The 226,432-nt window shown below is 74.7% G+C and carries 185 protein-coding genes and 16 pseudogenes (2 of these 201 running past the window's edge); 94 read left to right on the plus strand and 107 right to left on the minus strand.

Annotated features, from left to right (window positions below; genetic code table 11):
* A protein-coding gene (locus tag VSR01_RS01210; protein WP_326447425.1) for a type II toxin-antitoxin system Phd/YefM family antitoxin crosses the window boundary here: on the minus strand, window positions 1-220 show its 5' portion. 86 nt of this gene lie to the left of the window's left edge; 220 of the gene's 306 nt are visible here — the first part of the coding sequence; its start codon is at window positions 218-220; its stop codon lies off the left edge, out of view.
* Window positions 221-279: 59 nt separating this feature from the next.
* On the opposite strand from VSR01_RS01210, the gene VSR01_RS01215 reads away from it, so the two are divergent.
* From VSR01_RS01215 to VSR01_RS01225, 3 genes are all read left to right on the plus strand, one after another.
* Window positions 280-915, plus strand: coding sequence for an ATP-dependent Clp protease proteolytic subunit (locus VSR01_RS01215; RefSeq protein WP_326447426.1), 636 nt, complete (start codon window positions 280-282; stop codon window positions 913-915).
* A 6-nt stretch (window positions 916-921) separates the two neighbouring features.
* A complete protein-coding gene (locus VSR01_RS01220) occupies window positions 922-1,242 on the plus strand; it encodes a hypothetical protein (protein ID WP_326447427.1) in 321 nt (106 codons plus the stop codon).
* Between the two features lie 735 nt (window positions 1,243-1,977).
* Window positions 1,978-2,421 carry a C40 family peptidase gene (locus VSR01_RS01225; RefSeq protein WP_326447428.1) on the plus strand — a complete coding sequence of 148 codons (444 nt, stop codon included), beginning with the start codon at window positions 1,978-1,980 and terminating at the stop codon, window positions 2,419-2,421.
* 66 nt (window positions 2,422-2,487) lie between these two features.
* Here VSR01_RS01225 and VSR01_RS01230 read toward each other — a convergent pair whose 3' ends face one another.
* Complete coding sequence (locus VSR01_RS01230; protein ID WP_326447429.1) at window positions 2,488-2,916, minus strand: ATP-binding protein; 429 nt, start codon at window positions 2,914-2,916, stop codon at window positions 2,488-2,490.
* 251 nt (window positions 2,917-3,167) lie between these two features.
* On the opposite strand from VSR01_RS01230, the gene VSR01_RS01235 reads away from it, so the two are divergent.
* Window positions 3,168-4,037, plus strand: coding sequence for a helix-turn-helix domain-containing protein (locus VSR01_RS01235; RefSeq protein ID WP_326447430.1), 870 nt, complete (start codon window positions 3,168-3,170; stop codon window positions 4,035-4,037).
* A 12-nt stretch (window positions 4,038-4,049) separates the two neighbouring features.
* Entirely contained in the window at window positions 4,050-4,367 is a 318-nt protein-coding gene (locus tag VSR01_RS01240) for a DUF397 domain-containing protein (RefSeq protein WP_326447431.1), read from the plus strand.
* A 66-nt stretch (window positions 4,368-4,433) separates the two neighbouring features.
* On the opposite strand, the gene VSR01_RS01245 is transcribed toward VSR01_RS01240, so the two are convergent.
* A complete protein-coding gene (locus tag VSR01_RS01245) occupies window positions 4,434-5,561 on the minus strand; it encodes an 8-amino-7-oxononanoate synthase (protein ID WP_326453445.1) in 1,128 nt (375 codons plus the stop codon).
* 349 nt (window positions 5,562-5,910) lie between these two features.
* On the opposite strand from VSR01_RS01245, the gene bioB reads away from it, so the two are divergent.
* From bioB to bioD, 3 genes are all read left to right on the plus strand, one after another.
* Window positions 5,911-7,230: a biotin synthase BioB gene (bioB, locus tag VSR01_RS01250; protein WP_326447432.1), complete on the plus strand. Its 1,320-nt coding sequence runs from the start codon at window positions 5,911-5,913 to the stop codon at window positions 7,228-7,230.
* Window positions 7,223-8,527 carry an adenosylmethionine--8-amino-7-oxononanoate transaminase gene (locus VSR01_RS01255; RefSeq protein ID WP_326447433.1) on the plus strand — a complete coding sequence of 435 codons (1,305 nt, stop codon included), beginning with the start codon at window positions 7,223-7,225 and terminating at the stop codon, window positions 8,525-8,527. The genes bioB and VSR01_RS01255 overlap by 8 nt, the downstream gene beginning before the upstream one ends.
* A 136-nt stretch (window positions 8,528-8,663) precedes the next feature.
* Window positions 8,664-9,377, plus strand: a complete 714-nt coding sequence (gene bioD / locus VSR01_RS01260; RefSeq protein WP_326447434.1) for a dethiobiotin synthase — start codon at window positions 8,664-8,666, stop codon at window positions 9,375-9,377.
* Between the two features lie 53 nt (window positions 9,378-9,430).
* Here bioD and VSR01_RS01265 read toward each other — a convergent pair whose 3' ends face one another.
* Both VSR01_RS01265 and VSR01_RS01270 read right to left on the minus strand, forming a co-directional pair.
* Window positions 9,431-9,802 carry a fic family toxin-antitoxin system, toxin component gene (locus tag VSR01_RS01265; RefSeq protein WP_326447435.1) on the minus strand — a complete coding sequence of 124 codons (372 nt, stop codon included), beginning with the start codon at window positions 9,800-9,802 and terminating at the stop codon, window positions 9,431-9,433.
* Between the two features lie 173 nt (window positions 9,803-9,975).
* A pseudogene (locus VSR01_RS01270) lies at window positions 9,976-10,176 on the minus strand (toxin-antitoxin system HicB family antitoxin); the annotation flags it as partial.
* Between the two features lie 124 nt (window positions 10,177-10,300).
* Here VSR01_RS01270 and VSR01_RS01275 point away from each other — a divergent pair.
* From VSR01_RS01275 to VSR01_RS01285, 3 genes are all read left to right on the plus strand, one after another.
* On the plus strand, window positions 10,301-11,656 hold the full coding sequence (locus VSR01_RS01275; RefSeq protein ID WP_326447436.1) for a hemolysin family protein: 1,356 nt from the start codon (window positions 10,301-10,303) through the stop codon (window positions 11,654-11,656).
* On the plus strand, window positions 11,653-12,669 hold the full coding sequence (locus VSR01_RS01280) for a hemolysin family protein (protein ID WP_326447437.1): 1,017 nt from the start codon (window positions 11,653-11,655) through the stop codon (window positions 12,667-12,669). Before VSR01_RS01275 ends, VSR01_RS01280 begins: the two co-directional genes overlap by 4 nt.
* A 147-nt stretch (window positions 12,670-12,816) precedes the next feature.
* Window positions 12,817-13,815, plus strand: coding sequence for an SGNH/GDSL hydrolase family protein (locus VSR01_RS01285; RefSeq protein WP_326447438.1), 999 nt, complete (start codon window positions 12,817-12,819; stop codon window positions 13,813-13,815).
* 105 nt (window positions 13,816-13,920) lie between these two features.
* Here the strand turns inward: VSR01_RS01285 and VSR01_RS01290 are convergent, their stop codons facing one another.
* On the minus strand, window positions 13,921-15,120 hold the full coding sequence (locus tag VSR01_RS01290) for a site-specific integrase (protein WP_326447439.1): 1,200 nt from the start codon (window positions 15,118-15,120) through the stop codon (window positions 13,921-13,923).
* Window positions 15,113-15,637 (minus strand): helix-turn-helix transcriptional regulator, encoded by a 525-nt coding sequence (locus VSR01_RS01295; RefSeq protein ID WP_326447440.1) that lies wholly within the window; start codon window positions 15,635-15,637, stop codon window positions 15,113-15,115. Before VSR01_RS01295 ends, VSR01_RS01290 begins: the two co-directional genes overlap by 8 nt.
* Window positions 15,638-15,755: 118 nt before the next feature.
* Between VSR01_RS01295 and VSR01_RS01300 the strand changes: the two genes are divergently transcribed.
* The 15 genes and pseudogenes from VSR01_RS01300 to VSR01_RS01370 all read left to right on the plus strand — a co-directional run bounded on the left by VSR01_RS01300 (window position 15,756) and on the right by VSR01_RS01370 (window position 26,226).
* Window positions 15,756-15,998, plus strand: a complete 243-nt coding sequence (locus tag VSR01_RS01300) for a DNA-binding protein (protein WP_326447441.1) — start codon at window positions 15,756-15,758, stop codon at window positions 15,996-15,998.
* Window positions 15,999-16,116: 118 nt separating this feature from the next.
* Entirely contained in the window at window positions 16,117-16,422 is a 306-nt protein-coding gene (locus VSR01_RS01305) for a hypothetical protein (RefSeq protein WP_326447442.1), read from the plus strand.
* 95 nt (window positions 16,423-16,517) lie between these two features.
* On the plus strand, window positions 16,518-16,679 hold the full coding sequence (locus VSR01_RS01310) for a hypothetical protein (protein WP_326447443.1): 162 nt from the start codon (window positions 16,518-16,520) through the stop codon (window positions 16,677-16,679).
* Window positions 16,680-16,759: 80 nt separating this feature from the next.
* Entirely contained in the window at window positions 16,760-18,097 is a 1,338-nt protein-coding gene (locus tag VSR01_RS01315; protein ID WP_326447444.1) for an AAA family ATPase, read from the plus strand.
* Window positions 18,098-18,378: 281 nt separating this feature from the next.
* A complete protein-coding gene (locus VSR01_RS01320) occupies window positions 18,379-18,747 on the plus strand; it encodes a hypothetical protein (RefSeq protein WP_326447445.1) in 369 nt (122 codons plus the stop codon).
* Window positions 18,744-18,992: a hypothetical protein gene (locus VSR01_RS01325; RefSeq protein ID WP_326447446.1), complete on the plus strand. Its 249-nt coding sequence runs from the start codon at window positions 18,744-18,746 to the stop codon at window positions 18,990-18,992. The genes VSR01_RS01320 and VSR01_RS01325 overlap by 4 nt, the downstream gene beginning before the upstream one ends.
* Window positions 18,989-19,360 carry a hypothetical protein gene (locus tag VSR01_RS01330; RefSeq protein WP_326447447.1) on the plus strand — a complete coding sequence of 124 codons (372 nt, stop codon included), beginning with the start codon at window positions 18,989-18,991 and terminating at the stop codon, window positions 19,358-19,360. Before VSR01_RS01325 ends, VSR01_RS01330 begins: the two co-directional genes overlap by 4 nt.
* The gene (locus VSR01_RS01335) at window positions 19,354-19,626 is read left to right on the plus strand and encodes a hypothetical protein (protein WP_326447448.1); all 273 of its coding nucleotides are present in this window, start codon (window positions 19,354-19,356) and stop codon (window positions 19,624-19,626) included. Before VSR01_RS01330 ends, VSR01_RS01335 begins: the two co-directional genes overlap by 7 nt.
* Entirely contained in the window at window positions 19,619-19,876 is a 258-nt protein-coding gene (locus VSR01_RS01340; RefSeq protein ID WP_326447449.1) for a hypothetical protein, read from the plus strand. The genes VSR01_RS01335 and VSR01_RS01340 overlap by 8 nt, the downstream gene beginning before the upstream one ends.
* A gap of 124 nt (window positions 19,877-20,000) precedes the next feature.
* Window positions 20,001-20,552 (plus strand): hypothetical protein, encoded by a 552-nt coding sequence (locus VSR01_RS01345; RefSeq protein ID WP_326447450.1) that lies wholly within the window; start codon window positions 20,001-20,003, stop codon window positions 20,550-20,552.
* A pseudogene (locus tag VSR01_RS01350) lies at window positions 20,539-20,970 on the plus strand (helix-turn-helix domain-containing protein); the annotation flags it as partial. The gene VSR01_RS01345 and the pseudogene VSR01_RS01350, both read left to right, overlap by 14 nt.
* A gap of 31 nt (window positions 20,971-21,001) precedes the next feature.
* A complete protein-coding gene (locus tag VSR01_RS01355) occupies window positions 21,002-21,160 on the plus strand; it encodes a hypothetical protein (protein ID WP_326447451.1) in 159 nt (52 codons plus the stop codon).
* A gap of 3 nt (window positions 21,161-21,163) precedes the next feature.
* Window positions 21,164-21,871: a hypothetical protein gene (locus tag VSR01_RS01360; protein ID WP_326447452.1), complete on the plus strand. Its 708-nt coding sequence runs from the start codon at window positions 21,164-21,166 to the stop codon at window positions 21,869-21,871.
* Window positions 21,871-22,560, plus strand: coding sequence for a hypothetical protein (locus tag VSR01_RS01365; RefSeq protein ID WP_326447453.1), 690 nt, complete (start codon window positions 21,871-21,873; stop codon window positions 22,558-22,560). Before VSR01_RS01360 ends, VSR01_RS01365 begins: the two co-directional genes overlap by 1 nt.
* Before the next feature lie 3 nt (window positions 22,561-22,563).
* Complete coding sequence (locus tag VSR01_RS01370) at window positions 22,564-26,226, plus strand: hypothetical protein (protein ID WP_326447454.1); 3,663 nt, start codon at window positions 22,564-22,566, stop codon at window positions 26,224-26,226.
* 529 nt (window positions 26,227-26,755) lie between these two features.
* Here the strand turns inward: VSR01_RS01370 and VSR01_RS01375 are convergent.
* Together VSR01_RS01375 and VSR01_RS01380 are read right to left on the minus strand one after the other, a co-directional pair.
* A complete protein-coding gene (locus VSR01_RS01375) occupies window positions 26,756-27,310 on the minus strand; it encodes a hypothetical protein (RefSeq protein ID WP_326447455.1) in 555 nt (184 codons plus the stop codon).
* A 115-nt stretch (window positions 27,311-27,425) separates the two neighbouring features.
* Window positions 27,426-27,659: a winged helix-turn-helix domain-containing protein gene (locus VSR01_RS01380; RefSeq protein ID WP_326447456.1), complete on the minus strand. Its 234-nt coding sequence runs from the start codon at window positions 27,657-27,659 to the stop codon at window positions 27,426-27,428.
* Window positions 27,660-27,810: 151 nt separating this feature from the next.
* On the opposite strand from VSR01_RS01380, the gene VSR01_RS01385 reads away from it, so the two are divergent.
* Window positions 27,811-28,038: a hypothetical protein gene (locus VSR01_RS01385; RefSeq protein ID WP_326447457.1), complete on the plus strand. Its 228-nt coding sequence runs from the start codon at window positions 27,811-27,813 to the stop codon at window positions 28,036-28,038.
* A gap of 87 nt (window positions 28,039-28,125) precedes the next feature.
* Here the strand turns inward: VSR01_RS01385 and VSR01_RS01390 are convergent, their stop codons facing one another.
* Together VSR01_RS01390 and VSR01_RS01395 are read right to left on the minus strand one after the other, a co-directional pair.
* The gene (locus VSR01_RS01390) at window positions 28,126-28,590 is read right to left on the minus strand and encodes a hypothetical protein (RefSeq protein WP_326447458.1); all 465 of its coding nucleotides are present in this window, start codon (window positions 28,588-28,590) and stop codon (window positions 28,126-28,128) included.
* A complete protein-coding gene (locus tag VSR01_RS01395) occupies window positions 28,587-28,973 on the minus strand; it encodes a DUF6907 domain-containing protein (protein WP_326447459.1) in 387 nt (128 codons plus the stop codon). Before VSR01_RS01395 ends, VSR01_RS01390 begins: the two co-directional genes overlap by 4 nt.
* A gap of 197 nt (window positions 28,974-29,170) precedes the next feature.
* On the opposite strand from VSR01_RS01395, the gene purB reads away from it, so the two are divergent.
* Together purB and mug are read left to right on the plus strand one after the other, a co-directional pair.
* Window positions 29,171-30,604 (plus strand): adenylosuccinate lyase, encoded by a 1,434-nt coding sequence (purB, locus tag VSR01_RS01400; protein WP_326447460.1) that lies wholly within the window; start codon window positions 29,171-29,173, stop codon window positions 30,602-30,604.
* Complete coding sequence (gene mug, locus VSR01_RS01405; protein ID WP_326453446.1) at window positions 30,601-31,194, plus strand: G/U mismatch-specific DNA glycosylase; 594 nt, start codon at window positions 30,601-30,603, stop codon at window positions 31,192-31,194. The genes purB and mug overlap by 4 nt, the downstream gene beginning before the upstream one ends.
* Here mug and VSR01_RS01410 read toward each other — a convergent pair.
* The gene (locus VSR01_RS01410; RefSeq protein ID WP_326447461.1) at window positions 31,152-31,601 is read right to left on the minus strand and encodes a hypothetical protein; all 450 of its coding nucleotides are present in this window, start codon (window positions 31,599-31,601) and stop codon (window positions 31,152-31,154) included. The two genes, mug and VSR01_RS01410, sit on opposite strands and share 43 nt — an antisense overlap.
* 184 nt (window positions 31,602-31,785) lie before the next feature.
* Here VSR01_RS01410 and VSR01_RS01415 point away from each other — a divergent pair.
* A pseudogene (locus tag VSR01_RS01415) lies at window positions 31,786-32,941 on the plus strand (ROK family protein).
* 244 nt (window positions 32,942-33,185) lie between these two features.
* Here the strand turns inward: VSR01_RS01415 and VSR01_RS01420 are convergent.
* Window positions 33,186-33,950: a GntR family transcriptional regulator gene (locus tag VSR01_RS01420; protein ID WP_326447462.1), complete on the minus strand. Its 765-nt coding sequence runs from the start codon at window positions 33,948-33,950 to the stop codon at window positions 33,186-33,188.
* Between the two features lie 322 nt (window positions 33,951-34,272).
* Between VSR01_RS01420 and VSR01_RS01425 the strand changes: the two genes are divergently transcribed.
* Complete coding sequence (locus tag VSR01_RS01425) at window positions 34,273-35,031, plus strand: SDR family oxidoreductase (protein ID WP_326447463.1); 759 nt, start codon at window positions 34,273-34,275, stop codon at window positions 35,029-35,031.
* Between the two features lie 231 nt (window positions 35,032-35,262).
* Window positions 35,263-36,723, plus strand: coding sequence for an NCS2 family permease (locus VSR01_RS01430; protein ID WP_326447464.1), 1,461 nt, complete (start codon window positions 35,263-35,265; stop codon window positions 36,721-36,723).
* Window positions 36,724-36,941: 218 nt separating this feature from the next.
* On the opposite strand, the pseudogene VSR01_RS01435 reads toward VSR01_RS01430, so the two are convergent.
* Window positions 36,942-37,913, minus strand: a pseudogene (locus VSR01_RS01435) (DMT family transporter); the annotation flags it as partial.
* Window positions 37,914-37,961: 48 nt separating this feature from the next.
* Between VSR01_RS01435 and pdxR the strand changes: the two are divergent.
* Window positions 37,962-39,567 (plus strand): annotated as a pseudogene (pdxR, locus tag VSR01_RS01440) (MocR-like pyridoxine biosynthesis transcription factor PdxR).
* Window positions 39,568-39,656: 89 nt separating this feature from the next.
* On the plus strand, window positions 39,657-41,231 hold the full coding sequence (locus tag VSR01_RS01445) for a GNAT family N-acetyltransferase (RefSeq protein ID WP_326447465.1): 1,575 nt from the start codon (window positions 39,657-39,659) through the stop codon (window positions 41,229-41,231).
* A 109-nt stretch (window positions 41,232-41,340) separates the two neighbouring features.
* On the opposite strand, the gene VSR01_RS01450 is transcribed toward VSR01_RS01445, so the two are convergent.
* On the minus strand, window positions 41,341-42,579 hold the full coding sequence (locus VSR01_RS01450) for a trans-sulfuration enzyme family protein (RefSeq protein WP_326447466.1): 1,239 nt from the start codon (window positions 42,577-42,579) through the stop codon (window positions 41,341-41,343).
* A gap of 60 nt (window positions 42,580-42,639) precedes the next feature.
* Here VSR01_RS01450 and VSR01_RS01455 point away from each other — a divergent pair, with 60 nt between their 5' ends.
* From VSR01_RS01455 to VSR01_RS01465, 3 genes are all read left to right on the plus strand, one after another.
* A complete protein-coding gene (locus VSR01_RS01455; RefSeq protein WP_326447467.1) occupies window positions 42,640-43,143 on the plus strand; it encodes an Lrp/AsnC family transcriptional regulator in 504 nt (167 codons plus the stop codon).
* 57 nt (window positions 43,144-43,200) lie between these two features.
* On the plus strand, window positions 43,201-44,889 hold the full coding sequence (locus VSR01_RS01460; protein WP_326447468.1) for a DUF885 domain-containing protein: 1,689 nt from the start codon (window positions 43,201-43,203) through the stop codon (window positions 44,887-44,889).
* Window positions 44,890-45,025: 136 nt separating this feature from the next.
* The gene (locus VSR01_RS01465) at window positions 45,026-45,550 is read left to right on the plus strand and encodes a GNAT family N-acetyltransferase (protein WP_326447469.1); all 525 of its coding nucleotides are present in this window, start codon (window positions 45,026-45,028) and stop codon (window positions 45,548-45,550) included.
* 71 nt (window positions 45,551-45,621) lie between these two features.
* Here VSR01_RS01465 and VSR01_RS01470 read toward each other — a convergent pair whose 3' ends face one another.
* The 3 genes from VSR01_RS01470 to VSR01_RS01480 all read right to left on the minus strand — a co-directional run bounded on the left by VSR01_RS01470 (window position 45,622) and on the right by VSR01_RS01480 (window position 51,397).
* Window positions 45,622-49,281, minus strand: coding sequence for an AAA family ATPase (locus VSR01_RS01470; RefSeq protein WP_326447470.1), 3,660 nt, complete (start codon window positions 49,279-49,281; stop codon window positions 45,622-45,624).
* 58 nt (window positions 49,282-49,339) lie between these two features.
* Window positions 49,340-50,653, minus strand: coding sequence for an exonuclease SbcCD subunit D (locus VSR01_RS01475; RefSeq protein ID WP_326447471.1), 1,314 nt, complete (start codon window positions 50,651-50,653; stop codon window positions 49,340-49,342).
* A 102-nt stretch (window positions 50,654-50,755) separates the two neighbouring features.
* Window positions 50,756-51,397 (minus strand): YigZ family protein, encoded by a 642-nt coding sequence (locus tag VSR01_RS01480; RefSeq protein ID WP_326447472.1) that lies wholly within the window; start codon window positions 51,395-51,397, stop codon window positions 50,756-50,758.
* Between the two features lie 98 nt (window positions 51,398-51,495).
* Between VSR01_RS01480 and VSR01_RS01485 the strand changes: the two genes are divergently transcribed.
* On the plus strand, window positions 51,496-51,903 hold the full coding sequence (locus VSR01_RS01485) for a CoA-binding protein (RefSeq protein WP_326447473.1): 408 nt from the start codon (window positions 51,496-51,498) through the stop codon (window positions 51,901-51,903).
* A gap of 69 nt (window positions 51,904-51,972) precedes the next feature.
* On the opposite strand, the gene VSR01_RS01490 is transcribed toward VSR01_RS01485, so the two are convergent.
* Window positions 51,973-52,509, minus strand: coding sequence for a YbaK/EbsC family protein (locus VSR01_RS01490; RefSeq protein ID WP_326447474.1), 537 nt, complete (start codon window positions 52,507-52,509; stop codon window positions 51,973-51,975).
* A gap of 51 nt (window positions 52,510-52,560) precedes the next feature.
* On the minus strand, window positions 52,561-53,340 hold the full coding sequence (locus tag VSR01_RS01495) for an acyltransferase (protein ID WP_326447475.1): 780 nt from the start codon (window positions 53,338-53,340) through the stop codon (window positions 52,561-52,563).
* A 235-nt stretch (window positions 53,341-53,575) separates the two neighbouring features.
* Between VSR01_RS01495 and VSR01_RS01500 the strand changes: the two genes are divergently transcribed.
* On the plus strand, window positions 53,576-54,115 hold the full coding sequence (locus VSR01_RS01500; RefSeq protein ID WP_326453447.1) for a gamma carbonic anhydrase family protein: 540 nt from the start codon (window positions 53,576-53,578) through the stop codon (window positions 54,113-54,115).
* A gap of 31 nt (window positions 54,116-54,146) precedes the next feature.
* Here the strand turns inward: VSR01_RS01500 and VSR01_RS01505 are convergent, their stop codons facing one another.
* Window positions 54,147-54,803 (minus strand): DedA family protein, encoded by a 657-nt coding sequence (locus VSR01_RS01505; RefSeq protein ID WP_326447476.1) that lies wholly within the window; start codon window positions 54,801-54,803, stop codon window positions 54,147-54,149.
* A gap of 239 nt (window positions 54,804-55,042) precedes the next feature.
* Window positions 55,043-55,495, minus strand: a complete 453-nt coding sequence (locus VSR01_RS01510) for a DUF4442 domain-containing protein (RefSeq protein ID WP_326447477.1) — start codon at window positions 55,493-55,495, stop codon at window positions 55,043-55,045.
* Window positions 55,496-55,567: 72 nt separating this feature from the next.
* On the opposite strand from VSR01_RS01510, the gene VSR01_RS01515 reads away from it, so the two are divergent.
* Both VSR01_RS01515 and VSR01_RS01520 read left to right on the plus strand, forming a co-directional pair.
* Window positions 55,568-56,797, plus strand: coding sequence for a hypothetical protein (locus VSR01_RS01515; RefSeq protein WP_326447478.1), 1,230 nt, complete (start codon window positions 55,568-55,570; stop codon window positions 56,795-56,797).
* Window positions 56,798-56,945: 148 nt separating this feature from the next.
* Window positions 56,946-58,270: pseudogene (locus tag VSR01_RS01520) on the plus strand (MFS transporter).
* Here VSR01_RS01520 and VSR01_RS01525 read toward each other — a convergent pair.
* Window positions 58,210-59,337 carry a spermidine synthase gene (locus tag VSR01_RS01525; RefSeq protein ID WP_326447479.1) on the minus strand — a complete coding sequence of 376 codons (1,128 nt, stop codon included), beginning with the start codon at window positions 59,335-59,337 and terminating at the stop codon, window positions 58,210-58,212. The pseudogene VSR01_RS01520 and the gene VSR01_RS01525 overlap by 61 nt on opposite strands.
* A 293-nt stretch (window positions 59,338-59,630) precedes the next feature.
* Here VSR01_RS01525 and VSR01_RS01530 point away from each other — a divergent pair, with 293 nt between their 5' ends.
* The 3 genes from VSR01_RS01530 (at window position 59,631) to helR (ending at window position 64,465) form a co-directional block, all read left to right on the plus strand.
* On the plus strand, window positions 59,631-60,980 hold the full coding sequence (locus tag VSR01_RS01530) for an MFS transporter (protein ID WP_326447480.1): 1,350 nt from the start codon (window positions 59,631-59,633) through the stop codon (window positions 60,978-60,980).
* Between the two features lie 125 nt (window positions 60,981-61,105).
* Window positions 61,106-61,900: a TVP38/TMEM64 family protein gene (locus VSR01_RS01535; protein ID WP_326447481.1), complete on the plus strand. Its 795-nt coding sequence runs from the start codon at window positions 61,106-61,108 to the stop codon at window positions 61,898-61,900.
* Window positions 61,901-62,242: 342 nt separating this feature from the next.
* Window positions 62,243-64,465, plus strand: coding sequence for an RNA polymerase recycling motor ATPase HelR (helR, locus tag VSR01_RS01540; RefSeq protein ID WP_326447482.1), 2,223 nt, complete (start codon window positions 62,243-62,245; stop codon window positions 64,463-64,465).
* A gap of 184 nt (window positions 64,466-64,649) precedes the next feature.
* Here the strand turns inward: helR and VSR01_RS01545 are convergent.
* Window positions 64,650-65,198: pseudogene (locus VSR01_RS01545) on the minus strand (CGNR zinc finger domain-containing protein); the annotation flags it as partial.
* A 123-nt stretch (window positions 65,199-65,321) separates the two neighbouring features.
* Window positions 65,322-65,510 carry a hypothetical protein gene (locus VSR01_RS01550; RefSeq protein WP_326447483.1) on the minus strand — a complete coding sequence of 63 codons (189 nt, stop codon included), beginning with the start codon at window positions 65,508-65,510 and terminating at the stop codon, window positions 65,322-65,324.
* Between the two features lie 374 nt (window positions 65,511-65,884).
* On the opposite strand from VSR01_RS01550, the gene VSR01_RS01555 reads away from it, so the two are divergent.
* A complete protein-coding gene (locus VSR01_RS01555) occupies window positions 65,885-68,971 on the plus strand; it encodes an MGH1-like glycoside hydrolase domain-containing protein (protein WP_326447484.1) in 3,087 nt (1,028 codons plus the stop codon).
* A gap of 97 nt (window positions 68,972-69,068) precedes the next feature.
* On the opposite strand, the gene VSR01_RS01560 is transcribed toward VSR01_RS01555, so the two are convergent.
* The 6 genes from VSR01_RS01560 to VSR01_RS01585 form a co-directional block, all read right to left on the minus strand.
* Window positions 69,069-70,163, minus strand: a complete 1,095-nt coding sequence (locus VSR01_RS01560) for an aldose epimerase family protein (protein WP_326447485.1) — start codon at window positions 70,161-70,163, stop codon at window positions 69,069-69,071.
* Complete coding sequence (locus VSR01_RS01565; RefSeq protein WP_326447486.1) at window positions 70,160-71,326, minus strand: LacI family DNA-binding transcriptional regulator; 1,167 nt, start codon at window positions 71,324-71,326, stop codon at window positions 70,160-70,162. The genes VSR01_RS01560 and VSR01_RS01565 overlap by 4 nt, the downstream gene beginning before the upstream one ends.
* 46 nt (window positions 71,327-71,372) lie before the next feature.
* The gene (locus VSR01_RS01570; RefSeq protein WP_326447487.1) at window positions 71,373-72,377 is read right to left on the minus strand and encodes an ABC transporter permease; all 1,005 of its coding nucleotides are present in this window, start codon (window positions 72,375-72,377) and stop codon (window positions 71,373-71,375) included.
* A complete protein-coding gene (locus tag VSR01_RS01575) occupies window positions 72,374-73,339 on the minus strand; it encodes an ABC transporter permease (RefSeq protein WP_326447488.1) in 966 nt (321 codons plus the stop codon). Before VSR01_RS01575 ends, VSR01_RS01570 begins: the two co-directional genes overlap by 4 nt.
* Window positions 73,336-75,030, minus strand: a complete 1,695-nt coding sequence (locus tag VSR01_RS01580; RefSeq protein WP_326447489.1) for a sugar ABC transporter ATP-binding protein — start codon at window positions 75,028-75,030, stop codon at window positions 73,336-73,338. Before VSR01_RS01580 ends, VSR01_RS01575 begins: the two co-directional genes overlap by 4 nt.
* A gap of 112 nt (window positions 75,031-75,142) precedes the next feature.
* Window positions 75,143-76,258 (minus strand): ABC transporter substrate-binding protein, encoded by a 1,116-nt coding sequence (locus tag VSR01_RS01585; protein ID WP_326447490.1) that lies wholly within the window; start codon window positions 76,256-76,258, stop codon window positions 75,143-75,145.
* A 593-nt stretch (window positions 76,259-76,851) separates the two neighbouring features.
* On the opposite strand from VSR01_RS01585, the gene VSR01_RS01590 reads away from it, so the two are divergent.
* Complete coding sequence (locus tag VSR01_RS01590; protein WP_326447491.1) at window positions 76,852-79,098, plus strand: glutaminase family protein; 2,247 nt, start codon at window positions 76,852-76,854, stop codon at window positions 79,096-79,098.
* 182 nt (window positions 79,099-79,280) lie between these two features.
* On the opposite strand, the gene VSR01_RS01595 is transcribed toward VSR01_RS01590, so the two are convergent.
* Window positions 79,281-80,297, minus strand: a complete 1,017-nt coding sequence (locus VSR01_RS01595) for a LacI family DNA-binding transcriptional regulator (RefSeq protein WP_326447492.1) — start codon at window positions 80,295-80,297, stop codon at window positions 79,281-79,283.
* 504 nt (window positions 80,298-80,801) lie between these two features.
* Here VSR01_RS01595 and VSR01_RS01600 point away from each other — a divergent pair.
* A complete protein-coding gene (locus tag VSR01_RS01600) occupies window positions 80,802-81,785 on the plus strand; it encodes an alpha/beta fold hydrolase (RefSeq protein ID WP_326447493.1) in 984 nt (327 codons plus the stop codon).
* 50 nt (window positions 81,786-81,835) lie between these two features.
* Here VSR01_RS01600 and VSR01_RS01605 read toward each other — a convergent pair whose 3' ends face one another.
* Window positions 81,836-83,095 carry a Gfo/Idh/MocA family protein gene (locus VSR01_RS01605; RefSeq protein ID WP_326447494.1) on the minus strand — a complete coding sequence of 420 codons (1,260 nt, stop codon included), beginning with the start codon at window positions 83,093-83,095 and terminating at the stop codon, window positions 81,836-81,838.
* Between the two features lie 72 nt (window positions 83,096-83,167).
* Here VSR01_RS01605 and VSR01_RS01610 point away from each other — a divergent pair, with 72 nt between their 5' ends.
* The 5 genes and pseudogenes from VSR01_RS01610 to VSR01_RS37620 form a co-directional block, all read left to right on the plus strand.
* Complete coding sequence (locus VSR01_RS01610; protein ID WP_326447495.1) at window positions 83,168-84,358, plus strand: ROK family transcriptional regulator; 1,191 nt, start codon at window positions 83,168-83,170, stop codon at window positions 84,356-84,358.
* A 218-nt stretch (window positions 84,359-84,576) separates the two neighbouring features.
* Window positions 84,577-85,857: an ABC transporter substrate-binding protein gene (locus VSR01_RS01615; RefSeq protein ID WP_326447496.1), complete on the plus strand. Its 1,281-nt coding sequence runs from the start codon at window positions 84,577-84,579 to the stop codon at window positions 85,855-85,857.
* Window position 85,858: 1 nt separating this feature from the next.
* Window positions 85,859-86,869: a carbohydrate ABC transporter permease gene (locus VSR01_RS01620; protein WP_326447497.1), complete on the plus strand. Its 1,011-nt coding sequence runs from the start codon at window positions 85,859-85,861 to the stop codon at window positions 86,867-86,869.
* On the plus strand, window positions 86,862-87,704 hold the full coding sequence (locus tag VSR01_RS01625) for a carbohydrate ABC transporter permease (RefSeq protein WP_326447498.1): 843 nt from the start codon (window positions 86,862-86,864) through the stop codon (window positions 87,702-87,704). The genes VSR01_RS01620 and VSR01_RS01625 overlap by 8 nt, the downstream gene beginning before the upstream one ends.
* A gap of 220 nt (window positions 87,705-87,924) precedes the next feature.
* Window positions 87,925-88,587: pseudogene (locus VSR01_RS37620) on the plus strand (spherulation-specific family 4 protein); the annotation flags it as partial.
* Window positions 88,588-88,856: 269 nt separating this feature from the next.
* Here the strand turns inward: VSR01_RS37620 and VSR01_RS01635 are convergent.
* The 8 genes from VSR01_RS01635 to VSR01_RS01670 form a co-directional block, all read right to left on the minus strand.
* Entirely contained in the window at window positions 88,857-88,997 is a 141-nt protein-coding gene (locus tag VSR01_RS01635) for a hypothetical protein (protein WP_326447500.1), read from the minus strand.
* Complete coding sequence (locus VSR01_RS01640; RefSeq protein ID WP_326447501.1) at window positions 88,998-89,255, minus strand: hypothetical protein; 258 nt, start codon at window positions 89,253-89,255, stop codon at window positions 88,998-89,000.
* A complete protein-coding gene (locus VSR01_RS01645) occupies window positions 89,203-90,513 on the minus strand; it encodes an alpha-glucosidase/alpha-galactosidase (protein ID WP_326447502.1) in 1,311 nt (436 codons plus the stop codon). Before VSR01_RS01645 ends, VSR01_RS01640 begins: the two co-directional genes overlap by 53 nt.
* On the minus strand, window positions 90,510-91,568 hold the full coding sequence (locus VSR01_RS01650) for a carbohydrate kinase family protein (protein ID WP_326447503.1): 1,059 nt from the start codon (window positions 91,566-91,568) through the stop codon (window positions 90,510-90,512). Before VSR01_RS01650 ends, VSR01_RS01645 begins: the two co-directional genes overlap by 4 nt.
* A 132-nt stretch (window positions 91,569-91,700) precedes the next feature.
* A complete protein-coding gene (locus VSR01_RS01655) occupies window positions 91,701-92,585 on the minus strand; it encodes a carbohydrate ABC transporter permease (RefSeq protein WP_326447504.1) in 885 nt (294 codons plus the stop codon).
* Window positions 92,582-93,595: a carbohydrate ABC transporter permease gene (locus VSR01_RS01660; protein WP_326447505.1), complete on the minus strand. Its 1,014-nt coding sequence runs from the start codon at window positions 93,593-93,595 to the stop codon at window positions 92,582-92,584. The genes VSR01_RS01655 and VSR01_RS01660 overlap by 4 nt, the downstream gene beginning before the upstream one ends.
* 9 nt (window positions 93,596-93,604) lie before the next feature.
* Entirely contained in the window at window positions 93,605-94,948 is a 1,344-nt protein-coding gene (locus tag VSR01_RS01665; protein ID WP_326447506.1) for an ABC transporter substrate-binding protein, read from the minus strand.
* 218 nt (window positions 94,949-95,166) lie between these two features.
* Window positions 95,167-96,054: an endo alpha-1,4 polygalactosaminidase gene (locus VSR01_RS01670; RefSeq protein ID WP_326447507.1), complete on the minus strand. Its 888-nt coding sequence runs from the start codon at window positions 96,052-96,054 to the stop codon at window positions 95,167-95,169.
* Between the two features lie 256 nt (window positions 96,055-96,310).
* Here VSR01_RS01670 and VSR01_RS01675 point away from each other — a divergent pair, with 256 nt between their 5' ends.
* Complete coding sequence (locus VSR01_RS01675) at window positions 96,311-97,069, plus strand: DeoR/GlpR family DNA-binding transcription regulator (RefSeq protein WP_326447508.1); 759 nt, start codon at window positions 96,311-96,313, stop codon at window positions 97,067-97,069.
* A 68-nt stretch (window positions 97,070-97,137) separates the two neighbouring features.
* Here VSR01_RS01675 and VSR01_RS01680 read toward each other — a convergent pair whose 3' ends face one another.
* Window positions 97,138-98,217 carry an NAD(P)-dependent alcohol dehydrogenase gene (locus tag VSR01_RS01680; RefSeq protein ID WP_326447509.1) on the minus strand — a complete coding sequence of 360 codons (1,080 nt, stop codon included), beginning with the start codon at window positions 98,215-98,217 and terminating at the stop codon, window positions 97,138-97,140.
* Window positions 98,218-98,312: 95 nt separating this feature from the next.
* On the opposite strand from VSR01_RS01680, the gene VSR01_RS01685 reads away from it, so the two are divergent.
* A complete protein-coding gene (locus VSR01_RS01685; protein WP_326447510.1) occupies window positions 98,313-98,891 on the plus strand; it encodes a TetR/AcrR family transcriptional regulator in 579 nt (192 codons plus the stop codon).
* Here the strand turns inward: VSR01_RS01685 and VSR01_RS01690 are convergent.
* Window positions 98,888-101,332 carry a glycoside hydrolase family 65 protein gene (locus tag VSR01_RS01690; protein WP_326447511.1) on the minus strand — a complete coding sequence of 815 codons (2,445 nt, stop codon included), beginning with the start codon at window positions 101,330-101,332 and terminating at the stop codon, window positions 98,888-98,890. The genes VSR01_RS01685 and VSR01_RS01690 overlap by 4 nt on opposite strands.
* A 319-nt stretch (window positions 101,333-101,651) precedes the next feature.
* Here VSR01_RS01690 and VSR01_RS01695 point away from each other — a divergent pair, with 319 nt between their 5' ends.
* The 3 genes from VSR01_RS01695 to VSR01_RS01705 all read left to right on the plus strand — a co-directional run bounded on the left by VSR01_RS01695 (window position 101,652) and on the right by VSR01_RS01705 (window position 106,039).
* Window positions 101,652-102,527, plus strand: coding sequence for a universal stress protein (locus VSR01_RS01695; RefSeq protein ID WP_326447512.1), 876 nt, complete (start codon window positions 101,652-101,654; stop codon window positions 102,525-102,527).
* A 101-nt stretch (window positions 102,528-102,628) separates the two neighbouring features.
* A complete protein-coding gene (locus tag VSR01_RS01700; protein WP_326447513.1) occupies window positions 102,629-105,100 on the plus strand; it encodes a phosphoketolase family protein in 2,472 nt (823 codons plus the stop codon).
* A gap of 189 nt (window positions 105,101-105,289) precedes the next feature.
* Window positions 105,290-106,039, plus strand: coding sequence for an alpha/beta hydrolase (locus VSR01_RS01705; protein WP_326447514.1), 750 nt, complete (start codon window positions 105,290-105,292; stop codon window positions 106,037-106,039).
* Window positions 106,040-106,077: 38 nt separating this feature from the next.
* On the opposite strand, the gene VSR01_RS01710 is transcribed toward VSR01_RS01705, so the two are convergent.
* From VSR01_RS01710 to VSR01_RS01725, 4 genes are all read right to left on the minus strand, one after another.
* The gene (locus VSR01_RS01710) at window positions 106,078-106,482 is read right to left on the minus strand and encodes an ArsR/SmtB family transcription factor (RefSeq protein WP_326447515.1); all 405 of its coding nucleotides are present in this window, start codon (window positions 106,480-106,482) and stop codon (window positions 106,078-106,080) included.
* On the minus strand, window positions 106,479-106,778 hold the full coding sequence (locus VSR01_RS01715; RefSeq protein WP_326447516.1) for a hypothetical protein: 300 nt from the start codon (window positions 106,776-106,778) through the stop codon (window positions 106,479-106,481). Before VSR01_RS01715 ends, VSR01_RS01710 begins: the two co-directional genes overlap by 4 nt.
* 147 nt (window positions 106,779-106,925) lie before the next feature.
* A complete protein-coding gene (locus VSR01_RS01720; RefSeq protein ID WP_326447517.1) occupies window positions 106,926-107,222 on the minus strand; it encodes a DUF6191 domain-containing protein in 297 nt (98 codons plus the stop codon).
* Between the two features lie 198 nt (window positions 107,223-107,420).
* A complete protein-coding gene (locus VSR01_RS01725; protein WP_326447518.1) occupies window positions 107,421-108,356 on the minus strand; it encodes an ABC transporter substrate-binding protein in 936 nt (311 codons plus the stop codon).
* Window positions 108,357-108,659: 303 nt separating this feature from the next.
* Here VSR01_RS01725 and VSR01_RS01730 point away from each other — a divergent pair, with 303 nt between their 5' ends.
* Window positions 108,660-109,832 carry a lactate 2-monooxygenase gene (locus VSR01_RS01730; protein ID WP_326447519.1) on the plus strand — a complete coding sequence of 391 codons (1,173 nt, stop codon included), beginning with the start codon at window positions 108,660-108,662 and terminating at the stop codon, window positions 109,830-109,832.
* A 21-nt stretch (window positions 109,833-109,853) separates the two neighbouring features.
* Here the strand turns inward: VSR01_RS01730 and VSR01_RS01735 are convergent, their stop codons facing one another.
* The gene (locus VSR01_RS01735; RefSeq protein ID WP_326447520.1) at window positions 109,854-110,825 is read right to left on the minus strand and encodes a LysR family transcriptional regulator; all 972 of its coding nucleotides are present in this window, start codon (window positions 110,823-110,825) and stop codon (window positions 109,854-109,856) included.
* 70 nt (window positions 110,826-110,895) lie between these two features.
* On the opposite strand from VSR01_RS01735, the gene VSR01_RS01740 reads away from it, so the two are divergent.
* The gene (locus tag VSR01_RS01740; RefSeq protein WP_326447521.1) at window positions 110,896-111,213 is read left to right on the plus strand and encodes a hypothetical protein; all 318 of its coding nucleotides are present in this window, start codon (window positions 110,896-110,898) and stop codon (window positions 111,211-111,213) included.
* A 77-nt stretch (window positions 111,214-111,290) separates the two neighbouring features.
* Here the strand turns inward: VSR01_RS01740 and VSR01_RS01745 are convergent, their stop codons facing one another.
* Complete coding sequence (locus VSR01_RS01745; RefSeq protein ID WP_326447522.1) at window positions 111,291-112,265, minus strand: alpha/beta hydrolase family protein; 975 nt, start codon at window positions 112,263-112,265, stop codon at window positions 111,291-111,293.
* Window positions 112,266-112,505: 240 nt separating this feature from the next.
* Between VSR01_RS01745 and VSR01_RS01750 the strand changes: the two are divergent.
* A pseudogene (locus VSR01_RS01750) lies at window positions 112,506-113,113 on the plus strand (TetR/AcrR family transcriptional regulator).
* 113 nt (window positions 113,114-113,226) lie between these two features.
* On the opposite strand, the gene VSR01_RS01755 reads toward VSR01_RS01750, so the two are convergent.
* On the minus strand, window positions 113,227-114,123 hold the full coding sequence (locus tag VSR01_RS01755) for an SDR family oxidoreductase (protein ID WP_326447523.1): 897 nt from the start codon (window positions 114,121-114,123) through the stop codon (window positions 113,227-113,229).
* A gap of 115 nt (window positions 114,124-114,238) precedes the next feature.
* Between VSR01_RS01755 and VSR01_RS01760 the strand changes: the two genes are divergently transcribed.
* Together VSR01_RS01760 and VSR01_RS01765 are read left to right on the plus strand one after the other, a co-directional pair.
* Window positions 114,239-114,835: a TetR/AcrR family transcriptional regulator gene (locus VSR01_RS01760; RefSeq protein WP_326447524.1), complete on the plus strand. Its 597-nt coding sequence runs from the start codon at window positions 114,239-114,241 to the stop codon at window positions 114,833-114,835.
* A gap of 170 nt (window positions 114,836-115,005) precedes the next feature.
* Entirely contained in the window at window positions 115,006-116,952 is a 1,947-nt protein-coding gene (locus VSR01_RS01765; RefSeq protein ID WP_326447525.1) for an arabinofuranosidase catalytic domain-containing protein, read from the plus strand.
* A 183-nt stretch (window positions 116,953-117,135) separates the two neighbouring features.
* Here the strand turns inward: VSR01_RS01765 and VSR01_RS01770 are convergent, their stop codons facing one another.
* The 4 genes from VSR01_RS01770 to VSR01_RS01785 all read right to left on the minus strand — a co-directional run bounded on the left by VSR01_RS01770 (window position 117,136) and on the right by VSR01_RS01785 (window position 121,396).
* Window positions 117,136-118,761 (minus strand): CYTH and CHAD domain-containing protein, encoded by a 1,626-nt coding sequence (locus VSR01_RS01770; protein WP_326447526.1) that lies wholly within the window; start codon window positions 118,759-118,761, stop codon window positions 117,136-117,138.
* Window positions 118,762-118,893: 132 nt separating this feature from the next.
* Window positions 118,894-119,079, minus strand: a complete 186-nt coding sequence (locus VSR01_RS01775; protein WP_326447527.1) for a hypothetical protein — start codon at window positions 119,077-119,079, stop codon at window positions 118,894-118,896.
* 17 nt (window positions 119,080-119,096) lie between these two features.
* Complete coding sequence (locus VSR01_RS01780; RefSeq protein ID WP_326447528.1) at window positions 119,097-119,225, minus strand: LPFR motif small protein; 129 nt, start codon at window positions 119,223-119,225, stop codon at window positions 119,097-119,099.
* Between the two features lie 212 nt (window positions 119,226-119,437).
* On the minus strand, window positions 119,438-121,396 hold the full coding sequence (locus tag VSR01_RS01785; protein ID WP_326447529.1) for a glycoside hydrolase family 15 protein: 1,959 nt from the start codon (window positions 121,394-121,396) through the stop codon (window positions 119,438-119,440).
* A 275-nt stretch (window positions 121,397-121,671) separates the two neighbouring features.
* On the opposite strand from VSR01_RS01785, the gene VSR01_RS01790 reads away from it, so the two are divergent.
* Window positions 121,672-122,139: a hypothetical protein gene (locus tag VSR01_RS01790; RefSeq protein WP_326447530.1), complete on the plus strand. Its 468-nt coding sequence runs from the start codon at window positions 121,672-121,674 to the stop codon at window positions 122,137-122,139.
* A 397-nt stretch (window positions 122,140-122,536) separates the two neighbouring features.
* Here VSR01_RS01790 and VSR01_RS01795 read toward each other — a convergent pair whose 3' ends face one another.
* The 10 genes and pseudogenes from VSR01_RS01795 to VSR01_RS01840 form a co-directional block, all read right to left on the minus strand.
* A complete protein-coding gene (locus tag VSR01_RS01795; protein ID WP_326447531.1) occupies window positions 122,537-123,613 on the minus strand; it encodes an SDR family NAD(P)-dependent oxidoreductase in 1,077 nt (358 codons plus the stop codon).
* 120 nt (window positions 123,614-123,733) lie between these two features.
* On the minus strand, window positions 123,734-124,924 hold the full coding sequence (locus VSR01_RS01800; RefSeq protein WP_326447532.1) for a zinc-dependent alcohol dehydrogenase: 1,191 nt from the start codon (window positions 124,922-124,924) through the stop codon (window positions 123,734-123,736).
* A gap of 68 nt (window positions 124,925-124,992) precedes the next feature.
* Window positions 124,993-125,310, minus strand: coding sequence for a hypothetical protein (locus VSR01_RS01805; RefSeq protein ID WP_326447533.1), 318 nt, complete (start codon window positions 125,308-125,310; stop codon window positions 124,993-124,995).
* A 158-nt stretch (window positions 125,311-125,468) separates the two neighbouring features.
* Window positions 125,469-126,232: pseudogene (locus tag VSR01_RS01810) on the minus strand (methyltransferase domain-containing protein).
* A 92-nt stretch (window positions 126,233-126,324) separates the two neighbouring features.
* Complete coding sequence (locus VSR01_RS01815) at window positions 126,325-127,746, minus strand: GH12 family glycosyl hydrolase domain-containing protein (RefSeq protein ID WP_326447534.1); 1,422 nt, start codon at window positions 127,744-127,746, stop codon at window positions 126,325-126,327.
* A gap of 217 nt (window positions 127,747-127,963) precedes the next feature.
* Window positions 127,964-128,548 (minus strand): hypothetical protein, encoded by a 585-nt coding sequence (locus VSR01_RS01820; RefSeq protein WP_326447535.1) that lies wholly within the window; start codon window positions 128,546-128,548, stop codon window positions 127,964-127,966.
* 274 nt (window positions 128,549-128,822) lie between these two features.
* Complete coding sequence (locus VSR01_RS01825) at window positions 128,823-129,389, minus strand: DUF5709 domain-containing protein (protein WP_326447536.1); 567 nt, start codon at window positions 129,387-129,389, stop codon at window positions 128,823-128,825.
* 5 nt (window positions 129,390-129,394) lie between these two features.
* Window positions 129,395-129,943 carry a type 1 glutamine amidotransferase domain-containing protein gene (locus tag VSR01_RS01830; protein ID WP_326447537.1) on the minus strand — a complete coding sequence of 183 codons (549 nt, stop codon included), beginning with the start codon at window positions 129,941-129,943 and terminating at the stop codon, window positions 129,395-129,397.
* Between the two features lie 279 nt (window positions 129,944-130,222).
* Complete coding sequence (locus VSR01_RS01835) at window positions 130,223-130,726, minus strand: DUF6328 family protein (RefSeq protein WP_326447538.1); 504 nt, start codon at window positions 130,724-130,726, stop codon at window positions 130,223-130,225.
* A gap of 55 nt (window positions 130,727-130,781) precedes the next feature.
* Window positions 130,782-131,405 carry an alpha-ketoglutarate-dependent dioxygenase AlkB gene (locus VSR01_RS01840; RefSeq protein WP_326447539.1) on the minus strand — a complete coding sequence of 208 codons (624 nt, stop codon included), beginning with the start codon at window positions 131,403-131,405 and terminating at the stop codon, window positions 130,782-130,784.
* Window positions 131,406-131,561: 156 nt separating this feature from the next.
* On the opposite strand from VSR01_RS01840, the gene VSR01_RS01845 reads away from it, so the two are divergent.
* Window positions 131,562-133,103 carry an ATP-dependent DNA ligase gene (locus VSR01_RS01845; protein WP_326447540.1) on the plus strand — a complete coding sequence of 514 codons (1,542 nt, stop codon included), beginning with the start codon at window positions 131,562-131,564 and terminating at the stop codon, window positions 133,101-133,103.
* A 183-nt stretch (window positions 133,104-133,286) separates the two neighbouring features.
* A complete protein-coding gene (locus tag VSR01_RS01850) occupies window positions 133,287-133,943 on the plus strand; it encodes an endonuclease (RefSeq protein WP_326447541.1) in 657 nt (218 codons plus the stop codon).
* Between the two features lie 545 nt (window positions 133,944-134,488).
* Here the strand turns inward: VSR01_RS01850 and VSR01_RS01855 are convergent.
* Window positions 134,489-134,911: a hypothetical protein gene (locus VSR01_RS01855; RefSeq protein WP_326447542.1), complete on the minus strand. Its 423-nt coding sequence runs from the start codon at window positions 134,909-134,911 to the stop codon at window positions 134,489-134,491.
* 378 nt (window positions 134,912-135,289) lie between these two features.
* Here VSR01_RS01855 and VSR01_RS01860 point away from each other — a divergent pair.
* Window positions 135,290-135,756, plus strand: a pseudogene (locus VSR01_RS01860) (YchJ family protein).
* 48 nt (window positions 135,757-135,804) lie between these two features.
* Here VSR01_RS01860 and VSR01_RS01865 read toward each other — a convergent pair.
* Window positions 135,805-137,133: an MFS transporter gene (locus VSR01_RS01865; RefSeq protein ID WP_326453448.1), complete on the minus strand. Its 1,329-nt coding sequence runs from the start codon at window positions 137,131-137,133 to the stop codon at window positions 135,805-135,807.
* Between the two features lie 478 nt (window positions 137,134-137,611).
* Here VSR01_RS01865 and VSR01_RS01870 point away from each other — a divergent pair, with 478 nt between their 5' ends.
* The 4 genes from VSR01_RS01870 (at window position 137,612) to VSR01_RS01885 (ending at window position 141,319) form a co-directional block, all read left to right on the plus strand.
* Window positions 137,612-137,785: a hypothetical protein gene (locus VSR01_RS01870; RefSeq protein ID WP_326447543.1), complete on the plus strand. Its 174-nt coding sequence runs from the start codon at window positions 137,612-137,614 to the stop codon at window positions 137,783-137,785.
* Between the two features lie 181 nt (window positions 137,786-137,966).
* On the plus strand, window positions 137,967-138,212 hold the full coding sequence (locus VSR01_RS01875; RefSeq protein ID WP_326447544.1) for a DUF5133 domain-containing protein: 246 nt from the start codon (window positions 137,967-137,969) through the stop codon (window positions 138,210-138,212).
* Window positions 138,213-138,415: 203 nt separating this feature from the next.
* On the plus strand, window positions 138,416-139,258 hold the full coding sequence (locus VSR01_RS01880; RefSeq protein ID WP_326447545.1) for a chaplin: 843 nt from the start codon (window positions 138,416-138,418) through the stop codon (window positions 139,256-139,258).
* 291 nt (window positions 139,259-139,549) lie between these two features.
* Window positions 139,550-141,319, plus strand: coding sequence for an ABC transporter ATP-binding protein (locus tag VSR01_RS01885; protein WP_326447546.1), 1,770 nt, complete (start codon window positions 139,550-139,552; stop codon window positions 141,317-141,319).
* A gap of 37 nt (window positions 141,320-141,356) precedes the next feature.
* Here the strand turns inward: VSR01_RS01885 and pgm are convergent, their stop codons facing one another.
* Window positions 141,357-142,997, minus strand: a complete 1,641-nt coding sequence (gene pgm, locus VSR01_RS01890) for a phosphoglucomutase (alpha-D-glucose-1,6-bisphosphate-dependent) (RefSeq protein ID WP_326447547.1) — start codon at window positions 142,995-142,997, stop codon at window positions 141,357-141,359.
* Window positions 142,998-143,219: 222 nt separating this feature from the next.
* Between pgm and VSR01_RS01895 the strand changes: the two genes are divergently transcribed.
* Entirely contained in the window at window positions 143,220-144,803 is a 1,584-nt protein-coding gene (locus VSR01_RS01895; RefSeq protein ID WP_326447548.1) for an MFS transporter, read from the plus strand.
* A gap of 153 nt (window positions 144,804-144,956) precedes the next feature.
* On the opposite strand, the gene VSR01_RS01900 is transcribed toward VSR01_RS01895, so the two are convergent.
* The 6 genes from VSR01_RS01900 to VSR01_RS01925 form a co-directional block, all read right to left on the minus strand.
* A complete protein-coding gene (locus tag VSR01_RS01900) occupies window positions 144,957-145,469 on the minus strand; it encodes a MarR family winged helix-turn-helix transcriptional regulator (protein WP_326447549.1) in 513 nt (170 codons plus the stop codon).
* A 30-nt stretch (window positions 145,470-145,499) separates the two neighbouring features.
* The gene (locus VSR01_RS01905; protein WP_442785387.1) at window positions 145,500-147,215 is read right to left on the minus strand and encodes an MFS transporter; all 1,716 of its coding nucleotides are present in this window, start codon (window positions 147,213-147,215) and stop codon (window positions 145,500-145,502) included.
* Between the two features lie 170 nt (window positions 147,216-147,385).
* A complete protein-coding gene (locus VSR01_RS01910) occupies window positions 147,386-147,898 on the minus strand; it encodes a mycothiol transferase (protein ID WP_326447550.1) in 513 nt (170 codons plus the stop codon).
* A gap of 201 nt (window positions 147,899-148,099) precedes the next feature.
* Complete coding sequence (locus VSR01_RS01915) at window positions 148,100-149,572, minus strand: ricin-type beta-trefoil lectin domain protein (protein ID WP_326447551.1); 1,473 nt, start codon at window positions 149,570-149,572, stop codon at window positions 148,100-148,102.
* A 271-nt stretch (window positions 149,573-149,843) separates the two neighbouring features.
* A complete protein-coding gene (locus VSR01_RS01920; protein WP_326447552.1) occupies window positions 149,844-154,148 on the minus strand; it encodes a discoidin domain-containing protein in 4,305 nt (1,434 codons plus the stop codon).
* 242 nt (window positions 154,149-154,390) lie between these two features.
* Window positions 154,391-155,656, minus strand: coding sequence for an FUSC family protein (locus VSR01_RS01925; RefSeq protein ID WP_326447553.1), 1,266 nt, complete (start codon window positions 155,654-155,656; stop codon window positions 154,391-154,393).
* A 498-nt stretch (window positions 155,657-156,154) separates the two neighbouring features.
* On the opposite strand from VSR01_RS01925, the pseudogene VSR01_RS01930 reads away from it, so the two are divergent.
* From VSR01_RS01930 to VSR01_RS01945, 4 genes and pseudogenes are all read left to right on the plus strand, one after another.
* A pseudogene (locus VSR01_RS01930) lies at window positions 156,155-157,414 on the plus strand (glycoside hydrolase family 27 protein); the annotation flags it as partial.
* A 292-nt stretch (window positions 157,415-157,706) separates the two neighbouring features.
* Window positions 157,707-159,794 (plus strand): discoidin domain-containing protein, encoded by a 2,088-nt coding sequence (locus VSR01_RS01935; RefSeq protein ID WP_326453450.1) that lies wholly within the window; start codon window positions 157,707-157,709, stop codon window positions 159,792-159,794.
* Window positions 159,795-159,980: 186 nt separating this feature from the next.
* Window positions 159,981-160,298 (plus strand): hypothetical protein, encoded by a 318-nt coding sequence (locus VSR01_RS01940; protein ID WP_326447554.1) that lies wholly within the window; start codon window positions 159,981-159,983, stop codon window positions 160,296-160,298.
* Between the two features lie 106 nt (window positions 160,299-160,404).
* The gene (locus tag VSR01_RS01945; RefSeq protein ID WP_326447555.1) at window positions 160,405-160,707 is read left to right on the plus strand and encodes a hypothetical protein; all 303 of its coding nucleotides are present in this window, start codon (window positions 160,405-160,407) and stop codon (window positions 160,705-160,707) included.
* Here the strand turns inward: VSR01_RS01945 and VSR01_RS01950 are convergent.
* On the minus strand, window positions 160,667-161,677 hold the full coding sequence (locus VSR01_RS01950; protein ID WP_326447556.1) for an AraC family transcriptional regulator: 1,011 nt from the start codon (window positions 161,675-161,677) through the stop codon (window positions 160,667-160,669). The genes VSR01_RS01945 and VSR01_RS01950 overlap by 41 nt on opposite strands.
* A 131-nt stretch (window positions 161,678-161,808) precedes the next feature.
* On the opposite strand from VSR01_RS01950, the gene VSR01_RS01955 reads away from it, so the two are divergent.
* A complete protein-coding gene (locus VSR01_RS01955) occupies window positions 161,809-162,750 on the plus strand; it encodes an alpha/beta hydrolase (RefSeq protein WP_326447557.1) in 942 nt (313 codons plus the stop codon).
* 19 nt (window positions 162,751-162,769) lie between these two features.
* Here VSR01_RS01955 and VSR01_RS01960 read toward each other — a convergent pair whose 3' ends face one another.
* Window positions 162,770-164,167 (minus strand): NADP-dependent succinic semialdehyde dehydrogenase, encoded by a 1,398-nt coding sequence (locus tag VSR01_RS01960; RefSeq protein ID WP_326447558.1) that lies wholly within the window; start codon window positions 164,165-164,167, stop codon window positions 162,770-162,772.
* A 428-nt stretch (window positions 164,168-164,595) separates the two neighbouring features.
* Here VSR01_RS01960 and VSR01_RS01965 point away from each other — a divergent pair, with 428 nt between their 5' ends.
* Complete coding sequence (locus VSR01_RS01965; protein ID WP_326447559.1) at window positions 164,596-166,137, plus strand: hydrolase; 1,542 nt, start codon at window positions 164,596-164,598, stop codon at window positions 166,135-166,137.
* On the opposite strand, the gene VSR01_RS01970 is transcribed toward VSR01_RS01965, so the two are convergent.
* The 8 genes and pseudogenes from VSR01_RS01970 to VSR01_RS02005 form a co-directional block, all read right to left on the minus strand.
* Window positions 166,124-168,268: a SpoIIE family protein phosphatase gene (locus VSR01_RS01970; RefSeq protein WP_442785388.1), complete on the minus strand. Its 2,145-nt coding sequence runs from the start codon at window positions 168,266-168,268 to the stop codon at window positions 166,124-166,126. The two genes, VSR01_RS01965 and VSR01_RS01970, sit on opposite strands and share 14 nt — an antisense overlap.
* Window positions 168,269-168,323: 55 nt before the next feature.
* On the minus strand, window positions 168,324-169,064 hold the full coding sequence (locus VSR01_RS01975) for a class F sortase (protein WP_326447560.1): 741 nt from the start codon (window positions 169,062-169,064) through the stop codon (window positions 168,324-168,326).
* A 122-nt stretch (window positions 169,065-169,186) separates the two neighbouring features.
* A complete protein-coding gene (locus VSR01_RS01980) occupies window positions 169,187-169,720 on the minus strand; it encodes a hypothetical protein (RefSeq protein WP_326447561.1) in 534 nt (177 codons plus the stop codon).
* A gap of 196 nt (window positions 169,721-169,916) precedes the next feature.
* Window positions 169,917-170,093 carry a hypothetical protein gene (locus VSR01_RS01985; RefSeq protein WP_326447562.1) on the minus strand — a complete coding sequence of 59 codons (177 nt, stop codon included), beginning with the start codon at window positions 170,091-170,093 and terminating at the stop codon, window positions 169,917-169,919.
* Window positions 170,094-171,317: 1,224 nt separating this feature from the next.
* On the minus strand, window positions 171,318-172,901 hold the full coding sequence (locus tag VSR01_RS01990; protein WP_326453452.1) for a glutaminase domain-containing protein: 1,584 nt from the start codon (window positions 172,899-172,901) through the stop codon (window positions 171,318-171,320).
* Window positions 172,884-173,890, minus strand: a pseudogene (locus VSR01_RS01995) (DUF5127 domain-containing protein); the annotation flags it as partial. The gene VSR01_RS01990 and the pseudogene VSR01_RS01995, both read right to left, overlap by 18 nt.
* A gap of 92 nt (window positions 173,891-173,982) precedes the next feature.
* A complete protein-coding gene (locus VSR01_RS02000; protein WP_326447563.1) occupies window positions 173,983-176,448 on the minus strand; it encodes a beta-L-arabinofuranosidase domain-containing protein in 2,466 nt (821 codons plus the stop codon).
* 666 nt (window positions 176,449-177,114) lie between these two features.
* A complete protein-coding gene (locus VSR01_RS02005; protein ID WP_326447564.1) occupies window positions 177,115-178,797 on the minus strand; it encodes an alpha/beta hydrolase in 1,683 nt (560 codons plus the stop codon).
* A gap of 354 nt (window positions 178,798-179,151) precedes the next feature.
* Here VSR01_RS02005 and VSR01_RS02010 point away from each other — a divergent pair, with 354 nt between their 5' ends.
* Window positions 179,152-179,589, plus strand: a complete 438-nt coding sequence (locus VSR01_RS02010) for an NTP pyrophosphohydrolase (RefSeq protein WP_326447565.1) — start codon at window positions 179,152-179,154, stop codon at window positions 179,587-179,589.
* Window positions 179,590-179,737: 148 nt separating this feature from the next.
* Here the strand turns inward: VSR01_RS02010 and VSR01_RS02015 are convergent, their stop codons facing one another.
* Together VSR01_RS02015 and VSR01_RS02020 are read right to left on the minus strand one after the other, a co-directional pair.
* Entirely contained in the window at window positions 179,738-180,919 is a 1,182-nt protein-coding gene (locus VSR01_RS02015) for a DUF5954 family protein (RefSeq protein ID WP_326447566.1), read from the minus strand.
* Between the two features lie 181 nt (window positions 180,920-181,100).
* Entirely contained in the window at window positions 181,101-182,273 is a 1,173-nt protein-coding gene (locus tag VSR01_RS02020; protein WP_326447567.1) for an ROK family protein, read from the minus strand.
* 137 nt (window positions 182,274-182,410) lie between these two features.
* Between VSR01_RS02020 and VSR01_RS02025 the strand changes: the two genes are divergently transcribed.
* The 5 genes and pseudogenes from VSR01_RS02025 to VSR01_RS02045 all read left to right on the plus strand — a co-directional run bounded on the left by VSR01_RS02025 (window position 182,411) and on the right by VSR01_RS02045 (window position 186,474).
* The gene (locus VSR01_RS02025; RefSeq protein ID WP_326447568.1) at window positions 182,411-183,607 is read left to right on the plus strand and encodes a Gfo/Idh/MocA family protein; all 1,197 of its coding nucleotides are present in this window, start codon (window positions 182,411-182,413) and stop codon (window positions 183,605-183,607) included.
* A gap of 2 nt (window positions 183,608-183,609) precedes the next feature.
* A pseudogene (locus VSR01_RS02030) lies at window positions 183,610-184,029 on the plus strand (sugar phosphate isomerase/epimerase family protein); the annotation flags it as partial.
* 107 nt (window positions 184,030-184,136) lie between these two features.
* Window positions 184,137-184,529, plus strand: coding sequence for a sugar phosphate isomerase/epimerase family protein (locus VSR01_RS02035; RefSeq protein ID WP_326447569.1), 393 nt, complete (start codon window positions 184,137-184,139; stop codon window positions 184,527-184,529).
* A gap of 89 nt (window positions 184,530-184,618) precedes the next feature.
* Window positions 184,619-185,365: a sugar phosphate isomerase/epimerase family protein gene (locus tag VSR01_RS02040; protein WP_326447570.1), complete on the plus strand. Its 747-nt coding sequence runs from the start codon at window positions 184,619-184,621 to the stop codon at window positions 185,363-185,365.
* Entirely contained in the window at window positions 185,362-186,474 is a 1,113-nt protein-coding gene (locus VSR01_RS02045; RefSeq protein ID WP_326447571.1) for a Gfo/Idh/MocA family protein, read from the plus strand. The genes VSR01_RS02040 and VSR01_RS02045 overlap by 4 nt, the downstream gene beginning before the upstream one ends.
* A gap of 96 nt (window positions 186,475-186,570) precedes the next feature.
* Here VSR01_RS02045 and VSR01_RS02050 read toward each other — a convergent pair whose 3' ends face one another.
* Entirely contained in the window at window positions 186,571-187,995 is a 1,425-nt protein-coding gene (locus tag VSR01_RS02050) for an MFS transporter (protein ID WP_326447572.1), read from the minus strand.
* A gap of 141 nt (window positions 187,996-188,136) precedes the next feature.
* On the opposite strand from VSR01_RS02050, the gene VSR01_RS02055 reads away from it, so the two are divergent.
* The gene (locus tag VSR01_RS02055; RefSeq protein WP_326447573.1) at window positions 188,137-188,640 is read left to right on the plus strand and encodes a MarR family winged helix-turn-helix transcriptional regulator; all 504 of its coding nucleotides are present in this window, start codon (window positions 188,137-188,139) and stop codon (window positions 188,638-188,640) included.
* Between the two features lie 98 nt (window positions 188,641-188,738).
* On the opposite strand, the gene VSR01_RS02060 is transcribed toward VSR01_RS02055, so the two are convergent.
* A complete protein-coding gene (locus VSR01_RS02060; protein WP_326447574.1) occupies window positions 188,739-189,398 on the minus strand; it encodes a zinc ribbon domain-containing protein in 660 nt (219 codons plus the stop codon).
* A 363-nt stretch (window positions 189,399-189,761) separates the two neighbouring features.
* Here VSR01_RS02060 and VSR01_RS02065 point away from each other — a divergent pair, with 363 nt between their 5' ends.
* Window positions 189,762-190,874, plus strand: coding sequence for a zinc-dependent alcohol dehydrogenase family protein (locus tag VSR01_RS02065; RefSeq protein WP_326453453.1), 1,113 nt, complete (start codon window positions 189,762-189,764; stop codon window positions 190,872-190,874).
* A 77-nt stretch (window positions 190,875-190,951) separates the two neighbouring features.
* On the opposite strand, the gene VSR01_RS02070 is transcribed toward VSR01_RS02065, so the two are convergent.
* Both VSR01_RS02070 and VSR01_RS02075 read right to left on the minus strand, forming a co-directional pair.
* Window positions 190,952-192,607 carry a HAMP domain-containing sensor histidine kinase gene (locus VSR01_RS02070; protein ID WP_326447575.1) on the minus strand — a complete coding sequence of 552 codons (1,656 nt, stop codon included), beginning with the start codon at window positions 192,605-192,607 and terminating at the stop codon, window positions 190,952-190,954.
* Window positions 192,604-193,365 carry a response regulator transcription factor gene (locus VSR01_RS02075; RefSeq protein ID WP_326447576.1) on the minus strand — a complete coding sequence of 254 codons (762 nt, stop codon included), beginning with the start codon at window positions 193,363-193,365 and terminating at the stop codon, window positions 192,604-192,606. Before VSR01_RS02075 ends, VSR01_RS02070 begins: the two co-directional genes overlap by 4 nt.
* Window positions 193,366-193,408: 43 nt before the next feature.
* On the opposite strand from VSR01_RS02075, the gene VSR01_RS02080 reads away from it, so the two are divergent.
* Together VSR01_RS02080 and VSR01_RS02085 are read left to right on the plus strand one after the other, a co-directional pair.
* Window positions 193,409-193,987 (plus strand): hypothetical protein, encoded by a 579-nt coding sequence (locus tag VSR01_RS02080; RefSeq protein ID WP_326447577.1) that lies wholly within the window; start codon window positions 193,409-193,411, stop codon window positions 193,985-193,987.
* 325 nt (window positions 193,988-194,312) lie between these two features.
* Window positions 194,313-195,176 carry a CAP domain-containing protein gene (locus tag VSR01_RS02085; RefSeq protein WP_326447578.1) on the plus strand — a complete coding sequence of 288 codons (864 nt, stop codon included), beginning with the start codon at window positions 194,313-194,315 and terminating at the stop codon, window positions 195,174-195,176.
* Between the two features lie 78 nt (window positions 195,177-195,254).
* On the opposite strand, the gene VSR01_RS02090 is transcribed toward VSR01_RS02085, so the two are convergent.
* Window positions 195,255-195,629 carry a hypothetical protein gene (locus VSR01_RS02090; protein WP_326447579.1) on the minus strand — a complete coding sequence of 125 codons (375 nt, stop codon included), beginning with the start codon at window positions 195,627-195,629 and terminating at the stop codon, window positions 195,255-195,257.
* Window positions 195,630-196,133: 504 nt separating this feature from the next.
* Here VSR01_RS02090 and VSR01_RS02095 point away from each other — a divergent pair.
* The 4 genes from VSR01_RS02095 to VSR01_RS02110 all read left to right on the plus strand — a co-directional run bounded on the left by VSR01_RS02095 (window position 196,134) and on the right by VSR01_RS02110 (window position 200,341).
* The gene (locus tag VSR01_RS02095; RefSeq protein WP_326447580.1) at window positions 196,134-197,615 is read left to right on the plus strand and encodes a hypothetical protein; all 1,482 of its coding nucleotides are present in this window, start codon (window positions 196,134-196,136) and stop codon (window positions 197,613-197,615) included.
* The gene (locus VSR01_RS02100) at window positions 197,612-198,295 is read left to right on the plus strand and encodes a hypothetical protein (protein WP_326447581.1); all 684 of its coding nucleotides are present in this window, start codon (window positions 197,612-197,614) and stop codon (window positions 198,293-198,295) included. The genes VSR01_RS02095 and VSR01_RS02100 overlap by 4 nt, the downstream gene beginning before the upstream one ends.
* Window positions 198,296-198,486: 191 nt before the next feature.
* Window positions 198,487-198,906: a YciI family protein gene (locus VSR01_RS02105; protein ID WP_326447582.1), complete on the plus strand. Its 420-nt coding sequence runs from the start codon at window positions 198,487-198,489 to the stop codon at window positions 198,904-198,906.
* Between the two features lie 112 nt (window positions 198,907-199,018).
* Window positions 199,019-200,341, plus strand: a complete 1,323-nt coding sequence (locus tag VSR01_RS02110; protein ID WP_326453454.1) for an RNA polymerase sigma factor — start codon at window positions 199,019-199,021, stop codon at window positions 200,339-200,341.
* A 28-nt stretch (window positions 200,342-200,369) separates the two neighbouring features.
* Here VSR01_RS02110 and VSR01_RS02115 read toward each other — a convergent pair whose 3' ends face one another.
* Together VSR01_RS02115 and VSR01_RS02120 are read right to left on the minus strand one after the other, a co-directional pair.
* Entirely contained in the window at window positions 200,370-201,932 is a 1,563-nt protein-coding gene (locus tag VSR01_RS02115; RefSeq protein WP_326453455.1) for a glycoside hydrolase family 27 protein, read from the minus strand.
* Window positions 201,933-202,194: 262 nt separating this feature from the next.
* The gene (locus tag VSR01_RS02120; RefSeq protein WP_326447583.1) at window positions 202,195-202,551 is read right to left on the minus strand and encodes a hypothetical protein; all 357 of its coding nucleotides are present in this window, start codon (window positions 202,549-202,551) and stop codon (window positions 202,195-202,197) included.
* A gap of 105 nt (window positions 202,552-202,656) precedes the next feature.
* Between VSR01_RS02120 and VSR01_RS02125 the strand changes: the two genes are divergently transcribed.
* Both VSR01_RS02125 and VSR01_RS02130 read left to right on the plus strand, forming a co-directional pair.
* On the plus strand, window positions 202,657-203,241 hold the full coding sequence (locus tag VSR01_RS02125; RefSeq protein WP_326447584.1) for a MarR family winged helix-turn-helix transcriptional regulator: 585 nt from the start codon (window positions 202,657-202,659) through the stop codon (window positions 203,239-203,241).
* A pseudogene (locus tag VSR01_RS02130) lies at window positions 203,238-204,520 on the plus strand (MFS transporter); the annotation flags it as partial. The gene VSR01_RS02125 and the pseudogene VSR01_RS02130, both read left to right, overlap by 4 nt.
* A 286-nt stretch (window positions 204,521-204,806) precedes the next feature.
* Here VSR01_RS02130 and VSR01_RS02135 read toward each other — a convergent pair.
* Window positions 204,807-205,592, minus strand: a complete 786-nt coding sequence (locus VSR01_RS02135; RefSeq protein ID WP_326447585.1) for a TetR/AcrR family transcriptional regulator — start codon at window positions 205,590-205,592, stop codon at window positions 204,807-204,809.
* A 207-nt stretch (window positions 205,593-205,799) separates the two neighbouring features.
* Here VSR01_RS02135 and VSR01_RS02140 point away from each other — a divergent pair, with 207 nt between their 5' ends.
* Window positions 205,800-206,762 (plus strand): aldo/keto reductase, encoded by a 963-nt coding sequence (locus VSR01_RS02140; RefSeq protein ID WP_326447586.1) that lies wholly within the window; start codon window positions 205,800-205,802, stop codon window positions 206,760-206,762.
* Window positions 206,763-206,805: 43 nt separating this feature from the next.
* Here the strand turns inward: VSR01_RS02140 and VSR01_RS02145 are convergent, their stop codons facing one another.
* From VSR01_RS02145 to VSR01_RS02215, 14 genes and pseudogenes are all read right to left on the minus strand, one after another.
* Entirely contained in the window at window positions 206,806-207,006 is a 201-nt protein-coding gene (locus VSR01_RS02145) for a hypothetical protein (protein ID WP_326447587.1), read from the minus strand.
* Window positions 207,003-207,176: a hypothetical protein gene (locus VSR01_RS02150; protein WP_326447588.1), complete on the minus strand. Its 174-nt coding sequence runs from the start codon at window positions 207,174-207,176 to the stop codon at window positions 207,003-207,005. The genes VSR01_RS02145 and VSR01_RS02150 overlap by 4 nt, the downstream gene beginning before the upstream one ends.
* Before the next feature lie 52 nt (window positions 207,177-207,228).
* Entirely contained in the window at window positions 207,229-209,451 is a 2,223-nt protein-coding gene (locus VSR01_RS02155; protein ID WP_326447589.1) for an SGNH/GDSL hydrolase family protein, read from the minus strand.
* 220 nt (window positions 209,452-209,671) lie between these two features.
* The gene (locus tag VSR01_RS02160) at window positions 209,672-210,631 is read right to left on the minus strand and encodes an aldo/keto reductase (protein WP_326447590.1); all 960 of its coding nucleotides are present in this window, start codon (window positions 210,629-210,631) and stop codon (window positions 209,672-209,674) included.
* Between the two features lie 293 nt (window positions 210,632-210,924).
* Window positions 210,925-212,127 (minus strand): saccharopine dehydrogenase family protein, encoded by a 1,203-nt coding sequence (locus VSR01_RS02165; protein ID WP_326447591.1) that lies wholly within the window; start codon window positions 212,125-212,127, stop codon window positions 210,925-210,927.
* 149 nt (window positions 212,128-212,276) lie between these two features.
* The gene (locus VSR01_RS02170) at window positions 212,277-213,503 is read right to left on the minus strand and encodes a DUF4185 domain-containing protein (RefSeq protein ID WP_326447592.1); all 1,227 of its coding nucleotides are present in this window, start codon (window positions 213,501-213,503) and stop codon (window positions 212,277-212,279) included.
* An 80-nt stretch (window positions 213,504-213,583) separates the two neighbouring features.
* Window positions 213,584-214,858, minus strand: coding sequence for a DUF4185 domain-containing protein (locus tag VSR01_RS02175; RefSeq protein WP_326447593.1), 1,275 nt, complete (start codon window positions 214,856-214,858; stop codon window positions 213,584-213,586).
* Window positions 214,859-214,913: 55 nt separating this feature from the next.
* On the minus strand, window positions 214,914-216,203 hold the full coding sequence (locus VSR01_RS02180; RefSeq protein ID WP_326447594.1) for an extracellular solute-binding protein: 1,290 nt from the start codon (window positions 216,201-216,203) through the stop codon (window positions 214,914-214,916).
* Between the two features lie 49 nt (window positions 216,204-216,252).
* On the minus strand, window positions 216,253-217,134 hold the full coding sequence (locus VSR01_RS02185) for a carbohydrate ABC transporter permease (protein ID WP_326447595.1): 882 nt from the start codon (window positions 217,132-217,134) through the stop codon (window positions 216,253-216,255).
* Window positions 217,131-218,114 carry a carbohydrate ABC transporter permease gene (locus VSR01_RS02190; protein WP_326447596.1) on the minus strand — a complete coding sequence of 328 codons (984 nt, stop codon included), beginning with the start codon at window positions 218,112-218,114 and terminating at the stop codon, window positions 217,131-217,133. The genes VSR01_RS02185 and VSR01_RS02190 overlap by 4 nt, the downstream gene beginning before the upstream one ends.
* Window positions 218,111-219,283, minus strand: coding sequence for a glycoside hydrolase family 130 protein (locus VSR01_RS02195; protein ID WP_326447597.1), 1,173 nt, complete (start codon window positions 219,281-219,283; stop codon window positions 218,111-218,113). Before VSR01_RS02195 ends, VSR01_RS02190 begins: the two co-directional genes overlap by 4 nt.
* Window positions 219,280-220,251, minus strand: a complete 972-nt coding sequence (locus VSR01_RS02200; protein ID WP_326447598.1) for an acetylxylan esterase — start codon at window positions 220,249-220,251, stop codon at window positions 219,280-219,282. Before VSR01_RS02200 ends, VSR01_RS02195 begins: the two co-directional genes overlap by 4 nt.
* Before the next feature lie 182 nt (window positions 220,252-220,433).
* Window positions 220,434-223,518: pseudogene (locus VSR01_RS02205) on the minus strand (alpha-mannosidase).
* Window positions 223,511-226,432 carry the 3' portion of an alpha-mannosidase gene (locus tag VSR01_RS02215; RefSeq protein ID WP_326447600.1) on the minus strand. It continues 249 nt past the right edge of the window, so the window shows 2,922 of its 3,171 coding nt (coding positions 250-3,171); its start codon lies off the right edge, out of view — the gene reads right to left on this strand; the stop codon is at window positions 223,511-223,513. Before VSR01_RS02215 ends, VSR01_RS02205 begins: the two are co-directional and overlap by 8 nt.

Genomic DNA, 226,432 nt, shown 5'->3' on the forward strand with positions numbered 1-226,432 from the left:
TGGCGGACGGCAGGCTCCCGACGGTGGAGACCGTGCTGATCACCTGCTCCTCGTCGGCCGCGTCGAGGTCGCGCAGTCGTTGCAGGTCAGCGGCGGAGACCAGGGCGACCAGGGGCTTGCCGTGCCGGGTCAGGACCACCTGCTCACCGCCGTAGACGACGCGGTTGATGAGGTCGGCGAGCTCGGCTCGCGCTTGTGTCACCGGGACGTCATGGGTCATGCTCCCCATCATAACGAGATGTACGTCCTGTACATTTTGATCAGACGGAGGTGTGCGCGATGATCCGACCGACAGCCCGCTACGTCCTGCCCGAGTTCACCGAGCGCAGCAGCAACGGCGTGCGGACCATGGACCCGTACTCCAAGCTGCTGCAGGAGCGGATCGTCTTCCTCGGCACGCCGATCGACGACACCTCGGCGAACGACGTGATGGCGCAGCTCATCCACCTGGAGAGCGCCGCCCCCGAGCAGGACATCCACCTCTACGTGAACTCCCCCGGCGGATCGTTCTCGGCGATGACCGCGATCTACGACACGATGCAGTTCGTCACCTGCGACGTGGCGACGGTGTGCATCGGGCAGGCCGCCTCGGCGGCGGCGGTGCTGCTCGCCGCGGGGGCCGCGGGCAAGCGGATGATCACGCCGGGGGCGCGGGTGCTGATCCACCAGCCCTCGCTGTCCGAGGCGGTCCGGGGCGACACCTCGGACCTGGAGATCCAGGCCGCCGAAATGCTGCGCACCCGCGAGCAGTTGGAGACGCTGCTGAGCCGGCACACCGGCCAGGACGTGGAGCGGATCAGGACCGACATCGAGCGGGACAAGCTCTTCGACGCCGAAGCGGCCGTAGGCTACGGCCTGGTGGACCGGCTGACCACCAGCCGCAAGGGCAACACCGCCCCGTACGGCCTGCGGTGAGCCCCGATGACCGCTGAACTGCCGCCGCTGCCCGCCCTGACCAGGTCGGAGGGCGAGGTCGTCGACTGCTATCTGGAGGTCGTCGACCTGCTCGGCCGCATCAACCCCTCGCGCACGACCGACACCTACGCGGCGCTGCGGGCCGCCCAGGCGCTGGTCGGGCGGGCGGTGGCGCTCAAGGAGGCGCTGACCGTCATGCACATGCGCGGCGAGACCGAGATGCACCCGGCCACGCTGGGGCGGGCGCTGAGGGTGCTGGACGGCGAACGGCGGTCCGGGCGCGTCGCGGTGACCCCGGCGGCGCCCGCCGGACCGGGGGATCGCTGAGCCGCCGCCGGCTGAAACCTCCTCAGCTGCCGTGCGTGCCGGCGTACGTGACGCTGCGCAGCCGACACGCGCGACACGCGGCGCGAGTTGCTCATTCCGTTGGGCGTATGAAAACACGGTCCGCACATCGGCCCGCAGTTGCGCGTGTCGCCTGGACCTCGCCGTCGGCCCCGGTCTCTGCGCTGGTCAGGGCCGCGTGCGAGCCGCTCGGAAAGGGCGCGCGGCGGCTCGTTCATCCTGATAGGTGAAAGGTGACGAGGCTCACACGACGCGATTTCAGCGCCGCATCGGGCCGTCCGGTGCGTAACGATCCGTGGTGACGACAAGCCCCCGCCGCCGTGGCGGGGCGGTCCACGCGGACGCCCAATCCCGCCGCCGCGCGGATGACCGGTCGACACGAGTGCAACGGCGGGAGCGGAGGACCCAGCACGACGGGGCGGGGTCCGGGCGGCGATCTGCCGTCCGGACCGCCCCTTGGGGTGAAGCCGCTGTGCGCGGCCGGGCATCTTCGCCTGCTCGAACCCGACAGGTCATCCTTCGCAGGCTGACGACGAAGGGTTGCGCATGTCCGCGCTCCACCGCTCATCCTCTGCGGCGCCCGGCCGGTCCTCGGCGGCGCCTTCCGCGTCTTCCGCATTTTCAGTGTCCGCCGCGTCCTCCGCGCCTCCAGCGTCCTCCGCGCCCGCCGCCCCCTCTCCGGGCGCCGGCCGCACCGCGCGCACCAGGCTGTCCCGGATGGGGGCGGCGTCGGTGCTCACCGCCGCGGCCGTGGCCGTCCCCACGCTGCTGCCCGGCGGCGCCCAGCCCGCGCAGGCCGCCACCCTCGCCGCCAAGGCGCTGAAGGTGGCGGCCTCCAAGAAGGGCTCGCCCTACCAGTGGGGTGCGACCGGGCCGTCCCGCTTCGACTGCTCGGGGCTGACGCTCTACTCGTACAAGCGGGCCGGCCGGAAGCTGCCGCGCACCGCGGCGGCCCAGTACAACACCACCCGGCACATCACCGCGGGCTCCCGCAGGGTCGGCGACCTGGTGTTCTTCCACAGCGGCTCGTCCGGCTCCTCGGTCTACCACGTCGGCATCTACGCGGGCAGCGGCCGCATCTGGCACGCGCCGAAGACGGGCGCGCGGGTGCGGCTGGAGAAGATCTGGACCAGGAGCGTCTGGTACGGGCGCGTCGGCTGACGGGTGCGGCGGCCGACGTCCGCGGCGAGCCGACCGCCGCTGCGGCCGACGTGGCCGCGACCCCGCTCAGAGCACCGGGACCGCCCACGGGATCATGATCCACACCGTCTTGCCGCCGTCCTCGGTGGGCGTGACCTCCAGCCGGCCGCCGGACTCGCGGGTGAGGTGGCGGACGATCACCATCCCGCGGCCGTTGTCCTGGCGGACCGCGGCCGGCAGCCGCTGCGGCCGGCGGGGGTGACTGTCCGTGACGCCGATGTGCAGCTCCTCGGAGCGCTCCAGCCGCACGTCCACGGTGAAGGTCGGCGACATCCCGGAGGTGTGCAGCACCGCGTTGGTGGCCAGCTCCGACACGATCAGCCGGACCGAGTCCACCGCCGGGGAGTCCGGCGGCAGCCCCCACGTCACCAGCAGGTCGCACACGTGGCTACGGGCCGTCGTCACCGACGCGGGATCGCTCGGCAGGGTGATGGAGGCTTCCTGGAGATCTGCCATGGCGACGCTGTTCCCTTTCCCGCCGTGACCGGACCGGCGCGAGCACCCGTGAGGCGCACCGCGGACATGTCTGCGAGCGTGCGGTCCGCACCGGAGTGCCTCCATCGTGCCGCCATTACGGACTGTTCACCGAGCAATGCATATATCTGTCCCTCAAATCAGTGAACTCTGCTACGTGGATACGCATTCGCTCGGCACAATGGCGTATCGCGGCGGCACCACCCGGGGAACAGCAGGAGGGGCGAATCAGCATGGAACGAGTCCCCGCCGTACGGCGGCGCAGACTCGGCGAGGAGTTGCGCAGGCTGCGCGATCTGGCCGGGCTGACCAGCGGCCAGGCCGCGCGGCGAGCCGGCTGGCACCAGTCGAAGGTGAGTCGTATCGAGACCGGCCGCAGCACCGCCACGGCGGAGGACGTGATGCTGCTGCTCGACGTGTACGGGGTGCGCGACCGGGCGCTGCGCGACCTGCTGGCCACCCTCGCCGGCCGCGGCAGCAGCCGCGGCTGGTGGCACGACTTCCGGGACGTACTGCCCGTGGAGTACCGGGACTTCATCAGCCTGGAGACCGGCGCGGTGCAGGCCCGCTCGCTGGAGAACAGCGTGGTCCCCGGGCTGCTGCAGACCCCGCGCTACGCCCGCGCGCTCACCCGCGACGTGATGCCGCACCTGGACCGCCGGGCGGTGGACTCGCTGGTGGAGGTGCGCACCGCGCGGCAGGCGGTGCTGCGCCAGGACCCGCCGCTGGAGCTGTGGGCGGTGCTGGACGAGGCGGTGCTGCGGCGCGGCGTCGGCGGCCGGGAGGTGATGGACGGCCAGCTGCGCCACCTCCTGGAGGTGGCCGAACTCCCCCATGTGCGGCTGCAGGTGCTGCCGTTCTCCGCCGGCGGCCACATGGGGGTGACGAATTCTTTCGTCATGTTCTCCTTTCCGCGCACCTCCGATCTCGATGTGGTCGTCGTCGACCATTTGACCAGCAGTCTTTACGTGGATCGGAAAGAAGACGTCGCCGCGTACGCCGCCGCCTTCACCAGATTGAGTGCCCGGGCACTTCCGCGCGAGGAATCGACGGCTATGATCACGGCCATCCGTAAGGAGCTGCCCGCCGCGCGCTGCGCATAGTTGGAGGTTTTCATGGCGTCGACGTCCCGTTTCCTTTCCGACCCGATCGCGTCGGGGGCGGAGCCCGCGGGGACGGTCCCGGCCGGCACGGCGCACACGGGCACCGCGCTCACCGGGGCCGCGCTGCCCACGGCCGTGTGGCGGCGCAGCAGTTACAGCACGGCCGCCAACAACTGCGTGGAGACCGCACCGTTGGAGCCGGGACGGCTGGCGGTGCGCGACTCCAAGGACCCGCTCGGCCCGGTGCTCGGCTTCTCCCCCGACGCGTGGACATCGTTCGTGCGGGCCGTCTGCGGCCGGGACGGCGCCGCGCTCACCGCCCGCCCGTAGCCGCCGCGGTCACCGCGCGCCCGCGCCCCGCCGGGTCCGCCGCGGGCCGGCGGCCGCTGTCCGGATTCACCGCGCGCCCGCGGGCGCGCGGCGCACGATCACCTCGACGGCGGCGGCCACCTGGGCCGGCGTCAGCTCGGAGTTGGCGGTCAGCCGCAGCCGCGAGACCCCGTCCGGCACGGACGGCGGCCGGAAGCAGCCGACCGCGAGACCGTCGGCGCGGCAGTCCGCCGCCCATTCCACCGCGCTGTTCGGCGAGGGCGCCCGCACCGACACCACACAGGCGTCGGGCGCGGTCGCGTCCAGACCCGCTTCGGTCAGCCGGCGGTGGAAGGAGCGGGCCGTCTCCCGGGCCCGCTCGGCGCGTTCGGGCTCGCGGCGCAGCAGCCGCAGCGCCGCGAGGGCGGCGCCGGCCGCCGCGGGCGCGAGCCCGGTGTCGAAGACGAAGGTGCGGGCGGCGTTCACCAGGTGCTCGATCACGGCCGCGGGGCCGAACACCACACCGCCCTGCGCGCCCAGCGCCTTGGACAAGGTGGCGGTCGCCACCACGTCCGGCGCGCCGGCCAGCCCGGCGGCCCGCGGCGCGCCCCGGCCGCCGTCGCCGACCACGCCGAGTCCGTGCGCGTCGTCCACCAGCAGCGCGGCGCCGTGGTCGCGGCAGGCGGCGGCGATCCCGGCCAGCGGAGCGGCGTCGCCGTCCACCGAGTACACCGACTCACCGGCCACCACCGCCGGGCCGCCGCGGTGCGCGTCCAGCGCCTTGCGCACGGCCTCGGGGTCGGCGTGCGGGACCACCTCGGTGGCGGCCCGGGACAGCCGGCAGCCGTCGATCAGCGAGGCGTGGTTGAAGGCGTCGGAGACCACCAGCATGCCGGGCCCGGTGAGGGCGGTGACCGCGGCGAGGTTCGCTGCGTAGCCGGAGGCCAGGACGAGCGCGGCGTCGAAGCCGGTGAAGTCGGCGAGTTCCGCCTCCAGTTCCGCGTGCAGCTCGGTGCTGCCGGTGACCAGCCGGGAGCCGGTGGACCCGGCGCCCCACCGCAGGCAGGCGTCGGCGCCGGCCCGGGCGACCTCGGGGTGGCGGCTCAGGCCCAGGTAGTCGTTGCCCGCCAGGTCCAGCAGCGGCGAGTCGGCGGGGCGCGGGCGCAGCGTCCGGTTCAGGCCGGCCGCGCGGCGTGCGGCGTCCCGGTCGGCCAGCCACGCGAAGGGCCCGGCCGGCGCGGCGGCGGGGGCGGGGGCGGCGGCGGGGGTCGGCGCGAACGGGCCGGCGGGGGCCGCGGGTTCCGCCGGGGCGTCGGGGGCCGCCGAAGGGCCGGGGGCCCCTGGATCGGCGGAATCGGCGGGATCGGCGGGGCCGGCGGGGTCAGCGGCGGTGCGCTCCGCAGTGGTCACGTGGGTCCTCGGTTCGGTCGTCGACGCAGCCGTACGGCAGCAACGTACTGGCCCTCACACATGCACACGGTGTGGTGATGCACACACCGCGTGCCACGCGTGTTGTGCCCTCCGGCATTGGCCCGCGGCGGCCCGGTAGGCGAGGATCGCCCCTATGGATCTGCTGACCACTCTCGTGGACAAGGGGCTGCGACGCGAGCTGCCCACCCGGGACGAGGCGCTTGCCGTCCTGGCGACCTCCGACGACGACCTGCTCGACGTGGTGTCCGCGGCCGGCAGGGTGCGGCGCAAATGGTTCGGGCGCCGGGTGAAGCTCAACTACCTGGTGAACCTCAAGTCGGGGCTGTGCCCCGAGGACTGCTCGTACTGCTCGCAGCGCCTGGGCTCGACGGCGGACATCCTCAAGTACACCTGGCTGAAGCCCGAGGAGGCCGCCGCGGCGGCCAAGGCCGGCGTCGCCGGCGGCGCCAAGCGGGTCTGCCTGGTGGCCAGCGGGCGCGGGCCCACCGACCGGGACGTGGACCGCGTCGCGCAGACCATCGCGGCGGTCAAGGACCAGAACGAGGGCGTCGAGGTGTGCGCCTGTCTCGGCCTGCTCGCCGACGGCCAGGCCGAGCGGCTGAAGGACGCGGGCGCGGACGCGTACAACCACAACCTCAACACCTCCGAGGCGACGTACGGCGACATCACCACCACGCACACCTACGCCGACCGGGTCGACACCGTGCGGCAGGCCCACGCGGCCGGGCTGTCAGCCTGCTCGGGGCTGATCGCCGGCATGGGCGAGAGCGACGAGGACCTGGTGGACGTCGTCTTCTCGCTGCGCGCGCTGGACCCGGACTCGGTGCCGGTCAACTTCCTGATCCCGTTCGAGGGAACGCCGCTGGCAAAGGAGTGGAACCTCACCCCCCAGCGCTGCCTGCGCGTCCTGGCGATGGTCCGCTTCGTCTGCCCGGACGTCGAGGTGCGGCTCGCGGGCGGACGCGAGGTGCACCTGCGCACGATGCAGCCGCTGGCGCTGCACCTGGTCAACTCCATCTTCCTGGGCGACTACCTGACCAGCGAGGGCCAGGCCGGCCAGGCCGACCTGGACATGATCGCGGACGCCGGCTTCGAGGTGGAGGGCGCGGACACCGCGACGCTGCCCCCGCACCGGGCCGCCGCTGCGGCCGGCGCCGCCGCGGGGCCGGGGGTGTGCGGCTCGCACGAGGGAGGCGCGTGCGGCTCGCACGAGGCCGGGGCGTGCGGCTCGCACGGGACGGGCGGCTGCGGCTCGGAGACGGCCGGCGGCTGCGGCGGGCACGAGGCGCTGGTCGGCGCCGCGCACGCGTCGGGCGTAGGGGCCGCGCACGCGTCGGGCGTGGGGGCCGCGCACGACGCGGCGGCCGGCGCCGGGCACGAGGAGTCCGCGCGCAGGGACCTGGTGTCGGTGCGCCGCCGCGGCGCGGGGACGGACCTGCCGCCCAATGCCTGAACCGCTCGCGCCGGACGTGCTGCTGGACCTGGACCGGCGGCACGTCTGGCACCCCTACGGTCCGATGCCGGGCCGCCAGGAGCCGCTCGTCGTGGCGTCGGCCTCGGGTGTGCGGCTGCGGCTCGCGACGCCGGCCGAGGGACGGTCCGAGCTGGTGGACGGCATGTCGTCCTGGTGGTCGGCGATCCACGGCTACCGGCACCCGGTGCTGGACCGCGCGGCGCGCGACCAGTTGGACCGGATGAGCCATGTGATGTTCGGCGGCCTCACCCACGAGCCCGCGGTACGGCTCGCGGCCCGGCTGGTCGAGATCACCCCGGAGCCGCTGCGGCACGTCTTCCTCGCCGACTCCGGCTCGGTGTCGGTCGAGGTCGCGCTCAAGATGTGCCTGCAGTACTGGCGTTCGCTGGGCCGCCCGGAGAAGCACCGGCTGCTCACCTGGCGCGGCGGCTACCACGGCGACACCTGGCAGCCGATGTCGGTGTGCGACCCGGACGGCGGCATGCACCACCTGTGGTCCGGCGTGCTGGCCCGGCAGGTCTTCGCGGACGCGCCCCCGCCGGGCTTCGACGCCGAGCCCGACCCGGCGTACGCCGCGCGCCTGCGGGAGCTGATCGGGCGTCACGCCCACGAGCTGGCCGCGGTGGTGGTGGAGCCGGTCGTGCAGGGGGCGGGCGGCATGTCGTTCCACTCCCCCGGATATCTGCGGGTGCTGCGCGAGGCGTGCGACGAGCACGACGTGCTGCTGGTGTTCGACGAGATCGCCACCGGCTTCGGCCGCACCGGACGGCTGTTCGCCGCCGAGCACGCCGGTGTCGCGCCCGATGTGATGTGCGTGGGCAAGGCGCTGACCGGCGGCTATCTGACGATGGCCGCGGCGCTGTGCACCGCGCGGGTGGCGGAGGGCATCTCGCGCGGCGAGGTGCCGGTGCTCGCGCACGGGCCGACCTTCATGGGCAACCCGCTCGCGGCGGCGGTCGCGAGCGCCTCGGTCGACCTGCTGCTCGGCCAGGACTGGGAACGGGAGGTCAAGCGCGTGGAGGCGGGCCTGCGGGAGGGCCTGGCCGCGGCGGCCGGTCTGCCCGGCGTCCGCGACGTCCGCGTCCTCGGCGCGATCGGCGTGGTCCAGCTCGACCACGAGGTCGACGTCCCCGCCGCCACCCGCGCCGCCGTCCGCGCGGGAGTCTGGCTCCGCCCCTTCCGCGACCTGATCTACACGATGCCCCCCTACGTCACCGACGACGCCGACCTCGCGGCGGTCTGCCGAGCGGTCCTCGCGGCGGCGACGGCGGGCTGACCCCTCCGGCGGCGCGCGCCCCCGGCTGCCGGAAGGGGCGCGGGGAACCGCGCGACCGACCGCCACCGGCACAGGGCCCGGACCCGACCGAACCAACCACCCCGAACGGCACACCCCACAAGGAACGGAGCAGCGCATGGCCATCGTGGTCGTCACCGGAACCGGTACCGAGGTCGGCAAGACCATGACCACCGCCGCGGTGGCCGCGGCCTCGCTGGCCCAGGGCCTGAGCGTCGCGGTGCTCAAACCCGCGCAGACGGGCGTCGCGGAGGGCGAGCCGGGCGACGCCGCCGAGGTCGCTCGGCTGGCCGGCCCGGTGACCGCCGCCGAACTCGCCCGCTACCCCGACCCGCTGGCCCCGGCCACCGCCGCGCGCCGCGCGGGCCTGCCGCCGATCACGCCCAACGACGTCGCCGAGGCCGCGGCGAAGCTCTCCGCCGTGCACGACGTGGTCCTCGTGGAGGGCGCCGGCGGCCTGCTGGTGCGCTACGACGAGGAGGGCTCCACGCTCGCGGACGTCGCCGCGCTGATGAGCGCCGGCGTGCTGCTGGTGGCGCCCTCGGGCCTGGGCACGCTCAACGCCACGGCGCTCACCGTGGAAGCGCTCAAGGCCCGAAAGCTCACCTGCCTCGGCGTGGTCATCGGCAGCTGGCCGGGCGATCCCGACCTCGCCGAGCGCTGCAACGTCACCGACCTGCCGCAGGTCGCCGACGCGCCGCTGCTGGGCGCGCTGCCGCGCGGCGTGTCGGCGAAGGAGCCGGAGGCGTTCAGGGCCGAGGCGCCCCAGTGGCTGGCGCCGCAGCTCGGCGGCACCTGGGACGCGCAGGCGTTCACGCAGTTCTACGCGTGAGGGCCGGCGCCGCGGACGGGGGCCGGCGCCGCGGGTGCGGGCCGGCGCCCGCCTCACCCGGTCCACCGGCGCAGCTCCGCCGCGATGCGGTCGACGCCGGCCGAGCCGTCCTTGACCATCCGGGCCAGCTCGCGGACCCGGTCCGGGCTGGTGGTGACCTTCAGCCCGCAGGCCACCAGGTAGGCGTACGCGACGGCGGTGGCGAACAGCGCGTTCGACCGCTCCAGCGCGGGGACGTGCAGCAGCAGCTGGAGCAGCGCCGCGGCTCGGCTGTGCGCGTCCTCGTAGACGGGCCGGCCGAAGATCTCGGCGCGGTGCCTGCTGACGGCGGCGACCAGTGCGCCCCAGTCGGTGACCTGCGGGTCGCCCGGGGTGTTGTGCTCGGCGACCATGAGCAGCCAGGCCAGGTCGATCCGCAGCGTCAACGGGCGGAGCCTTCGGCGCGGCGACCGTCGTGGGCGCCGTCCCGTGCGGCGCGGTCGCCGGGCACGGCGGGACCGTCGGAGACGGCGGGAACGGCGGGATCGTCGGAGAGGGCGGGACCCTCGGGAACGGCCGGATCGTCGGGAACGGCCGGGACCGCCGCGTCGCGGGCGTCGAACTCCTCGGCGAAGACCGCCTCGTACTGCTTCATGAAGTCCGCGGCGGCCTGGACGAACGCCCGGCCGTTCTCGCCCTCGTCCCGGCGGACGAGTTCCTCGATGTAGCGGTTCACGCTGATGCCGCGCTGGGAGGCGCGCTCTCGCGCCGTCTCCGCGGTGGCCTCGTCCACCCGCACGTTCAACTGGGTCTTCGCCATGCGTCCACGCTAGCGCCCTGGTGCTAGTAGCGGCAAGGGCGCGCGTCCCGCCGGGCGGACCCCGGTCGGGTGCGCGGCCGTGCGGGCCCGGGCCGGGTGGTTGATCATGGGACCGAGGTGTTCCATGACCGAAGCGCTTCTGCTGGTGCCGGCCCTGCTGCTCACCTTCGCCTGCGGCCTCTTCGTCGCGGCGGAGTTCTCGCTGACCACGGTCGAGCGGGCCGCGCTGGAGCGGTCCGCCGAGCGCGGTGAGCCGGGCGCCGCCGCGGCCCTCGGCGCGGTGCGGACGCTGACCCTGCAGTTGTCCGGGGCGCAGCTGGGCATCACCGCGACCGGGCTGGTCATCGGCATGCTCGCCAAATCCTCGATCGCCGGGCTGCTGCGCGGGCCGCTGCGGGCCGCCGGGCTTCCGGAGGGCTCCGCCTCCTCGCTCGCACTGGTCCTGGGCACCGCCGTGTCGACGGTGGCGCTGATGGTGATCGGCGAGCTGGTGCCGAAGAACTGGGCGATCGCGCGACCGCTGCCGGTGGCGCGGGCGGTCGCGCCACCGCAGCGCGTGTTCACCGCGGCCTTCGGCCCGCTGATCCGCCACCTCGACAACACCGCCAACCGGGTGCTGCGGCGGTTCGGCATGGAACCCGCCGAGGAGCTGGCGACGGCGCGCGGACCGCGGGAGCTGGCGGCGCTCGCCCGGCACTCGGCGAAGCAGGGCGCGCTGGAGGCGGACACCGCGGAGCTGTTCGTGCGCACCCTCGGCCTCGGCGACCTGACCGCGCAGAACGTCATGACGCCGCGCGTCCAGGTCACCGCGCTGGAGGCGCACGCGACCGCGGAGGACGTGGCGAACGCGACCCGCGCCACCGGGCTCTCCCGCTTCCCCGTCTACCGCGACAGCCTCGACGCGGTGATCGGCACGGTCCATGTGAAGGACGTGCTCGCGGTGCCGGCCGCCGACCGGCCGCGGCTGCCGGTCACCGGGCTGCTGCGCGAGCCGCTGCTGGTGCCCGAGTCGCTGCCGGTGGACCGGGTGATGGAGCGGCTGTCGGGGCGGAAGACCATGGCGGTGGTGATCGACGAGTACGGCGGCACGGCGGGCGTGATCACGCTGGAGGACATCGTCGAGGAGGTGGTGGGCGAGGTCCGCGACGAGCACGACCCGCAGGAGCTGCCCGACCTGCTGTTCCTGCGCGAGGACGGGCAGGGCCGGCGGATCTACGACGCGGACGGCGCGACCCGTACCGAGGACCAGCTGGAGCGGGTCGGCCTGCACGTGCCGGAGGGCCCGTACGAGACGCTGGCCGGCTTGGTCGCGCAGCGGCTGGGCCGCATCCCGGAGCTGGGCGACGTGGTGGAGCTGGACGGCTGGCGGATCGAGGTGACCGAGGCGGCCGGCCACCGCGCGGCCAGGGCCCGGCTGCTGTCGCCGCCGCGCGCGCCGCAGGAGGACGCCGCCGGCGGCGGGGCGGGGGGCGTGCGATGACGGTCGTGCAGCTGCTGATCGGCGCGCTGACGCTGGTGCTGAACGCGGGGTTCGTCGGCGCCGAGTTCGGGCTGATCTCGGTGCGCCGCGAGCAGATCGAGCCGCGGGCGGAGTCCGGTGACCGCCGGGCGCGCGGCGTGCTGTGGGGCCTGGAACACCTCGCGCAGGTGCTGGCCGGCGCCCAGCTGGGCATCACCGCCTGCACGCTGGTGCTCGGCATCGTCGCCGAGCCCGCGATCGCGCACCTGCTGGAACCGCTCTTCCACGCCGCGCACGTGCCGCACGGCGCGGTGCACCCGATCTCGTTCGTGATCGCGCTGGCGGTGGCCACGTACCTGCACATGCTGTGCGGCGAGATGGTGCCGAAGAACGTCGCGCTGGCCGATCCGGTGCGGGCCGCGCTGCTGTTCGGCCCGCCGCTGGTGACGGTGACCCGGGCGCTGCGGCCGGTGATCTTCGCCGTGAACGCGCTGGCCAACGCCGGGCTGCGGCTGCTGCGGGTGGAGCCGAGGAGCGAGGTGGCGTCGGTGTTCTCCGACGACGAGCTGTCGCGGATGGTGGTGGACGCGGGCGCGGCCGGGCTGCTCGACCAGCGGGCGGCGGCCCGGCTGCGGGACGCGCTGGAGCTGGGCAGGCGGCCGGTCGGCGCCATCGTGCTGCCGCCCGACCGGGTGGTCAGGGCGCCGCTGGGCATCACGCCGGAGGGGCTGGAGGCGCTGGGCGCGCGGTCGGGCTTCTCCCGCTTCCCGGTCGCCGACGGCGACGGGCGGGTGCTCGGCTATCTGCACGTCAAGGACGCGCTGGACGCGGAGCCGCGGGACACGCCCTTCCCCCGCTCCGCGCTGCGACCGATCACCCGGGTCGGCGCGGCGGCGCCGCTGGACGACGTGCTGACCGCGATGCGGGCCGGCCGCGCGCACCTGGCCGCGGTGGTGGACGACGAGGGCCGAGGCATGGGCCTGGTCACGATGGAGGACGTGCTGAAGGAGCTGGTGGGGCGTGGTCGCGCCTGACGTACGGGGTCGGCCGCGTCCGCGGCGGCGGTACGGGGTTGCGGCCGAGTCGAGGCGGCGGCAGCGGGTCGCGGCCGCTCCGGACCCCGCGCCGGACCGCGTACCGGATTCGGTACCGACCGAGCGGTCGCATAGGATCGCCGCGCCATGCAGACGCCAGCCACGCACACCGACGCCGCCGCGACCGCGGGCGGCGCGACCGACAGCGCGGGCACCGCCGGGGGCACCGCCGCCACCACCCCGAGCACCTCCGCAGGGACCGCCGGGGGCGACGCCGTGACCGCGACCGCCACCGGTGCGGGCGCCGCCACCACCGCGGACCCCGCCGACGGCGCCCGCCGCGCCGCGTACCGCAGCTTCGTCGCCCTCGGCGACTCCTTCACCGAGGGGATGTCCGACCTGCTGCCCGACGGCGGCTACCGCGGGTGGGCGGACCTGCTGGCGGCCCGGCTGGCCGCGCTCGACCCGGACTTCCGCTACGCGAACCTCGCCGTGCGCGGCAAGCTCATCCGGCAGATCGCCGACGACCAGGTGGAGACGGCCGCGGCGATGGGCGCGGACCTGGTGACGCTGGTCGGCGGGCTCAACGACGTGATCCGGCCCAGGTGCGACGTGGCCGCGGTGTGCGCGCTGCTGGAGCGCTCGGTCGAGCGCCTGGCCCCGTCCTGCGGGCAGCTGGTGCTGATGCGCAGCCCGATCCGGCGCGGTCCGGTGGCCACCCGCTTCACGCCGCGGATGGAGGAGCTGTTCGACTTCGTCGACGCGCTCGCGGCGCGGCACGGCGCGGTCGTGGTGGACCTCTACGGCGCCCAGGCGCTGCGCGACCCGCGGATGTGGGACGTCGACCGGCTGCACCTGACCGCCGAGGGGCACGAGCGGGTCGCGGAGGCGGTCTGGCAGGCGCTCGGGCTGCCCGCCGAGAGCGACTGGCGGCGTGTGCTGCCGCCGACCGCCCGACCCGGCTGGTCCGCCCGGCGGGCGGCGGACCTCAGCTTCACCCGCCGGCACCTGCTGCCGTGGATCGGCCGCCGCCTCACCGGCCGCTCCTCCGGCGACGGCCGCCCGCCCAAGCGCCCCGACCTCCTCCCCTACCCCGCCCCTGCGGCGCCCGCCGGCCCGGATGCCGACCCGACGCGGACCGCCTGACCGGCCGCGACCAGTAGAATCTCCCCACTGTTCTACCGGTGGGCAGGAACTCCCTGGTCAGATGGCCTATCGGATGGTTCAGTCCTGATCGTTTCTCACAAAATCTCACGTCCGGGCGGTCGGTACCGCTGCGGGGCCGCCGTGGAAGCGGTCCCAGACCTCGGCGGCCGGGCGCATGTCCTCGGTGTTGACGTGCACGTACCGACGCTTGGTGAAACTGGCGCTCGTGTGCCCGGCCCACGCGGCGAGGATGACATCCGGGACGCCGCTGACGGCCAGGAAGCTGAGCACCGAGTGCCGCGCGTCGTACAGCCGCACCCGCCGCAGCGCGAGGGCGGTCATCAGCCGGTACGCGTACTCGCGTAGCTGCCGGGTGTTGAGCGGCTCCCCGAGTTCGTTCACGACCACGTAGCCGCTATCGGTGTACGCCTCGCCGGCGAGCAGCTTCTCGCGGGCCTGCTGCGCGCGGAACCGCTTCAGCGCCTCCCACGGCCGTTCCGGGAGCGGAAGCCCGCGCTCGCCGGCGGCGGTCTTCGTGTCCTTCTCCAGGACCGTGTTGTTGCCGATCATCGTGCGGGTGAGCGTGATCTCGATCGTGCCGGCCGTCAGGTCGATGTCGGTCCAACGCTGCCCGCACACCTCGGCCGGCCGCAGACCCATCAGCGACAACAGCAGCGGCGCGTACAGCCGGTCACCCTCGATGCCGCGGATGAACGTCTGCGCCTCCGCCGCGGTCCACGGCTCGGCCTTGGGGCGCTCGCGCTTGTCGGTCTTCTTGTCGGCGAGGCTGATCCGCACGTACTGCGCCGGGCTGACCGGGATGAGCCTGCGGACTACGGCCCGGCTGAGAGCCTCCCTGAGTCGGGTGAGGACGCCTTCGGCGGTCGACACGGCGAGCCGGGTCCCGGCGGTGCCGCCGCGGCGCCGCCCGTGGGCCACGATGTCGTCCATGCAGTCCTGCACCTGGTCCTCGGTCAGCTCCTGAAGCCGTATGTGCCCGAGGCGCTCGCGGACGTGGAGCAGGGCTAGGCGGTACGTGCGGATGGTGGTCTCTTCCACGTCGCGCCGCTTGTAGTCCAGCCACTGGTCAAGCCACTCCCCCACCGTGATCTTGCTGGGGGCGATGAGCGTTCCGGCGGCCCGCTCGTGCAGGATGCGGGCCCGCTCGTTCTTGACCTCGGTCTTCGAGTCCCGGGTGATGGTGAGCTGGACGCGTTTGCCGTTCTCGTCCCGGCCGGCGTCGACCACCGTGCGATACCGCACGGAGCCGTTCCGCAGGACGATCTTCTTGATCGGATCAGCCATCACTCTCCTCAAGCGCTGCGGCGCCTTGCTTCGCCTTCTCCACCTCCGCAAGGATCCCCAGCACCTTGAACAGGGGCTTTACTCCGTCGCTCAGTCCTGACAGGCGGTCACCCACGAGGGCATATGCCCTGTTCAGCGTGACGACGGCCTCGGCCAACTCCTCGACGTTCGCCTGCGTGATGAACTTGAACGACGCGTCATTGTCGGAGTCGTGCAAGATGCGGTCTCGGTACTCATCAGTGGGTACGTCCACACCTTCGGCCAGCGTGACAACGCCCTGCTGATTCCAGCTCCGCGGCAGGAATAGCGAGGGGATCGAGGTGTCGAGGGCTCGCGCAAGCGCGAGAAGGTCTGCCGCACTGAACGCCCGGCGGCCCTTCTCCGCCGACGACACCGCCTGTCGGCTCCACGCGTTGCCGAGGTGCTGGCCAAGAGCCTCCCCGAGTTGCGCCTGCGACATTTCGAGGGCTTCTCGCCGTCGCACGACGTTCGCGCCGATCAGCTCTTCGATCTTCACGGGTATCCCTTCGGTCTGTTAGGGCCAGCGTGACACGTACGGACTAGGTTGACAAGCGCGGCCCGGCAGTGGAAGGTGTGGATAGACAGTCATCCCGTACCTCCCATGGAGCGGAAGCATGGCGGAAATCCCGCACATCACCAGCGTCCTGACCAGCCCCAAGGTCCCGCCGACGCTCGCCGAGGTCCGCGACTGGCCGGCCACCGTGGACGTGGCCCAGGCCGCGACCGCGCTCGGCATCTCGCGCAGTCAGCTCTACGAGGAGATCCGTTGCGGCGACGCCCCCGTGCGCGTGCTCCGCTTTTCCAGCCGCATCCGGGTCGTCACCGCGTCCCTCGTGGCGCTGCTCGAATCCGCGTGACAGGCGGCCAGCAGGTTGCAGCCCGCTGGCCGCCCCGAAGCACCACCGTCCATCCCTGAACAGCACAACGGCGGCGCGGGCCGTGAACCCGATGCGCCGCCGTCGAAGGAGCTTCATCATGAACGTACCGCAGACGACCGTCACCGCCAACTCGTGTGTCAACGCGCTGACGCCGCCCGAGAGTCTCCGCTTCTCCGAGCACGTCGACACCGAGACGCGCACGGCGACGTGCACCGCGCTCGCCGCCGACGCCGGCGACCAGTTGGCGCGGGCCCTGGCCGCCGCGGCGGCGGGCGACGCCGACGAGTTCGTGCGGTACCTGCGGTTCGCCGCGGACTCCGCGGTCCTGGCCGGGCGCCTCGGCGCGACGGACGCCGAGATCTGCGGCGCGCTGACCGCGGCGCGGGCCGGGGCCGCCCGATGAACGGCCCCCTGCCGCGGCGGGACCGCGAGACTCGACAGACGGAGATGTGGCGGCGCCGCGGTGCCTCCTACGCGTGCCCGCCGGCCGAGGACGGCGTGCGCGATCCGCTGGACCGCCTGCGACAGCCGGACAACCCGTCGACGTACAGCCTGCCCCCGACCGTCCTCTACCGGCACGCCGCCGATCTGGCCGCGCGTGGGTGGCAGCCGTACGAGCTGCGCCGCCGCTTCAAGCTCCGGGCGGTCCCGACCGCATGACGACCCGTCCCACCTACCCGCAGCCCCCCGGTGCCCGCGCAGTGCCGGGGGCCTTCGGGCACCCTCGAACGGACCCCGACGTGACCACCGCCTTGACGCCGTACTGCGTCCACCCGCGCCCGAGCGACGGCCGCGCCTGCGACAACCTGCCGGGCGCACACGACGGCGGAGCGCTCGGGCATCCGTTCACGTCCGACCCGTCGCGCCGCGGGCACCTCGCCCCGGTGCCGCCAGCGCCCGAGCAGGTGCCCGCCAAGGGTCCGCACAATCTGCGCACCCCCGCCCCGCCCGAGAACGACGGCGTACCGCGCGAGGTGGTGCTCACCCCAGCCTCACGCGTCAAGATGCGGCCCGTCAGGTGGCTATGGGACACAACACCCGAGGGCGCCCCGCCGACCTCGCACGGCCGCATCCCCATGGCGTCCCTCGCCATCGCGGCCGGCGGGCCCGGCCTCGGCAAGTCGCAGTTCGCCGTCTGGATGGCCGCCCGCATCACCACCGGCACCCTGCCCGGTGAGCTGTACGGGCAACCCCGCAGCGTCATCTACGCGGCGGCCGAGGACTCGTGGTCCTACACCATCGCACCCCGGCTCGTTGCCGCCGGGGCCGACCTCGACCGCGTGTTTCGGGTCGACGTACGCGACGACGGACGCGCGCACGCTCGCCTCACCCTGCCGTCGGACACCTCGCTACTCGGCCGCGCCGCCGAGACGTACAGCGTCGCCCTGGTCATCGCAGACCCGCTGCTGTCGTTCATCGACGGCAGCATCAACGACTACCGCGCCGCCGACGTACGGCAGGCTCTCGAACCGCTCATCGCCGAGGCCGACCGCGGCCGATTCACGATCCTCGGCCTGGCCCACTTCACCAAGGCGGGCGGCACCGACCCCCTTACCCGCATCGCCGGCTCGGGCGCCTTCGGCCAGCTCATCCGCTCCCTGATCGCCTTTGCGCAGCACGACACCGACGACGGCGAGACCGAGTTCGTGATGTCGCTGGAGAAGAACAACCTCGGCCGCCTCGGGCTGCCCGCCCATGGCTACGTGATCCAGCCCGCCACCGTAGAGACCGCAGACGGCCCCGCGTACGTCTCCCGGTTCGTCCTCGGCCCGGAGTCCACCACCACCGTCCGCGACGTGATGCGCGACGAGATCGCCACCGGCGGCCTCGACCGCACCGAGCGCACCGAGGCCATGCAGTGGCTGGAGGACTACCTCACCACCGGCGACAGGTGCGGCGAGGCGCTGCCCAAGGAGGTGGCCAACGCCGCCCGGGACGCCCGGATCTCGGAGAACGCACTCCGGGACGCGAAACGCCGCCTCGGTATCCGCAGCGTCAAGCAGAAGGGAGTGCCCAATGGCCCCTGGCTCTGGCAACTGCCCGGCTACGCGCCCGACGACACACCCCCGGGACCGTGACCCCCTACACGCGCCCCACATCTTCCCCATCTTCCCTCTGACCTGCACATATATAACCCCCGCCTTCCCCCACCTTCGCAACACCTTCCCCATCTTCGATCGACCGAAGGCGGGGAAGGCGGGGCGAACCCGCGGGGAAGGCGGGGCCCAAAAGCCGCAGGTCACCGCGAAGGTGGGGAAGGCGCGGCCCCTGTAGCTGCAAGCCCCTCGATGTCCGACCGCGGCGTGCCCTGTCTCGCGCGCGCACGCGACCCCCGTACCTCACCTCTCGGAGCCCGCCCGTGACCGTCCCGAAGAACCGCCCCGCCGTCGTCCTCGCGCTCGCGCAGGGCCAGACCACCGGCCAGGCCGCCAAGGTCGGCGGCGTCACCGGCCGCACCGTCCTGCGCTGGCTCGAAGAGGACGAGTTCCGGCAGGAGGTCGCCGACACCCGCACAAACCTCATGCGCCTCGCGGTCGGCCGCCTCGCCGCCGGCGCCGCCAAGGCCGTAGACACGCTCGTGGACGCCCTCGACACCGAGCGCGGGCAGGCCCGCGTGCAGGCCGCCAAGGTGCTGCTGGAGTCGTCGTTGGCCCTGCGCGAGTCCCTGGACCTTGAGGAGCGCATCGCCGCCCTGGAGGCCGCCGAGCAAGACAAGGGGCGCCGATGAGAACCCACCCGCTCGCCGCCCGACTGGACCGCCTCGAACAGCGCGCCAGCGCCCACCTGTTCGCGTTCACCACCACAGCCGGGCGCACCGTCCGGGCGACCGTGGACGACGTGCTGAGCGTGCTCTGCGGCAACCCCGTGCCGGCGCACCTCGCGGCCGTGGACGGCACACCGGAGACTGCCAGCCTGGCCCACACCCTCGTGGCCGCAGCCCGCGGCCAGCGCACCGCCGGGGCCGCCGCGTGAGCCCGCTCGCCGGCCGCCGCCTCGCCGACCGCCTCGCCGCCGTGGAGAAGATCCGCGACAGCCGCCGCATGATGCACACGGTCCGGCTCGCGGACGGCCGCACAGCCCGCGTGTCACTCCTCGACATGCTCATCATGCTGAACGACGGCCTCGCCCTGGACTACAGCGCCCGGCACGACACCGAGGCTGCCGAGCAGGCCGAGGCCCCCGAGCCGCCCCAGGTGGCACGCGTCGTCGCCGCCGCCGACCCGAGCAGCAACCCGTCCGTGATGTTCGACCTCATGCGGTGGGTCGCCCGCGAGTGGTGCGACGCGTACGACGAGCACCGCCCGTTCGCCCTCAACGACCAGGAGCCCGCGCCGTGCTGAGCGTGCCTGACCTCGACACCCGCTGCATCGCCCTCATGATCGCCGCCGCCGAGGAACGCTGGGACGACATCGACCCGCTGATCTCCGACCTCGAACCCGGCGCCCTCGGCACCGTCGTCTCCGGCCTCGCCGTGCTCGCCGTGCGCGCCACGATCCCGCCGCGCCTCCACCGCGACCCCGCCGCGCTGGCCCGCGTCGCCGACTACATGCGCGCCGAACTCCTCGCCCGCGCCACCACCGACCCCCAGGAGCCCGACCGTGGCTGACGATCCCCTGACCTCCGCCGAGAACAGCCTCGGCCAGTGCGCTTGGGCAGTCGTCGCCGCCACCATGGACGACGACCTCAGCGCAGTCGAGTACCTGCTCAGCGACCTCACACCCGCCGAACTCGGCGCTGTCGTCACCTGCCTCGCCGGACTCCTCGGCCACGGGCTCAGCACGTCCTACGGCCGCGAGCAGGCCCGCGCCATGGTCGCCGGCTACACCGTGCACTACGCCGGACGGGCCAGTGAGTAGCCGCCCGGCCGTCGCCGCCCGGCCCACCCACAACCACCCGCACGCCGCCCCCGCCCGGTTGAGTACGGCCGCCACCCGGCAGCCCCTCAACCACCGCGCACCGCTCGAGAACGGACGGCACACCATGACCAAGCCCGAGCCCAACCAGCCGACGCGTGAGGAGTGCTGGGCCGCGGCCCGCCAGGTGATCGCGCAGGAGCTGACGCGGATCGCCCGCGATCGGGCGGCCGGCCGACTGGACCCCGAGACCGCCGCCTACCTGGACCGCGTGGCGCCGCTGCCGCAGCGCCCGGCCATGCCCGTGGTGGTGCCGCGGGACGAGGCGTTGCGGCGGGCCCGCGCGGTGCTGGACCGGGCGCGGGCGGAGGACGCCGCGGACTACGCCGCTGGCCGGATGTCGCCGGAGCGGCGCGCGGTCTACGAGCGGCTGCTCGCCCGGCGGGCGGAGCGCGAGGCGACCGAGCCCGAGAAGCGCCGCGCGCCCGTGCCGACGCGTGAGGAGTGCGTGCGGAATCTGCGAGCGGTCGCGGACGGCATATTCCGCCGGCTGGCCGCCGCCGAGGCTGCCGGGACGCTGACACCGGAGGAGGCCGTGGTGGTGGCGCGCATCCGCGCCCGGATGGCCGCCGACGGTCAGATCGACCCACAACCCGGGGAGCCCCATGAGCAGCCCTGACCGGCCCGCCACGGCCGTCATCGAGGCCGGCGGCGGCACGGACCGGGATACCCGCAGCGCAGGGCTCATCCGTCCGGACGGCTCCGTTGTCGTACCCGCGGCTGTCGCCGGCGAGGTACTGCGCGCCCTCGTGCGCGACCTCACCGCCCGCGTACGTGCGGACGGCGGCGAGGTCTCCCCCACCGTGCGCCGCCTCCTGGTCGCTCTGCACGCCGCCGACCAGCGTGCCGACGCGGCGCCAATTGGACCGAGTTCCGGTGCCGGAACCCCGCCTGTGGAGCGGGCCAATGTGGAGCTTGGAACGGGTGAGGCCGCCGCACGGCTGGAGTGCTCCACCGAGTACGTGCGGCGACTGGCCCGGACCGGCCGTATCCAGGCCCGCCGCGTCGGCGCCGCCTGGCTCATCGACTCCGCCGACCTCGACCGGCACCGCCACGCAGGAGACGCCCATGACCAACAACCCCGCCCCCCGCCCGGGCCTGGCCGCCGCCGTCCAAGCCCGCATCACCGCCGAGCAGCAGCAGCGCGCCACCGCCGTCCAGCACGCCCGCACCGTGCTCGCCCCCCACAAGGCAGCGCGCCCCGCCGGCCAGCCGCAGGAGAGCTGACCGATGGCCAAGACCGCCGACGCCCCCACCCCCGCGCAGGCCCGCACCGACCTCGCCGACGCCCAGCGCGAACGCGCCGAAGCGCAGTCTCTCGCCGACGCCCTCGCCGAGCAGATCCGATCCGGCGACGCCAACGTCACCCCCGGCGACCTCGCCGCGAAGCGCGACCTCATCGAGTTCGCCGACCTCCGGGTCGAGGCGGCCCGCCGCCGGCTGGCCGCCGCCGAGGAAGCCGACCGGCACGCCCGCGCCCAGCAGATCGCCCAGCGTGTGCAGGCAGCCACCGCCGCCGACCAGACCGAGGCCATGACCGCCTCCGTGCAGCGCGTCACGGACGCCGTGGCCGACCTGCACGCGCTCGTCAGTAGCCGTAACGAGCAGGTCCGGGACCTGTCTCACGCTGCCGACGCCATCGCCGACGAACTCACCGCGCAGGGCATCGACCGGCAGACATCCCGCAGCACGTACGGCGTCATGGGCGGTACCGGGCCCGCGGGTGGCCGGAGCGTCGTCCACTACGCCACCGGTACGCGCATGCACGAGCTCGAACCCGCGCGGGCCATCGCTGGCGCGGTCGCCCTGGCGCTCACTCCCACCGAGATCACGACGCTGTACACCGCGTTGCGGGCCACGGATGGCGGTGTCGGCGCCCTCTTCAACGCTTTCCCGTTCGCCGCCGACCTGCGCGACGCGATCGGACGGGCCGCCTGATGACCAGTCTCTTCGCCGGGCTCGCCGCCCGCCAGCAGCAGCCACCGGCCAACCCGTTCGCGACACACCCGAACGACGACCCCGACCACGGCATGGCCCGCGCCGCGCGCGGCTGGTACGCCGGTCGGATCGCCGAGATCCGCAACGACCCGATGACCTCGGACCTCGCCAAGGCCCGCGCCCTGGCCGCAGCCCACGAGCAGCACGTCAAGGACATGGCCGAGGCGCACGGCCGGCTCACCGCCCGCCGACAAGCCCGGCTCGACTACCTCAACGGCCTCGTGCCCAGTGGTCCGGACATCCCCGAAGGCACCAGCCCGGCCGACCGCGCCGTGCTGCTGACCGCGTGGCGCGCCGCCAACGACGCCGTGCGCAACGCCCCCAGCCGGCAGGCTCGCGCCGCGCTGCTCGCCGACGCGCAGCGCTACGGCGACGACATTATGCAGCGGGCCGTGCTCACCCACGCCCAGGAGACCGGCGACCTCGGCGCCGTCGACCGGTGGGTGCAGGACACCCACGGCGTCAAGGGCTGGCAGGCCGAGACCGGGCAGCTCCGCGGCGCCCTCGCCGGTCAGCGGGAGCACGCGCCGTGGGACTACCTCGACTTCCACACCGAGCAGCCGCCCAAGGAGGTGTCCCAGCTTCCGACGCTGGAAGCCGCCGCCGGCGCTGCGGGAGAGGCGGCCTGACTCATGGCGCTGACCGTTGGCGAGCTGGTGGCCCGCGTCGATCTCGACACCAGCGGCGTGGCCGCGGGTGTGACGGCCACGCAGGCGGCACTCGGCGCGATGGCCGCCGAGGCGGAGCTGACCGCGGAAGGCATCCGCGGCAACCTCCTGCACATGCTCGATGAGCTGCCCGAGGTGACGATCACCGCGGACAGCACGCCTGCCGAGCGGGAGCTGGCCGCGATCCGGGAGCGCATCCGGCGGCTGCACGGCACGATCGATGTCGACGTGGACATTGATCGGGTGCGCGCGCAGCTCACCGTGATCGGGACGATGCTCGCCAAGCTCAACGGCTCCGCCAGCCGGCCGCGGATCGACGTGGACACCGAGTCGGCGTTCAGCACCATTGCCAGCACGCGCAGCGCGCTGGACCGGCTGGAGCGTGAGACGACCACCGCGACCGTCGACGTGGACGCGAACACCGCCCGCGCGACCGCCGAGCTGGCGCACGTGCGCGAGGAGGCCGAGCGCGTCGACCGCGAGCGGCCGACCGTGGACGTGCGGGTGGACGACCGCGGCAGCGCGGCGGCCACGTCCGGCCGGCTGGGCAGCTTGGCGTCCGCCGCGTGGTCGGCGGTGAACGCCGCGCTCGGGTTCCTGAAGTGGCCGCTGATCATCGGCGCGGCGATCCCGGTGATCGCGGGGCTGGTGGGCGCGCTGGTGAACATCGCGCCGGCCGCCGCGGTGGGCGCGACGGCGGTGCTGTCGCTGGCCGGTGCGGTGGCCGGGATCAAGGTGGGCGGGAGCGGCGTCGGTGCGGCGCTCAAGGCGGCGTTCGCTCCGGCCGTCGGCGGCGGGGGTGCCGCGGCTAAGGCCGCCAACCAGGCGGCCGACGCGCAGCGGAATCTCCAGCGGGCCACCGAGAACGCGGCGTACTCCAACCGGCAGGCCGCCGAGGCGACCGCGCGCGCCGAGCGGGACCTCGCCGACGCGCAGCGCGCCGCCCTCGCGGCACAGCGGGCCGTCAGCGACGCCCGCAAGCAAGCCGCGCGGGACCTGGAGGACCAGAACAACGCGCTGATCGACGCGCAGAACAGCGTGCAGGACGCGACCAACGCCCTCACCGACGCGCAGGCGCAGTACAACCAGGATCTCTCACAGGGTGCGGGCACGGAGCAGCTTGCCCGGGATCAGCTCGCGATCCGGGAGGCCGAGCAGGCACTCGCCGAGCAGCAGCTCGCGGTGCGGCGGCTCCAGGAGGACACGGACGCCGCGAACAAGGCGGGCGTCAACGGCAGCAAGCAGGTCGTGGACGCGCAGGCTGCGGCGGCGCAGGCCGCGCGGGATGTGGGCGACCGCGAGCAGGCGCTCGCCGACGCGCGCGAGCAGCAGGCCCGCACCGCGCAGCAGGGGCTGGACGCGATCCGGCAGGCGCAGGAGGCGCTCGCTAAGGGCGCGGCCGGCGGCGGGGGCGGGGGCGGTGTGGACGCGTTCGCCGCGGCCATGGCCAAGCTGGCGCCCAGCGCCCGCGCGTTCGTGCGGGAGATCATCGCGCTCGGCCCGGCGTGGCGCGCGCTCCAGCTCGACGTGCAGCAGAGGCTCTTTGCGGGCTGGGCGGCGGCCCTCGCCTCCACAGCCGCGGTGGGGCTGCCGGTGCTGCGCCGGGCGCTGGACGCCAACGCGGACAGCCTCAACCGCATGGGGCTGGGCGTGTTGGGCGCGGCCCGCGGCCTGGCCCGGTCCGGCGTGCTCGGTCAGGCGCTGGACGGCGCCGCGGCGGGCCTCGGCCGGCTGACCCGCATCCCCGGCCAGGTGATCACGGCGTTCACGCAGATCGCCGCCGCGGGTGCGCCGCAGTTCCAGCGGCTGACGGCCGCTGTCGCGGGCGGGGTCGACGGTGTGGCCGCGAAGATCTCGGCGGCGTTCTCGTCCGGCGGTATGGGTCGCGCGATCAACACCGCAGTTGGCCTGATCAAGGAGATCGGGCAGGTACTCGGCAACCTCGGCTCGGTGATCGGGTCGGTCTTCCAGGCCGCGAACGTCGCGGGCGGCTCGTGGCTCGGCGTCCTCGTCCAGATCAGCGGCGCCATGAAGAGCGCGTTTGCCAGCCCCGTCGTGCAGAGCGCGCTCGGAGCCCTCTTCGGCGCCATGAAGACGCTCGGCACCACCCTGGCGCCGCTGGTCGTTCAGGCACTCGGAGCCATCGCCCCCGTCTTCACCACCCTCGGTCCGCCCGTACAGCGGCTGATCACCGCGCTCGGCGGTGCCCTGCAACCCGTCATCGCCGCGCTCGGCCCGGTGCTGAACGCCGCCGCGTACGCGGTCGGCCAGCTCGGCGACGAGATCGTGCCGCTTCTGCCCGTGGTCGGCGCGATGATCGCCGCGCTCGGCCCGGTGCTGACGCCCGTGCTGCGGCTGGTCGGGAACTACCTCGCCGCGATCGCGCCCGTGGTCGGGCAGCTCGGCCGGGCCCTGCTGCCGCCGCTGGCCAAGATCACCGGGACGCTCGCCGCGGCGTTCGCCAAGGCGGCCCCCGTCCTCGACAGGGTGATGGGCCAGTTGAGCGACGGCCTCATGCCGGTCGTCGCGGGCCTCGCGGCGGTGATCGCCGACATGGTGGATCAGTACGCCGACCAGTGGCTGCGGACGTTCACGCAGCTCCTGCCGGTGATCCCCACGCTGATCCCCTACCTCGTGCAGTTGGGGCAGTCCGTCGGGCAGCTCCTGACCGCGCTCGCGCCGCTGCTGCCGCAGATCACCCTCCTCGGCGTGCAGATGGTCACGGGCCTGTTGCCCGCGCTGCTGCCGCTGATCCCGCCGCTGACCACGCTCGCGATCCTGTTTCTTCGTCTGACCACGGCGATTGCCGTCACCGCGGTGCCCGTGCTGCTCGGCCTGATCAAGGTGCTCGGCACACTTCAGGCCGCGTTCGCGGTGCCGCTGCGCGCGGTGTCGTGGCTGGTGCAGCAGACGATCTCGCTGTTCCAGCACCTCTACGACGTGCTGATCGGGCACAGCATCATCCCGGATCTCGTGCGCGGGATCGCGGGGTGGCTGGGCCGGCTGCCGGGTATGGCCGCGGCGGCGCTGGCCGCGCTGCCGGGCCGGATCATCGGCGTCGCCGCCAACGCGGCGGCCGGGATGGTCCGCGCGATCCGCTCGGGTCTGGATCAGGCCGTGGGGTGGCTCGGCGGGCTGGGCGGCCGGGCGGCGCGCGCGGTGGGCGACCTGGGGGCCACGCTGTGGCACTCGGGTCAGTCGCTCATCTCCGGGTTCATCGGCGGCATCAAGTCGATGGCCGGCGCGGCGGAAGATGCGGCGTCCAGCGTGCTGGGGAAGGTGCGCGACTACTTCCCCTTCAGTCCGGCGAAGAAGGGCCCCCTGTCGGGCCGCGGGTGGGTCCACTACTCCGGCCAGGCGATGGGCTCTGCGTTCGCCGCGGGCATGCTGTCGCAGGTGGACGGCGTGAGCGCCGCCGCAGCAGCGCTCGGTGGCTCCGCTTCCGATGGGCTCGGCATGGGCGCCGGCATCGGCGTCGGCGGCGCCGCGGCGGCGCAGTCCGCAGTCGGTGGCGGGGGCACGCAGACGGTGCGCATCGTCGTAGACGGCCCAGAGCCGGTACGCCGGCTGATCCGCGCCATCGTCAGCGACGGTGGCGGCAACGTGCAGACCGTGTTCGGGAGGTGATGTCGTGCCGCTGGTACTCACCATCCGAGCATCAGTGGCACCCGGTTAGCCCACTCTGCACAGCGCCATCGGCACGGCACGTGTGTCACCTACGGCCCCAATCGGGTCGCCCTCCTGCACGTACACCGTCGTCCACTGACTCGTGCCGGCCGGACAGCCGCCCCCGTTGCCCAGGAGATAACCGCCCTGGAACGGCTGGCCCGTCGGCGTGCTGGCTGACTGCTGCACCGGTCCGGCGGGCCCTGCCGGTCCGGCAGGGCCCCGTACGCCCGGCACACCGCGGGGGCCAACCGCCCCGACGGGGCCACGCGGACCCGTCTCCCCGCTGGGCCCCGCGGGGCCGCGAGGCCCAGTTGCTCCCGACGGCAGAGCGAGTCCGGCCGCCACACCGCCGCCGCCCAGCAGGGCGCCGATCAACAGGGTCGTGGCGAGCGCCAGCACGCCGCCTCTCCCCCGGGTAGGTATCTGCATGGCCAGAGGGTAGGGGCAGCGCCGTGCCCGCGCTGCCGAATCGCCACGCCCCCGCTGCTCAGTCCAGCTTGGCCAGGACCGCCTTGTACTCAGCGACCTGCCCAGGCGTCAGCAGGTCCGACGCCCGGATCACATACCGCCCCTGCCGCAGCAGGTAATCCGGTGTGACCAGCGAGGACACCGCCTGCCCCATCTTGTCGATGCCGTCGACCCACGCCTTGGCGTCGGCGTCCGCGGCGAACACCTCGACTGTGCCCCCGTAGGAGATCGCGTCCGGCCGCCCGTCCGCCTCGTCCTTGGCCTTGGGGTTCGTGCTGACGCGGGAGTCGGCGAACGCCGTCTTGCTGACGTACTGGTGCGGTCGGCCCATGCGGCTGTTCGGGTCGGTGGCCTCGGTGTAGGTGACCGTGAGCTTCACCGACGGCACGGCCGCGGCGAGCTGCTTGGTGACGGTCGCGGCGTCGGCCTGCTTGCCGGTGATGGCCTTCACAGTAGCCGGCGCGCTGGTGGCGACGCCGGGCTCCTCGGGCGCCGACTTGCTGCTGCCGGACGAGCAGCCGGCGAGTAACGCGGCCGGGACGGCGAGCACGGCGGCGGTGGTGCGGATGCGCATGATCCCCCCAGATCGGATGTGGAGGCCACACCGTAGCGCCGGCCACGGGGGGCCAGGGGCGCCGTCGCCGGATCGTGACCGGGACCGGGGGAGCCTCGGGGCGCGCGCTCGCCGGCTACTGCTGCGGCGTGGCGATCACGAACGTCCCCTTGTTCGGGAGCGTCGCCACCAGGCCACGGTCACGCAGCTCGGCGACGGCCCGCCGCGCGGTGCCCGGCGCGACGCCGTACTGCTCGCCCATCGCCCGCTCGTTCGGCAGCCGGGCGCCGACAGGCAGGCGGCCGGACCGGATCTCTTCCTCGATCCGGTCGGCGACCTGCACGTACACGTACTGCGGCAGCTCGGTCATGGTTCGGACGCTAGGGCTGCACCCCACGGCGGGCATCTGTAGGTGGCCGTATGGGGCACCATGTAGCGGCCTATAGCGGTACCGTCTGAGCAGCAGAAACCCCCGCGGCCGGCCAGGGCCCGGGGGTGTGGACGACTGCAAGGGAGTCGACATGCACGAGCCTACCCGCGCCACCCGGCCGACACCGACGATCCTCCGCGAGTGCGTGATGTGCCGCGTAAACCTGCTGGGCGGTACGGCGGTGGCGCTGATCGAGTCCGGGTCAGGGCCGGGGCACCTCCTCTACGCCTGCGCGCCGTGCGTGCGGCGGCACCGCCTCCTGCCGCTGGATGAGCAGCCGAGCCTCACGGGGGACGGGCGGTTGCAGTACCGCCCGTAGGCGGGCCGGGGCCCCGCGCGTTGCCGATCGCGCGGGGCCCCGTCGCACGCGGGCGGCATGCCGCCCGACCTGCGTCATACGCCCGTCCTACGCCCCCGGCGGTGCCGTCATACCGCTGTCGTACGGCAGGACCGCGCAGCCCGTGATGACCGGCTGCACGCCCTCCGGGACGACGCCGTGAGACCACGCGTACCGGTAGGCGTCGGCGACGATCCCGACCGCGGCACGCACGGCGGTGGACGGGTTCAGCCCGGCGCGTGCCATGGCCGCGAGGTCGTCGGCAAGCCGGTCGTCCACGCGTACGGACAGCGGCGCCCGGCGTCGCACGCGCGCGCTCTCCACACTGCGGAGATCCTTCTCCTCGGCGGCCTCCACCGCGGCAAGCTCCCCGTCAGGCTCGCCCTGGCAGCCGTCCTTGCACACGAACTTCTGCGCACCGGACGGCCAGCGGGTGCCGGACGCATCGGGCACCCACGGGCCGGCGGTGCCGCCGCACAGGTGACACGCAGGCAGCAACGGCTCGGCGGCCAGCGGAACGGGACGGCCGGTCATCGGTTGCCCCCGGGGACCTCAGCGGCCAGCCGACGGGCGACCCGGCGCACCTTCGCCGCGGCCTCGGTGAGGTCGACGGCGAGGGCTTCCAGGGCGGGCGCGTCGTACCCGTAGTGGTGCCCGTCCAGCAGTTGCACGACGACGTGCACCGCGTCCCTGTGCGCTTCGTCCGGCGCGGGGAACGGGACCTGCCACAGCAGCAGCTCGGCGAGGCGCTGCGGGCCGCGCTCGGTCCCGACCAGCACATCGATCACGGGGCCGCTGTGGGAGATCTCGGCGCGGGCCCCGCCGTCCGGGTGGTAGGTCCCGGTGCACCACGGGGGTTCGGGGATGGTGATCGGTCCGTGGTCGGTGGTGACCACGGTGACGGTACGGTCGGTCACGGGTCTGACTCCTTGATCGGAAGGGGTCGGGATCAAGGCGCCGCCCTGGTGTTCCCGCACCGGGGCGGCGCCGCTGTCGTCTCACGCGCGTCTCACAGACGATGCGGACGGACGCCGTCGTTCGGCCCCTGACCAGGGGTCTCGCGCTCTGCGTAGACATCACAGACCCGCATGGATGGCGGGTATGCTCTCCCCACGTGACTGCCAAGCCGCGTATCCCGAACGTCCTCGTCGGCCGCTATGCCTCGGCGGAGCTGGCGACCCTGTGGTCCCCCGAGCAGAAGGTGGTGCTGGAGCGCCGCCTGTGGCTCGCCGTGCTGCGGGCGCAGCGGGATCTGGGGATCGAGGTCCCGGAGCAGGCGATCGCCGACTACGAGCGGGTGGTCGAGCAGGTCGACCTGGAGTCGATCGCGGCGCGCGAGCGGGTCAACCGGCACGACGTGAAGGCGCGCATCGAGGAGTTCAACGCGCTGGCCGGGCACGAGCAGGTGCACAAGGGCATGACGTCGCGCGATCTGACCGAGAACGTCGAGCAGCTGCAGATCCGGCTGTCGCTGGAGCTCGTCAGGGACCGCGCGGTCGCGGTGCTGGCCCGGCTGGGCGACCTGGCCGCGCAGTACGCGGAACTGGTGATGGCCGGACGCTCGCACAACGTGGCGGCGCAGGCCACGACGCTCGGCAAGCGGTTCGCGACCACCGCCGACGAGCTGCTGGTGGCCCTCGCCCGGGTCGAGGACCTGCTCGCGCGCTATCCGCTGCGCGGCATCAAGGGCCCGGTCGGCACCGCGCAGGACATGCTGGACCTGCTCGGCGGCGACACCGGCAGGCTCGCCGAGCTGGAGCGGCGCATCGCCGCCCACCTGGGCTTCTCGCGGGCCTTCACCTCCGTCGGCCAGGTCTACCCGCGGTCGCTGGACTACGACGCGGTGACCGCGCTGGTGCAGCTCGCCGCCGGACCCTCCTCGCTGGCCAAGACGATCCGGCTGATGGCCGGGCACGAACTGGTCACCGAGGGCTTCAAGCCGGGGCAGGTGGGCTCCTCGGCCATGCCGCACAAGATGAACACGCGCTCCTGCGAGCGGGTCAACGGGCTGATGGTGATCCTGCGCGGCTACGCGTCGATGACCGGCGAGCTGTCCGGCGACCAGTGGAACGAGGGCGACGTGTCCTGCTCGGTGGTGCGCCGGGTCGCGCTGCCGGACGCCTTCTTCGCCTTCGACGGGCTGCTGGAGACCTTCCTGACGGTGCTGGACGAGTTCGGCGCCTTCCCCGCGGTGGTCGCCCGCGAGCTGGACCGCTATCTGCCGTTCCTGGCCACCACCAAGGTGCTGATGGGCGCGGTGCGGGCGGGCGTCGGCCGGGAGATCGCGCACGAGGCCATCAAGGAGAACGCGGTGGCGGCCGCGCTGGCGATGCGCGAGCAGGGCACCGAGCGCAACGAACTGCTGGACCGGCTGGCCGCCGACGAGCGCATCCCGCTGGACCGGGCGGCCCTGGACGCGCTGATGGGCGACCCGCTGTCCTTCACCGGCGCGGCGGCTGGGCAGGTCGCCGAGGTGGTGCGGCGGATCGAGGACGTGGTGAAGGCGCACCCGCAGGCCGCGGCGTACCGGCCGGGGGCGATCCTCTGACGCCGGAGCAGCTGGCCGCGGCCCGCGACCGCACCCTGGACGATGTGATCGCCCCGGGCCTGCGGGTGCTCTTCTGCGGCATCAACCCGGGGCTGATGTCGGCGTGGACCGGGCAGCACTTCGCCCGGCCGGGCAACCGGTTCTGGCCCGCGCTGCACGCCTCCGGCTTCACCCCGCGCCGCTACGCCCCCGCCGAGCAGCGCGACCTGCTCGCGCTCGGCCTCGGCATCACCAATGTGGCGCCGCGGGCCACGGCGCGGGCGGACGAGCTGAGCGCCGCCGAACTGGTGGCCGGCGGCGAGCAGGTGCGGGCGAAGGTGGCGGCCTTCCGCCCGGCCTGGCTGGCGGTGCTCGGACTGACCGCCTACCGGGTGGCCTTCGGCGACCGGCACGCCGCGGTGGGCCCGCAGCCGCGGACGCTCGGCGGCACCCGGGTGTGGGCACTGCCGAGCCCCAGCGGGCTCAACGCGCACTGGACGCCGGCCGCGCTGGCCGAGGAGTTCGGCCGGCTGCGCGCGGCGGCGTACGCGGAGCCCGTGCCGCAGGCTCAGCCGCCGGCGGCCACCGGCCCCGGCACCGCGGTCTCCTGACCGACCGCCAGCACGATCCGGTACGGCGAGCGCCGCCCGTCGCCGGTGCCGGAGTCCCCCGGGGCGTCGGCGACCCCGACGCCGACGGCCGTCCACCGCTCGCCGACCCGCCAGCCGTAGACCTCGCCGACCCCGGGCGCGCCCGCGCACAGCTCCGCGAGCACCGGCGGCACCGGTATGCCTCGCCGCTGCTGGGCGCGGTACGGCAGCAGGTCGAGCACCTCGGGCTCGCCCCAGCGGCCGGCGAGCCGCTCGACGAGGGCCTCGGCGTCCGCCTCGTGGCCGGCGGCGAGCACGGCGAGGTGGAAACCGGGCCCGCTGCGGCGCGCGGCATCGCGCAGCCGCCGCGCGGGGAAGTCGAGCGCGCGCATCCGGTCCACCTCGGCGATCTGGGCAGCAAGATCCATGCCCGCAAGTAAACAGCCACCCTCTGACAATCGGCATCGGCCGGGCCGCCGGGGCCGTACGCTGCCGGAAGCGTGCCCGGCACGCCGCGCAGGGCGTCACGCAAACGGTATCCGTCCGTGCTCGCCGCGCGGCGCGGCGCCGGGTACGATCCGCCACACACGGGCACGGCTGGGAGGACACACCTTGGGGCGACTCACCGGCGGGGACCCCTCCCTGCTCCGGCGGATCAATTCCGCGGTCGTCCTCCACGCGCTGCGCGGAGCGCAGACCCCTACCCTCACCGAGTTGGTGCGCGACACCGGCCTGTCCCGGCCGACCGTCGAGGGCGTGATCGAGGGCCTGACCGAGTCCCGCCTGGTGGTGGAGGCCGCGCCCGAGCCCGGCGACGCGCGCAAGCAGGGCCTGGCCTCGCCGGTTCCGCTTCCACGCCGAGGCCGGGCACCTGCTGGGCATCGAGATCGGCGCCCACCAGGTGCGGGTGGTGCTCTCCGACCTCAGCGGCCGGCTGCTGGACTCCCACGTGCACGCGGTGGACGAGGCGGCGCCGGCCGACGACCGCATCGAACGCGTCCGCGGCACCGTCGCCGAGCTGCTGCGCAAGGCGGGGGTGGCGCGCAGCACCCTGTGGGCGGTGGGCGTGGGCAGCCCCGGCATCGTCGAGGCGCACGGCGAGGTACGGCTGAGCACGGCCCTGCCGGGCTGGACCGGGCTGCCGCTCGGCGAGCGGCTGCAGCGCTCCTTCCGATGTCCGGTGCTGGTGGAGAACGACGCGAACGTGGCCGCGGTCGCCGAGCACTGGAAGGGCGTCGCGGTCGGCACGGACGACGTGGTGTTCGTGCTCGCCGGGCTGAGTCCCGGCGCCGGCTCGCTGATCGGCGGGCGGCTGCACCGCGGCTTCGGCGGCGCGGCCGGGGAGATCGGCGCGCTGCACCTGCTGGGCCGCGAGGTGACCCCCGAGTATCTGCTGTCCACCACTGGCGAGCCGCTGCACCCGCTGGACGAGCCCGCCGTGGAGCGGGTGTTCGCGCTGGCCCGGGAGGGCGACGTGCAGGCCAAGGACGCGGTGGAGCGCTTCCTGCGGCGTCTGGTGCACGACGTGGCGGCTTTGGTCCTGGCGATCGACCCCGAGCTGGTGGTGATCGGCGGCTGGGCGGCGGGGCTCGACGGGGTGCTCGACCCGCTGCGCTCGGAGCTGGCCCGCTACTGCCTGCGCCCGCCGAACGTGGTGCTCTCCGCACTCGGCCAGGAGGCGATCGCCACGGGCGCGCTGAAGCTGGCGCTGGACCACGTCGAGGAGCAGCTCTTCGCCGTCGAGCAGACGTCGCTGGCCCGGCCCTGAGCCCTCGCCGCGGGCCCGGCCCGGCGCGGGGGCGACGCGGGAGGGGGACCTTGCGGCCGTGGGCGCGGGCGGCGGTTCGGAGCACGGCGATCGACACGACGCGGCACGGCGAGCACCTGGCACGGCGAGCACCCGGCGCGGCGCGCGCCCGGCACGGCGACGGGTCCGCTCCGGCGTGCGGAGCGGACCCGTGGCCCGTCGACAGGAGGCGGCGGCGACGCGTCGCAGGAGCCGGCGGCGGGCGTCAGGACGCCTGGCGGTCCTCGTCGGACGCGTGGTGGGTGACCTCCATCGCGCCCGAGTCGCCGAACGTCAGCCGGCAGGTGTCGGCGCGGTAGGTGGCCACGGACGCGGCGGCGACCCGGCCCTCGGCGACATAGCGGGTGGTGACGACCAGGACCGGGGCCCCGGGCAGCCGGTCGAGCTGGCGGGCGTCCTCCGCGCGGGCCGAGCCCAGCTCGACCGAGCGGTCCTCGCCCTCCAGCCGCAGGGCGTGCAGTGCACGCAGCACGGCGGGCGCGTGGGCGGCCGGGGTGAGCATCGGGGACAGGCCCGGCACCGAGGACTGCGGCACGTACAGCAGCTCGGTGGCGACCTGCTGGCCCTGGACGGTCCGCTCGCGGCGGATGGTGTGGACGGTCTCCTCCGGTCCGGTGCCCAGCAGCGCGGCGAGCGGCGCGGGGGCCGCGGCCTCGACGCAGCCGACGGTGCGCCAGGCGTCCGGGCCCGCGCCGGGCCACTGCCCCGCGGACGGGCCGACCGCCACGCCGATGCGCGGCGGTGCCACGGTGGTGCCGACGCCGCGCCGGCGCTGCAGCCGGCCCTCCAGCTCCAGCTGCTCCAGCGCCTGGCGGAGCGTGGCCCGCGCGACGCCGAAACGGGCGGCGAGGTCGCGCTCGTTCGGAAGGATCTCGCCGACCTCGAACTCCGAGTCGAGGGCGTCGTTCAGCACCGTCTTGAGGTGCCAGTACTTCGGCTCCTGCACCGATTCGAGCTGCGTGGTCCCCACCCTGTCCTCGCAATCACCGTGGCCGCGTCCGAGCCGGGCCGGCCTGTCCCCGGCTTGTTAAGCCTTGTTTAGGAACCTCTGTTTATTAAAGGTTCTTGCACTACTGGACGATAGAGCCGGGTCGCGAAGTTGGTCAAGACCAATCCTCGATTCCCGCCCATGCCGACCGGAACCGGATACATGCGACGTTCATGCAATGTTGACGGAGTGCTGCGATAGCGTTCGTGATCTCCGTGGGATTCCGGCCACGGACGGTCACACCGCGCGCACGGCGGGATCAGGGCGCGGCGCACACACGGGCACGGCGGGAGGGGCAGGGTCGATGGACGGTGCGGCGGCGCAGGTCACGGTGGTCACGGGCGGCAGCCGGGGCATCGGCGCGGCAGTCGCGGTGCGGCTCGCGGCGGCCGGCCACCGGGTCGGCATCGGCTACGAGCGGGCCCGCGAGGCGGCCGACTCGGTGGCCGCGCGGGTCCGCGAGGCGGGCGGCCAGGCGCTGGTCCACCAGGTCGACACCCGCGACGAGGACGGCGTGGACGCCTTCTTCGAGGCGGTGGCGCGCGACCTCGGCCCGGTCACCGGGCTGGTCAACAACGCGGGCGTCACCGGTCCGCTGGGCCGTTTCGCGCAGACGCCGGTGGAGGTCATGCGCCGGGTGGTGGACGTCAACGTGATGGGCGCGATGATCTGCGCCCGGCGCGCGGTGCTGGCCATGTCCACCCGGCACGGCGGCGCGGGCGGCGCGATCGTGAACATCTCCTCGGGCGGCGCGACGCTCGGCAGCCCCGGCGAGTACGTCCACTACGCGGCGAGCAAGGCGGCGGTCGACGCGATGACGGTGGGCCTGTCCAAGGAGCTGGCGCAGGAGGGCGTGCGGGTCAACTCGGTGCAGCCCGGCATGGTCGTCACCGACATCCACGCGGCGATGGGCGACCCGCAGCGGCCGTGGCGGGCCGCGGACCGCATCCCGATGCGGCGGCCGGGCGAGCCGGAGGAGGTCGCCGCCGCGGTGGCGTGGCTGCTGTCGCCGGAGGCGTCGTACACCACCGGCGCGGTGCTGCGGGTGGCCGGCGGGATGTGACGCCCTCCCGGCCCGGCCGGTCCCGCTCCGGACCGGGCCGGTCGGGGACGGCCGGTCGGGGAGGGCCGGTCACCGGCGACGCCGCGGGTGTTGACCTGAGCATGGCCGAAACCCGACGGTGATACGGGGTAACGCCGGTGAAACCCGTGAGCGTTCGGGCGCGGGCACAATCCGTGTGCCCCGCGAGTCCCGTGCCGCCGGGTGTCACCCGGTCCCGCCCAGAGGAGCACCATGCCGGAATCCGTCGTGGACGCCGTCCGCCCCGCGTCCGCACCGCCGCCCGGAAACAACGCCGTCGACCGCTGGTTCAGGATCAGCGAGCGCGGCTCGACCCCCGGACGGGAGGTCAGGGGCGGCGTCGCGACCTTCTTCACCATGGCGTACATCCTGGTGCTGAACCCGATCATCCTCGGCGGCGCGACGGACAAGTACCACCACCACCTGTCCACGGCCCAACTGCTCACCGCTACCGCCCTGGTGGCGGCCGTGATGACGGTGATCATGGGCGTCGGCGGCAATCTGCCGCTGGCGATCGCCGCCGGGCTCGGGCTCAACGCGGTGGTCGCCTTCCAGCTCGCGCCGAAGATGAGCTGGCCGGACGCGATGGGCCTGGTGGTCCTGGAGGGGCTGCTGATCTGCGTCCTGGTGGTGACCGGGCTGCGCGAGGCGATCATGAACGCCATCCCGCAGGCCATCAAGCAGGCGATCAGCGTGGGCATCGGCCTGTTCATCGCCTTCATCGGCTTCATCGACGCCGGCTTCGCCACCCGGATACCCGACGCCGCCGACACCACCGTGCCCGTGCAGCTCGGTGGCACCGGGACCCTCGCCGGCTGGCCGGTACTGGTGTTCTGCCTCGGTGTGCTGCTGACGGTGGCGCTGGTCGCGCGGCGGGTCAGGGGCGCGATCCTGATCAGCATCGTCACGATGACGGTGGTCGCGATCGTCATCAACGAGATCGCCGACGTGCCGGACCGGGCCTGGGGCCTGACCGTGCCGAAGATGCCGCACGACGTCGTCGCCACCCCGGACTTCGGGCTCGTCGGCCACTTCAGCCTCTTCGGCGGCTTCTCCGCGGCCGGCGGCGTGACCGCGTCGCTGTTCGTCTTCACCCTGGTGCTCTCGGACTTCTTCGACGCGATGGGCACGATCGTCGGCATCTCCAACGAGGCCGGGCTGCTCGACGCGAAGGGCCGGGTGCCCAATATCGGGCGGGTGCTCTTCATCGACGGCGCCGCCGCCGTGGCGGGCGGCGCGGCCTCCTGCTCCTCCAACACCGCCTATGTGGAGTCCGCGGCGGGGGTCGGCGAGGGCGCGCGCACCGGGCTGGCCAGCGTGGTGACCGGCGCGCTCTTCGCGGTCGCGCTGTTCCTGTCGCCGCTGGCCGGCGTGGTGCCCTCGCAGGCCGCCGCGCCCGCGCTGGTCGCTGTCGGTTTCCTGCTGATGGCCCAGGTCAGGAACATCGACTGGACGCAGTACGACATCGGCATCCCGGCCTTCCTGACCATCGCCGTGATGCCCTTCACCTACAGCATCACCAACGGGATCGGCGCCGGCTTCCTGTCGTTCGTGGCCATCAAGCTGGTGCTCGGCAGGTGGCGCGACGTGCACCCGCTGGTGTGGGGCGTGTCCTTGTGCTTCCTGGTGTACTTCGCGATCGACCCGGTGCAGCAGGTGCTCGGCGCGAAGTAGCACGGCCGCGGCGCCCGTCCGCGCGGCTCCGCCGCCCGGCGACCGCGAGAGGAGGGGAGCCGCGGTCCGCCGGACGGTCCGGGCGCCCCGACCGGGACGGGGGCGCCCGGTCGGGGCAGTTGGCCGGACCGGCGCACCGCACCGGCCCGTACTGTCACAACTCCCCGCAACCCGGCGGAGTTCCCCGCCCTGCCGGAAGATTCACGCGGGATTCCGCACCCGGCGCCGGCCCGGCGTGGACGGGCACGGACGCCGCGCCGAAGCGGGACTCGTCCCGCCGGCCGGACGCGGCGCCGGGTCCGGCCCGGCGCCGCGGGTCGCGCGCGGGCCGGGCGCAGCGCGCCCGAGCCGATCGCCACGCCCGCCGCGACCAGGGCGCTGCCCGCGAGCCGGCCGGGCCCGTACGTGCCGACCGAGACCAGCGGCGCGGTGAGCGCCGCGGACACCGGGATGAGCCCGGAAAAAAGCGTGGCGCGCTCCGCGCCCAGCCGCTGCATGCCCGCGTACCAGCACACGAAGCCGACCACCGTCACGACGACCGCCTGCCAGCCCAGCGCGAGCCACTCGCGGCCCGCGGGCACGCGGAAGCCGTCGCCCGCCACGGCCAGGACCGTCGCCTCGGCCGCGGCCAGCCCGGTCACGCATGTCGACAACAGCAGCGGGCCCAGCGGCCGGACCACCGGCGCGGCCAGCAGCGCGAACCCGACCTCGCCGGCGAGCGCCAGCACCGACCAGCACAGTCCCGCCCGGTCGGCGCCGCCCCAGCCCTGCACCACGAAGGCGCCCGCGGCCACCAGCACCGCGCCGGAGCCGACCCCCGCGGCCGGGCGGCGGCCCACCGCCAGCGGGACGAGCACCGCCACCACGACCGGCGCGCAGCCGACCAGCACGCCCGGCACGGCCGGTTCCGCGGTCCGCTCGGCGGCCAGCACCGCGAGGTTGAACCCCACCATGCCGACCGCCGCGGTCGCCGCGGTCAGCGCCCACTGCCGCGCGGTCAGCCGCCGCAGCCGCTCCCCCGCGCCGCGCCGGGCGAGCGGCGCGAGCAGGACGAACGCGGCGCCGTACCGCAGCGCCTGGCCGCCGGCGTGCGGGTAGCCGACGAGCGCGCCGTTCGCGGTGAAGGAGGCGCCGACCAGGACGCAGGCGAGCGCGGCGAGCAGCGCGCCGGTGCGGAGGGAGGGGTTCATGCCGATGACGCTACGGTCGGCGACCGGTCCGGTTTAAGGTCCATTTCCATGGCAGGCAAGAGGACCACTTCACCGGACCGCGGGAGCCCGGCGGACGCCACGGACCCGCCGGACGCCGACCCGCCGGACGCCGACCCGGCGAGCGCCGACCCGCCGGACGCGATCGGCGCACCCGGCGCCGCGCGCCGCCCGGTCCGGTGGGCGCCCGCCTGGGAGGTGCTCGTCCCGGCCGACGCGCCGACGCGCGGGCGCGGGCGGGCGCTGCGCGAGGCGCTGCGGGAGGCCGTCAGGTCGGGGCGGCTGGCGGCGGGCACGGTGCTGCCGTCGAGCCGCGAACTCGCGGCGGATCTGGGGGTGTCGCGCGGCGTCGTCACCACCGCCTACGAACAGCTCATCGCCGAGGGGTACTTGACGGGACGTCAGGGATCGGGGACCCGGGTGGCGGACGCGGCGCCCGGGGCGGCGCTCCCGGCGGCCACGCCGTTCGCCGAGGACGACCGCGGCGGACCGCTGGACCTGCGGCCAGGGCTGCCGGACCTGTCGTTGTTCCCGCGCGCCGCCTGGTCGTCGGCGCACCGCCGGGTCGTCGCGCGACTGCCCCACCGGGCGTTCGGCTACCCGGACCCGCGCGGACTGCCCGCGCTGCGCGAGGCGCTGGCCGAACTGCTGTCCCGCAGGCGGGGAGTGGCCGCCGACCCCGACCACGTGGTGGTCACCTCGGGCGTGGCCCAGGCGCACACGCTGCTGGGCATGGTGCTGCGCGGCGCGGGCGAGCGGCGGATCGCCGTCGAGGACCCGGGGAGCCCCGAGCACCACGCGCTGTTCGGCCGGCCTCACCGCGGTCCCGGTCCCGCTCGACGGCGACGGCCCGGACCTGGCGGCGCTGGCCGCCGCCGGCGTGCGCGCGGCGGTGCTGACGCCCAGTCACCAGTTCCCGTCCGGCGTGGCGTTCACGGCGGCGCGCCGGGCCGGACTCCTCGCCTGGGCGCGGTCGGCCGGCGCGCTGCTGGTCGAGGACGACTACGACGGGGACTTCCGCTACGACCGGGCGCCGGTGGGCGCGCTGCAGGGACTCGCGCCGGCGCACGTCGCGTACACGGGTTCGGTGAGCAAGTCACTCGCTCCGGGGCTGCGGTTGGGCTGGATGGTCGCGCCGCCGGACGTCGCGGCGGAGGCGGCGGCGCGCAAGCGGACGATGGACCTGGGCAATCCCGTCACCGAGCAGGCGGTGCTCGCGGAGTTCGTCGCCGGCGGCCACTACGACCGCCAACTGCGGCGCTGTCAGCGGCTGTACCGGCAGCGCAGGGACGCCCTGGTGGCGGCGCTCGCCCGGTACCTGCCCGGCGCGCGGGTCGGCGGCGTCGCGGCGGGCCTGCACGCGATCGTGACGCTGCCGCCGTCCTGCGGTCCGCAGGACCGGCTGCTCGCCGCGGCGGGCGCGGCCGGCCTGCGCGTTCGCCCGTTGAGCGACTACCAGTCGGCCGCGGGGGACGCCGGCGGCCCGGGCGACGATGCGGGAGTGCGGCTCGTGGTGGGCTACGCTCACCTCGGCCCCGAAGCGCTGACCACCGCGGTGGCGGCGCTCGCAGCGGCCGCCGGGATGCCAGCGGCGCGAAGGACCGGCGGGGCACGGCCACTCGGGCAAATTGGTTGAAAGGGTAAGTTAACCGGGGAGATGGGCGCTTTACCCTCTGGTCACGGCACGTTCGTGATCACGCAACACGAACTGTGCATCGTAGGCGTATGCCTCACTTGTCCCCCGCACACCGCCACGAGCGCCGCCGCTGGGGTCGTGACCTGGCCCGGGCCGCCGCGCTCTGCACGGCCCTTGCGGCCGGCGACGTCGTGGCCGGCCTGGTGAACCACCGCGCGGACCGCGCCGTGCTGGTCCTCTCCTCGTCCCTCGCGCTGCTCCTCGCGGTGGCCGCCCGCATCGCGCGGCCGCTGCGCCGCGGCCCCGGGACCGGCGCGGCGAGTGGGCCGGCCGCCGTCCGCGACGCCGCGGAAGGCGCGGCGACGGAGCCCGGCGGCCTCGTCCCCGCCGACGGCGTCCGGCCCGCCGCCACCTCGCTGTGGCGGATGCGCACCACGGTCGCCGACGTCCCCGGCAGCCTGGGCCGCGTCTGCACCGCGCTGGCGGACCTCGGGGTGGACATCGTCACCCTCCAGACGCACCCGCTCGCCCAGGGCGCGGTGGACGAGTTCCTGCTGCGCGCGCCCGCCGGACTGCCGGACGGCGCGCTCGCGTTCGCCGTCACCGGCGCGGGCGGCGCGGACGTGTGGCTGGAGCGGGCCGACGCCCACGACCTGGTGGACACCCCCACGCGGATGCTCACGCTGGCCACCCGCACCGCCCTGGACCCGGCCGAACTGCCCCTCGCGCTGCGCGAGTTGCTCGGTCGCTGCGCGATCACCTCGGACCCCCGCCCGGAGCACCGGCGGGGCGGCGCGGGCGCGGACCCGGGCGTCGGCGCGTGGAAGGACGCCGGACCGCGGCCCGCGTCGTCCGCCGCGGCGGGCGACGCCGCCGACGGCGCACCGGAGACGGCCGACGCACTCACCGACGTACTGGAGGACACCGTGATGCGCCTGCGCGACCCCTCGGGCGGCACCATCACCGTACGGCGCGACCATCTGCCGTTCACGCCCACCGAGTTCGCCCGCGCCCGCGCGCTGGTCGAACTCGACGCCCGGCTCGGCGTGCGGACGCCGGAGCGCGAGGACGCGCTCACCCTGCCCGGCGGCGAGGAGACGTCGGTGCGCCGGGTGGGGCCGCAGGACCGGCCCGCTGCGCTCGCGCTGCACGAGCGCTGCTCCCCCGCGACGCTCGCCCGGCGCTACCACGGCCCGGTCGGCGACGCCGACCGCTACCTCGCGCACCTGCTCAGCCCGCGGTTCGGGCACTCGCTCGCCGTCGAGACCGCCTCGGGCCGGCTGGTCGCGCTCGGCCACCTGCTGTGGGACGGCGACGAGAGCGAGGTCGCGCTGCTGGTCGAGGACGAGTGGCAGGGCCGCGGCGTCGGCGGCGCGCTGCTGCGCAAGCTGGTCGAGACGGCCGCGCAGACCGGCCGCGACAGCGTCTACGCGGTCACGCGCTCGTCCAACACCGCGATGGTGGCCGCCATGCGCGCGCTCGGTCTGCCGCTGGACTACCAGGTGGAGGAGGGCACGCTGGTGATCACCGCGGCGCTGCCCGGGGCGGCGCGGGAGGACCGGGAGACGCATCGGCCGCCGCGCGTGGCGGGCGCCGCCGACGCCGAGGCCGCGGCCCGGCGGGCGGTCGAGGCGCTGCCCTGGATCTGCGGCGGCTCGCGCTGACCTTCCGGCGGCGGCCCGGGCCTTCCCGCCGACGGCGCGGCGGCTCCGGCACGTCGGCGGGCCGCCGCCATGCCGGTGCCGGACCGCGCCGAGGACGCCGCGTCCGCCGTCACCGGGCCCGCGGCTCCTCGCCCGCCCGCGCGCTCGCGGCGCGGCGCGCCGCGGGGACGTCCGCCACCGACTCCACCGACTCCACCGACGCCGCCAGCGCCGCGTCGAGGTCCCGCCACAAATCCTCCTCGTCCTCCAGGCCCACGGACATCCGCAGCAGCCGGTCGCCGACGCCGCCGCGCCGCCGGTCGTCCGCGCCGACGATGCGGTGGCTGATCGAGGCCGGGTGCTGGATCAGGGTGTCCACGCTGCCGAGGCTGACCGCCGGGGTGATCAGGCGGACCGCGCCGATCACCGCGTGCGGGTCGCCGCGCACCTCGAAGGCGATCATCGCGCCGCCGATCCGCGGGTAGTGCACGGCCGTGACCCTGGGGTCGCCGGTGAGGCGGGCCGCCAGCGCGGCTGCGGTCGCGGACGCGGCCCTGACCCGTACCGGCAGCGTGGCCAGGCCCCGCAGCAGCAGGTAGCCCGCGAGCGGGTGCAGCACGCCGCCGGTGGCGAAGCGGACCTGGCGCAGCGCGCGGGCGAACTCCTCGTCGCAGGCCACCACCCCGCCGAGCACGTCGCCGTGCCCGCCGAGGTACTTGGTGGCGCTGTGCAGCACGATCCGCGCCCCGCAGGCGGCGGGCCGCTGGAGGACCGGCGTGGCGAAGGTGTTGTCGACCAGCAGCGGCACGTCGCCGCAGGAGTACGCGACGGCGCGCAGGTCCACCTCGGCGAGCGTCGGGTTGGCCGGGGTCTCGACGACCACCAGGCCGGTGTCGGCGCGGATCGCGTCGGCGATGCCCGCCGGATCGGTCCAGGTGACGTCGGTGCCGAGCAGCCCGGCGGTCAGCAGGTGGTCGCTGCACCCGTAGAGCGGGCGCACCGCGACCACGTGCCGCAGTCCCCGCGCCGAGCGGGCCAGCAGGCAGGCGCTCAGCGCGGCCATGCCGCTGGCGAAGGCGACGGCGGCCTCGGTGCCCTCCAGGCGCGCCAGCGCGTCCTCGAACCGGGCGGTGGTCGGGTTGTCGAGCCGGCCGTAGACCGGCGGCCCGTCCGGACGCGCGCCGGTGGCGGCGAAGGCGTCCACCCGGGCGGCCTCGGCCCGGCTGTCCGCCGAGGGGTAGGTGGTGGACAGGTCGAGGGGCACGGCGTGCACGCCGAGCGCGGCGAGGTCCTCGCGGCCCGCGTGCACGGCCTCCGTGGCGAGCGCCCGATCGGGGCGCCCCGGGGTCACCTCTGGTCGTGTCTGCATGCCCGCCAGACTGAACGTGCGACGGGATCGGCGGGCGAAAGCCCGTGCTACGTTCGGCCGATGACCGATTCCGTCCTTCTCGATCCGGTGGATCTGGAGATCCTCCGGCTGCTGCAGAACGATGCACGGACCACCTACCGCGACCTCGCCGCGGCCGTCGGCGTGGCGCCGTCGACGTGTCTGGACCGGGTCGCCCGGCTGCGCCGCAGCGGTGTGATCCTCGGCCACGAGCTGCGGCTGGACCCGGCCAGGCTCGGCCGCGGCCTGCAGGCGCTGCTGCTGGTGCAGGTCCGGCCGCACCGCAGGGAGCTGATCGACCCGTTCGTGGAGCGGGTCAGGGCCCTGCCGGAGTCGCGCGCGCTGTTCCACCTCACCGGCCCCGACGACTATCTGGTGCACGTCGCGGTCACCGGCACCGCGGACCTCCAGCGGCTGGTGCTGGACGAGTTCACCTCGCGCCGTGAGGTGGCGCGGGTGGAGACCCGGCTGATCTTCCAGCAGTGGGAATGCGGCCCGCTGCTGCCGCCGCGGCCCCCCGCGGGAGCGGTTACGCGCGACGCGTAAGGCGCCGCCGCACTTATGGTGGTGACGCGGGGGCCCTGTCCGTATCAGGATGGCCGCATGTCCACTACCTCCGGCAGCGCGCTGCCCCGCCAGGTCGCCGACGCCTACGTCGACGACCTCGTCGCCCTCGACCCCATTCTCGGCACCTACCTCGGCGTGCCGGAGTCCTCCCGGCTGCTGCCGGACTTCTCTCCGGCCGGCGCCGACGCCCGCGCCGAGCTGGCCAGGGCCACGCTCGGCCTGCTGGCCGAGGCGCAGGCGCGGCCGGGCGGCGACAGCGACGCCGAGCGGCGCTGCGCCCGGCTGCTGCGCGAGCGGCTGACCGCCGAGCTGGCGGTGCACGACGCGGGCGAACACCTGCGCGCGGTGAGCAACATCGCCGACCCGTCGCACGCGATCCGCGAGGCGTTCACCCTGATGCCGGCGCAGTCCGCCGACGACTACGCCGACCTGGCCGCCCGGCTGCGCGCGGTCCCGGCCGCGCTGGACGGCTACCGCGCGTCGCTGGCCGAGGGCCTGGCCCGGGACCTGCCGGCCGGTCCCAAGCAGGTGGAGACCGTCGTCGGCCAGCTCACCGAGTGGACCGGCGGCGGGGGCGGCGCGAGCTGGTTCGCCGGGCTCGTCGCCGACGGCCCGCGGGAGCTGCGCGAGGAGCTGGACGCCGCCGCGGCGCAGGCCACCGCCGCGTACGCGGGCCTGCGCGACTGGCTGCGCGACACCTACGCGCCCCGGGTGGCCGGCGCCGCCGACACGGTGGGCCGCGAGCGGTACGCGCTGTGGGCGAGCTACTGGAACGGCGCCGACCTGGACCTGGACGAGGCCTACGCGTACGGCTGGTCGGAGTTCCACCGGCTGAGCGGGGAGATGGCGGCCGAGGCCGGCAAGATCCTTCCCGACGCCACGCCGTGGGAGGTGCTGCGGCACCTGGTCGACCACGGGCAGGCCGTCGAGGGGGTGGACGAGGTCAGGGACTGGCTGCAGGCCCTGATGGACGAGGCCGTGGAGGCGCTCGACGGCACGCACTTCGAACTCGCCGAGCGGGTCAAGCGGGTGGAGTCGAGGATCGCGCCGCCCGGAGGGGCCGCCGCGCCGTACTACACCGCGCCCTCGGAGGACTTCAGCCGCCCGGGCCGCACCTGGCTGCCGACGATGGGGCGCACCCGCTTCCCGATCTACGACCTGGTGTCCACGTGGTACCACGAGGGCGTGCCCGGCCATCACCTCCAGCTGGCGCAGTGGGCGCACGTCGCGGAGAACCTGTCCCGCTACCAGGCGACGGCGGGCATGGTCAGCGCCAACGCCGAGGGCTGGGCGCTGTACGCCGAGCGCCTGATGGACGAGCTGGGCTTCCTCACCGACCCCGAGCGGCGGCTGGGCTATCTCGACGCGCAGATGATGCGCGCGAACCGGGTGATCGTCGACATCGGCATGCACCTGGAGCTGGAGATCCCGGCGGACTCGCCGTTCCACCCCGGTGAGCGCTGGACGCCGGAGCTGGCGCGGGAGTTCTTCGGCGCGTACAGCGGCCGGCCGGCGGACTTCGTGGACAGCGAGCTGATCCGCTACCTCGGCATGCCCGGCCAGGCGATCGGCTACAAGCTGGGCGAGCGGGCCTGGCTGACCGGCCGGGCCGCGGCCCGCGCCGCGCACGGCGACGCCTTCGACCTCAAGGCGTGGCACATGGCCGCGCTGTCCCTGGGCTCGCTCGGCCTGGACGACCTGGTGGCAGAGATCTCGGCGCTGTGACCGCCGGACGCCGCCGGTTCCCCCGGCGCGGCGGTACGCCGCCCCCGGGGGAACCGGCGGTGCGTCCTTGCCGTTACCCTGCTGGTCCCGGGCTCGCGCCGGGCGCACTCCTGCGACGACAAGGCGGTACCCACCGATGACCCTGCACGCTTCCCACGACCGTGGACGGCTGGTGCTGACGCAGGGCCGGCTGGTCCTGCGCGAGCAGCTGCCGGAGGACGCCGCCCTGCTGTCCGACGGCAAGCCGGCGGCGCTGGCGTGGGTCGACGGCGTGCCCGGCGAGGGGACGGTGGGCGCGGCGATGATGACCGTCGCCGCGTCCAAGGCGGGGGTCTACCAGCCGGGCTGGGGACTGTTCGCGATCATCCGGGCCGAGGACGGCGTGGCGCTCGGCGGCGTGGGCTTCCACGGGCCGCCGGACCGCGGGGCGGTCGAGATCGGCTACGACCTGTCGGAGTCGGCCAGGGGCGCGGGCTGGGCGACCGACGCGGCGCGGGCGCTGTGCCAGTGGGCGCTGGCCCAGCCGCAGGTCATGGTGGTCCTCGCGACGACCGAGCCGGCCAACCGCCCGTCGCAGGCGGTGCTGGAGCGGGTGGGCTTCGAGCGCGTCGCCGACCGCGGCGAGCTGTGGGCGTACGAGCTGGTGACGATGCCCGAGTAGGGCGGCGCCGGGAGCGCGCGTTCCGGGGGTGCGCGCGATGGCGCGCGACGGGCGGCGCCCGGTCCCCGCCCTCAGCTCCTGGCGGCCCCGGTGCGCAGCCGGACCGTCGAGCCCTCGCGGCCCTTGGAGACGCGCAGTTGGACCGGGATGCGGTGCCGCAGGTCGGCGACGTGGCTGACGATGCCGACGGCCCGGTCGCGTTCCCGCAGCCCGTCGAGGACGTCGAGCACCTCGTCCAGGGTCTGGTCGTCCAGGCTGCCGAAGCCCTCGTCGATGAAGAGGGTGTCCAGGCGTGCGCCGCCGGCCGCCGCGCCGCCGTCGCCGGCCCCGCCGGCGCCCGGGGCGGCGCCGCCGGTCACCACGTCGGCCAGGCCGAGGGCGAGGGACAGGGAGGCGAAGAAGGTCTCGCCGCCGGAGAGCGTGGAGGTGTCGCGCTCGGTGCCGGTCCACGCGTCGACCACCTTCAGGCCGAGGCCGGAGCGGGCTCCCCGGCCGCCGCGGGCGTCGGAGTGGACGAGGGTGTAGCGGCCGGCCGACATCCGCTGCAGCCGCGCCCCGGCCGCGGCGGCGACCTCCTCCAGCCGTGCGGCCAGCACGTACGTCTCCAGTTCCATCCGGTAGCGGTTCTCCGCCGAGGTGCCGGCGGCCAGGTCGGACAGCCGCCGGAGGCGGGTGAACTCCTCGCGGGCGGGCCCGAGTTCGCGTAGCCGCGCGGCGGCCTGGGCGCCGAGCTCGTCGAGTTCGCGGCAGCGCGTCGCGGCGGCGGACTCCGCGGCGGAGGCGGCGCGCAGCAGGCGGCCCGCCTCGTCCAGGCGGGACTGCGCGAGGTCCGGCCGGGCCGGCGGCAGGTCGGCCGCCGCGGCGGGCTCCGGTGCGGCGAGGTCCGCCTCAAGCGCGGCCTCCTCCCTCGCCCACGCCTCCACCCGCCGTTGCGACTGCGCCGCCTGTTCGGCGGGAAGCAGCGCCGCCGCCGCGTCCGCGGGCGACGCGAAGCCGGCCCGGGAGGCCGCGTCGGCGAGCGCCGCCTCGGCCTCGGCCGCCCGCCGCGCGCAGCCGGCCCGCTCGCGCAGCGCGTCGACGGCCCGGTCGAGCGCGTCGATACGGGTGGCGAGGTGGGCGCGGTGGGCCGCGACGTCGGTGTGGCCGTCCAGCGAGCGGGCGAGTTCCGCGGTCGACGCGGCGTGCTGGTCGTCCAGTTCCTCGCGCCGGGAGGTCCGGGCGGCGGCCCGGCTGAGCGCGGCCTGCTGCTGGGCGCCGCGCCGGTCGCGTTCCTGTTCCGCCGCGGCGAGGGCGGCCCGGGCGGCCGCCACGTCCTCCGCGGCGCGGGCGACACGACGGTGTTCCCGCTCCAACCGGTCCTGCTCCGCCGCGAGTTCCGGGTACGCCGACGGGCCCGCGGCGGCGGTGGCCGCCTCCAGGGCGGCGCGCAGTCCGGCGGCCTCGCCGTGCGCCTGCTCGTAACGGTCCTGCTCGCGCCGGTAGTCGGCGTAGGCCGCCTCCTCGTCGGCGCGTCCGACCCGGCGGGCCGCAGGCCGGGCGGGGTCGGGGTGGTCCAGGGCGCCGCACACCCGGCACGGTTCGCCGTCGGCCAGCTGTTCGGCCAACTCCGCGGCGATACCGCTGATCCGGGCCTCCCGCAGGTCCTGCCACCTCTCGCGGGCGGTCGCGGCGCGGTCCCGCGCGTCGCGTGCCGCGTCCTGGGCGCGGGACACGCGGCCGGTGAGGCGGTCGCGTTCGGCCGCGGCCTCGGCGGCGCGGCGGGCGGCCTCGATCCTGGCCGGATAGCCGGCGGCGCGGGCGGCGGCCTCCATCCCGGCGTCGACCCGCTCGCGCAGCGCCTTCCGCGTGCCGGGCCAGGCGTCCAGCCATGCCTCGGCCTCGCGCACGGCCTCCTCGTCGGCGCGTTCCTCCCGCAGCAGCGCGGCCCGCCGTGCCTCGATGTCGGCGATCCGTCGCTCGGCCTCCGCCGCGCCGGCGAGCGCCCCGAGCCGCTCGCGCAACGCGCCTGCCCGCCGGGCGAGTTCCGCCGCGTCGGCGGTCTCCGGTGCGCCGTCTGCGGACCGGCCGCCGCCGTCCGCCGCGGCGCCGCGCTCCGGGCGGGGCCCGGGGACGGCGCCTTCGGCCGGCTGGGCGCCGGCCACGGGCGGGGGCAGGTGACCGGCGCCGGCGCTCCGGGCGTCACGGGCGCTCACGGTGCTACGGGGGCCCTCGGCGTCGCGGGCGTCCCCGGCGCCCACGGCGCTACGCGGGCTCTCAGCGTCGCGGGCGTCCCCGGCGCTCCGGACTGCGGCGACCCCGGCGCCGAGGCCGGCCGGGGCGTCCTGCGCCGCTCGTGCGCCCGGCAGGCCCTTCGGAGCAGCCGGCAGGTCCGGGCGGGTGTCGGCCGGGCGGGCATCGGAGGAGCGGGCGTCGGAGGAGCTGGTGTCGCCCGGCCACGTACCGGCCGTGGGCAGTTCCCCTTCTGCGGGCGCCCCCGCCGCCGCGCGCGCTGCCGTCGCCGCGGCTCCGGGCGGTTCCGGGGCGCCGGCCGCCGCCCGCGGTGGGGCGCTTCCCACGTCCCCGCCCGCGGCGGCGGCCGGAGCCGCACTCGCGACGGCGGGAGCGGGACGGTCGGTGGGTGCAGAGCGGTCGGCCGGCGTCAGGGCGGCCAGTGCGCGCGTCGCCGCCGACTCGGCCGCGGCCGACTGGGCGACGGCCCTGTCGCGCGCGGCGAGGGCCGGCGCGACGGTGGCGGCCCGGCGTGCGAGGTCGAGGGCGGCGCGGGTCGCCGCACGGGCCGGGGCCACCTCGGCGAGCGCCGCGGCCCGCGCGAGGGCGTCGTGGCGGCGCCGCTGGAGCGCGTCCAGGTCGCGGGCCTCGCTGAGCGCCGACACGGCGGCGGCATGGGCCGCTTCCGCCCGGGTGACGGCGGCTGCGGCGATCGCGTGGCGTTCGCGCGCCTCGCAGCGCAGCACCGCGGCCCACGCCGGCAGCGCGCCCGCGGGATCGGCCGCGTCCGAGGCGCCGGCGTTCGCTGCCGCGTCGACCCCGGCGGCCTCGAACGCGTCGGCCGCGGCGGACGCGTCGGGGCCGGCCGCCTGCCGCATCCTTGCTCGCAGCGCGCGCAACTCCTCGTCGCCCGCGGCGAGTTCCTGCGCGGCCTCCGCCTTGCGGTCGCGCAGCCAGTGCTCGACCGCCTGGAAGCGCCGGGTGTCGAAGAGCCGGCCGAGCAGCGCCGCGCGCGAGGCCGCGCCGGCCCGCAGGAAGTTCGCGAACTCGCCCTGCGGCAGCAGGACCACCTGGCAGAACTGCTCGCAGCTCATGCCGAGGAGTTGTGCGATCTCCTCGCCGATCTCCTGGTGCGACCTGGACAGCCCGCGCCACCGGCCGTCGACGCGCTCGCGCAGCAGCGTGACCGCCTTGTCCATCGTGGTGCCGCTGCCGCGCTTCTTCGCGCGCGGCTGCTCGGGACGCCGGGTGATCTCCAGCCGCCGCCCGCCGAGGGTGAGTTCGAGGACGACCTCGGTGGGATCGCCGGGCGCGGCGTGGTCGCTGCGCAGCCGGGTCGCGGGCCGGGCGCCGGGCACCTGGCCGTAGAGCGCGAAGCACACGCCGTCGAGCACCGAGGTCTTGCCCGCGCCGGTCGGTCCGTGCAGCAGGAAGAGCCCCGCGGCGGACAGTTCGTCGAAGTCGACGCTCTGCCGGGTCGCGAAGGGGCCGAACGCCGCGAGTTCGAGCCGGTGCAGCCGCATCAGCGGGCCTCCGTCCGCCAGGGCCCGGCCACGGCTGGGGCGTGCGCGCGGGGCCGGGTCACCGCGCCTCCGTCCGGGCCGCCTCGCCGCGCACGGCGTCGAACGCCCGCTGCAGCACGGCCCGTTCGCGGTCGTCGGCGGCGCTGCCCCGGACGTGGGCGACGAAGTCCTCGGCGATCTCGCGGTCGCCGCGCCCGCGCAGCCGCTGCGCGTAGGTGGCGGTCCGGCCGACGCCGGCGTCCGCGGGGTCGAAGGCGAGGCTGAGGATGTGCGGGAAGCGCTTGGCGAGCGCCGCCATCGGCTCGTAGGGGCGGAACGGGTCGGTGAGCGTCGCCTCGATCCAGGACCCGGTGTGGCGGTCGAGCGCCGGGTCGCCCAGGAGGTCGTCCAGCGTGCCGCGCAGTCGCGCCAGCGGCCGGGGCACGGGGGTGTCGAGGCGTTCGGCGGCCACGCCGCCGTCCGCGCCGAGGGTGACCAGCCACATGCTCTTGCGGTGGTGCTCCTCGGAGAACGAGTACGCCAGCGGGGAGCCGGAGTAGCGGACCCGGTCGCTGATGGTCTGGCAGCCGTGCAGGTGGCCGAGCGCGACGTAGTCGACGCCGTCGAAGAGCGCGGCGGGGACCGAGGCGACGCCGCCGACGGTGATGTCCCGCTCGCTGTCGCTGGGCGTGCCGCCGGTGACGAACGCGTGCGCGAGGACCACGCTGCGGGTGCCCGCGGGGCGGGTCGCGAGGTCGGCGCGGACGCGGTCCATCGCGGCGCCGAGCACGTAGGCGTGGTCGGCGCGCGGGCGTCCGTCGCGGGCGCGGGCGGGCGGGGAGTCGGCCGCCGCGGCGCCGGCGGTGTCCTCGCCGCCGGCGGGGCCGTGCGCCGCGGACGCGTCCGGCGCGCGCTCCCCGGCCGCGCGCTCCTCGCCCGCGGGCTCGTCGTCGGCGAACTCGTCCGCGGCGAACGCCTCGTGGGCCAGGGCCGGTTCGAGGTACGGCAGCCCGTAGACCGCCACGTCGCCGTGCTCGTCGGCGAGGACGACGGGCCGGTGGCAGGTGGCGGGGTCGGTGCGCAGGTGGATGCCGGCCCGGCCCATGAGCCCCGCGCCGACGCCGAGCCGGCGCGCGGAGTCGTGGTTCCCGGAGATCATCACGGTGGGCACGCCGAGTTCGGCGAGGCGGTGCAGGGTCTGGTCGAAGAGCTCGACGGCGGCCAGCGGCGGCACCGCGCGGTCGTAGACGTCGCCGGCCACGAGGACGGCGTCGACGCGCTCGCTGCCCGCGGTGGCGATCAGGTGGTCGAGGAACTCCCGTTGGGCGTCGAGCAGGTTCACCCGGTGGAAGGACCGCCCGAGATGCCAGTCCGAGGTGTGCAGGAAACGCATGATCCCCGAAGACTAGCGTCTGGGCGCCGGCGGGGTGCGGCGACCCGGCGGGTCGGGGGCGGTCGCCGGCGTCGGCGGCCCGGCGCCGGAGTCCGCGCCCGGTCAGGCGTCCGCGCGGACGTCCACGAAGGCGCTGCCGCGGACCTCCGCTGAGGCCGCGCCGGAGGTGGCGTCGGCGAGCCAGGCGCGGAAGGCGGGCACCTCGGCCTCGGGGACGCCGATGTGCAGGGTGACCGCAGCGCCGTAGCTGACGTCGCGGACGGTGTGTCCCGCGCCCCGCAGGTCGTTCTCGAGGCGGCCCGCGGTGGCGTGGTCGGCGGTGACGTCGAGCAGCGCGAGCCGGCGCCGCTCCAGTGTGCCGACGGCGTCGAGCGCGGCGGACACCGCGCCGCCGTAGGCCCGCGCGAGGCCGCCCGCGCCGAGCTGGACCCCGCCGTAGTAGCGGGTGACGACCGCGACGGTGTCGCGCACCTCCCGGCCGAGCAGCACCTGGAGCATCGGGGTGCCCGCGGTGCCGCCGGGCTCGCCGTCGTCGGAGGCGCGGTGCAGCCGACCCTCGGGCCCGATGACGTAGGCGAAGCAGTTGTGGGTGGCTCCCGGGTGCTGCTTGCGGACGGCGCGGACGAAGTCCTGCGCGGCCTCCTCGCCGTCCACCGGGGCCACCGCGCACAGGAAGCGGGAGCGCTTGATCTCGCTCTCGTGCAGGCCGGCGCGGGCCACGGTCAGATATCGGTCGACAACCACCCGTTCAGCCTAGTGCCGGGGGAATCCCGCGGCTCGGTCGGGCGTTCGACCAGGCAGGACGGGAAGCGCGGGAGCGCTGCGGGCGGCTGGAGGGCATCGTGTACGGCGACAAGGCGACAGTGCGGAAGATCCTGCGGGACAGCGGCGACACCTGGGCCGTGGTGGGCCTGTCGGGGAACACCTCGCGGGCCGCCTACGGGGTGGCGGCGGTGCTCCAGCGGTTCGGCAAGCAAATCGTGCCGGTGCACCCCAAGGCCGAGACGGTGCACGGCGAGCAGGGGTACGCATCACTGGCCGAGATCCCCTTCCCGGTGGACGTGGTGGACGTGTTCGTCAACTCCGCGCTGGCCGGGCAGGTCGCGGACGAGGCGGTGGCAGCCGGGGCGTCGGCGGTGTGGTTCCAGCTCGGGGTGGTGGACGAGGACGCGTACGAGCGCACCCGGGCGGCGGGCCTGGAGATGGTCATGGACAAGTGCCCGGCGATCGAGATACCCCGGCTGGACTGACCTGTCCGGACCGACCCGGGCCGCAGGCACGGCCGCGGCTGGCGCTGCGGCTCGGGCTGGGGCTTGGGCTCAGACGGCGACGCCGAGGCCGTCGAGGACGACCGCGCCGGGCAGGTCCCCGATCGTCTTGCCGGGGACGATGAGCTTGCCGCGCCGCGCGCCGCTGCCGATCACCACGTACGGGACGTCGACGACCGCCCGGTCGACCAGCAGCGGCCACTGCGGCGGGAGGCCGACGGGGGTGATGCCGCCGTACTCCATGCCCGTCTCGCCGACGGCGGTGTCCATCGCGGCGAAGGACGCCTTGCGCACGCCCAGGTGCCGGCGGACCACGCCGTTGACGTCGACGCGGGTCGTGGAGAGGACGACGCAGGCGGCGTAGGAGACCTCGCCGGCGCGCTTGCCCGCCACCACCACGCAGTTGGCGGAGGTCTCCAGCAGCGCGGGGCCGCAGGCCTCGACGAAGGCGGCGGTGTCGGCCTTGGCCGGGTCGGTGTCGACGTGGATCATCACGTCGGTGACGGCAGCGGCGACCGGCGGCGGCAGCAGGTCGAGGCGTTCGGTGGCCGGTGCCGCGTCGTCGAAGGAGCCGATGGGTGCGCGCATACGCGGGAACCTAGCAAACGGCTCCGGGGCGGTGGCGCGGGGCCGTTCGGGTCAGGTGCGGGCCCGCTGTCCCAGCTCGTTCACGTCGAGGAGGTCGAGGAGTTGCCGGGGGGTGAGGTCCTCGGGCAGAGGTGCGGGAGCGGGGGCGGTCAGCGGCGGCTGCCAGCCGTCGACGGGGTCCCAGCGGCGGACGACCTTGGCGGGGGCGCCGGCCACCACGCAGTGGTCGGGGACCTCGCCGCGGACCACCGAGCCGGCCGCGACGACGACACCGCGGCCGATCCGGGTGCCGGGCAGGACCACGCTGTTGACGCCGAGCCAGCTGCCGTAGCCGATCTCGACGGGCTCGGCGCTGGGCCACTGCTCCCCGACCGGCCGGTCCGGGTCGTGATAGGCGTGATTGGTGCTGGTCACATAGACGTTGGGGGCGCAGAAGACCTTGTCGGCGATGACGATGGGGGCCAGCGCCACCACATGGCTGTCCCGGCCGATGACGACGCCGTCGCCGATGGAGACGATCGGTCGGGGGCCGTAGTCGACCTCGGCGGGGTCGGCGGGCAGCAGCCCGACGGTGAGGGTGACCTGTTCGCCGATCATGCAGTGCTCGCCGAGGCTGATCCAGTGCTCGCCGAAGACGGTGCCCTGGGGGAAGGCGAGCCGGGTGCCGGGACCGAGGGCCCGGAACCGGTAGGGGCCCGGCCGCTGCGCGGTGACCGCTCCGGCCTCCCGCACCCAGCTTCGGCCGCGGTGGACCAGCCGGGACAGGGCGCGGCGGCGCCAGGCCGCGGCGCGGGCCGTCGCAGAAAAGAACACGTTCTCGTTCTGGGGCACGGTGCCACCGTATACGGTGCGGTACGGCGGCGGCGGGCGGGTGTGCGGCCGTCCGCGGGAAGGGATGGGTTCGGGCGGGCGGCTACGGCGGACGGCCGCGGCGGCGCGGGGAATGAGGGAAATGAGGGAGAGGACGGGGTCGATGGCGGACGAGGCGGGCCGGGCCGGCACGGCGGACGGAGCGGGCGCTGCGACCGCGGCCGCGGCTCACGGGAGCGGCGGTGCGGGCGGGGCCCTGGTCGCCTCGGTGGCCGGGCGCAGTCCGGTGGTGGACCCGGCGGCGTACACCGCGCCGACGTCGGTGGTGCTCGGCGACGTGGAGCTCGCGGCGGGGGCCAGCGTCTGGTACCACGCCGTGCTGCGCGGGGACTGCGAGTCCATCCGGATAGGCGCCGGCTCGAACGTCCAGGACAACTGCACGGTGCACGCGGACCCGGGGTTCCCCGCGGTGGTCGGGGCCGGGGTGACGGTGGGGCACAACGCGGTGCTGCACGGCTGCGTGGTCGAGGACGACGTGCTGGTCGGGATGGGCGCGACGGTGCTGAACGGCGCGCGGATCGGCGCGGGTTCGCTCGTGGCCGCGGCGGCGCTGGTGACGGCGGGCACGCGGGTTCCGCCGGGGTCGCTGGTGGCCGGGGTGCCGGCGAAGGTGGTCAGGCAGCTGTCGCAGGAGGAGCAGGCGGGGCTGCGGCTGAACGCCGAGCACTATGTGGCGCTGGCAGCGCGGCACCGGGAGGCGCTGGGCCCGGGGGCGTCGACGGACGCGGGGGCGTAGAGGTCGTGTGCGGAAAGGTCGCGCCGGTGCGTCACTCGGCGGTGGCGGCGGTGGCGACCTCGCGTTCGGCTTCGGCCTCCGCCGCTGCCTCCGCCTTGGCGGCGCGGCGGCGGACCCAGAGCATCGACCCGATGCCGAAGAGGACCGCGATGCCGAGGCCGACGTAGCCGAAGCGCTCCAGCCAGGGTTCGGCGACCTTGCCGACGGTGTAGATGATGGCGGTGATGCCGCCGGCCCAGACGATGCCGCCGAGCGCGTTGGCGATGAGGAACTTCGGGTACGGCATCTTGAGCACGCCGGCCAGCGGGCCGGCGAAGATGCGCAGCAGCGCCACGAAGCGGCCGAAGAACACCGCCCACATGCCCCAGCGCTGGAAGGAGCGTTCGGCGGTGGCGATGTGCCCTGGTGAGAAGTGCTTGGGGAATCTGCGGCCGAGCCGGTCCAGCAGCGGCTGGCCGCCCTTGTGCCCGATGGAGTAGCCGATGGAGTCGCCGGCGACCGCGCCGACGATGGCGCTTGCGCCGACCAGCCAGGGGTTGACGTGGCCCTGCGAGGAGAGCAGCGCCGCGGTCATCAGCACGATCTCGCCGGGGAGCGGGATGCCCAGGCTCTCCACGCCGACCACCAGTCCGACCATCAGGTAGACGGCGACCGGTGGAATGCCGTCGAGCCAGTCCTGGACGTGCACTGCCGGGCCCTCCCCGCGACGATGGCGTAAAGCGCGGGCAAAGACCGCGCACAGGGGAAGGGTAACCGAACTTCCGGGCGAACCCCGCCGGTCAGCGGCCGGTCACCGCCGGTCGGCACGGATCGGCAGCGCTCGGCAGCGCTCGGCAGCGCTCGGCAGGGATCGTCGCGGGTCGGCGGCGGTCGCCCGGAGGCGGTCCGGCGGTCACGCGGAGGTCGCCCGGAGTCGGTCGCCCGGTGTCAGTCGTGGGGGCGCAGCGTCCACACGATGGTCATGTGCGAGGTCTCGGCGCCGTCCTCGCGGCGTACGGACACCTCGACCGGGAACTCCGGCCGCAGCCCCCGGTCCAGCTCCGCGACGACGTCGGCGATCGGCCGGCCCAGTTCGGCGACCGCCGTCAGCGGGCCGCGCGCGAGCTTGGTCCAGGCGACCTCGCAGCGCACCGGCAGCGGCACCGCGCGCGCCATCTGGTCGCCGAAGGCGCCGACCACCACGGCGCCGCTGGCCGACTCGGCGAGGGTGAACATCGCGCCGGCGTGCGGGCCGCCCACGTGGTTCTGGTACTCCGGCCGGTCGGGCATGGCCAGCACCGCGCGCTCCGGCGTGGTCTCCAGGTACTCCAGTCGCAGGGTGCGAACCATGGGCACGGTGGCCGTCAGCAGCTCGCCTATCGATGGCTTCGTCTCGGACATGCCGGGATGTTACCAATGGGTAGGCAGATCCGGCGTGGAACCGCCGGTGCCGCTCCCCTAGTGTTGCCAGCCATGTGGCCAGGAGAACAGTCCGGGGGACAGCAGCAGCCACAGGGCTCGCCCACTCCCCCTCAGCAACCGCCCGGCGGCTACGGCACGCCGAACCCGTACGCGAAGCCCGCGCAACAGCCCCCGCAGCAGCCCCAGTACGGCTACCCGCAGCCGCCCGCCGGCCCGCCCGCGCCGCCGCAGGGCCCGCCGTCCCCCGCGCAGGGCGCGCCCGGAACGCCCGGCTACGGCCAGCCCGCTCAGCCGGCCTACGCCGCGCCGACCCAGCCGTACGGCACACCCGGCGCGTCCCCGTACCCGCAGTCCGGCTACCCGACGCCGTCACCGGGCTACCCCACCCCGCAGCAGTGGGGCCCGCCGGTGCCCGGCGGCGGCCCCGACGGGCAGCCGCCGAACAAGCGCAACACCACCACCATCGCCGTCGCGGTCACCGCGGCCCTCGCGGTCGTGGCCGCCGTCGTGGTCGGCGCGGTCTACCTCACCGGGGACAAGAAGAAGGACGCGCAGGACGACCCGACCCCCACCCCGACCGCGACCCTGCCCACGACGCCGACCCCGACGCCGACGACCGCGCCCCCCGCGACCACCGCCGCGCCCGGCGTCTCCGGCGGCTCGGACGACTCGCCGCGCGGCGCGCCGGTGGACATCAAGCCCGTCGTGCCCGGCTGGCGGGTGGTCGAGCGCGACCAGCGCAACGTCCTGTTCGACGTCCCCTCCAGCTGGAGCGTCGACACGCAGGGCATGACCATCGGCTTCGACGACGGCAAGGGCAACCCGGCGGTCGCGATGAGCGCCCCCGCCTACTACAAGCACGACTGGTGCAAGTCCGCGAACGGCACCGCCGACCGCGCGGTGGTCGGCACCAAGGGCGCCAACGGCGCGTCCAGCGTGCGCAACGCGGCCGAGGTGCAGGCCGAGTCGTGGGCGTACTGGGCGTACCAGGTCAACGGCAAGGGCACCTTCTCCAAGGCGCAGAACAGCAAGGCGTTCCACAACTCGTACGGCATCAACGGCTGGCAGGCCGAGGCCACCGCCTCCCACCTGCCCCTCGCCAACAAGTGCTCCAGCCCCGGCGGCAAGGCCTGGACGGTGGCCTGGCTCGACCCGACGCAGAGCGACCCGTCGAAGAAGCTGGTGGTCTGGGTGCTCTACGCCGACCAGGGCGTCTCCGACCAGCTCGCCCAGTCGACCATCGACAAGATCAAGAGCACCATCCGGCTGATCAAGAAGTGAGCGCCGGGCGGCCGGCCGCGTGCGGGCCGCCCCGCTCGCCGAAATCGCCTTGCGGCCGGGGCGCGCGCTCGGCGACAGTCTCCCGATGACCAGCGACGACATGACGCCCGCCGGCCGGCGCGGGGCCGAGGGGGCGCGGCCGGTCCGCCTGTCGCGTCCGCGCCGGACGCCGCGCCTGCCGCGCCCGCCGCGCCCTCCGCAGTGGGCGAACCGCAATTTCCGGCTGCTGGTGTCGGCGTCGTTCATCAGCGGCCTCGGCAACTCCGGCGCCACCATCGCCGCCGCCTACGCGGTCATCGGGCCGGCGGCGGTGCCACCGACGTCGGCGTGGTGGCCGCCGCCCGCACGCTGGCCATGGTGGTGTTCCTGCTGGTCGGCGGCGCGGTCGCGGACCGGCTGCCGCGCCAGCACGTCATGGTCGCCGCCAACCTCCTCAACGCGGTGTCGCAGGGCCTGTTCGCGCTGCTGGTGCTGGCCGGGCGGCCGCTGCTGTGGCAGATGGCGGTGCTCACCGCGGTGGGCGGCGCGGCGCAGGCGTTCTTCTCCCCCGCCGCCCAGGGCATGGTGCTCTCCATCGTCGAGCCGTCGCACGCCGGCAAGGCGTTCTCGGTGTACCGGCTCGGCACCAACGGCGCGAACATCGCCGGCGCGGCCCTGGGCGGGGCGCTCGTCGCCGCGTTCGGCGCCGGCTGGGTGCTGGCCGTCGACGCGGCGGGCTTCCTGGTCTCCGCGGCGCTGCGCGGCCGGATATCGTCCCGCCTCGCGGCGCGGCCCGCGGAGCCCTCCGGCCTGCTGCGCGAACTGCGCGAGGGCTGGCGGGAGTTCGCGTCGCGCTCCTGGCTGTGGGGCATCGTGGTGCAGTTCGGCGTGGTCAACGCGATGACCGGGGCGGCCGAGCAGGTCTACGGGCCGCTGGTGGCCCGCGACCATCTGGGCGGCGCGGGACCGTGGGGCGTGGCGATGGCGGCCAGCGGGATCGGCACCGTGATCGGCGGGCTGCTGATGCTGCGCTGGAAGCCGCGGCGGATCCTGCTCGTGGGCACGCTCGGGGTGTTCCCGCTGGCGCTGCCGCTGGCGGCGCTCGCCCTCGCGCTGCCGCTGTGGGCGCTGGCGCCCTCGATGTTCGCCGCGGGTGTGGCGATCGAGGTGTTCGCGGTCGGCTGGATGCTCGCCCTGGCCCAGGAGATCCCCGAGGAGATGATGTCGCGGGTGTCGGCGTACGACTGGCTGGGCTCGATCGCGATCATGCCGCTCGGGCTCGCGCTGGCCGGGCCGGCCGCGGCGGCATTCGGGCGCACCCGCTCGCTGTGGGGGGCGGCGGCGCTGGTGGTGGTGCTGACCACCGCGGTGCTGCTGCTGCCGGAGGTGCGCCGGCTGGAACGGGCCGGGGCGTCCACCCCGGTCGCGGCCGGTCAGCCGACGGTGAAGGCGCCCTCCGGCGGCTCGGGCGAGGGCGTGGCCGAGGCGTCGTAGACCGGTGCGCCGTACAGGTCCGCGAGCGCGGCGCCGTGCACCAGCCGGGCCGGGAAGGGGTCGGCGGCGCAGCGTCTGGCCAGCACGTCGAGGCGCAGCGGCAGCTCGCCGCGGGCGGCGGCCACCACGGCATTGCCGAAGCGCCGGCCGCGCAGCACGCCCGGCCCGGCGAGCACGCACAGTGCCGCCTGCTCGGGGCCGCCGAACGCCTCGCGCAGTGTGGCCAGTTGGCCGCCGAGGAAGGCGAGCGGCGCGGCGTCGGCGATGTTCGCCAGGTACAGACCGCCGGGCCGCAGCACCCGGGCCGCCTCGCGGGCGAACTCCACGGACGTCATATGCGCGGGCACCCGTGAGCCGCCGAAGACGTCGGCGACGACCAGGTCCGCGGAGTCCGCGGGCCGGGCGGCGAGCCAGCCGCGGGCGTCCTGGGTGTGCACGCTCAGCGAGGCCGCGGTGGCCGGCTCCAACGGCAGGTGCTCGGTGACGAGTTCGGCGAGCGCGCGGTCGGCCTCGACCACGTGCTGCCGCACCGCGCCGAGGGTCCGCGCGAGCCGCCGCGGTACGGCCATGGCGCCGCCTCCCAGGTGCACGACGTCCACGGCCGGCGCGGCGCCGGCCTCGCCGGTGGCGCCGCTCGCCCCACTGTGGGGCCCTGCGCGGAACGAGCCGCCGCGCCCGCCGAACGCGGCCTCCGCGGCGTACGCGATGCGCCGCGCGTACTCGAACTCCAGGTGCTCCGGGTCGTCGAGGTCGACGTAGGACTGCGGCGCGCCGTCCACCGTCAGCAGCCAGGCCCGCGGCCGGTCCACGTCCGGCAGCAGCCGGGCCTCGCCGAAGTCCACCGCGCGGCCGACGGGCACCGGCTCGCAGCCGGCCCCGGCCCCGGACACCGTTCCGGGCGCCGCGGCCTCCCCCGCGGGCCCGACATCCGCCGCGGCACCGGCCAGCCCACCGGCCACCCCGCCGGCCTCGGAGCCGGGCGCGCCCCGCCGCGTCTCGCAGGCGGCGCCCGCTCCGGGGCCCGGCGTGTCGGCGGGGGCGGCGGTCGGCTCGGCCTCGGGTTCCATCCGCCCATTGTCCCGCGCCGCGGGCACGGGCAGCCCCGGCGTGTCGCCCCGGTCCGGGACGGGGGCACGACACGCCCGGAACGCACCCGGCGGGCGGCCTCCTCCACGGTCTGCCGGCGGCCGGGCCGGGCCGGAGAGGGCCTGCGTGCGTCCGCGCGCCCCGCGACCTCGCTCCCCTCCTCTTCGCCGCGTCTTCACTCTCCGGTGACGTGCGGGAATCATGGCCGTGCGAGAATTTGTTCCGTAGTTGAACTTACACTCCCGCCCGAACAGAACCGGAGGACCGACCTTCCATGCCCCTGGCCATCCTCGCCCTGGCGATCAGCGCCTTCGGCATCGGCACGACCGAGTTCGTGATGATGGGCCTGCTGCCCGACGTCGCGCACGACCTCGGCACGTCCGTGCCGACCGCGGGTTACCTCGTCTCCGCGTACGCCCTCGGTGTGGTGGTCGGGGCGCCGCTGCTCACCGGGCTCGGCGCCCGCGTCCCGCGCAAGCGGATGCTCCTGCTCCTGATGGGGCTGTTCACGGTCGGCAACCTGGCGTCCGCCTTCGCGCCGGGCTACTGGACGCTGCTGGCCGGGCGGTTCCTCGCCGGGCTGCCGCACGGCGCGTTCTTCGGGGTGGGCGCGGTCGTGGCGTCACGGCTGGTCGCCGAGGAGCGCAGGGCCCGCGCGGTGGCGGCGATGTTCCTCGGGCTGACCGTCGCCAACATCGTCGGCGTTCCGGCGGCGACCGCGCTCGGCCAGCACCTGGGCTGGCGGGCCACGTTCGTGGTGGTCTCGGTGGTCGGCGTGCTGGCGCTGGGCACGCTCGCGCTGCTGGTGCCGCGGCTGCCGGCCGAGGAGCAGGTCGGGGTCGCCCACGAGCTCCGGGCGATGCGCGAGCCGCAGGTCCTGCTGGGCCTGCTGACCGCGGTGTTCGGCTTCGCCGGCGTCTTCGCGGTGTACAGCTACCTCGCCTCGATGATGACCGAGGTGACCGGCTTCGCGGACTCCACGGTCACGCTGCTGCTCGCGCTGTTCGGCCTGGGCATGACGCTGGGCGCGCTGGCCGCGGGACCCCTCACCGACCGCGCGCTGCGGCCCACGCTCTACGGTTCGCTGGCCGCGCTGGCGGTGGTCCTGGTCGCCTTCCACTACGCGGCGCGGTCCAAGGAGACCGCGCCGGTGGCCGTGGTGCTGCTCGGCGCGGTCGGGTTCATGACGACCACTCCGCTGCAGATGCTGGTGATGAACAAGGCCCGGCGGGCGCCCACGCTGGCCTCGGCGTCCAACCACTCGGCGTTCAACCTGGCCAACGCGGGCGGCGCGTGGCTCGGCGGCGTGGCCATCGCGGCGGGCTGGGGCTGGACCTCGCCGGCGCTGGTGGGCGCGGTGCTCGCGGTCGTCGGCCTGGCGGTCGCGGTCACCGCGGGCGTCCTGGACCGCCGCGGCCCGGCCGCGGTCTCGCCCGTCGTCGTCGCGGCCACGGCGGGAGCGGTGACCGAACCGCGGGCAGGGCGCGCCACGGGAGCGGGAGCCGCCACCGGGGCAGGGGTCGTCACCGAAGCCGGGGTCGTCACGGGAGCCGGGTCCGGCCACCGGGCCGACGCGGGAGCGCTGTCCGGCCGGCTCGCCGACGGCGGGCGGGCGTCGGACTGACCCCGCCGGTCGCGCCGCGGGAGGGGTGCGGCGCCGGCGGACGTCCGCCGCGGCGGTCCGCCGGCGAACCGGCCACGGCGAGGAGACGCGCGCGGCGAGGGGCCGGGCTCGGTTAGGCTCCCGGAGTGCTGGTTCGTGCGGGGTCGTCGGACGGCCGCGTGCCCGGGTGGGCGCAGCGGTGTCTGCGGGCGGTGGTGTCGCCGTGGGCGCGCTTCGGTGTGCTCGTCGCGGTGCTCGGGACGGGGATCGGGCTGGCCGTGGCCTTCGAGCCGCAGCGGCTGCTGACCCACGGCTGGCCGCCGCGGACCTCCGGGGTCGCCGCGGTGGTGGTCTTCGCGGTGGCGTACGGGGTCGCGACCGTCGCCTTCGTGCCGCGCCCCCTGCTGAACGCGGCGGCCGGCGCGCTCTACGGCATCGCCTCCGGCCTGTCGGCGGCGATAGGCGGCACCGTGCTGGGCGCCGGGCTGGCCTTCCTGCTGGGCCGGGCGCTCGGCCGGGACGCGGTGCGGCCGCTGCTGCGCGGGCGCGTGGTGCTGTCGGTGGACCGGCAGTTGAGCCGGCACGGCTTCCGCAGCACGCTGGCGCTGCGGCTGTTCCCCGGGGTGCCGTTCGCCGCGGCGAACTACGCCGCGGCGGTCTCCCAGGTGCGCCTGCTGCCGTTCCTGGTGGCGACGGCGGTGGGCAGCACGGCGAACACCGCGGCGTACGTGGTGGCGGGCAGTCGGGCCACCTCCCCCACGTCCCCGGCGTTCCTACTGGCGCTCGGCTTCCTGGGCGTGACGGCGGTGGCGGCGGCGGCCGTGGCGCGGACGAGGACGCGGACGGCCCTCGGCCGCGGCGGCACGCGGCCCGCGGGCCGCTCGGCCACCGAGGGCGAGGCGGACGCGACGGGCTCCGCGGAGCCGGACGGCGCCGCCTGATGCTGCCGCGTGGCGTTGCCGCCTGACGTTCGTACGGGGTCGGACCGGGGGACGCCGTGCGCCCGCACCCGGCCCGGAGGACGCGTGCGGCGGGAACGCTCACCGCGGTCCGGGGATCTGATCCGCACCGGCTCGGGACACACCTCTCCCCGCCACTTTCAACCTATAGCGCACCCGGGGGCTTGCGGCAAGACCCCCGTCGTGCCGCACAATCGCTGGCCCGGCCCGGAACTCACGGATGTTCCGGGCGAGTCGGACATGGGGGAGTCACCACGTGCACACCGTTTCACCAGCTTTCGCCGCCGCGGCGTCCCCGCGGACCCGGACGTCGGGGGCGGCGGCATGAGCCCGGTCACCACGAGCGCGTTCGACCTGCCGGAGCGGCTGTCGGCCAAGGCGGACCCGGCGCTGATCGCCGCGGACGAGCGGCACTTCGCGGCGGTCGCGGCGAGCCTGGAGCAGGCGGTCGCGGAGCTGTCGGCGCAACTCGACGCGGAGCGCAGGGCGCCGGGCGGCATCGGGCGGCAGGCGATGGACCGGGACAGCCAGATCCACCGGCTGACCGGCCGGCTGCGCGCGCTGCGCCGCTTCGGCCTCGACCTGTGCCTGGGCCGCATGGTCGGCGCGGACGGCGGCGAGCCGGTGTACGTCGGGCGGCTGGGCCTGACCGACGCCGACGGGCGCAGGCTGCTGGTCGACTGGCGCTCCCCCGCCGCCGAGCCGTTCTTCGCGGCGACCCACGCCCGTCCGATGGGGCTGGCCGCCCGCCGCCGCTACCGCTGGACCGGCGGCCGGATCAGCGACTACTGGGACGAGGTGTTCACCTCCGACGGCCTGGAGCAACACGCCGCGCTGGACGACCAGTCGGCGTTCATCGCCAGCCTCGGCGCCAACCGCTCGGAGCGGATGCGCGACGTGCTCGGCACCATCCAGGCCGACCAGGACGCGGTGATCCGGGCCGGCTCGCGCGGCGCCCTCGTGGTGGACGGCGGCCCCGGCACCGGCAAGACGGTCGTCGCGCTGCACCGCACGGCGTATCTGCTCTACTCCGACCCGCGGCTGGGGCACCGGCGCGGCGGCGTACTCTTCGTCGGCCCGCACGAGCCGTACCTCGGCTATGTCGCGGACGTCCTGCCCAGCCTCGGCGAGGAGGGCGTGCGGACCTGCACGCTGCGGGATCTCGTCGCGGAGGGCGCGGCCGCGGCGCCCGAGGCCGATCCAAAGGTCGCGCGGCTGAAGTCGTCGGCCGACATGGTCAGGGCGATCGAGACGGCGGTCCGCTTCTACGAGGAGCCGCCGGCGCGGGGCATGACGGCCACGACGGCCTGGTCGGACGTGTGGGTGGGTCCCGAGGACTGGGCGGAGGCGTTCCGGGCGGCCGGAGAGGGCACGCCGCACAACGAGGCGCGCGAGCGGATCTGGCAGGAGCTGGCCGAGATCCTGTGGGACAAGCTCGGCTTGGACGAGGAGGAGGACGCGGTCACGCCCGAGTCGTTCCTGCGCTCGCTGCGCCGGGACGGCGACCTGTCCGACGCCCTGTACCGGGCCTGGCCGCTGCTGGAGGCCGCCGACGTGGTCGGCGACCTGTGGACGGTCCCGGCCTATCTGCGCATGTGCGCGCCCTGGCTCGACCGGGAGGAGGTGGCGCGGCTGCAGCGCGAGGACGCGCCGCACGCCTGGACCGAGGCCGACCTCCCGCTGCTGGACGCGGCGCGGCAGCGGCTCGGCGATCCGCGGGCGGCACACCGCAGGGCCCGGCACGAGGCCGTCGTCGCGGCGGAGCGCGAGCGGATGTCCCAGGTGATCGACGACATCGTGTCAGCGGCCTCCTTCCACTCGGCGGGCGACGACAGCGAGGGCGCGGTGCGGATGCTGCGCGGGCCCGACCTCCAGGAGGCGCTGGTGGACCCGGACGCGCTGCCCGCCGCGGACCCGGACCTGCTCGCCGGGCCGTTCGCCCACGTCGTGGTGGACGAGGCGCAGGAACTCACCGACGCGCAGTGGCAGATGCTGCTGCTGCGCTGTCCGTCGCGCAGTTTCACCGTCGTCGGGGACCGCGCGCAGGCGCGGCGCGGCTTCACCGAGTCGTGGCGCGAGCGCCTCGAACGGGTCGGCTTCGACCGGATCGCCGTGGCCTCGCTGAGCATCAACTACCGGACGCCGCAGGAGGTCATGGCGGAGGCGGAGCCGGTCATCCGCGCGGCGGTCCCGGACGCGAACGTGCCGACGTCCGTGCGCGCCACCGGGGTTCCGGTGACGCACGGCCGGGTCGCGGAGCTGGACGCGGTTCTCGACGGCTGGCTCGCCGAGAACGCCGAGGGCACCGCGTGCGTCATCAGGACGCGGGGCCCGGCCCGGCCGCCGGAGGGGCCGGACTCCCCCGCGGCGGCGCCGCGGACCAGGCCCCGGGTTCGGGAGCTGACGCCGGAGCTGTCCAAGGGGCTGGAGTTCGACCTGGTCGTCCTCGTCGACCCGGAGGCGTTCGGCGACGGGGTGGAGGGCGCGGTGGACCGCTACGTGGCGATGACGCGCGCGACCCAGCGGCTCGTGGTCCTGCGCGGGTGACCCGAACCGGCCGGTGACCGGCGGCGACCGGTGGCCCGAACCGGCCGGTGACCGGGCCGGCCGGGCGCGAGCGAGGCGGTCGGTCGGGCGGACGGCTGGCCGGCCGGCCGGGTGAGCCGACGCGGGCCGCCGGGTGCGCCGCGCCGGATTCAGCCGGCCTCGGCCGGCGCCGGGGTGTGCGCCCCGCCCCGGCGCCCTTCTTGCGAGCCCGGTACGCCGCCGCCTTGATCCTGTTGCCGCAGGACTCCATGCCGCACCACTGGCGGCGCATGCCGCGGGAGCGGTCGATGTAGACGCGGGTGCACTGCGGGTTGCCGCACTCCTTGAGCAGCGGCACGTCGGGGCCGCCGAGGAGTTCGACGCCGCGCCGGGCCACGGTGGCCAGCGCCTCGCGCGGCGTCGCCTGGGTCCAGCGGCCCGACGGCGTGAGCTGCGGGGCGGCGGCGGGCTCGCGGGCCGCGCTGTTGACCACGGCGAGGGCCTCGCCGTCGTACTCCTCGCCGAGACGGCGGGCGGTGATCAGCCGGTAGAGCGCCTCGCGTACGACGACCGCCCGGTCGACGTCCTCGCGCGCCGCCGGGAGGACCGCGTCCACCAGCCCGGACTCGCGGTACCAGGCGGTCAGCCGCGCGGGCGTCGCGAACATCTCGAACCGCTCGTCGCGGCGGGCGCGCAGGGTCGCGGCGAAGTCCAGGGCCGGGTCGCCGCAGACGAAGACGTGGTCGAGGTTCATGTCACCATCCTGACAGGTGACCGCCGGGCCGCCAACGAGCCTGCCCGGAGCCTGCCGGGCCGGCCGGCAGGGATCGGGGAGCACCACCGGGAACGGGGCCCGGCGAGCGCTCCCCTGCGGGCGTCACAGCCCGAGGTCCACGGCCAGGCAGTTGTACGAGGCCCAGGCGCTCTCGGCGCGATACACGTCGGGGGCGGCCACCCCGGCCTGGTGTTCCTCGACCATGTCCTCATAGCGGACCCGCTCGGGCAACCGGCCGAACCGGGCCCTGCGCTCCAGCGCGTCGCCGTCGATCGTCGTCACGTTCTCCACGGTGTGCCTCCTCCGGCCGGCGGCGGGGTCTCGGCCGCGCCACTTGACGACCTCCACACTGCCACGCGGTGCATCACCGGTCAAGCAGGTGACGCATGGACGACGAGCCGCGAGCAGCCCCGCCGGTGCCGCCCGTCGCACGTCCCACCGGGACACTCTTGCAACGATAGAAAGATCAGCACCCCCGCCATCTGCTCAGCCGAAAAACCCATCCGCTCCACAGGGTTGACGCGCACAGGAACGCAGTGGCCTCATTTACATCGTTGTATAGAGCCGCGTACGACGGAGGAACTGATCCGATGCGTCAGCAGGTCACAGCGGGCCCCGGCAGAGTGAGATCCCATACGAGACCGGCCGGGCGCGGCCGGCGCGGCGTGCCCGCGCTCGTGGCGGCGCTGGCCGCCCTGGCCCTGCTGGTGCTGTGCGGCGCCGCGGGCCCGGCGCAGGCCGCCGCCGCGGGGGCGACCAAGGGGGCGCCGCCGGCCGGCGGGCCGGTCGCTCCGGCCTACCCGGCGGTGGGTCCCGGCACGCACTTCCTCGACGACGCCTCCTACCTGGCCGGCGTCGACGACCCGGACTGGTACGAGTCCAACATCCCGTTCGTGGACCTGCCGGACGCCACCATGCAGAGCGTCTACTACTACCGCTGGCGCACGTACAAGGAGCACCTGCGCTACACCGACCCGCAGGACGGCTGGATCTCCACGGAGTTCCTCGACTGCTGCGGTTACGCCGCGCCCTACCAGGCGATCGACGCGGCGGCGGGCCACCAGATCACCGAGGGCCGCTGGGTCAGGGACCAGACGTACGACGACGACTACATCAGGTTCTGGCTGACCGGGCCCGGCGCGGGCGCCAAGCCGGCGACCGACGACGTCAACGCCGACACCACCGACTGGGCGCACGAGTACAGCGTGTGGCTGGCCACCGCCGCCTACCAGCAGGCCCAGGTGACCGGCGACTTCAGCCGGCTGCGCGGCCTGCTGCCCGCGCTGGTGCGCCAGTACCGCGGCTGGGACAAGCAGTTCGACGCCGGCCTGGGCCTGTACTGGTCGGTGCCGGTGTGGGACGCGATGGAGTTCTCCGCGTCCTCCTACGCCTCCGGCGACCCCTACCACGGCGGCGCGGGCTTCCGGCCGACGCTCAACTCGTACCAGTACGGCGACGCCGAGGCGATCAGCGCGATCGCCGCGATGGCCGGCGACAGCCGGCTCGCCGCCGAGTACGCCCGCCGCGCGGCCCAGTTGAAGGCCTCGATGCAGAAGTGGCTGTGGGACCCCAGCCGCGGCTTCTACTACACGATGCCGCGCGACGACAATCCCGGCCACAAGCTCTCCGACACCCGCGAGGAGATCGGCTACCTGCCCTGGATGTTCGGCGCCGCGCAGCCGGGCGACTCCGGCGCCTGGTCCCAGCTCCTGGACCCGCAGGGCTTCGCGAGCGCCTACGGTCCGACGACCGCGGAGCGGCGCAGCCCCTGGTTCATGCACGAGGCGAGCGACTGCTGCCGCTGGGACGGCCCGAGCTGGCCCTTCTCCACCTCGCAGACGCTGACCGGTCTGGCGAACCTGCTGGACGACGGCGCGCCGCAGCACACCGTCACCAAGGAGGACTTCGCCGCGGCGCTGGCCACCTACGCCAGGACCCAGACGCGCAACGGGCAGCCGTACGTCGCCGAGGCGCACGACCCGGACAGCGACCGCTGGATCTACGACGGCTACGACCACAGCGAGGACTACAACCACTCGACGTACACCGACCTGGTGCTGTCCGGCCTGATCGGCCTGCGCCCGCAGTCCGGCGGCTCGCTGCGGGTGCAGCCGCTGGTCCCGGCCTCCTGGGACCACTTCGCCGCGGAGAACGTGCCCTACCACGGACACAACGTGACCGTGCTGTGGGACCGCGACGGCAGCCGCTACCACCAGGGCGCCGGCCTGCGGATCTACCTCGACGGGCGGCTGGTCCGCTCCTCGCCGACGCTGAAGGACACCACGGTGGGCGTCGGCGCGACCGTGCCGGCCGCGCCCTCGGACCTGGTGAACGACGCGGCCAACCCGCTGCGCACCGGCTACCCCAAGCCCCTGGCCTCCTACACCTGGCAGAACGACAACGCCTGGAACGCCCTGGACGGCAAGGTGTGGTACGACCAGGTCCCGGAGAACACCCGCTGGACGAACTACTCCTCCCCCAACGCCCAGGATTACTACGGCGTCGACTTCGGCGCGCCCACCTCGGTGAGCGACGTGCGCTGGTACGGCTACGACGACGGGGGCGGCGTCCGGCCCGCCGCCGCCTACCGCCTGCAGTTCTGGGACGGCTCGGCCTGGCAGGACGTGCCCGGGCAGACCAGGGCGCAGTCGCAGCCGGTCGGGGACGGCCTGAACCGGATCACGTTCCCCGCGCTGACCACCACGAAGCTGCGGCTGCTGTTCACCGACCCGCCGGGCGCCTTCGTCGGCGTCACCGAGTTCGAGGCGTGGGGCGCCTCCAGCAAGGACGCGACCGTGGCCGTCGGCCCGCTCAACGCCAACGGGGTGATCGTCGCCGGGAGTTCCACCACGGTGGACGTGACCGTCCACAACACCTCGGGCGGCAGGCTGGGCGCGGCCTCGGTCCGGCTGGCGGCGCCCGCCGGCTGGACGGCGCGGCCGGTCGGCTCGGGCCCGTCGTCCCTGCGCCCGGGGGCGACCGGGGTGTGGCACTTCGCCGTCACCGCGCCCGCCGGCACCCCGTCCGGCACCGAGGCCGCCGTCATGGCGACCGCGTCCTACCGGCCGCAGCACGGCCCGGCCGCGTCCACCCACCGGCTGCAGAACGTCCGCACGCCCTTCCCGCCGGGACAGCAGGCCCCGGTGGGCGTGTGGAGCCTGGACGAGGGCGCCGGAGCCGTCGCGCACGACAGCGCGGGCGGGCACGACGCCGCGGTGAGCGGCGGCCCGTCCTGGGTGCCGGGCGTCTCCGGGACGGCGCTGCAGCTCGACGGCGGAGGCGGGCAGTTCGCGCAGACCGCGGGTCCGGTGCTGGACACGACCGGGAAATTCACGGTCGGCGCGTGGGTGCGGCTGGACCGCACCGGCGGCTGGGCCACCGCGGTGAGCCAGGACGGCCCGGTCAGCAGCGGCTTCTACCTGCAGTACTCCGCCGCCGACAACAAGCTGGCCTTCTCCACCGGCGAGGGCCGCGCGCTGTCCGACCAGCCGCCGGTCACCGGGCGCTGGTACCACCTGGTGGGTGTGCACGACGCCGACGCCGGCACGTACACCCTCTACGTCGACGGCAAGGCGCAGTCGGCGGTCTGGCACCAGGCCGGCGACGCGGCGCCCGGGCCGCTGGCGATCGGCCGCGCCTTCTCCGGCGGCCGGACGGCGGACTTCTGGCCCGGCGCGGTGGACCAGGTGCAGGCGTGGAACCGCGCGCTGTCGGCGGCCGACGTGGCCGCGCTGGACGCGCCGACGGGCTGAGCCGCGGGAAGCCGCCGCGGGAAACCGCCGGCGGCAGTGACGGGCGGGGGTCCGCGGTCCCGGGACCGCGGACCCCCGCCTGTCGCGCCCCGCGGCCTCAGACCGCGCCGGTCAGGTGCGGGAAGCGGAACTCCGTGGTGCTGCGGAACTCCGCCTCCGGCGTGAGCACGGTGGACGGGAAGTCCGGGCGGTTCGGCGAGTCGGGGAAGTGCTGGGTCTCCAGGCACACCGCGCCGTGCCGCTCGTACGGCTTGCCGTCGGCGCCGCTGAGGCTCCCGTCGAGGGTGTTGCCGGTGTAGACCTGCACGCCGGGCTCGGTGGTCCACACCTCCAGGCGGCGCCCGCCGACCGGGTCGGCCAGCCGGGCGGCGCGGCGCAGCGCGCCGTCCTGCGGCCCGGTGCCGAGCACCCAGCAGTGGTCGTAGCCGCCGGTGGCCCGCAGCTGCGGGTGGTCGGCGCCGATGCGCTCGCCGATGGGGTGCGGGTCGGCGAAGTCGAAGGGGGTGCCCACGGTGGCCTCGGGCACGCCGCTGGGGATGCCGGTCGCGGTGACCGGCAGGTAGGACGCGGAGTCCAGCGCGAGGGTGTGCCGCAGCACGTCGCCCGCGCCGGCGCCGGCCAGGTTGAAGTAGGCGTGGTGGGTCAGGTTGACCACGGTGGTGCGGTCGGTGCGCGCGGTGTAGTCCACTCGCAGGGTGCCGTCGCGGCGCAGGGTGTAGAGGGCCGTGACGTCGAGGGCGCCTGGGAAGCCCATGTCGCCGTCGGGGCTGTGCAGGGTGAGCCGCAGCGCCACGCCGTCGTCGTCGGCGGGTCCGGGCTCGGCCCGCCACAGCCGCCGGTCGAAGCCGTCGGGGCCGCCGTGCAGCGCGTGGCCGCGGTCGTTGGGGGGCACGGTGTGCGCGGCGCCGTCCAGGGTGAACCTGCCGTCGGCGATGCGGTTGGCGTAGCGGCCGATCACCGCGCCGAAGAAGGGGCTGCGCTCCTCGTAGTCCGTCACGGCGGGCAGGTTCAGCACGACGCTGCCGCCGTCGTCCCTGCCGTCGGCGGCGGGCAGCCGCAGGCTGTGCAGGATCGCGCCGTAGGTGAGCACGTCGGCGCGGACGCCGCTGCCGGAGTCGAGGGTCCAGCGGTCCACGGGGGCGCCGCCGGAGGTGGCTCCGAACGCGGAGCGGGCCAGGGATGGGCGAGTCATACGGTTCCTCGGACGACGGGCGGCTGCGGGCGGGGGCAGCCGGCGCGGGTGAGTGGGGGGCGGCGCGGTCCGGTGCGCGGACGCGGGCCGGTGCGGGACCGGGCGGCGGGCGGGCCGCGGCCGGTGCCCGCCCTGCCGGTGGTCGACTCGCGTACGACGAGGGTGTGGCCGGGGGTGATGCGCACCGGCGCGGGCGGCGGCGCCGCCCGGTCCCAGGTGATGCGCTCCAGCAGCCGGGTGACGGCCAGCCGGGCGATGGCGGAGGTGTCGGGGGCGACGGTGGTCAGCGAGACGGCCGCGTACCGGCCCTCGTCGGTGTCGTCGAAGCCGACGACGGCGACGTCCTCGGGCACCCGCAGCCCGCGCCGGGCCAGCGCGCGCATCGCGCCCAGCGCCATCCGGTCGTTGTAGGCGAACACCGCGTCGGGCGGCTCGTGCCCGGCCCGGTTTCGCTCCTCCAGCAGCCGGTCCATCGCGGCCATGCCGTCCTGGCGGCCCTGGCCCTCGGTGGCCGCCACCAGGGTCTCGCGCGACTCGGCGCCGGCCGCGGCCAGTTCCTCGCGCCAGCCGCGCAGCCGGGCGTGCGCCTGCCGCCGGCCGCTGGCCGGGCCGGCGCCGACGAAGGCGACCCGGCGGCGGCCGAGCCCGGTCAGGTGCCGTACCGCGGTGCGGGCGGCGGCGATGTCGTCGATGGCGATGTGGTCGTAGGGCACCCGGTACTCCGCCTCGCCCAGCAGCACCAGCGGGGTGCTGTCGGTGCGGGCCAGCAGGTCGTCCTCGCCGAGCCGGACCGGGCTGAGGATCAGCCCGTCGGCCAGGTGCGAGCGGGCGCCGTCGCACACCATGACCTCCCGCTCGTGCGAGCCGCCGGTGTGCTCCACCAGGACGGTGCGCCCGTAGCGGGCCGCGGTCTCGATGACCGCGCCGGCCAGCTCGGCGAAGTACGGCCCCGACAGGTCGGGCACCGCCATGGTGATCAGCCCGGTGCGCCCGCTGCGCAGGTGGCGCGCCGTCAGGTTCGGCCGGTAGCCGAGTTCGTCGATGGCGCGCAGCACCCGTTCGCGGGTGGCCGGCCGCAGGTGCGGGTTGCCGTTCACCACCTTGGACGCCGTCCTGAGCGAGACGCCGGCGCGCGACGCCACGTCCTTGAGGCTGACGCCCACAGCGGCTCCTCTCCTTCGACGGGTCGGCGGCGCGGACCGGCCCCGGTCATTCCAGTTGCTGCTTGCGGCTGAGCAGGGTCTGCAGCAGGACGACCACGGCGAGGAAGCCGCCGTTGACGGTGTCGGTGAAGGCCGAGCCGTACTGCGAGAAGTAGTGGTCGATCAGGTTGTGGATCACCGCGAGCAGCAGGACGCCGGCCGCGGTGCCGCCGATGGACCCGCTGCCGCCGGTGAGCAGGGTGCCGCCGATGACCACCGCGGCGATGGCGGTCAGCTCGTAGCCGACGCCGATGGTGGTCACGCCGGAGCCGAGCCGGGCGCCGCCGAGCGCGCCCGCGGCGGCGGCCAGCGTGCCGGACAGCAGGTAGACCAGCACCTTGGCGCGGGCCACCGGCAGGCCCAGCAGGGTGGCAGCGTTCTCGTTGCCGCCCATCGCGGTCAGCGTGTGGCCGAAGCCGGTGCGGGTGAGCAGCACCGCGCCGAGCACGAACAGCGCGGCGGTGATCAGCACCGGCGTCCACACGCCGGAGCCGAGGTGGCGGAAGGCGGAGTGCTGCGGCACCAGGTAGGTGGTGGCGCCCTCGTCGGTGACGGCCTGCAGCAGTCCGCGCAGGCCCAGCAGTCCGACGAGGGTGACGATGAACGGCGCCATGCCTGCCTTGGCGACCAGCAGTCCCTGCACCGTTCCCCAGGCGGCGCCGACCGCCAGCGGCAGCAGGATCGCCAGCCAGGTGCCGTGGGTGGACCCGTAGGCGCCGAGCACTCCGCCGAGCGCGTACATCGAGCCGACCGACAGGTCGATGCCGCCGGTGATGATGACGAAGGTCATGCCGAGCGCGAGCAGCCACACGAAGGCGTTGTTGCCCAGGATGCTGCTGATGTTGGACCAGGTCGGGAAGGTGGAGGAGGTGGCCGAGGCGATGGCCGCCACCAGGACCAGGACGGCCAGCGCGCCGCGGCGCTGCACCTGGGAGGCGAGCCGCTCGCCGAGCGTGGCGCGCGGGGCGCGGGCCTTCGCGGTGGCGGGCGGCGGCAGCACGGCGGAGGTCATCGGGTACCACGCTCCTGGGAGGCGTAGACGGCGAACGCGATGATCGCCGCCTCCACGATCTGGGTGTACGAGGTGTGCACGTTGTGCTGGGTGAGCACCGCGGTGATCAGCTGCATGAACAGGGCGCCCGCGACGGTGCCGAGCACCCGGACCCGGCCGCCGCTGAGCGGGGTGCCGCCGACGACCACCGCGGTGATCGCGTTCAGCTCCATGTTCAGGCCCTGGTTGGCGGGGTCGGCCTCGGCGCCGTGCCCGACGATGAGCACGCCGGCCAGCGCCGACAGCACGCCGGAGATCACGTAGACGGTGATCAGCACCCGGCGGACCGGCAGTCCGGACAGCCGGCTGGCCTGGCGGTTGTCGCCGATCGCGACGAGTTGCCGGCCGAAGGTGGTGCGCCGCACCAGCAGCCCGGTGAGCAGGGCGCAGATGCCGGCGATCCAGGCCATCTCGGGGATGCCGAGGACCTTGTCGGAGCCGAGGCCGAGGATCGCGGACTCGGTGACGGGCTTGGCCGAGTTGCCGTTGATGATCTCGGCCAGGCCCCGGGCGCCGATCATCAGCGACAGGGTCGCGACGATCGGCTGGATGCGGGCGAAGGCGACCATCGCGCCGCCGATCGCGCCGGAGACCGCGCCCAGGGCCAGCGCCGCGAGCAGCGCGGGGAGCAGTCCGTAGCCGAGGTAGAGCGGCACCACCGAGGCGGCGAGCGCGATGACCGCGCCCACCGACAGGTCGATGCCCTCGGTGCCGATCACCAGCGCCATGCCGAGCGCGACCAGCAGGGTCGGCGCGACCTGGAAGAGCTGGACGCGGATGTTGCTCATCTGCACGAACGAGGTGTCCAGGCCGACCGCGACGACGAAGAGCACGACCAGCGCGCCGTAGACGCCGTACTCCTGGAGCAGGGACCGCAGCCGCGCGCGGTCGAGCGCGGGACCGGACCAGGTGAGGGAGGTCATCGCTGCTGCTTCTCCTTGACGGGCGCGGAGGTCTCGGCCTCGCTCGCTTCTTCGGTTGCGGGGGCGGCGGCTCCGGCCGCCCCAGCGGCTTCGGCCGCTTCTGCCGCTTCGGCTGCTTCGGCCGCCTCCTCCTCGGTCGCGTCGGGCGACAGCGGCGGCGCGGTGGCGAGCGCGGCCAGCAGCCCCTCCTCGCTGACCTCCTCGCCGTCCAGGTTCCCCACCACGTGGCCGTCCTTGAGGATCACCACGCGGTCCGAGCCCTCGATCAGCTCCTCCAGGTCGGAGGAGATGAGCAGCACGCCCAGGCCGTCGCCGGCGAGTTCGTCGATGATCGCCTGCACCTCGGCCTTGGCGCCGACGTCGATGCCGCGGGTCGGCTCGTCCAGCAGCAGCACCTTGGGGTTCAGGCACATCCAGCGGGCGAGCAGCACCTTCTGCTGGTTGCCGCCGGACAGGTCGCTGACCTTCTGGTCCGGGCCCGAGGCCTTGATCCGCAGCCGCTCCATGAAGAAGCGGACGATCTCGTCCTGCTTGGCCTGCGAGACCAGCCCGCCGCGGGAGAGCCGGGGCAGCGCGGCGAGCGAGATGTTCTCGCGCACCGAGAGGTTGGGGATGATGCCCTCGGCCTTGCGGTCCTCGGCGAGCATCACCACGCCGGCCCGGATCGCGGCCGCGGGGCTGCGCCGCTGCATCGGCTTGCCCTCGACCTCGACGGTCCCGGACTCGGTGCCCAGCGCGCCGACGATCGCCTTGGCGGTCTCGCTGCGGCCGGCGCCCAGTAGCCCGCCGAGGCCGACGACCTCGCCCGGGCGGATGTCGAGGGAGACGTCGTGCAGCCGGTGGCGGACCGTCAGGCCGGTGGCGGAGAGCACCGGGCGCTCCGCGCCGGCCTCGTGCCGGTCGGAGTCGAAGGCGGTGGTGCCCTTGTCGCGGACCGCGGACATCTCCCGGCCGAGCATCAGCGAGATCAGCTTCAGCCGCTCCAGCCCGGCCATGTCGCCGGTGTGCACGACGGCTCCGTCGCGCATGACGGTGACCCGGTCGCAGATCGCGTACAGCTCGTCCAGCCGGTGGCTGACGTAGACCACCGCGATGCCCTGCTCCTTCAGCCGGCGGATCACCGAGAAGAGGGTTTCGACCTCGCGGGGCTCCAGGGACGACGTGGGCTCGTCCATGATCACCACGCGGGCGTCCACCTGCACCGCCCGCGCCAGCGCCACCATCTGCTGGGCGCCCAGGCCCAGCGTGCGCAGCGGCAGGGTGACGTCGACGTCCACGCCGTAGCGACCGAGGATCTCGGTGGCCTCGCGGTTCATCCGGCGGACGTCGACCAGGCCGAACCTGCGCGGCTCGCGGCCGAGGAAGAGGTTGCGGGCCACCGACATCAGCGGCACCAGGTTGACTTCCTGGTAGATGGTGGAGATCCCGGCCGCCTGGGCCTCCAGCGGGTTGCGGAAGTCGCGCTCGCGCCCGTCGAGCACCACCCGCCCCCGGTCCGGGCGGTAGACGCCGGTGACCACCTTGATCAGGGTGGACTTGCCCGCGCCGTTCTCGCCGATCAGCGCGTGCACCTCGGCGGGCCGCAGGGCGAAGTCCACGTCGCGCAGCGCGTGCACGCCCGCGAAGCTCTTGTGCACCCCCGACACCTCCAGCACGGAGTCGCCGCGGGGTTCGAGGTCCTGCTGGACCACGTCTGCCTCCTCGTACGGGGCTGCCGGCAGACAGCCCTGAGCGCCGGGTCCGGGCCGGAGGGCGCTCGAAGTCTCCTCCGGCCCGGCCGCATCGTCCGGCGCGTCGGTCAGGTCAGTAGACGAGACCCTGCGACAGGGCCTGCTTGGCGTTGTCCGTGGTGAAGTGGCCGTCCTTGATGATCACCTTGTCCTGCACGCCGGAGGCGCCGTAGAAGTTCTGCAGCGACTGGAAGGCGAGCGGACCGAACCGCGGGTTGGTCTCGATGTCGGCGACCGCCAGGCCCGAGGCGACGTTCTGCACCATCTGCTGGATGCCGTCGATGGAGACGATCTTGACGTCCTTGCCGGGGGTCTTGCAGGCCGAGCGGATCGCCTGGATCGCGCCGAGCGCCATCTCGTCGTTCTCCGCGTAGACCGCGTTGATGTCCGAGTGCGCCTGGAGCAGCTGCTCCATCACCTTCTGGCCGTCGGTCTGGGCGAAGTTGCCGGTCTGCGAGGCGACGATCTTGATGTTCGGGTACTTCGCCTTGACCTGGTCCTGGAAGCCCTTGGTCCGGTCGGTGGTGACGTTGTTGCCGGGCGTGCCGGTGAGGATGGCGACGTGGGCGTTGCCGCCGGTCGCGGTGTTCAGGTCGTCCGCGGCGATCTGCGCCTGGCCGTAGAAGTCCGAGCCGATGAAGGCGACGAAGTCGGTGCAGGCGGTGCCGGTGACGGTGCGGTCGATGGTGAGCACCGGGATCTTCTTGGCCTTGGCCTGGGCCAGCGCCGGGCCGAGGCCGTCGGAGTTCTCCGGCGCCACGATCAGGACCTTCGCGCCCTGCGCGATCATGTCCTGGATCTGCGAGTTCTGCGCGTTGACGTCCGCGTTGGCGTTGCGCTCGATGAGCTTGACGCCCAGTCGCTTGGCCTCGTTCTCGATGCTCTTGGTCTCGGTGGCGCGGAACGGGTTGCTGGTCGACTCCGACTGCGAGAACCCGACGACGGTCTTGCCGTCGGTGATGTCGAGCTTCGGCACGCCCCCGGCGTATCTCTGGTACGTGCACCCGGGGCCCGCCGCGCTGTCGGTGGGCGTGGCCACCTGCTGGGCGGCGGCGGAGTTGTCCGACGCGCTGCTGGACGGCGAACCGGAGGAGTCGTTGCCGGAGTTGGTGCAGGCGACGGCGGACAGGCAGAGGCCGGCGGTCATCATCGCGGCTGCTACAACCTTGGCGCGTGGGATGGCGTTCATTGCGCCGATCACATCCTCAGAAGGCGGTGAGGGGGACAGGTGAGGGTGCGCGGAGCAGTCGCTGAACCCGCGCGGTTTCCAACGTTGTAGAGACCCTGCGGCACGCGCCAGGACCTGTCAAGCGTCCGCGCAAGGATTTCTGTGCCGCCCGGGAAACCCGCCGGCCGCGGGGAGTTGGGCCCGGCGCCTCGCGCGGCGGGGAGATCCACAGGTGAGTGCCGTTCCGACCGGCCCACGAGCATCCCCTCAAGAGTCAACAGCAGGTAAGGACACGGAAGGAGGCGCTCAGGGGCTGGACAACGCCGCGGGGGGCGTGCTGTCATTCCGGTGCTTTCCAACGTTGGTACTTGCGGGACGACGAGAGCCGCCGCGGCCTCCGCCAGGAGCCGCGCTCGACGCCCGCCCCGCCATCGGCATCGCCTTTGCCACCGCCTTCCTTCAGCAGCTCCCCGATCGCGAGCCCCGGGCCACGCGCGGCCGCCTCGTCGCGTCCGGACCCTCACCGCCACCGCCCGGGCGGAGATCACACATGCCCGACGACGCCGCCGCCGGCTCCGGCCGACGGCCGGCGTGAGGTTCAGGAGGTCTTCGTCATGTCCGAATCCGTCAACTCGCCCGCCGCCCCCGGCGACGGCGGCGAGCCCCGCAGCGACGCCGGCGGCGTGAGCCGCCGCGGGCTGCTCGCCAGGTCCGGTGCGGTGGGCCTGGGCGCGGCCGGGGTGGCCCTGCTGCCCGGCGCCGTCACCGGCGCGCAGGCCGCGCCCGCCACCGCGCCCGGGCTCGCGGCGGGTTCCGCCCCGTCCGCCGCGGCGGGCCACGCGCCCGCGCTGCCGGTCTTCGACCCGCTGCGTCCCCCGGCGGTGCCGCTCGCGGTGCGCTCGCCGTATCTGAGCACCTGGTTGGCGGCCGACCTGCCGGCCGGCCACTGGCCGAGCTTCTGGACCGGCCGCACCACCGCCATGACCGGCATCGCCCGGATCGACGGCACCGACTACCTCTTCCTCGGCGCGCCCAACATCCCGAACCACCCGCTGCCGCGCGGCCTGGTGCAGCGCTCGCTGACGCTGACCGCGACCCGCTCGCGCTACGTCCTGGAGGGCGGCGGCGCGCGGCTGACCCTGACCTTCCTGTCGCCGGTGGAACCCGGCGACCTGCGCCGCCAGTCGATCCCGATGTCGTACATCACCGCCGAGGTGAGCAGCACCGACGGCAAGGCGCACGACGTCAGCCTGTACTTCGACATCTCCGGCGAGTGGGCGCACGGCAACTCCGGCACGAAGATCCGCTGGGCGCAGGAGCAGGTGCCCGGAACGGCCGGAGGCCCTGACCTGACATCGTTGTCCTTCACGCCGGACAGCCCGCAGGTGCTCAGCGAGAACGGCGACACCGCCTCATGGGGCACGGTGGTGTTCAGCGCGGCGAACCAGTCGGGGCTGACCTGGCAGATCGGCGCCGACACCGACGTGCGCGCCGCCGCGGTCAACAACGGCAAGCTGGCCGACACCGTGGACTCCGCGCAGCCGCGCGCGATCAACGACCGCTGGCCGGTCTTCGCCTTCCACGTCGACCTCGGCAGTGTGCACAACTCCACGCGCACCGCGACGCTGTCCGTCGGCCACGTCCGCGAGCCGGCGGTCAGCTATCTCGGCCAGCAGCTGCCGCCGCTGTGGAAGTCGTACTGGTCCAGCTGGCAGCAGATGGCCGCCTTCTTCCACTCCGACACGCGCGCGGCGGCCGCCCGCACCTCGGCGCTGGACCGCGCGATCCAGCGGGACGCGACCGCGGCCGGCGGGGCGAAGTACGCCGCGCTGTGCGCGCTGGCGCTGCGGCAGGCGTACGGCGCCACCGAGCTGGTCAGCCGGGGCGGGAAGCCGTGGGCGTTCCTGAAGGAGATCTCCTCCGACGGCAACGTCTCCTCGGTGGACGTCACCTACCCGACGATCCCGGTCTTCCTCTACACCGACCCCGCCTACCTGCGGCTGCTGCTCGAACCGCTGCTGGACTACGCCGAGAACGGCGGCTGGCCCAAGGAGTTCGCCGAGCACGACCTGGGCTCCAGCTACCCCAACGCCTCGGGCCACAACGACGGCAACGAGGAGGACATGCCGGTCGAGGAGTCGGCCAACATGATCCTGATGGTGGCGGCCTACCTGGCGCGCGCCGACAAGTCCACCGCGAAGGCCTTCGCCGCCGACCACTACGCGATCCTCAAGCAGTGGGCGGACTACCTGGTGGCCAACGCCCTCGACCCGGGCTACCAGAACCAGACCGACGACTTCACCGGCTTCATCGCGCACAGCGCCAATCTCGCGCTCAAGGGCATCCTCGGCATCGGCGCGATGGCGCAGGTGGCGACCGCGGCGGGCAACGCCACCGACGCGACCCGCTACCGCGCGACCGCCCGCGACTATGCCGGGCAGTGGGTCACCAAGGCGCAGGACACCACGCCCGACCACCTCAAGCTGGCCTACGACCAGCCGGGCACGTGGAGCCTGAAGTACAACGGCTACCCGGACGCGCTGCTCGGGCTCGGGCTGGTGCCCGCGGCCGTGGCCAAGGAGGAGGCCGACTGGTACCTGACGCAGGTCAACCAGTACGGCGCGCCGCTCGACCCCCGCCACTCGTACACCAAGGGCGACTGGGAGATGTGGACCGCGGCGTGGCTGCGCGGCCACCCGATCAGCCAGGTGCTGATCGACACGCTGTACGACTTCGCGACGGCGACGCCGACCCGGGTGCCGTTCTCCGACTGGTACGACACGGTCTCCGGGACGCAGTCCGGCTTCCAGGCGCGGCCGGTGGTCGGCGGGATCTTCGCGCTGCTGAGCCTGCGCGAGTAGCTTGCGCGGACCCGCGACGCGGGCGCCCGGGGCCGGGAGACCGGCGCCGGGCGCTCGGTGCGTGGGCGCGGCGGGCGCGGGGTGCGGGGGCAGGGCGGGCGCGGGGTGCGGGGGCGCGGGGTGCGGAGGCGCAACGGGCGCGGGGTGCGGTGGCGAGGTCGGGCGCGGCGCGGTCCGGGCGCTCAGGCGTCCTGCGCGGCCGTCGACTCGCGGGCGATGAGGGTGTAACCGGGCTGGATGCGCTCGGGGTTGACGTCCTGGGCTCCGGTCAGCCGGGCCACCACGCGCTCCACCGCGAGCCGCGCGATGGCCTGCTTGTCCGGGGAGACCGTGGTCAGCGCGATGGTGGAGAAGCGGCCCTCCTCCACGTCGTCGAAGCCGACCACCGACACGTCCTGCGGCACCCGCAGTCCGCGCTCGACCAGGGCGCGCATCGCGCCGAGCGCCATCAGGTCGTTGTACGCGAACACCGCGTCGGGGCGCTCCCCGCGGTCCAGCAGCGCGTTCATCGCCGCGGCGCCGTCCCAGCGGCCGTAGCCGTCGGTGGCCGCGACCAGCGACTCGTCGCAGGGCAGTCCGGCCGAGACCAGCTCCTCGCGCCAGCCGCGCAGCCGCAGGTGGGCGGGGCGGCGGGCCATCTCCCTGCGGGCGCCGATGAAGGCGACGCGGCGGCGGCCGAGTCCGGTCAGGTGGCGCACCGCGGTGCGGGCCGCGGCCACGTTGTCGATGGCGATCTGGTCGTAGGGCGCTTCGTACTCGCGCTCGCCGAGCAGCACCAGCGGCGCGTCGTCGCGGCGGCCGAGGAGGTCGGAGGTCTCCAGCTCGATCGGGCTGAGGATCAGGCCGTCGATGACATGGGCCCGGAAGCCCTGCGTGACCAGGACCTCCTTCTCCCGCTGGCCCGCGGTGTGGTCGAGCAGCACGGTGTAGTCGTGCCGGGCGGCCGCGTCGATGACCGCGCCGGCCAGCTCGGCGAAATAGGGGTTGCCCAGTTCCGGCACCGCGAGCGCGATGATGCCGGTGCGGCCCTTGCGCAGGTGCCGGGCGGTCAGGTTGGGCCGGTATCCCAGCTCGTCGATGGCCCGCTGGACGCGCTCGCGCATCCCGGGCGTGACGTGGGGATAGTTGTTGACCACGTTGGACACGGTCTTGACGGACACGCCGGCCAGCTGCGCGACGTCTTTGAGGCTGGCGCCCACGGAGTTCCTTCCCGCCGACCGGGTCCCGGGTGTGCGGGTGGAGGCACCGCCCGCACACCCGAGTATGTGTTTTACAACGTTATATAGCGCCATCCGGCCGCCGCAAGTCTCCGGCGGCGGCTTCTGCGCTCGACTGACACGTACACGACGAGCGGCAGACAGGGGCGATCCGGCCACCCGTGTTGAGCCACCGGCTCCCGCCCGTTGCCGCCGTGCGGATCTTTCCCGCAACGGCCGAGGCCCGATTTTATAACGTTGAACGCACCCCTCCCGCTGGCAGCACTCCCCCGGCCGCCCCGGTGCGGGCGGACCGCTCCCGCGCCGGCGGACCGCGGCGGCAAGCCGTTCGACGACTCTACGGCCGGCCGGGGGGCGTTTTGCCGGAACGGCAAGCGGGGTCGGCGCGTGTCGCGCGTCCGGCGCATGATCGGCCCCGTCACCGCCGTGCGCCGCGGGCGCGAGGACGCGCCGGCCGGCGGAGGACGACACCCCCCGAGGAGAGCCATGCCCGAGCGAGCCGGAACGCACCCCACCCACCGCCTGGTACCCGGACCCGCCGGACGCGTCCACCTGATCGAGCAGGGGTCAGGACCGCTGGTGCTGCTCGTGCACGGCTTCCCCGAGTCGTGGTACTCCTGGCGCCGCCAACTGCCGGCGCTGGCCGCCGCGGGGTACCGCGCGGCGGCGATCGACGTACGCGGGTACGGCCGCTCGTCCAGGCCGGACGACCCGGCCGCCTACCGGATGACCGAGCTGGTCGAGGACAACGCGGCCGTCGTGCACGCGCTCGGCGAGGAGCGCGCGGTGGTCGTCGGGCACGACTGGGGGGCCGCGATCGCGGCGAACTCGGCGCTGCTGCGGCCGGAGGTCTTCCGCGCGGTGGGGATGCTCAGCGTCCCCTACACCCCGCGCGGCGGCCCGCGGCCCGGCGAGGTGTTCGCCGCGATGGGCGGCGAGGAGGAGTTCTACGTCTCCTACTTCCAGCGGCCGGGCCGCGCCGAGGCCGAGATCGAGCCGGACGTGCGGGGCTGGCTGGCCGGTTTCTACGCCGCGCTGTCCGCCGACACCATGCCCGGTGCGGGTGCGCCCGACCCGCACTTCGTCGCCCGCGGCGGGACGCTGCGCGAGCGCTTCCCCGCGGGCGCGCTCCCGGCCTGGCTGAGCGCCGGGGAACTCGACTTCTACGCCGGGGAGTTCGAGCGGACCGGACTGACCGGGGCGCTGAACCGCTACCGGGCCATGGACCGGGACTGGCAGGACCTGGCGGCACTGGACGGCGCGCCGATCCCCCAGCCCTCGCTGTTCGCCGGCGGGAGTCTGGACGCGTCCACCGCGTGGCTGTCCGAGGCGATCGCCGCCTTCCCGGCCACGCTGCCCGGCCTGACCTCCTCGACCGTCCTGGAGGGCTGCGGCCACTGGATCCAGCAGGAGCGCCCCGAGGAGGTCAACCGGCTGCTCACCCAGTGGCTGGCGAAGCTCCCGGGATGAGCCCCCGGCGGCTTCGCCGGCCGCTCCCCCGCACCGGACCGGGGCCGCTCCTAGACCGGCTCCGGGAGCGCGACCACCGTGCCGGTGGTCCTCGCCTCCTCCGCGGCCCAGACCACGCGGTGGCTGGCCAGGCTCGCCGCCGCGTCGGACTTCAGGATGCCGCGGTCCCCGCCGGCGACCGCCGCCAGGAACGCGTCCATGAGCGCCTCGTCGCCGCCCCCGTGGCCGTCGGCCGCCGAGGCGCCCGCGGTGGTGCGGGTGTCGACGAGGCCCTCCTCGCCGGTGCGGAAGTCGACCGTCCTGATGGTCACGCCGTCCCCGTCCAGGTAGCCGTGGGTGCCCAGCAGCCGGGTCCTGCGGTGCTCCTGCGGGGTGAAGGCGCTCATGGTGAACGAGCAGGTGGCGCCGTCGTCGAACTCCATCGAGACCACCTGGTGGTCGACCACGTCGTTGTCGCAGGCGTAGACGCAGCGGCCGTACGGACCGGTGCGCAGCGCTTCGAGCACACCGGCCTCGGTGTGGTCCTCGGTGACCGCCGACAGCGGCCAGAAGCGGCTCTCCGGGTCGTCCAGGCAGCCCAGGTACAGGCGCTTGGCCGAGTACGGGCAGGTGCTCTCGATCGGGCAGTCGGTGCAGCGCGCGGCGGCGCCGGCCGGCGCGGCCTCGGCGCGGAAGTGGGTCAGGCTGCCGAAGGAGCTGACCCGGCGCGGCGCCCGGCCGAAGAGGTAGACCAGCCAGTCGATGTCGTGGCAGGACTTGGTGAGCAGCATCGGCGCGGAGGTGTCGGAGCGGCGCCAGTTGCCGCGGACGAAGGAGTGCGCCTGGTGCCACCAGCCGACCGGCTCCAGGTGCTGGACGCTGACCAGCCGGCCGATCACGCCCTCGTCCAGCATCCGCTTGAGCTCTCGCGTGTACGGCGTGTAGCGCAGCACGTGGCAGACCGCGAGCATGATCTTGTTCCGCTCGGCGGCCTCGGCGATCTCCTCCGACTCCGCCTCGGTCGCGGCCATCGGCTTCTCCAGGAGTACGTGGTAGCCGAGGTCCGCGAGCGCGACGGCCGGGCCGGTGTGCTGGCGGTCCTGGGTGGCCACGATCGCCGCGTCGGCGACCTTCCCGGCCGCCGCCAGCTGCGACCAGTCGGCGTACACCCGGTCCGGCGGCACCGCGAACTCCTCGGCCGCGGCGGCGCGCCGCACCGGGTCGGGCTCGGCCAGCGCCACCACCTGCCCGGCGCCGGAGACCTGCGCGTGACGTGCGTATGACCGACCGCGCAGCCCGGCTCCGACGAGAGCTAGAGTCACCCGAGACATGGGGTCCTTTCCCGTACTTACGAAGGAGTCCCTCATTATTAGGCGCGTGGTGACCGATCTCAAGGGGGCGTCGTGACCGAGACTCCGAGCGGCGGCGACCTGTCCCGGCTGCGGCGGCTCAACTCGCTCGCGGTGATCGGGGCGTTGCGCACCGGGCCCGCGCTGACGCTGACCGAGCTGGCCCGGCGGACCGGGCTGTCCCGGGCGTCCACCGAGGACGTGGTGCGCGAACTGCTGGAGCGCGGCTGGCTGGCCGAGGTCGCGGCGGCGGCCGGCACGGTGGGCAGGCCGGCGCGGCGGTTCCGGTTCCGCGCGGACGCCGGCCGGGTGCTGGGCGTGGACATCGGCGGGCACAAGATCCTCGCGCTGGTGGCGGACCTGGACGGCACGGTGCTGCACAGCGCCCGGGTCGCCGTCGCGCCCGCGATGGGCCGCGGCGACCGGCTGGCGGCGCTGGACCGCGCGGTGGCCGACGCGCTGGCGGGCGCCGGGCTCGCCGCCGACGCGGTGTGGGCGGCGGGCGCGGCCACCACCGGGCTGGTGGACGGCGGCGGCCGGGTGATGCTGTCCGAGGCGCTGCCGGAGTGGACCGGCGTGGACGTGCGGGCGCACCTGCGCCGGCTGGTGGGCGGACCGGTGCTGGTGGAGAACGACAGCAAGCTGGCCGCGCTCGCCGAGTCCTGGTGCGGGGCGGCGCGGTACGCCAAGGACGTGGTGGTGATCCTGGCCGGGCTGCGCACCGGCGCCGGGCTGATCATCGACGGCAAGCTGCACCGGGGCTTCGGCAACGCGGCCGGCGAGATCGGCGCGCTGCCCGCGTCAGGGTGGATCAGGGCGCAGGAGCACCTGCGGGCGTGGCCGCCGGAGCAGCCGCGGGCGGCGGCGGGGCGGCGCGCGGCCGACCAGGAGGCCGCGGCCGAGGCGGTGTTCGAGGCGGCCCGGGCGGGCGACCGCAAGGCGGCGGCGGTGGTGCGCCGCTACGTGCGGGACGTGGCGGTCGGCACCGCGGCGCTGGTGCTCACGCTCGACCCCGAACTCGTGGTGATCGGCGGCGGGTTCTCGCGTTCGGCGGACCTGATCGCGGAGCCGCTGCGGCGCGAGCTGGACCGCTGGTGCATCCGTACGCCGGAGGTGCGCGTCTCGGAGTTCGGCGACGAGGGGGTGGCGCTGGGCGCGCTGCGGCTGGCCCTGGACCACGTGGACGCGGAGTTGCGCGAGCGCCCGGAGCTGGGCGGCCCCGAGGACTTCGCGCGCCGCGGCTGAGGGCGCTCCGGCCGGTCCGCGTCCGGTCCCGGGCCGGTCCCGGGCCGGTTCGAGGCCGTGGCGGGGAGCGGCGGGAGCGGGCGGGCGCGGCGCCGGGAGGATTTCGTAACCCGCCAGGTCTTGACTTAATTCCCCTGGACTCCATGATTAATGCCACTTGACGACTCCGGCTGACGGTCCGCCGCCGGGGCGCGTGCGAACCCTCGGGAGGGGCCGGTATGCGGAAGAAGTCTGCGTGGTGGTGTGCGGTGGCGGTGGGAGCGGTGCTGACCGCCTCGGCCTGTTCGTCGGGCGGGAGCGGCTCGGACGCGAGCGGGTCCGGCGGGTCCGGCGGCAAGGTGACGCTGTCGTACGGCGTCTGGGACGCGACCCAGAAGACGGCGATGGAGCGGCTGGCCGCCGAGTTCGGCCGGACCCACCCGAACATCTCGGTGAAGGTCGAGCTGACCCCGTGGGCGGACTACTGGACCAAGCTCAAGGCCGCCGCCACCGGCGGCTCGGCGCCCGACGTGTTCTGGATGAACGGCCCCAACTTCCAGCTCTACGCGTCCAACGGCGTGATCCGCCCGCTGGACGACGGCATCGCCAGGGACAAGGTGGACCTCACCGCCTATCCCAAGCAGTTGGTGGACCTGTACACCTACCAGGGCAAGCACTACGGGCTGCCCAAGGACATGGACACCGTCGGCGTCTGGTACAACAAGACGCTCTTCGACGCGGCCAAGGTCCCGTACCCGAAGGCGGGCTGGACCTGGAGCGACTTCCAGGACGCGGCCGCGCGGCTGACCGACGCGAGCAAGGGCCAGTACGGCACCGACGCGGAGCTGACCAGCTTCCAGGAGTACCAGTACGACACCATCGCCCAGGCCGGCGGCTACGTGATCTCGCCGGACGGCAAGAAGTCGGGCTACGCGGACCCCAAGACCATCCAGGGCCTGCGCTTCTGGACCGACCTGATCGCCAAGAAGCAGTCGCCTGACCTGAAGACGATGACCGACACCGCGCCGCTGCAGCTGTTCGAGGCCGGCAAGATCGCGATGTACTGGGGCGGTTCCTGGGACGCCTCGGAGTTCGGCGGCAACAGCTACACCAAGGACCGGGTCGACGTCGCGCCGTTGCCCAAGGGAGAGAAGCAGGCGACGATCATCCACGGTCTGGCCAACGTGGTGTCGTCCCGGACCAAGCACGCCGACCAGGCGTGGCAGTTCGTGGACTTCCTCGGCTCCCGTCAGGCCGCCGAGATCCTCGCCAAGAGCGGCGCGATGCCGGCGTACAACGGCACCCAGAGCGCCTGGATCGCCGCGCATCCGCAGTTCCACCTGCAGACCTTCCTCGACGAGGTGCCGTACAGCGTGCCGTACCCGGTCTCGAAGAACACCGCCGCCTGGAACGAGGCCGAGCTGACCTACCTCACCAAGGCGTGGAACGGCCAGGAGCCGCTGGACAGGGCCGCGAAGGACCTGGCCGCGGCGATGGACGACCTGCTCGCCAAGGAGTGACATGACCCTCACGTCCACCCCGGGCGACGCGCGCGCCGGGGAGTCCCCGGCGGCCGCCGCCCGGCCGCGGACCGGGCTGCTGCGAGGGCGGCTGCCGGGCCGCCCCCGGCGGTGGCGCCGCGAGCGCGTCGCCGAGGCGCTGTGGGGCTACGCCTTCATCGCCCCGACCGGCCTGGGCCTGGCCGTCTTCTATCTGTGGCCGGTGATCCAGACCGCGTACTTCTCCTTCACCCAATGGGGCGCCTTCGGCGGCCACACGTGGAGCGGCCTGGACAACTACCACCGGATGGTCCACGACAGCGAGTTCGGCCGCGCGCTGGTCAACACCCTGGCGTACACCGGGCTCGGGCTGCTGTCGATCCCGCTGGCGATCGTCTTCGCGGCGCTGCTGAACCGGCCGGGGCTGCGCGGACTCGGCGTCTACCGCACCCTGTTCTTCCTGCCGGTGGTGACCATGCCGGTCGCCGTCGGCATGGTGTGGCGCTGGCTCTACAACGGCGACTACGGGCTGGTCAACTACCTGCTCTCGCTGGTCGGCGTGGACGGCCCGAACTGGATCGCCGACCCGCGGGTGGCGCTGTACGCGCTGGTCGCGGTGGGCGTGTGGAGCAGCATCGGCTACAACCTGGTGATCTTCCTGGCCGGCATGCAGGCGATCCCGAAGGAGTACTACGAGGCCGCGGAGATCGACGGCGCGGGCCCGTTGCGGCAGTTCGTGTCGGTGACGCTGCCGCTGTTGTCCCCGACCGCGTTCTTCGTCTCGGTGATCTCGGTGATCGGCTCGCTGCAACTGTTCGACCTGGTCTACGTGATGGCGGGCTCCGGCGCCGCGGCGCGCTCCAACCCGGCCTTCCCGCGCCTGGAGACGGTGGTCCAGCTGTTCTACGACCGGGCCTTCGTCACCAACGACCGCGGCTACGCGGCGGCGATCGTGATGGTCCTGCTGCTGATCATCATCGCGCTGACCGCCCTCCAGTTCCGGCTGCAGAAGAGGTGGGTGCACTATGGCTGACGTCCGCGGAGCCGGCCGTCCGAGGCAGCAGCGCCATCTCGCGGTGCACACCGTGCTGATCGCGGCGTCGCTGGCGATGGTCGCGCCGTTCGTCTGGCAGTTCGTCACCTCGCTGAAATCGCTGAGCGACGCCACCCATGTGCCGCCCTCGCCGCTGCCCGGCGGGCACTGGGACAACTACGGCAAGGTCTTCGACCTGCTGCCGTTCGGCCGGCAGTTCCTCAACACCCTGCTGATGTCGCTGGCCCGCACCCTGGGCCAGGTGATCCTGTGCCCGATGGCGGCCTACGCCTTCGCCCGGCTGCGCTTCCCCGGCCGGGGGCTGCTCTTCGGCCTGTTCCTGTCGGTGCTGATGGTGCCGCCGCAGCTGTTCATCATCCCGCAGTACCAGATCATGTCCGACCTGGGCTGGCTGAACAGCCTCCAGGCGCTGATCCTGCCGGGCATGTTCAGCGCGTTCGGCGTCTTCCTGCTGCGGCAGTCGTTCCTGGCGCTGCCCAGGGAGCTGGAGGAGGCGGCGCGCATCGACGGCGCCGGGCCGTGGCGGATCTACTGGTCGGTGATGCTGCCGCTGGTGCGCCCCGGGCTCGTCGCCCTCTCGGTGCTCGCGCTGCTGTGGTCGTGGAACGACCTGTTCTGGCCGCTGGTGGTGAACACCGACCCGGACAAGATGACGCTCTCGGCCGGACTCGCCTCCCTGCAGGGCCAGTTCCAGACCGACTACCCCGTGCTGATGGCCGGCTCGCTGCTCGCCTCGCTGCCCGTCATCGCCGTCTTCGTCTTCCTGCAACGGCAGTTCGTGCAGGGAATCGCGCACACCGGGGTCAAGGGCTGAGGCACGGCCCGGCATCCCCTCGCGCGAGGTGCACCTCCCCCGCTCGTGCAACCCCCCACCGTCGAGAGGAAACCAGGTGTTCTCCATCCGATCGATCCTGCGCACGCGCCCGCGACGCGGCGCCGCGGCCCTCACGGCCGCGGCCGCCGCGCTCGCGCTCGCCGCGTCCGGCGCGCTGTCGGGCCAGGCGAGTGCGGCGGCCGGCGTGCAGCATCTGGCCGTGCCCGCCTACTTCAACCCCTCGGACGCCGCGGGCAGCGGCTTCTGGACCCAGATCGACCAGGCCGGCTCCCGGGTCGGCATCGCGGTCGCCAACCCCTCCAACGGCCCCGGGACCGCCGCCGACAGCGGCTACGCATCCGCCGTGCGCAACGCGTCCGCGGCCGGCGCGAAGGTGCTCGGCTACGTCGACACCGGCTACTTCGGCACCACCGGCCGCACCACCCGCGACGGGCGGACCAGCGTCGCCGCGTGGACCGCGCAGATCGACGCCGACGTGGCGAACTGGTACGCCTGGTACGGCTCCTCGGGCCTGGCCGGCATCTTCTTCGACGACGCGCTGGGCGACTGCGGCTCGGGCGACGCGCACGTGAACCTCTACACCGGCATCAACTCCACCACCAAGCAGGCCCATCCGGGCGCCTTCACCGTGGACAACCCCGGCTCGCCGGCCGAGTCGTGCTACGCCGCGGCGGCCGACGTCCTGGTGATGTTCGAGAACACCTACAGCGTCTACTCGACCTGGACGGCCCCCGACTGGGAGCTGAACTACGGCAACCCCGACAAGTTCTGGCACCTGGTCTACGACACGCCCACGCAGTCCGACATGGACAACGCGGTCGCCCTGAGCAAGCAGCGCGACGCCGGCTACCTCTACGTCACCCCCGACGACCTGCCGAACCCGTGGGACACCCTGCCCACCGGCGCCTACTGGTCGGACGAGCTGGCCGAGGCGGGCGCGACCGGCTCCGGCGGCTCCGGCGGGACCACCGGCGGCGGGGGCACGACCTGCGCCACCGCCCCCGGCTCGGGCGCCATCACCGCCTACTCCGCGTGCGCCTCCTCGGGCACCGCGGTCTTCAAGGCGACCTTCAACAGCTCCGAGAGCTTCCACCACGTCTTCCTCGACACCGACGGCGACACCGCGACCGGCTACCAGCTCCCGGCGCCGTCCGCGTCGCCGCTGGGCGCCGACTGGATGATCGAGAACGGCGCGCTGTACCGCAGCACCTCCACCGGCTGGGCGTGGACCGCGTCCGCCACCGCGCCGACCACCACGATCAGCGGCTCCACCTACACCTGGTCGCTGCCGCTGAGCGCGCTCGGCTCGCCGGCCGCGGCGCGGGTGGAGTTCAACGCCGGCACCGCGTACACGCCGGTGGTCTCCCTGACCGCCGGCGAGGGCGCCCCGCTCGCGGGTGCGCGCTCCGCGTGCGGCGGGGGCTCCCGGCCCGGGACGGCGTGTCCCGGGCCGGGAGCCCCCGCGTCCGTGCCGCCGTCAGCTGCCCAGCTCGGCGCGCAGGCCGGGCTGGAGCAGGTCGGCGTGGGCACGGACCATCTCGTCGCACAGCTCCCAGATCCGCTCCACCGGCAGCGCGGCGGCGGTGGCCGGGTCGGCCATCAGGGCCTGCCGGATGCGCCGCGGGTCGTCCTCGATGGCGGCCCGGACCACCAGGTCGTTCATGCTCAGGTAGTTGCGGTTGAGCGCAGCGCACTGCGGCGGGAGGGCGCCGACCGCGGTCGGCTGCACGCCCGAGGCGTCGACCAGGCACGGCACCTCGACCGTCCCGCCGGCCGGGAGGTTCTCGATCAGGCCGCGGTTGGGCACGTTGCCGTAGATCGTGCGGGGCGTGCCGGTGACGACGCTGTGCACGACCTGCGGCGCGTACTCCATGGTGCCGGCCACCGGCAGCGGGGTCCCGGACGCGAGCGCGTCGCGGGTCTTCTCGTACTGCGCCACGTTGTCGTCGACGATGTCGAGGTACGCGCCGATGGGCAGCCGCAGCCGCTCGACCTCCTCGGCGTGGCCGAGGTACCAGGGCACGTACTCCGAGCTGTGCTCGCTGGTCTCGGTCGGGTAGTGGCCGAGCCTGCGGTACATGTCGACGCGGACCCGGCGGCGCAGCTGGGGGTCCTGCTCGATCAGCGCGTCGAGCCGGGGGTAGAGGCTGCGGCCCTCGTGCTCGAAGCGCAGCACCCACGCCTGGTGGTTGACGCCGGCGGCGAGGTAGTTGACCTCCTCGTAGGGGACGCCCACCAGCTCGCTGAGGTCGCGCATCGTCCAGTACACCGAGTGGCACAGGCCGACCACCCGGGTCAGCCCGGTGGCCTGGGTGAGGTACTGCACGTTCATCGCCATCGGGTTGGTGTAGTTCAGCAGCCAGGCGTCCGAGCACACCTCGGCGATGTCCTCGGCCAGCGACTTCAGCAGCGGGAAGGTGCGCAGCGCGCGGAAGACGCCGCCGACGCCGAGGGTGTCGCCGATGGTCTGCCGGACGCCGTAGCGGGCCGGGATCTCGAAGTCGGTGCGGGTGGCCTCGCGCATCCCGACCTGCACGATGTTGATCACGAAGTCCGCGCCCTCCAGGGCGGCCCTGCGGTCGGCGTGCGCGGTGACGGTGGGGGCGGCCCCCAGGTGGTCGGCGATGTGGCGGGCCGCACCCTCCGCGGTGGCCAGCCGCTCCGCGTCGATGTCGTGCAGGGCGATGTGCACGCCCCGCAGCTCGTCGAAGGCGAACAGGTCGGCCAGCAGCCCCTGCGTGAAGACGACGCTGCCGGCGCCGATGAACGCGATCTTCGTGGTGGTCATGACTGGCTCTTCTCCTGCTTCCGGTGGTTCAGGTGGATCTGGTGGTTCCGGTGGTCGCCGCCCCGGTCGGAAGGGTCGGCGGGACCGGCGCCGGCCGCGTCGCGGTCGCCGCGGCGGGCCGGTGCGGTGCGGGCGGCGGCGACCGCCTCGTCCCAGGTGGGCTGCGCCCCGGTGCCGCCGAACGCCCGGGTGGACAGCGCGCCGCAGGCCGCCGCGAGCGCGAGCGCCTGTTTCATGGGCAGTCCCGCGAGCAGCGCGGCGATCATGCCGGCGTCGAAGCTGTCGCCCGCGCCGACGGTGTCGCGCGGCTCGACCGGGACCGCGGGGGTGCGCGTCGGGGCGCGCCCGTCGTGGGCGAGCGCCCCCTCGGCCCCGTCCTTGACCACCACCAGCGGTCCCCGCGCGGCCAGGTGCTCCGCCGCGGCCTCCAGGTCGTCGAGGCCGGACAGCGCCCGGGCCTCCTGCGCGTTGGGCAGCAGCACGTCGGTGACCGGCAGCACGGCGGCGAGCCCGGCCGGGTCCCAGGCGTCGGCCGGGTCGTCGTTGGTGTCCAGCGAGGTGGTCGCGCCGTGCCGGCGGGCCGCGGCGAACAGCCGCGGCAGCGCGGCGGCGAGGCCCGGCATCAAGAAGTAGGAGGCGGCGTGCACGTGCCGGCACCGGGCGAGCAGGTCCTCGGGCACGTCCTCGCCGGTGGTGGCCGCGAGGGTGCCCGCGGCGGTGAGGATGGCGCGGTCGCCGTCGCGGTTGATGACCGCGGTCAGCGGTGAGGGCAGGTCGGGGTCGGTGCGCAGCGCGCCGGTGTCCACGCCGCGGGACTCCAGTGCGCCGCGGACGTACGCGCCGGTGTCGTCGTCGCCGATCCGCCCGGCGAACGCGACCTTCAGGCCCAGCCGGGCGGCCCCGCACGCCACGATGGCGGCGGACCCGCCGAGGGTGAGCAGGCCGGTCGGCACGAGCTGTTCGCGCTGCCCGAAGGCGAGCGGGCCGGGCAGCGGGCCGAGGACGACGTCGGGATTGGCGTCGCCGACGACCAGCAGGTCGAAGGTGTGCGGCATGGCGTGGTCTTCCGTGTGTGGGCGGCGGGCGATGGCCCGGCGGGCGCGGGGTTCGACGGACGCGGACGGAGCACGGGTGCGCGGGTGCGAGCGCGACGGGGTGCGCGCGACGGGTGCGCGGGGCAGGTCCGGTCAGCCCTTGAGGCCGCTGGAGGTGATCGACTGGATGAAGGACTTCTGGGCGGCGAGGAACGCCAGCAGCACCGGCAGCACGGTGATCACGTTGCCCGCCATCACCGCCGACCACTTGGTGTGGTGCATGCCCTGGAAGGTGGTCAGGCCCAGCTGGAGCGTGTAGTGCGTGTCGTGGTTGATCGCGATCAGCGGCCAGGTCAGGTCGTTCCAGGTGGTCAGGAAGGTCAGCACGGCGACCGTGCTCAGCGCCGGCCGGGACAGCGGCAGCACCACCGACCACAGCACCCGCAGCCGCGAGCAGCCGTCGATCCAGGCGGCCTCCTCCAGCTCCCGGGGCAGCGACAGGAAGAACTGCCGCAGCAGGAACACCGCGAACGGCGTGACCAGCGACGGCACGATCAGCGCGCCGAGGGTGTCGATGAGGCCGAGCTTCTTCATCACCAGGAACGTCGGGATCATCGTCAGCTGGAACGGGATCGCCATCGTGGCGAGCATCGTCACCAGCAGCAGCCGCGATCCGGCGAACCGCATCCGGGCGAAGGCGTAGCCGCCGAGCGCGCCGAAGACGAGGTTGGAGACGACGGTGGCGACCGAGACGATCAGCGAGTTGGCGAACCAGCGCGGGAACATCGCGTTGCCCAGCACGTAGCGGTAGCCGCCGAGGTCGATGTGCGAGGGCCACAGGGCCGGCGGGAAGCGGTTGATCTGCGCGTCGCTCATCACCGAGCTGAGCAGCAGCCACACCAGCGGCAGCGCGAAGAGCAGCGCGAGCGGCGCCAGCGCCAGGTGCCAGGGGCTGAACGGCAGCCGCCGGCGGCGCGGGGCGCCGGCGGGCGTGCCGGTGTCGGGTACGGGCCGCGGGGGCGCCGAGGCTGCGGTCATCGCGCTGCTCCTTCCGGGCCGGCGGGTCCGCGGCGGCGCAGCGCCCGGGTGCCGGCCGCGATCGCGAAGAGGACCACCGCGAGGACGTACGCGGCGGCGGCCCCGTATCCGGCGGTGAAGTTCTGGAACGCCTGCTGCCAGATGAAGTAGACGATCACCGTGGTGGAGCCGAGCGGGCCGCCCTTGGTGGTGACGTAGACCAGGTCGAAGACCTGGAGCGACTCGATCAGCTGCCAGATGACCAGGAAGACGTTGACCGGGGCGAGGGTCGGCAGCACCACGTGGCGCAGCAGGTGGAAGCGGCCGGCGCCGTCGAGCTTGGCGGCCTCGATGAGCGAGGGCGGCACGTCCTGGAGCGCAGCGAGGTAGACCACCAGGCAGAAGCCGGTGCCGCTCCACAGCGAGATCGCCACCAGCACGTACAGCGCCTGGCCGGGGTCGGTGAGGAACCCCTGCGCGGGGATGCCGAGCTTGTGCAGCAGGGAGTTGGCCGCGCCGAACTGCGGGTCGAGGATGAAGGAGAAGAGCACGCCCTGCGCGGTGGCCGAGATCACGAACGGCACGAAGATGAGCGTGCGGTAGAGCCCGACCAGCCGGATCCGCCGGTTCAGCGCGAGGGCCAGCGCCAGGCCGAGGATCATGCTCAGCGGCACGTACATGGCGGTGTACTTCAGGGTGTTGCCGACCGCCTGGCTGAAGTGCGGGTCCTTGCGCAGCGCGCGGTAGTTGTCCAGCCCGACCCAGCGGCTGGGGGTGACCAGGTCGTCGGCCTGGAAGGACAGCAGCAGCGACCACACGACGGGCAGGATCGACAGACCGATGATCACCGCGACCGAGGGGGCGACGAAGGCCCAGGCGGTGGCGGACTCCGAGCGGCGCCGGCGGCGCAAGGTGCGGCGCGGGTCGCCGGTCCTCGCCGGTCCGGGGCCGGGGCCGTCGTCGCCGTTCGCGGCGGCGGCCCGGTCCTCGCGCTGGTGCGGGAGGGTGAGCGGGGTGGGTAGGCGCGGCATGGGTCCTCCTCAGCGCGGGATGAGCAGTGCGGCGTCGGCCTGGCGGGCGCAGTCGTGCAGGGCCTGCGCGGGGGTGCGGCGGCCGAGCAGCACGCCGGTGACGGCCTGGCCGAGCGCTTCGGAGATCTGCGGGTAGGCGGCGTGGTTGGGGCGGACCCGTGCGGTGTCCAGCGCGGTGGTGAACACCGAGAGCCCGGGGGTCTGTTCGCTCTTGCGGGTCCACTGCGGCAGTGCCTGGGTGGCCTTGCTCAGCGGCAGGCTGCCGGCCTGCACGTCCCAGCGGACGTCCTGGGCGGGCTGCATCAGCCAGGTCAGGAAGGTCCGGGTGGCGGCGACGCGGGCCTCGCCGTTGTCGAACGCGGTCCAGGTGTCGGGGCCGGAGATGGTGATCGGCCGGCCGCTGTAGCTGGGCAGCGGCGCGACGTGGTAGTCGACCTTGGCCTGGACGATGTCGGGCAGCTGCCAGGGCCCGGTGGGCACCATACCCATCCGGCCGGACAGGAACACCTGGTACATCTGCTCGCTGCCGGGCTTGGGGTCGATGTAGACGCTGCGGTCCATGGCGAGCGCCGCCACCGTCTCCAGGGCCTTGACGCCGGTGTCCTCGAATCCGATGTGCTTGCCGTCGTCGGAGACGACGTCGCCGCCGAGGTCCCAGATCATCGGCCACAGCCGCCACACGGTGTCCTCGTCGCCGGCGCCGGGCCAGCCGGTGCCGAAGACGGTGCCGTGGGGGTCGGTGAGCGCTCGCGCCGTGTCGATGAAGTCCTGCCAGGTCCAGCCCGGTCCGGGCAGGTCGAGGCCCTTGGCGGCGAAGAGCTTCTTGTTGCACACCACGGCGAGGGAGTCCAGCAGCGCGGGCGTGGCGCGGACCTTGCCGTTGACGGTGACCGCGTCGCGGGCCGGCTTCCAGAAGCGGTCCCAGGCGGTGGGCCCGGTGCGCACGGTGTCGGTCATGTCGACGACCTTGGGGCTGCGGGCGATGCTCGCCAGGTCGGAGCCGAAGATGTACGCGATGTCGGGGTAGGAGCCGGAGGCGAGCGCCGCGGTGATCTTCTGCAGCATCGCGTCGGACAGGACGCCGCCGCCGGTGTCGACGCGGATGTCAGGGTGGGTGCGGTGGAAGTCCGCGACGAGCGCCTCGATGGCCGCCCGGCCGGTGTCGGTCTGGCCGTGCCACATCTCGATGGTGACGGGCCCGCCTGCGCCGCCCCCGCCGCCGTCGCCGCCGCACGCCGCGAGCAGGGGCGCCGCCGCGGCGGCCGTGGCGCCCGCCGCGCCGGCCCGCAGCACGGTACGGCGTGAGGTCCCGCCGCGTGGGCGGGGGCGTGGGCGGGCGGAGCGATGCTGCATGGGATCACCACCGGGGCGACGTGCGGATGGGATGGGCCCGGTCCGGTGCGGCGGCGGCCGGCGTGCGGGCGCACGCCGCACCGGACGGGGGTGACGGTGCCTTCCCGGCGCGCCCGGACAAGGGCGCGTCGCGGAACGTCAGGAGGCGTCGGACGCCGGGGCGTCGCGGTGCCGCGGCGTCGGGACGCCGTCGTGCCGGTGGGGGGATAAACGGCGGCTCAGCATGTCTGCCGGACGTACCCGGAGCTGCCGGCGGGCGACACGTCCAGGTCCCGGCGGACGATGCTCAGTTGGCTGCCCCAGCCGGAGCAGGCCTTGCTGAGGCCCTTGGCCGTGTACTCGATGACGATCACGTGGTTGCCGAAGGCGTCGGTGTAGTCGCCGCACTCGTCGTACGTGCCGCACTCCTCGGCGACGGCGAAGTCCAGGCCGGTCGCGCCGCGGTCGCCGGCCAGCTCGGAGGTGTTCTTCTGGGCGATCGCCAGCCCCTTGGCGTGCGCGTGCGCCGACAGCAGGGTGATGTACGACTCCGCCTCGCCGGAGGTCAGCAGCTTCTTGGAGCGGCTGTAGCTGTCGTAGTTGTCGGGCTCGACGGCCTGGTAGCCCTTGGCCGCGCACTGGTCGATCCAGGTGTCGACCTTGTCGGCGATCCGGGTGCGCTTGTCCGCGGTGCGGGTGTCGAGCAGGGCCTCGCCCCAGTCCTCGTCGTAGACCACCTTGCCGCTGCTGTCGCGCAGCAGCAGGTCGGAGTCCCAGCTGCTCTCGGCGCCCGGCTGCGCCTGGAAGGCGTTGATGTAGCAGATGTTGTACAGGCCCGCGGCCGGCGGGTCGTCGTGGTCCCGGCTGACCACCCGCACGCCGGCCGGCGGGGTGTAGGCGCCGCCGATCTGGTAGTCGAAGTTCGCGTGCGCGGGCGGGAGCGTGACGGAGGCGGCCCCGGCGGCCGGCGCGGCCGCGCGCGGCGCGGCGGTCGAGGGGGAGGCGTCGGCGCCGGCGGACGCGGCGCCCGCACGGTCGATCGTGATGAGCGGTACGGCGATCACGGCGGCCGCGAGGGCGGCCAGGGCGCTGATACGGCGAGCGGAACGAACGCGGTTGCGCATCATCGAGCTCCTGTGAGGGGAGGGTACGTCCCCGCCTCGGACCCGACGAGCGGTCCTGGCGACTTTGTCCGGGCTTGCGGCGCGAGGGCCGGCCACCGGCTAGGCGTACCTCTGACGCCGGTGCTCACCTCCGGCGTTGCAGGGAGTTAAGCGCTCAGATTTCGTCATGTCAACCGATCGAACCTGCGCATTCGGTGCGCGAGACTGATTCCTCACCGGGGCTCGGCGTGCGGCTGTGCGCGGGCTTATGCTCACCAGCATGCTGAGAAGTGAGCGACACGCGCGCATACTTGAGCACGTCTCCGCGCGTGGCAGCGCCGATGTCCGCGAACTGACCGGCCTGCTGGACGTGTCGGGCGCGACGATCCGGCGCGATCTGCAGCATCTGAGCGGCCAGAACCTGCTGCGCCGCACCCGCGGCGGCGCCGAGGTCGGGGCGGTCGGGCTGGAGGTGCCGCTGCAGCACCGGGCCGAGCGGCTGCGGCCGGAGAAGCAGGCGATCGCGCGCGCGGCGGCGGCGCTGGTGCCGGACGGCGCGGTGGTGGGCATGAACGGCGGCAGCACGGTCACCGAGATCGCCCGCATCCTGGCCGCCCGCGGCCCGTTCACGGTGGTCACCAACGCGGTGAACATCGCGGCGGAGTTGATCCTGCACCGCAACATCACGCTGGTCGTCGTGGGCGGCAACGCGCGTACCGCGAGTTACGAGCTGGTGGGGCCGATCGCCGAGCGGACGCTGGCGGGGGTGCACACCGACATCGCCTTCCTCGGCGTGGACGGGATCAGCGCGGCCCACGGCTGCACCACGCACGACCAGTTGGAGGCGGCGACCGACCACGCCTTCGCCGACGCCAGCGACCGCACGGTGGTGGTCGCCGACCACACCAAGGTCGGCCGGGCGACCTTCGCCAAGATCTGCCCGCTGGCGGAGATCGCCCACATGGTGACCGACCACGAGGCCGACCGCGCCGAGCTGGTCCGCATCCGGCAGGCGGGCACGCACGTCACGGTCGGCTGAGCGGCTCCGCCCCGGGCCCGCGAGGTCCGGGGGCCCGAGGCGGGCCGGGGCCCGAGGGGCCGGGAGGGTCAGGACGTGGGCGCGCCCGCGCCGACCGGGTCGGGGTCGCGGTCCAGGTCGGCCATGTCGAGCACGAAGCGGTAGCGGACGTCGCCGCGGCCGAGCCGGTCGAGCGCCTCGGCCACGCGTGCGGAGGGCAGCACCTCGACGTCCGCGGTGATGCCGTGGCCGGCGCAGAAGTCGAGCAGCTCCGCGGTGCGCCGCCGGCCGCCGGTGCCCGAGGAGGACAGGTTCTTGCGGCCCATGGTCAGGTCCATCACCCGCACGGTGGTCGGCACCGGATAGCCGAGCACCGACAAGGTCCCCTCGATCGCGGTCATCCCCAGCAGCGGTGACAGGTCGTGCGCGGCGGGCACGGTGTCCAGGATCAGGTCGAAGGCGCCGCGGGCCCGCTGGGTCTGCTTCTCGTCGGTGGTCACCAGTACGTCGGCGGCGCCGAGCGCGCGGGCGTCGTCGGCCTTGTCCGCGCTGCGGCTGAGCACCGTGACCTCGGCGCCGAGCGCGAGGGCCAGCTTCACCCCGAGGTGCCCGAGGCCGCCGAGGCCGGCGACGGCGACCCGGCTGCCCGGCCCGACGCCGCAGGTGCGCAGCGGCTCCCACATGGTGATGCCGGCGCACATCAGCGGCGCGGCGGCGGCCGGGTCCAGGGCGTCCGGCAGCCGGTAGGCGAATGCCTCGCGCAGCACGTACTCCCGGCTGTAGCCGCCGTCGGTCCTGCTGCCGTCGACGCGGTCGGTGCCGCCGTAGGTGGTCACCGCGCCCTCGTGGCAGAAGTTCTCCTGGCCGGCGCGGCAGGCGGGGCAGGCGCCGCAGGAGTCGATCACCGTGCCGACCGCGACCCGGTCGCCGGGGGCGAAGCCGGTCACCGCGGGACCGGCGGCGGTCACCGTGCCGGTGAACTCGTGGCCGGGCACCACCGGGCCCTCGCCCAGCATGCCCTTGATCCGGTGCAGGTCGCTGTGGCAGACGCCGCAGTAGTCGACGCGCACCGCGAGGTCGTCCTCGCGCAGGTCCCTGCGCTCGATCGCGGTCCGCCGCAGCGTCGTGGAGCCGTCGCCGGCGCTCTGCCAGCCGTGGGTCGTACGCATGTCGATCCTCCCAGACAGACTTTTCGGTCTGTTTGAGCCTAGCCCGCTCCCCCGGGCAAAAACAAACCAACTATTCTGTCTGCTATGGTCGGCACATGCCTGATCTGCCGACCACCGCGCGAGGCGCCGCGACCAGTCGGCGCATCCTCGACGCGGCCACCGAGGAGTTCGCCCGGCGCGGCATCGCCGGCGCCCGGATCGAGCGCATCCTGGCCGCGGCGCACACCAACAAGGCCCAGCTCTACGGCTACTTCGGCAACAAGGACGGGCTGTTCGACGCCGTGGTCGCGGACTGCGTGGGCCGCACCACCGACGCGGTGCCCTTCGACGCGGCGGATTTGCCCGGCTGGGCGGTGTCGATCTACGACGAGCACCTGCGGCACCCCACCCTGACCCGGCTCATCGCCTGGATCCGGCTGGAGCGGCGGCCGACCGGCCTGTGGTTCGACGCGGTGCGGCACGAGCACAAGCTCACCGAGATCGCGCAGGCCCAGGAGGCGGGCCTGCTGCGCCCCGGCAGCCCCTTCGAGCTGCTGACGCTGATCGTCTCGATGGCGAGCGCGTGGTCGCCGGCCAGCGGCGTCTACACCGCCTCGGCCGACGAGCCCGCGGCCGAGCACGACCGCCGCCGCGAGCTGCTGCGCGAGTCCGTCGCCCGGGTGGTCGCGCCCTAGGAGGCGTCCGGGCGGTCCCGGTCCGGCGGCGGGCCCGGGCGGTCCCGGTCCGGCGGCGGGCCCGGGCGGTCCCGGTCCGGGGGCGGGCCCGGGTGGTCCGGGGGCGGGCCCGGGTGGTCCGGGGGCGGCAGCGGCAGGCCGCGGCGGACCAGGTCCAGGGTGCCGCCCATGACGCCGAGGTGGATGCCCTCGCCGGTGGTGCCGCCCTGCAGGTCGGCCACGTCGCCGAGCAGCGCCTCACGCAGGTAGGTCCACGCCTCCGCCCGGCGCGAGCGCGCCAGCACCCACCCGTGCACCAGACCGCTGAGCGTGGAGCCGTGGCTGGTGCGGGCCAGGTAGTGGTCGACGGTCGCGGTCCACACCGCCTCGTCCAGCCGCTCGCCGAGCCGGTCGAACAGCCCCCGCAGCTCGGCGGGTTCGAAGAGGTACCCCAGCATCAGCACGTCGGCCTGCTTGGACACCTGGTAGCGGTTCACGTCGTCGCCCTCGGCCTCCAGGACGCGGTCCATCCGGCGGATGTCGCCGTAGCGCCGGCGGTACGCCGCCCAGTCCAGTTCGGCCAGCTCGCCGTATCCGTCGAACTGGCTGATCACGCCCGCGTGCCGCGGCACCCGCAGCCGCCTGGACACCTCGTCCCACCGGGCGAGTTCGGCGCGGTCCAGGGCGAGCCGGCCGAGCAGTTCGGCGCGCCGCGCGGCGGGCAGCGCCTCGACCAGCTCCAGCGCCCGGGCCAGCACCCAGGCCGCGGTGACGTTGGTGTACGCGTTGTCGTCCAGGCCCGGCCGGGCGGCGCCCGGGTATCTCTCGTGGTACTCGTCGGGGCCGACGACGCCGGTGATCCGGTACCGCCCGTGGGCGGGGTCCCACGCGGCCCGGTGCGCCCAGAACCGGGCGATCCGCAGGATGGTGTCGGCGCCCTCGCCGTACAGGAACGCGGTGTCGCCCGAGGTCGCCGCGTACCGCCACATGTTGTACGCCACCGCGGACCCGACGTGGTGCTGCAGCCGGGAGTAGTCGGGCAGCCAGCGCCCCGAGCGCGGGTTGAGGTGCAGGGCCTGGGTCTCCTCGCGGCCGTCGCTGCCGCTCTGCCACGGGTACATCGCGCCGCGCCCGCCGGCCTCCTCGGCCGCGCGGCAGGCCGCGCCGAGCCGGCGGTGCCGGTACCGCAGCAGGCCGCGGGAGACCTCCGGCAGGTGCGCGTCGAGGTACGGCAGCACGAACAGCTCGTCCCAGAACACGTGCCCGCGGTACGCCTCGCCGTGCAGCCCCCGCGCGGGCACCCCGACGTCCAGGTCGGCGGTGTGCGGCGACAGCGTCTGGAGCACGTGGAACAGGTGCAGCCGCAGCACCCGCCCGGCCTCCCCCGGCGCCCGCAGCGGCGCGCGCCGCCACAGCTCCCGCCACGCGGCGGCGTGCGAGGCGAGCAGGGCCTCGACGTCCGGCGCCCGCGCCACCCCTTCCCGCGCCGCGGCCAGGGGGTCGCCCCCGCCGGGGTCGCGGGAGGTGTGCAGCGTGACGGTCTTCTCCACGGTCACGGGACGCCCGGCGGCCACCGGCAGCGTCAGGCGCCGGTACGCCGCCCGGTCCTCCAGTACGGTCCGCGCGGAGTGCGGCGGGGCGGGCGAGCCGGCGCGCGGACCGGCGTCCGGGGGATCCGTGCCGGTGGGATCGGCGTTCAGGGGATCGGCGTCGGGCGGACCGGCGTCCGCGGGATCGGTGCCGGGCGGACCGGCCGGTCCCGCGGCCCGCGCCGCGCCCGCGACCCGCGTGCGGGCGGCCTGCGCGATCCGGATGCCGGAGGCCGAGGTGCGGCAGTCCAGCCATACGGTGTCGCCGTCCGCGCCGGTGCGGTGGCCGGTCAGATGGCGGCCGGCCAGGTCGCGGTAGCGGGCGACGCCGGCGTTGGCGACGTCGCCGTCCAGGCCCGACTCGACCTCCAGGTCGCCGCTCCAGCCCTCGGCGGTGATCCGCACCCGCTGGGCGGCCAGGTGCGGGTCACCCATGTGCACCAGCCTGGTCTCCTCCACCGCCACCTCGCGCCCGGCCGCGTCGCGCAGCCGGCAGCGCCGGGTCAGGGTGCCGCGGCGCAGGTCGAGGATCTGCTCGTGGGCGAGCACGGCGCAGGTGTCGGGACCGAACCAGTCGCCGCCGGCCGCCCGGACGCGCAGCGGGAGCCAGTTCGGCAGGTTGACGATGTCCTCGTTCTCGACCTCCCGGCCGGCCACCCGCGAGGTCAGCCGGTTGTAGCAGCCCGCGACGTATGTTCCCGGGTAGTGCGTGTCGTCGGCGACCGCCTGGGACCAGGCGCCGCGGGTGGCGGTGTAGCCGTTGCCCAGCGTGCACAGCGCCTCGCGCAGCCGCTCCTCCCCCGGCGCGTACCCGTCGTACCGCCAGGTCCAGTCCCCGGCGGCCGTCGCCGCCGCCGTCGTGTGCGGTGCCATCCGCGGTCCCTTCGTCGGCGCCGCCGCCGTGGGGGTCGCGCTCCCCCGACCAGCGTCGCCCAGCGCGGCGCGGCCCGCCACGCGACCGGCGGCCGGGCGTCCCGGTCGGCCGCCGGTACGGTCGGCCGCCGGTACGGATTGCCGCCGCGACCAGAGCCGCCCGGGTGCTCCGGCCGTGCGCCGCGGCCGGTATGCGCGGAGGCTGGAAGCAGCGGCGGCCGGAGGCGGCAGCGGCTGGGAGCAGCGGTTCGAAGCGGCGACGGCCGGAAGCGGCGGCGGGCGCCCGCGTCGAGGCGTCCGGGAAGGCGGTGCGGCAGCGATGGACAAGCCACTGGTCGTCGGCGTCGACGGGTCGGACGACAGTCTGCGGGCCGTCGACTGGGCCGTGCACGAGGCGGTCCGCCGGGCCGTGGGTCTGCACGTCGTCTACGCGTCGCTGTGGGAGCAGTACGAGCGGGCCGCGCCGGGATTCGGGGCCGAGCCGCCGCCGGAGGAGGCCGCGGCCGAGCACATCGTCGCCGCGGCGGCCGAGCGGGCGGCCAGGATCGCGCCGGACGTGGCGGTGACCACCCGCGTCGTCGGCCGTGAGCCCATCGCCGCGCTGCTCGGCGAGGGCGCCGCGGCGGCCGTGATCGTGCTGGGCGGGCGCGGCCGGGGCGGGCTGCGCACGATGCTGCTCGGGTCGACGAGCCTCGGCGTGGCCGCGCGGGCGCCCTGTCCGGTGGTCGTGGTGCGCGGCGTGCCGCAGGAGCCGGCCGCGGCGTTCTCCCGGATCGCGCTGGGCGTCGGCGATCCGGGCCGGTGTTCGGCGGCGGTGGGGTTCGCGTTCGCCGAGGCGCGACTGCGGGACGCGGAGCTGGTGGCCGTGCACGCCTGGCGGCGTCCGCCGCATGGGCTGCCCGGGACCGGGCACGCGAGCGGCCAGGAGGCCGCCGCGGAGCACCACGGGGCCGAACGCGTCCTGGACGCGGCGCTCCTCGCCCCGGCCGGGGCGCACCCGGACGTGGCGGTGCTGCGGCGGACGCCCGAGGGGCGGGCCCGCGACTTCCTGCTGGACGCCTCGCGGACCGCCGACCTGGTGGTCGTCGGGGCCCGGCACCGCCCGGTGGCGGTCGGGCTGCAGCTCGGCCCGGTCAGCCACGCTCTGCTGCACCACGCGTCGTGCCCGGTGGCGGTGGTCCCGCAACCGGGCTGAAGGACCCCCGCCCGGCGCCCGAACGCCCCGGTCCGCGCAACGGCCGCGGACGCGAGGGCGGCCGGCAGGACGACCGCCGATTCCCCTTCTGGAGGCACCGAATGTCCCCCACTCCCGCGCCGGCCTGGCTCGCGGACGGCTCGGCCACGGACGGCCTGTCCCCGTCCGGACGACACCCCGAGGCCGGTCCGTCCGGCCCCGGCCTGTCCGAGGACGAACTGCGCGAGCTGGACGCGCACTGGCGGGCGGCGAACTACCTCTCGGTGGGCCAGATCTACCTGCTGGCCAACCCGCTGCTGCGCGAGCCGCTGCGCGCCGACCACGTCAAGCCGCGGCTGCTCGGGCACTGGGGCACCTCGCCCGGCCTGAACCTGGTCCACACCCATCTGAACCGGGTGATCAGGGCCCGCGGCCTGGACGCGATCTGCGTGTGGGGCCCGGGCCACGGCGGGCCCGCCGTGGTGGCGAACTCCTGGCTGGACGGCACGTACACGCAGACGTACCCGGACGTCACCCGGGACGCCGCCGGGATGGCCGCGCTGTTCCGGCAGTTCTCCTTCCCCGGCGGGGTGCCCTCCCACGTGGCGCCCGAGACGCCCGGCTCGATCCACGAGGGCGGCGAGCTGGGCTACTCGCTCGCGCACGCGTACGGCGCCGCCTTCGACAACCCCGACCTGCTCACGGTCTGCGTCATCGGCGACGGCGAGGCGGAGACCGGGCCACTGGCGACGTCCTGGCACTCCAACAAGTTCCTCGACCCGGTGCACGACGGCGCCGTGCTGCCGGTGCTCCACCTGAACGGCTACAAGATCGCCAACCCCGCGGTGCTGGCCCGGCTGCCGCGCGGCGAACTGGACGAGCTGCTGCGCGGGTACGGCCATGAGCCGCTGCACGTCGAGGGCGACGACCCCGCGCTGGTGCACCGGGCGATGGCGGCGGCGATGGACACCGCGCTGGACCGGATCGCCGCGATCCAGCGGGCCGCGCGCGAACGGGACGCGAACGGCGCGGGCGACGCGCCCGACCGGCCGCGCTGGCCGGTGATCGTGCTGCGCACGCCGAAGGGCTGGACCGGCCCCGCCGAGGTCGACGGACTGCCGGTGGAGAACACCTGGCGCGCCCACCAGGTGCCGCTGTCCGAGGTCCGCACCAACCCCGAACACCTGCGGCAGCTGGAGGAGTGGCTGCGGTCGTACCGGCCGGAGGAGCTGTTCGACGCCGACGGCCGCCCGCGCGGGCAGGTGCTGGCCCGCGTCCCCTCCGGCGAGCGGCGCCTGGGCGCGAACCCGCACGCGAACGGCGGACTGCTGCTGCGCAGACTGCCCCAGCCGGACCTGGCGGAGTTCGCCGTCCCCGTGGAGCGGCCGGGAGCGGAGGAGCACGAGCCGACCCGGGTGCTGGGCCGCTATCTGGAACGCGTCATGGCCGAAACCGCCGACCGCAGGGACTTCCGCCTCGTCGGCCCGGACGAGACGGCCTCCAACCGGCTGGACGCGGTCTTCGCCGCGGGCGGCAAGGCGTGGCAGGCCGAGACGCTGCCGGTGGACGAGCATCTGGACCGGCACGGCCGGGTGATGGAGATCCTGTCGGAGCACACCTGCCAGGGCTGGCTGGAGGGCTATCTGCTCACCGGCAGGCACGGGATGTTCTCCTGCTACGAGGCGTTCGTGCACATCGTCGACTCGATGGCCAACCAGCACATCAAGTGGCTGCGCACCACCCGCCGGCTGCCGTGGCGGCGGCCGATCGCCTCGCTCAACTACCTGCTGACGTCGCACGTCTGGCGCCAGGACCACAACGGCTTCTCGCACCAGGACCCCGGCTTCATCGACCACATCCTCAACAAGTCGCCCGAGGCGGTGCGGGTCTACCTGCCGCCGGACACCAACACCCTGCTGTCGGTGGCCGAGCACGCGCTCGCCTCCCGCGACTACGTCAACGTGATCGTCGCGGGCAAGCAACCCGGCCCGGACTGGCTGCCGTTGGAGGAGGCGCGGGCGCACTGCGCGCGCGGCGCCGGGATGTGGGAGTTCGCCGGCACCGACGACGGCAGCCGTGAGCCGGACGTGGTGCTGGCCTGTGCGGGCGACGTGCCGACGCTGGAGACGCTCGCCGCCGCGCAGTTGCTGCGGCGCGAACTGCCGTCGCTGGCGGTGCGCGTGGTCAACGTCGTCGACCTGGCCCGGCTGCTGCCCCACGACGAGCATCCGCACGGCATGAAGGACGCGGAGTTCGACGCCCTGTTCACGCCCGACAAACCGGTGATCTTCGCCTACCACGGCTACCCGTGGCTGATCCACCGGCTGGCCTACCGCCGCACCGGGCACCGCAACCTGCATGTGCGCGGCTACAAGGAGATCGGCACCACCACCACGCCGTTCGACATGGTGGTGAGCAACGACCTCGACCGCTACCGGCTGGTGATGGACGTGATCGACCGCACACCCGGCCTCGCGGTCAGCGCGGCGGCGCTGCGCCAGCGGATGGACGAGGTGCGGCTGCGGCACCACGCCTGGGTCCGCGAGCACGGCGTCGACCTGCCCGAGGTGACCGGCTGGGCCTGGGAGGGCTGAGCGCCGCCCGGCCGGCGGTCGCGCGGTCGGGTCCGGCCCGGGTCTCCCCGGCGGGGCGCGGGCCGGTCGGGCCGGTGTCGCCTAGGGTGCAGTGTGGACGAGACGCATGACGTGGCGGGGCCGGACGCGGGTCGGACGGGTGGCACGTCCCGGACGGGCCGGGCCGGGCCGACGGGTCGCACCGGTCGGGTGAGCCCTGCCGGAGGCGACCGGCTGGAGGTGCGGCGGCTGCCGCGGCGGTCGCGCGGCGCGGTGCTGTTCCTGCACGGCGGCTACGACAGCGACCTGCGCCCGCCCAGCGCGCTGCTGAACGCGCCCGCCCTGCGGATGGCCCCGTTCGTGCGGGCGCTCCTGCGCTCCACGCGCGGCGACGGCGGGTCGGTGGCCGTCGCGCGGGTCCGCTACCGCCACCGGGGGTGGAACGGCGCGCGGGCCGACGCCGCCGCGGACGCGCTCGACGGCCTCGCGGCGCTCCGCGCGCTCACCGGGGACGCGCCCACCGTCCTGGTCGGGCACTCCATGGGCGGCCGTGCGGCGCTGCGCGCGGCGGGGCGGCCTGGCGTGGCGGGCGTGGTCGCGCTGGCGCCCTGGTGTCCCCCCGAGGAGCCGCCCGTGCCGGTCGCCGGCGCGCGGCTGGTTTTCGCGCACGCCGCGGCCGACCGGGTCACCTCGCCGGCCGGCTCCCGGCAGGCGGCCGTCCGCGCTCGTGCGGCCGGGGCGCGGGTCGCCCGCTACGAACTGCCGGGCGGCGACCACGCGATGCTCCGGCAGGCGCGCGTCTGGCACACCCTCACGCTGCGGGCGACGCGCGCCCTGCTCGGCCTCGACCCGCTCCCCCACGACCTGGCCGCGGCCTTCGCCGAACCGCCGGGCTCCGGCGCGGGCCTCGACCTGCCGCCGCACGCCGCCACCGGGGCGGAGCCGCTGACGGGGCCCTGACAGGGCCGCCGCCCGCGCGGGGCCCGCGGCCCCGGCGGTCAGGAGCCGGTGACCTGCACGGTGGTCAGCGCTCGCGCGGCGCCCGGCGCGGGCCGCGCGGGCCGTCCGCCGGCGCGCAGTTCGGCGAGGAGCTCGTCCCGCCCGGCGAGCATCTCGGTCAGGATGCGGCGCGCCGCGCCCAGCAGATCGGCGACGTCGCCGCCGGCCAGCGCGTAGACGACGGTGGACGCCTCGCGGCTGGCGGTGACGATGCCGGAGCGGCGCAGCACCGCGAGTTGGTGGGAGAGGCTGGACGGCTCGATCTCGATCTCGGCGAGCAGGTCGCGCACCGGCATCGGCCCGTCCTGGAGGAGTTCGAGGACCCGGATGCGCACGGGGTGCCCGAGCATCCGGAAGAACTCCGCCTTGGCCTGATACAGCGGGACGGACGATCCCGGCTTCACGCGCCCTCCTCTTCCCGCGCCGGCGCCGCTTCCCCGACCGGGCGCTCCACCAACTGCTGGCCGTCCCGGGGGTCCTCGGCGTGCGGGGCGCCCACGGGCAGGTCGTCGTGCACCGGGTCCAGCGCCACGTCGTTCTCGCGCGCCAGCCGCAGCGCGTCCTCCAACTCGTCCACGGCCACGGCCATCGCGTACGGGTCGGAGGCCGCTCTCGCCTCGGCGACGGCCGCCCGCGCGTCGCGCACCCGCTGCCGCATCACCTCGGCGAACCCGCCCATGACGACCTCCGCACCGATCACCACGCACCTGGGAAATTGAAGAACTCTTCAATGCTAGGCCATGGCTCCGGCCTCGCGCACGGACGGGACGCCGGAGAACTCGGCCGGGGCGTGCCGGGGCGTACGAGGGCGGGCCGGCGTCCGGGAGTCAGCCGGCGCGTCCGGGAGTCAGCCGGCGTCCGGCTCCGCACCCGCGTCCGGCTCCGAGCCCGTTTCCGACTCCGAGCCCCTTTCCTGCTCCGAGCCCGTTTCCGGCTCGCCGTCCGCCTCCGCGGACGCCCCGCCCGGGGCGTTCTCCTCGGAGCGGCGCGGCGCGCGGACGGTGACCGTCCCGGAGGCGAGGTCTATGGGGCCGCGCGCGGGGTCGCTGCTGCCCTCGTCCTCGCGGGTCAGCTCCAGCCGGTTGCGCTCGTCCTCGGTGTGCTTGCGGCCGGGCGCGAACAGCTCGTCGAAGAGGTTGAACATCGGGGCCTCCGGGGTCGCGCGTGGCTGACGTTCACCGGACCGGTGCCGGACCGATCCCTCCAGGCTACGCCCGTGATCGCCCCAACCACCCGGCCGTCGCGACCCGTCAGGGAACCGTCACACTTCGCACATGGTCACCGGCGCGGCACGAAGCGTCACGAACTCCGGGGCGGTCGCGGCCGGTCGCGCCCTGACTTCTCAGGGCCGGCGCAGCGCCGCCGCGACATCACGCAGGAAGGCGGCGCACACGGCGGGCGCGGGCGGGAGTTCGGGATTCCAGGGCAGGACGGCCGCGCTCGCGGTGAGCCGCCGCCAGGCCGGCAGGTCGGCCAGCTCCGCCGGCTGCGTGGCGTGGCCGCGCACATCGCTCAGCACCAGCTCGATGTCGTCACCGAGCGCGAGCGCTCCGTCCCACGGCGTGGTCAGCCAGTTGGCGCTCGCCGACGGCCCGGGCCGCAGCAGGTCGAGGCCGAGGCCGGCGAGATGGCTCAGCTCGGGCCAGGCGTCGGGGCGGGCGACGTGCACCTGGTCGGGCCCGGCCGGGGAGAGCACGAGGACACGCGGCGCCCGTGCCGCCGATGCGGCGAGGTTCCGCAACTCCTGCCGCGCGGCGGCCCATTCGCCGTCCGGGTCCGTCGCGGTCCCCGCGGCGGCGGTCCCGGGCGCCGCGCCGCGCACCGCGTGCGTGCCGTCCGCGCCGAGCGCCGCCGCCAACGCGCCGAACCGGCCCACGACGTGCTCCAGGGTGACGCCGCCCGACACCGAGAGGGCCGCCACGGGGACGCCCGCCGCCGCGGCGAGCCCCTCGTCGACCGCGTACGGCGCCGTGCCGTCGTAGGTCACGTCCACCAGCAGATCGGGGTCCGCCGCGCGCAGCGCCCGCTCGTCCAGGGCCGCCCCGGGGCCGAGGTAGCCGACCGCGGCGAAGTCCAGCGCGCCGGACGTGGCCGGCTCGGGGGCCGCCGCGCTGTCGTGTCCCGAGCCGTAGACGGCGACCGGCCGGACGCCGTACGCGTCCAGCGCGGCCCCGGCGCGCGTGTACGCGACGATCCGCGGCGGCCGGCCGCCGCCGCGCGCGGTGACGCCCCGGTCGTCGGTGAACTCCCATGCGTGGTCGAGCTGTTCTGCGGTCACGCAGCGCGCCCCCTCGTGGCTGTGCCTCCTCTGCGGCCCGCGCGCCGCGCCGGGCGGCGGGCCATGGCCACGGTCCAGCCTCTGCCCGCCCCCGGCCCGCCACAAGACCGCCTCGGCACGTCCCCGGTCGCGCGCCGCGCCGCGAGCGTTCGCCGATCTCCTTGCGTGCCGCGGCGTACCCGTCGGTACGACCTCTCGACGTGATCGCCCGCGGCGGCGAGAGTGGTCCCCGTCTGCGCCCGTTCCCCGGCCCACGAGGCCGACCCGACACCGACCCGACACCGACGCACAGGAGGCAGCCGCGTGGCCCACTTCTCCGACTTCCAGAACGACATCTACCTGCGGGGCCGCCTGTCGGACGAGGTGCCGGCGCTGACGACGGACCTGCTCGCGCTGGAGGCGGCCGCCCGGCAGACCCTCGGCAGGGGGCCGTTCACCTATGTCGCGGGGGCCGCGGGCGGCGGGGCCACCGCGCGTGCCAACCGGGAGGCGCTGGAACGGCGCAGGATCGTGCCCCGGATGCTGCGCGACGTCGGCGAACGCGACCTGTCGGTCACCCTGTTCGGCGCCACGCTGCCCGCGCCGGTGCTGCTGGCGCCGGTCGGCGTGCAGTCGATCGTGCACCCGGACGGCGAGCTGGCGACGGCCCGCGCCGCGTCGGGGCTCGGGCTGCCGATGGTCGTGAGCACCGTGTCCTCGTACCCGCTGGAGGAGGTCGCCGCGGCCGGCGGCGACGGGCCCCGGTGGTTCCAGCTCTACTGCCCCAAGGACCGGGACGTGGCCGCGGCCCTGCTGGGGCGGGCCCGGAAGGCGGGGTACTCGGCGCTGGTGGTCACCTTGGACACCTTCATGATGGGCTGGCGGCCCGGCGACCTGGACCGCGCCTACCTGCCGTTCCTGCGGCTGGAGGGCCTGGCCGACTATCTGACCGAGCCGGCGTTCCTCGCCGGGATCGCGCCGGAGCAGCGCGCGGACGACTTCGCGCGGGTCGCGCACTGGGCGGGCATGTTCGGCGATCCGACGCTCACCTGGGACGACCTGGCCTTCGTACGGGAGCACTGGGACGGCCCGGTGGTGCTGAAAGGCATCCAGCACCCCGACGACGCGCGGCGGGCGCGCGACGCGGGCATGGACGGCGTGGTGGTCTCCAACCACGGGGGCCGCCAGGTCGACGGCGCGACCGCGTCGCTGGACGCGCTGCCCGGCGTGGTCGAAGCGGTCGGCGCGGACCTCACGGTGCTGTTCGACAGCGGCGTGCGCACCGGCGCGGACGTCGTCAAGGCACTGGCCCTGGGCGCGCGGGCGGTGCTGCTGGGACGCCCGTACATGTACGGGCTGGGGCTCGGCGGCCAGGCGGGCGTCGAGCACGTGCTGAAGTGCCTGCTCGCCGAGTTCGACCTGACGGTCGCGCTGAGCGGCGGGCGCACCCTGGCCGATCTGACGCCCGCGCTGCTGGCTCCGCACGTCCGGGACTGAGCCCGCCGCCCCCGGCCGGCCTCATCCGTCCCGGTCCGCGTCGCCGCCGGGCCGGCGCGGGCTCGCGGCCACCGCCGCCGTAACGAACGAGGCGACCAGCGGCCGGTGGTCGTGCCGGGACCAGGCGACGACCACCCGACTGGGCGGGGCGTCCGCCACCGGCGGGTACACCAGGTCGGGGTGGTACGGCTGCACCACCGAGCGCGGCAGGACCGCCACCGCCCGGCCGAGCAGGATCAGGTGGTTCAGCTGCGCCACGTCGTCGATCTCCGGTCCGCTCGCCCGGTCGGAGACCGCCGGCTCGCCGGGGACGGCCGAGGCGCGCCCGGAGCCCGCGGACCCCGCCCGGCCGGCGCCCGCCGGGCCCGCGGCCCCGCCCGTACCGTCTGCGGACATCCCCTTCCAGCGCGGCAGCCGCTCCCCGGCCAGGTCGGCGAGCGTCAACTCGGCGCGCCCGGCCAGCCGGTGGCCGCGCGGCAGGACCGCGACGCGCTCCTCGACCAGCAGCGTCCGGTGCTCCAGACCGGTCAGGTCGTCGAACGGCGCATAGAGCAGCGCCACGTCCGCCCTGCCGTCGCGCACATGGTCGGCGCGGTCGGTGGCACCGCCGAACAGCACCTCGACGCGCCGTGCGTCGGGCTGGTGGGCGTACGCGGCGAGGATGCCCGACAGCAGGTTGGCGTCGCCGCCCGGCTTGATCACCAGCCGCAGCTGCGCCTGCGGATCGCCGGCCCGGCGGGCGCTGCTGGCCGCCGCGCCCACCGCGTCGAGCGCCAGCCGGCCGTGGTGCAGCAGCGCCTCGCCCGCCGGGGTCAGCGCGACGTGGCGGCTGGAGCGGATCAGCAGCTCGACGCCGAGCCGCGACTCGACGCGCCGGACCGCCTTCGACAGCGCGGGCTGCGCGATGGACAGGCGTACCGCGGCGCGGCCGAAGTGCAGCTCCTCGGCGACGGCGACGAAGTACTCCAGCTCCCGTGTCTCCAGTTCGGCCATGCCTGGAGGTTATCGCTCATGAACCAGTGGATCTTGGACTTCGGCCGCCGCCGGAGGTTCGATGGGCCTCATGATTCACCACACGATGATCGTCTCGTTCGACGAACCGATCCCCGACGCCGAGCTGGATCAATACCTCGGCGACATCGAAAAGGTCATGCGCGCCACCGGTGCGCTCACCTCGTTCAGCGCCCAGCGCCACATCCGCGTCCCGGCGGACGACCACAGCCCGGTCTTCGCGGCCACCGCGATCGTGCAGATCGGCGTCACCGACCTCGACGCCCTCAACGCGTCCTTCGCGGCGCCGGGCATCGAGGAGGTGATCGAACGCTGGCAGGCCCGGCGCCCGTACAAGGTGGTGTGGGCCAACCACGCGCCGCTGTCCTGACTCCGGGCGCCGACCCGGCCGCGCGGCGGCCGGCCCGGGCTGGGCCTGCTGCCGCGGCGGCACGCGGCTCACCTGGCTCACTTCGCCTCGACGCGGCCCAGCGGCTCGTCGTCCGCCGCCAGTTCGGCGACGGCGGCGCTCCACGCGGAGTCGTCCGAGGCGAGCGCGCGCCGCAGCCAGGCCCAGGTGAGGCGCTGGACCAGGGCGACCTTCGCGGGGCTCTCGTCGGTGGTCTCCCTGGCCTCGTAGCCGGGGATGCCGCCGAGCGAGTGCTCCGCGCCGAAGACGGTGAGCAGCGCCTTGTCCCCCGGGCTCAGGGTGTAGGCGTCGGTCAGCCAGTCCGGTCCGCGCACGCTCAGCGGGGAGTCGTCCCGGTCGCCGGCGACGACGAGGGCGGGCGCGGACATCCGGGAGAAGTCCGGGTTGATGAAGGGGAAGTTCTCGGCGGCGTGCGGCGTCAGGTCGGCGCCGCCGGTCCCCGCGGTGGCGAGCAGCACGCCCGCGGCGACCCGCGGGTCGGTCAGGTCCTCGCCCGTCCCGTCCGCCGGCCCGTTCCCGGCGCCGAGGACGCGCAGGCCCAGCAGGCTGCCCGCGGTCTGGCCGCCGAAGGAGTGCCCGGCGACGGCGACGCGGTCGCGGTCCACCCGGCCGCCGAGGCCGGGCACCGCGGCTTCCACCAGGTCGAGGTGGTCCAGCACGCGTGTGACGTCCTCGACCCGGATGCGCCAGATCCGCGGCGTGCGCGGGTCGTCGGGCGTCAGGCCCAGCGTCCTGGAGTCCAGGTGGGTGGGCTGGACCACGACGAAGCCGTGCGCGGCCCAGAAGTCGGCGAGCGGTCCGTAGCCGTCCAGCGACGAGCCGAAGCCGTGCGAGAAGACGACGACCGGCAGGTCCCGCCCCCGCGCCGGGGCGGACACCCGCACCAGCAGGTCGTCACCGCGGCCCGGCGCGGGTATGCGCACGGGCTTCACGGAGACGACGGCGGCGGGCGCGGCGGGACCCGCGGCGTCGGCGGGAACGGAGCCGGCGGAGGGGGATGGTGTCGCGGTCATGGCGGGACGGCCTTTCGTACGGGGGAGGCGCGCCGTGCCGCGTCGGCGGACGCTCCGCCGGGAGCGGTCCCGGGGCGGCCCGCGGGTCCGTACGGCCTCGTCGGCGCCCCGCACGGCGCGGCGCACGGGTGGTCGCGGCGCCCCGCGCTCTGGCATGATGAACAAGCGGGACACCGTCCCGTTTGACGATACGGGACAGCGTCCCGTTTATCAATCACGCCGGCGAGGAGGGGGGACCCAGTGGCGGACAGCGAGACGGCGGGAGCGCGGGCGCCCGCGGACCGGCCGAGGCCGAAGCGGGCGGACGCCCGGCGCAACCAGGAGGCGCTGCTCGACGCGGCGGCCTCGGTCTTCGTCACCTCGGGCGTCGAGGCGCCGATCCGCGACATCGCCGCGGCGGCCGGGGTCGGCACGGCCACGATCTACCGCCACTTCCCGACCCGGGCGGACCTGATCATCGCCGTCTACCGGCACCAGGTCGAGGCGCTCGCCGAGGCCGGGCCGAAGCTTCTGGCGGCGCACGCGTCCCCGCACGCCGCGCTCGGACGGTGGATCGAGGAGTTCGTCAGCTTCCTGGTCACCAAGCACGGCCTGGCCGGCGCGCTCCAGTCCGAGGATCCCTGCTACGACCCGCTCCACTCGTACTTCGTGGAGCGCCTGGAACCGGTCTGCGCCCGCTTCCTCGACGAGGCCGCCGCCGCGGGCGAGATCCGCCCGGGCCAGGACGCGTACGAACTCATGCGCGCGGTCGGCGCCTTGTGCGCGGGGCCGGCCATCCCCGCTACGACGCACGGCGCGTGGTCGACCTCCTCGTCGCGGGCCTGCGCGCGGACCCCGTGGGCCCGTAGCGGCCGCGGAGCGGGCCGTCGCAGGAACACGCAGGGACGCGCAGGCACCTCTCGGGGACGCGCCCGGTCCCGGCGTGCGCTCGCGCGGACCCCCGCCCGGCCCGGTCCTCGCCCTACGCGACGCCCTCGGACGCCAGGTCGGCGAGCAGGCCCGGACGGGTCGGGGTCCAGCCGAGGGTGCGGCGGGTGTGGTCGGCGGAGACCGGGTTGTCCAGGCCGACGAAGCCGGCGAGGAAGCCGAAGTGCTCCTCCGCCTCCTCGGCGGCGATCGACGCGACGGGCACGCCGAGGCGCCGGCCGACGGCCGCGGCGGTGTCCCGCAGGGTGACCCCCTCCTCGGCGACGGCGTGCAGCCGCGAACCCGCCGGCGCGCCTTCGAGCGCCAGCCGGTAGAGCCGGCCGACGTCACGGGTGTCGGCGGACGGCCAGCCGTTGAGCCCGTCGCCGACGTACCCGGCGACGCCGCGCGCCCGGGCGATCTCGATCAGGCCGCCCAGCAGGCTGTAGCGGCCGAGGCTGTGGACGGTCGGGGGCAGCCGGACCACCGAGGACCGCACCCCCTGCTCGGCGAAGGCGACGACGGCGTTCTCGGCGTCGATCCGCGGGCCGCCGGGCAGCGCGTCCTGCTCGGTGAGCCGGCCCCGGAAGCCGGCGATGACCTGGCCGAGCGTCACGCCGGTGCCGATGAAGGGCTTGCCCGAGCCCTTGACCGCGGCGCCCATCGCCTCGATCGCCCGCAGGTCCGCGTCGACGGCGCCCATCAGGTCGCCCGTGCGCATCTCGTCGTGCTTGAACGCGAGGTGGATCACGCCGTCGGACCGGTCGGCGGCAGCGGCGAGGCCGTCCAGATCGTCCAGGTCGCCGCGCCTCACCTCCGCGCCGAGCGCCGACACCGCCGCCGCCGCGCGATCGGAGCGGGCCAGCCCGACCACGGTGTGGCCGGCGGAGAGCAGTTCCGGGATGACGGCGGACGCGATGTGCCCGGACGCTCCGGTGACGAACACGCGCATGACGAGTACCTCCTGGGCGGGCGCCGCGGCGACGGCCGCGGCACAACGATTGCACCTGGTGCAGTCACGATAACACCGGCGACTGCACTCAGTGCAATGGGTATGCTCGCAAGCGATGTCCAGATGGGAACCCGACGGGGTCGGCCGCCTGCAGGCCGCGGCCTTCGAACTCTTCGCCGAGCAGGGATACGAGCGCACCACCGTCGCCGAGATCGCCGAGCGCGCGGGGCTGACCAAGCGGACCTTCTTCAACCACTTCGCCGACAAGCGCGAGGTGCTGTTCGGGCCCGCCTCACAGGCGCAGCGCGAGGCGGTCGTCGCGGCGATCGCCGCGTGTCCGCCGTCGCTGCCGCCGCTGGACGCCGTGCTGCGCGGCCTGCTGGCCACGGCCGACTTCTTCCAGGAGCACCGCGAGTCGGTGATCCGCCGCAACGGGATCGTCGAGGCCAACCCGGAACTGCAGGAACGCGAGCTGAACAAGCAGGCCGCGCTCACCGACGCGGTCGCCCAGGCGCTGCGCGAGCGCGGCGTCGACGCCGACACCGCGCTGCTGTCGGCCCGCGCCGGCGCGCTGGTGCAGCAGACGGCGATGCGGCAGTGGATGCGGTCCGAGTCCGGCCGCCATCTGCGCGACCACATGACGGACGCCCTGGCCGCGTTGCGCGCGCTCACCGAAAGCCGGCCCTCGGGCCAGGCGTCCTCCTCCGCCTGATCGCCGTCCCAGCCTCCGCCTGATCGCCGTCCCAGCCCGACCGGCGGAAAGCAACACATTCGGACATCGACGGATGTCCGCCAGGCTTTGAAAGCAACAAATATTGACCCGCCCACACAGCGCGCGTACCTTCCGCTTCAGCCATCGCGCAGCGCCCACTCGACTGCCACATGGACGAGTTCAGCTCCATCCCCCACCACTTCGCAGGAGCACCCATGCGCAGAAGCAGAAGACGGCCTGCCGTCCCCGCCACGGTCCCGGACGCCCCACCGCACCGCCCGACCGTGCCGCGGTCCTGGAAGGCGGTGCTGTCGGTCCTCGCGACGTTCGCGGCCGTGGTCGGTGTGCTGGTCGGTGTGCCGGCGGCCTCGCAGGCGGCGGGCTCGCTGCCGTGCGATCTGTACGCCTCGGGCGGGACCCCGTGCGTGGCCGCGCACAGCACCACCCGCGCGCTGTTCTCCTCCTACAACGGACCGCTGTACCAGGTGACCCGCGCCTCGGACGGCGCGCGGACCGACATCGGACTGCTGTCGGCCGGCGGCTACGCCGACGCCGGCGCGCAGGACACGTTCTGCGCCGACACCACCTGCCGGATCACCAAGGTCTACGACCAGACCTCCCACCACAGCGACCTGGCGATCAGCCCGGCGGGCACCGCCGGCGCCGCCGACCGCGGCGCCGACGCCGCCGAGATCGCGGTGACCGCCGGCGGCCACAAGGTCTACGGCATCTGGATCTCACCGGGCGTCGGCTACCGCTACCTCGGCGCCGCCCCCGGCGTCGCCGTCAACGGCCAGCCCGAGGGCGTGTACATGGTCGCCAGCGGCACCCACGTCGGCTCCGACTGCTGCTTCGACTACGGCAACGCAGAGAGCACCCCCGCCGACACCGGCAACGGCCACATGGACGCCGTGTCCATCGCCACCACCTGCTACTTCTCCCCCTGCACCGGTTCCGGCCCGTGGGTCGAAGCCGACATGGAGAACGGCATGTTCCAGGGCGACAACGGCTCCAACACCAAGAACCTGGGCAACAACAGCACGTACGTCACCGCGATGCTGAAGAACAACGGGCAGGACACGTACGCCATTAAGGGCGGCAACTCTCAGTCCGGTTCACTGTCGACGTGGTGGAACGGCGGGCTGCCGACCCGCGGCGGCTACCGGCCCATGCACCAGGAGGGCGGCATCATCCTGGGCACCGGCGGCGACAACAGCAACCGCAACATGGGCACCTTCTTCGAAGGCGTCATGGTCTCGGGCTACCCGAGCGACGCCACCGAGAACGCCGTCCAGGCCAACATCGTCTCGGTCGGCTACAGCGGCGAGACCAACGTGCCCAACGGACCGCAGGGCACCATCACCGGCCCCGGCAACCAGTGCGTGGACGTCGCCGCCGACGACACCGGCACGAACAGTGCCGCGGTCCAGTTGTGGAACTGCCAGACGTACGCCGAGGACCAGCACTGGCAGCACAACGCCAACGGCTCGCTGAGCACCATCGGCCGCTGCCTGGACATCAACGGCAACGGCACCGCCAACGGCACCCAGGTCGAACTGTGGGACTGCAACGGCGTCGGCGGCCAGAAGTGGGTACAGCGCTCGGACGGTTCGCTGTTCAACCCGCAGTCCGGGCGCTGCCTCGACGCGCCCAGCGGCGCGACCGCCAACGGCACGCGCCTGCAGATCTGGGACTGCAACGGCAGCGCCGCGCAGAAGTTCGCCGTCAACGGCGGCGCCCCGGTCGCCGGTCCCGGCGGCCAGTGCCTGGACGTCGCGGCCGACGACACCGGTGGCAACGGCGCGGCGGTGCAGTTGTGGAACTGCCAGAGCTGGGCGGTGGACCAGCACTGGTTCCACAACTCCAACGGCTCGCTGCGCACGCTGGGCCGCTGCCTGGACATCAACGGCAACGGCACCGCCAACGGCACCCAGGTCGAGCTGTGGGACTGCAACGGCGTCGGCGGCCAGAACTGGCAGCAGCAGGCGGACGGTTCGCTCCTCAACCCGCAGTCCGGGCGCTGCCTGGACGCGCCCAGCGGCGCGACCGCCAACGGCACTCGCCTGCAGATCTGGGACTGCAACGGCAGCGCCGCGCAGAAGTTCGCACTGGGCTGACGCGTACGCGGCGGTCGCGAACCGCCCCCGCCGGGCCTGCCGTCTCACGCGGCCGGCCCGGCGGGCTCGTCCGCCCCGGGCGGGGGTGACCTCCGCCGTCGCGGCCCGGGGTCGCCCGCGGCGGGTGGATCAGGCGAGGCGGGCGAGCTTGCCGGAGCAGGCGCGCCGGCCTTCGGCAGCCGTTCACGCGCCGCCCGCTGCCGCTCCCGCTCGGCGGCGTGCAGCAGGCCGTACCCGAAGGTGGCGGCGCCCTCGCGGTGCGCGTCGTCCGCGAGGCCGACCAGCGCCGTGCGGGCGATCACGGCGTCCTGGTGCTCGCCGAGCAGCTGCTGCAGCGCCTTCGTGTGCTTGCGCCAGCCGGCGCGCCCGCTTCCCGCCGTAGGGCAGCGCGGTCTCCGCGGTGTGCCGGTAGCGGCGGACGGCCTTGCGGACCCCGTGCAGCGCCTGCTCGCGCGCCGTGCCCGGCGCCGCGTGCTCGGCCTTCGACAGGCGCTCGGCCAGCCGCCGGCGGTCCCGGCCGGCGGCCTTGCGCAGTTCCTTCGCTGCGGGCCGCCGGGCCTTGGGCCCCAGCGGCGGATCGGCGACCAGCGCGTCCAGTGCGTCGAGGAGGGCGAAGTACCGCGGCCCGTCCAGGACGTGGACGGCCGAGCGCCAGGCGGCGTCGTGGGCGGCCTCCTCCTGCGCGCGCACCCGCTGCGCCAGGCCGGCGAGCGCCGGACGCGGCGCCACGTCCTGCTCGCACAGTCTCGCGGCCTGCCGCGGCAGCCGCTCGGCCAGCACCTCGTGGTCCCGCGCCGCCGCCAACTCGCCGATCAGCCACTTCAGTTCGCGCGCCACCGGATCGGTCCTGGTGCGGTCGAGCACCCGGCGGTGGGCGCGCAGCGCGTTGCGCAGCCGACGTGCGGCGGACCGCATCCGGTGCAGCGCGTCCGGCTCGTCGGCGCGCGTCCCGGGGTCGGCGTGCAGCAGCGCGTCGCGCTGCTCGGTGAGACGGCGCAGCACCGCCTCACCGGCCGAGCCCTTCTTCGGCGACGCGAACGGCTCGGCCTCGGGTCCGAACGCCGCGCGGGCGGCGGCGAGTTCGTCGGCGAGGGCGCGGTCGACCTTGTGCGCGAAGGGCGTCGGACGCCAGCCCGCCGCGTCCAGGCCGCGGGCGGCGCCGCGCAGCACGCGCGCGTCGCCCTCGGCCAACTCGACCTCGATCTCGGACCACTGGGTGATGCGGGTGCGGCTTCCGGCCGCGTCCGCCGCGGTTCCGGGCGGCGAGGACGCCAGGGGCGTCGAGGACGCCTCGGCCGTCGAGACAGGGAGCGGGGACGTCGCCCCGTCGCCGGCCGGCGCGGCCTCGGGCACGCCGGGGTCCAGTGTCTGCGCGGCCACGTCGTCGAGCGCGACCTCGGCCAGGCAGCGGTCGCGGCGGTCGAGCAGCAGATAGCGCCGCCGGTGGGTGTGCAGGTGGGCGACCGGGACGAGCCCGGCGCCGCGGGTGTACGCCGCGACCTGCCGTGCCAACTCCTCGGGCACCGCGGCGGGTTCGTCGTCCTGCGGCGGTGCCTGCAGCTCCGTGCGCTCGGCCTGTCCGGCGGGCAGTTTGACGTGCCAGCCCGCGTCGTGGCCGCCGCGGCGGCGGCGCAGGGTGATGCCGCGCCGGGCCAGCCGCAGGTCGGCGGTGTCGTAGTGGACGGCGTCGAGTTCCTCGGGGGCGGCCTTGCGCACCCGTGCCACGTGCGGCAGCGTCCGCAGCTCGCGCGGATCGAAGATCCCCGTTCCCTCGAACGCGATTTCCCGTTCGTCGTGAACAGTCGTCATAGAGGTCGGTTGCCCCCGCTCCGGTCCCGCATGCGCCGCGGCCCGCCGTCCTGCGGGGCCTCACCGGGTCCCGCGAGCCGCTGTCGGGTGCGGCGCGCGGGCAGTGTTCGGCGGTGTCCGGTGGGCGCGGGTTCAGCCGGCGCGCCCGTCTCGGGCTTCCCCGGTCGGCGCCCGCCGGTCGTCGGCCTGGGCGGGCTGCTTCCGGGACGTGCGGCCGGAGCCCGGGGCCCGGGGCGTGGGGGCCTGCCCCGGCAGGTCGGGCGTCTCCACCTCCGGCGGCAGGTCGGGCGTCACATGTCCGCGCGAGGACTCGATCATGTCGTCCGCTCCCCCGCTCAATGGTGCCCGTGGGCGGAGGAGGACGCGCCGCCGAACAGCCGCGCCAGGGCGCGGAAGGGCAGCGTGACGACGGTGGCGATCGCGCCGCCGATCGCTCTGAGGACGTCGGCTATGGCCGTGAACATCTGGAGGACCCCTCTCGGGTACGGGTTCGGCCGGGACTTCCTCCCCCGCGGGCGTACCGGCCCCGGCTCTGACACCGGTCGCCTACCCGGTGACGGGCCAGGCATGGGGGCTGATGGAGGCTGATGAGGGCGGCCTCGCACTGCCTCGCGCGCTCGTGCTGCCGCGGGCCTCGCATTCCTTCGCGCCTCCGTGGTCCGGGGGCGTCCCGCCGTCAGCCCGGCCACGGCTCGGCCAGGCGCGCGGCGCACTCCAGCATGAGCGCGTGCACGAACGCCTGCGGCAGGTTGCCGCGCAGCTGGCGCTGCGCCACGTCGTACTCCTCGGCGAACAGTCCGGCGCTCCCGCAGGCGGCCCGGTTGCGCTCGAACCAGCGCAGTGCCGACGCGGTGCGGCCCTGCTGGTGCTCGGCCAGGGCCACCACGAAGCCGCACAGCACGAAAGCGCCCTCGGCCTGGGCGAGCGGGCGGTCGTCGTGGCGGAAGCGGTAGGCGAAGTGGTCCTCGGTCAGCTGCTCGACGTAGGCGCGCAGCGTCGCGACCGTCATCGGGTCGTCGGCGGGCAGTGCGCCGCGCAGCGGCGGCAGCAGCAGCGCGGCGTCCAGCCCCGGGTCCTGGGGTGAACGCTGCCAGCGGCCCGACGGGTGCGTGCAGTCGTCGGCGCAGGCGGCGGTGAGGGCGTCCGCGAGCGCGTCCCAGCCGGTGGCCAGTCGGACCGGCGCGCAGGCCCTGGCCGCCGCGCGCAGACCGGCCGCGCACGTCAGCCTGCTGTGCGCCCAGTTGCGCGGGTCCAGCTCCCACACCCCGGCGTCCGGCTCGGTCCACCGGTCCCGTACCGCCTCCGCGGCGACCCGCGCCGCCCTGCGTCCGTCGCCGTCCAGCCGGCCGAGGCGGGCGGCGGCCGACAGGAGCAGCAGGACCTCGCCGAAGGCGTCGAGCTGGAACTGCCGGTTGACGCGGTTGCCGACGCGGTCGAAGCCGCCGGGGTAGCCCGGCAGGTCCAGCCGCCGCTGGTCGGGGACGCCGCGCCCGTCGACGGTGTACGCGGGGGCCAGCCCGGGGCCGTCGTCGAGCACGCGCGCGGTCACGAAGCGCACCGCGTCGTCCAGCAGCGGGAGCGCGCCGGCCGCTGCCGCCGCCTGGCCGGCGTAGCACTGGTCCCTGATCCACACGTAGCGGTAGTCGTAGTTGCGGCCCTCCTCGGCGCGCTCGGGCAGGCTGGTGGTGGCCGCGGCGACCATGCCGCCGGAGGTCCCGGTCAGCCCGCGCATCACGGCGTGGGCCTGCCGCGCGTCGCGCGGGGCGATCACCGTGTCGAGCGGCGGCACCGCCTGCCGCCAGGCCTGTTCGGTGGAGTGCCACAGCCGGGCCGGGTCGGGCGCGTCGCGGGGCAGCTCGCGGTCGGAGAGCTCCAGCACCAGCTCCCGGTCCTCGCCGGGGCGTACGGTGAACTCCGCGGTCAGGGCCGGCCCGCCGTCCGCGGCGGCCGCGCCCGCGTCGTCGCCCCCGCTCCAGCGCAGCCGCAGGTCTCCCGCACGTGCGGTCCACCCGCCGCCCGGCCCGCGGCGCGGCGCGTCGAACGCGCCACCGCCGAAGTCGGCGGCCGGGGCGAGCAGGACGCGCATCCGCACCGGTGCGTCCAGGGCGGTCACCCGGCGCAGCAGCACCGCGCGGTGCGGGTCGCCCGGGTAGGCCAGCGCCTCCCGGCACTCCACGACGCCGTCGCCCGTGATCCAGCGGCTGCGGTGGACCAGGCCGCCCTCCTCGTAGTAGCCGCCGGTGACGAAGCGGCCGACCGGACCGACCGTGTACTGCCCGGGCCCGCCGATCAGCGCGGAGAACACCGCGCTGCTGTCCCAGCGGGGCGCGCACATCCAGACGATCTCCCCGGCGGGCCCCACGAGCGCGCCGCGCTCGCCGTCGGCCAGCAGGGCGTAGTCGCGCAGGGCGGCGGGCTGGGTGAGCGCTCCCGGCTCCAGCGCCGGACTCCGCACCGCCCGATGCTCCCGATCCGCCCGATCCGCCCGAACGGACCGCTCGGCCCGGTCGGCCCGGTCGGCCCGGTCGGCGAGGTCCGCGTACGAGGCGTCGTGCCCGTCCTCCTCGCGCAGGTGTGCGCGGGTGTGCGTACGGGGGTGCGTGCCGCCCCGCCCCTTTCCGCCGTGGTCCGCCATCGCGCGCTCGCCTCCTTCTCCCGGGCCCCGCCGCCGGGCGTGCGCCGCACGTCCGCGCACGTCGCCGGCGCCGTCGCCTCGTTCGACGGCTTCCCGGGGCACGGCGGTCGCTAACCCGCGCCGGCGGTCGCCCGGCCCGCGGCAGGGACGGACGGGTGCCGGCCGCGCCTCTCGGGCACCGGGCCGCCCGCGCGGCGGCGGCTCGCGACGCCCGCGGACGCAAGCGGCGGCCCGCGGGCACGCATGGGAACGGACGATCCGGTCACCCGAGCGGCATGATGCGAACCCTCACCCGCGGCGTCCTGGCCGGAGCGGCCGGCACGACCGCGTTGAACACGGTGACCTACACGGACATGGCCCTGCGCGGCCGGCCGTCCAGCAGTACCCCCGAGCGCGTCGTGGACGCGATGGCGGACCGGGCCGGCGTCGCGGTCCCCGGGTCGGGCGACCGGCGCGAGGCCCGGCTGAGCGGGCTGGGAGCGCTGAGCGGCATCGCCGTCGGCGGCGGGGTGGGCGCGGTCGGCGCGGCCCTGGGGCGGACCGGTGTGCGGCTGCCCTGGTGGGCCGGGGCGGCGGTGACCGGGGCGCTGGCCATGGCGGCCAGCGACGTGCCCGTCGCGCGCTTCGGCATCAGCGATCCGCGCACCTGGTCCGCCGCCGACTGGCTGTCGGACGTCCTGCCACACCCGGCCTACGGCCTCGTCACGTACGGCGCCGTGTCCGGCGCCGAGGCGCGGCCGTGACCGTACGCCGGCCGGGGGCGACGCCCTGATCGGGGCGGCCTCGGGCCTGCGCGGCCGGCTCGGGATCGCGGCGGTCCCGGTCACCGCGACGCCCCCGCCCGCGCGTACGGCCGGAACCACGCCGTCCGGACCGGCGGCACGGGCCCCGTCCCGGTCCGGCCCCCGCCGGCCTCGGCGCCGAGGCCGGAATCGCGCAGAGGGTCTGGACAGCGGTGTGCGACACCAGGACGCCGCACCTCTTGCCGTGCGCCCTGACGCAGCCCTCGGCGGGGAGGGCGGGGACCCGGCGTACGGTCCCGGCCGCCACGAGCGCCGGAACGCCGCGCGGGCCGCCTTCCCTGCCCGCTAGCAGCACCCACCCACACGCGTCGACGCCCGCCGCGCCGCCGATCAGGGCTCAGGCCTCCCCCGCGCCGCCGTCCGCGGGACGCGGCCCGTGCTGGTTGAGGCGCGCCGATGCCTTGTCGTTCAGGGCGCTGCCCCAAGCGCGGACGCGGCCGGCGAGGCCGGCCGGGTGGGCCGAGGGGCGGCGGGCCGCGTCGTGGCCCTCGACCACGCCGCCGGGCGCCGTGCCGGCGGCGGGCGGGGCATCGGGCAGGGCGCGGGCGGCGAGGCCGGAGAGGCGGGTCGTGGTCGCCGGGGCGATGCCGTGCAGCAGGCCGGCCGCCTTGCCCGCGGGGGTCAGCACGACACGCGGGCGCCGCCGCCGTACGGCGCCGACGATGCGCGACGCCGCGCGCTGTGCGTCCATCGACACCAGCGGCGTGCCGGCCAGCGCCGAGAACCAGGCGAACTCCCGGCCCTCGTCGCCGCCGAACTCCGCGTGCAGGTGCGAGCCGGTGCGCATGAGGCCGGGGTGCACGGCGGTCACCGACACCCCGCGCGCGGCCTCCTCCGCGTGCAGGCCCTCCGCGAGCGCCGCGACCGCGAACTTGCCGCAGGAGTACGGCAGCAGGTGCGGCACGGCGAGCAGCCCGCCGATCGAGCCGATCAGCGCCAGACGTCCGCCGGCCTCGCTGCGACGCAGGTGGGGCAGCGCGGCCAGCGAGGTGTGCAGCGCGCCGCCGAAGATTGTCCGCATGGTGTCGTCGAACTCCTCGGCGCCGAGCGCCTCGACCGGCGCGACCTGGATGATGCCGGCGTTCGCCACCACCACGTCCACCCCGCCGCACTCCTCGGCCGTGGAGTCCAGCAGCCGCTGCACGTCCTCGCGTTCGCGGACGTCGCACACCTGGGTGCGGACGGTTCCGGGGCCGCGGTCACGGATCTGCTCGGCGGCGCGGTCGAGTTCGGCGGGGTCGCGCGCGGCGACGGTCACCGCGCAGCCCTGCGCGGCGAGTTCGCCCGCGATGAGCAGGCCGAGGCCGCGGGAGCCTCCGGTGACCACCGCGGACAGGCCGTCGAGGGACTCTCCGGCCAACGGCGTACGCCGCCGAACCGCCCCGCTGCCCCGGTGGGTTGCTGTGCTCGTCATGGCGCCTCCGTGACTCGTGGCGGGCGGGAGCGGCCGGCGATCCGTGGCACCGGGGCCGTGCCCGCGCCCGCGCTCGGCCGGCCCGGTCCGGGCTCGACGGCGGTCGGTCGGGACCGGCGGTCAGGGCTGGAACAGCACCTTGATCGCGCCGTCCTCCTTCTTTTGGAACATCGCGTACGCGTCCGGCGCGCTGTCCAGCGGCATCCGGTGGGTGGCGAACTCGTCGACGCCGAGCGGGTCGTCGTCGGTGAGCAGCGGCAGGATCTCGTCGCTCCAGCGGCGGACGTTGGCCTGGCCCATGCGCAGCTGGATCTGCTTGTCGAACAAGGTCAGCATCGGCATCGGGTCGGCGGCGCCGCCGTAGACGCCGCTGATCGAGAGGGTGCCGCCGCGCCGCACCAGGCGCACCGCGAGGTCGAAGGCGGCCAGCCGGTCGACGCCCGCGGTGGCGGTGAGCTTCTCGCCCCACGAGGCGGGCAGCAGCCCGGCGGCGGTCTGCGCGAGCTTGGCGACCGCGCTGCCGTGGGCCTCGGTGCCGACCGCGTCGACCACGCTGTCCGCGCCGCGCCCGTCGGTCATGTCCCTGACCGCCTCGGTCAGCTTCTCCGGCGACTCGAAGTCGCGCAGGTCCAGGACGGTCGCACCGTCCCGACGGGCGCGCTCCAGCCGCTCGGGGACCAGGTCCACGCCGATGACCTGTCCGGCGCCCAGGTGGCGGGCGACCCGGCAGCTCATCGCGCCGATCGGCCCGAGGCCGAGCACGACCAGCGTGCCGTCCCGCGGCACGTCGGCGTACTTCACCGCCTGCCACGCCGTGGGCAGCACGTCGGAGAGGTAGACGAAGCGGTCGTCGGCCGGGCCCTCGGGCACCTTGATCGGGCCGAACTGGGCCTGTGGCACCCGCAGGTACTCCGCCTGGGCGCCGGGCACCGCTCCGTACAGCTTGGTGTAGCCGAACAGCCGGGCGCCCATGCCGTGCTCGGTGACCTGGGTGGTCTCGCACTGCGTGGGCAGGCCGCGGCTGCACATCCAGCACGAGCCGCAGGCGATCTGGAACGGGACCACGACCCGGTCCCCTGCCTTCAGGTTCGTCACCGCGGAGCCGGTCTCCTCGACGACGCCGATCGGCTCGTGCCCCAGGATGTCGCCCGGGGTCATGAAGGGCGTGAGCACCTCATAGAGGTGCAGGTCGGATCCGCACAGTCCGGAGGAGGTGACGCGGATGACCGCGTCCGTGTCCTCCTGGATGGCGGGGTCGGGCACGTGTTCCACCCTGACGTCCCGCTTGCCGTGCCAGACGGTTGCGCGCATGGTGTCTCACTCCGCTCCTCGACGCTTTCCGCGGTGACGGTCCCCGCGGCCTCGTGGACGTCCCCGCCCTATCCCGCGCGGCGGACGGGCGTGCCGACCTGGGCCGGCTGCCTGGGCAGCCTCGGCGGGCCGTAGCCGCCGACCGCCTTCTGCCGCCTGCCGCCGTCCTCGATCTCGTGCAGCCGGGACCGCAGCGCGCGGATCACCGGTGTGCGCGCCCGGTGCGCGCTCTCGTAGCGCAACAGCGCCTCGACCTGCTCGCGCGGCATCCGCGCGGCCCGGCTCTCCACCAGGACCTTGGGCAGGTGGTCGTAGTCCGCTATCGGGGGACGATCTCCCGCCGTCCCGTCACCGGTCCCCTCGTCCCACATGTCCACGTCTCTCACCTCGACGTCCTTCGTCCCGTTCGCCCCCGAAGTCGTTGATGCGGCTGCCCGCACGAGGGCGGCGCAAACAGGACCCGCCGAGCCGCCGCGCCGTGGTCATGACGGAGCGTCGCGCGGCCGTCCCGCGGCGTCTGCGGTGGAACGGGTCGCGCACCCCCTCACACGGCGGGCTTGCGCGCCTCGATCAGGAAGCGGGTGGAGTGCGCGACGAACGGTCCCCGCGCCACGATCAGCTCGTGCAGGTCGCGCAGGCGCTCCCGGTACGCTTCGACGGTGAAGCCGGGCACCATCCAGACGACCTTGCGCAGGAAGTAGACCACCGCGCCGATGTCGTGGAACTCCGTGCGCAGCGACTCCAGCCGCAGGTCCAGCACCTCCAGGCCGGCCGCTCGGGCCCCGGCGCGGGCCCGGTCGGGGTGCCGGGCGCTCCTGACCGCCGGGGGCTGCGGGCCGAGGAAGAACTCGACCAGTTCGAAGACGCTGGCCGGGCCCACCTGCTGGGAGAAGTACGTGCCCGCGGGCCGCAGCACGCGCGCGATCTCCTGCCACCAGACGGTCACCGGGTGGCGGCTGACCACGAGGTCGAAGGCGGCGTCGGCGAAAGGCAGCGGCGGCTCGTCGGAGTCGGCCAACACGACCGCGCCGCGCGGGTGCAGCAAGGCGGTGGCCTTGGCGAGATTCGGCGGCCAGGACTCGGTCGCGGCCATCAGCGGCGGCAGCACCGGCACGCCGGCCAGCACCTCGCCGCCGCCGGTCTGGATGTCCAGCGCGGCGCGCGCGAGGGCCAGCCGCTCCCCCATCGACCGCTGGTAGCCCCAGGACGGCGCTGCTCGGTCGCCCTGCCGTCGAGCCAGGAGAAGTCCCAGCCCTCGACGGGCACGGACGCGGCCTCTGCCACCAGGTCGTCGAACGAGGGCGCCATGATCACAGCATGGCGTCCGGCCGGGGACCGCGCCAAGCGGATTTCCCCGGCCGGAGGCCGAACGTGCCGCGGGGCCTGTGGAGAGCCTGGCGTCAGCTCGCCGTGCAGGTCAGCGTCGGGACCGCGCCGGAGCCGGTGCCCTGGAAGCCGAAGGACGTGGAGGCGGAGGCGGCGAGGCTGCCGTTGTAGCCGGCGTCGACCGCGGTGACCGCGCTGCCCGACTGGGTGACGGTGGCGTTCCAGGCGTTGGTGATGTGCTGGCTGCCGGCGTAGGTCCAGCCGACCCGCCAGCCGTGGATCGCCGTGGTCCCGCTGGTCACCGTGACGTCGGCGGTGAAGCCCGACCCCCAGTCGCTGGACACCCGGTAGCTGGCCGTGCACCCGCCGTCGCCGGGCGGGTTGCCGCCGCCGGCCGTGGTGGTCGCGGTCACCGGGGACGAGGCGGCGGAGGCGTTCCCGGCCGCGTCGCGGGCCTTGACGGTGTACGTGTACGCGGTCGAGGCGGCGAGCCCGGTGTCGGTGAAGGAGGTGCCGGTGGCGGTGCCGGCCAGCTGGCCGCCTCGGTAGACGTCGTAGCCGGTGACGCCGACGTTGTCGGAGGACGGCGACCACGACAGCGAGGCGGAGGAGGCGGTCGTGCCGGTGACCGTGAGGCCGGCCGGCGCGGAGGGGGCCTGGGTGTCGCCGCCCGGGTCGCCGCCGCTGCCGGCGCCCGCGGTGAAGGAGAACGACGTGGTGGCCAGTCCCTGGCCGCCCTGCCAGACCTCGAAGCCCGCCTCGGCGTCGATCAGGTAGTGCGCCGGGTTCACCGAGCCGCGGCTGACCGCGTCGTCGATCAGCGCCTTGACGTCGAGCCCGGAGACGGAGGTGGCGCCGCCCTGGAGGACGTACGAAATGATCTTCCAGGACGTCTGGTTGCCGGTCCACACGTCCCAGGAGTGGCCCGCCGCGGTGGAGGTGCCGGTCTTGCCGCCGAACGGCTGCACGCCGCCGCGGCTGTTCAGCCAGATCATGATCTCGGTGCCGTCGGGCTGGCCGGCGGTGGTGGGCGTGGAGTTGATCCACAGGTCGTACGCGACGTCGTACGCGCCCGAGCCGACCTGTGTGGTGCTCCACGAGGAGGTGGCGCTGCCGAGCTTGCTCACCTGGATCGGCAGTCCGCTGTTCGGCGTGCAGTCGCCCCAGTGGCAGCCCTTGAAGATCGAGGGGTAGGTGGCGGGCGCGCCGTTGGTCGGCAGGTTGAAGTTCGCGGTGTCGATCGACCAGGCGGTGCCGCCGTTGTACGTGATGCACTGCTGGGCGGTCGAGTTCCACTCGTTGGCCTGGATGGTGTAGTCGCCGGCCGCGATGGTGTCCTGCGGCTGGCAGGTCGTGGTGGCGGCGTGCGCCGACTGGGCGACGGTGACCGGCAGCACCAGGGCGGCGGCCGCGGCCAGCGCGGCGGCGACCGCGCGCAGTCGTGGCGCGCGGGGGTGCGCCGCGCGGGGGCGTGATCGGAGGAGGTGGCGTTTCACGGGACGGTCCCTTTCGCCGGACGTGGGGGGATGACCCGGTCCGCAGGAACGAAATGGGAGCGCTCCCACTGGCGGGCCGCCACACATCAAGCCAGGATGCTCCGGCGACGTCAACCCCGCCCGCACGCACTCGGCTCACGACGCGGCGTCACACCACCGGCCGGCCGCGGCCTGCGCGCCGTCGGGGGCTGCTTCCGGTGGCCGGCGGGGGCGCGGCTCAGGGGTTGGCGATCGTGGTGAAGGCCGCGGCGAGGCTCTCGCTCTCGTCGGCCGGGACGAGCCGTTCGATGGCGGTGACGAGGTCGCGGCGCTCGTGGAAGAGGTACTGGTAGGCCTGGGCGAGCGCGCCGTCGATGGTGAGGACGCGGGTCTCCTCGGGGTGGCCGCCGACGATCGCGCGGTCCAGGATGTCCTGGATCAGCTCGCCCTCGTGGCGGTCGCGGCCGACCAGTTTCTCCGGCGCGCCGTGCCGGGTGAGCGCCTTGCGGACGGTGGCCTCCTTCGCGGCGTTGTGGCGCGCGAAGGTGTCGGCGAGGGGGCGCAGATCCTCGGGTTCGGTGGCGCCGCGCATCCTGACGTCCTCGACCATGGCGAGCAGCAGTCCGCCGGAGGTGGCCAGGCTCGCGCCGAGGCCGGTGGGGACCTTCAGCGGTTCGCGGGCGGCCCGGCTCGCCGCCGCTCCCGCCTCGGTCGCCCCGGTGGGTTCCGGGCTTCGTGACCCGGAGTCCTGGTCGGACCGTCCGCCGCGGTGCGGCCAGTGGAAACGTCCGCGCCGCGGGTGGTTCGTCGGCGCGTCCGGCACGGCCGTGTTGGTGGGCGCCGCCGCCGAGCGGTCGGGCCGGGCCGGCCGCCCGGGTTCCTGAAGTCGCCTGCATCGCTCATCCCGCGTGCTCCTTCCGCTTCCGCTTCGTTCTCCGGGCGGGCGGTCCGCCGGAGCGGCCGCCCGCCCGTGGTTCTCGTCGCCTCCCCCGCCGTCGCGCCGGTTCCTCGCCGGGCGACCCGTCCCGGGCCGCTCCGGTCCGCCGGGCGGGAGCCCGGCGGGAAGACGGGCCGGACGACCGGCCACCGGGCCGGGTTCAGGGGCCGGGGCCGTCCCGCGGCGGCGGCAGGTCCCCGCGGGGCACGGCGAAGCCCTCGTCCACCGGGTCCGGCACCACGTGCATCGCCGCCTCCTCCGCGGAGGCCGCGCCGCCGTCGATGCCGACGTCCGCGCCGGTCATGCCCTCCTCGCGGGAGTGCGCTCCCTCGTCCGGCCCGACCAGTCGGCCGGAGCGGCGGTCGCCGACCTCGGCGTCCAGGAGTTCGCCGTCGGTGTCGGAGGCGTCGCCGAGGCCGTCGCCGTCGACCGGGCGGGCGTCGGGGTTCTCCCGGCGCAACCGGGCGTCGAGGGACTCGCCGGTGCGCTGCTCGTCCGCGGTGGTGCCGGTGTCCTCGACCGCGAACGGCCGTTCGGGCGGTGAGTACCCCTCGTCGAGCACCTCCTCGAGGCCCCGGTCCAGCAGCGTGTCCTCCGGCTCCAGCGGGCCCGCGTCCTCGCGGATCTCGCTGTCGTCGGGCTGGTAGACCTCGTCGCCCCAACCGCCGCGCGGATCGCCGCCGGCGCCGTCGCGGTCGGCGCCGCCCGGGTCCTGACCGTCGCTCATGCCGGTCAGCTCCGGACGCTGCCCGCGCGGGTCTCGGTGAGGATCGCCTCGCCGAACGCGCCGAGGTCGTCGGGTTTCCGGCTGGTGATCAGCGTGTTCGGGCCCGCCGAGCAGATCCGCACCCGCTCGTCCACCCAGGTGCCGCCGGCGTTGCGCACGTCGGTCCGCAGGCTGGGCCAGGAGGTGAGGGTACGGCCGCGCACCACGTCCGCCTCGATCAGCATCCAGATCGCGTGGCAGATCGCCGCGACGGGCTTGCCGGCGTCGAAGAACGCCCGGACGAACCGGACCGCCTCCTCGTCGGTGCGCAGGAAGTCGGGGTTGGCGACGCCGCCGGGGAGCACGAGCAGGTCGAAGTCCTCCGCGGAGGTGCCGGCGACGGTGGTGTCGACGGGGAAGGTGTCCGCCTTGTCCAGGTGGTTGAACGCCTGGATCCTGCCCGGGGAGGTCGACACCAGCCGCGGGTTCGCGCCCGCGTCGTCGAGGGTCTGCCAGGGCGAGGTCAGTTCGACCTGCTCGACGCCCTCGGGGGCCACCAGGAATGCGGTGCGCACGGTTCTCACGTCCTTTCGGGATCCGGCCGTTCGCGCTGTCGCGGACGTCGGCGTCGAAACCGGGTGAATGACGCCTTTTCCGAGTACGGGCGGTCGCCTACCCGGGGCCTTCGGGCGGAAACGGACGCCGTCCCGGGTCCACCGGACCGGCCGTCCCCCGCCCCCTCCATCATGGGCACGCATCCGCCGCGCACGCCCGTCGGCGTGGCCCCGGCCGGTCCGTGGGCCCGCGGACCCACGGACCGGCCCGGACCGGCCGGACCGGCGCGATCTCGCGGCTCAGCGCGCGCCGGGCCCGCTGCGGTGCCTGGCCCACAGGGGGACCACGGACCAGCACAGCACGAACCACGCCACCACCCCGCCGACCAGCCACGCGGCACCGGTGTCGGCCATCGCCACGCGCAGCACGAGCAGCAGCGAGCACGCCATGGTGCACAGCAGCAGGAGCAGGCCGAGGACGGTGAGCCGGGAGGCCCAGACGACCGTCTCGGGCTTGAGCTTGCGGCCGGTCAGCAGCCGGTGCATGGCGACCGGGCCGACCAGCGCCCCGGTGGTGGCCGCGCCGAGGACGACCGTGACGACGTAGAGATGCCGGTCGGTGTCCGACAGCGAGGTGAAGCGCTGCTGGAAGATCACCGTCAGCAGGAATCCGAACAGGATCTGCACGCCGGTCTGGGCGACGCGCAGTTCCTGGAGCAGGTCGCCCCAGCGGCGGTCGGCCCGCTCCTCCTCGGTCTCGTGCCGCCCCGTGTCGGCCCCGGCCGGGCCCTTGCTGTCCGTCATGCCCGCACGCCTACCCCGGAAGCCCTCCCCCACTGCCCCGAGGCACGCGACCGGCTCAGCGCACCCCGCGGGTGCGGAACTGCACGCTGATCCGTCCGCCCACCTCGGCACGCGTCTTGGGCACGGCGTGGTCCCAGGTGCGCTGGCAGGAGCCGCCCATGACGATGAGGTCGCCGTGGCCGAGCGGCTGCCGGACGGCCGTCGGGCCGCCCCCTCGGGGGCGCAGCACCAGGGGTCTGGGGGCGCCGAGGGACACGATCGCGACCATCGTGTCATGGGTGCCGCCGCGGCCTATGCGGTCGCCGTGCCAGGCGACGCTGTCGCGGCCGTCGCGGTAGTGGCAGAGTCCGGCCGTGGTGAAGGGCTCGCCCAGCTCCTCGGCATAGTGCGCGCTGAGGCGTTCGCGCGCCTCGGCCAGCACCGGGTGCGGCAGCGGCTCGCCCTCCCCGTAATGAGCCAGCAGCCGCGGCACCGCGACCACGTCGTCGAACATCCGGCGGCGCTCCTCGCGCCAGGGGACGTGCTCCGCCAAGTCCTCGTAGACGTCGTCGGAGCCGGAGAGCCAGCCGGGCAGGACGTCTATCCACGCGCCGTGGCCGAGGTGGGTGCGGCATGCGGCGGTCAGGTCGCCGAGGCCCGGCGCTCCGGTGGCGAAGATGGACGATTGCTGATGGCTCATGCGGCCAGCCTAGCCCAGTCTCGTACGTACATTCGATTCCCCGTTCGAGTGACTTCGAGTGAATTCGAGTGGTTCCGGACCGGCCGTCACGCCCGGACGTCCCCGCCGCCGGGGCCGGGCCGCGCGGAAACGCCTGCCGCGCAGGAGGATGGACGCATGCTCTTCGCCGATGTGGCCAGGGTGTCCGCGGAGGTTGCGAGGACCTCCGCGCGGACGCGCAAGACCGCGCTGCTCGCCGACTTCTTCCGGGCCGCCGAGCCCGACGACGTGCCGATCGCCATCGCCTACCTGGCCGGCCTGCTGCCGCAGGGCAGGCTCGGGGTGGGCTGGGCGGCGCTGCGGGACCGCGCCGCTCCCGCCGAGCAGCCGTCGCTCACCGTCCGCGGCGTGGACGCGGCGCTCACCGAGGTGGGCGGGCTGTCCGGCGCGGGCTCGCAGGCCGCCCGCCGCTCGCTGCTGCAGTCGCTGTTCGCAGCGGCCACCGAACGCGAGCAGAAGTACCTGCTCGGTCTGCTCACCGGCGAGGTGCGGCAGGGCGCGCTGGACGCGGCGGCGGTGGAGGGCCTGGCCGCGGCGACGGCGGCGCCGCCCGCGGAGGTGCGCCGGGCGGTGATGCTGGCCGGCGCTCTGGAGCCGGTGGCCCGCGCGCTGCTGGCCCGCGGACCGGCCGCGCTCGGCGAGTTCGCCATGACGGTGGGCCGGCCGCTGCAGCCGATGCTGGCGAGCAGCGCGAAGAGCGTCGAGGAGGCGGTCGCCAAGCTCGGGCCGTGCGCGGTGGAGGAGAAGCTGGACGGCATCCGGGTGCAGGTGCACCGGGAGCCGGGCGCGGTGCGGGTGTTCACCCGGACGCTGGACGACGTCACGGCGCGGCTGCCGGAGGTCGCCGCGGCGGCGGCCGGGCTGCCGGCCGAGCGGTTCATCCTGGACGGCGAGGTGCTGGCCTTCGACGACGCGGGGCGGCCGCGGCCGTTCCAGCAGACCGCGGGCCGGGTGGGCTCGCGCCTGGACGTCGTCGCGGCGGCGCGGGCGCTGCCGTTGCGGCCGGTCTTCTTCGACGTGCTGTCGGTGGACGGCCGCGACCTGCTCGACGCGCCGTACGCCCGGCGCGTCGAGGAGCTGATCCGCCTGGTGCCCGAGGAGTTGCGGGTGCGGCGGCTGGCCGTGGCCGATCCGGGGGACACCGAGCAGGTGACGGCCGCGGCCGGCTTCTTCAGCCGTACGCTCGACCGCGGCCACGAGGGCGTGGTGGTCAAGGGAGCGGCGAGCCCGTACGCCGCGGGCCGGCGGGGCGCGTCCTGGTTGAAGGTGAAACCGGTGCACACGCTGGACCTGGTGGTGCTGGCGGTCGAGCGCGGCCACGGGCGGCGCGCCGGAAAGCTGTCCAACCTGCATCTGGGGGCGCGTGACGAGGACGGTTCCTTCGTGATGCTCGGCAAGACCTTCAAAGGGCTGACCGACGCGCTGCTGGACTGGCAGACCGAACGGCTGGGCGCGCTCGCGGTCGCCGACGACGGCTATACGGTGACGGTCCGCCCGGAGCTGGTGGTGGAGATCGCCTACGACAGCGTGCAGACCTCGCCCCGCTACCCGGCCGGCCTGACCCTGCGGTTCGCCCGTGTCATCCGCTACCGCGAGGACAAGAAGCCGTCGGAGGCCGACACGGTCGCGACCGTGCGGGCCGCGCACGGCGGCGGCTGACCGTCACGCATACGCCTCCTGCCCCCGGGTACCCGCGTCCTCGCCGCGAACAGCGGCCGGCGCAGGTCGGCGCCGGCACAGACCGCCGCGGGCACCGGTCGGCGCGGGCACAGGTCAGCGCCGCGCCGGAGAACCGGCGCCGGCACCGCCCGCGAGAGACCCTGGCGACGGAGGCGAATCGGCATGGCCCCCACACAGCGCGCCGTGGTGACGGCGCTCCTCGACGAGTGCGGACGCACCTACGCCGACGAGGCCGGCATCCGGCTGCGCGACACGCCGCAGCCGCTGTACCGGCTGCTCGTCCTGGCCGACCTGCTGAGCACGCGGATCCGCGCGGACATCGCGATGGCCGCGGCCCGCGAGCTGAGCGAGGCGGGAATGCGCGACCCGGCGTCGATGGCGCGGGCGACCTGGCAGCAGCGGGTCGACGCGCTGGGCCGCGGCGGCTACCGGCGCTATGACGAGAGCACCGCGACCCGCCTGGGCGAGGGCGCCGAACTGGCCGCCCGCGAGTACGGCGGCGACCTGCGCCGGATGCACGAGCGGGCCGGGGACGACGTGCGGGCGCTGCGCGAGGAGCTGACGCGGTTCCCCGGCGTCGGCCCGACCGGCGCGGACATCTTCCTGCGCGAGGTCCAGGGCGTGTGGCCGCACATCGCGCCGTATCTCGACGCCAAGGCGCTGGACGGCGCGCGCCGCCTCGGCCTGCCGGACGACCCGGCGAAACTGCGCCGCGCCGCGCCCGACGCGCCTCCCGAGGTGCTCGCCGCGGCCCTGGTCCGGGTCGCCCTGGGCAAGGACGCCGCGGATTCGGTGCGCGAGCGCGCGGGGTCCGCCTGACGCCCGGACCGTGACATGGCCGGGCCCGCCGCCGCGCCGGCCCCCGCCTCACACCAAAGGCGCCCGCGCCTCCCCTCCCCCTCCGCCTCCGGGTCGGCGCCGGTCAGGTCAGGTACCCCTCGGAGATCTCCTCGGGCCCCAACGGCCACGCCTCCCGTGGCGCGACCACAGCGCGTACGCGATCAGGCCGAGCGCCAGCCGGGCCGGGGACCACTCGATGAGGTGCGCACGGTGGACGCCCCGATCCGCGACCGCCCCCAACCCGCGCCCCGACCGCGCGTGGCGGCCGGCGCGCCGGGCGAGGACTCGGTGCTGCTGGGCACGTCGACACGGTCATGACGGCGCTGTCGCGTCGGCGCAGTCGCGACAGCGCTGGGCGCGCGTCGGCGCAGTCGCGACAGCGCTGGGCGCGCGTCGGCGCAGTCGCGACAGCGCTGGGCGCGGCCCGCGAGGCGGTCTTCAGCCGCCCCGCCGCGGTCCGCGGGGCGGCGCCGCCGTGACGCCGGCGACGCGCCGGCGTCGAGGGCCGGACGGTCGCCGGCCGCTCACTGGTTGTCGAGCCGGAGCTGCACCTCTTCCTCCTGGTCGCCGGAGGCCGTGCCGACGACGCGTACCGAGAACGCCTCGGCGAGGCCCTCGCGGAGGCGGTCCACCGCGCGGTAGCCGCCCTGCGCGGTGAGGGTGACCGGCTCGCTCAGCCGGGCCGGGCCGGGCAGCCCGAGGGTGCGCGAGACGTCGAAGGTCGCGGCCCACACCACGTGGCCCTCGCCCTCCTCGTCGGACGGCTTGTCGCCGGGCGCGCGGTCGGCGGGGAACGTGGTGTGCAACGCCGCGAAGATCGCCCGCGCGTCGTCGGTGGCGCAGCTCGCGAGCGTGACCGCGACCTGCGCGGCGGGGTCGGCCGGCTGCTCCGACGCCTGGGAGGGGGTGGGCGTCGGGATCGGTGACTGGTCCTGCGGAGTGCTCACGACGGTTCCTTCCGGAGTGCGTGCGGGGTGCGGTGCGGCGGTGCGGGCCGCTGTACCGGCCGCGGGTACGGGCAGGGCGCGCGCCGGTGGCCGGGCCGACGGGGCCGCCGTGCCCGGACGCCCCGGAGGCGGGCCCCCGCACGCGGCCCGCGCCCGCGGTCCGTCACCGACCCGGTGTGCGCCATGGTCAGCGCATTTCCGGACCGGGCCGGAGGAAACCCGGCTTTCCGCCGAACGGGTGCCTCCCGTCCGGCGGACCCGGATGCGCGCGCCGCCGCCGCGCGCCGGGTCGCCCGCGCGAGCGCACGCCCGGGGCCAGGGGCTCGCGGCCGCGGGGTCCGCGCCGGGGCGGGCCCGGGGGTCGGGCAGAATCGGGGGATGGTGAGACGTGCCAAGCGCCCTGCCCGCCCGGCCGGCGGTGCCCGCGTGCCGTCCGGCTCGTCCGCGGCGGCCCCGCCGTCCGGGACGGACGGTTCGGCCGCGTGTCCGTGCGGGCTGGACGAGGCGTACGCGGCGTGCTGCGGCGCCTTCCACAGCGGGCGGGCGGCGGCGCCCACGGCGGAGCGGCTGATGCGGTCGCGGTACGCGGCCTTCGCCGTGGGCGACGCGGCGTACCTGCTGCGGACCTGGGCGGCGGCGACCCGCCCGACCTGGAGCTGGACCGCGGCGTGCGCTGGACCGGGCTGGATGTGCTGGGCTCGACCGGCGGTTCCGCGTTCCACACCGAGGGCACGGTCGAGTTCACCGCGCGCTACCGGGTCGGCGGACGTTCCGGTGAGCAGCACGAGAACAGCCGGTTCGCCCGCGAGGACGGCCGCTGGGTGTACGTCGGTCCGCTGACCTGAGACCGTTCCCTCCCCCGGCCTCCCGCGTGTCCCGGCCCGGCGCCGGGTTCAGGCGACCGGGCGGCGCGCGGTGTAGGACGCGAACCCGCGCTGAAGCACGCCGACGAGGACGATCGCGGCGATGCAGGCGAGTCCGCCGCCGACGACGGCCGCGGCGGGCGAGAAGAGGTCGGCCGCGGAGCCGGCGAGGAAGTCGCCGAGCCGGGGGCCGCCCACCACGACGACGAGGAAGACGCCCTGGAGCCGGCCGCGCATGTCGTCGGGCGCGGCGGCCTGGAGCATGGTGTTGCGGAACACCATGGAGATCGTGTCCGCGCAGCCCGCGACGGCCAGGAAGAGCAGCCCGAGCAGCAGGTCGCGGGTGAGCCCGAAGACCGCGACGGCCGCGCCCCACGAGCCGACGGCGACCAGCACCGCGAAGCCCTGGCGCCGGACCCGGCCGAGCCAGCCGGAGAAGACGCTGCCGAGCAGCGCGCCGACCGCGGGCGCCGCCGCGAGCAGGCCCACCGTGCGGGTGCCGCCGCCGTACCAGAGTCCCGCGACGGCGGGGAAGAGCACGCGCGGCTGGGCCAGCACCATCGCGCACAGGTCGGAGACGAAGGTGGTGCGCAGGTTGGGGCGCGAGGCGAGGTAGCGCAGCCCCTCCAGCACCGACGGCCTGCGGCGGACCGTGGCCGTGCCGCCGGTCCGCGCCCCGCCGTTCCCGTTCCGCGCCGCGCCGCCGACCGCGCCCTTGCCGGCACCCGTGGCTTCGTCGCCTGTGCCTTCGTCGCCCGCCTCCCCGTCGCCGGGCAGCATCGCGGGCAGCCGCCACATCGCGTACAGCGAGGCGGTGAACGCCGCCACGTCGATCAGGTACGCCGCCTGGTAGCCCCACAGGCCGACGAAGACGCCGCCGAGCATCGGCCCGGCCATCTGCCCCACGCCGCCGGCCAGCGACGCGAGCGCGTTCGCCGCCGGGAGCTGCTCGGCCGACAGCAGCCGGGGGATCATCGCGGAGCGCGCGGGCGAGTTCATCGCGAAGCACACCGCCTGCAGGGCGACGATCGCGTACAGCACCCCCACGTACCGCAGGTCGGCGATGGCCACGGCGGCCAGCGCGCCGGAGAGCAACGTCGCGCCGAAGGCGCTGACCAGGCCCAGCCTGCGCCGGTCCACGACGTCGGCGACCGCGCCGCCGTAGAGCCCGAACACGATCAGCGGGACGAGGGAGCACAGGCCGACCAGGCCGACGTAGAAGCTCGACCCGGTGATCGCGTAGACCTGGAGCGCGACGGCCATCGCGGTCATCTGCTGGCCCAGGTACGACACGGTGTTGCCGCACCACAGCCGCCGGAAGTCGGGGTGCTCGCGCAGCGGGGTGATGTCGGCGAGCATCCTGGCCGCCCGGGAGGAGCGCTCGGCCGCGCGGGCCCGCGGTGACCCGGACGGCCCAACGCCCGGCCGGGCGCGCCGGGCCCCGGGCCTGTGGTCCTTCTCGCTGTTGAGCACGGGAAACCGTAGCAACCGGGCCCCGCGCGCCGGCCGCCGGGTGGCCGGCCGGGGCGGAAAACCGGCTGGTGACGGGGTGCGCCCCGGCATACGCTGTGCGGGACGAACCGGCTCCCGGGGACGGCATGCGACCGCTGCGGACCCCTGGAGCCCGTCCCGGAACGAGTCGCCACCACGGCCGCGCTTCCGGCACCGCCCCGCCGCCGCCCGTGCGGCACGGGGCGCCCACGGCGCCACCGCGTCCGCTTCGCCCGACCGAGGAATCCCCCGGACCCTCCGGGGAGCAGACCCGCCCGGGCACGACGGCGCGGACGACACGGCCGCGTCCGGCGTTTCCGGGCCACGCGACGTTAAGGAGTGCGCGGTGTCATCCGACCAGCTCACACGCGAGGAAGAGGCGGCCGAACGCGCCGCCGACGCCGGTCCCCTGACCGACCATGAGCGTCCCTTCGACGCCTGGTCCCGGTGCGCCCCGATCCGGCTCGCCGGTTACGAGGACGATCCGACGGAGACCCACATCCTGCGCGGCATCGACTGATCCGGCGGTGTGGTCCGGAGGCTGATCCGGCGTCACGCGGGCGGTGGACGCGGGGCGCCGGGCGGCGGGAGGACGGCGAATCCCGGGGCGGGAAAGAAATTCGGATGCAGCGTGCATGGACCCGCGTCCGCCGGGCAGGCGCGCTTCGAATCCCCGACCCAGTCGCAAGGAGTCTGCCGCGATGCTGATGGCCCACCCGACCGTACTGCGCACGCTGCTCGAACGCTACGAGACTCTCCGGGCCGCCGCCGAGCGGGGCGACGGGGCGGGACCGCGACTGGAGCGCGAACTGCAGGACACCGTCTACACGTTGTGCGTGTCGACGGGGACCAGGGAGATATCCGCGGCGCTCGCCGCGGCGCGCGACCACGTGGAGCGGCACGCGTTCACCGGGCAGCCGGTGGCCGTGGAGGGCACCGCGGCCTGACGGGGTCGCGGGCGCGGGCTCCCGGTCGCACGGCCCTCTACCGGAAGCGGACGAACACTGGCACGTCGTCCTCACCCGATGGGATGAATGTGCGGGTCCGGATGACCTGAATGGCCGACAGCGGCGTTGTTCCCGTTGCGGACACCGGGTCCGCCGGCGCGGACCAGCCGGCCCGTGCGGCACTTCCGGAAGGCAGGGAACGTATGAACAAGGTCGCCCGAAAGGGACTCGTCACCGCGATGGTCGCGGGCGGCGTACTGGGCTGCGCGGGCTACGCGCAGGCCGACGCGGCGGCCGAGGGCGGCACGGCGGGCTCGCCCGGCGTCCTGTCCGGCAACTCGGTGCAGGTGCCGGTGGACGTGCCGGTCACGGTGTGCGGGAACACCCTGGACGTCGTCGGCCTGCTCAACCCCGCGTCCGGCGTCTTCTGCGCCACCCCTTCCACCGCGTCGCCCGCGCACGCCGCGGCGCCGAGCGCCGGCTCGGCGCACTCCGCCGCCCCGGGCCGCGGCGGCCGGCACGCGGGTGCGCCCGCCGACGAACAGGGCGCGCCCATGGGCGTGGTGAACGGCGGCCCGCGGCGGCCCTCCGGCGCGCACGCGGCCCCGAGCGCGGACACGGGCGGCGCGGGCGGGGCCCGGGCGGCCGGTGACACGCAGGGCTCCTCCGGTCTGCTGTCCGGCAACTCGGTGCGGCTGCCGATCGACCTGCCGGTGAACATCACGGGCAACTCGGTGAACGTGGTCGGCGTCGGCAATCCGTCGACCGGCAACACCGGGGTGAACGCCGAGGCGCCGCGGCCGCCCGCGCCGGCGCCCGTGCCCGAGCCCGAGCCCGTGCACAACGTGCCGGTGGCGCAGACCGCGCCGGTCGAGCACGCGGTGGCCCCGACGCTCGCGCACACCGGCGCCGACGGCCTGGGTGGGATCGCCGCGGCGAGCGCCGGACTGCTGCTCGGCGGCGCGGTGCTCTACCGCCGCTCGCGCGCGGGCCGCACCTCGCACGCCGCCGCGCTCGCCGGCGCCGCCGCGGGAGCCGCGGCCTGATCCGCTGCCCGGGGGTGACCCGGTCCGCCGCGTGACCCCGTCGCGGCCCCCTCCTGGCGCTCCCCGACGGCGGCGGGGCCGTCAAACCGATTACGGGGCGCCGCGAGCTGGGACGACGCGACGGCGGCCGGGTGCGACGGAGCACCCGGCCCCTATCATTTCATGCGCGCGCATGGACGCTTCGGCGCGGAAGCGACCGCCGTGCGCGCGACGATCCACGCCCCCGGCGCCTCGCGCGTGCGGGGGCGGTCCTGCGCAGACGTGATCCGTCGTGTTCCGAGGAGCCCCGCAATGGCGTTGCCGCACGGCACGCTCAGCCACCGCTATCGTGGCGAGCACCCCGTCCGTACCCTCCTCTACCTCTTCCACCCCGACCGCGGCCGGGTGGGCCTGGCGGTGCTGGCCTTCCTCGGCAAGCACACGCCCGTCTGGCTGCTGCCGCTGATCACGGCGAACGTCGTGGACGTGGTGGTCCAGCACAAGCCGGTGTCGGTGCTGTGGTGGAACGCCGCGGTGCTGCTGGTGATCCTCGTGCTCAACCTGCCGCTGCACCTGGCGTACGTGCGGTGCATGCAGGGGTCGATCCGGCGCACCGGGACCCGGCTGCGCACCGCGCTGTGCCAGCGCATGCAGCAGTTGTCCATCGGCTACCACTCGCGGGTCAGCGCGGGCGTGCTGCAGGCGAAGGTGATCCGCGACGTCGAGACCATAGAGACCGCGGCCCAGCAGACCGCGGACAACGGCCTGGCGGCCATCGCCACGCTCTCCGGCGGCCTGGTGGTGATCGGCGTCCAGGCGCCCGCCTTCCTGCCGGTCTACCTGGTGGTGGTGCCCGCCTCGGCGCTGCTGGTGGTCAAGCTGCGGCAGCGGCTGCGCGACCGCAACGAGATGTTCCGCCAGCAGGTCGAGCAACTGTCCTCGCGGGTCACCGAGATGACCACGCTGATACCGATCACCCGGGCGCACGGCCTGGAGAACACCGCGCTGCACCGGGTGGACCGCACCCTGGGCGAGGTGCTGCACGCCGGGCTGCGGCTGGACCGGCTGAACGGCTGGTTCGGGTCGATCGCCTGGATCCTGCTCAACGCGATCGGCGTGGCGTGCCTGGCCGGCTCCGCGCTGGTCGCCTACTACGGCTGGCTGAGCGTCACCCCGGGCACCGTGGTGATGCTCAGCGCCTACTTCTCCAGCCTCACCGGCTCGGTGACGACGCTGCTGACGCTGACCCCGCAGATCGGCAAGGGCCTGGAGTCGGTGCGGTCGATCGGCGAGGTGCTGCAGGCGCCGGACCTGGAGCAGAACGACGGCAAGGCCGCGGTGGCCGGTGTGGTCGGGCGGTTCGAGTTCCGCGGCGTGGAGCACACCTACCCCGACAGCGACCGGCCGTCGATCACCGGCTTCGACCTGGACGTGCGGCCCGGCGAGACCATCGCGCTGGTCGGCGGCTCGGGCGCGGGCAAGTCCACGGTGCTCAACCTGGTGATCGGCTTCCTGCGGCCGACCCGCGGCCGGATCCTGCTGGACGGCGTGGACATGGAGACCATGGACCTGCGCGACTACCGCAGCTGGCTGTCGGTGGTGCCGCAGGAGTCGATCCTGTTCGAGGGCAGCATCCGGGAGAACGTCACCTACGGGATGCCGGACGGCGTACCGGAGGAGACGGTGCGCGCGGCGCTGCGGGACGCCAACGCGCTGGAGTTCATCGACCGGCTGCCGCAGGGCCTGGACACGGTGGTCGGCGAGCGCGGCGCCCGGCTGTCCGGCGGCCAGAAGCAGCGGCTGGCGATCGCCCGCGCGCTGATCCGCGACCCTCGGGTGCTGATCCTGGACGAGGCGACGTCGGCGCTGGACTCGCGCTCCGAGGCGCTGGTCCAGCAGGCGCTGACCCGGCTGGTGCGCGGTCGTACGGTCTTCGTGGTGGCGCACCGGCTGTCCACGATCAGGAACGCGGACCGGATCGTGGTGCTGGACGAGGGCCGGATCGCCGAGATCGGCTCGCACGCCGAACTGCTGCGCGGCGGCGGCGCCTACGCGGGTCTGCAGGCGGCACAGCTCGCCTGATGAGGCCGGCGCGGGCGCGCGCCGCCGCGCGCGCCCGTCAGCCGCCGAGCGCGTCGGCGACGATCGCCTTCGCCTCCTGCTGCACCCGGGCCAGGTGGTCGTCGCCGAGGAAGGACTCGGCGTAGACCTTGTAGACGTCCTCGGTGCCGGAGGGGCGGGCGGCGAACCAGGCGTTGTCCGTGCAGACCTTGATGCCGCCGAGCGCCGCGCCGTTGCCCGGGGCCTCGGTGAGGATCGCGGTGACCGGCTCGCCGGCCAGCTCACGGGCCGGCACCTGCTCGGCGGACAGCTTGGCCAGCACCGCCTTCTGCTCGCGGTCGGCGGGCGCGTCGATGCGCGCGTACGAGGGGGCGCCGAACCTCGCCGTCAGCTCCGCGTAGGCCTGCGAGGGGGTGCGGCCGGTCACCGCGGTGATCTCGGCGGCGAGCAGCGCCAGCAGGATGCCGTCCTTGTCGGTGGTCCACACGCTGCCGTCGCGGCGCAGGAAGGACGCGCCGGCCGACTCCTCGCCGCCGAAGGCGAGGGTGCCGCCGATCAGGCCGTCCACGAACCACTTGAAGCCGACCGGGACCTCGGTCAACGGGCGGCCGAGCCCGGCGACGACCTTGTCGATCATCGAGGAGGACACCAGGGTCTTGCCCACGGCGAGTTCGGGTCCCCACCGGTCGCGGTGCCCGATCAGGTAGTCGATGGCGACGGCCAGGTAGTGGTTGGGGTTCATCAGGCCGCCGTCGGGGGTGACGATGCCGTGCCGGTCGGCGTCGGCGTCGTTGCCGGTGGCGACCTGGTAGTCGTCCTTGCGGTCGATCAGCGAGGCCATCGCGTACGGCGAGGAGCAGTCCATCCGGATCTTGCCGTCCCAGTCCAGCGTCATGAACCGCCAGGTGGGGTCGGCGGCCGGGTTGACGACGGTCAGGTCCAGCCCGTGGCGTTCGGCGATCCGCCCCCAGTAGGCGACCGAGGCGCCGCCGAGCGGGTCGGCGCCGATGCGCACCCCGGCGCGGCGCACCGCCTCCAGGTCGAGCACCGAGGGCAGGTCGTCGACGTAGTGGCCGAGGAAGTCGTGGCGCCCGGTGGTGTCGGCGGCCAGCGCGCGGCGGTAGGGGACGCGGCGCACGCCGGACAGGCCGCCGGCGATCAGCTTGTTGGCCCGGTCCTGGATCCAGCCGGTGGCGTCGGAGGCGGCCGGGCCGCCGGTGGGCGGGTTGTACTTGAAGCCGCCGTCGGTGGGCGGGTTGTGCGAGGGGGTGACCACGACGCCGTCGGCCAGGGCCTGGGTGCGGCCGCGGTTGTGGGTGAGGATCGCGTGCGAGACGGCCGGGGTCGGGGTGTAGCCGTCGTGCGTGTCGATCAGCACGGTGACGCCGTTGGCGGCGAACACCTCCAGTGCGGTGACCCGGGCCGGCTCGGACAGGGCGTGGGTGTCGGCGCCGAGGAACAGCGGCCCGTCGGTGCCCTGCCGGGCCCGGTAGTCGCAGATGGCCTGGCTGGTGGCGGCGATGTGGTCCTCGTTGAAGGCGGTGGCCAGGGACGACCCGCGGTGTCCGGAGGTGCCGAAGGCCACCGCCTGCGCCGGGTCCCCGGGTTCGGGGTGCAGAGCGTAGTAGGCGGTGACCAGGCGGGGAACGTCCACCAGGTCGTCGGGCCCGGCCGGCTGTCCGGCACGCTCGTGCGGCATCCGCTGTCTCCTTCGTCGCGTCCGTCGGGTCGTGCTCTGGGTGGTGCTCTCAGGTGGTGCCGCGGCCGGCGGCCCGGCCGGCGCGCTCGCGCACCGGCTCCGGGGCTCCCGCCCGCCGGGCCATTCTCCCGCGCTGCGCCGCCGGGTCGGCGGCGACCGGCCGCGGTACGGCGCACACTGTGACGGGAAGCTCACGGCGGCGGTTCGGGAGAGGCGGGGGCGATGACGACGGCGCAGGCGTCGCAGGCCGGCGGGAGCGTGCGGCTGGCTTCGGCCACCGGGCGCTGGGTGCTGGCCTGTTCGGTGCTGGGCTCGGGCATGGCGATGCTGGACGGCACGGTGGTGAACATCGCGCTGCCCCGCCTGGGCGAGGACCTGGGCGCCTCGCTGGCGACGCTGCAGTGGACGGTGAACGGCTATCTGCTGACCCTGGCGGGACTGATCCTGCTCGGCGGCGGGCTCGGCGACCGCTACGGCCGGCGGCGGGTCTTCGTCGTCGGTGTGGTGTGGTTCGCGCTGGCCTCGGCGCTGTGCGGGGCCGCGCAGAACGGCGGGATGCTGATCGCGGCCCGCGCGTTGCAGGGGGTGGGCGGCGCCCTGCTGACACCCGGGTCGCTGGCGCTGGTGCAGTCCACGTTCCGGCCGCAGGACCGGGCCAGGGCGGTCGGCGCGTGGTCCGGGCTCGGCGGGGTGGCCGGCGCGGTCGGCCCGTTCCTCGGCGGCTATCTGGTGGACGGCCCGGGCTGGCGGTGGATCTTCTACGTCAATGTGCCGGTGGCCGCGGTGGTCGTGGCGATCGCGGTGCGGCACGTGCCGGAGAGCCGGGACCGGGGCGCGTCGGGGAGCTTCGACGTGCCGGGCGCGGTGCTGGCGGCCCTGGCGCTGGCCGGGATCACCTACGCGCTGATCGCGGGCTCGGCTCGTCCCTCGGTGCTGACGGTGGTGCTGCCCGCGGTCGGCGGTCTGGCCTGCGGCGCGGCGTTCCTGCGCACCGAGCGGCGGCGCCGGCACCCGATGCTGCCGCTGACGGTGTTCTCCTCCCGGCTGTTCTCGGCGATGAACCTGGTGACGGTGTGCCTGTACGCGGCGATCGGCGGGGTGCTGTTCGTGCTGCCGGTGCAGTTGCAGATCGCGGCCGGCGACAGCGCGCTGCGGGCGGGGCTGGCGACGCTGCCGGTGACGGTGCTGATGCTGCTGCTGTCGGCGCCGGCCGGGGCACTGGCCCAGCGGATCGGGCCGCGGCTGCCGCTGACGGTGGGACCGCTGGTGGCCGCGGCGGGCATGCTGCTGCTGACCCGGGTCTCGCCGGGCGCGACGTCGTACTGGCTGGACGTGCTGCCCGCGGTGGTGGTGCAGGGCCTCGGCATGAGCCTGTTCGTGGCGCCGCTGACCGCGACGGTGCTCGCCTCGGTGGACGTGGACCACGCGGGGGTGGCCAGCGGCGTCAACAACGCGGCGGCCCGCATCGCCCAGCTCTTGGTCGTCGCCGCGCTGCCGCTGCTGATCGGGCTGTCGGACCAGGCGTACCGCTCGCCGCACAAGGTCGACACGGCGTTCGGCCGGGCCATGCCGATCTGCGCGGGCCTGTGCGCGCTGGCGGCGCTGCTGGCGGCCGTCCTGGTGCCGCGCGGCGCGCTGGAGGAGGCGGTCGAGGGCGGTGCGGGCGAACAGCCCGGCGAGGGCGCGGCGCAGGGGGCGGGAGCGCGGGCCCCGGCCGGGCGGGCCCGCCCGGAGTGCACGGCGCACTGCGGGGTGACCGCCCCGCCGCTGGAGCCCGGCGGCGGCGGGTCCGAGCCCTCGGCGTGACCGGGGCCGCGCGAGGCGGCTCCCGGGCGAGGCTCCCGGGCGAGGGTCCCGGGCGAGGGTCCCGGGCCGCACCCACACGGGCCTGACGGGTTCCCGCCCCGGGGGCCGCGACCGCCGCGACCACTCGGGGGCTCCTCCCCCGCCGGAGCGGGTTCAGCCGGCCGGCGGGGCGGGCTCCTCGCCCTCGGTCAGGAGCTGTTCGAGCGCGGGCAGCGCGGCGAGCAGCGCGGCGCTGTCCTGCGGCGAGAGCCGGGCCATCCGCCGGGACAGCAGTTCGGAGCGCTGCCTGCGGATGCGCTCCAGATGCGCCTCGCCCTTCGGAGTGACGGACACGAGATGCGACCGCCCGTCCGACGGGTCGGCCTCCTTGCTGAGCAGCCCGGCGGCCGACAGCGGTCGCAGCGTGCGGGTCAGCGAGGGCGCCGCGACCTGTTCGAGCGCGGCCAGTTCGCCCAGCCGCAGCGGCCCGTGCGCCTGGACCCGGGCCAGCGCGGACAGCTGCGCGTAGGTGAGGTCCAGGTCGTCGCCCGACGCCTGGGCGAGCTGCCGGTACAGCCGGGCGACGATCAGCCGCAGCCGGTCCACCGCGGTGGCCGGCGGCTGGGTGCCGCCGGCGGCCCCGGACGGCGTCGGGAGGGCGTCCCGCCCCGGTCGGGTGTCGGTCATGGCGGGGCGCCTCCCAGGTGACGTCCGGTCTCAGCCCTGTGCGCGGGCCTTGCGGCTGCGGATCAGGGATGCCGCCGCCGCGACCAAGGACATCACGATCGCCAGGGAGAACACCACGACGAGTCCGTCGTGGAACGGCCCGGAGATCAGGTGCGGGAAGAACTCCCGGCCGGTGAGGGTGTGCGCGTTGGCGGCCGGCAGCTTGCCGAGCAGGTCGGGTCCGAGCAGTTCCTGGATCGGGTTGTAGCCGAGGAACGCGGCGAAGAGCGTGCCGACCGGCGGCAGGTCGGCGACCTGGTGGGCGTTCGCCGCAGGCACCCCCTGCGCGGTGAGGCCCGAACTGAGCGTGCCGGGCAACGAGCCGGCCAGTCCCGCCACCATCAGCGAGAAGAAGACGCCGATGGACAGCACCATCCCCGCGTTCTGGAAGGTCGCGCGCATGCCGGACGCGGCGCCGCGGGCCTCCGGCGGCACGCTCGCCATGATGATGGAGGTGTTCGGCGCGGCGAACAGGCCGCCGCCCAGGCCGTTGAGGAAGACCACCAGCGCGAAGACCCAGTAGCTGAAGTCGGTGGGGATCAGCAGCAGCCCGGCGAACGAGCCGGCCATCACCACGAAGCCGGCCGCGGCGAACAGCCGGGCGCCGTAGCGGTCGGACAGCGCGCCGGCGATCGGCCCGGCGGCCAGGAAGCCGACGGTCAGCGGCAGCAGGTAGATGCCGGCCCACAGCGGGGTGTCGGCGTAGTCGTAGCCGTGCAGCGGCAGCCAGATGCCCTGCAGCCAGATGATCAGCATGAACTGCAGACCGCCGCGGGCGATGGAGCCGAGCAGGGTGGCCGCGTTGCCGCCGGCGAAGCTGACGTTGCGGAACAGTCCGAGCGGGAACATCGGCTCCGCGACCCGTGCCTCGACCAGGCAGAAGATCACGAGCATCAGCGCGCCGCCGATGAGTCCGGCCAGCACCCAGGGGTTGGTCCAGCCCATGGTGTGGCCGCCGTAGGGCTGGATGCCGTAGGTGATGCCGGCCAGCAGCGCGGTCAGGCCGACGGCGAAGGTGATGTTGCCCCACCAGTCCATCTTGGCCGGGCGGCGCAGTCCGGTGTCGTGCAGCGAGCGGTACGCCCAGACGGTGCCGACCAGTCCGATCGGCACGTTCACCCAGAAGATGGAGCGCCAGTTCCACTCGGCGAGCAGGCCGCCGAGGACCAGGCCGATGAAGGAGCCGGCGATGCCGGCGACCATGTTGACGCCGAGCGCCATGCCGCGCTGGCGGGCCGGGAAGGCGTCGGTGATGATCGCCGCGGAGTTGGCCATCAGCATGGAGCCGCCGACGGCCTGGGCGACCCGCCAGCCGATCAGCCAGAGCGCGCCGCCGCCGCCGTGCATCGGGTCGACGGACAGGATCACCGAGGTGACGGTGAAGATCAGGAAGCCGGCGTTGTAGATCTTGACGCGGCCGAGGATGTCGCCGAGCCGGCCGAGGGTGACCACCAGGACGGCGGTGACGAGCATGTAGCCCATCAGCATCCACAGCAGATAGCTGACGTTCCCCGGTTCCAGGGGGTTGAGGCCGATGCCGTTGAAGATGGCCGGCAGCGAGATCAGCACGATCGAGGAGTTGATCGTGGCGATGAGCATGCCCAGCGTGGTGTTGGACAGCGCGATCCATTTGTAGTGCGGGTGGCTGGTGTCGAACCGCGGGGTCCTCCGCTGTATGCGTGTGGCTGCTTCGTCTTCGGTAGCCATGTGGCCGGTGCTCCCCACCCGAGTGGCAGTTACTTATACTTAACTTAGGTTAAGTAACTCTATCATCGGGCAGGGGGCACCGGCAGGTCGACCGGGGTCACCGAGGGCGCGCCAGGGGGCGCGCGCTCCCCCGGCGCTCCCCCGGCGCTCCCGCGGTCCCCGCCGCCCCGTCAGCGGCGGCGCAGCAGCAGGCCGCGCAGGAAGGCGGCCTGCCCGGCGTGCTGGATGTCGTCGTCGAGCACGCTGACCAGGCGGACGCCGAGGGTCACCGGCGGGTCCCAGCGCTCGTCGACGATCCGGTCCAGGTCGCTCTCGGACAGCCCCCGCAGATAGCCGAGGGTCCGTTCGTGGACGGCGTCGTAGTAGTCGGTGAGCAGCGCCGGATCGTCCACCCGGACCTTCGCCACGTCCTGCGGGCTGTGGCCGTAGCCGGTGGCCCCGGCGGCGAACGGCAGGCCGAAGCGCTTCTCCCAGCCGTCGGCGGTCCAGGTCTGCTCGTCGCCGGCCACGTCGGCGACGTGGTCGTCCTGGACCCGGGTGAGGTGCCAGACGAGCCAGGCGACGGTGTTGGCGCCGGGCTCGACCACGCGCGCGGTCTCCTCGGCGGTCAGCCCCTCGACGGCGCCGTGCACGTTCTCCTTGATCCGCCCGAAGGCGTCGGCGAGCAGTTCCGCGGTGTTCATCAGGTCTCCTGTTCGGTTTCCTCGGTGACAGCGGTGGGCGCGCATGCGCGGCGCCTGTGGTCACAGTGAACCGCGCGATCGCGCCGGGGCTTCCCGGAGCCGGCCCGGCCCGGCGCGCCCACCGCCGTTCAGGTCACACGAGGAGCCGCTCAGGACGGCCGATCGCGGGGGACGGCCACCGCGGCCGGTCGTCGGCAGCGGTCAGGAGGGGAGAGTCCACTGCTGGTTCGTGCCGCCGAAGCAGTCCCAGATCTGCAGCCGGGTGCCGTTGGCCGAGCTGGGCCCGGTGGCGTCCAGGCACTTGCCGGAGCCGTCGTTGACCAGCGTCGAGCCGGAGGCGTGCCACTTCTGCGCGGCCGTGCCGTTGCAGTCGTACAGCTGCACGGTCGTGCCGTTGGCCGTACCCGCCCCGGTCACGTCCATGCACTTGCCCAGCGCCTTGAGCGAACGGTCCGAACCCACCGTCCAGCTCTGCGCGTTCGTCCCGTTGCAGTCGTAGAGCTGCACCGCCGCGCCGTTCGCACTGCTCGCCCCCGCCACGTCCACGCACTTGCCCGCGTAACCCGACCGGATCGCACCGGTGGCCCCACCCGACGGCGGCGTGCCGCCGCCCCCGCCGGTGATCGCGTTGAAGGTGCCGGAGAACTGCCACGCGGACTGGGAGGTGCCGCTGCACGAGTCCGACAGCTGGCCGTTGCTCGCGCAGGCCTTGTCGCGGCCGAGCGACCAGAAGCTCAGCTCCTGGATGCCGTTGGACTTGGCGAAGTTCTCCAGGTCGCTCGCGTCGGAGGTGGAGAACACCTCGCTGGTGGTGTCGTTGACGCCGATCATCGGGGTGTTGCCCTCCATCGCCCACAGCTGCGCGGAGGTCTTGCCGGTCCATATCTGGCCGAGCTGGGTGTGCAGACCCTGCGCGGCGGAGATGGCGGCGTTGCCCATGTCCATCGCGGAGCCGTAGTCCATGGTCATGATGTTGACCAGGTTGACGTTCAGGTTGTGGCTCTTGGCGTTGTTCAGCAGGCTGATCGCATTGGACTCCAGGCCCGAGGGGTCGACCGGCAGGGTGTAGTCGATGTCGAGCTTCCTGCCCTGTGCCGCGTACTGCTGCTGCAGGTCGGCCAGGGCGGCGTTGCGCCGGTCGTTGGCGGTGGTGTTGTCGAGTGCGCCGCCCTCGATGTCGAAGTCGAGGCGGGTCAGGTTCAGCCCGTCGACGACCCGCTTGTACTGGGTCTCCAGCGCCGCCACCGAGGTGCAGGCGAGCGCCTCCTCGGTGCCGGAGGCGCCGCCGAAGGAGACGATCACGTCGCCGCCGGCCGACCGCAGGCTGTTGATCGCCGACGTCCAGCTCGCGTCGGTGACGGAGGTGTCGCCGTTGAAGGTGGCGTTGCAGCCGCCGCCGTCGATGACGAAGGCGAGGGTGAAGTACTTCAGCCCGGTGGCGTTGCGGACGGTGGTCAGCGCCGTCGGCGAGTTCCACACCTCGGCGTAGGGCGCGGCGTACTGCGCCGGGAAGCCGGGGCCAAGGTCGGCCGCGGCGTGGGCGGTGCCGCCGGTGGCCAGCAGGAGCCCGGCGGCCAGGGCGGGGACGGTGACGAGCGCGCCGAGCGCCTTCGGACGGGCGCGGGGCCGTCTCGTACGGGGGGCGGCGGCGTGGGGGTTCGCGTGGGGGGTCATGAGGGGGCCTTCCGTGGGCGGACAGCCGACTCCGGTCGTTCACGGCAGTGAACGCGGGTCGCCGACGTGACTGTCGGCGGCAACGGCGACGGTAGGACTGGACCAATGCGCCGTCAAGACCCCCCGTTCACCGGCTGAAGCCGGTTCAGTACGGGTGGGGTGAAAAGGACATGACGGGGCGTGTCCGCGTTCAGATGCCGAACGCGGACACGCCCCCTGGAGGTGGCGGCGCCGTCCGCCGGCCGGGGATCGCCAGGCGGACGGCCTCCGGTCAGTTGTTGACGGTGATGGTGAACGTGCTGGTGGTGTTCTGGATGTCCACCGCGTTGTCGCTCTCGTGCAGGCCGTTGAAGGTCACCGAGCCGACCGCGGGGCCCTGGCCGGACTCGGGCTGCGGGTTGGCCCAGATGCCGAAGCCGGACTTGGCGTCGAAGCTGTCACCGCTCTTGTGCGCCCCGGTGATGCTCACGTTGGTGAACACCGTGTCCTGGATCGGGTTGAGCGAGGTGCTGCCGTTCCACTTGGTCTGGAACATGATCCCGGAGTACGTCGGGTCGGTGATGTCCACGTTGCTGATCCGCAGGCCCTGGAGCTTGAACTCCGCGGAGAACACCCACAGCGCCGGGAACGACTGCTGTCCCCAGAAGTGGCCGCCGTCGCGGGCCAGCGAGATGTTGTCGAAGGTGGTCTGCGGTGAGGACTCGAAGCCGAGCGCCGGGATGCCGCCGAACTGCAGCGACCCGATGGTGATGCCCGGGTAGGTCAGGCTGTCGGCGATGTACAGGTTGGTGAACTTGTTCCCACCACCGCCGTAGACCGCCAGGCCCGCCGCGCGCCACACGGTCTGCACGCTGAGGTTCTGGAAGGTGTTGTTGAGCTCCTGCTCGTTGTGGTTGTCGGTGGCGGGGAACAGCGCGAAGCTGTCGTCGCCGGTCGAGCGGGCCTCGTCGTTGCTGACCAGGTTGCCGCTGGAGCCGTTGGTCAGATTGACGCCGTCGGCCCAGGTGTCGCGGATGCGCAGGTTGGTGATCGTCGAGTTGTCGACGTTGGTGCCCCAGACCGCGCAGATGGTGTGCTCGATCCACAGGTTGTCGATGGTCAGGTTCGCCACGCTGCTGAGGTCGAAGACCTTGCCGGGGCCGTCGATCCGGCTGGTGTAGTTGCCGAAGAAGGCGAACCCGGTGAAGGTCGAGCCGTCGGAGCCCGACTGCAGGGAGAACCCGCCGTCGGTGTTCTCCTGGGTCTGCGGGGTGAAGAAGCGGGTGAACCAGGGACCGGCGCCGACCACCTTGATCGCCCGTCCGTAGACGGTGAACTTGTTGGCGGTCTGGTAGTCGCCCTGCGGCAGGTAGACGCCGAGCTTGCTGGTGTCCTGGCGTGCGGCGTCCAGGGCGTTCTGCACGTCCTGCTGGGTGAAGCCGGCCGGGACCACGTACTTGGTGGGGTCGGGGTTGGCCACCGGGGTGGCCTGCTCCAGGTTGATGTAGTCGATGTTGTAGTAGGCCGCGGAGTTGGCCGCGTCCTTCTGCAGGGTGATGGTGTGGCCGGCCGGCACGGTGGTGCCGAGCAGCACGTTGGCCTCGTCGTAGATGTGCCGCGGAGCGCCGGAGCCGGGCGAGTTGCTCGGGCTGGCCTCGTCGCCGTACAGCCACGCGTACTTCGAGGACAGGGTGATCGTCTTCAGGAAGGCGCCGTCCACGTAGATGTCGAGCGTGGTGGAGTCGGTGCCGTCGGGGATGTTGAAGCGGGTCACCAGGGTGTTGGTGCTGCTGCGGGTGGTGAAGGACACCGACGCGCCGTTGGCCGCCAGGTGCACGGCCTTGCGGCCGGACGCCTCGCCCGCCGGGTCGCCGATGGTGCGGTTGGGCCCGAGCACCGTGGCGCCGCCGCCGAGCACGCCGTTCTCGGCCTCGTAGGCGTCGTACGGCATGTTGGCGCCGCGGCCGACGAACAGCGACTGGGTGCTGGTGTTGTTGGCCTGCTTGACCGACAGCTCGTTGCCGTCGACCGCGATGACCGTCTTCACGGTGTACTTGCCGTTGACCGCGGTCCAGCTGCCCAGGTTCACCGGGGCGGTGGTGGCGCCGGCCGCGATCGCGCCGCTGTAGGAGCCGGTGAGCGTCTTGACGACGTTGCCGCTCGTGGCGTCGGCGACGGTCAGGGTGATGTTGTGGGCGCCGCCCGCCGAAGCGATGGTGCCCTGGTTCTTGATCGCCACCGAGAAGGCGACGTTGTTGCCGGCGGACGGGTTGCCGGGCGACCAGGCGACCGGCGAGGCCAGCAGGTCGGAGCTGTCGACCGGCTTGACCACCAGCGAGGAGGTGGCGGTGTTGTTGGTCTCGTTCTGCTCGACCACCGAGTTGGCCTCGTCGACCTTCGCCGTGACCTGGTACGTGGCCGCGTCCTTGGCGCCGATGTTCGCCGAGACGGTGGTGGCGGCGCCGGCCGCGAGCGCGCCGACGTTCGCGGTGCCGACCTTGGTGGTGCCGAGGTAGAAGTTGACGTTCGTCGCCGGGGAGGCGTCGGTGCCGATGTTCTTGACCGTGGTGCTGAGGGTGACCTGGTCGGTCTCCACCGGGGCCGCGGGCGAGGAGGTCGGCGCGGTGACCGTCAGGTCGGGGTTGGGTCCGGGCACGCCGATGACCTGCAGTTCGGCCGCCTGGCCGCCGCCGGCCCCGGAGTTGCTGCTGAAGATCGCCTTGACGTCGGCGACCCGCGCGGTCACCGGGATGGTCACCGTGTTGCCGGTGGCCGGGTCGAAGGAGTAGGACTTCGGCGCGACGAGCTGGGTGAAGCCGGAGGCGCTCTGCTCGCGGCCCTGGATCTCGATGGTCTGGGTGCGGGCGCTCCAGATCGACGCCGGGTTGAGCTTGACAACGACCTGGCTGGTGTCGACGTTCGCGCCCAGCTGCACGGTCAGCGAACTGGTGCCGGTGCCCTCCCAGTAGGTGGTCACGTCGTCGTCGTTCGCGTTGGCCGCGACGAAGTTCTGCACCGTGGAGGAGGCGGTGATGGGCTTGCCGACCGCCTGATTGGTGCCGCCGGTCGGCGGCGTGGTGCCGGTGCGGGTGACGGTGTTGCTGTTGCCCGACTCGTTGCCGGCGGCGTCCTTGGCCCGCACGAAGTACGAGACGGTCGCCGAGTCCGGCTGGCTGTCGGTGTAGGTCAGCGTGCCGGCCGCGGTGGTGCCGATCTGCGTGCCGTCGCGGAACACCTCGTAGCCGGTGACGGCGACGTTGTCGGCGGCGGCGTTCCAGGTCAGCTTGATCTGGCCGGAGGCGGGCTGGGTGTACGACAGCGCGGTGGGCGCGCTCGGCGACTGCGTGTCGCCGGACGTGCCGGTGCGGGTCACGCTGTTGCTGGCCGGCGACTGGTTGCCGGCCGCGTCGTGCGCCTTGACGACGTACGTCACGGTCGCGGTGTCGGGCTGGCTGTCGGTGTACGTCAGGACGTTGCCCGCCACCGTGGTGCGCAGGGTGCCGTTGGCGTAGACGTCGTAGCCGGTGACGCCGGTGTCGTCGGTGGCGGCGTTCCAGGTCAGCTTGATCTGGCCGGAGGCGGGCTGGGTGTAGGCCAGGCCCGAGGGGGCGGTGGGCGCGGTGGTGTCGCCGGTGGCGGGCCCGTAGGCCTCCAGCTCGGCTATCTGGCCGGCCGGCCAGCCGGTGTTGCCGGTGATGTTCAGCCGCAGGTAGCGGGTGGTGGCCTGGTTGAAGGTGATCGTCACCGTGTTGCCGGTGGCCGGGTCGAAGGTGTAGCCGGCCGACGGGACGATGTCGCTGAAGATCTGCCCGTCGGTGCTGCCCTGCACCGCCAGCGTCTGGGTGCGGGTCTGCCAGGCGGTGGCCGGCGGCAGCTTGAGCACCACCTTGTTCACCGGGACGGCGCTGCCCAGGTCGACCCGCAGCCACTGCGGGAAGGCGTTGTTGGCGCTCTCCCAGTAGGTGCCGGCGTTGCCGTCCACCGCGTTGCCCGAGGGGTAGACGTCGGCGTGGCCGGACTCCGCGGTGGGCTTGCCGGCCGCGAGGTTCACCGTGGAGTCGACCGCGGCCCGCACGGTCATCTCGGACAGCTGCGCGCTCTTCCCCGCGGAGTTCGCGGTCACCTCGGCGCGCACGTAGCGCGCCTGGGCGGCCGGGAAGGAGACCGTCGCGCTGTTGCCCTCGGCGTGGTCGAAGGTGTACGTGGCCGCGCCGGCCAGGGTCTCGAACAGCACCCCGTCGTCGCTCGCCTGGATCGCGAGGGTCTGCTTCCGCGAGCTCCAGGAGGCCGGCACCTTGAGCTGGACCCTGTCGATCAGCTCGGTGCGGCCCAGGTCGATCTGTGCCCACTGCGGCAGGGAGCTGCCGGAACTCTGCCAGTACGAGTTCCGGTCCCCGTCGTCGAGGCGGGCCGCGGTGTGGCTCCCGCTGGCACTGCTGACGCGGCTGGCGTGGTGTGAACCGGCGGCGGCCACCGTGCCGGCGGCCCCGCTCGGTCCTCCCGCGGCGACGGCGGGCAGGGCCTGACCGCCGAGCAGCAGCAGGCTCGCGGCGGTCACCCCCGCCATCAGCCGCGGGATGGAGCGCTTCGATCTCATGGCGTCCCTCTGGGTCGTGGGGTCGGGAGGTAGGACGGACAACTACTCGACAATCCGGAACGTGCAGACGTGCACCACGTAAGTTGCGTGTCTCCATGCAGATTCGTCGTTGATCTGCTCAGAATTTGCGGGCATGTTGGCGCAGTGTTACAGACGCGCTACGGCGGCGTCTATGCCCGTGACGGCACGGATTCGTGGGCGCGCTCCCATGTGGGGCGCCGCGCCCGGGCGGTGACGAGGGCTCAGTCCTCGCGGCCGGGGAACCGGCCGAAGGCGGCCCGCACCGGCGCCGAGCTGCGCTGCACCACGGTGCTCCCGGCCAGCCGGCGGCGGAGCAGTTGCAGCCTCGGGTGGCGGTCGTTCAGCTCCGCGGTGTTGCGGTCGAGTTCCTCGACCAGGCGCTCGGAGCGCTTCTCCACCGCCAGTTCGTCCAGGATGCGGTCCACCTCGGCGAGCAGCGCGCCGTGCAGCTGCCACTGCCGCGGGTGCGCGCGCACGCCGTCGAGCAGCATCTCGGCGGTCCGGTCGCGGCTGAGCGCGCTGTCGGCGAGTGCCTGGGCCAGCCGCTCCTCCGCGCTCTCGGCGTTCGCGGCCACCTGGGTGGTGATCAGCTCCGCGAAGCTCTGGATGGCGGTGGCGACATGGCCGAACAGCCGCTCCAGCTCGGCCGCGACGTCGTCGGGGAAGAGCGACTCGTCGGTGCGGTGCTTGGCCAGGTCGGTCAGGGTGCGGGAGATCACCCGCATCACCACCGCGCAGATCTCCAGGGTGTCCAGGCCGGTGCGCAGCACGATCCTGGAGAGCACGCCCTCGCGGACCCGGGGGTTCCAGCGCAGGCTGTCCTCGGCCTGCCGCAGCGAGGCGTCGACCTCCACGATCGCGTGGTCCACCCGGCGCGCCTCGTGCAGCCGGGCCGCGGCCCGCTCCACCGGCAGGTGCCCGGCCACCTCGCCGCCCATGTCGCGGAAGAGCCCGGCCATCCGGCGCGCCAGCCCCTCGATGGAGCCGCCCGCGGACTGCACCCACACCGGCGGCGCGAAGAACAGGTTGAACAGCATGCCGACGCCGGCGCCGATGAGCGTCTCGTAGACCCGGTCCCAGGCGGTGCTGGCCACCTGGGTGACGCCGAGCACGAGCATCGCGCTGATCGCCACCTCGATGACGAACTCGCCGACCCGCACGGTCCGCCCGATCAGCAGCGACACGAAGATGATCAGGCCGAGGCTCCACCAGCTCAGGCCCACCAGCGCGCTGAAGCCGACCGCGATCAGCACGCCGACGACGACGGAGTTCACCCGGTTGATGCCGGTGCGCAAGGTGGAGTAGAGGGTGACCTGCACGACCAGCAGGGCGGTCAGCGGCGCGGTCAGCGGGGCCGGCTGCGGCAGCAGCCAGACCGCGACCTGGTAGGCGATGACCGCGGCGGTGGTGGAACGCAGCAGTTGCGCGGCGGCGGGCTCGGCGGTCCAGCGGACCAGCTTGACCATGGGTTCTGGTACGTCGGGCATCCCGTGCCCTTTCCCGCTCTCGGCGATCTCACTGCTGCGGGCACAGCCTAGGTCGGTCCGCGCGCGCGGCGGGCGGCGGCGCGGCCGCGCCCGCGCGGTTCACCCCGCCGGATGGCGTCGGCATGCCGGGGAGGCGCGCCCGTGGTGTGGTGGTGTCCCGCGCCCACGGCGACGCCCCGGGGTCCACGGCGTCCCGGGTCCACCGAGTCCCCGGTCCACGACGCCCCCGGCCGGCGCCGCCACCGCAACGCCCCGGAGCCGCAGATGCCCGAGCCGCACAAGCAGCAGTCGCACGAGCAGCAGTCGCACGAGCAGCAGCCGTACAAGCAGCAGCCGTACAAGCAGCCGTCTTCGCACCCGGAGCCGCCGTCGTCGCCTCACCGACCGCCGTCGCCGTCACGGTGCGGACGCCGGCTCCGCGCCCGGCGTCCGGACGGACCGCGCCGGGAGTCCCGCCGGCTGCCCGCGGGACAGCGCTTCACCGCCTCGGCCGCCGCGCTGGCGCTCGCCGCCGCGGGCTCGGCCGCGGGCGCCGCGCTGCCCGGGAGCGCCTCCGTCGCCGCGGCCGTCACCACCGCGGTCGCGGCCACCGCGGTCGTGCAGGCCGCCGCCGCTCCCCCGGCCGCGGCGGTCGACAACGGGCTGGCCCGCACCCCGCAGATGGGCTTCAACAACTGGAACTCCACGCAGTGCCGCGCGGACTTCGACGAGGCGATGGTCGAGAGCGTCGCGGACCTCCTCGTGTCGCAGGACCTGAAGGCGGCCGGCTACACCTACGTCAACATCGACGACTGCTGGGCGCTGCCGCAGCGCGACGCCGCCGGCGACCTCGTGCCCGACCCGGCCCGCTTCCCCGACGGGATCAAGGCCGTCGCGGACTACGTGCACGCCAGGGGCCTGAAGTTCGGCCTGTACACCAGCGCGGGCACCAAGACCTGCGACAGCCACGGCTTTCCCGGCAGCCTCGGCCACGAGCAGCGGGACGCCGATCTCTTCGCGTCCTGGGGCGTGGACTACCTGAAGTACGACAACTGCAACAACACCGGGGCCGACGCGCAGACCCGCTACCGCGCGATGGGCGACGCGCTCAGGGCCACCGGCCGGCCGATCCTCTACAGCATCTGCGAGTGGGGCACGAACAAGCCCTGGACCTGGGCGCCGGCCCTCGGCAACTCCTGGCGCACCACCTTCGACATCAAGGACACCTGGTCCAGCATGATCGGCATCGTGCACCAGAACCAGCCGCTGGCCCCCTACGCGGGCCCCGGCGGCTGGAACGACCCCGACATGCTGGAGGTCGGCAACGGCGGGATGACCGACACCGAGTACCGCACCCACTTCAGCCTCTGGGCGGAGATGGCCGCGCCGCTGCTCATCGGCAGCGACCTGCGCTCGGCGAGCGAGGCGACCCTCGACATCCTGCGCAACCGCGACGTCATCGCGGTCGACCAGGACCCGCTGGGCCGGCAGGGCACGGTGGTGTCGGACGCCGGCGGGCTCGACGTGATGACCAAGCCGCTAACCGACGGCTCCCGCGCGGTCACCCTCACCAACGAGAACGACTCCCCCGCGACCGTCACCACCACGGCGCGGGCGGCGGGCCTCGCCGACGCGCCCTGGTACGCCGTCAAGGACCTGTGGTCGAAGCAGACCTCGGGCACGGAGGGGACCATCAGCGCGCAGGTGCCGGCGCACGGCACCACCATGGTCCGGGTGACGCCGGTGGGCGGCGGCGCGCCGTCCACCCCTGGGAAAGCGCTCTCTTCGCGCGCGGGCTGACGACCCGTCGGCCCTGTCCGGCCGCGGCCCCGGGAAAGTCCTCCCGGGGCCGATGTCGTGCCGCTCGTCTTGACGTCCCGGTGACAGCGCCGTAATCATCGCTCAACCAGAGAGCGCTCTCCCCACGGCTTTCGGACGCTCTCTCCCGCTTCCTCGGCGACCATCAGGAGACGCCTTGACCGGCAACCCCCCACCTCTTTCCAGCCCGCCCCGACCGCTCGGCCCCGCCGGCGCGGCCCGCAGGCTCCCCCACACCGTGATCTTCCTGAGCATCGCGGCGCTCGTCGCGGCGATAGCCCTGGCGGTCGCGCAGACCCCGGCCCGCGCGGCCGGCACGCTGCTGTCGCAGGGCAAGACCGCGACCGCCTCCTCCACCGAGAACGCCGGCACCCCGGCCACGGCGGCCGTCGACGGCAACACCGGCACCCGCTGGTCCAGCGCCGCCTCCGACCCCCAGTGGCTCCAGGTCGACCTCGGCGCCACCGACACCATCAGCTCGGTCACCCTCAACTGGGAGACCGCGTACGCCAAGGCGTTCAAGATCCAGACCTCGGCCGACGGCGCCACCTGGACCGACGTCTACTCCACCACCACCGCGACCGGCGGCACGCAGACGCTTTCCGTAAACGGTTCCGGGCGTTATGTCCGCATGTACGGAACCACCCGCGCCACCCAGTACGGCTACTCCCTGTGGGAGTTCCAGGTCTACGGCACCGCGGGCAACGGCAGCTCCGCCTGCTCGACCACCAACGCGGCGCTCAACAAGACCGCCACCGCCTCCTCCACCGAGAACGCCGGCACCCCGGCCTCGGCGGCCGTGGACGGCAACACCGGCACCCGCTGGTCCAGCGCCGCCTCCGACCCCCAGTGGCTCCAGGTCGACCTCGGCAGCTCGCAGAACATCTGCGGCGTCCAGCTGAGCTGGGAGACCGCGTACGCGAAGGCGTACCAGATCCAGACCTCGGCCGACGGCAGCAACTGGACGACGGCGTACTCCACCGCCAACGGCCCCGGTGCCACCGAGCTGATCACCCTCGCCGCCACCGGCCGCTACGTGCGGATGTACGGCACCACCCGCGCCACCCAGTACGGCTACTCGCTCTGGGAGTTCCAGGTCTTCACCGGCGGTGACGGCGGCAACGGCGGTACGACCGGCGGCGGTTCGGGCGGGACCACCCCGCCTCCCGGCGGCACCCTGCTGTCGTACGGCAAGCCGGCGACCGCCTCGACGTACCAGGACGACGGCAACTGCCCCGCGTGCACGCCGGCCAAGGCGTTCGACGAGGACCCTGCGACCCGCTGGGCGACCAGCGACGTCAACGGCTGGGTGGACCCGGGCTGGATCGCGGTGGACCTCGGCGCGACCGCGCACATCACCAAGGTCGTGCTCCAGTGGGACCCGGCGTACGCGACCGCGTACCAGATCCAGGTCTCGCCCGACGGCAGCAACTGGACGAGCGTCTACTCGACCACCACGGGCAAGGGCTTCAAGGAGACCCTGACCGTGGACGGCACCGGCCGCTACGTGCGGATGTACGGCACCGCGCGCAGCAACGGCTACGGCTACTCGCTGTGGACCTTCGACGTGTACGGCACCGGCGGCAACCCGACCGCCCCGCCGGCCACGCCGCCGAACCCGGGCAACCCCGAACACCTGGTGTGGAGCGACGAGTTCAACGGCGCGGCCGGCACCAAGCCGGACACCTCCAAGTGGACGCAGGACCCCGGCAACGGCCAGAACGGCGAGCTGGAGTACTACACCAACGGCGACAACACCTCGATGGACGGCAACGGCAACCTCGTGATCGAGGCCAGGAAGGAGGCCTCCGGCCAGTACACCTCGGGCCGGATCAACACCTCGGACCACTTCAACTTCACCTACGGGCACGTCGAGGCGCGCATCAAGGTCAGCGGCACGCAGGGCCTGTGGCCGGCGTTCTGGCTGCTCGGGTCGAACTTCAAGACCGGCACGCCGTGGCCCAACTGCGGTGAGATCGACATCATGGAGCACGTCGGCAAGGTCGCGGACTCGGTGTACTCCACGATCCACGCGCCGGCCTACTACGGGGGCGGCGGCTTCGGCTCGCCGTACACGATCGCCGGCTCCGACTTCGCCTCCGACTTCCACACCTACGCCCTGGACTGGGACTCCTCGCACATGACGTTCGCGGTGGACGGCCACGCCTTCTTCACCGTCGACCGGGCCAACCTGGAGCAGACCAAAGGCCCTTGGGTGTACGACCACCCGTTCTACATCATCCTCAACAACGCGATCGGCGGCGACTGGCCGGGCAACCCGGACGCCACGACCGTGCTGCCGCAGAAGATGCTGATCGACTACGTCCGCGTGTCGCAGTGAGCGGCCGCGGCGCGGTGACCGCGCGGACACGGCGGTGACCGCGCGCGTCCCGTGCTCATCGCGGTGCCGGGGCCGGCCGTCGGGCCGGCCCCGGCACTGTCGTCCGGCACTGTTGTCAGGGCCTCGTCACTCTGCTTAGAGTTGACGCGCGTAGCCTCCGGTCCCCCCCTCACCTCCGGACGTGACATGACGCGACGTCGCCGCACCCTCCTGGCCGCCTGTGCGCTGGCCGCCCCCGTGCTCACCGCGCTGCTGCCCGACGCGGAGGCGGCCGTGCCGCCCGAGCACGCGATCGTGGTCTGCCAGAGCGCCAGCTTCTACGCCAACTACGACAGCGCCAACGGCCCTTCCGGCCTGCTGCGCGTGCTGCCGTACGGCGACAAGATCGGCCACACCCCCGGCTCGCACCCGGTCTACAACGGCTGGGCCGCGAGTTTCGACTACGGCCCGAACGACTGGGGCTACCTGCGGATCGAGTGCATCGGGGGCTACGACTCCTGGTGACCCAGGCGGGCCGGGCGTCCCTCCCGGCGCCCTGGTGTGCCGCCGTCCCACCCCTCCCTGCCCTGTTCACGTCCCCGCGTCCCGTTTCCGGCCGAGGAGCCGCATCATGCCGTTGCCGCGTACCGCACTGCGCACCCTGACCACCGCCGCGGGCGCCGCGGTGCTCGCCGCCTCCGCGCTGGTCGCCGTGGCGGCCCCCGCCCAGGCCGCGAACGGCACCGTGGGGGTGCGCGAGACCGTCTGCGCCCAGGACCTCTACGTCAGGACCGCGCCGCTCGGCGCCTGGACCGGCACGCTCTACCAGGGCCAGACCTTCCTGGTGGAGCAGCTGGACGGCTCCTGGGTCTACGGCTTCGCCTACGGCGACATCAACCGGCACGGCTGGGTCCAGGACGGCTGGTTCTGCTAGCGAGCGGCTGGTTCCGCCAGGCCGCGCCCGTCGGCCCCGCCCGCTCGGCGGCCGGTCGGCCGGCGGCGGACTCGCGGCGGTAGCGGGCCGGGGAGACTCCGGCCACCCGGGTGAAGGCGTGGCTGAAGGAGCTCTCCGAGGCGTACCCGAGGCGCTCGGCCAGCGCGGCGACGGTGGTGTCGGAGGTGCGCAGGGCGCGTTCGGCGAGCCTGACCCGCCAGTGCGCGAGATAGGTGAGCGGGGGCAGACCGGAGACCTCGCGGAAGCGGTGCGCGAAGTGGCTGCGTGACATCCGCGCCGCGGCGGCGAGTTCGGCCAGGCCCCAGGGGCGGGCGGGGTCGGCGTGCAGGAGGTTCACCGCGGGGCGCAGCTGCGGGTCCGCGAGCAGCCGGAGCCAGCCGGGGTGGGAGAGCGCTCCATCCCGGAGGCCGACGCGCAGCACGTGCAGCAGGAGCAGCTGGGCGTGCTGGTCCGCGGCGAAGGCGGCGCCCGGCAGGCCCCGCGCGTCCTCGTCGGCGATGCGCTCCAGCAGGCGCCGGATCTCGGCCGCCTCCGTACTGCGCGCCCGCGCGTGGACGACGGTCGGCAGGGCCGAGGTGAACAGGCCGGCCGCGGCGGGGTCGACGTCGACGTGGCCGCCGATGATCGCGACGTCGTCCCCGCTGCCGACGCACCGGAGGCCGGCCGGGGTGCGCTCCGCGGTCTCGGGCGCGTCGACGGGGCGCAGCGCGGGGTCGCTGCACAGCACCATGGAGCCGGCGTGGTTGAGCACGACGGCGTCGCCCGCGGTCAGCCGCACCGGCTCGCCGTCGTCGACGACCAGCCAGCAGGAGCCGTGGCGGACGGCGTCGAGTTTGACCGCCGCGTCGGGCCGGAAGCGCAGGGACCACCGCCCGCCGGCGCGGAGCCCGCCGGTGACCGCGCAGCGGGCGCCGACGAGCGCGAGGATGTCCGAGAGGGGGTCGGCCATGCCGCCCATTGTCGGACTCCCGAGCAACTTCTCGCCACTCCCAGGCATTCACCGTCCGGTGGGCCGCGAGCAGACTGGCGTGCGTACGGTCCCGGAAGGGACGCCGTGACCAGCGCACTCAAGGGTCCACGATGCAGCAGACAGTCCAGCGCACCACCTTCAGGAACGGCGGCGTGGAGATCGCCGCGAACCTCCACCTGCCCGGCGGCTTCGACCCGGGACGCTCCTACGCGGCCGTGGTGTGCGTGCACCCGGGCAGCGGGGTCAAGGAGCAGACCGCGGGGATCTACGCGGCCCGGCTGGCGGAGCGGGGGTTCGTGGCGCTGGCCTTCGACGCCTCCTGCCAGGGCGAGAGCGGCGGCGAGCCGCGGTACGCCGAGGAGCCGGCCGCCCGGGTCGAGGACGTCCGGTGCGCGGTCGACTTCCTGACCACCCTGGAGTACGTCGGCCCGGGTCGGATCGGCGTCCTCGGCGTCTGCGCCGGCGGCGGGTACGCGGTGAACGCCGCCATGACCGACCACCGGATCAGGGCCGTCGGCACGGTCGTCGGGGTGAACATCGGCCGGGCGCGCCGGCAGGGCGACGGCTCACCGGGCGCGGCCCTGGCGCTGCTGGAGGAGATCGGCGCGCAGCGCACCGCGCAGGCCCGCGGGGAGCCGCCGCTGCTCGCGCCGTGGACGCCGGCCGGCCCGCGGGAGGCGCGCGCGGCGGGCGTCACCGACATCGACGCGCTGGAGGCCGTCGACTACTACCGCACGCCCAGGGGCCGGCACGACAGGTCGCCCAACACGCTGCTTTTCACCAGCAACGCCTCGGTGCTCGCCTTCGACGCCTTCCACCTGGCCGAGGAGTTGCTGACCCAGCCGCTGCAGATCGTCGTCGGCGGGCGGCAGGGCGGCTTCGGCTCCTTCCGGGACGGCCAGGAGCTGTTCCGCCGGGCCGCCGGCGAGAAGGATCTGCTCGTGATCGAGGGGGCCACGCACTACGACCTGTACGACCGGCCCGAGTACGTCGCCCGCGCCGTGCGCCAGCTGGCCGGCTTCTACGGCCGGCATCTGGCCGGCGCCCGCTGAGCGCGGGCGCCGCGGGCGGTCAGCGGCCGTACCAGACGGTGGTGACGTTGCAGAAGGCGCGGATGCCGTGGCCGGACAGCTCGCGGCCGTAGCCCGAGCGCTTGACGCCGCCGAAGGGCAGCGCCGGGTGCGAGGCGGTCATGCCGTTGAAGTAGACGCCGCCGGCCTCCAGGTCGCGGACGAACCGGCGCTGCTCGTCGGTGTCGCGGGTCCAGACGTTGGAGCTGAGGCCGAAGGGCGTGTCGTTGGCGAGGGCCACCGCCGCGTCGAGGTCGTCCGCCCGGTACAGCACCGCGACGGGGCCGAAGGCCTCCTCGCGGTGGACGCGCATGTGCGGCGTGACGTCGGCGAGCACGGTCGGCTCGTAGTACCAGCCGGACTCCAGCGCCTTGGGGCGGCGGGCCCCGCACAGCACGCGGGCGCCCTGGGACACCGCGTCGTCCACGAGTTCCTCCAGGTCGGCGCGGCCCTGTTCGGTGGCGAGCGGGCCGATGTCGGTGGTGTCGGACATCGGGTCGCCGACCCTCAGAGCGCTCATCGCGCGCCGGAACCGCTGGGCGAAGTCCTCGTAGACGTCCGCGTGGACGATGAAGCGCTTGGCGGCGATGCAGGACTGGCCGTTGTTCTGCACCCGGGCGGTCACCGCCGTGTGCACCGCGTCGTCGAGTTCGCCGGCGGCCGACGGCATCACCACGAAGGGGTCGCTGCCGCCGAGTTCCAGCACCGTCGTCTTGATTTCGTCGCCGGCCACCGAGGCGACCGCGCGGCCGGCGCCCTCGCTGCCGGTGAGGGTCGCGGCGGCCACCCGGGGGTCGCGCACGATGTCCTCGATGGCGCCTGAGCCGACCAGCAGGGTCTGGAAGCAGCCGGCCGGGAAGCCCGCGCGGTGGAAGAGGTCGCCGAGGTAGAGGGCGGTCTGCGGGACGTTCGAGGCGTGTTTGAGCAGTCCGGTGTTGCCGGCCATCAGCGCGGGGGCCGCGAACCGCACCACCTGCCAGAGCGGGAAGTTCCACGGCATCACGGCGAGCACCACGCCCAGCGGCCGGTAGCGGACGTAGGCGCGGTGCGCGCCGCTGTCGGCGACGTCGGCCTCGTCCGGGTGCTCGTCGGCCAGCAGGCGTTCCGCGTGGGCGGCGTACCAGCGCATCGCCTTGGCGCACTTGGCCGCCTCGGCCTTGGCGGCGGCCAGCGTCTTGCCCATCTCCAGGGTCATGGTGCGGGCGATCTCGTCCCGCTCCTTGTCCAGCAGGTCGGCGGCGGCCGTGAGGAGGGCGGCGCGGGAGGCGAAGTCGGTGAGACGGTAGTCGCGGAAGGTGCGGTGGGCCCGTTCGACGCGCTCCTCGACGCCGTCGGCGTCCAGCGCGTCGAAGGTCTTGACGGTCTCCCCGGTCGCGGGGTTCACGGTGGCGATGGCCATGACGTACCTCCTCGTGACCGCTCCGGGTACCCGTGCGGCGGCGGTCCATGCGGTTCACGGCCATCCTTCCCCCGACCCGCGGGGCCCGCCATGCGGCCGGGGCCGCGCGGGGGCTGGGCGAGGGCCGCGCGTGGGCTGGGCGAGGGCCGCGCGTGGGCCGGGCGTGGGCCGGGCGGAGGGGGCGGCGGCAGGCGCGGCGGCGGGGACGGCGGCGGCAACTGCGGGCGGTCGCGGGACGGACCGCGGCGGGGGCGGGCGCCGCCCGATCCTCCACGCAGCGTTCACCGTTTGCTCACACAGCGCACACCCCGAGCGGGTTCTACGCGCGCAGAATTTCTCTCGACACCATTGCCCCGCCCGACACAGCACCTCGCACCTGTCCCCCCACGCACATTCCTCCCACCCCCACCCCACCAGGAGGTTGACGGATGCTCGGGTCCCGTACTCCGCACGGCCGCGTGCTGCTCGGCGCGGCCGCCGCGCTGGGCACGCTCGCACTGGGCGCGGCCGGCATCGCTGCGGGCAGCGCGCAGGCCGCTCCGGCCACCGCTCCCGCCGCCGCACCCGCCGCGGCGACCACCCACCGTGTGCTGTTCGACAACACCAAGGCCGAGACGGCCGGCAACGCCGACTGGATCATCAGCACCAGCCAGCCCGACCCGCTGGGCCAGGACTCCTCGCCCAGTGTGGAGACCGACTGGACCGGCGCGCTGTCCTCATGGGGCGTGGCCCTGCAGAAGTCCGGCGGCTACGTCCTCAACACCCTGCCGTCGGGCCGGACCATCACCTACGGCGGCAGTTCGGCGCAGGACCTGAGCAAGTTCGACACCTTCGTCATCGACGAGCCGAACGTGAAGCTCAGCGCCGCGGAGAAGACCGCGGTGATGACGTTCGTGCAGAACGGCGGCGGGCTGTTCATCATCTCCGACCACAACAACAGCGACCGCAACAACGACGGCTGCGACTCGCCCTGCGTGATCAACGACCTGCTGACGAACAACGGCGTCGACAACACCGACCCGTTCGGCTTCTCCGTCGACCTGCTCGACGTCAGCACCGACAACCCCCGTGCGATCAGCGACAGTTCCAACCCGGTGCTGCACGGCCCGTTCGGCACGGTCACCGGCAGCATCCTGCGCGACGGCACCACCTTCACCCTCAAGCCGGGCGACAACCCGAACGTCAAGGGCCTGCTGTACCGCACGGGTTACTCGGGCAACACCGGCGCGTTCTTCGCCACCAGCACCTTCGGCAGCGGCCGGGTGGCGATCTGGGGCGACAGCTCGCCGGTCGACGACGGCACCGGCCAGTCCGGCAACACGCTGTACGACGGGTGGAACGACCCGGCCGGCACGGACGCCGCGCTCGCCCTCAACGCCACGGCGTGGCTGGCCGGTTCGGGCTCCGGCAGCACCACCGGAGGCACCACCTCGGGCACCACGAGCGGCACCACGTCCGGCACGACCACCGGCGGCAGCACCACCGGGGGCACCGGAAGCTGCGCCAGCCCCGGCCAGAAGCTGCTCAACCCCGGCTTCGAATCGGGCAGTTCGTCCTGGTCCGCGAGCAGCGGTGTGATCAACAACGACAGCGGCGAGGCGGCGCACAGCGGTTCGTACAAGGCGTGGCTCGACGGCTACGGCACCGCCACCACGGACACCCTCTCGCAGTCGGTGGCGATCCCGTCCGGCTGCGCGGCCTCGCTCTCGTACTGGCTGCACATCGACACCGCGGAGACCGGGTCGACCGCCTACGACACGCTGAAGGTGCAGGTGCTGAACTCCTCGGGCACGGTGCTCGCCACCGTCGGGTCGTACTCCAACGTGAACGCGGCCTCCGGCTACCAGCAGCACACCGCCGACCTCGGCGCCTACGCGGGGCAGACGGTGACGCTGAAGTTCACCGGTGTGGAGGGCTCCAAGCTGCAGACGTCCTTCGTGGTGGACGACACGGCGCTCACCGCGAGCTGACCGCCGTCGTCCTGGCGCCGGCCGCGGGGCCGAACTCGCACCAGACGGCCTTGCCGTCGCCCCGCGGCTCGACGCCCCAGCGCTGCGCCAGCGCGTCGATCATCAGCAGTCCGCGGCCGGAGGTGGCCGCCTCGCCGGGTGTCCGGCGGCGCGGCCACACGCTGGAGCGGTCCTGCACCGACAGCCGGACCCGGCGCACCGGGTCGGGCAGCACCTCCAGCGTCAGCACCGCGCCGCCCTCGGTGTGCAGCAGCACGTTGACCAGCAGTTCGCCGGCGGCCAGCTCCACGTCGTCGGCGATCTCGGTCAGCTCCCAGTCGCCGAGCGCCTGGCGCAGCGCGGCGCGGGCCTCGGCCAGCCCCTCGGGGTCGGCCTGGTGGACGTACTGGTGGATGCGCGGCGCGCGCCGGGTGCCGAAGTCGGGGGTGCGGCGCAGGATCAGCAGCGCCACGTCGTCGTTGGAGCCCCAGCGCTCCCACAGGTTGTCGGCGAGGTGGTCGGCCAGCTCCTCGGCGCGCTGCGGGCCGTCGCGCACCGACTCCGCCAGCGCCTCCATCCCGATGGTGATGTCGGTGCCGCGCTCCTCGACCAGGCCGTCGGTGCAGAACACCAGGGTCTCGCCGGGCACCAGGTCCAGCCGGGTCTCGGGGAACTCGCCGAGGCCCATGGTGGTGGCCAGGCCCAGCGGGAGGCCGCCGCGCACGTTCGGCCAGCCGGTCCGGCCGTCGGTGTGCCGGATCAGCGGGCCGAGGTGGCCGGCCCGGGCCGCGCGCACCGTTCCGGTGACCAGGTCGAGCTGCGCGTAGGCGCAGGTCGCGAAGCGCTCGGTGTCCAGTTCGGCGAGGAAGCCCGAGGCGCGCGCCAGCACGGTGGACGGCGGGTGGCCCTCGGCGGCGTAGGCGCGCAGCGCGATCCGCAGCTGGCCCATCACGGCCGCGGCGTGCGTGTCGTGACCCTGGACGTCGCCCACCACCAGCCCGACCCGGTTCTGCGGCAGCGCCACCACGTCGTACCAGTCGCCGCCGACCTCGCGGCCGCTCCAGGCGGCGTGGTAGCGCACGGCTATCTCGGCGCCGTCGAAGCGCGGGATGTGCCGGGGCAGCATCGAGGACTGCAGGCCGGTGGCGAACTCGCGCTCCTGGTCGAAGAGGATCGCCCGTTGCAGGGACTGGGCGAGGACTCCGGCCAGCGCGCCGCACAGCTCGCGGTCCTGCTCGGTGAACTCGTCCTTCTTGCGGTAGAACAGCGCCAGCCCGCCGATCGCGCGGGCCTCGGCGACCAGCGGCAGGAACGCGGAGGCGTCGTGCCCGCCGCCGCCCGCGACGTACGGCGGCAGCAGCGGGAAGTGCGCGGCGAGGTCCTCGAAGGAGGTCGAGTAGCGGGGCCGCTGCCGCACCACCGCCTCGCACAGCGGCAGCGAGTCGTCGAGCCGGCGCACCCAGGTGGTGGCGAAGCCGATCGGGGGGTCGCCGCTGACCGCGGCGATCCGCAGGTTGCCGCCCTCCACCAGGCCCAGGGTCAGCGCGTCGGCGCCGAACCGCTCCAGGCCGCCCGCGCCGGTCAGCACGGCGATCACGTCGTCCACGGTGACCGCGTGCGACAGCGCCTCGGTGGTGCGGCGGACGGTCGAGGACACTCCTGGGAGATCGCTCTCCGGGCGGCTGCCGTCCGGGGAGAGCGGCTGGTCCGGTTCGCGGGCGTCGCGGACGATGCCCACCATGCGGTACGGCACCCCGTCCTCGTCGCGCAGCACGGTGCCCTGGGCGTGGGTCCACTGTTTGACGCCGTCGCGCCGGGTGATCTGGAAGTACCCGGCGTAGCTGCGGCGGCCGGAGTCCAGCACGGTGCGCAGCGCCGCGTCGATCCTGGCGCCCTCCTCGGGGGTGACGCGCAGCACCAGGCTCTCCGGCCGGCGGTCGTACTCCTCGGGCCGCAGGTCGAAGACCTCCAGGCCGGCGTCGTCCAGGTCCAGCACGCCGGCGTCCAGGTCCCAGTCGAAGCTGCCGACGCCGCTCATCGCCAGCCGCTCGCCCTGGCCGATCGGACGCGGGCGCGGCCGGGCGCCGCCCGTCGAGGACAGCCCGATGCGCGGGTCGTACCGGCCGTGCTCCGGCCTTCTGCGAGCTGTCATCCACCTGCTCCGGAGTCGCGCCGGGGAACTGCCTGGTTTGTCGGCATTGCTGCCATTATCCACCAGGCGTGCGCGGAGTCCCCCGCTCGGCCGGGGACTCGTGCCCGGCGGCCGGCGCGGCGCCGGTGAGGTGGGCGAAGACCACGACGTTCCCGGTGTAGCCGGTGCGGGCGCTGTAGTCGCCGCCGCAGGTGATCAGCCGCAGCTCGGGGCGGTCGGCCGCGCCGTAGACCTCGCGGGAGGGGAAGGCGTCCTTGGCGAAGACGCGCACGGCGTCCACCGTGAAGACGGCGGCACCGCCGTCCGCCCGGTCCACCCGCACGCTCTGGCCCCCGCGCAGGGCGCCGAGGCCGTAGAAGACGGCGGGGCCGCTCCTGGTGTCGACATGGCCGGCCAGGACCGCGGTGCCGCGCTCCCCGGGGGTGACGCCGCCGGCGAACCAGCCGGCCTCCGCGGGCCGGTCCGCGGGCGGCGGCTGGAGGACTCCGGCGGCGTCCAGCGACAGCCGCACCAGCGGCGCGTCCACCGAGACCGCGGGGATGCGCACCCGCACCGGCGTCGAGCGCGGCAGCGGCGGGGCGGCCCTCGCGGTCCCGGCCCCGGTGGTCCCGGTCCCGGTGGTCCCGCCGGCCGCGGTCCCGTCGGCCGCCGCCGCGGAGGGGCCCGGGCCGGGCTGCGGCGGCGCGGTGGAGCGCTCTCCGTCGTGGACCAGCCATGCCCCGACGAGCAGCACGGTCACCAGCGCGAGCGTGCCGCGGGACCTGCGGGTCGCGTCGTCGGCGGAGGAGGCGGGCATGGCTTGTGCGTCCCTGCTGGGCCGGAGCCCGGGTCGGTGGGCGCGCGTCGGTGGGACGCGCGCCGGCGGTGCGGATCAGTGGCGCGGATCGGTGGTGGGATCGGCGAGGGGATCAGCGGCGTTCAGTGGCGGGGTGCGCGGGAGCGGCGGAACAGCAGCACGCCGGCCGCGCCGGCCAGGGCGACGCCGAAAACGACCTCCGTCGTGTCGGGACCGGACACGCCTCCGCCGAAGCCGGTGTGCACCGGGCCGGTGGGCGTGACCGGGGTGATCGGACCGCCGGTGCTGATGGTCAGCGGCGTGCTGCCCTTCTCGCCGCCGCAGGAGAAGGTCACGTCGTACTGTGCGCCGGGCTTGGCGTCGGCGCCGACCGTGGCGGTGGCCGACTTGGTGGAGCCGCTGCCGCGCAGCGTCACGTCGTCGAAGAGCGCCGGGGCCGAGGCGGTGGCGGTCTTGTCGCACCCGGTGACCTGGAGGGTCACCACGCCGCCGGGGGCGACGGTGGTCGGGGAGACGCTGAAGCCGAACGAGGTGATGTTCGAGCCGGAGCCGGAGTCGGCGCCCGAGTCGGCGGTCGCGGCGGTCGCCGCCGGGACCGCGAGGGCGAGCGCGGAGCCGGCGAGGAGGGCGGCGGCGGATATACGTGCAGCGCGCATGGTCTTCTCCGGTGCCGGGGCGGTCGGGCGACCGCTCGTGGGGTGGCCGGCACTGCTGGCATCCCACGCCGTCCGGTCCGCGCCCGCGCGCCGCGCGGGCGTCGCCGGGGGCCGCGAGGCGCCGGGGGCGACCGGCGAAATCGGCGATGGACGGGGGCCGTTGCGCGTCCGCCGGGCGGCCGGTGACGCGGCGCGGTCAACTGGTCCGTCCGGGTGAGGTCGGCGCGACCACGGCGAGCACCACCAGGCCGTGCCGGGAAGGGCGGCGGACCGGGGGTTCCACCCCGGGAAAGCGCTCCACGAGAGCATCGAAGACGCGGTACGCGCTCGCCTCGTCCGCCGCCGTGATCCGCACGTGCGCCAGCCCGGCCACCCGCCCGGCAGATCCCCCGGCAGCCGGACCCCCGCCGCCGCGCCGGCCGCCGCACGCGCCCCGGTCCCCACCGGCGCCCCCGGCCTCGCCGCCGCGCCGCGATGCCCCGTCCCCGTCACCGCGGTCCGCGCCTGAGCGGCAGCCCTCGGCTTCGTCCCCGTTCCCGCCGTCGGCCCGCCCGGCACCGTCTCCGCCCGCGCCGCCGGCCCGCCCGGCACCCTCCCCGCCCGCGCCGCCGCGCCGGCCGCCGCGATCCTCCCGAGCCTCGCCGCCGCGCCGCCCCGCCTCGTCCCGGTCCTCGCCGGCGTCTCGCTGCTCCCGCTTGCCCGCCGGGTTCGCCGGCCCCGGATCCGCCCGGTCCTCGTCGGCCACGCCGTGCTCCCTTCCGCTCCGCTGCCGTTCGGCCGCGGCGGGGCTCCGCGGGGCCGTGCGGTGGCGTCCGTGCCGGGCCGGCCCGCGGCGCGTGCCGCGCCTGACCGGAGTGACTCGGCGAGCGGGCGCGCGGTTTCCGCGCCGGCGCTCTTTCACCCGCACGGGAGGCCCCGGCATGCCCACGGGCCCACCGGGTACGCGTGAAGGCGTCCGGGGCCCCGGTCCGCGGAGGCGGCGCGGGGGCCCTTCAGCCGCGGGGCGCCGACCGCGTTCCGCCCGACCCGTCGGAGACCGCCATGACGGCCATGACAGAGCCGACTCCTGACCCGTTCCCGATGCCACCGCGTCCCGAGCCGCCGGGCGAGCCCCCGCCGGGACCCGACCCGACGCCCCCGCCCGACCCGCGTCCGGTGCCGGGCCCCGCGCCCGATCCCGTACCGACGCCTCCGGGGCCGGAGCCCTCGCCGCCGTCGCCCGGGCCCGACCCGATCCCGCCGACCCCCGGCCCGGGGCCGGTGCCGACGCCCGAGCCCTCGCCGATCCCTGCTCCGCCGCCGCTGACCTGATCCGCGGGCCCGCCGGCCCCCGGCTCCCGACCCCGGCCGGCAGAAGCGCGCACCGTGCGCGCCATCCGTGCGCCCCGGCCTGCCGCTGCCTCGTGCGGCCGCCTCGGGCGGGCCTTCACGGCCCCGCGCGCAGCGCGGAGTACGGGCGCGTGGCGGCCGGCCTGTTCCTGCCGCCGGCCGGTCGCCACGCGCCCTTCCCGGCACTCACGCGCGCCCACTCGCGCTTCGTGCCGGTGTCTTCGACCGGCGCCCCTGCGCCCGGACGGCGGGAGGGCGCCGGCTCAGCTCAGATGAACCTCCACAGGTGGTCCGCGGTGCCGTTGTCGGTCCACTGGGTGACCTGCGCGGAGTCGGCCTGCGACATGCCGTCCACGGCCAGCACCTTGCCGGAGCGGACGTTGACGATCTTCGACCAGCCGTCGCCGTTGTCGACGATCCGCCAGTTGTGGTCGGGCGTGCCGTTGTCCTGGTACTGCTGGGCGTGCGCCCCGTCGTCGAGGCTCTGGTCGTGGACGGCCAGCACCTTGCCGCTGTTGAGGTTCTGCAGCCGGACCGTGCCGTCGCCGTTGTCGAGCATGGTCCACACGTGGTCCGCGGTGCCGTTGTCGGTGTACTGCGTGACCTCGGCGCTGTCGGACTGGGACATGCCGGAGACGGCGAGCACCTTCATGGAGTTGCGGTTCTGGACGCGGAACCAGTGCACGGTCGACTGCGCGGGCGGCAGCAGCAGCGCGAACACGCCGCCGACCACCGGCCGGTCCTGGAAGCCGCGCTGTGCGGCGCTCGCGACCACGTACCAGTCGCTGAACGGCACCCGCTGACCGGTGGAGTCGGCGAAGTGGTAGACGCCGTTGACCAGCGCGTCGCGGGCGGCGCCGTGGCCGGCCAGCCAGGCGGCGGTCCACACCTCCCAGTCGGCCTTGGTGTAGTCGTTGCGCGGGTCGAGCACGACGCCGTACGTGCCGGCGTGCGCGGCGTACCAGTTCGCCTCCAGGTCGGCGATGCCGGTGGGGACCAGGTCCAGGCCGAGCAGGCGGTCCGGGAAGCCGTTGTACTTCAGGCTCCAGGTGCCGTCCTGGTCGTAGGCGAGCTTGAGGTGGCTGCCGGAGGAGTCGTGCGCCAGCGTCGTCCACCGGCTGATGTAGCTGCGCGAGACGCCGGTGTAGTGCGCGGCGTCGGGGCTGTTGCCCGCGGTCCTGGCGATCACGCCCATCGCGCCGATGCCGACGATGCCCTTGAGCGCGAGGTTGGCGCTGTGCGCGATGAAGCCGGTGAAGTCGTCGGTCTGGTTCTGGAAGCCGGGGTCGAGGGCGTTGCCGACCAGATACTCCGCCCACTGGCGCAGGATCGGGTAGTGGGCGGCGGCGAAGGACGCGGCGTCGGCGGCGGGCAGCCGCTGGACCAGGGCCGCGGCCATGATCAGCATGTTGGCCGACTCCTCGACCGGCATGTCCTCCTCGTTGCCGTCGTTGTGCCCGGTGGCGTTGGGGTAGCTGGAGCCGAGGTCGTGCTCGGCGAACTGCTTGGGCCAGCCGCCGCGTTCGGCGTAGTCGAGGATCGGTTCGAGCAGCAGCCGCAGGTAGGCCGGGGAGAGGTAGAGGTAGGCGGGGAAGGCCGGGTAGGTGACGTCGACGGTCGACATGTTGCCGTCGGAGGAGATCTCCTTCAGGAACGCCCACGGGCTGCCGCCGCGGTCGGCCAGTTCGGTGCCGGCGACAGCCTGGCGCAGCGCGAGGGCGCACACCGCGGCGTAGTTCTCGCCGGTGCTGCCGCCGCCGACGGCCGCCGAGGCGTCGTCGTGGATCTTCTGGTCCAGGGCGGTGGCGGCGGTCAGCGCGGCGTCGTGGTCGGCGGCGAACCAGGAGACCATGTCGGTCCACGAACCCCAGTAGTGGGTCCACCACGGCTGGAGCTGGGCGCCGAGGTAGCTGACGGCGGGGGTGCGGACGTGGCCGAGGACGGCGGTGAAGGCCGCCGAGGTGGCGCCGGCGGCGAGGGTCCCGAAGTCGTGGTTGACGCCGAGCACCGGCCAGCGGTCGTTGATCGCGCGCGGCTGCGCGGAGTCGACGCCGCCGCTGAGCCGGCCGGTGCCGGCGGAGGCCGCGCGCACCACGGTGTCCTGTCCGATCTGCCAGGTCAGGCCGCTGCTGGGGGCGGCGAGCACCATGCGGCCCCAGGAGGCCATGTCGCCGTTCTCGGCGAGCACGCCGGGCCGGCGGGCTGGCAGCTGAGCACGGTCAGCGATCCGGCCTGGGTCTGCGCCCAGGTGATCGGCGTGGAGCTGTCGCCGTGCACCCACTCCCCCGAGACGTCGAGGTGGATGTCGACGCTGTGCGCGCGGCCGTCGCTGCTCGCCGCCTGCACGGTGACGTAGGACAGCGGCACGCTCTGGCGCTGGAGGTTGCCGAGATCGACCGGGGAGAAGAAGGTGACGGTCAGTGTGACGCCGCCGCCCTGGAGGGTGTAGATCGAGCGGGTCGCGGTGAGCCGCAGCGACACCTGCTGCATGGGGGTGAACGTGGTGCCGGGGACCGAGGGGGCGCCGGCGAAGACGTATCCGGCGCCGTCGATCCTGGCCAGGCCGCACAGGGCGGTGATGTGCCCGGTCCAGAAGGTGGGCCAGGTGCCGGCGAGGTTGTCGCCGGGCAGCCAGGTGGACAAGTAGGGGGAGCGGACGGCCAGCGGCACCGCCGGCGGGCGGATCGGGCCGAAGGTCGAGGCGGCGGCAGCGGCGGGCGCGGCGCCGCGGGCGAGTGCGGGGGCGGCGCCGGCCGGTGCGGGAGCGGCGGCGTGGGCGGCACCCGCGGTGAGCAGGCCGCCGGCCGCGGCGGCGGTCAGGGCGGCGCTCCAGCGCAGCATGTCGCGCCGCGCCGGCCCTGCGGCGGGGGTCTGGTCGGAGGTCACGGTGGGGGGTTCCGTCCTGGTCGCGAGCGGTCGGGAGGAGGGCGGCGTCACACGAACTGCCAGAGGTGGTCGGCGGTCCCGTTGTCGTCGAACTGCACGACGGGGGCGGAGTTGGCGGTCGACATCAGGTCGACGCCCAGCACCTTGCCGGAGTTCTTGTTGCGGATGCGGTACCAGCCGTCGCCGTTGTCGACCAGTTGCCACAGGTGGTCGGCGGTCCCGTTGTCGTCGAACTGCACCACCTGGGCGCTGTTGGCGGTCGACATCAGGTCGACGCCCAGCACCTTCTGCGAGTTGAGGTTGCGGATGCGGTACCAGCCGTCGCCGTTGTCGATCAGCTGCCACAGGTGGTCGGCGGTCCCGTTGTCGTCGAACTGCACGACGTGGGCGCTGTTGGCGGTCGACATCACGTCGACGCCCATGACCTTCCCGGAGTTCTTGTTGCGGATCAGCCGGTAGGCGGCGGCCGGCTGCCAGCGGTGGCCGGTGGGCGAGGCGGTGGGGAACGCGGAGATCCGCAGCCGGGCGGCGCCCATCGGGATGAGCGTGACGGTCTCGACCGTGGCGGTGCTCAGCGCCGGCGAGTCCTGCAGCGGGGCGACCACGTGCTGGCTGTCGGCCTGCCACTCGGCGATCTTCCGCGCCGGCGCGGTGATCTTGACCGGTACGGTGTCGCGGGTGAACGGGTCGGCGGGCAGCGAGCCGCCGCTTCGGATGAACGTCCAGCTGCCGTCGTCGGGCGCGAGCCCGTAGTTCCAGGGCGTGGTGGCGTGCACCTCGTACTCGGGGAACTGCGAGGTCCCGCCGAACTGCACGTAGTTCTCGCCGATGCTCAGGGAGTACGTGAGCGGTCCGCGGTCGACCGCGGTGAGTCCGTGGTTGCCCGGCCAGGTGCGCAGGGTGGTGGGCTGTGGGAACGTCAGCACGACGGTGTCGCCGTTGTTCCAGGTGCGGCGGACCACTGTCCAGGAGGGGCCGGCCGCGGCGGAGACCGCGGCGCCGGCGACGGTGACCTGCGGTGAGCCGCACCAGCCGGGGATGCGCAGATAGAGCGGGAAGGCGAGCGCCTTGGGGGTGGAGACGGTCAGGGTGACCGTGCCGTCGAAGGGGTAGTCGGTGGTCTCGGTGATGGTGACCGCGGTGCCGTCGGCGACCTTGGCGGTGACCTTGCTGGGCGCGTACATCGCGGCGGCCAGCCCGTTGTCGGGGGTGGCCAGCCACAGTTCCTCGGTGAAGTAGGGCCAGCCCATGCCGTAGTTGTGCGGGCAGCAGCGGTACTGGTCGACGCCCGGCATGAACGCCTGCATGGCGAAGGTGTTCTGGAACTGGCCCTGCGTCTTGGCGGTGTCGTCCAGGTCGACGCTGTTGGCGCTGGTGATGTAGTGGACGCCCTTGCCGGACGGATCGAGCGCCGCGGGCAGCGAGTTGAACGCCAGTTCCTCGCAGCGGTCGGCCCACACCGGGTCGCCGGTGATCCGCGCCAGCAGTTCGTGGCTGGCCATGAACTCCACGATGCCGCAGGTCTCGAAGCCCTGCCGGGGGTCGCCGAAGCCAGGCCGGGCGTTCTCGTCGCCGGCGAAGCCGCCGCCCGGGAACTGGCCGTAACCGCTCATCACCGACGAGTAGTTGTTGTAGGCGGCCTGGGTGAGCGCGGTGGACGGGGAGCGCAGCGCGTACTGGGCGGGCTCGCGGAAGCCCTGCGCGATGTTGACGTTGTGCAGGCTCGGCAGGTTGTTCACCCAGTTGGCGCCGTTGGCGTGGATCTTGTCGGCGAGGTCGAGCAGGAAGGAGGCGCCGGTGCGGTTGTAGAGCCAGAAGACGCTGTCCAGGCCGTCGCCCCAGCGCACCGACACCCAGCTCTGGTTGAAGGCGGAGGGGCCCTGCGCGTTCATGTACCGGAAGAACGCGGTGAGCAACGGCACGATCCGGGTGTCGCCGCTGTACTCCTGCCAGTTGCGCAGCGCCCAGGTCAGCGGGAGGTACGGCCAGAAGTCGGGGCCGCCGCCGAGCTGGGTGCGCAGCGCGGTGGGCCCGAAGAAGCCGTCGGACTGCTGGGTGGCCACGATCGCGTCGATCCACTGGCGGACGGCGGCGAGCGCCGTTGCGTCCTGGGTGAGGATCGCCAGGTCCACGTAGCCGCGCAGCCAGTACGGGACCTCCTCCCAGCCGGTCTTGTCGGGGTGCACCCAGCCGGTGTTCGCCATCACCAGGAAGTGCGAGGTGGCGGCGTACTGGCCGCACAGCCCGGCCAGTTCCTGCCGCAGGCGGGCGTCCAGCCAGCCGCGCGCGGTGACCGCGCCGGGCGGCAGCCGCAGGAAGGCGGTGGGGGCCAGCGGCGCGGCGTTGGGCGAGTAGAGCCCGCCGGCGGCGGGCGCCACCTTCGGGGACGACTCGGCGCGGGCGGTCCGCGTGCCGTCGGCGGCGTGCGCGGCGCCGGGAGCGGCGAGCGGGAGCGCGCTCGCCCCGGCCGCGGTGAGCGCGGTGGTGACGAAGTGCCTGCGGTTCAGGGGCATGGGGGCCGCCTCCTGGCGCATCGGGGGATCGTGGGGGACGGGGCCGGGAGTCGGTCCTGACGGCTCCCGGGAATATTCCAACGTTGAAAAGCAGAGTGGTCAACCGGCATGACAGCACGGACCGGGGACGCTGTCCAGAGGCTGCGCAGAAGTCGCCCGCGCAGGCTGTCCCGTCGGTCGGTGATGCCCGGAGTGTGCGCCGCCGCGGCCTCGCACGGGTCAGAAAGACGATGCCCGGGAGAGCGCTATCCCCGGCTGGTTGCGCCCGATTCGGGCACGCCGGCCGCGGACGCGGCGGACCCGGGCCGGTGCCGCCGTCCGGGCGCGGGGCCGCACCGGACGGCGCGGGACGCCGGCCGCACGAGTCCCGCCCGGCCTCTTGCGGCGAGCCGGTCGGGTATGTGTAACGTTGTAAATCCGGCACACCGAGACGCCTCAACCGTCACACCGGCGACCGGCCCTGTTCGCGCGCGCGGGCCTGCTGCCGGGCGGGTGGGAGGCAGGGGGAGGCCGCGGACCCGCGTGGGGCGGGCCCGCGGCCGCCCGCCGGCCGGACCCGCCGGCACCGGTGGGTCCGGCCGCGAGCACCCGTACCGGGCGTCGCGGGGCAGGCACGACGGCTGCGGACACGCGGCGGGGGCCCGCGGTGCTACGGGCGGGTGCGGCTCACGCGGCGCAGCGGGTGTCCCGGTCCGGCAGGGCCCCGGAGACGAAGTAGGCGCTCAGGGCGCCGATGGCGCAGGCGCTCGGGTGCGGGTGGACCAGGACGCCGTGGCCGCCCGCGTCGACCTCGACCATGACGGCGTCGTCGCCCATGGCGCGCCGCATCGCGCGGGCGCCGGCCAGCGGAGTCGCCGGATCGCGGAGGTTCTGCAGGATCAGCACGTTGCGCTTGCCCAGCGGCCGCACCTTCGGCTCGGGCGCGGTGGGGCGCACGGCCCAGGCCGAGCAGGGCGCGATGTTCGCCGGCGCTCCCGCGGTGAGCGGGTACGCGGCGCGGTCGGCGGCGACGTTGCGCCGGTACAGCGCGGTGTCGCGCGGCCACGCCTGGTCGCCGCAGCTGATCGCCCAGCCCACGGTGAACAGGTTGTCCTGCGGCACCCCGTCGAGCGTGCCGCCGGCGACGAAGTCGTTGGTGAGGCCGACGACGTAGGCGCGGTCGGCCGCGGTGCCGCGGCCGGCGGCCAGGTCGGCGGCCGCGCGCCACAGCTGGGCCAGGGGCGGCACCGGCGCGTCGTCGGTGGGGATCATGCTGGCGTCGTTGTAGGACAGCTGCCAGGTGAACAGCCGTGCCAGGTTGCCGTCGACGGGGGTCGCGGTGCCGGCCACCGTCACCGGGCGCCGGTCGAGCGCGGCGGTCAGCCGCAGGTACGTGCGGCGCACCTGGGCCGGTGTGCCGCCGAAGTGCAGCAGGTCCTGGTGGGCGACGGCGAAGCGCGCGAGGTCCGGCCAGCGGTCCTCCATGGCGGCGCTGAAGGTGCGGAAGTCGTCATAGCCCCGCTTGCCGGGGTCGACCGAACTGTCGATGACCATCCGGTCGATCTCCTGCGGGAACAGTGTGCGGTAGACCGCGCCGAGGTAGGTGCCCCACGAGATGCCGTAGTAGGAGACCGTGCGTTCGCCGAGTGCCTGGCGGATGCGGTCGATGTCCCGGGCGATGTTCGCGGTGGTCAGGTACGGCAGCAGGTCGCCGGAGTGCGCCGCGCACCGGGCGGCGGTCTGGCGTGCGAAGGCGACGTTGCGGCTGATGTCGCCGTTCGCGGCGGGGAACGACAGCACTTCCAGCTGCTCCTCGCGGACGAGTTCGCCGGCGTCGCGCCCGCAGGTCATCGGTGTGCTGTGCCCGATGCCGCGCGGGTCGAAGGCGACCAGGTCGTAGCGGTCCCGCACCTGGTCGGGCAGCAGGCCGCCCATCAGTGTCGGGACGTCCAGGCTGGACCCGGGCCCACCGCCGTTGAGGACGAGGACGCCCTTGCGCTCGGCCGGCTTGCGCGCCGGGACGCGCGAGATCTCGATGCCGATGGCGCGGCCGTGCGGGGCGGCGTAGTCCAGCGGCACCTCGATCCGCGCGCACTGCTGCGGGGCGGGCGTCCCGGTGGGGCACGCGCCCCAGGCCAGGGAGGTCGCGTGGGCGGCGGCGTACGTCGCCGCACGGGCCGCTGCGGCGCCGGACGGGTCGCCGGCCGACGGGGTGGCCGCGGCGGCATGCGCGGGGCGGGTCGCGCCTGCCGCGTTCCCCGGGAGGAGGGTGGCCGCCACGGCCGCCGCCACCACGGCGGTCACCGCGGCGGCGAGGATCGGCTTCGAACGCCCGCGGGAACGGGAGGACTTGGGCTTGTTCTCGGTCATGGGGCTCACCGTAGGAATCGCGCGGGCGCGAGCCGATCCCGCAGTCTGGACGGATGTCGGGCAGCCAGCAGGATGGACACCCGGCCGCGGGCGCTCTCCCGGCGGCCCTCGGGTGTGCCGTCCCGGGGCGGGCGGGTCACCGGGATACGCTGACCGCCCGGCCGGTCCGGGCGGCTGGGCGTGGGCGGGCCGGTGCCGTGCGTGGACCGCCGCCGTGCGCGGACCGGCGTCGTACTCCACGCGGCGGTGCGGGCCGCGGGCAGCGGACCGGAGCACGGGCGGCCGGTCGGGAAGGGGCGCGGTCGGGTCGCCGGCGGCGCGGAGTCGAGGGTGGGTCATGCGGGGTGCGGCGCGGTGACGGCGACGGAGGGTCGGCGCGAGTTCGCGCCTCCCCTGCTGGTGGTGGACGGCGCGAACGTCGTCGGCTCGGTGCCGGACGGTTGGTGGCGGGACCGGCGCGGCGCGGCGGAACGGCTGCGTGACGCGCTGGTGCCGCTCGCGTCGGCGGGCCTCGCCGCGGACCGCGGCGGCCCGCCGTGGGCGGTCGGCGTTCCGCTGGACGTGCTGCTCGTCGTGGAGGGCGCGGCACGCGGGGTGTCCCCGGTGCCGGGTGTACGCGTCGAGTCCGCGCCGGGCAGCGGCGACGACCTGATCGCCGAGATCGCCGCCCGCGCCGGGGCGCAGACCCCCGCCCGCCGCTGCGTGGTCGCCACCGCCGACCGGGGGCTGCGGGCCCGTGTCGTCGCCTCCGGCGCGGTCTGCGTCGGGCCGCGGGCGGTCCGCTCCCGCTGAGGTGTGCGCGAGGGCGCCGGTGCGGGCCGGGACGTGGCTCGTGCCCGCGGCGCTGCCCGAGGTCGTCCCGGAGACGGCGCGTGGTAGCTCAAGCTTTAGGCCGTGACCTGGGCGGTGCCGGTCGTCACGTCGGCGTTCCACGCCTGCGTCACCGTCTCGCCGCTGCCGAACGCCCACTGCGCCGTCCATGCCGTGACGGCGTCGCCCCGCGCCGGGGCGGGCCGGCGCACCGCCGGCTGTGGGTGCGGCGCCTGTGCTCCTCCTCGAACAGGGCCATGAACTTCCGCGTGCGCGCGTCGGGTTCGGGCGGGGTCGGATCGTCGTCGTCGACGCGTTGGGCGGCGGGTGCGAGCGGCGGGGGGACCGGGTCCGGGTCGGAGGGGCGGGGGCCCTCGGGGCCGTCGGGGCCGACGCGGATCAGGCGTTCGACCCGCACGATGCGGAAGTGGCGTCCGGCGACGTCGAGTTCGTCGCACTGCTCCTCGTCCAGCCGGTCGGCGGCCCGCTTGTACGTCTCGTGCTCCGCCGCGCTGAGGTCCTGCTGCCAGGGGACCATCACCCGCAGGTGCAGGGCGAGTCCGTCGCGCGCGTCGCCGGGGGTGGCGGCGGTGCCGGTGGAGTGCGGGCGCCAGCGGCCCCCCTCGCGCTCGGCGGCCATGAAGGTCGCGGGCAGCAGCACCCCGCCCGGATGGCTGCGGGCCGCCGTCCGGGAGTCCTCGCGGACCTCGCGCGGCACCGTGCCCTTCTGCCGCAGGGCGGTGAGGAGTTCGACCCGCAGCACGCCCGCGGCGGCCGCGTGTCCCGTGTCGGCCGGGTGGATCACCAGACCGGCCGCCGGGTCCTGTCCGGCCCGCGGGTCGCCGTTGCCGCCGCGTCCGCGGGCGTCGTCCGGGTCGGTGCCGCGCGGGGGCTCGGGGCCGTCCGGGCCCATCCGGATGAAGCGCTCCGCGCGTATCACCCGGAACCGCCTGCCGCGGACCGTGAGTTCGTCCAGCGGTTCGCGGTCCAGCCGCTCCGCGGCGGCGAGGTACTGCGCGGCGGCCTCGTCCTCGCCGCGGTCGAACGCGGCGCGGGAGGCGCCGCGCAGGTGCGCGGCGAGCGCGTCGCGCGCGTCCTGGGGCGCGAGGCCGGCGACGTAAGGGTGCAACTCCCAACCGCCGTCGGGGCGTTCGTGCGCGGACCCGAAGACCGGGCCGCCGGCGAACAGCGTCGAAGGGTACTTCTTCCGCGCCTTCCACGCCTCGATGTCGGCTAGCCCCGCGAGGGGTCCGTCCGGCGTGGTCGGCCCGGCCGTGCGATCCGTGGGTACGTCCTCGGCGCTCGGGTTCATGCCACCAGCATGCCCACCCTGCCCGCCGTCGCGGGGCGGTTTCCGGCAAAGGATCATGGCCGGTCCCGCACTTTGCGTCAGGTTGAGACGTCAGAGCGTCACGGCGGTTCCGTCTCGGAGGGGTCCGCGTCCCCGATGCGCCGCCGTCCCGTATGCCACTGTCACCTCTGCGGTGCCACGGTCACCTCTCCAGCATCCGGGCGATGCCCTCGGGCGAGAGCAGATGGTCCACCGCGCGGCGGCGGGCGCCCTCGATGCCGGCGCGCCGGCCGAGCAGCGTTGTCTCGATGGTCACCGTGCGGGTGGCCAGCGGCAGCGCGCGGCGGTAGACGGCGGCGCGGATGTCGGCGAGCAGGTCGTCGTGCAGGCTGGCGATGTTGCCGCCGAGCACGATCGTGTCGGGGTTCCAGAAGCTGACCAGCGACGCGAGCACCTCGCCGATGCGCTGGGCGGCCAGCCGCACCTGGCGCCGGGCCGCCGGGTCGCCGGCGGCGACCAGCCGCACCACGTCGGCGACGGAGGCGACCGGCAGCCCGGCCTCGCGCAGCCGGGCGGCGATCGCCGCGCCGGAGGCGACCGCCTCGACGCAGCCGGTGTTGCCGCAGTGGCAGGGCACGTCCTCCTGGCCGGGCACCCGGATGTGGCCGATGTCGCCGGCCGCGCCGGACGCGCCGCGGTGCACCGCGCCGCCGGAGACGATGCCGCAGCCGATGCCGGTGCCGACCTTGACGTACATCAGGTGGGCGGTGTCGGGCCGCTGCGCGTACTCGCCGAGCGCCATCATGTTCACGTCGTTGTCGACCAGCACCGGGGCGTCGTAGCGGCCGGCGAAGAACTCCGGCACGCGGTAGCCGTCCCAGCCGCGCATGATCGGCGGCCGGATGACCGTGCCGGTGCTGGCCTCCACCGGGCCGGGCACGCCGATGCCGATCGCCCGCACGTGCTCGGGCGGGTGGCCGGCCGCGGCCAGCAGCCGGCCCAACTGCTCGTGCAGCCTGGTCAGTACGGTCTTGGGGCCGGCGTTGATGTCCAGGTCCTCGGTGGCCTCGGCCAGGACCGCGCCGCCGAGTTCGGCGACGGCCACGGTGCTGTGGGTGGCGCCGAGGTCGACCGCGCCCACCACCGAGGCGTGCGAGGCGAGTTGGAGGGTCAGCGGCGGCCGGCCGCGCTCGGTGGCCACCGTGCCGGTCTCGACCAGCAGGCCCTTGCCGATCAGCAGGTCCACGCGCTGGGCCACCGCGGCCCTGGACAGGCCGGTCGCGGCGGCCAGTTGGCTGCGCCGGGTGGCGCCGGCCGCCACCAGGCCGGCCAGTTCGCTGAGCGCGGTCAACTGCCGTTCGCCTGCTGCCGTCACGTGCGGCCCGCCCTTCCGTCCGTCTCCGCGCGTGCTCTCGGCCCGCACATTTATGACAGAAGTTAGCGTAAATAATGCCATTGTCAACCGAAACAATGCTGACTAGCGTGTGAGCGACACGAAAAGGGAGGGCAGTTGTGGCTGAGACGCCAACGGCGCCCGGGTCCGCGGAGGCGCCCGACCGGCCGCTCCGGGCGCCGGCGCTGCGTACGGCGATCGCCGGCGCCGGGATGATCGGCCGGGTCCACCTGGACGCGGTGCGCCGGTCCGGCGCGCCGGTCGCCGGAATCAGCGCCTCGACGCCGGCCCGGGCCGCGGAGGCCGCGGCGGCGCTGGGCGTGGCGCGGGCCTTCGACTCCTCCGAGGAGCTGGTCACCAGCGACGACGTGGACGTGGTGCACATCTGCACGCCGAACGACGCGCACGCGCGCCTGGCCGCGCTCGCGCTGCGAGCCGGCAAGCACGTGGTGTGCGAGAAGCCGCTGACCACCTCGGCCGCGACGGCCGCCGAGCTGGCCGCCCTCGCGGCGAGCAGCGGGAAGGTCGCCGCGGTGCCGTTCGTCTACCGCTACCACCCGATGGCGGCCGAGGCGCGCGCCCGGGTGCGCGACGGGCGGGCCGGCACGGTGCGGCTGCTGCACGGCCACTACCTCCAGGACTGGCTGGCGCTGCCCGGCGACACCAACTGGCGGGTGGACCCGGTGGCCGGCGGACCCTCCCGGGCGTTCGCCGACATCGGCTCGCACTGGTGCGATCTGGTGGAGTGGGTGACCGGCCACCGCATCACCGAACTCACCGCGCTCACCCAGACCGTGCCGCGCGACGCGGCTCCCGGGAGCGGGAGCGCTCCCACGTCTTCCACCGCGGCCCTGCCCGCCACCGAGGACGTCGTGCAGCTGCTCTTCCGCACCGACGGCGGCGCGACCGGCGCGCTGACGGTGTCCCAGATCTCCCCCGGCCGCAAGAACCGGCTGTGGTTCGAGGTGGACGGCGCCCGCACCTCGCTCGCGTTCGACCAGGAGAACCCGGAGTCGCTGTTCGTCGGCAGCCGCGGCGAGAACACGGTGCCGGTGCGCGATCCCGCGCTGCTCTCCCCCGCCGCCGCCGGCCTGTCCACGGTGCCCGGCGGCCACCCCATGGGCTACCTCGACTGCTTCGCCGCCTTCGTGCGGGACGTCCATTGGGCGATCCGCGCAGCCGACGGCGGCGGTGCGGGCGAGCACGACGGCGGCCCCGCGGGACCGCCCACCTTCGACGACGCCGCGCGCATGGTCCGCCTCACCGAGGCGGTTCTCGGCTCCGCGGCGGACCGGTCCTGGAAAGAGGTCTCCTGACGATGAAGCTGGGCTTCCTGACCGCCTGCCTTCCGCAACTGCCCCTCGACGAGATCGCCGCCTGGGCGGCCGGGCACGACTACCAGGCGCTGGAGGTGGCCGTCTGGCCGTCCACCGGCTCCCGGGACTTCGAGGCGAGCCACATCGACGTGGCGCACTTCGGCGCGCGCGAGTCCGACGCGGTGCGCGCGCTGTTCGACCGGCACGCGCTGACGCTGTCCTCGCTGGCCTACTACGAGAACAACCTGCACCCCGACGAGGGCCGCAGGGCCGAGATCGCCGCCCATGTGCGGGCCGCGGTGGACGCCGCCGCGCTGCTGGGCGTGGAGACCGTCGGCACCTTCGTGGGCCGGCACCCGGGCCTGACGGTCAAGGAGAACATCGCGCTGGCCGAGCGCGCGCTGCCGCCGCTGGTGGAGTACGCGGGCGAACGCGGCGTGAAGATCATCATCGAGAACTGCGTGATGGAGGGCTGGCACCCCGACGGCTACCCGGGCAACCTCGCCTACTCCCCGAGCTGTGGGAGTGGATGTTCGACCTCGGGCTCTACCTCAACTACGACCCCTCGCACCTGCTGTGGCTGGGCATCGACCCGGTGGCGGCGCTCAAGCCCTACGTCGACCGCATTCCGCACGCGCAGGCCAAGGACGCCCAGCTCGATCCCCGGGCACGGGACCGCTACGGCTTCTTCGGCCGCGCGGTGCGGCGCGCGGACGGCTGGGACAGCGGCTGGTGGCGCTACCGCGTGCCGGGCCTCGGCGACGTCGACTGGCGCCGGATCGTCGACACGCTCTACGAGGGCGGCTTCACCGGGGTGCTGTCGGTGGAGCACGAGGACCCGGTGTGGAGCGGTGACGTCCGACGGGTCACCCAGGGACTGGAGATCGCCCACCGCACCCTGCGCCCGCTGATCGTCGGCTGACCCGCCCGGTCCGCTCCCGCCCGCGCCTGGTTCGCCCTCCCCTGCGCCGAACCCGCACCCGCCCCGCCGTACTTGGAGGAATCGCTTCGATGGCCACGCCCCTGAGCATCCAGCTCTACACCTTGCGGGACCAGCTCGCCGCCGACCGCGACGGCACGCTGGCCCGGCTCGCCGAGATCGGCTACCGGTCGGTCGAGGCGTACGACCCGATGGCCGATCCGGCCGGATTCCGCAGAAAAGCCGACGAGTTGGGCATCGGCGTCGCCGCCTCCCACGCGTACGCGCTGTTCGACAAGGAGGCCGACGAGGTCTTCGACGCGGTCGCCGCCATCGGCACCGACCTGGCGCTGATCCCCGGCGGGATCGCGCACGAGGAGTTCACCACCCTGGACGGCCTGCGCCGCACGGCCGATCTGCTCAACGGCTTCGCGGAGAAGGCCGCCGACCGCGGCATCCGGATCGGCTACCACAACCACTGGTGGGAGATCGAGCCGCGGTTCGAGGGCCGCACCGCCCTGGAGGTGCTGGCCACACTGGTCGCGCCCGAGGTCTTCCTGGAGGTCGACACGTACTGGGCGCAGGTCGGCGGCGCGGACGTGCCGGAGCTGCTGCGCGCCCTGGGCGACAAGGTGCGGGCGCTGCACGTCAAGGACGGCCCGGCGGTCAAGGGCGAGCCGCACGTGGCCGTCGGCGAGGGCGTCGTCGACGTGCCGGCGATCCTGGCCGCGGCGCCCGAGGCCATCCGGATCGTGGAGCTGGACACCTGTGCCACGGACGTCTTCGAGGCCGTCGCCCGCTCGCACGCGTACCTCACCGCGCTGGAGGGGCGCTCATGAGCGGCGGGCCGGTCGGCGTCGCACTGGTCGGCGCGGGGGTGATCAGCACCCAGTACCTGACGGCGCTGTCCACGTTCCCCGACATACGGGTGCTGGCCGTCGCCGACCTCGACGCCGAGCGGGCGCGCGCGCAGGCGCAGGCGTACGGGGTGCCGGTGCACGGCGACGTCGCGGCGGCGCTGGCGGTGCCCGAAGTGGAGATCGTGGTCAACCTGACGATCCCGGCCGCGCACGCCGAGGTGGCGGCCGAGGCGCTGCGCGCCGGCAAGCACGTCTACGGCGAGAAGCCGCTGGCGCTGGCGCCCGCGGACGGCGCGAAGATCCTGGCGGAGGCGCGGTCGCGGGGACTGCGGGTCGGCAGCGCGCCGGACACCTTCCTCGGAGCCGGACTGCAGTCGGCGGCGCGGGCGCTGGGCGCGGGGCTGATCGGCGAGCCGGTGAGCGTCGCGGCGGTCACCCAGGGGCCGGGTCCGGAGAGCTGGCACCCGAGCCCGGAGTTCCTCTTCCAGCACGGCGCGGGGCCGCTGTTCGACATCGGCCCGTACTACCTGACGGCGCTGGTGTCGCTGCTCGGCCCGGTGACGCGGGTCTCGGCCACCGCCCGGCAGGCGCGCTCGCACCGGGTGATCGGCTCGGGACCGAAGGCGGGGACCACGTTCGCCGTCGAGGTGCCCACGCATGTGCACGCGCTGCTGGACTTCGCGAGCGGGCCGAGCGCGTCGGCGACGTTCAGCTTCGACTCCGCGGCTCCGCGCCGGATGATCGAGATCACCGGTACGGAGGGCGTGCTGTCGCTGCCCGATCCCAACACCTTCGCAGGGCCGCTGCGGATCAGGGCGCTCACCGACCCCGGTGAGCAGGAGTGGCGGGAGCTGCCGGTGACCGGCACGACCGCGGGCCGCGGCATCGGCGTGCTGGACATGGCGCGCGGTCTGCGCGGCGACGTGCCGCACCGGGCGTCCGGGGAACTCGCGCTGCACGTTCTGGAGTTGATGTCCACGGTGACCGACGCCGCGCAGCGGCACGAGGTCCTGGGCCTGGACTCCCGCGCCCCGGTGGTGGAGACGCTGCCGGACGGGTGGGACCCGGTGGCGGCGACCCTGACCTGACCGGGGGTCCGCCACCACCGTCGCCCGGCCGGCCCACCCGTGGGGGGATGGGTCGGCCGGGTCTTTCGCTACGCGCTCCCCGGGCCCCGCCGCGGCTCAGCGGCGGCGCTCGCCGTCCCCGGCGTCCCGCGGCTGCCGCAGGCCGCGGTCGAGCAGGACGAAGAGCAGTCCGGCGGCGCTGACCGCGGCCATGACCGCGGCGATGGTGTGCAGCCCGGAGTCGTCGGCCCCGGCGTGGAAGAAGACGCCGATCAGGGCGGAGGAGGCGATGGAGCCGATGTAGCCGAAGGTCCGCATCAGCCCGGCGGCGGTGCCGATCTGGTCCGCCGCGGCCTGGCGGTACAGCGCGGTCTGGTTGGCCGGTGCGAACGTGCCGAGCGTGACGCCGAAGACCAGGGTGAGCACGATGATCACCAGGACCGACGTGGAGCTGTCGATCAGCAGGAAGCCGATCGCGCCCGCCCCGGAGGCGACGGCGCCGGCCACCAGCGCGGAACGCACCAGGTTGCGCGAGGAGATCGGCCGCATCAGCAGCGCGGACAGCCCGGTCATCGGCAGCAGGAGCAGTCCGACGGTGCGCGAGGAGTAGCCGTGCGCCTCCTCCAGCCAGTCGCTCACGCCGTACAGCACCGAGTACACGCACAGCGAGGTCAGCCCGAACCGCAGATACGTGCGGGTCAGCGCCAGGTTGCGGATCAGCAGGCGCACGTCGAGGAACGGCGTGGCGGCGACGCGTTCCCACAGCACCAGGGCGACCGCGAACGCCGCCGCGACGCCGAGGTACGCCCACTGCGCGCCGGGCAGTTCGTCGAGGAAGAGCAGCAGGGCGCTGAGCGTGGCGGCGAACAGCGCGATGCCGCCCAGGTCGATCCGCGAGACGATCTCCCGGGCGCCGAGCGCGGGGCCGTCACGGCGGTCGGCCGGCAGCCAGAGCACGGCCAGCAGGAAGGCCACGACCGCCACCGGCACATTGACCACGAAGGTGGAGCGCCAGCCGAAGGCGTCGACGATGACGCCGCCGAGGGGCAGGCCCAGCGCCGCGGTGGCGGTGCCGGCGATCTGGAGGCCGCCGAGCACGCCGCCGGGCGGCTCGGACAGCCCGGCCTCGCGGGCCCTGCGGCGGATGATGACCATGGCGCTGGGATAGCCGCCGGAGGTGCCGACGCCGATCAGCACGCGGGCCACCACCAGCGTCGCGATGTCCTGCCCGAAGGCGCCGACGACGCCGCCGGCCAGGACCAGCAGGATGCCGGCGAGGAAGACCCGGCGGGGGCCGAAGACCTCCGCGAGCTTGCCGCCGGTCGGCTGCGCGATCGCGCTGGCCAGGTAGAGCGCGGAGACCAGGACGGCGGTGCTGCCGACGGAGACGTGCAGTCCGTGGGCCATCGGGACCAGCGCGGTGGCGATCAGCGAGCTGTTGACCGGGTTGAGCGCGGAGCCGACGTACATCGGTGTGACGAAACGCCAGTTGAACGGCGCGACGGGGGTGCGCACGGGGGATTCTGCCTGCCGGATGCTCATCGCCCTCCTTCCACGGCGGGTCGGGCCGGTCCCCCGATGCCTCTACGCTCCAGGGACCGGCCGGACGGTCAGATATGAAGTCCAGCCTGTGTAGTTTTACGTTAGTAGTCTGTCCGAAGTATTTCAAGGCGGTGTCCTCCTGTGCCCGACGAAGCCGCGGCTCCCCCGGCCGCCCACACGGCAGCGCGCGACCTGCTGGTGCTCTTCCGGCGGCTGCGCAAGCGGCTGCGCGAGGTGCCCAGCAGCGGGCTGACCCCCTCGCAGACGTCCGTGCTGCTGCGCCTGGACAAGGACGGCGCGTCGTCCACGACGCTCCTGGCGGCCGCGGAGGGGGTGCGGCCGCAGTCGATGACGGCGGTCCTCAACGCGCTGGAGGAGACGGGCCTCATCCGGCGCAGCCCCGATCCCGAGGACGGACGGCGGCAGGTCGTCACCCTCACCGAGGCGGGCGCGGAGCGGGTGGCCGGCGGCCGCGAGGCGCGCCAGGACTGGCTGACCGTGGCGATGGCCGAGCGTCTGGACGCGCGGCAGCTCGCCGTGGTCAACGAGGCGCTGGCGCTGCTCGGCGAGGTGGTCGAGGGCGGGGCGGCCGAGCCGCCGCCGTCACCGCCGCGGCGGGGGTCCGGAACGCGGCCGGCCCCCTGATCCCGGGGAACGGGGTCAGGGGGCCGGGGGGCGGGATGCCGGGCCGCCGCACGGGCGGTCCGGCGGCCGGACCGGGCGGCGGGGCTCGGCCGCCGGACTCAGCGGCGGGTGCCGCAGTCCGGGCAGAAGGCGGCGCCGGCCGGCAGCGCCGCGCGGCAGGAGGCGCAGGTGTCCTGGGCGTTCAGCCGGGTGCCGCAGCTGGGGCAGAAGGCCGAGCCGTGCGTCTCCTGGCCGCACTGCGGGCAGACCAGTTGGCGCGGCGCGGCGGAGTCGAAGGACGCGGCGTCCGACTGCCCGGCGGCGTAGGAGCGTTCGGCGACCGCGTCGTTCAGGCCGCGCCGGCGGGCCGCGACCGCCTCGGCGGCGGTGTCGGGCGCGCAGGTCAGACAGATGCCCTGGCCGGCGTTCCAGCACCGGTTGCACACGTAACCGGTGCAGCGCGGGCAGCGGTTGAAGTGGGTCCGGGCGGTGTCGATCGCACGCCGGAAGGCGGCGTCGCGGGCGTGCCCGTACCCCGCGCCGGCCAGCCCGTCGGCCGCGCTGGACACGCCGCTGCCCGTCCGGCCGAGCAGCCCCCAGGCCGCGTTGACGCCCTTGCCGACCCAACTGGCCATCCGGGCGCCCTGGTACGCCTCGAACGGTGAGCGCCAGGTGTCCTGGCACCGGTGGCAGGAGAACTCGAACTGGAACCCCGCGCCGGTTCCGTGTTCCTCGCACAGATCACGGTAGTTGTTGCTGAAGTAGATCTCCGCGGTCACGCTACGCCTCCCCGAGCGTCCTCCGGCCGGGCCCCCTGCCCGTGACCGGTCCCCACCGGACGGGGACGCCCCGAACGTCCCTTCCGGTTCTGCGGCGCGCGATGGGCGTCACAGGCGGGGAACACTGTCGCACACGCGTGCGCACCGCGCCCACCTCAGCCGTCACATCACGCGTGTCCGTCGCGATCCGCCGCGATCCGCCGTCCGCTGGCGCCGCGCCTCGGCCGACCGGGCGTTTTCGGGCCGCCGAAGGCGGGCGGGGGCGGGCGGCCCGACTCGGCCGCGCGGATCCGGGGTATCCGGAACCGGGGTCCCGGCACCGGGGCCGAAACCGGCAGACAACGAGGAAGGTAGGTGGCCGCCGTGCGCGGAGCCGTCATCCACGCCCCGGGGGACGTACGGGTCGAGGAGCGCGCCGACCCGGAGATCACCGCACCGACGGACGCCGTCATCCGGACGGTGGCGAGCTGCGTGTGCGGCTCGGACCTGTGGGACTACCGCGGCGCCAATCCGTTCACCGGGCCCAAGCCGATGGGTCACGAGTACGTGGGCGTGGTGGAGGAGGTGGGCCGCGACGTGGCGCTGATCAAGCCGGGGCAATTCGTCGTCGGCTCGTTCTACGCCTCCGACAACACCTGCGCGAACTGCCGCAACGGCTACCAGAGCAGCTGCCTGCACCGCGAGCCGCTCGCGGCCTCCGGCTGCCAGTCCGAGTACATCCGGGTGCCGCTGGCCGACGGCACGCTGGTCGCCACGCCGGAACCGCCCGACGAGGCGTTCGTGCCGAGCCTGCTGGCCTGCTCCGACGTGATGGGCACCGGCTGGTACGCGGCGCTCGCCGCCGGGGTGCGGCCCGGGGCGACGGTCGTGGTGGTCGGGGACGGCGCGGTGGGGCTGTGCGCGGTGCTGGCCGCGCGGGAACTGCTCGCGGGTCCGCCTGCGTCGGGCGGGACGGGCGGCGCGGGCGCGACGGGCGCCGCCGCCGGAGCAGGTGCGGCGGGCGGCTCGGGCGGCGGTCCGGGCCGGATCATCGCCATGAGCCGGCACGCCTCGCGGCAGCGGCTCGCCCGGGAGTTCGGCGCCACCGACATCGTCGCCGAGCGCGGCGACGAGGGCGTCGCGCGGGTGAAGGAGATGACCGGCGGGATCGGCGCCGACGCGGTGCTGGAGTGCGTCGGCACCGGGGACTCCATGCGGCAGGCGCTGCGCTCCGCCCGCCCGGGCGGCTCCGTCGGCTTCGTCGGCGTCCCGCACGGGGTGCGGATCGACGGCGCGGAGCTGTTCTCCTCGCACGTCGGCCTCCGCGGCGGGCCCGCGCCGGTGCGCGCCTACCTGCCGGACCTCGTCGAGCGGGTGCTGGCCGGCCGGATCGACCCCGGCCGGGTCTTCGACCTCACGCTGCCGCTGGAGCAGACCGGCGAGGCGTACCGCGCCATGGACCAGCGAGAGGCGGTCAAGGCCCTGCTGCGCCCCTGACGGCGGGTCCACTGCCGCGGGCGGCCCGGGGCGGGCCCCGTGGGCGACCGCGGGCACGCGCGGGTGAGCGGGTCGGTTCAGTGCTGGTGCCGGGCACGGAAGCCGCGGCGGCGGGTGCGGTGCGGGCGGCCGGAGCGCACGGGATCGGCGGCCAGCGTGAAGGTGACCGCGACGCACGCGCCGCCGAGCCCGCCGCGGGTGATCGCCACCGAGCCGCGGGTGGCGGCGGCGGCGCGGCGGGCGATGTCCAGACCGAGCCCGGTGGACGGTCCGGTGGCGTCGGCGCTGCGGCCGCGCGTCACGGCCGCCTCGGGGTCGGCGATGCCCGGCCCGGCGTCCTCCACCACGAGGGTGACCGCCTGCGCGCTGCGGTCCAGCCGGATCGCGAAGGCGGTGCCGGAGGCGGTGTGCCGGAAGACGTTGCCCGCCAACGCGTCGACGACCGCGATCAGTTCGTCCTCGGGCACGGCGACGGTGCTGGTCTCCGGCGTGACGTGCAGCTCGAACGGCCGGTTCTGCTGGCGGGCGAGCACGGCCCAGAAGGCGGCGCGCGCGGCGACCACGTCGGCGGCCACGCAGTGCCCCGAGTCGGCCACGGGACCCGAAGTCGGCGGCGGCGCCGAGGAGTCGGGGACTTCGGACGGCGCAGAAGAGGCGGCGCGCCAGTGCGACGGGCCCGGAGCAGAGGCGGCGGACACGGCGGAGGCGGCGGGGTTCGAGGAGCCGGACGCGTCGTCGGCCGCGGTGGCCCAGGCCGCGCCGGCGGCTCTGCGCGGCGCCGGCGCGGCGGACGTCGCGCCGGCCGGGCGCACGTCGAAGGGCGCGCGGGCGGTCTCGATGATCGCCTGCAACTCGGACTCCAGCGCGTCGATCGCGGCGGTCAGGCGACGCGGATCACCGGGGCCGCCGGGCACGCCCGGCATGTCCGGGGCTCCCGCGGGGCGTGCGGGGCCCGGCACGGCCGGCGCGCCCGCCGGTCCCGCGCTCCGCGCCTCGGTCTGCTCGGCGGCCAGCCGCAGCGCGGTCAGCGGGGTGCGCAGCCGGTGCGAGAGGTCAGCGACGAGTTCGCGCTCGGTGGCGAGCAGGACGACCATGCGCTCGGCCATCGCGTTGAACGCGGTGCCGGCCTCCCGCAGTTCGGGCGGGCCCATCGGTTCCACCCGGGTGCGCAAGTCGCCCGCGCCCAGCGCGTGCGCCGCGCCGGACAGCCGCCGCGAGGAGCGGACCACCCGGGCCGCGAGCCGGTCGGCGACGAACACCGAGCCGAGCACCAGTCCCAGCGCGAGCCCGGCCATCACCCACCAGGACCTGGCGACGCCGCGCGAGAGGTCGGCGGACGGCACGAACTCCTCGACCACCGCGACCCGTCCACCGCCGAGCACGACCGGCTGGAGGTAGACCCAGCCGCCCGGCACGTCGCGGGCCAGCGACTCGCCGGCGCTCTGCGCGCGGCGCAGCAGCGAGGCGGGGGCGTGCGAGGCGCCGAGCAGGGTGCCGCCCGGCAGGTGCACGGCGAGCCGGTCGTCGGGGTCGACGCTGGCCGCGGCCGAGCGCAGGCTCGCGGCGTCGGTGGTGAGCGCGAGCACCGGCGCGAGCGCGGCGGCCCGCTGCTCGGCCGCGGTGACCGCCTGGGTCCGCGCCTCCGACCTGACCAGCAGGGACAGCGGTATGCAGAAGGACAGGGCCACCATGGTGGTGACCGCGAGCGCGATGCCGGCCAGGGTCCTTCTCAACGCGGCGCGACCAGTTTGAAGCCGACGCCGCGCACGGTGTGCAGGTAGCGCGGCCGGGCGGCGCGCTCGCCGAGCTTGCGGCGCAGCGCGGACAGGTGCACGTGCACGGTCTGGTCGTCGACGTAGGGCTCGCGCCACACCTCGGTGAGCAGCTCCTGCTTGGACACCACCGCGCCGGCCCGCTCGCACAGATACGCCAGCAGGTCGAACTCCCGCCGCGTCAGGTCCAGTTCGCGGCCGGCCAGGGCCGCTGTCCTGGCCTGGCGGTCGATGTCCAGCTCGCCGACCCGCAGCGGCGCGGCGTAGCCGCCGGGCGCGCGGGCCGCCGACTCCCCGCGCACCGGCCCGAGTCGGCCGACCGGTCGCGCGGCGCGCGGTGTGCGGTACGGCTCGGGGCCCTGGGTGCGCCGCAGCACCGCGGACAGCCGCGCCTGCAACTGCCCGCCGGAGAACGGCTTGACGAGGTAGTCGTCGGCGCCGGAGTCGAGCAGCCTGATGATCTCGCTCTCGTCGTCGCGGGCGGTCGCCACCAGCACCGGCACCTGGGAGATGCCGCGGATCATCCGCAGCGCGTCGCGTCCGTCGAGGTCGGGCAGTCCGAGGTCCAGCACCACGGCGTCGAACCGGACCTGGGTGACCTCGCGCAGCCCGCCGAAACCGTCCGCGGCGCTGCGCACGACGTGCCCGAACGCGGTCAGCGCCTCCAGCAGCGAGGAGCGGATGACCGGGTCGTCTTCTATCACCAGGACGCTGGCCATGCGGCACACGGTAGCGGATCGACCGGGGCCGCCAGGTACGACCATGATGGTCCCCGTGCCCCGGCTGCTGCGCTACTTCCTGGTCTGGCTGTCCTGCACGGCGATCACGGTGACCGCCGTGTTCCTGACCGTGCGGTTCGTGGTGCACTCCACCGCGCCGCTGCCGCCGACCGCGCACGGCATGCCGACCGCGTACGCCGCGGCACCGACGATCGGCGCCGGCACGATGTCGCCCAGTCCGTCGCCCCGCGCGTCCGCGCGCACCACGCCGCCGCACCGACCGTCGCCGACGCACACCCCGCCCAGCACCGCGCGCCCCACGCCGCCGCGCACGAGTTCCCCGACCCCGCCGCCCGCCGCGCCGGCCGGGCAGGGCTACGACTGCTCGGGCGGCGCGGGCGCGCACTCGGTGCAGGCCACCGGCGGCCAGGTGACCGTACGGTGGGGCGACCAGGCGGTGTGCCTGGTCTCGGCGGTGCCGGCGCAGGGGTTCACCACTAGGACCCGGCAGGACTCGGCGCGTTCGCTCGTCGTGACGTTCTCCGGCGCCCACCACCGGTCGCAGATCACGGCGACGCTCGATCCGCAGGCGAAGGCGGTGACCACGGAGGCGTCCTGGTGAGGCGCGGCCGGATCGCCCCGGCCGGCGGCGCGAGGACCCGGCGCCGGTGACGCGGGGTGACGGTGTGATCAGCCGTCAGGAGCCGAACCGTAGCGGCGGATAAGGCGCTTCTCAGCGGAGTCTTCAGCCGGCGGCTCGGGCGTACGGGCCGGGCCGGCCGCGCCCTACGGTGGTGACCGTCCGAACGGCCGTCCGGTTACTGTCCCCGGCGTGCCACCCCCCACCGTGCGCCGTCCGCGGCCGTTCGGGCGCACGGGTCCGCGTGGTCTCCCCCGCGGCCCCGTGCCGTTTCCGGACGTCCCAGGCGCCCCCAGGAGAGAACTCGATGAGCTCGCACCGCAGTGTCCCGCCGCCGCGCAGCCACCGCGCACCGCGCAAGCCCCGGGTGCGGATAGCCGTCACCGGCGCCGCCGCGCTGGCCGTCGTGAGCGGCGGCACCGCGTTCGCCTGCATGGGCCACACCGATCACCACCACGCGGAAGCCGCGGCGAGCGGTCACACCCACCTGGTGCCCGCGCAGTGGCTGTCGCAGACCGGGAGCCCGTGGACGCACGGCGGCCACGGGTCCCGGCCGACCGCCTCCCCCTCCGCCTCGGCGACGCCGACCGCGTCGGCGAGCACGCGCCCCACGCCGACCGCCGAGCCCACGGCGAGCAGGCCGACGCCGACCGCCTCGCCGGCGGCGGCCCCCACGCACCGCCCGACGCCCACGCCGACCGCGACCGCCGCCCCCACCTCCTCCGCGCCGTCGTCCGGCGCCGACCTGGCGGTGCAGCGGGTCCTGGACCTGATCAACCAGGCACGCGCCCAGCAGGGCCTGCCCGCGCTGACGCTGCTCGACGGCCTGAATTCCAGCGCCGCGCAGCACAACGCGGTGATGGCGAGCGGGTGCGGGCTGTCCCACCAGTGCCCGGGCGAACCGGCGTTCGGCGACCGGGAGTCGGCGAACGGCGTGCACTGGAGGTCCGCGGGCGAGAACATCGGTGTCGGCGGCCCGGTCGCCGACACCCCCGAGGCCATCGCGTCGATGGCCGTCCACCTCACGCAGGGCATGCTCGACGAGCAGCCGCCGGACGACGGGCACCGCCGCAACATCCTCAGCTCCGGCTACACGCGCATCGGCATCGCGGTCTTCCGCGACTCCTCCGGCTCGGTCTGGCTCACGCAGGACTTCGCGCAGTTGCAGTGAGGCGGCCACGGCGAGGCGGCGCCGGCGCCGCGGGCGGCGGGCGTGCGTGCCGGCTCCGGGCCGGTGGCTGACGTGCCGTCAGAAGCCGAACCACGCGGGGCCGGTGGCCGCCTGGTGCCACAGGACGATCCACCACGCGACCAGCGCCAGGACGACGCCGGCGCCGGCGGCCCGCGAGGGGCGCCGGCACCGGCGCAGCCGGCCGATCGCGAGGCCCAGCAGGCAGCCGCCCAGCGGTACGGCGGCCATCGACCACGAGAGCCGCGCGAGGTCCGCGGCCCCGCCGGCGCCGCGGCGCGCGCTGTCCAGGGTCAGCCACCAGCCGGCCGCCAGCGGCGCGTAGAGCAGCGCGGCGGCGGGCCAGAGGGGGACGAGCCCGCCGTCGTCGTCGCGGTTATCGCGGTGGTCGCGGTCGCTGCGGGGGCCGCGGCGCTCGGCGCGGGAGCGCCGCACGCGGAGGGAGGCGTCGCAGTCCCGGGCGTCGCGGGGGCGGGTGTCGCGGTGCCGGGCGTCGCGGTCTCGGGGGCGGGCCTCGTGGTCCCGTTCGTGGTCCCGGGCCTCGCGGGGGCGGCTCTCGGCGCGGCGGTCGTCGCCGGACCGGCGGCGGACCGTCCCCTGGTGGGCGGGGGACGCGGCGCCTGGTCCGTGCCTCTCGGTGTCGCTCGGGAATCGGCCATGCGGTCCACGGTGCGCGACGGCGCGCGCGGGCACATCCGTACGGATACTCAGATCGCGCACAGCCGGACGTACGGCGGCAGTTCGGGCCGCACCCGGTCCGCCGCACGCCCCGGATGGCAGTACCCTCTTGATCCTCACAGCCCTCCCCCGGGGGCCGCGGGGGCTGCCGCGACGCCCCGGCGGAATGGGGCGGGCTCCCGCGACCCGATCACGCTCTCGGGCCCGCGGCCATATGACCGACGGCCTCTGTACCAGGGGCAGCGCGCGAGGGGCGAACACGTGGACGACCACGACGGCACGCACATACCGACCACCACGGACCCCGCGGCTCCCGCGCAGGGAACCCCGGACGCCGGCCCGCGGGGCGCGGCGGCGCAGGGGCAGGAGCAGGCGCAGGGGCAGGAGCAGGCGCAGGGGCAGGCTGAGACCGCGGCGGACGCCGGGGCGGCTCCGCGCGAGGGCGTCGCCAGGAAGACGGCGGGCGCCGCGCGGAAGCGAGCGGCTTCCGGAGCCGTGGCGCAGGGGGTTCGAGCCGCCGGCGCCCCGACGGGCGCCGCGAAGGCCGATGCCGCGAGCGTCGAAGAGCCGGCCGCGCCGAACCGGGCGCAGGCCGCCGCGCCGCGCAAGCGCGCGACGGCCAAGCGGACCACAGGTGTCACGGAGAAGGCGGCCGGCGCGCCCGCTCAGCGCGCCGCGACCACGCGGACCCCGGCTGCGGCGGCCCCGGGCGGGGACGCCCCCGCCGCGCCCCAGGGCGAGGACAGCGCGGAGGCCGCAGCGGACCAGCCGCGGAAGCAGGCCGCGGCCAAGCGCACGGCCACCGGCGCCACGGCGAAGAAGACCGCGGCCAAACGCGCACCGAGCGCCACGACCCCCACCAGGACGGCGAAGACCGCGTCGAGGACAGCCGCCGCCAAGCCGACCAAGTCGACGCCGACCGCCCAGACGGACGACGCGACCCAGACCACCGAGACCACCACTGCCGGCAGCCCCGACCCGGTCGGGAAGACCCCGCGGACCAGCAAGCCCGCAGCCGCCGCGGGCGCCACCCCAGCGGAGAACGCGACACACCCCGCCGACCCCGCAGCTCGAGCGGACGACGCGACCCAGACCACCGAGACCACCACTACCGAAAGCGCCCGCCGAGCCGGGAAGACCCCGCGGACCACCAAGCCCGCAGCCACCGCGAGCGCGGGCACCTCCGCGAACGCGGCGCGGGCCGCCCGCGGTGCCGAGACCGCCGCCGCCGGGAAAGCCACCCCGGCGGAGAAGACGGCGCAGACCGCACAAGCCGCAGACGCCGCGCAGGTGGGCGACGCGGCGCAGACCGCGCAGGTCGCCGAAGCCACTGCGGCCGACCGCGCCGGCAAGGGCGCGCCGGGCGGAACGGGGGCTCGGGGGGTGGGGCGCGCCGGCGGGGGCAAGGCCGGGAAGAAGGCCGCTCAGCCCGCGCAGGCCAAGCGCGCCGCGGCCGGGGGTGCGGCCAAGCGGTCGTCGCGGGCGCCTCAAGCCGCGGAGGGCGCTGCGGCGGCGGCCGTCGCGGGCGCCGAAGCGGCCGGCGTCGCGAACGCCCCCGCCACGCCGGCCCGGCCGTCGCCGCGGACACCGCCACGCCGCCTGCGACCACTGCCGCACCCGCGGCCCCCGCAGCCCCCGCGAGCGGCGGAGATCCGCGCGGGGGAAGCCCCGTCGTGCCCGTATCGCCGGCGCCCGGCGGGGAGGGCGGAGCGCGGTTCGGGCGGCGTACGAAAATCGTGGTGATCGCCGCCGCGGCCGTGGTCGTCGCCGTGGTCGTCGCGGTCACCGCCGTGGCCTCGGGGAACGACAAGAGCAGCGCCGCGGCGAGCACCGGCGGTCCGACGACGTCCGCCGCCGCGTCGCCGAGCGCCGCGCCGGTCTCCACCGCGCCCGCGAGCGGCGCCCCGAGCGCGTCGCCCACGGGGACGCCGACGCCGACCGGCAGCCCCACGGTCACCGCGTCGCGGACGCCGACCGCGTCGCCCACGCCCAGCGGCGGCGGCCGGAGCAGCGCCTCGCCGAACCCGACCGCCTCGCCGTCCGCGTCCGCGAGCGCGAGCGCCACCGCGTCGGCGCCGCCCGGAGCGGCCTCGCCGCGCGTCGAGTCGGTCGCGGTGACCGGCTTCAGCTGCTCGGCGGGGCCGAAGCGGACCGCCACCGCGACCGTGCTGGTGCGGTACGACGGGACCGCCGCCGGCACCCTCCACCTGAGCTGGTGGCGCAGCGCCACCAGGTCGCCGCAGGGCTCGGTCGCGGTGAACGGCCCGCAGACCGCGCGGTTCCCCAAGGGCGCGCAGAGCTACACGTTCACCGACAAGCTGACGTTCACCCCGAACAGCGCGCGCCCGTACATCGGCCTGACCGTCTCCACCTCGCCCGCGGCCGCGGCCGGCTCGGGCTCCTTCGGCGTCGGCTGCGGCTGACGTCGGAGCGCCGCGCACGCGGTGGCGCCCCTGCCGTGAGCAGGGCAGGGGCGCCGCCGTGCGGGGCGTGCGGCCCGCGGGCGGAAAAAATCCTCCGTTCCGTCCGCGCCGCGTGTCGATCCCCGGCTGTCCCGTTCGACCTGGGGGTGAGAAGGTCGAGAAGCGACCGGCACGGCTTGAGGAGAACGACCATGTCGAAGTACATGCTGATCCTGCGGGGCTCGGACGAGGCGTACGCGAAGATGGCGGAGACGCCCTTCGAGGAGATGCTGGAGACGATGGGCCGGTTCAACGACGAGTTGATCCGGGCCGGCGTGCTCGTCGCGGCCGAGGGGCTGGACGACGCGTCCAAGGGCGCGGTGGTCGACTTCAGCGGCGAGGAGCCGGTGGTCACCGACGGCCCGTACGGCGAGACGAAGGAGCTCTTCGGCGGCTTCTACCTGATCGACGTCGCCTCGCAGGAGGAGGCCGTCGAGTGGGCCAGGCGCATCCCGGCGATGACCGGGTCGAAGTGCGAGGTCCGCCGGGTGCCGAGCATCGACGAGTTCCCGCAGGACAACGAGTGGATCATCAGGGAACGCGCCTGGCGCGAGCGGACCGGCCAGCTCTGACCCGCAGGTGCCCGACGAGAAGTCGCCGCCCGGCGAGCGGCCCGATCCCGCCGCCGGGCCGGCGGACGCCGACGCCCCCGCACCCCCGATCGCCGACGCCCCCGCACCCCCGATCGGCGGCACCTCCGCTCCCCCGCCCGGCGCCGGGCCGGCGGACGCCGCGTCCGCGCGCCGCGCGGTGGAGGCGGTCTGGCGGATCGAGTCCGCGCGGATCGTCGCCGCGCTGACCCGGTACACCGGTGATTTCGCCCTCGCCGAGGACGTCGCCCAGGAGGCGCTGGCCGAGGCGCTGGTCTCCTGGGCGCGCGACGGCGCGCCCAGGAACCCGGTGGGCTGGCTGCTGACCACCGGGCGGCGCCGCGCGATCGACGCCTTCCGCCGCCGCGCCGCGCTCGACGAGCGCTACGCGGCGCTGGCCGGCGGCCTCGCCGAGGGCGAGGCGGTCGCGGGCGCGCCGCCGGTGCGCGACGGCGCGGAAGACGAGCTGCCGTGGGACCCCGACCGGGTGGACGACGACGTGCTGGCGCTGATGTTCATCGCCTGCCACCCGGTGCTGTCGCCGCGGGCGCGGGTGGCGCTGACGCTGCGCGCGGTGGCCGGCCTGAGCAGCGAGGAGATCGCCCGCGCGTTCCTGGTGCCGGTGCCGACGGTGCGGGCGCGGATCACCCGGGCGAAGAAGACCATCGGCGCGGCGGGCGTGCCGTTCGAGCTGCCGCCGCCGCAGGGCCGGCGCGAGCGGCTGGGCGGCGTGCTGACCGTGCTGTACGTGATCTTCACCGAGGGGTCGACGGCGACCGGGGGCGACGACCTGCTGCGGCCGGACCTGGCGTACGAGGCGGTACGGCTGGCCCGCACGCTGGCCGCGCTGCTGCCGGACGAGCCGGAGGTGCACGGGCTGCTGGCGCTGTGCGAGCTGACCGCGGCGCGGTTCCCCGCCCGCACCGGACCGGACGGCGAGGCGGTGCTGCTGGAGGACCAGGACCGGCGGCGCTGGGACCGTTCCGCGGTCCGCCGGGGGCTGGCCGCGCTGGGCCGGGCCTCGGCGCTGGGGCGGGGCCTGGGTCAGTACGGGCTGCAGGCGGCGATCGCGGCGTGCCACGCGGCGGCGCCGTCGGTGCGGGAGACGGACTGGGAGCGGATCGTGCTGCTGTACGAGGCGCTCGGCCGGATCGCGCCGTCGCCTGTGGTGGAGCTGAACCGGGCGGTGGCGGTGGCCATGGCCCAGGGGCCGGAGCCGGCGCTCGCGCTGGTGGACGCGCTGGTCGCGGCGGACCGGCTGGCGGGCTCGCACCTGCTGCCGACGGTGCGGGGCGAGCTGCTCGCCCGGCTCGGCCGCACCCGGGAGGCGCGCGCCGAGCTGGAGCTGGCGGCGCGGCTGTGCCGCAACGAGCGCGAGCGGGCCGTGCTGCTGCGCAAGGCGGCGGCGCTGGCCTGACGGCCGGCCCGCCGCCCCGCGCCGCACGTCAGGCCAGCGCCCACTGCTGGTTGGCGCCGCCGTTGCACGTCCACAGCTCCAGCGGCACACCGTTGACGTTGCCCGCCGGCTTGTCGCCGCCGGTGACGTCGAGGCACAGCCCGGACTGGACGCCGGTGACGGTGCCGTCGGGGTTGAGCCGCCACTGCTGGTTGGCGCCGCCGTTGCAGGTCCACAGCTCGACCTTGGTGCCGGAGGCGGTCTGGTTGTCGTACGCGTCCAGGCACTGCGTCCCGCCGTACAGCCGCAGTTCGCCGGCCGAGGTGAGGGTCACGGCCTGGTTGGCGCCGCCGTTGCAGTCCCAGATCTCTATGACGGTGCCGGGGTCGGTGGCGCCGCCGGCGGCGTCCAGGCAGCGCTGCGAGGAGGCGCCGAGCAGCGGGTGGGTGGTGCCGACGCTGGTGCCGCTGCCGGCCGAGACCCGGTACATCACGCTGCCGTGGCCGGGCACGGTGGCGGAGATGCTCCCGGAGGTGCTGGTCACCGCGTTCGACCAGAGGTTGGTCAGCTTGTACGACGAGGACGCCGGGAGTCCGGCCGCGGCCGCGGTGGTGCTGATGGTGGCGGCCGAGGAGTTCTCGTTGAACAGCACCACCGACACGTCGCCGTTCGACAGCGGCTTGGCCAGGACGTCGAGCCCGCCGGAGGAGGCGATCTGCCGGCCCTGCTTGCCCAGCGGGTCCTGGTCGACGGCGATCACCGCCCGGTTGCCGTAGAGCGAGAGCGTGGCGGGGGTGGCGGTGCGCAGGTCGGTACCGATGAGCAGGGGCGCGGCCATCTCGGCCCACAGGCTGAACTCGGAGCGGTCCTCGGTGAACGACATGCCGTTGCCGACCTCCAGCATGTCGGGGTCGTTCCAGGCGCCGGGGCCCGCGTACGGGGCGAGCTGCACGTTGCTGTGGTAGATGGACAGCATCGAGCCGAAGGACGCGTTGATGTCGCCGGTGGTGCGCCAGGAGTTGCCGATGGGGCCGGCCCACTCCCACGGGTTCTGCACCCCCCACTCGCACAGACTGAACAGGATCGGCCGGCCCGTCGCCGCCAACGCGTCACGCATCGCGGTGTACCGGTTCACATAGTCCTGACGCGACCCGTCCGACTGGTTGTTGCAGTTGTCGTACTTCAGATAGTCCACCCCCCAGTCCGCGAACGACCGCGCATCGGTGGACTCGTGCCCCAGACTCCCCGGATACCCCGCACACGTCGCCGTGCCCGCGTCCTCGTAGATCCCCAGCTTCAACCCCCGGGCATGGACATAGTCCGCCGTCCCCTTGATCCCGTCCGGGAACTTCACCGGATCGGGCACCAGACGACCCCCCGCATCCCGGCTGTGCGTCATCCAGCAGTCGTCGATGTTGACGTACGTGTACCCCGCCGCCTTCAACCCCGACGACACGAAGTAGTCCGCCGTCTGCTCGATCAACTGCTCATCGACATTGCAGCCGAACGCGTTCCAGTCGTTGAACCCCATCGGGGGCGTGAGAGCCAGCCCGTTGCCGAGCGCGGCGGCCTGGGGGGCCGGGCCGAAGACGAACAGGGCGGGCAGCAGCATCAGCAGGGATACGGCCGCGGTGGCGAGCCTGGCCGCCGGGCGCGGGAGGCGCGGCAGGCGCACGAGGCGCGGCGGATGTGGCACGCGCGGAAGGCGCGGGAAGTGCAGGAGGCGCGGGCGACCCATGGGTCATCTCCTGGGGGTGGGGGAAGCACTCGGAACCGATCACGTTCCACCAGCCGCACCCGGCCTCACTGTGTCAATGTGGGCGCACCTGTTGGAACATGACCGGATCGCAGTGTCGGCTTTTGACGAGACCCCGTCAAGATGTCGCGCGCGACCGCAGCGCGTACCAGAGCAGGCCGGCCGCCGCGACGCCGCCCGCGGTGACCGCGAGGCGTGGGGCCCAGGGGCCGGGTTCGCCGCTGGTGCGCCGTGCGAGGACGGCGTCCTGGGACTGCCAGCTCAGCACCGAGCGGTCCGACTGCCCGGACAGGAACGATCCCAGGCTCTGGAACGAGCCCGCGGACAGCACCGACATCGCCGACCCGATCGACCCCACCGAGGCGAAGGACCCCACCGACCCGAAGGACAGCACGGACCCGGCCGACCCGATCGACAGCACGGAGTCGGTGGACCACAGCGACAGCAGCGAGTTGCGTGAACCGATCGATGGCATGGCGCCCATCATGCCCGACCGGTCCGCGCACCCGGGGTCCGACCCGGCCGGCCGGTCCCGGGGCATCGTGACAGACCTTATATAAGCACTGTTACAGTGGTCGGCATGAGCGATGCCGAGACATCCGGGGCGACATCCGGGGCGACATCCGGCGGGACGCCCGGCACACCGCCCGGCGCCGGACACGGCGCCACGCCCGAGCGGTCGGCCGACCCCACCGAGCAGAGCCTGTGGCGGCCCCTGCGGCTGCTCCAGGCGGCGATGGACGCGGAGATCGGGCGGCTCTACGCGGAGCAGCAGATCGAGGGGCTCAAGCCCAGCTATGTGATGGAGCTGCTGCGGCTGCACGCCCGGGGCCCGATGACGATCACCGAGCTGGCCGCGTCGGTGGAGCGTACGCACTCGGCGCTGAGCCAGAAGGTGGCCGCGATGCGCAGGGACGGATGGGTCACGACGGTCGCGGGCGACGACGCGCGGAGCAAGAAGGTGGCGCTCACCGACAAGGCGCGGCGCGAGGTCGGCCGACTGGCGGCGGAGTGGCGGGCCACCGAGGCGGCGATCGCGGAGCTGGAGGCGGAGATCCCGTACCCGCTGTCGCGGGTGGTCGGCGACATCGAGCAGGCGCTCGCCCGCCGCGGCTTCCGCGACCGCATCGCCGAGAAGCTGGCCGAGGACCCGGCGTGGGGCTGAGCGGCGCGACGTCGACCGGCGCGGGAGCGAGGAGCGCGCTGATCGACGTGGCGCCGCTGCGTGCGTCGGCGGCGTTCCGGCGGCTGTGGGTCGGGCGCGCGCTGTCCGCGTTCGGCGGCCAGATGACGCTGGTCGCGGTGATGTTCCAGATCTGGCGGGCGACCGGGAGCACGGCGTGGACCGGCGCGGTCGGACTCGTCCAGGCGGTCCCGCTGGTCGCGCTCGGGCTGTTCGCCGGGTCGCTGGTGGACCGGGTGGACCGCCGCGCCTTCTTCCTGCTGACGACCGCGGGCCAGGCGGCGTGCTCGCTGCTGCTGGCGGCGCAGGGCCCGTTCGGGAGGCGCCGGCCGGCGCGGTGCTGGGCGTGCTGGCCCTCCAGTCGTGCGTCGCGGCCGGGGCGGGGCCGGCGTCGCGGACCTTCGTCCCGCAGCTGCTGCCCAAGGAGCAATTGGCCGCGGGGCTCGCGCTCAACCGGGTCGCGTTCCAGGGCGCGATGCTGCTGGGGCCCGCGCTCGGCGGGGTGGCCGTGGCGGCGCTGGGCGTCGGCGGCTGCTATCTGATCGACGCGCTGACCTTCGCCGCCGCGCTGTACGGGGCGTTCGGCCTGCCGCCGATGCCGCCCGGCGACGAGCCCGCGCGGCCCGGTCTGCGCGGGGTGCTGGACGGGCTGGCCTTCCTCGGCCGCACGCCCGTGGTCCGCGGGGCGCTGCTCGCCGATCTGGCCACCACCGTGCTGTCGATGCCGGTCAGCCTCTTCCCGCTGGTCAACGCCGAGCGTTTCGGCGGGAGTCCGCGCACGCTCGGCCTGTTCCTGACGGCCGTGGCGGTCGGCGGCGTCGCCGCGTCGCTGTTCTCCGGGACCTTCACCCGGCTGCCGCGGCCCGGTCTGGTGATGCTGTGCGGCTCCGCGTCCTGGGGCGCCGCGCTGACCGCGTTCGGACTGTCGTCGAACCCGTGGGCCGGGCTGGCCCTCCTCGCGGTCGCCGGGGCGGCCGACACCGTCGCCGTGGTGTCCCGCGGCACGGTCGTCCAGGCGCACACCCCGCCGGAACTGCTCGGCCGCGTCGGCGCGGCCGAGCAGATCGTCGGCCAGGCCGGCCCCGACCTCGGCAACATGCGCGGCGGCCTGGTCGCCGACGCCACGTCAGGAGCCGCGGCACTGGTCACCGGCGGCCTGCTCTGCCTCGGGGCGGTCGTGCTGATCGGCGCGGGCACGCCGGACCTGCGCGGGCCCGACGCGCGTACGCGGGCGGAGCCGCGCATGCCGTCCTCGGCCCCGCCGGAGGGACCCCTCGCGCCACTTGCACCGGGCGCACCGGCCACGCGACCACCCGCACCGGCCACCCCGCCAGGACTCCTCGCGCCACCCGCGCCAGGCGCGCTCGGGGCCGGTCCCGCATCGGCCACGCGACCACCCGCACCGGCCACCCCGCCGGGGCCTCTCGCACCACCCGCACCACCCGCACCACCCGCGACAGCCGCGCCGCCCGCCGGCGCGGACCCGGCGTCGGCGGGTTCCTGAACGCCGGGGCGGGCCGGTGGGAACAGGGCTTCGCGGCCCGGGATCAGCGGGCCAGCCGGTGGAGCCAGTCCCTCAGCAAGGCCGTCTCGGTCGCGCTCAGCGGCACGCCCGTCCCCGCGCCGGGGGCGGCTCCCCCGGCGTCCTCCGCGCGCCCGTCCCCGCCCGCGCCCGCACCGCCGGTCGCCTCCGCCAGCGCCGCGTCCAGGGCGAGCGCGCGGGGCGCGAGTCCGGGCGCGACCGGGCCGGCAGCCCCGCCGGGGGCGTCCGGCGCCTCGGTCAGCGCGGCCACGAGCATCTCGCGCATCCTCGTGGAGGCGTCGAGGTCGCGCTCGCGCGCGGAGACGGCGAGCAGCGACAGGGTGACGCCGGTCGCCGCGGCCAGGAAGAGCTGCGCGGCGAGCGGCGGCGGGACCCGCAGGCGGCCCGCCGCCGCGGCCCGGTCCAGAAAGGTCAGCAGCAGGTCGTGCGCCTGGTCCGCGGCGTGCGGGCGGTGGCCCGGCCGGTCGGTGCCGAACATCAGGACGTAGAAGGCCGGGTGGCGCAGACCGAAGTCGACGTGGACGTCCCAGCCGCGGCGCATGTCGGCGACCGGGTCGTCGGTGCGCTCCAGCGTCCGCTTCTCGGCGAGGTAGAGGTCGAAGGCGTGGACGGCCAGGGCCGCGAGGAGGCCGTCCTTGTCGCCGAAGAGCTGGTAGAGGGACGCGGCGCGGATGCCGGCCGCCGCGGCGACCGAGCGCGTCGAGACCGCCTGGGCGCCCTCGCGCTCCAGGATGCCCGCCGCCGCTTCGAGGATCTGCCGCCGGGTCCGGCTCTTCGCGTCGTCGTCCACGGTTGCAATGCTACGGCATTGCGCGTATCGCTGGAACGAATCAGCGCTACGGAAAAGCGCGTGGCACCGATACGGAACACCGGACGCCCGATCGGGCGGCGGCGCGCGGGCCGGGAACGGCGATGCGAGCGCGGCGCGCGGTGATGCGTGCGCGGTGATGCGTGCGCGGTGATGCGTCCGGACGGCAGCGATCGAGGGAGAACGACCATGAACCGAGTCGGGTACGGCGCGATGCAACTGGCCGGGCCGAACGTGTGGGGACCGCCCGACGACCCCGAGGCGGCGAAGGAGGTGCTGCGCCTCGCGGTCGATCTGGGCGTGACGTTCTTCGACACCGCCAACGCGTACGGGCCGCGCACGGTGAACCGGCTGATCGGCGAGGCGCTGCGGCCCTTCCCCGAGGACGTGGTCATCGGCAACAAGGTCGGCGCGGAGCGCGGTCCCGGTCGCGAGTGGATCGTCGCGGACCGGCCGGAGACGATCCGCCGGCAGGTTTACGAGGCGCTGGAGGATCTGGGCGCGGAGGCGAGCGAGCTGACGTATCTGCGGCTCGGCGGCGACTTCCCCGGCCCCCCGAGTCAGGTGCCGCTGGAGGAACGGCTCGGCGTGCTCGTGGAACTGCGCGAGCAGGGGCTGGTCCGCCGCATCGGCCTGTCCGGCGCGTCGCCGCAGGCGCTGGCCAGGGCGCGGCGGATGACGCCGATCGCGGCGGTGCAGAACCGGTTCAACCTGCTGGACCGCAGCGGCGTGCAGGTGCTCGCCGACTGCGAGGCGCACGGCGTCCTCTTCGTGCCGTACTTCCCGCTGGCCTCGGGGCGGCTGGCAGGCCACGAGGAGCTGACCGGTCCGGCGCGGCGCCTGGGCGCCACGCCCGCACAGGTCGCGCTCGCCTGGCTGCTGCGCCGCTCCCCCGCCGTGGTCGTGATCCCCGGCACCGCGGACCCGGGCCACCTGCGCGCGAACGTCGCCGCCGCGGAGGTCGCCGAGCGGCTGACCGATGCCGAGGTCGCCCGGCTGACCGGCCTCGTCGACGAGTCGCGGGCCGTGCTGGACCAGCCGCACCGGTCGACCCTGGACGCGCTCGCCGCCGCGGCGGGCGCCGACGGCGACCACCCGCGCGGCGCCGCCCCGGCGGCATCGCCCGGTACGCGCTCCGGCGGGTCCCGGTGACGGCTGGACCTCGCCGGGACCCGCGGGAGCTCCGGCCGCGGGCCTACTCGAGCGGCTCGAGCGGCTCGACCAGGAGCGAGGTGTGCTGGTTGTCGTACGCCTCGATCATCACCAGCGTGCAGGCCAGGACCCTGGCCCGGTAGACCCGGCGGACGGGCAGGTCGGCGAGCGGCTCCAGCGGGTACGCGCGGCCGACGGCGGCCATGCCGCCGTTGGTCAGCCGGCTGGCGTGCGCGTGGTTCATGTACCGGATGCCGGTGTCCAGGTCGAGGACGACGGGACAGCCCTGGCCTCGGCGAAGTCCGGCCGGCGCAGCCGCTTGCGCTCCGGCCGCGTGTCGACGAACTCGGTCACCTCTACCGTGTGCCCGGCCGGAACGGCAGCCGGGTAGTTCAACGCGATCACCACACCCATGCGGCGACCCTAACCGGGAACCGGCGTCCCGGTCAGGGTCGTTGCTCGGCGCTCAGCTGCCGGCCTGGTCGAGCGTCACCGCGAACAGCTTCAACCGGGCCTGGTCCGGGAGCGTGAGGGAGCTGACCGTCCGGTTCGGGTCCAGCGGGAGCGTACGGGCGAAGATCGTGACGGCCGGTCCGTCCCGGCCGGCGCCGGCCTTGTAGCGGTACGCCGCCGCGACCGCGACGTCCTCGCCGGACCGCGGGCTGCCCGCGGCCCAGTCGCTGAAGCCGAGCGGCACATCGGCGGTGGTGCCGTCGGTGTACGTGACGGTGGCGACGGCGTCGGCCGAGCCGCCCGAGGCGGCCCCGAGCAGCCGCGCCCGGTCCGCGCGCAGAGCCGGCAGCGCGAGGGTCTGGCCGCGCGCGGTGACCGCGTTCTTCACCCCGTCGGCCGAGGACGGGAAGTCGAACGGCGTGCCGGCCAGCACCTGCGGCCCCGCGGCCGGGAGCGTCTCCGCGGCGTAACTCCAGCCCAGGTCGTCGAAGTCGCCGTCGTCGGGGTGCGCGGCGGTGGCGATCGCGTCGCGGTCGTAGGCGCCGCTCAGGTCGACCGGGCAGGCGTCGCCGGCCGCGCCGCAGCCCAGGCTCCGCACGTCGAGGACGGCGTCGGACACGGCGGTCGAGGTCCGCCCGCCCGCGACGGTGCGCACGGTGAAGGCGACATGGTGCTCGCCCGGCGTCGCGCCGGCCGGCACCGGGACGTCCTGCGCGACGTCGACCTGGGCGAAGCGCCCGTCGCTGCGGACGCTGAAGGAGTGCGTGAGGCCCTTGCCGAGCGGCCTGCCGTCGAGGGTCGCGGTGACCGTGCCGCGCACCGTGCCCTGCGCCTGGACGGTGGTCCGCGTGACGAACGGCAGGGTCGCGGCGCGGCCGGCCAGCGCGACCGCCCGCTGCGGCGACGCGGCGACCGACAGGGAGCGCTGCGGGCGGTGGGCCGGCGCCGGGCGGGCGGGGCCGGGGCGGCCGAGGGCGCCGAGGTCGACGGAGTCGGCCATCGCCTGGTAGCCCGCGTCGCCCGGGTGCAGGTGGTCGCCGCTGTCGTAGGCGGGCAGCATCCGGTGCGGGTCCGCCGGGTCGCGCACCGCGGCGTCGAAGTCCACCACGGCGTCGAACACGCCGCTGTCGCGTATCCAGCTGTTGACCGCCTCGCGGGCGCCTTCCTGCGCCGGGCTGTACGTGCCCCAGCCCTCGAACGGCGTGAGCGTCGCGCCCAGCACCCGCAGCCCGGCCGCGTGCGAGCGGTCGGCGATGTCGTGCAGGCCGGCGATGATCTGGTCGGCGTCGCCCTGGCCGGGGATCAGCTGGATGTCGTTGATGCCCTCCAGCACGATCACGGTACGGACGCCCGCGCGCCGCAGCACGTCCCGGTCCAGGCGGGTGACCGCGGCCTGGCCGGCGCCGTCGGTGAGCACCCGGTTGCCGCTGATGCCGGCGTTCATGACGCCGAGCCGGCTCGCCGGGCCGTGGCTCGCCCGCAGCCGGGCCGAGAGCAGGTCGGGCCAGCGCCGGTCCGCGCCGGAGGTCGAGCCGATGCCGTCGGTGATCGAGTCGCCCAGGGCGACGACGGAGCCGGCGCCCGCCGTGGCCTGCGCCCCGCCGGGCTGCACGTCGACCTCGGTGACGTAGTGCCAGGAACCGGTGGTGTCGGGGAGGCCCGCGGCCGAGAGGTCCGCGGCGTGGTCCGTGCCGTCGGTGGCGTAGTACGAGGTGGACATGCCGGCGTCGTGGTAGGTCACCGGGCCGGACGGGTCGGGGGTGAAGGTGCTGACGAACAGGTCGTCGGCGGCGGCGATCGGCAGGTCGACCGGGTCGCTGTAGACCTCCTGGCCGGCCCGCACGGTCACCGCGCGCTGCCCGCCGAAGGTCAGCGTGCGCAGGGTGCGCGGCGCGATCGCGGCGCTGCCGGGCAGTCGCTGCAGGCCGACGGTGGTGTGCGCGAAGAGCACGGGCGCGGTGCCGAAGGCGTTGGAGAGCTTCACCCGCACCCGCTCCCCGCCGACGCTGGTGTGCACCAGGTTGCGGATCGTGTAGCCGGCGTAGCCGGTGGTGCCGGTGCCGCCGTTCGCCGCGGCGGCCCAGGTGCCGGTCCAGCCGGCGCCGGGCGACGCGCCGGTGGCGGGGGCCGCGCCGGTGGCCGGGGCCGCGGGTGCCGCCGCGGCCGCGGACAACGGCGGCCCGGCGGCGGCCAGCAGCAGCGCGGCGAGCGTGGCGCATCTGCGCAGGGACAGCATGGACACTCCTCCTCATGGCCGTGGGCGCATCGTCGACAACGTTGTCCAGGGACGCTCGTGCGGCGGGGCGGGAGTGCGATGAGGTGACAACGTTGTCAGGTATCTGTCATGCCAACGTAACGGGCCGCGTCGCGGAGGGTCAACCCCCGTGCACCGGACGGAACATGCCGGCGGAGAGGGAACCGCCCGCGGCGCGGGACGTGCGGCGCCGGCGGGCCCGTCAGGTCCAGGGCAGCGCCGCGCGGTGGGCCCAGTACGCCTCGGGCTGCTCGGCGAGGGCGTCCAGGGCGGCGGCCTGCTCGTCGGTGAGGGTCAGGTCCGCGGCCGTGAGGTTGGAGGCGAGCTGCGCGGTGGTCGCGGCGCCGGACAGCACCACGTCGGCCCACGGCCGGTGCAGCGCCGCGGCCAGCGCGAGGGCGTCGTACCCCGCGCCCGTCGCCCCGGCCACCGGGTCCAGCACGCGTGCCGCGCGCGGGTCGGGCGCCGCGAGGCGGCCGTTGGCCATCGCCTCCTTGACGATGACCGCCCGGCCCGCGTCGTGCGCCTCGGCCAGCGCCGGGCCCGCGGACGGTTCCAGGAGGTTCCAGGTGGCCTGGACGCTGCGGAACAGCGGTTCGCCGTCGACCGTCAGCGCGAGCGCGGCGCGGATCGCGTCGCCCTGCGCGGGCCCACTGGCCGACAGTCCCACGGTGACGCCCTCGGCGGCGAGGGCGGCGAGGGCGCGCTGGAGCGTCCGGTCGGTGAGGACGGGGCTGTCCGGGGTCACCGAGTGCACCTGGTAGACGGTCAGCCGGTCCCCCAGCAGCCGCCGGGTCTCGGCGAGTTGGCGCCGGTACGCGGCGAGGCTGTGCTCTTTGACCTCGTGCGTGGCGGCGTCGGTGCGCCAGTCGGCGGTGTAGGTGTAGCCCCACTTGCTGGAGACGATCAGGCCGGGGAGGTCGCCGCGGTCGCGCAGCCACTGCGCGAGGAACTCCTCGGCCCGCCCGTACGACCGCGCGGTGTCGATGTGCCGGACCCCGGCGGCCCACGCGGCGTCCAGCAGGTCGTGCACCCGCCGGCGCATGGCGTCCACGCCGCGGTCCCGCGGCAGGTCGCGCTCGCGCCCGAGGTTGAGGTAGCCGGGCCGGCCGACGGCGGCAAGGCCCAGGCCGATCCTGCGGGGGGACGCGGGTGCGTTCACGCGGGGTGCGCTCCTCGGCTGTCGGTGCGGGCCGCCCGGCGGGGCGGGCGGTCGGGGGCGGGCGGTCGGCGGGGTCCGGGCGGCGCCCCCACCCGGGACCGCGACCGGCTCGCCCGCCGTCCACCGTAACCGGCGGGGCGCCGCCCGGGCACGACCGCAACGCCGCCCGCGCGCGGCCGGGGCCGCGTCGACGCCCGGGTCGCAGCGGGCCGCCGCGGCGCCGCCCCCTCCCCCGCGGACGACGCCGGCGCGCGGCGCCGGAAGGCGTCCTGCTGTCCGCCGGGGCGCGGCCCTCACATCTCGCGCAGCTCCCACGGCGATCCGTACGCGGTGAGCAGGTCGAGGAAGGGGCGCGGGGCCAGGGCCTCGGGGCCGAGGACCCCGGTGGCGGTCCAGGCGCCGGTGGCGAGGAGTTCGAGGGCGACGACGGGGTTGATCGCGGTCTGCCAGACGACGGCCTGGCAGCCGTACTCGGCCATCGTCCGCTCGTTGTCGGCGACGTGGTAGAGGTACACCTCGCGCGGTCGGCCGTCGCGGCTGCCCCTGACCCAGGTGCCGGCGCACGTCCGGCCGCGCATGCGGTCGCCGAGGCGGGCGGGGTCGGGCAGGCAGGCGGCGACCACGTCGCGCGGGGAGACGGACGCGGCGCCGACCCGGACCGGCTCGGTGCGGTCCAGGCCCAGTTTGCGGAGCGTCTTCAGGACGTCGATGAACTCCTGCCCGAGGCCGTACTTGAACGTCACCCGGCGCGCGTCGAGCCAGCGCGGCATCAGCAGCACCTCCTCGTGCTCGACGTTGACGCACTCCACCGGTCCGATGCCGGCCGGGAAGTCGAAGACCTCCGGCTCGCTGAAGGGCTCGGTGGTGAACCAGCCGCGGTCCGCCTCGTAGACGACCGGCGGGTTGAGGCACTCCTCGATGGTGGTCCAGATGGAGAACGACGGTGCGAAGCCGTAGCCGTCGACGGTGAGGTCCGCGCCGTCGCGTACGCCGATCTCGTCGATCGCGTCGAACAGCTCGTCGGCGGCGTAGCGGGCGAAGACGTCGGACAGGCCGGGTTCGACGCCCATGCCGACGAGGGCCAGGCGGCCGGAGTCCCGCCAGCGCTCGGCGAGGGCGAACTGCTCGTCGCCGAGCTTGACCCCGGTCAGCTCGTGCGGCCGCTCGGGGTGCGGGCGCGAGAGCGACATCGCCATGTCGAGGTAATGGGCGCCGGCGGCCAGCGCCTCCTCGAACAGCGGCATGACGAAGCGCGGATCGGTGGCGTTGAGCAGCACGTCGCAGTGGTGCTCGGCCAGCAGAGAGCGGACCGCGGCGCGGTCGGCCGCGTCGACGCGGGCGGCGACCAGGCGCGGGTCGCCGGCCGCGCGGACCGCCCGGGCCGCGCGCTCGCCGTCGTGGTCGGCGACGACCATCAGCTCGAAGAAGTGGCGGCGGGCGGCGATCGCGGTGATCGCGCCTCCGACGCCGCCCGCGCCCACCAGCAGGATCCGCATCGCGCACTCCCCTTCCGCTTCCGCCGTGTCGTCCGCGTGCGGGGCCGCTCCGGCGGGCGGCGCGGACCCCGCGGGCGTCCGGCGCCGCCGCCGGGCGTGGCGGCGGCGCCGGACGCGCAGGAGTGCACCGTACCCGGGCGGGGCCGCGTTCAGCCTCCGGCGGTGAAGTCCACGCGCTCCAGGATCTGGTAGCCGGTGCCGGGCTGGTAGTAGCTGATGTACTGGGTCAGCCCGTTGTTCTGGGCGTACTCGGGGTGCGCGTAGAGCGCGTAGTCGACGCCGCCGGACGGTGTGCGGCCGGTGAACATCGTCGTGGGCGCGGACCACGGGCCCCAGGGGTCGGCGGCGGTCTCGTACTGCGCGGTGTTCGACAGCGGTGCCATGTAGGTGTCGAGCCAGGCGTTCAGGCCGGGGACCCACTGCACGGTGCCGCCGGCGCCGCCGGAGTCCAGCACCTGGACGGCGCGGGACTCGTCGGAGGTCCATACCGGCTGGCCGTTGCTGTCGCCGGCGTAGAAGGTCCACTGGGCGCGGTCCTGGACCGAGGCCAGCGGCACCCGGCCGAGCCGGCAGCGGAAGTTCTCGCAGTGGCCGTAGCCGTAGAGGGTGTCGCCGGAGACGAACGCGGAGTTGTTGCCGTAGCCCTGGCCGGGGCCGAAGAGCATGGTGGCGTCGTCGCCGTCGACGGTGTGCACGGGGGCCGGCATGTTCTGGGCGTCGAGCCGGGTGACGGTGTGGGAGTCCATGTCGATGGCGGCGACGCCGTTGCCCTGTTCCTGGCCCGCGAAGCCGTTGTAGCAGGGCGCGCCCTCGGTGCTCTGGCCGCGGCAGAGCTTGCCGTAGAAGGTGAGCAGCCGGTGCCGGACCGGGTCGGCGACGATCGCGCCGGGCCAGTAGGCGAAGACCGAGCCGCAGTACGTGTCGGAGGCGGTGGTGCAGCCGTTGTTGTGGGTGGCCTGGAAGGCGTACTCGTTGAGCGTCATGGGGATGAGCGAGTCCGGCACGCCGGTGTCGGTGCTGGTGTAGGGCGAGGCGGAGGTGAGCGTGATGCCGTCGGCGCCGTTGAGGTCGTCGGTCATCGCGCCGCTGTTGGTGAGCAGGCTGTTGTCCGTCAGGGCGGTGTCGTTGAAGATCCACACCGAGTGGCCCTGGTAGCCGGTGCTCTGGCCGTTGTCGCGGCCGGAGACGAAGGCGCCGTTGAACAGGATGTGGGAGTTCTGGGCGATGACGCCGAGGTCCTGCGCGCCGGCCACGGTCGGCGCGGAGACGGCGGTGGCGTCGGGTGCGCTCACCGCGAGGGCGAGGGCGGCGGCAGCGGCGGAGAGGCCGAGCAGCGCTCGGCGTCGGGGGCGGTGCGTCGACGACGAAGGGAACATGACCATCCTCCAGGGGTGGGGGCGCCGCGGGGCGGCGGCGCGAGGTGCCGCCGCCCCGCGGCCTGTCGGGGTCGGGGTGCTCAGGACTGCTTCGCCAGGTCGAAGTCCACGCGGACGAGCTGCTGGGAGCCGTCCTGCGGGCGGTAGTAGCTGAAGAACTGGGTGAGCCCGCCGCGGCGCGCGTACTCGGGGTGCGCGAACATCGCGTAGTCCCAGAGCTGGTCGGTGGGCAGGCCGGTGAACATCGGCTTGGCCTCGGTCCACGGGCCCCAGGGGGTGGGGGCGGTCTGGTAGCGGCCGACGTTGTCGAACAGGCTCATGTACGTGTCGAGGTAGCCGTGCAGCGCCGGTACGTACTGGACGGTGGAGCCGGCCGGGCCGTTGCCCGCGCCGACCGGGACCGCGGCGTCGGGGTCGGTGGACCACACCGGGCTCCCGTCGGGGGTGCTGCCGGTGTAGTAGCGCCAGGCCAGGCGGTCCTGGATGCGGGCGGCCGGGACCTTCGCCAGCGCGCAGGAGTTGACGGTGGTGTCGCAGCGGCCGTAGGCGTAGATGACGCCGTCGCGCAGCACCATCGAGCCGCTCGCGAACTCCTTGCCGGGCGCGAACATCAGCGCCGGGTCGACGCCCTCGGGGCCGGCGTGGGTGACCGCGGGGTCGGGGTGCTCGACGGTGATCCGGCTGACCTTGTGGGTGCGCATGTCGAGTTGGGCGAAGCCGGTGCCCAGTGCGGTGCCGACGAAGCCGGACGCGCAGGGTGTGCCGTCCGGGGCGCCGCGGCAGAGCTTGCCGTAGGAGAAGATGATGCGGTGCCGGGCCGGGTCGGCGACGACCGGCCCGGGCCAGAAGCCGAACACGGTGCCGCAGTAGTCGTCGCCGGTCGCGCAGGGCTGGGCGTGCGCGTCGGTGAAGTCGCGCTCGGCCCTGGTGAGCGGCATCAGCTCGGTGGGCGCGCCGGTGTCCGCGGTGCTGAACGGGGTGGTGGAGGTCAGGTCGATGCCGTCGCGGGCGTCCAGGTCGGCGGTGACGGCGCCGCTGTTGGACAGGAAGCCCTCGGGGTCCCGCAGCATGGTGTCGTCGAAGATCCACACCGAACGGCCCTGGTAGCCGGCGCTCTGGCCGTTGTCGCGGCCGACGACGTGGGACTCCTGCCGCAGCGCGGGCAGCGGCGCGCTGGCGGTGACGCTGAGGGTGCGGCCGGGCGGCGGCGCGGGCTGCGCGGCGGCGCCGGGGGTCGCCACCGCGGTGACCAGCGCCGCGGTGGCGCCGACGACCGCCAGCGGCAGCCGGAGCCTGGTTCCGGCGCGTCTCGGTATCGCCCGTGCCGCTGATCGTGTCCGTCTGGTCTGTCTCATCCGTGCGTCTCCCTTGTCGAGGACGGTGGAGCGGGGAGGAGGGCGGCCGTGCGGGTCACGTGCCGCTCGCCAGCGCGTTGATCTGCGCGATGGCCTTGGCCACGCCGGCCTCGGTGTCGGTTTTGCCGCCGACCGCCGGGTTCCAGATCGCGGTGACGATGTCGGTGGCCTTGGTGGACCACGGCTCCATGAAGCCGGTCTGCACCTTGGTGGGCGCGTTCAGTTCGTACTTGACCGAGGCGGCCATGACGGCGGGGCCGTCGCCCTGGCCGGCCAGCCCCTCGAAGTAGCCGGTCGAACCGGGCAGGTACGCGATCGGCGCCACCGGCACCTTGCGCATCGTCTCGTTGAAGACGTCGGTCTCCAGGTACGACAGCGCCTTCCACACCTGGTCGGGGTTGCCGAGGGTGGCCGGCGAGCAGACGCCGTTGGTCTCGGTGGGCTGCACGTTCTTGTCCACCCGCGGCATCGGCACGAAGCCCCAGTCGAAGGAGGGCTTGTCGGTGACCATGGTCTGCGCGAGCCACTGGCCGCCGAACATCATCGGGATGGAGCCGTTGGCGAAGGAGGCGGCGGCGTTCTGCGTGCTGGTGTCCGGGTAGGTGATCTGGCCGGCCTTGGTCGCGGCGGCGTAGCGCTTGGCGGCCTCCACCACCTTGGGGTCGGCGGTGACGTGCGTGACGCCGGTCGCGGTCGGGGCCAGCGGCTGCCCGCCGGCGGACACCGCGTACTGGGCCAGGCCGAACGGGCTGTCCAGCAGCGTCCACTGGGTGACCAGGCCCTGCTTGGCGCCGCCCTTGCCGGTGAGCTTCGCCGCGTCGGCGAACATCTCGTCGTAGGTCCAGCCGGCCTTGGGCACGCTCACCCCGGCGGCGTCGAAGAGCTTCTTGTTGTAGAAGACGCCGTAGGTGTTGGCGAGCGTGGGGATGCCGTAGAGCTTGCCCTTGGCGTACCAGGAGTCCAGCGAGCCGGGTGAGAACTTGGCCAGGTCGATTCCCTGGTTCTTCTTGGCGTGGTCGGTCCAGTCGTAGAGCAGGCCCTGCGAGGCGAGGGTCTGCTCCTCGACGTTGCTGCACCAGAAGAAGTCCGGCATCTTCTTGGACATGATCAGCGAGGCGAGCTTCTGCGCGTAGTCGGCGTTGGGCGCGGCCTGGCGCTTCATGGTGATGCCCGAGGACTTGGTGAACGCGGTGAACGCGGCGTCCATCGCGCTGTTGGTCTGGGTGGTCTCCCAGGACATCCAGGTCACCGTGGACGCGGAGTGCGAGGCGCCGCTGGAACCGCATGCGGCGGTGGTGGCCAGGGCGGTGGCGGCTGCCGCCACGCCGAGCGCGCGTATCTTCACGAGAATTACCTCCCGGTACCGTCGGGCGGGTACCGCACAGGGGATGGAATTACTTGGAGCTCATGCCGAGGGCGCCGATGCCCTGCATGAAATAGCGCTGCGCGAAGAAGAAGAGCAGCAGCGGCGGCAGCATGTAGAGCAGGTTGGTCGCCATGAACAGGTTGTACTGGGAGGTCGATCCGCCGGCGGTGTCGCTGACGAAGCTGGCCATGCCCATCGACAGCGTGAAGCGGCTCGGGGTCTGGAGGTACACCAGCGGGTTGAGGTAGTCGTTCCAGGCCAGTTGGAAGGAGAGCACGGCCATCGTCATCCACACCGGGCGGGTGAGCGGGACCATGATGGACCAGAAGATCCGCAGGTGGCTGGCGCCGTCGATCTTCGCGGCCTCGTCCAGGGAGAAGGGGATGGACAGGAAGTACTGGCGGGCCAGGAACACGAAGACCGGCGAGCCGAGGAAGGCCGGCAGGATGAGCGGGACCCAGGTGTCGATGAGTCCGAGGTCGATCCACAGGTGCTGCAGCGGGATCAGCCCGACCATCGGCGGCAGGAACATGCTCGCGGTGAAGGCGTAGAACCAGAATTTGCGGCCGCGGAATCTGATGCGTGCCAGACCGTATCCGACGAGCATCGAGGAGACCACCGAGCCGACGGTCGACAGCACGGTGATGATGGCGGTGTTGAGCAGCAGCCGGTAGAAGTTCACGCTGCGCGGGCCGTCGACGAAATTGGAGAAGCGGAATTCGTGCGGCAGGAACTGCGGCGGCAGTTTGTTGACGTCGGCGCCGCTCTTGAGCGCGATGGAGACCATCCACACCAGGGGCAGCAGCATCGAGACGCTGAGCACGACGCACAGGAGGTACCAGCAGGCCCGGGAGGCGCGCAGCGGCACGCGCATCGCCAGGGTCTGCGCCGGGGGCCGGGCGGTGGTCACTTCTCGCCCTCCTCGCTGCTGTAGACCCAGATCGAGGAGAACCGCAGGGTGACCGCGGTGACGAGCATGACGATCACGAACAGCACCCAGACCTCGGCGGTGGCGTAGCCGAGTTGGGGCGAGGACAGGTAGTTGCCGAAGCCGTCGTTGTAGATCTTGTACATCAGGACGTCGGTGCTGGTGCCCGGGCCGCCCTTGGTGAGGATGGCGATCTGGTTGAAGGTCTGGAAGGTGAGGTTGATCTGGAGTACGAGCTGGAGCAGCAGTACCGGGGTGATCATCGGCAGGGTGATCCGGAAGAAGGTCCTGATCGGTCCCGCGCCGTCGACCTGCGCGGCCTCGTACAGCTCGCTGGGCACCGCCTGGAGGCCGGCCAGGAAGATCATCATGGTGCCGCCGATGCCCCACAGGCCGACCAGCACCACCGCGGGCATGGCCATCTTGGTGCTGCCGAGCCAGACGCTGGTCGGCAGGTGGAGCGTGTGCAGCACCTTGTTGGCCAGGCCGTACTGCGGGTCGTAGATGTACTTCCACAGTGCGAGGACGGCCACCGACGGCAGCACCACCGGCAGGTAGAAGATGGTGCGGAAGATCCGCACGCCGCGCAGCGGCCGGTTGACCAGCACCGCGAGCGCGAGGCCGATGACCAGTGAGGCCGGCACGCTCATCAGCACGAACAGGCCGGTGGCGCGCAGCGACGGCCAGAAGGTCGGGTCCCGGTTCAGCACGTAGTCGAAGTTGTCCCAGCCGGTCCACTTGGCGGCGGTCAGGCCGTTCCAGTCGGTGAAGGCGTGGTATCCGGAGGTGACCAGCGGATACACGGCGAGCAGGCCGAGTCCCACGATGGCCGGCGCGATGAACAGGTGCCCGGTGACGAACTCCCGCAGGGCGCCGCGCCGCCGGCGCGAGCGGGCCGCGTCGTCGTCGCGGCCGGTGTCCGCGGCGCGGCCGGCCGCGGTGGCGATTCTGGTGGCCGTCATCGCCGTTCGCCCCCGGCGGGGCCCGCGGGTCCGGGGAATCCGGCGAGCGCGGCGCGGCAGGCCCGTGCCGTGCCGGTCGCGGGGGCGGGGCGGCCGGCCGCGCGCACCAGGCGGGCGGCGCCGATCCGCGCGTCGGCCATGCCGTAGAAGCACAGCAGTCCGGTCTCGTGCGGCAGCAGCGCGGTGGGGAAAACAACGTTGTCGACGGTGCCGGCGACCTCCTCGGGCGACTCCGGTTCCAGCAGCGGCTGCCTGGTGCGGGCCAGGACGCGGCCGGGGTCGTCGGCGTCGAGGAGCGCGGCGCCGGCCCGGTAGGACTGGCCGCCGTCGCCGGTGGGGCTGACGCCGTGGTAGAGCAGCAGCCAGCCGCCCTGCACCCGGACCGGCGGCGGCCCCGCCCCGATCTTGGTCTGCTCCCAGGGCTGTTCCGGCCGCATGACCTCGCGGTGGCCGGTGAGCACGGTCAGCATGCTCCGGTCGGCGCGGGCCGCGTCGAGGTCGACGTACGACAGCCACACCGACAGTCCGCCGCCGTCGTGACCGCCGGGGAGGTACCGGCCCAGCCGGCCGCCGTCGAGCGCCTCGCCCCACATCGGGCGGTGCAGCACCGCGAGCGCGGGGCGGCCGTTCGGGCCGGTCACCGGCTCGGGCAGGATCACCACGTCCTTGTTCCAGACCAGGTTCAGCTCGACGTCGGCCGCGTCGTCGTAGACGAAGACTAGCGGGCCGAGCCGGCGCCAGCCGGTGAGGTCGGAGGAGACCGCGAGGGCGGTGCGCGGGCCGAGCGGCCCGTAGGCGACGTACGTCATCAGCCAGCAGTCGAGGGCGTCGACCCGGGTGACCCGGGGGTCCTCGACGCCGGCGTGGTCGTCGGCCCGCTCCCAGCTGCGGTCGGGTTCCAGCACGGTGCCCGCGCGGTGCACGCCGGTCGGGACGCCGCCGGCGAAGGCGACGGTGGCGCGGGAGATCCGCGAGACGTTGCCCTCGGCCACGATCCGCGGGAACAGCACGATGCCGCCGTCCGGGGCGAGCGCGCCGCCGGGGTTGAGGGTGCCCTCGGCCTCGGCCGGGTCGTCGGGGTCCGGGCTCATCACGGTGCCGAGCCGCTCGAAGCGGTACGGGAAAACGCTCTCCGTCCCGGTGGCGCCGGTCATGTCCGTCGCGCTCATCCGGCGACCGCCTCGGGCTTGGCGAGGGAGTTGGCGAACTCCAGGTGCAGTTCGCGCAGGTATCCCATGCCGTTCTCGTGGCCGTTGAACGGCCAGACCTGGATGCGCTTGGTGCCGCCGTAGGCGTTGTGCGCGGCGAAGACGCTGGAGGGCGGGCAGACGGTGTCCATCAGGCCGACGGAGAAGAAGCCGGGGGCGGTCGCGCGCGCGGCGAAGTGCACCCCGTCGTGGTAGGAGACGGTGCGCTCGGCGCGCTCCACCTTGTCGCGCTGGACCCGCAGGTAGTCGCGCAGCTCCGAGTAGGGCGCGTCGTCGGTGATCGTGGCGCAGCGCATGATGTCGCACAGGAACGGCGCGTCGCTGATCATCCCGATGACGTCCGACCGCAGTCCCGCGACCGCCAGGGATATGCCGCCGCCCTGGCTGCCGCCGGCCACCAGGACCCGTTCGGGGTCGACGACGTCGAACTCCCGCACCGCGTCCACCGCGCGCACCGCGTCGGTGAACACCCGCCGGTAGTAGTAGTCGTCCGGGTCCTCGATGCCGCGGGTCACCAGCCCGCCGGCCTGCGGCGCCCCGGTCACGCCGAGGTCGGGGGTGTCCGCGCCGACCTGGCCGCGGCAGTCCACCAGCAGGTGGGCGTAGCCGGCGGCGCTCCACATCAGGGACTCGCTGGGCTTGCCGCGTCCGCCGGTGTAGCCCAGATACTCCACCACGGCGGGCAGCGGGCGCACGCCGTTGCGCGGCACCATCAGCCAGGCGGCGATCCGCTGTCCGGCGAAGCCGCCGAAGGACACGTCGTACACGTCGATGGTGGACAGCCGGGTGGACATCGGGGTGAACCGCGGGTCGAGCGGATGGGCGGCGGCCTCGGCGAGGGTCCTCGACCAGAAGGCGTCGAAGTCGTCGGGCGCCGCGGCGGGCGAGCGGAAGGCGTGCAACTCCGGTAGTGGCAGGTCGAACTGCATGGGAGGTCCCCTCTCCGGGACTGGGTCCAGATGACACCGGACGACACCGGGCAGGGGCCCCGGTCGTCGCACGCTTCGTGAATCCCGTGTGTCGGCGATGTGTCCCGCGGGTTGAAGCGTGGCATAGGATCAAGCCAATGTCAACGTTGACATTATGGGGTGCCGCAGCGGCTGCGGCGGGTTCAGGAAGGGCCGTCCAGCCGCAGCCTGACGGTCACGATCTCGAAGGGGCGCAAGCCCAGCAGCACCCCCTCGGCGTCGAACTCCACGGCTCCCGTGGGCCGTTCGAGGAGGTCGGTGAGCCGGGCGTCGCGGACCGGCGCGACGGCCGAAAGCCGTACCCTGGCGCGGTCGCCCAGGGGTTCGTACAGCCGGACCACGACGTCGCCGGAGCGGTCGTCGGCCAGCTTGACCGCCTCGACCACCGCGGGCCCGTCCACCGCCACCAGCGGCGCCACGTCCGATCCGCCGGTCACCGCGCGCGGCGGCAGGTTGATCCGGTAGCCCTCGCGCACCGCGACGGCCGTGTCGGCGCCGCACACCAGGGCGTAGCGGAAGACGTGCCGGCCCTGGTCCGCGTGCGGGTCGGGGAACCGCTGGGCGCGCACCAGGGACAGCGCGAGGACGGTGGTGGTGCCGCCGTCGGGGCGCACCTGCCGGGTCGCGTCGTAGCCGTAGCTGGAGTCGTTGACGACGGCGGCGCCGTAGCCGGGCTCGCCGACGTGCACGAACCGGTGCGCGCACGCCTCGAACTTCGCCTCCTCCCAGGAGGTGTTGCGGTGCAGCGGCCTGCGCACATGGCCGAACTGGACCTCGGCGGCGACCGTGTCCGCGCGGATGTCCAGCGGGAACACGGCCTTGCACAGGCGCTGTTCGGCGTGCCAGTCGATCGTCGTCTCGAAGTCGAGGCGGGGTTCACCCGCGGCCAGCCGCACGCGCTGCTCGTACCGGCAGCCGTCGTGGGTGCGGACCACGGTGACCACGGGGTCGCGATCGCCTCCGCCGCCGGGGCCGTCGCCGGGATCGCCGCCGGGTTGGAGGTCGACGCTGTCGGCGTCGGACAGGTCGTGTGCGGCGGCGCGGTAGTGCTCGTCGAGGTCCCAGGCGTCGGCGCCCACCGGGTGGTCGGCGTGCAGCCGCAGCAGTCCGGCCTGCTCGCCGGGCGGCACCAGCTCCCGCTCGCGCACCAGGTCGTATACGGACGTGACCGCGCCACGGGTGTCGATCTCCACCCGCAACAGGCCGTTGTCCAGCAGGACATGGCCGGATTCGGTGCGCCGGGCGCGGGCCGGCGCTGGCCGCCGCGGCTCGGCGGCGCCGAGCGCGGGCACTTTGTCGCGGGCGTGCGGCGCGGCGTTGAACTCCAGCCGCCGCGAGCCGGGCCCGGCCAGGGCGGTCACCGCGGCCCCGACCAGTTCCCGCAGGCGGCTCTCCAGTTCGGCGTAGCGCTGGGCCGCCTCGCGGTAGACCCAGGCGATCGAGGAACCGGGCAGGATGTCGTGGAACTGGTGCAGCAGCACGTCCTTCCACAGGGCGTCCAGTTCCTCGTACGGGTACTCCGCGAGCCCGCGCACGGCGGCGGTGGCGCACCACAGCTCGGCCTCGCGCAGCAGGTGCTCGCAGGCCCGGTTGGCGCGCTTGACGTCGGCCTGGGTGGTGAGGGTGCCGCGGTGCACCTCCAGGTACAGCTCCCCCGCCCACACCGGCGCGCGGTCGGCCTGCGCCTGTGCGGCGGCGAAGAAGTCGCCGGGCGCGCCGATCGCCACCTTCGGCAGTCCCTCCAGGTCGCGCAGCCGCGCGGCGTGCTCCAGCATCTCGCGGGTCGGCCCGCCGCCGCCGTCGCCCCAGCCGAACGGCACCAGCGAGCGGCTGTCCGCGCCGTCGTCGGCGCAGCGCTCGGCGGCGCCCGTCAGATCGGCCGCCGACAGGTCGCTGTTGTAGGTGTCCACCGGCGGGAAGTGCGCCAGCACCCGGCTGCCGTCCAGTCCCTCCCACCAGAAGGTGCTGTGCGGGAAGCGGTTGACCTGGTTCCACGACAGCTTCTGCGTCATGAACCGGGTCGCCCCGGCGAGCCGGAAGATCTGCGGCAGCGCGGCGGAGTAGCCGAAGGAGTCCGGCAGCCAGATCTCGTCCGACTCGTAGCCGTACTCCTGGAGGAAGAACCGTTTGCCGTAGGTGAGTTGGCGGACCATGGCCTCGCCGCCCGGCATGTTGGCGTCGGACTCCACCCACATGCCGCCGACCGGGTGGACCGCGCCGGCCGCGACCGCCTCGCGCAGCCGCTCGAACAGCGCCGGCTGGTGCTCCTTCAGCCACGCGTGCTGCTGGGCCTGGGAGAACGCGAAGACCAGTTCCGGGTGTTCGGCGCGCAGCGCGGTGACGTTCGCGACGGTGCGGGCGACCTTGCGGACGCTCTCGCGGACCGGCCACAGCCAGGCGGAGTCGATGTGCGCGTGGCCGACCGCGGTGACCCGGTGCGCGCTGGCGGCGGCCGGGCTCGCGAGGACGCCGGCGAGCATCGCGCGCGCGGCGGCCGGCGACCAGGTCCCGGTCAGCTCGGCCCGGTCCAGGTGGTCCAGCACGTCGGTCACCGCCCGTGCCACCGCGTGCCGGCGCGGCTGCGCCGCGGGCAGCACCTCCAGCAGGCCGCCCAGCACTTCCAGGTCGGCGACCAGCGCGCGGACCTCGTCGTCGACGAGCGCGACCTGGGCGCCGCCGAAGACGTAGAGGGGCTCGCGGCCGGCCGTCGTGACGTCGCCCAGGTCGGTGGGCGCCCACGGGTACGGCTGGTGGATGGTCGGGTTGGCGGCGGCCTCCACCAGGAAGTCCACCCGGGTCCCGGCGGTCAGCGGCCGGGAGGCCGGGCCGACGCCGCCGGGCCCCGCGGGGTCGACCGGCACGTGCCAGGCTGCGCGGGTGCAGGCCCTTGAGCGGCACGCCGTCCGGCGTGTGCGCCAGGCCCTCGACGGTGAAGCCGGGGCCGACGCCGGTGAACCCGAGGTCGACCAGGGCCTCGGCGCGCCGCCCGGACCAGGCGTCCGGCAGCGTCGCGGTGCAGCGCAGCCAGGTGGTCCCCCACGGCGGGCCCCAGCGCTCGCCCGCGGTGAACGGCGTGTAGTCGGCGCGCAGCGCGGTCGCGGCGTCCACCGGCTCGCCCGGCACGTGCCAGGCGGTCACCGCAAGCGGCAGCCGGTCGGTGTGCCGGGCGGGCCGCAGCCGCCGCTCCAGTACGCGGGCGAGACGGGCTCCGAGCCGGTCGTCACGCATCGCCGCCGGTCCCTTCCGCCGCTCCGCCGCCGTCCGCCGCGCAGTCGGCGTCCGCCGCGCAGTCGGCGTCCCGCGCCGCGAAACGCAGCGTGACGATCTCGAACGGGCGCAGTTCCAGGGCGACGCGCTCGCCCGCCCGGTACGTCCTGCCGCCGGGGCGCGGCTGCTCCAGCAGGTCGGTCTCGACGGCCGCGCCCGCCGCGCGCACGGTGAGGGTGGCGCCGGCGCGGGCGCCGAGCGACTCGTAGAGCCGGACGACGAGGTCGCCGGAGCGGTCGTCGGCGAGCTTGACCGCCTCGACCACCACGGCGGGGTGGTCCACCGCGACCTCGGGCGCGACCGGGCCGGCGCCGAGCAGCGTGCGCGGCGGCAGGTTGATCCGGTAGCCCTCGCGCACCGCGGCGGCGGTGTCGGCGCCGCACACCAGGCCGTAGCCGAAGCGGTGCGGGCCCTGGTCGGTGTCCGGGTCGGGGTAGCGCGGTGCGCGCAGCAGCGACAGCCGGACGGTGGAGTACGTCCCGCCGCCGGGGTGGGCGGTGCGGGTGATGTCGTGGCCGTAGGTGGAGTCGTTGACCACCGCGGCGCCGTACCCGGGCTCGCCGACGTGCACGAACCGGTGCGCGCACACCTCGAACTTGGCCGCGTCCCAAGTGGTGTTGGCGTGCGTGGGCCGCGTCAGGTGGCCGTACTGGATCTCGGCGGTGGCGCTGTCGGTGTGCACGTCGACGGGGAACGCGGCCTTCAGGAAGCGCTCCCGCTCGTGCCAGTCGACCTCGGCGGTGAAGCGGAGGGTGCGGGTGCCGGGGGCGAGCGTGATCGTCTGCACGGCGCGGGAGCCGCCCGAGGCGCCGAAGGTGCGGCGCACGGTCACGGTCGCGGCGGCGGGCGCGGCGCCGGGTCCGGGTGCGGCGGTGGACGGGGCGGCGGGCGCGGCGCCGGGTTCGGGTGCGGCGGCGGACGTGCCGCCCTCGACCTCCAGCGCGTCGACGCCCGTGACGTCCTCCACGCGGTTGCGGTAGACGTCGTCGACGTTCCACGCGTCGAAGGAGGTGGGCCGGTCGGGGTGGAGCTGGAGCAGGTTCGCGGCGGCGCCGGGCGGCACCACCTCGCGCCCGCCGGCGGCCAGGTCGCGGACCGAGGTGACCAGGCCGCGGCCGTCGACGCGGACCCGCAGCAGGCCGTTGTCGAGCACGACGCCGTCCCCGTCGCGGGTCACCCCGACCGGGCGGTCCTGCTCGTCGGCCTCGGCGGCGCCGAGCGCGGGCACCCCGTCGCGGGCGTGCGGCGCGGCGTTGAAGGTCAGCGGCCGCCCGCCCTCGCCGGCCAGCGCCCGCTGGGCGGTGTCCCGCAGCGCCTCCAGTTCGCCGATCACCCGGCGGTAGGTCTCGCGCGCCTCGCGGTGCACCCAGGCGATCGAGGAACCGGGCAGGATGTCGTGGAACTGGTGCAGCAGCACGGTCTTCCACAGCCGGTCCAACTCGTCGTACGGGTACGGCGCGAGGCCCCGGCGGGCCGCGGCCGACGCCCACAGCTCGACCTCGCGCAGCAGGTGCTCGCTGCGCCGGTTGCCCTGCTTCATCAGCGCCTGCGAGGTGTACGTGCCGCGGTGCGACTCCAGGTACAGCTCCCCCACCCACACCGGGGCGTCCGGGAGTTCGGCGCGGGCCGCGGCGAAGAACTCCGCGGGGGTCTGCACGGTCACCGCCGGCGAACCCGCCAAGTCCGCCTGGCGGCGAGCGCGTTCGAGCATGTCGGCGGTGGGGCCGCCGCCGCCGTCGCCGTGGCCGAACGCCACCAGGGACCGGGTGGCCGGCCCGGACTCGGTGAACCGCTCGGCGGCGAAGGCCAGTTCGGAGGGGATCAGCTCGGCGTTGTAGTTCTCCACCGGCGGGTAGTGCGAGAAGATCCGGGTGCCGTCGATGCCCTCCCACCAGAACGTGTTGTGCGGGAAGCGGTCGACCTCGTTGTAGGCCATCTTCTGGGTGAGGAACCACTCCATGCCGGCCAGCCGGGCGATCTGCGGGAGCGCGGCGGTGTAGCCGAAGGAGTCCGGTAGCCACACCTCGCGGCACACCACCCCGAACTCCTCGCGGAAGAGCCGCTGTCCGTGGCTGAACTGGCGGGCCAGCGACTCACCGCCCGGCATGTTGGTGTCGGCCTCCACCCACATGCCGCCGACCGGCACGAACGTCCCGGCGGCGACCGCGTCCTTGATCCGGGCGAACAGCGCGGGGTGGGCGTCGCGCACCCACGCGTACTGCTGCGCCTGGGAGCAGGCGAAGCGCAGTTCCGGGTAACGATCGGCGAGCGCGGTGACGTTGGAGAAGGTGCGGGCCGCCTTGCGGACGGTCTCGCGGACCGGCCACAGCCAGGCGGAGTCGATGTGCGCGTGCCCGACCGCGGAGACGCGGTGGGCGGCGTGGTCGGCGGGGGCGGCCAGCAGCGGCTCCAGCGCGGCGCGGGCCCGGGCCGCGCCGGCCGCCACGGCGCCGGTGTCCAGGTCGTCCAGCATCCGGCCGAGCCCGTGCAGGATCTCCCGGCCGCGGCCGGAGTGCGCGGGCAGCGCCCTGGCCAGGCCGAGCAGCACCTCGACGTCGAGGGCGAGGCCGCGCACCACCGGGTCGACCAGGGCGAGGTCGAGCGTGGTGAGGGTGTAGAGCGGGTCGCGCGGCGCGGTGTGCAGGTCGCCCAGGTCGGTGGGGCGGAAGGCGTGCTCGATCACCGGGGGGTTGGCGGCGGCCTCCAGGTAGTAGTCGACCTCCTCGCCGCCGGCCGCCTCCTCGGCGATGAGGAGTTCGGTGTTGTCGGGCTCGATGCCCTGCACCGGCACGCCGTCGGGCCGGTGCACCAGCCCCTCGGCCTGGAAGCCGGGGCCACCGGAGAAGCCCAGGTCGGCGCGGAGCACCACGCGCCC

Source organism: Actinacidiphila sp. DG2A-62, assembly GCF_035825295.1.
In the GTDB taxonomy this organism is placed as follows: Bacteria; Actinomycetota; Actinomycetes; order Streptomycetales; family Streptomycetaceae; genus Actinacidiphila.

Excerpts from the sequence above, each read along its gene's own strand:
- VSR01_RS01215 (WP_326447426.1), top strand. The coding sequence starts at position 280 with ATGATCCGACCGACAGCCCGCTACGTCCTGCCCGAGTTCACCGAGCGC.
- VSR01_RS01220 (WP_326447427.1), top strand. The coding sequence starts at position 922 with ATGACCGCTGAACTGCCGCCGCTGCCCGCCCTGACCAGGTCGGAGGGC.
- VSR01_RS01225 (WP_326447428.1), top strand. The coding sequence starts at position 1,978 with ATGGGGGCGGCGTCGGTGCTCACCGCCGCGGCCGTGGCCGTCCCCACG.
- VSR01_RS01230 (WP_326447429.1), bottom strand. The coding sequence starts at position 2,916 with ATGGCAGATCTCCAGGAAGCCTCCATCACCCTGCCGAGCGATCCCGCG.
- VSR01_RS01235 (WP_326447430.1), top strand. The coding sequence starts at position 3,168 with ATGGAACGAGTCCCCGCCGTACGGCGGCGCAGACTCGGCGAGGAGTTG.
- VSR01_RS01240 (WP_326447431.1), top strand. The coding sequence starts at position 4,050 with ATGGCGTCGACGTCCCGTTTCCTTTCCGACCCGATCGCGTCGGGGGCG.
- bioB (WP_326447432.1), top strand. The coding sequence starts at position 5,911 with ATGGATCTGCTGACCACTCTCGTGGACAAGGGGCTGCGACGCGAGCTG.
- VSR01_RS01255 (WP_326447433.1), top strand. The coding sequence starts at position 7,223 with ATGCCTGAACCGCTCGCGCCGGACGTGCTGCTGGACCTGGACCGGCGG.
- bioD (WP_326447434.1), top strand. The coding sequence starts at position 8,664 with ATGGCCATCGTGGTCGTCACCGGAACCGGTACCGAGGTCGGCAAGACC.
- VSR01_RS01275 (WP_326447436.1), top strand. The coding sequence starts at position 10,301 with ATGACCGAAGCGCTTCTGCTGGTGCCGGCCCTGCTGCTCACCTTCGCC.
- VSR01_RS01280 (WP_326447437.1), top strand. The coding sequence starts at position 11,653 with ATGACGGTCGTGCAGCTGCTGATCGGCGCGCTGACGCTGGTGCTGAAC.
- VSR01_RS01285 (WP_326447438.1), top strand. The coding sequence starts at position 12,817 with ATGCAGACGCCAGCCACGCACACCGACGCCGCCGCGACCGCGGGCGGC.
- VSR01_RS01290 (WP_326447439.1), bottom strand. The coding sequence starts at position 15,120 with ATGGCTGATCCGATCAAGAAGATCGTCCTGCGGAACGGCTCCGTGCGG.
- VSR01_RS01300 (WP_326447441.1), top strand. The coding sequence starts at position 15,756 with ATGGCGGAAATCCCGCACATCACCAGCGTCCTGACCAGCCCCAAGGTC.
- VSR01_RS01305 (WP_326447442.1), top strand. The coding sequence starts at position 16,117 with ATGAACGTACCGCAGACGACCGTCACCGCCAACTCGTGTGTCAACGCG.
- VSR01_RS01325 (WP_326447446.1), top strand. The coding sequence starts at position 18,744 with ATGAGAACCCACCCGCTCGCCGCCCGACTGGACCGCCTCGAACAGCGC.
- VSR01_RS01345 (WP_326447450.1), top strand. The coding sequence starts at position 20,001 with ATGACCAAGCCCGAGCCCAACCAGCCGACGCGTGAGGAGTGCTGGGCC.
- VSR01_RS01355 (WP_326447451.1), top strand. The coding sequence starts at position 21,002 with ATGACCAACAACCCCGCCCCCCGCCCGGGCCTGGCCGCCGCCGTCCAA.
- VSR01_RS01360 (WP_326447452.1), top strand. The coding sequence starts at position 21,164 with ATGGCCAAGACCGCCGACGCCCCCACCCCCGCGCAGGCCCGCACCGAC.
- VSR01_RS01365 (WP_326447453.1), top strand. The coding sequence starts at position 21,871 with ATGACCAGTCTCTTCGCCGGGCTCGCCGCCCGCCAGCAGCAGCCACCG.
- VSR01_RS01370 (WP_326447454.1), top strand. The coding sequence starts at position 22,564 with ATGGCGCTGACCGTTGGCGAGCTGGTGGCCCGCGTCGATCTCGACACC.
- VSR01_RS01375 (WP_326447455.1), bottom strand. The coding sequence starts at position 27,310 with ATGCGCATCCGCACCACCGCCGCCGTGCTCGCCGTCCCGGCCGCGTTA.
- VSR01_RS01380 (WP_326447456.1), bottom strand. The coding sequence starts at position 27,659 with ATGACCGAGCTGCCGCAGTACGTGTACGTGCAGGTCGCCGACCGGATC.
- VSR01_RS01385 (WP_326447457.1), top strand. The coding sequence starts at position 27,811 with ATGCACGAGCCTACCCGCGCCACCCGGCCGACACCGACGATCCTCCGC.
- VSR01_RS01390 (WP_326447458.1), bottom strand. The coding sequence starts at position 28,590 with ATGACCGGCCGTCCCGTTCCGCTGGCCGCCGAGCCGTTGCTGCCTGCG.
- VSR01_RS01410 (WP_326447461.1), bottom strand. The coding sequence starts at position 31,601 with ATGGATCTTGCTGCCCAGATCGCCGAGGTGGACCGGATGCGCGCGCTC.
- VSR01_RS01425 (WP_326447463.1), top strand. The coding sequence starts at position 34,273 with ATGGACGGTGCGGCGGCGCAGGTCACGGTGGTCACGGGCGGCAGCCGG.
- VSR01_RS01430 (WP_326447464.1), top strand. The coding sequence starts at position 35,263 with ATGCCGGAATCCGTCGTGGACGCCGTCCGCCCCGCGTCCGCACCGCCG.
- VSR01_RS01445 (WP_326447465.1), top strand. The coding sequence starts at position 39,657 with ATGCCTCACTTGTCCCCCGCACACCGCCACGAGCGCCGCCGCTGGGGT.
- VSR01_RS01450 (WP_326447466.1), bottom strand. The coding sequence starts at position 42,579 with ATGCAGACACGACCAGAGGTGACCCCGGGGCGCCCCGATCGGGCGCTC.
- VSR01_RS01455 (WP_326447467.1), top strand. The coding sequence starts at position 42,640 with ATGACCGATTCCGTCCTTCTCGATCCGGTGGATCTGGAGATCCTCCGG.
- VSR01_RS01460 (WP_326447468.1), top strand. The coding sequence starts at position 43,201 with ATGTCCACTACCTCCGGCAGCGCGCTGCCCCGCCAGGTCGCCGACGCC.
- VSR01_RS01465 (WP_326447469.1), top strand. The coding sequence starts at position 45,026 with ATGACCCTGCACGCTTCCCACGACCGTGGACGGCTGGTGCTGACGCAG.
- VSR01_RS01470 (WP_326447470.1), bottom strand. The coding sequence starts at position 49,281 with ATGCGGCTGCACCGGCTCGAACTCGCGGCGTTCGGCCCCTTCGCGACC.
- VSR01_RS01475 (WP_326447471.1), bottom strand. The coding sequence starts at position 50,653 with ATGCGTTTCCTGCACACCTCGGACTGGCATCTCGGGCGGTCCTTCCAC.
- VSR01_RS01490 (WP_326447474.1), bottom strand. The coding sequence starts at position 52,509 with ATGCGCGCACCCATCGGCTCCTTCGACGACGCGGCACCGGCCACCGAA.
- VSR01_RS01510 (WP_326447477.1), bottom strand. The coding sequence starts at position 55,495 with ATGTCCGAGACGAAGCCATCGATAGGCGAGCTGCTGACGGCCACCGTG.
- VSR01_RS01515 (WP_326447478.1), top strand. The coding sequence starts at position 55,568 with ATGTGGCCAGGAGAACAGTCCGGGGGACAGCAGCAGCCACAGGGCTCG.
- VSR01_RS01525 (WP_326447479.1), bottom strand. The coding sequence starts at position 59,337 with ATGGAACCCGAGGCCGAGCCGACCGCCGCCCCCGCCGACACGCCGGGC.
- VSR01_RS01530 (WP_326447480.1), top strand. The coding sequence starts at position 59,631 with ATGCCCCTGGCCATCCTCGCCCTGGCGATCAGCGCCTTCGGCATCGGC.
- helR (WP_326447482.1), top strand. The coding sequence starts at position 62,243 with ATGAGCCCGGTCACCACGAGCGCGTTCGACCTGCCGGAGCGGCTGTCG.
- VSR01_RS01560 (WP_326447485.1), bottom strand. The coding sequence starts at position 70,163 with ATGACTCGCCCATCCCTGGCCCGCTCCGCGTTCGGAGCCACCTCCGGC.
- VSR01_RS01570 (WP_326447487.1), bottom strand. The coding sequence starts at position 72,377 with ATGACCTCCGCCGTGCTGCCGCCGCCCGCCACCGCGAAGGCCCGCGCC.
- VSR01_RS01575 (WP_326447488.1), bottom strand. The coding sequence starts at position 73,339 with ATGACCTCCCTCACCTGGTCCGGTCCCGCGCTCGACCGCGCGCGGCTG.
- VSR01_RS01585 (WP_326447490.1), bottom strand. The coding sequence starts at position 76,258 with ATGAACGCCATCCCACGCGCCAAGGTTGTAGCAGCCGCGATGATGACC.
- VSR01_RS01590 (WP_326447491.1), top strand. The coding sequence starts at position 76,852 with ATGTCCGAATCCGTCAACTCGCCCGCCGCCCCCGGCGACGGCGGCGAG.
- VSR01_RS01600 (WP_326447493.1), top strand. The coding sequence starts at position 80,802 with ATGCCCGAGCGAGCCGGAACGCACCCCACCCACCGCCTGGTACCCGGA.
- VSR01_RS01605 (WP_326447494.1), bottom strand. The coding sequence starts at position 83,095 with ATGTCTCGGGTGACTCTAGCTCTCGTCGGAGCCGGGCTGCGCGGTCGG.
- VSR01_RS01615 (WP_326447496.1), top strand. The coding sequence starts at position 84,577 with ATGCGGAAGAAGTCTGCGTGGTGGTGTGCGGTGGCGGTGGGAGCGGTG.
- VSR01_RS01620 (WP_326447497.1), top strand. The coding sequence starts at position 85,859 with ATGACCCTCACGTCCACCCCGGGCGACGCGCGCGCCGGGGAGTCCCCG.
- VSR01_RS01625 (WP_326447498.1), top strand. The coding sequence starts at position 86,862 with ATGGCTGACGTCCGCGGAGCCGGCCGTCCGAGGCAGCAGCGCCATCTC.
- VSR01_RS01645 (WP_326447502.1), bottom strand. The coding sequence starts at position 90,513 with ATGACCACCACGAAGATCGCGTTCATCGGCGCCGGCAGCGTCGTCTTC.
- VSR01_RS01650 (WP_326447503.1), bottom strand. The coding sequence starts at position 91,568 with ATGCCGCACACCTTCGACCTGCTGGTCGTCGGCGACGCCAATCCCGAC.
- VSR01_RS01655 (WP_326447504.1), bottom strand. The coding sequence starts at position 92,585 with ATGACCGCAGCCTCGGCGCCCCCGCGGCCCGTACCCGACACCGGCACG.
- VSR01_RS01660 (WP_326447505.1), bottom strand. The coding sequence starts at position 93,595 with ATGCCGCGCCTACCCACCCCGCTCACCCTCCCGCACCAGCGCGAGGAC.
- VSR01_RS01665 (WP_326447506.1), bottom strand. The coding sequence starts at position 94,948 with ATGCAGCATCGCTCCGCCCGCCCACGCCCCCGCCCACGCGGCGGGACC.
- VSR01_RS01670 (WP_326447507.1), bottom strand. The coding sequence starts at position 96,054 with ATGATGCGCAACCGCGTTCGTTCCGCTCGCCGTATCAGCGCCCTGGCC.
- VSR01_RS01675 (WP_326447508.1), top strand. The coding sequence starts at position 96,311 with ATGCTGAGAAGTGAGCGACACGCGCGCATACTTGAGCACGTCTCCGCG.
- VSR01_RS01680 (WP_326447509.1), bottom strand. The coding sequence starts at position 98,217 with ATGCGTACGACCCACGGCTGGCAGAGCGCCGGCGACGGCTCCACGACG.
- VSR01_RS01685 (WP_326447510.1), top strand. The coding sequence starts at position 98,313 with ATGCCTGATCTGCCGACCACCGCGCGAGGCGCCGCGACCAGTCGGCGC.
- VSR01_RS01690 (WP_326447511.1), bottom strand. The coding sequence starts at position 101,332 with ATGGCACCGCACACGACGGCGGCGGCGACGGCCGCCGGGGACTGGACC.
- VSR01_RS01695 (WP_326447512.1), top strand. The coding sequence starts at position 101,652 with ATGGACAAGCCACTGGTCGTCGGCGTCGACGGGTCGGACGACAGTCTG.
- VSR01_RS01700 (WP_326447513.1), top strand. The coding sequence starts at position 102,629 with ATGTCCCCCACTCCCGCGCCGGCCTGGCTCGCGGACGGCTCGGCCACG.
- VSR01_RS01720 (WP_326447517.1), bottom strand. The coding sequence starts at position 107,222 with ATGTTCAACCTCTTCGACGAGCTGTTCGCGCCCGGCCGCAAGCACACC.
- VSR01_RS01735 (WP_326447520.1), bottom strand. The coding sequence starts at position 110,825 with ATGGCCGAACTGGAGACACGGGAGCTGGAGTACTTCGTCGCCGTCGCC.
- VSR01_RS01740 (WP_326447521.1), top strand. The coding sequence starts at position 110,896 with ATGATTCACCACACGATGATCGTCTCGTTCGACGAACCGATCCCCGAC.
- VSR01_RS01745 (WP_326447522.1), bottom strand. The coding sequence starts at position 112,265 with ATGACCGCGACACCATCCCCCTCCGCCGGCTCCGTTCCCGCCGACGCC.
- VSR01_RS01755 (WP_326447523.1), bottom strand. The coding sequence starts at position 114,123 with ATGCGCGTGTTCGTCACCGGAGCGTCCGGGCACATCGCGTCCGCCGTC.
- VSR01_RS01760 (WP_326447524.1), top strand. The coding sequence starts at position 114,239 with ATGTCCAGATGGGAACCCGACGGGGTCGGCCGCCTGCAGGCCGCGGCC.
- VSR01_RS01765 (WP_326447525.1), top strand. The coding sequence starts at position 115,006 with ATGGACGAGTTCAGCTCCATCCCCCACCACTTCGCAGGAGCACCCATG.
- VSR01_RS01770 (WP_326447526.1), bottom strand. The coding sequence starts at position 118,761 with ATGACGACTGTTCACGACGAACGGGAAATCGCGTTCGAGGGAACGGGG.
- VSR01_RS01775 (WP_326447527.1), bottom strand. The coding sequence starts at position 119,079 with ATGATCGAGTCCTCGCGCGGACATGTGACGCCCGACCTGCCGCCGGAG.
- VSR01_RS01780 (WP_326447528.1), bottom strand. The coding sequence starts at position 119,225 with ATGTTCACGGCCATAGCCGACGTCCTCAGAGCGATCGGCGGCGCGATC.
- VSR01_RS01785 (WP_326447529.1), bottom strand. The coding sequence starts at position 121,396 with ATGGCGGACCACGGCGGAAAGGGGCGGGGCGGCACGCACCCCCGTACG.
- VSR01_RS01790 (WP_326447530.1), top strand. The coding sequence starts at position 121,672 with ATGATGCGAACCCTCACCCGCGGCGTCCTGGCCGGAGCGGCCGGCACG.
- VSR01_RS01795 (WP_326447531.1), bottom strand. The coding sequence starts at position 123,613 with ATGACGAGCACAGCAACCCACCGGGGCAGCGGGGCGGTTCGGCGGCGT.
- VSR01_RS01800 (WP_326447532.1), bottom strand. The coding sequence starts at position 124,924 with ATGCGCGCAACCGTCTGGCACGGCAAGCGGGACGTCAGGGTGGAACAC.
- VSR01_RS01825 (WP_326447536.1), bottom strand. The coding sequence starts at position 129,389 with ATGAGCGACGGTCAGGACCCGGGCGGCGCCGACCGCGACGGCGCCGGC.
- VSR01_RS01835 (WP_326447538.1), bottom strand. The coding sequence starts at position 130,726 with ATGACGGACAGCAAGGGCCCGGCCGGGGCCGACACGGGGCGGCACGAG.
- VSR01_RS01840 (WP_326447539.1), bottom strand. The coding sequence starts at position 131,405 with ATGAGCCATCAGCAATCGTCCATCTTCGCCACCGGAGCGCCGGGCCTC.
- VSR01_RS01845 (WP_326447540.1), top strand. The coding sequence starts at position 131,562 with ATGCTCTTCGCCGATGTGGCCAGGGTGTCCGCGGAGGTTGCGAGGACC.
- VSR01_RS01850 (WP_326447541.1), top strand. The coding sequence starts at position 133,287 with ATGGCCCCCACACAGCGCGCCGTGGTGACGGCGCTCCTCGACGAGTGC.
- VSR01_RS01865 (WP_326453448.1), bottom strand. The coding sequence starts at position 137,133 with ATGCTCGCCGACATCACCCCGCTGCGCGAGCACCCCGACTTCCGGCGG.
- VSR01_RS01875 (WP_326447544.1), top strand. The coding sequence starts at position 137,967 with ATGCTGATGGCCCACCCGACCGTACTGCGCACGCTGCTCGAACGCTAC.
- VSR01_RS01880 (WP_326447545.1), top strand. The coding sequence starts at position 138,416 with ATGAACAAGGTCGCCCGAAAGGGACTCGTCACCGCGATGGTCGCGGGC.
- VSR01_RS01885 (WP_326447546.1), top strand. The coding sequence starts at position 139,550 with ATGGCGTTGCCGCACGGCACGCTCAGCCACCGCTATCGTGGCGAGCAC.
- pgm (WP_326447547.1), bottom strand. The coding sequence starts at position 142,997 with ATGCCGCACGAGCGTGCCGGACAGCCGGCCGGGCCCGACGACCTGGTG.
- VSR01_RS01895 (WP_326447548.1), top strand. The coding sequence starts at position 143,220 with ATGACGACGGCGCAGGCGTCGCAGGCCGGCGGGAGCGTGCGGCTGGCT.
- VSR01_RS01900 (WP_326447549.1), bottom strand. The coding sequence starts at position 145,469 with ATGACCGACACCCGACCGGGGCGGGACGCCCTCCCGACGCCGTCCGGG.
- VSR01_RS01905 (WP_442785387.1), bottom strand. The coding sequence starts at position 147,215 with ATGGCTACCGAAGACGAAGCAGCCACACGCATACAGCGGAGGACCCCG.
- VSR01_RS01910 (WP_326447550.1), bottom strand. The coding sequence starts at position 147,898 with ATGAACACCGCGGAACTGCTCGCCGACGCCTTCGGGCGGATCAAGGAG.
- VSR01_RS01915 (WP_326447551.1), bottom strand. The coding sequence starts at position 149,572 with ATGACCCCCCACGCGAACCCCCACGCCGCCGCCCCCCGTACGAGACGG.
- VSR01_RS01920 (WP_326447552.1), bottom strand. The coding sequence starts at position 154,148 with ATGAGATCGAAGCGCTCCATCCCGCGGCTGATGGCGGGGGTGACCGCC.
- VSR01_RS01925 (WP_326447553.1), bottom strand. The coding sequence starts at position 155,656 with ATGCCCGACGTACCAGAACCCATGGTCAAGCTGGTCCGCTGGACCGCC.
- VSR01_RS01940 (WP_326447554.1), top strand. The coding sequence starts at position 159,981 with ATGACGCGACGTCGCCGCACCCTCCTGGCCGCCTGTGCGCTGGCCGCC.
- VSR01_RS01945 (WP_326447555.1), top strand. The coding sequence starts at position 160,405 with ATGCCGTTGCCGCGTACCGCACTGCGCACCCTGACCACCGCCGCGGGC.
- VSR01_RS01950 (WP_326447556.1), bottom strand. The coding sequence starts at position 161,677 with ATGGCCGACCCCCTCTCGGACATCCTCGCGCTCGTCGGCGCCCGCTGC.
- VSR01_RS01955 (WP_326447557.1), top strand. The coding sequence starts at position 161,809 with ATGCAGCAGACAGTCCAGCGCACCACCTTCAGGAACGGCGGCGTGGAG.
- VSR01_RS01960 (WP_326447558.1), bottom strand. The coding sequence starts at position 164,167 with ATGGCCATCGCCACCGTGAACCCCGCGACCGGGGAGACCGTCAAGACC.
- VSR01_RS01965 (WP_326447559.1), top strand. The coding sequence starts at position 164,596 with ATGCTCGGGTCCCGTACTCCGCACGGCCGCGTGCTGCTCGGCGCGGCC.
- VSR01_RS01970 (WP_442785388.1), bottom strand. The coding sequence starts at position 168,268 with ATGACAGCTCGCAGAAGGCCGGAGCACGGCCGGTACGACCCGCGCATC.
- VSR01_RS01975 (WP_326447560.1), bottom strand. The coding sequence starts at position 169,064 with ATGCCCGCCTCCTCCGCCGACGACGCGACCCGCAGGTCCCGCGGCACG.
- VSR01_RS01980 (WP_326447561.1), bottom strand. The coding sequence starts at position 169,720 with ATGCGCGCTGCACGTATATCCGCCGCCGCCCTCCTCGCCGGCTCCGCG.
- VSR01_RS01990 (WP_326453452.1), bottom strand. The coding sequence starts at position 172,901 with ATGGTCTCCTGGTTCGCCGCCGACCACGACGCCGCGCTGACCGCCGCC.
- VSR01_RS02000 (WP_326447563.1), bottom strand. The coding sequence starts at position 176,448 with ATGCCCCTGAACCGCAGGCACTTCGTCACCACCGCGCTCACCGCGGCC.
- VSR01_RS02005 (WP_326447564.1), bottom strand. The coding sequence starts at position 178,797 with ATGACCGAGAACAAGCCCAAGTCCTCCCGTTCCCGCGGGCGTTCGAAG.
- VSR01_RS02015 (WP_326447566.1), bottom strand. The coding sequence starts at position 180,919 with ATGAACCCGAGCGCCGAGGACGTACCCACGGATCGCACGGCCGGGCCG.
- VSR01_RS02035 (WP_326447569.1), top strand. The coding sequence starts at position 184,137 with ATGTTCGACCTCGGGCTCTACCTCAACTACGACCCCTCGCACCTGCTG.
- VSR01_RS02040 (WP_326447570.1), top strand. The coding sequence starts at position 184,619 with ATGGCCACGCCCCTGAGCATCCAGCTCTACACCTTGCGGGACCAGCTC.
- VSR01_RS02045 (WP_326447571.1), top strand. The coding sequence starts at position 185,362 with ATGAGCGGCGGGCCGGTCGGCGTCGCACTGGTCGGCGCGGGGGTGATC.
- VSR01_RS02050 (WP_326447572.1), bottom strand. The coding sequence starts at position 187,995 with ATGAGCATCCGGCAGGCAGAATCCCCCGTGCGCACCCCCGTCGCGCCG.
- VSR01_RS02075 (WP_326447576.1), bottom strand. The coding sequence starts at position 193,365 with ATGGCCAGCGTCCTGGTGATAGAAGACGACCCGGTCATCCGCTCCTCG.
- VSR01_RS02080 (WP_326447577.1), top strand. The coding sequence starts at position 193,409 with ATGATGGTCCCCGTGCCCCGGCTGCTGCGCTACTTCCTGGTCTGGCTG.
- VSR01_RS02085 (WP_326447578.1), top strand. The coding sequence starts at position 194,313 with ATGAGCTCGCACCGCAGTGTCCCGCCGCCGCGCAGCCACCGCGCACCG.
- VSR01_RS02105 (WP_326447582.1), top strand. The coding sequence starts at position 198,487 with ATGTCGAAGTACATGCTGATCCTGCGGGGCTCGGACGAGGCGTACGCG.
- VSR01_RS02115 (WP_326453455.1), bottom strand. The coding sequence starts at position 201,932 with ATGCTGCTGCCCGCCCTGTTCGTCTTCGGCCCGGCCCCCCAGGCCGCC.
- VSR01_RS02120 (WP_326447583.1), bottom strand. The coding sequence starts at position 202,551 with ATGCCATCGATCGGTTCACGCAACTCGCTGCTGTCGCTGTGGTCCACC.
- VSR01_RS02125 (WP_326447584.1), top strand. The coding sequence starts at position 202,657 with ATGAGCGATGCCGAGACATCCGGGGCGACATCCGGGGCGACATCCGGC.
- VSR01_RS02140 (WP_326447586.1), top strand. The coding sequence starts at position 205,800 with ATGAACCGAGTCGGGTACGGCGCGATGCAACTGGCCGGGCCGAACGTG.
- VSR01_RS02145 (WP_326447587.1), bottom strand. The coding sequence starts at position 207,006 with ATGAACCACGCGCACGCCAGCCGGCTGACCAACGGCGGCATGGCCGCC.
- VSR01_RS02150 (WP_326447588.1), bottom strand. The coding sequence starts at position 207,176 with ATGGGTGTGGTGATCGCGTTGAACTACCCGGCTGCCGTTCCGGCCGGG.
- VSR01_RS02155 (WP_326447589.1), bottom strand. The coding sequence starts at position 209,451 with ATGCTGTCCCTGCGCAGATGCGCCACGCTCGCCGCGCTGCTGCTGGCC.
- VSR01_RS02165 (WP_326447591.1), bottom strand. The coding sequence starts at position 212,127 with ATGCGGATCCTGCTGGTGGGCGCGGGCGGCGTCGGAGGCGCGATCACC.
- VSR01_RS02170 (WP_326447592.1), bottom strand. The coding sequence starts at position 213,503 with ATGTTCCCTTCGTCGTCGACGCACCGCCCCCGACGCCGAGCGCTGCTC.
- VSR01_RS02175 (WP_326447593.1), bottom strand. The coding sequence starts at position 214,858 with ATGAGACAGACCAGACGGACACGATCAGCGGCACGGGCGATACCGAGA.
- VSR01_RS02190 (WP_326447596.1), bottom strand. The coding sequence starts at position 218,114 with ATGACGGCCACCAGAATCGCCACCGCGGCCGGCCGCGCCGCGGACACC.
- VSR01_RS02195 (WP_326447597.1), bottom strand. The coding sequence starts at position 219,283 with ATGAGCGCGACGGACATGACCGGCGCCACCGGGACGGAGAGCGTTTTC.
- VSR01_RS02200 (WP_326447598.1), bottom strand. The coding sequence starts at position 220,251 with ATGCAGTTCGACCTGCCACTACCGGAGTTGCACGCCTTCCGCTCGCCC.